205 protein-coding genes (1 of these 205 cut by a window edge) are annotated in these 230686 nt (G+C 68.8%); 76 read left to right on the forward strand and 129 right to left on the reverse strand.

Annotation, left to right across the window (positions count from 1 at the left end):
• Nucleotides 1-31: 31 nt before the first annotated feature.
• Nucleotides 32-1141: an ADP-ribosylglycohydrolase family protein gene (locus E0H92_RS39740; protein ID WP_131499941.1), complete on the forward strand. Its 1110-nt coding sequence runs from the start codon at nucleotides 32-34 to the stop codon at nucleotides 1139-1141.
• On the opposite strand, the gene E0H92_RS39745 is transcribed toward E0H92_RS39740, so the two are convergent.
• The 19 genes from E0H92_RS39745 to E0H92_RS39835 form a co-directional block, all read right to left on the reverse strand.
• Complete coding sequence (locus E0H92_RS39745; RefSeq protein WP_131499942.1) at nucleotides 1126-2715, reverse strand: FAD-binding oxidoreductase; 1590 nt, start codon at nucleotides 2713-2715, stop codon at nucleotides 1126-1128. The two genes, E0H92_RS39740 and E0H92_RS39745, sit on opposite strands and share 16 nt — an antisense overlap.
• An 88-nt stretch (nucleotides 2716-2803) precedes the next feature.
• Nucleotides 2804-3511 carry a prepilin peptidase gene (locus E0H92_RS39750; protein WP_238152834.1) on the reverse strand — a complete coding sequence of 236 codons (708 nt, stop codon included), beginning with the start codon at nucleotides 3509-3511 and terminating at the stop codon, nucleotides 2804-2806.
• A gap of 19 nt (nucleotides 3512-3530) precedes the next feature.
• Entirely contained in the window at nucleotides 3531-4571 is a 1041-nt protein-coding gene (locus tag E0H92_RS39755) for a DUF2330 domain-containing protein (protein WP_165550241.1), read from the reverse strand.
• A 14-nt stretch (nucleotides 4572-4585) separates the two neighbouring features.
• Complete coding sequence (locus tag E0H92_RS39760; RefSeq protein ID WP_131499944.1) at nucleotides 4586-6121, reverse strand: FAD-binding oxidoreductase; 1536 nt, start codon at nucleotides 6119-6121, stop codon at nucleotides 4586-4588.
• On the reverse strand, nucleotides 6108-6932 hold the full coding sequence (locus E0H92_RS39765) for a shikimate dehydrogenase (RefSeq protein ID WP_131463243.1): 825 nt from the start codon (nucleotides 6930-6932) through the stop codon (nucleotides 6108-6110). Before E0H92_RS39765 ends, E0H92_RS39760 begins: the two co-directional genes overlap by 14 nt.
• 1 nt (nucleotide 6933) lies before the next feature.
• Nucleotides 6934-8133, reverse strand: coding sequence for an endolytic transglycosylase MltG (gene mltG, locus E0H92_RS39770; protein WP_131463242.1), 1200 nt, complete (start codon nucleotides 8131-8133; stop codon nucleotides 6934-6936).
• On the reverse strand, nucleotides 8130-8588 hold the full coding sequence (ruvX, locus tag E0H92_RS39775; RefSeq protein WP_131463241.1) for a Holliday junction resolvase RuvX: 459 nt from the start codon (nucleotides 8586-8588) through the stop codon (nucleotides 8130-8132). The genes mltG and ruvX overlap by 4 nt, the downstream gene beginning before the upstream one ends.
• A gap of 11 nt (nucleotides 8589-8599) precedes the next feature.
• Nucleotides 8600-11269: an alanine--tRNA ligase gene (alaS, locus tag E0H92_RS39780; protein ID WP_131499945.1), complete on the reverse strand. Its 2670-nt coding sequence runs from the start codon at nucleotides 11267-11269 to the stop codon at nucleotides 8600-8602.
• A 5-nt stretch (nucleotides 11270-11274) separates the two neighbouring features.
• Nucleotides 11275-11511: a DUF6167 family protein gene (locus E0H92_RS39785; protein ID WP_131293854.1), complete on the reverse strand. Its 237-nt coding sequence runs from the start codon at nucleotides 11509-11511 to the stop codon at nucleotides 11275-11277.
• Nucleotides 11508-11918: a DUF948 domain-containing protein gene (locus E0H92_RS39790; RefSeq protein WP_130388436.1), complete on the reverse strand. Its 411-nt coding sequence runs from the start codon at nucleotides 11916-11918 to the stop codon at nucleotides 11508-11510. The genes E0H92_RS39785 and E0H92_RS39790 overlap by 4 nt, the downstream gene beginning before the upstream one ends.
• A 123-nt stretch (nucleotides 11919-12041) precedes the next feature.
• The gene (locus E0H92_RS44520; RefSeq protein WP_238173804.1) at nucleotides 12042-12653 is read right to left on the reverse strand and encodes an excalibur calcium-binding domain-containing protein; all 612 of its coding nucleotides are present in this window, start codon (nucleotides 12651-12653) and stop codon (nucleotides 12042-12044) included.
• 94 nt (nucleotides 12654-12747) lie between these two features.
• Nucleotides 12748-13056 carry a nuclear transport factor 2 family protein gene (locus E0H92_RS39800; protein WP_131463237.1) on the reverse strand — a complete coding sequence of 103 codons (309 nt, stop codon included), beginning with the start codon at nucleotides 13054-13056 and terminating at the stop codon, nucleotides 12748-12750.
• Nucleotides 13053-14420 carry a replication-associated recombination protein A gene (locus E0H92_RS39805; RefSeq protein WP_131463236.1) on the reverse strand — a complete coding sequence of 456 codons (1368 nt, stop codon included), beginning with the start codon at nucleotides 14418-14420 and terminating at the stop codon, nucleotides 13053-13055. The genes E0H92_RS39800 and E0H92_RS39805 overlap by 4 nt, the downstream gene beginning before the upstream one ends.
• A gap of 35 nt (nucleotides 14421-14455) precedes the next feature.
• Complete coding sequence (locus E0H92_RS39810) at nucleotides 14456-15391, reverse strand: hypothetical protein (protein ID WP_131499946.1); 936 nt, start codon at nucleotides 15389-15391, stop codon at nucleotides 14456-14458.
• Between the two features lie 139 nt (nucleotides 15392-15530).
• Entirely contained in the window at nucleotides 15531-16460 is a 930-nt protein-coding gene (locus E0H92_RS39815; protein WP_131499947.1) for a hypothetical protein, read from the reverse strand.
• Nucleotides 16461-16468: 8 nt separating this feature from the next.
• Entirely contained in the window at nucleotides 16469-17350 is an 882-nt protein-coding gene (locus E0H92_RS39820; protein ID WP_131499948.1) for a VC0807 family protein, read from the reverse strand.
• A complete protein-coding gene (locus E0H92_RS39825; RefSeq protein WP_131499949.1) occupies nucleotides 17259-18119 on the reverse strand; it encodes a class I SAM-dependent methyltransferase in 861 nt (286 codons plus the stop codon). The genes E0H92_RS39820 and E0H92_RS39825 overlap by 92 nt, the downstream gene beginning before the upstream one ends.
• A gap of 49 nt (nucleotides 18120-18168) precedes the next feature.
• The gene (locus E0H92_RS39830) at nucleotides 18169-20793 is read right to left on the reverse strand and encodes a preprotein translocase subunit SecA (RefSeq protein WP_131499950.1); all 2625 of its coding nucleotides are present in this window, start codon (nucleotides 20791-20793) and stop codon (nucleotides 18169-18171) included.
• Between the two features lie 45 nt (nucleotides 20794-20838).
• Complete coding sequence (locus tag E0H92_RS39835) at nucleotides 20839-21636, reverse strand: GNAT family N-acetyltransferase (RefSeq protein WP_131499951.1); 798 nt, start codon at nucleotides 21634-21636, stop codon at nucleotides 20839-20841.
• Between the two features lie 105 nt (nucleotides 21637-21741).
• On the opposite strand from E0H92_RS39835, the gene E0H92_RS39840 reads away from it, so the two are divergent.
• Complete coding sequence (locus E0H92_RS39840) at nucleotides 21742-22341, forward strand: AMIN-like domain-containing (lipo)protein (protein WP_202874073.1); 600 nt, start codon at nucleotides 21742-21744, stop codon at nucleotides 22339-22341.
• Nucleotides 22342-22392: 51 nt separating this feature from the next.
• On the opposite strand, the gene E0H92_RS39845 is transcribed toward E0H92_RS39840, so the two are convergent.
• Both E0H92_RS39845 and E0H92_RS39850 read right to left on the reverse strand, forming a co-directional pair.
• A complete protein-coding gene (locus E0H92_RS39845) occupies nucleotides 22393-24411 on the reverse strand; it encodes a GxGYxYP domain-containing protein (RefSeq protein WP_131463229.1) in 2019 nt (672 codons plus the stop codon).
• A 118-nt stretch (nucleotides 24412-24529) separates the two neighbouring features.
• A complete protein-coding gene (locus tag E0H92_RS39850) occupies nucleotides 24530-25030 on the reverse strand; it encodes a hypothetical protein (RefSeq protein ID WP_131463228.1) in 501 nt (166 codons plus the stop codon).
• A 76-nt stretch (nucleotides 25031-25106) separates the two neighbouring features.
• On the opposite strand from E0H92_RS39850, the gene E0H92_RS39855 reads away from it, so the two are divergent.
• Nucleotides 25107-25811, forward strand: a complete 705-nt coding sequence (locus tag E0H92_RS39855; protein WP_131499952.1) for a class I SAM-dependent methyltransferase — start codon at nucleotides 25107-25109, stop codon at nucleotides 25809-25811.
• On the opposite strand, the gene E0H92_RS39860 is transcribed toward E0H92_RS39855, so the two are convergent.
• Nucleotides 25795-26148, reverse strand: coding sequence for a GntR family transcriptional regulator (locus tag E0H92_RS39860; protein WP_131463226.1), 354 nt, complete (start codon nucleotides 26146-26148; stop codon nucleotides 25795-25797). The two genes, E0H92_RS39855 and E0H92_RS39860, sit on opposite strands and share 17 nt — an antisense overlap.
• 50 nt (nucleotides 26149-26198) lie before the next feature.
• Here E0H92_RS39860 and E0H92_RS39865 point away from each other — a divergent pair, with 50 nt between their 5' ends.
• Nucleotides 26199-26738 (forward strand): hypothetical protein, encoded by a 540-nt coding sequence (locus E0H92_RS39865; protein ID WP_131463225.1) that lies wholly within the window; start codon nucleotides 26199-26201, stop codon nucleotides 26736-26738.
• On the opposite strand, the gene E0H92_RS39870 is transcribed toward E0H92_RS39865, so the two are convergent.
• Together E0H92_RS39870 and E0H92_RS39875 are read right to left on the reverse strand one after the other, a co-directional pair.
• A complete protein-coding gene (locus tag E0H92_RS39870; protein WP_131463224.1) occupies nucleotides 26731-27156 on the reverse strand; it encodes a VOC family protein in 426 nt (141 codons plus the stop codon). The genes E0H92_RS39865 and E0H92_RS39870 overlap by 8 nt on opposite strands.
• Before the next feature lie 32 nt (nucleotides 27157-27188).
• The gene (locus E0H92_RS39875; RefSeq protein ID WP_131463223.1) at nucleotides 27189-27614 is read right to left on the reverse strand and encodes a helix-turn-helix transcriptional regulator; all 426 of its coding nucleotides are present in this window, start codon (nucleotides 27612-27614) and stop codon (nucleotides 27189-27191) included.
• A gap of 75 nt (nucleotides 27615-27689) precedes the next feature.
• On the opposite strand from E0H92_RS39875, the gene E0H92_RS39880 reads away from it, so the two are divergent.
• The gene (locus E0H92_RS39880) at nucleotides 27690-28364 is read left to right on the forward strand and encodes a class I SAM-dependent methyltransferase (RefSeq protein WP_165550244.1); all 675 of its coding nucleotides are present in this window, start codon (nucleotides 27690-27692) and stop codon (nucleotides 28362-28364) included.
• Between the two features lie 316 nt (nucleotides 28365-28680).
• Nucleotides 28681-29463, forward strand: a complete 783-nt coding sequence (locus E0H92_RS39885) for an arginase family protein (protein ID WP_131463221.1) — start codon at nucleotides 28681-28683, stop codon at nucleotides 29461-29463.
• Nucleotide 29464: 1 nt separating this feature from the next.
• Here the strand turns inward: E0H92_RS39885 and E0H92_RS39890 are convergent, their stop codons facing one another.
• The 4 genes from E0H92_RS39890 to E0H92_RS39905 form a co-directional block, all read right to left on the reverse strand.
• Complete coding sequence (locus tag E0H92_RS39890) at nucleotides 29465-30382, reverse strand: glycoside hydrolase family 19 protein (protein ID WP_131499953.1); 918 nt, start codon at nucleotides 30380-30382, stop codon at nucleotides 29465-29467.
• A gap of 95 nt (nucleotides 30383-30477) precedes the next feature.
• On the reverse strand, nucleotides 30478-32247 hold the full coding sequence (aspS, locus tag E0H92_RS39895) for an aspartate--tRNA ligase (protein WP_131499954.1): 1770 nt from the start codon (nucleotides 32245-32247) through the stop codon (nucleotides 30478-30480).
• The gene (gene hisS / locus E0H92_RS39900) at nucleotides 32244-33566 is read right to left on the reverse strand and encodes a histidine--tRNA ligase (protein ID WP_131499955.1); all 1323 of its coding nucleotides are present in this window, start codon (nucleotides 33564-33566) and stop codon (nucleotides 32244-32246) included. The genes aspS and hisS overlap by 4 nt, the downstream gene beginning before the upstream one ends.
• Nucleotides 33563-34252, reverse strand: a complete 690-nt coding sequence (locus tag E0H92_RS39905) for an MBL fold metallo-hydrolase (RefSeq protein ID WP_131293834.1) — start codon at nucleotides 34250-34252, stop codon at nucleotides 33563-33565. The genes hisS and E0H92_RS39905 overlap by 4 nt, the downstream gene beginning before the upstream one ends.
• A gap of 236 nt (nucleotides 34253-34488) precedes the next feature.
• Here E0H92_RS39905 and E0H92_RS39910 point away from each other — a divergent pair, with 236 nt between their 5' ends.
• The 3 genes from E0H92_RS39910 to E0H92_RS39920 all read left to right on the forward strand — a co-directional run bounded on the left by E0H92_RS39910 (nucleotide 34489) and on the right by E0H92_RS39920 (nucleotide 37967).
• A complete protein-coding gene (locus E0H92_RS39910) occupies nucleotides 34489-35715 on the forward strand; it encodes a DUF349 domain-containing protein (protein ID WP_131463217.1) in 1227 nt (408 codons plus the stop codon).
• A gap of 57 nt (nucleotides 35716-35772) precedes the next feature.
• Nucleotides 35773-36630, forward strand: a complete 858-nt coding sequence (locus E0H92_RS39915) for a hypothetical protein (protein WP_131499956.1) — start codon at nucleotides 35773-35775, stop codon at nucleotides 36628-36630.
• Between the two features lie 149 nt (nucleotides 36631-36779).
• Nucleotides 36780-37967, forward strand: a complete 1188-nt coding sequence (locus E0H92_RS39920; protein ID WP_131499957.1) for a hypothetical protein — start codon at nucleotides 36780-36782, stop codon at nucleotides 37965-37967.
• Nucleotides 37968-38044: 77 nt separating this feature from the next.
• Here the strand turns inward: E0H92_RS39920 and E0H92_RS39925 are convergent, their stop codons facing one another.
• From E0H92_RS39925 to E0H92_RS39935, 3 genes are all read right to left on the reverse strand, one after another.
• A complete protein-coding gene (locus tag E0H92_RS39925) occupies nucleotides 38045-38614 on the reverse strand; it encodes a GrpB family protein (RefSeq protein WP_131499958.1) in 570 nt (189 codons plus the stop codon).
• 161 nt (nucleotides 38615-38775) lie between these two features.
• Nucleotides 38776-39549: a hypothetical protein gene (locus tag E0H92_RS39930; protein WP_131499959.1), complete on the reverse strand. Its 774-nt coding sequence runs from the start codon at nucleotides 39547-39549 to the stop codon at nucleotides 38776-38778.
• Between the two features lies 1 nt (nucleotide 39550).
• Nucleotides 39551-40138 carry a papain-like cysteine protease family protein gene (locus tag E0H92_RS39935; RefSeq protein WP_131499960.1) on the reverse strand — a complete coding sequence of 196 codons (588 nt, stop codon included), beginning with the start codon at nucleotides 40136-40138 and terminating at the stop codon, nucleotides 39551-39553.
• A gap of 178 nt (nucleotides 40139-40316) precedes the next feature.
• On the opposite strand from E0H92_RS39935, the gene E0H92_RS39940 reads away from it, so the two are divergent.
• Nucleotides 40317-41219, forward strand: a complete 903-nt coding sequence (locus tag E0H92_RS39940) for a hypothetical protein (RefSeq protein ID WP_131499961.1) — start codon at nucleotides 40317-40319, stop codon at nucleotides 41217-41219.
• A 133-nt stretch (nucleotides 41220-41352) separates the two neighbouring features.
• Here the strand turns inward: E0H92_RS39940 and E0H92_RS44835 are convergent, their stop codons facing one another.
• The 13 genes from E0H92_RS44835 to E0H92_RS40010 all read right to left on the reverse strand — a co-directional run bounded on the left by E0H92_RS44835 (nucleotide 41353) and on the right by E0H92_RS40010 (nucleotide 55064).
• Nucleotides 41353-42069, reverse strand: a complete 717-nt coding sequence (locus E0H92_RS44835) for a hypothetical protein (protein WP_238152829.1) — start codon at nucleotides 42067-42069, stop codon at nucleotides 41353-41355.
• A gap of 199 nt (nucleotides 42070-42268) precedes the next feature.
• The gene (locus E0H92_RS39950) at nucleotides 42269-42745 is read right to left on the reverse strand and encodes a hypothetical protein (protein WP_131499962.1); all 477 of its coding nucleotides are present in this window, start codon (nucleotides 42743-42745) and stop codon (nucleotides 42269-42271) included.
• A 5-nt stretch (nucleotides 42746-42750) separates the two neighbouring features.
• On the reverse strand, nucleotides 42751-45114 hold the full coding sequence (locus tag E0H92_RS39955) for a RelA/SpoT family protein (protein WP_238152828.1): 2364 nt from the start codon (nucleotides 45112-45114) through the stop codon (nucleotides 42751-42753).
• Between the two features lie 131 nt (nucleotides 45115-45245).
• Nucleotides 45246-45785, reverse strand: a complete 540-nt coding sequence (locus E0H92_RS39960) for an adenine phosphoribosyltransferase (protein ID WP_131499963.1) — start codon at nucleotides 45783-45785, stop codon at nucleotides 45246-45248.
• Entirely contained in the window at nucleotides 45785-46987 is a 1203-nt protein-coding gene (gene secF / locus E0H92_RS39965; protein WP_131499964.1) for a protein translocase subunit SecF, read from the reverse strand. The genes E0H92_RS39960 and secF overlap by 1 nt, the downstream gene beginning before the upstream one ends.
• Complete coding sequence (gene secD, locus E0H92_RS39970; RefSeq protein WP_238152827.1) at nucleotides 46987-48741, reverse strand: protein translocase subunit SecD; 1755 nt, start codon at nucleotides 48739-48741, stop codon at nucleotides 46987-46989. Before secD ends, secF begins: the two co-directional genes overlap by 1 nt.
• A gap of 89 nt (nucleotides 48742-48830) precedes the next feature.
• On the reverse strand, nucleotides 48831-49346 hold the full coding sequence (gene yajC / locus E0H92_RS39975) for a preprotein translocase subunit YajC (RefSeq protein ID WP_131463208.1): 516 nt from the start codon (nucleotides 49344-49346) through the stop codon (nucleotides 48831-48833).
• Nucleotides 49347-49751: 405 nt separating this feature from the next.
• Complete coding sequence (gene ruvB, locus E0H92_RS39985) at nucleotides 49752-50804, reverse strand: Holliday junction branch migration DNA helicase RuvB (protein WP_131463207.1); 1053 nt, start codon at nucleotides 50802-50804, stop codon at nucleotides 49752-49754.
• Nucleotides 50805-50807: 3 nt separating this feature from the next.
• A complete protein-coding gene (ruvA, locus tag E0H92_RS39990; protein ID WP_131339481.1) occupies nucleotides 50808-51410 on the reverse strand; it encodes a Holliday junction branch migration protein RuvA in 603 nt (200 codons plus the stop codon).
• A gap of 22 nt (nucleotides 51411-51432) precedes the next feature.
• Nucleotides 51433-52029, reverse strand: coding sequence for a crossover junction endodeoxyribonuclease RuvC (ruvC, locus tag E0H92_RS39995; RefSeq protein ID WP_131463206.1), 597 nt, complete (start codon nucleotides 52027-52029; stop codon nucleotides 51433-51435).
• 72 nt (nucleotides 52030-52101) lie between these two features.
• The gene (locus E0H92_RS40000) at nucleotides 52102-53274 is read right to left on the reverse strand and encodes a GNAT family N-acetyltransferase (RefSeq protein ID WP_238152826.1); all 1173 of its coding nucleotides are present in this window, start codon (nucleotides 53272-53274) and stop codon (nucleotides 52102-52104) included.
• Between the two features lie 27 nt (nucleotides 53275-53301).
• Nucleotides 53302-53763: a hotdog fold domain-containing protein gene (locus E0H92_RS40005; RefSeq protein WP_131463205.1), complete on the reverse strand. Its 462-nt coding sequence runs from the start codon at nucleotides 53761-53763 to the stop codon at nucleotides 53302-53304.
• Between the two features lie 20 nt (nucleotides 53764-53783).
• On the reverse strand, nucleotides 53784-55064 hold the full coding sequence (locus E0H92_RS40010; protein WP_131499965.1) for a metal-dependent hydrolase family protein: 1281 nt from the start codon (nucleotides 55062-55064) through the stop codon (nucleotides 53784-53786).
• A 125-nt stretch (nucleotides 55065-55189) separates the two neighbouring features.
• Between E0H92_RS40010 and E0H92_RS40015 the strand changes: the two genes are divergently transcribed.
• From E0H92_RS40015 to E0H92_RS40060, 10 genes are all read left to right on the forward strand, one after another.
• Nucleotides 55190-56065, forward strand: coding sequence for a hypothetical protein (locus E0H92_RS40015; RefSeq protein ID WP_131499966.1), 876 nt, complete (start codon nucleotides 55190-55192; stop codon nucleotides 56063-56065).
• Between the two features lie 60 nt (nucleotides 56066-56125).
• Nucleotides 56126-57142, forward strand: coding sequence for a LacI family DNA-binding transcriptional regulator (locus E0H92_RS40020; RefSeq protein WP_131499967.1), 1017 nt, complete (start codon nucleotides 56126-56128; stop codon nucleotides 57140-57142).
• Nucleotides 57142-57792 (forward strand): DUF1961 family protein, encoded by a 651-nt coding sequence (locus E0H92_RS40025; RefSeq protein ID WP_131499968.1) that lies wholly within the window; start codon nucleotides 57142-57144, stop codon nucleotides 57790-57792. Before E0H92_RS40020 ends, E0H92_RS40025 begins: the two co-directional genes overlap by 1 nt.
• A gap of 121 nt (nucleotides 57793-57913) precedes the next feature.
• Nucleotides 57914-58534 carry a YesL family protein gene (locus E0H92_RS40030; protein ID WP_131463200.1) on the forward strand — a complete coding sequence of 207 codons (621 nt, stop codon included), beginning with the start codon at nucleotides 57914-57916 and terminating at the stop codon, nucleotides 58532-58534.
• A complete protein-coding gene (locus E0H92_RS40035) occupies nucleotides 58531-60081 on the forward strand; it encodes an extracellular solute-binding protein (RefSeq protein ID WP_131463199.1) in 1551 nt (516 codons plus the stop codon). The genes E0H92_RS40030 and E0H92_RS40035 overlap by 4 nt, the downstream gene beginning before the upstream one ends.
• Nucleotides 60082-60084: 3 nt before the next feature.
• On the forward strand, nucleotides 60085-61065 hold the full coding sequence (locus E0H92_RS40040) for an ABC transporter permease (RefSeq protein WP_131499969.1): 981 nt from the start codon (nucleotides 60085-60087) through the stop codon (nucleotides 61063-61065).
• 9 nt (nucleotides 61066-61074) lie between these two features.
• Complete coding sequence (locus E0H92_RS40045) at nucleotides 61075-61962, forward strand: carbohydrate ABC transporter permease (RefSeq protein ID WP_131463197.1); 888 nt, start codon at nucleotides 61075-61077, stop codon at nucleotides 61960-61962.
• On the forward strand, nucleotides 61959-64505 hold the full coding sequence (locus tag E0H92_RS40050; protein WP_131499970.1) for an exo-rhamnogalacturonan lyase family protein: 2547 nt from the start codon (nucleotides 61959-61961) through the stop codon (nucleotides 64503-64505). The genes E0H92_RS40045 and E0H92_RS40050 overlap by 4 nt, the downstream gene beginning before the upstream one ends.
• A complete protein-coding gene (locus tag E0H92_RS40055; RefSeq protein ID WP_131499971.1) occupies nucleotides 64478-67171 on the forward strand; it encodes an exo-rhamnogalacturonan lyase family protein in 2694 nt (897 codons plus the stop codon). Before E0H92_RS40050 ends, E0H92_RS40055 begins: the two co-directional genes overlap by 28 nt.
• A gap of 217 nt (nucleotides 67172-67388) precedes the next feature.
• Complete coding sequence (locus E0H92_RS40060; protein WP_131499972.1) at nucleotides 67389-68045, forward strand: hypothetical protein; 657 nt, start codon at nucleotides 67389-67391, stop codon at nucleotides 68043-68045.
• On the opposite strand, the gene E0H92_RS40065 is transcribed toward E0H92_RS40060, so the two are convergent.
• The 6 genes from E0H92_RS40065 to E0H92_RS40090 form a co-directional block, all read right to left on the reverse strand.
• Nucleotides 68046-68762: an alpha/beta fold hydrolase gene (locus E0H92_RS40065; protein ID WP_131463193.1), complete on the reverse strand. Its 717-nt coding sequence runs from the start codon at nucleotides 68760-68762 to the stop codon at nucleotides 68046-68048.
• Nucleotides 68763-68871: 109 nt separating this feature from the next.
• Nucleotides 68872-69633, reverse strand: a complete 762-nt coding sequence (locus E0H92_RS40070; protein WP_131463192.1) for a YebC/PmpR family DNA-binding transcriptional regulator — start codon at nucleotides 69631-69633, stop codon at nucleotides 68872-68874.
• A 36-nt stretch (nucleotides 69634-69669) separates the two neighbouring features.
• Nucleotides 69670-70281: a pyridoxal 5'-phosphate synthase glutaminase subunit PdxT gene (pdxT, locus tag E0H92_RS40075; RefSeq protein WP_131499973.1), complete on the reverse strand. Its 612-nt coding sequence runs from the start codon at nucleotides 70279-70281 to the stop codon at nucleotides 69670-69672.
• Nucleotides 70257-70823, reverse strand: coding sequence for a DUF6891 domain-containing protein (locus E0H92_RS40080; protein WP_238173805.1), 567 nt, complete (start codon nucleotides 70821-70823; stop codon nucleotides 70257-70259). Before E0H92_RS40080 ends, pdxT begins: the two co-directional genes overlap by 25 nt.
• Nucleotides 70820-71719, reverse strand: a complete 900-nt coding sequence (gene pdxS / locus E0H92_RS40085; protein WP_131463190.1) for a pyridoxal 5'-phosphate synthase lyase subunit PdxS — start codon at nucleotides 71717-71719, stop codon at nucleotides 70820-70822. The genes E0H92_RS40080 and pdxS overlap by 4 nt, the downstream gene beginning before the upstream one ends.
• Nucleotides 71720-71792: 73 nt before the next feature.
• Complete coding sequence (locus E0H92_RS40090; protein WP_131463189.1) at nucleotides 71793-73145, reverse strand: aminotransferase-like domain-containing protein; 1353 nt, start codon at nucleotides 73143-73145, stop codon at nucleotides 71793-71795.
• A 135-nt stretch (nucleotides 73146-73280) separates the two neighbouring features.
• Between E0H92_RS40090 and E0H92_RS40095 the strand changes: the two genes are divergently transcribed.
• Nucleotides 73281-74936, forward strand: a complete 1656-nt coding sequence (locus tag E0H92_RS40095; RefSeq protein ID WP_131499974.1) for a bifunctional 3'-5' exonuclease/DNA polymerase — start codon at nucleotides 73281-73283, stop codon at nucleotides 74934-74936.
• A gap of 96 nt (nucleotides 74937-75032) precedes the next feature.
• Nucleotides 75033-75179 carry a hypothetical protein gene (locus E0H92_RS44530; RefSeq protein ID WP_165550245.1) on the forward strand — a complete coding sequence of 49 codons (147 nt, stop codon included), beginning with the start codon at nucleotides 75033-75035 and terminating at the stop codon, nucleotides 75177-75179.
• A gap of 7 nt (nucleotides 75180-75186) precedes the next feature.
• On the opposite strand, the gene E0H92_RS40100 is transcribed toward E0H92_RS44530, so the two are convergent.
• Nucleotides 75187-76125 carry an RNA polymerase subunit sigma-70 gene (locus tag E0H92_RS40100; protein ID WP_238152825.1) on the reverse strand — a complete coding sequence of 313 codons (939 nt, stop codon included), beginning with the start codon at nucleotides 76123-76125 and terminating at the stop codon, nucleotides 75187-75189.
• Complete coding sequence (locus tag E0H92_RS45380) at nucleotides 76122-76616, reverse strand: hypothetical protein (protein ID WP_165547338.1); 495 nt, start codon at nucleotides 76614-76616, stop codon at nucleotides 76122-76124. Before E0H92_RS45380 ends, E0H92_RS40100 begins: the two co-directional genes overlap by 4 nt.
• 76 nt (nucleotides 76617-76692) lie before the next feature.
• Here E0H92_RS45380 and E0H92_RS40105 point away from each other — a divergent pair, with 76 nt between their 5' ends.
• A complete protein-coding gene (locus E0H92_RS40105) occupies nucleotides 76693-77445 on the forward strand; it encodes an S-methyl-5'-thioadenosine phosphorylase (RefSeq protein ID WP_131463186.1) in 753 nt (250 codons plus the stop codon).
• Nucleotides 77442-78470 (forward strand): NAD-dependent epimerase/dehydratase family protein, encoded by a 1029-nt coding sequence (locus E0H92_RS40110; protein WP_131499975.1) that lies wholly within the window; start codon nucleotides 77442-77444, stop codon nucleotides 78468-78470. Before E0H92_RS40105 ends, E0H92_RS40110 begins: the two co-directional genes overlap by 4 nt.
• Here the strand turns inward: E0H92_RS40110 and E0H92_RS40115 are convergent.
• Together E0H92_RS40115 and E0H92_RS40120 are read right to left on the reverse strand one after the other, a co-directional pair.
• Complete coding sequence (locus tag E0H92_RS40115) at nucleotides 78447-79571, reverse strand: sensor histidine kinase (RefSeq protein WP_238152824.1); 1125 nt, start codon at nucleotides 79569-79571, stop codon at nucleotides 78447-78449. The two genes, E0H92_RS40110 and E0H92_RS40115, sit on opposite strands and share 24 nt — an antisense overlap.
• Before the next feature lie 11 nt (nucleotides 79572-79582).
• Entirely contained in the window at nucleotides 79583-80278 is a 696-nt protein-coding gene (locus tag E0H92_RS40120) for a response regulator transcription factor (protein ID WP_238151347.1), read from the reverse strand.
• Between the two features lie 122 nt (nucleotides 80279-80400).
• On the opposite strand from E0H92_RS40120, the gene E0H92_RS40125 reads away from it, so the two are divergent.
• From E0H92_RS40125 to E0H92_RS40140, 4 genes are all read left to right on the forward strand, one after another.
• The gene (locus E0H92_RS40125; RefSeq protein WP_131463182.1) at nucleotides 80401-81048 is read left to right on the forward strand and encodes a glycosyltransferase family 2 protein; all 648 of its coding nucleotides are present in this window, start codon (nucleotides 80401-80403) and stop codon (nucleotides 81046-81048) included.
• The gene (locus tag E0H92_RS44840) at nucleotides 81048-82298 is read left to right on the forward strand and encodes a DUF2064 domain-containing protein (RefSeq protein ID WP_202874075.1); all 1251 of its coding nucleotides are present in this window, start codon (nucleotides 81048-81050) and stop codon (nucleotides 82296-82298) included. The genes E0H92_RS40125 and E0H92_RS44840 overlap by 1 nt, the downstream gene beginning before the upstream one ends.
• A gap of 122 nt (nucleotides 82299-82420) precedes the next feature.
• Nucleotides 82421-83731: a glycosyltransferase 87 family protein gene (locus E0H92_RS40135; protein WP_131499976.1), complete on the forward strand. Its 1311-nt coding sequence runs from the start codon at nucleotides 82421-82423 to the stop codon at nucleotides 83729-83731.
• The gene (locus tag E0H92_RS40140; RefSeq protein ID WP_131499977.1) at nucleotides 83688-84536 is read left to right on the forward strand and encodes an ATP-grasp domain-containing protein; all 849 of its coding nucleotides are present in this window, start codon (nucleotides 83688-83690) and stop codon (nucleotides 84534-84536) included. Before E0H92_RS40135 ends, E0H92_RS40140 begins: the two co-directional genes overlap by 44 nt.
• On the opposite strand, the gene E0H92_RS40145 is transcribed toward E0H92_RS40140, so the two are convergent.
• Entirely contained in the window at nucleotides 84533-84793 is a 261-nt protein-coding gene (locus tag E0H92_RS40145) for a WhiB family transcriptional regulator (RefSeq protein ID WP_131499978.1), read from the reverse strand. The two genes, E0H92_RS40140 and E0H92_RS40145, sit on opposite strands and share 4 nt — an antisense overlap.
• 84 nt (nucleotides 84794-84877) lie before the next feature.
• Here E0H92_RS40145 and E0H92_RS40150 point away from each other — a divergent pair, with 84 nt between their 5' ends.
• Nucleotides 84878-85804, forward strand: coding sequence for a threonine ammonia-lyase (locus E0H92_RS40150; protein WP_131499979.1), 927 nt, complete (start codon nucleotides 84878-84880; stop codon nucleotides 85802-85804).
• Here E0H92_RS40150 and E0H92_RS40155 read toward each other — a convergent pair.
• The 5 genes from E0H92_RS40155 to E0H92_RS40175 all read right to left on the reverse strand — a co-directional run bounded on the left by E0H92_RS40155 (nucleotide 85801) and on the right by E0H92_RS40175 (nucleotide 92244).
• Complete coding sequence (locus E0H92_RS40155) at nucleotides 85801-87246, reverse strand: glycosyltransferase family 87 protein (RefSeq protein WP_131500096.1); 1446 nt, start codon at nucleotides 87244-87246, stop codon at nucleotides 85801-85803. The genes E0H92_RS40150 and E0H92_RS40155 overlap by 4 nt on opposite strands.
• A gap of 81 nt (nucleotides 87247-87327) precedes the next feature.
• Nucleotides 87328-88110 carry an alpha/beta fold hydrolase gene (locus tag E0H92_RS40160; protein ID WP_131499980.1) on the reverse strand — a complete coding sequence of 261 codons (783 nt, stop codon included), beginning with the start codon at nucleotides 88108-88110 and terminating at the stop codon, nucleotides 87328-87330.
• Between the two features lie 40 nt (nucleotides 88111-88150).
• Nucleotides 88151-90901, reverse strand: a complete 2751-nt coding sequence (locus E0H92_RS40165) for an AfsR/SARP family transcriptional regulator (protein WP_131499981.1) — start codon at nucleotides 90899-90901, stop codon at nucleotides 88151-88153.
• Nucleotides 90902-90930: 29 nt separating this feature from the next.
• The gene (locus E0H92_RS40170) at nucleotides 90931-91719 is read right to left on the reverse strand and encodes an AfsR/SARP family transcriptional regulator (RefSeq protein WP_131499982.1); all 789 of its coding nucleotides are present in this window, start codon (nucleotides 91717-91719) and stop codon (nucleotides 90931-90933) included.
• A 42-nt stretch (nucleotides 91720-91761) separates the two neighbouring features.
• Nucleotides 91762-92244 carry a MarR family winged helix-turn-helix transcriptional regulator gene (locus E0H92_RS40175; RefSeq protein WP_238173806.1) on the reverse strand — a complete coding sequence of 161 codons (483 nt, stop codon included), beginning with the start codon at nucleotides 92242-92244 and terminating at the stop codon, nucleotides 91762-91764.
• Between the two features lie 39 nt (nucleotides 92245-92283).
• Here E0H92_RS40175 and E0H92_RS40180 point away from each other — a divergent pair, with 39 nt between their 5' ends.
• A complete protein-coding gene (locus E0H92_RS40180) occupies nucleotides 92284-93216 on the forward strand; it encodes a DMT family transporter (RefSeq protein ID WP_131499984.1) in 933 nt (310 codons plus the stop codon).
• On the opposite strand, the gene E0H92_RS40185 is transcribed toward E0H92_RS40180, so the two are convergent.
• On the reverse strand, nucleotides 93203-93895 hold the full coding sequence (locus tag E0H92_RS40185; protein ID WP_131499985.1) for a glycoside hydrolase family 12 protein: 693 nt from the start codon (nucleotides 93893-93895) through the stop codon (nucleotides 93203-93205). The two genes, E0H92_RS40180 and E0H92_RS40185, sit on opposite strands and share 14 nt — an antisense overlap.
• A gap of 119 nt (nucleotides 93896-94014) precedes the next feature.
• On the opposite strand from E0H92_RS40185, the gene E0H92_RS40190 reads away from it, so the two are divergent.
• Nucleotides 94015-95040, forward strand: coding sequence for a LacI family DNA-binding transcriptional regulator (locus E0H92_RS40190; RefSeq protein WP_131499986.1), 1026 nt, complete (start codon nucleotides 94015-94017; stop codon nucleotides 95038-95040).
• Here E0H92_RS40190 and E0H92_RS40195 read toward each other — a convergent pair.
• Genes E0H92_RS40195 through E0H92_RS40215 form a run of 5 tightly spaced genes read right to left on the reverse strand, consistent with a single transcriptional unit; the run spans nucleotide 95016 to nucleotide 102579 of the window.
• On the reverse strand, nucleotides 95016-96914 hold the full coding sequence (locus E0H92_RS40195; RefSeq protein WP_131499987.1) for a beta-galactosidase: 1899 nt from the start codon (nucleotides 96912-96914) through the stop codon (nucleotides 95016-95018). The two genes, E0H92_RS40190 and E0H92_RS40195, sit on opposite strands and share 25 nt — an antisense overlap.
• Nucleotides 96911-99061, reverse strand: a complete 2151-nt coding sequence (locus tag E0H92_RS40200) for a WD40/YVTN/BNR-like repeat-containing protein (protein WP_131499988.1) — start codon at nucleotides 99059-99061, stop codon at nucleotides 96911-96913. Before E0H92_RS40200 ends, E0H92_RS40195 begins: the two co-directional genes overlap by 4 nt.
• Nucleotides 99058-99960 carry a carbohydrate ABC transporter permease gene (locus E0H92_RS40205; RefSeq protein ID WP_131499989.1) on the reverse strand — a complete coding sequence of 301 codons (903 nt, stop codon included), beginning with the start codon at nucleotides 99958-99960 and terminating at the stop codon, nucleotides 99058-99060. Before E0H92_RS40205 ends, E0H92_RS40200 begins: the two co-directional genes overlap by 4 nt.
• Nucleotides 99957-100865, reverse strand: coding sequence for an ABC transporter permease (locus E0H92_RS40210; RefSeq protein ID WP_131463166.1), 909 nt, complete (start codon nucleotides 100863-100865; stop codon nucleotides 99957-99959). Before E0H92_RS40210 ends, E0H92_RS40205 begins: the two co-directional genes overlap by 4 nt.
• A gap of 46 nt (nucleotides 100866-100911) precedes the next feature.
• A complete protein-coding gene (locus E0H92_RS40215; protein ID WP_131463165.1) occupies nucleotides 100912-102579 on the reverse strand; it encodes an extracellular solute-binding protein in 1668 nt (555 codons plus the stop codon).
• 108 nt (nucleotides 102580-102687) lie between these two features.
• Between E0H92_RS40215 and E0H92_RS40220 the strand changes: the two genes are divergently transcribed.
• Nucleotides 102688-103878 carry an ROK family transcriptional regulator gene (locus E0H92_RS40220; RefSeq protein ID WP_131499990.1) on the forward strand — a complete coding sequence of 397 codons (1191 nt, stop codon included), beginning with the start codon at nucleotides 102688-102690 and terminating at the stop codon, nucleotides 103876-103878.
• Between the two features lie 248 nt (nucleotides 103879-104126).
• Complete coding sequence (locus tag E0H92_RS40225; RefSeq protein WP_131499991.1) at nucleotides 104127-106913, forward strand: glycoside hydrolase family 3 protein; 2787 nt, start codon at nucleotides 104127-104129, stop codon at nucleotides 106911-106913.
• On the opposite strand, the gene E0H92_RS40230 is transcribed toward E0H92_RS40225, so the two are convergent.
• Nucleotides 106856-107614, reverse strand: a complete 759-nt coding sequence (locus tag E0H92_RS40230; protein WP_165550247.1) for a MerR family transcriptional regulator — start codon at nucleotides 107612-107614, stop codon at nucleotides 106856-106858. The two genes, E0H92_RS40225 and E0H92_RS40230, sit on opposite strands and share 58 nt — an antisense overlap.
• 103 nt (nucleotides 107615-107717) lie before the next feature.
• On the opposite strand from E0H92_RS40230, the gene E0H92_RS40235 reads away from it, so the two are divergent.
• From E0H92_RS40235 to E0H92_RS40245, 3 genes are read left to right on the forward strand one after another with little or no spacing between them, the layout of a single operon-like run.
• Nucleotides 107718-108713 (forward strand): ABC transporter ATP-binding protein, encoded by a 996-nt coding sequence (locus tag E0H92_RS40235; protein ID WP_131463161.1) that lies wholly within the window; start codon nucleotides 107718-107720, stop codon nucleotides 108711-108713.
• Complete coding sequence (locus E0H92_RS40240; RefSeq protein WP_165550248.1) at nucleotides 108710-109480, forward strand: ABC-2 family transporter protein; 771 nt, start codon at nucleotides 108710-108712, stop codon at nucleotides 109478-109480. Before E0H92_RS40235 ends, E0H92_RS40240 begins: the two co-directional genes overlap by 4 nt.
• On the forward strand, nucleotides 109480-110262 hold the full coding sequence (locus E0H92_RS40245) for an ABC transporter permease (protein ID WP_238173815.1): 783 nt from the start codon (nucleotides 109480-109482) through the stop codon (nucleotides 110260-110262). The genes E0H92_RS40240 and E0H92_RS40245 overlap by 1 nt, the downstream gene beginning before the upstream one ends.
• Here the strand turns inward: E0H92_RS40245 and yicI are convergent.
• Nucleotides 110257-112311, reverse strand: a complete 2055-nt coding sequence (gene yicI / locus E0H92_RS40250; RefSeq protein WP_131499995.1) for an alpha-xylosidase — start codon at nucleotides 112309-112311, stop codon at nucleotides 110257-110259. The two genes, E0H92_RS40245 and yicI, sit on opposite strands and share 6 nt — an antisense overlap.
• A 121-nt stretch (nucleotides 112312-112432) precedes the next feature.
• On the opposite strand from yicI, the gene E0H92_RS40255 reads away from it, so the two are divergent.
• The 6 genes from E0H92_RS40255 (at nucleotide 112433) to E0H92_RS40280 (ending at nucleotide 117869) form a co-directional block, all read left to right on the forward strand.
• The gene (locus tag E0H92_RS40255) at nucleotides 112433-113110 is read left to right on the forward strand and encodes a response regulator transcription factor (protein WP_131293772.1); all 678 of its coding nucleotides are present in this window, start codon (nucleotides 112433-112435) and stop codon (nucleotides 113108-113110) included.
• Nucleotides 113111-113719: 609 nt separating this feature from the next.
• Nucleotides 113720-114538 carry a sensor histidine kinase gene (locus tag E0H92_RS45850; protein WP_420843852.1) on the forward strand — a complete coding sequence of 273 codons (819 nt, stop codon included), beginning with the start codon at nucleotides 113720-113722 and terminating at the stop codon, nucleotides 114536-114538.
• A gap of 55 nt (nucleotides 114539-114593) precedes the next feature.
• Entirely contained in the window at nucleotides 114594-115238 is a 645-nt protein-coding gene (locus tag E0H92_RS40265; protein ID WP_131293770.1) for a LysE family translocator, read from the forward strand.
• 34 nt (nucleotides 115239-115272) lie between these two features.
• Nucleotides 115273-115464 carry a DUF1918 domain-containing protein gene (locus tag E0H92_RS40270; RefSeq protein WP_131293931.1) on the forward strand — a complete coding sequence of 64 codons (192 nt, stop codon included), beginning with the start codon at nucleotides 115273-115275 and terminating at the stop codon, nucleotides 115462-115464.
• A 127-nt stretch (nucleotides 115465-115591) separates the two neighbouring features.
• The gene (locus tag E0H92_RS40275; RefSeq protein ID WP_131499997.1) at nucleotides 115592-116923 is read left to right on the forward strand and encodes an HNH endonuclease signature motif containing protein; all 1332 of its coding nucleotides are present in this window, start codon (nucleotides 115592-115594) and stop codon (nucleotides 116921-116923) included.
• Nucleotides 116924-117080: 157 nt separating this feature from the next.
• Nucleotides 117081-117869 (forward strand): SDR family oxidoreductase, encoded by a 789-nt coding sequence (locus E0H92_RS40280; RefSeq protein ID WP_131499998.1) that lies wholly within the window; start codon nucleotides 117081-117083, stop codon nucleotides 117867-117869.
• Nucleotides 117870-117934: 65 nt separating this feature from the next.
• On the opposite strand, the gene E0H92_RS40285 is transcribed toward E0H92_RS40280, so the two are convergent.
• Together E0H92_RS40285 and E0H92_RS40290 are read right to left on the reverse strand one after the other, a co-directional pair.
• Nucleotides 117935-118519 (reverse strand): superoxide dismutase family protein, encoded by a 585-nt coding sequence (locus tag E0H92_RS40285; RefSeq protein WP_165550249.1) that lies wholly within the window; start codon nucleotides 118517-118519, stop codon nucleotides 117935-117937.
• Between the two features lie 61 nt (nucleotides 118520-118580).
• Complete coding sequence (locus E0H92_RS40290; RefSeq protein ID WP_131500000.1) at nucleotides 118581-119477, reverse strand: LysR family transcriptional regulator; 897 nt, start codon at nucleotides 119475-119477, stop codon at nucleotides 118581-118583.
• An 81-nt stretch (nucleotides 119478-119558) separates the two neighbouring features.
• On the opposite strand from E0H92_RS40290, the gene E0H92_RS40295 reads away from it, so the two are divergent.
• Nucleotides 119559-120425 carry a DMT family transporter gene (locus tag E0H92_RS40295; protein WP_131500001.1) on the forward strand — a complete coding sequence of 289 codons (867 nt, stop codon included), beginning with the start codon at nucleotides 119559-119561 and terminating at the stop codon, nucleotides 120423-120425.
• Here E0H92_RS40295 and E0H92_RS40300 read toward each other — a convergent pair.
• Entirely contained in the window at nucleotides 120422-121804 is a 1383-nt protein-coding gene (locus tag E0H92_RS40300) for a ricin-type beta-trefoil lectin domain protein (RefSeq protein ID WP_131500002.1), read from the reverse strand. The genes E0H92_RS40295 and E0H92_RS40300 overlap by 4 nt on opposite strands.
• A gap of 31 nt (nucleotides 121805-121835) precedes the next feature.
• On the reverse strand, nucleotides 121836-122939 hold the full coding sequence (locus tag E0H92_RS40305; RefSeq protein WP_131500003.1) for a DNA glycosylase AlkZ-like family protein: 1104 nt from the start codon (nucleotides 122937-122939) through the stop codon (nucleotides 121836-121838).
• 100 nt (nucleotides 122940-123039) lie between these two features.
• Between E0H92_RS40305 and E0H92_RS40310 the strand changes: the two genes are divergently transcribed.
• Nucleotides 123040-123888 carry a hypothetical protein gene (locus tag E0H92_RS40310; RefSeq protein WP_131500004.1) on the forward strand — a complete coding sequence of 283 codons (849 nt, stop codon included), beginning with the start codon at nucleotides 123040-123042 and terminating at the stop codon, nucleotides 123886-123888.
• A gap of 116 nt (nucleotides 123889-124004) precedes the next feature.
• The gene (locus tag E0H92_RS40315; RefSeq protein ID WP_131463148.1) at nucleotides 124005-124271 is read left to right on the forward strand and encodes a GlsB/YeaQ/YmgE family stress response membrane protein; all 267 of its coding nucleotides are present in this window, start codon (nucleotides 124005-124007) and stop codon (nucleotides 124269-124271) included.
• A 24-nt stretch (nucleotides 124272-124295) separates the two neighbouring features.
• Here the strand turns inward: E0H92_RS40315 and E0H92_RS40320 are convergent, their stop codons facing one another.
• The 8 genes from E0H92_RS40320 to E0H92_RS40355 all read right to left on the reverse strand — a co-directional run bounded on the left by E0H92_RS40320 (nucleotide 124296) and on the right by E0H92_RS40355 (nucleotide 132333).
• Nucleotides 124296-126665 (reverse strand): glycoside hydrolase family 65 protein, encoded by a 2370-nt coding sequence (locus E0H92_RS40320; RefSeq protein WP_131500005.1) that lies wholly within the window; start codon nucleotides 126663-126665, stop codon nucleotides 124296-124298.
• Entirely contained in the window at nucleotides 126666-127406 is a 741-nt protein-coding gene (locus tag E0H92_RS40325) for a beta-phosphoglucomutase family hydrolase (RefSeq protein ID WP_131500006.1), read from the reverse strand.
• A 20-nt stretch (nucleotides 127407-127426) separates the two neighbouring features.
• Nucleotides 127427-128377, reverse strand: a complete 951-nt coding sequence (locus tag E0H92_RS40330; protein ID WP_131500007.1) for a sigma-70 family RNA polymerase sigma factor — start codon at nucleotides 128375-128377, stop codon at nucleotides 127427-127429.
• Between the two features lie 115 nt (nucleotides 128378-128492).
• Entirely contained in the window at nucleotides 128493-128906 is a 414-nt protein-coding gene (locus E0H92_RS40335) for a glyoxalase superfamily protein (RefSeq protein ID WP_131293759.1), read from the reverse strand.
• An 86-nt stretch (nucleotides 128907-128992) separates the two neighbouring features.
• Complete coding sequence (locus tag E0H92_RS40340) at nucleotides 128993-129307, reverse strand: protease inhibitor I42 family protein (protein WP_131500008.1); 315 nt, start codon at nucleotides 129305-129307, stop codon at nucleotides 128993-128995.
• The gene (locus tag E0H92_RS40345) at nucleotides 129300-130358 is read right to left on the reverse strand and encodes a CV39L family lectin (protein WP_202874076.1); all 1059 of its coding nucleotides are present in this window, start codon (nucleotides 130356-130358) and stop codon (nucleotides 129300-129302) included. Before E0H92_RS40345 ends, E0H92_RS40340 begins: the two co-directional genes overlap by 8 nt.
• A 108-nt stretch (nucleotides 130359-130466) precedes the next feature.
• Nucleotides 130467-131216 carry a C1 family peptidase gene (locus E0H92_RS40350; RefSeq protein WP_131500009.1) on the reverse strand — a complete coding sequence of 250 codons (750 nt, stop codon included), beginning with the start codon at nucleotides 131214-131216 and terminating at the stop codon, nucleotides 130467-130469.
• Between the two features lie 124 nt (nucleotides 131217-131340).
• On the reverse strand, nucleotides 131341-132333 hold the full coding sequence (locus E0H92_RS40355; protein WP_238173807.1) for an acetylxylan esterase: 993 nt from the start codon (nucleotides 132331-132333) through the stop codon (nucleotides 131341-131343).
• Between the two features lie 156 nt (nucleotides 132334-132489).
• Between E0H92_RS40355 and E0H92_RS40360 the strand changes: the two genes are divergently transcribed.
• The 8 genes from E0H92_RS40360 to E0H92_RS40395 are packed head-to-tail and all read left to right on the forward strand — an operon-like array spanning nucleotide 132490 to nucleotide 142904.
• Nucleotides 132490-133077, forward strand: a complete 588-nt coding sequence (locus E0H92_RS40360; protein ID WP_131463142.1) for a PadR family transcriptional regulator — start codon at nucleotides 132490-132492, stop codon at nucleotides 133075-133077.
• Between the two features lie 39 nt (nucleotides 133078-133116).
• A complete protein-coding gene (locus E0H92_RS40365; protein ID WP_131500010.1) occupies nucleotides 133117-134673 on the forward strand; it encodes a sulfatase family protein in 1557 nt (518 codons plus the stop codon).
• 21 nt (nucleotides 134674-134694) lie between these two features.
• Complete coding sequence (locus tag E0H92_RS40370; protein WP_131463140.1) at nucleotides 134695-136209, forward strand: ABC transporter substrate-binding protein; 1515 nt, start codon at nucleotides 134695-134697, stop codon at nucleotides 136207-136209.
• Between the two features lie 4 nt (nucleotides 136210-136213).
• Complete coding sequence (locus E0H92_RS40375; protein WP_131293754.1) at nucleotides 136214-137155, forward strand: ABC transporter permease; 942 nt, start codon at nucleotides 136214-136216, stop codon at nucleotides 137153-137155.
• Nucleotides 137152-138846, forward strand: coding sequence for a dipeptide/oligopeptide/nickel ABC transporter permease/ATP-binding protein (locus E0H92_RS40380; RefSeq protein ID WP_131463139.1), 1695 nt, complete (start codon nucleotides 137152-137154; stop codon nucleotides 138844-138846). Before E0H92_RS40375 ends, E0H92_RS40380 begins: the two co-directional genes overlap by 4 nt.
• Entirely contained in the window at nucleotides 138839-139669 is an 831-nt protein-coding gene (locus E0H92_RS40385) for an ATP-binding cassette domain-containing protein (protein WP_131463138.1), read from the forward strand. Before E0H92_RS40380 ends, E0H92_RS40385 begins: the two co-directional genes overlap by 8 nt.
• Nucleotides 139666-141408 (forward strand): sulfatase family protein, encoded by a 1743-nt coding sequence (locus tag E0H92_RS40390; protein WP_131500011.1) that lies wholly within the window; start codon nucleotides 139666-139668, stop codon nucleotides 141406-141408. Before E0H92_RS40385 ends, E0H92_RS40390 begins: the two co-directional genes overlap by 4 nt.
• Entirely contained in the window at nucleotides 141408-142904 is a 1497-nt protein-coding gene (locus E0H92_RS40395) for a sulfatase family protein (protein ID WP_131500012.1), read from the forward strand. The genes E0H92_RS40390 and E0H92_RS40395 overlap by 1 nt, the downstream gene beginning before the upstream one ends.
• Before the next feature lies 1 nt (nucleotide 142905).
• Here the strand turns inward: E0H92_RS40395 and E0H92_RS40400 are convergent, their stop codons facing one another.
• The 3 genes from E0H92_RS40400 to E0H92_RS40410 are packed head-to-tail and all read right to left on the reverse strand — an operon-like array spanning nucleotide 142906 to nucleotide 145621.
• Entirely contained in the window at nucleotides 142906-143955 is a 1050-nt protein-coding gene (locus E0H92_RS40400; RefSeq protein ID WP_131500013.1) for an enolase C-terminal domain-like protein, read from the reverse strand.
• A gap of 3 nt (nucleotides 143956-143958) precedes the next feature.
• Entirely contained in the window at nucleotides 143959-144984 is a 1026-nt protein-coding gene (locus E0H92_RS40405) for a DUF4037 domain-containing protein (RefSeq protein WP_238173808.1), read from the reverse strand.
• Complete coding sequence (locus E0H92_RS40410) at nucleotides 144974-145621, reverse strand: class I SAM-dependent methyltransferase (protein ID WP_165550250.1); 648 nt, start codon at nucleotides 145619-145621, stop codon at nucleotides 144974-144976. Before E0H92_RS40410 ends, E0H92_RS40405 begins: the two co-directional genes overlap by 11 nt.
• Before the next feature lie 43 nt (nucleotides 145622-145664).
• On the opposite strand from E0H92_RS40410, the gene E0H92_RS40415 reads away from it, so the two are divergent.
• Both E0H92_RS40415 and E0H92_RS40420 read left to right on the forward strand, forming a co-directional pair.
• Nucleotides 145665-146306, forward strand: coding sequence for an HAD family hydrolase (locus E0H92_RS40415; protein ID WP_131500016.1), 642 nt, complete (start codon nucleotides 145665-145667; stop codon nucleotides 146304-146306).
• A gap of 21 nt (nucleotides 146307-146327) precedes the next feature.
• Nucleotides 146328-149051, forward strand: a complete 2724-nt coding sequence (locus E0H92_RS40420; RefSeq protein ID WP_131500017.1) for an ATP-binding protein — start codon at nucleotides 146328-146330, stop codon at nucleotides 149049-149051.
• A gap of 1 nt (nucleotide 149052) precedes the next feature.
• Here the strand turns inward: E0H92_RS40420 and E0H92_RS44845 are convergent, their stop codons facing one another.
• The gene (locus E0H92_RS44845; RefSeq protein ID WP_238173809.1) at nucleotides 149053-149265 is read right to left on the reverse strand and encodes a PASTA domain-containing protein; all 213 of its coding nucleotides are present in this window, start codon (nucleotides 149263-149265) and stop codon (nucleotides 149053-149055) included.
• A gap of 216 nt (nucleotides 149266-149481) precedes the next feature.
• On the opposite strand from E0H92_RS44845, the gene E0H92_RS40430 reads away from it, so the two are divergent.
• A complete protein-coding gene (locus tag E0H92_RS40430; RefSeq protein WP_131500019.1) occupies nucleotides 149482-150636 on the forward strand; it encodes an N-acetylglucosamine-6-phosphate deacetylase in 1155 nt (384 codons plus the stop codon).
• A gap of 82 nt (nucleotides 150637-150718) precedes the next feature.
• Nucleotides 150719-151990, forward strand: coding sequence for an ABC transporter ATP-binding protein (locus tag E0H92_RS40435; protein ID WP_131500020.1), 1272 nt, complete (start codon nucleotides 150719-150721; stop codon nucleotides 151988-151990).
• Nucleotides 151991-152006: 16 nt separating this feature from the next.
• On the opposite strand, the gene E0H92_RS44850 is transcribed toward E0H92_RS40435, so the two are convergent.
• The gene (locus tag E0H92_RS44850; RefSeq protein ID WP_202874078.1) at nucleotides 152007-152234 is read right to left on the reverse strand and encodes a hypothetical protein; all 228 of its coding nucleotides are present in this window, start codon (nucleotides 152232-152234) and stop codon (nucleotides 152007-152009) included.
• Here E0H92_RS44850 and E0H92_RS40445 point away from each other — a divergent pair.
• Nucleotides 152227-152652: a hypothetical protein gene (locus E0H92_RS40445; protein WP_131500021.1), complete on the forward strand. Its 426-nt coding sequence runs from the start codon at nucleotides 152227-152229 to the stop codon at nucleotides 152650-152652. The genes E0H92_RS44850 and E0H92_RS40445 overlap by 8 nt on opposite strands.
• Before the next feature lie 55 nt (nucleotides 152653-152707).
• On the opposite strand, the gene E0H92_RS40450 is transcribed toward E0H92_RS40445, so the two are convergent.
• The 5 genes from E0H92_RS40450 to E0H92_RS40470 form a co-directional block, all read right to left on the reverse strand.
• Nucleotides 152708-153424, reverse strand: coding sequence for a LuxR C-terminal-related transcriptional regulator (locus tag E0H92_RS40450; RefSeq protein WP_165550251.1), 717 nt, complete (start codon nucleotides 153422-153424; stop codon nucleotides 152708-152710).
• Between the two features lie 128 nt (nucleotides 153425-153552).
• Nucleotides 153553-154893 carry an FAD-dependent oxidoreductase gene (locus tag E0H92_RS40455; protein ID WP_131500023.1) on the reverse strand — a complete coding sequence of 447 codons (1341 nt, stop codon included), beginning with the start codon at nucleotides 154891-154893 and terminating at the stop codon, nucleotides 153553-153555.
• Nucleotides 154894-155094: 201 nt separating this feature from the next.
• A complete protein-coding gene (locus tag E0H92_RS40460; RefSeq protein WP_131463125.1) occupies nucleotides 155095-155730 on the reverse strand; it encodes a hypothetical protein in 636 nt (211 codons plus the stop codon).
• Nucleotides 155727-156275, reverse strand: a complete 549-nt coding sequence (locus E0H92_RS40465; RefSeq protein ID WP_131463124.1) for a SigE family RNA polymerase sigma factor — start codon at nucleotides 156273-156275, stop codon at nucleotides 155727-155729. Before E0H92_RS40465 ends, E0H92_RS40460 begins: the two co-directional genes overlap by 4 nt.
• Before the next feature lie 25 nt (nucleotides 156276-156300).
• Nucleotides 156301-156984 carry an alpha/beta fold hydrolase gene (locus E0H92_RS40470; protein ID WP_131500024.1) on the reverse strand — a complete coding sequence of 228 codons (684 nt, stop codon included), beginning with the start codon at nucleotides 156982-156984 and terminating at the stop codon, nucleotides 156301-156303.
• A gap of 80 nt (nucleotides 156985-157064) precedes the next feature.
• Between E0H92_RS40470 and E0H92_RS40475 the strand changes: the two genes are divergently transcribed.
• Nucleotides 157065-157487, forward strand: coding sequence for a MarR family winged helix-turn-helix transcriptional regulator (locus E0H92_RS40475; protein ID WP_131463122.1), 423 nt, complete (start codon nucleotides 157065-157067; stop codon nucleotides 157485-157487).
• A 6-nt stretch (nucleotides 157488-157493) separates the two neighbouring features.
• Here E0H92_RS40475 and E0H92_RS40480 read toward each other — a convergent pair whose 3' ends face one another.
• The gene (locus E0H92_RS40480) at nucleotides 157494-158375 is read right to left on the reverse strand and encodes a MurR/RpiR family transcriptional regulator (protein ID WP_131500025.1); all 882 of its coding nucleotides are present in this window, start codon (nucleotides 158373-158375) and stop codon (nucleotides 157494-157496) included.
• A gap of 203 nt (nucleotides 158376-158578) precedes the next feature.
• Between E0H92_RS40480 and E0H92_RS40485 the strand changes: the two genes are divergently transcribed.
• A complete protein-coding gene (locus tag E0H92_RS40485; protein ID WP_238173810.1) occupies nucleotides 158579-159709 on the forward strand; it encodes a carbohydrate-binding protein in 1131 nt (376 codons plus the stop codon).
• A gap of 116 nt (nucleotides 159710-159825) precedes the next feature.
• A complete protein-coding gene (locus E0H92_RS40490; protein ID WP_131500027.1) occupies nucleotides 159826-161130 on the forward strand; it encodes a ferredoxin reductase domain-containing protein in 1305 nt (434 codons plus the stop codon).
• Nucleotides 161131-161143: 13 nt separating this feature from the next.
• On the opposite strand, the gene E0H92_RS40495 is transcribed toward E0H92_RS40490, so the two are convergent.
• Complete coding sequence (locus E0H92_RS40495; protein ID WP_131463118.1) at nucleotides 161144-161908, reverse strand: sulfite exporter TauE/SafE family protein; 765 nt, start codon at nucleotides 161906-161908, stop codon at nucleotides 161144-161146.
• Nucleotides 161905-162618 carry a FadR/GntR family transcriptional regulator gene (locus E0H92_RS40500; RefSeq protein WP_131500028.1) on the reverse strand — a complete coding sequence of 238 codons (714 nt, stop codon included), beginning with the start codon at nucleotides 162616-162618 and terminating at the stop codon, nucleotides 161905-161907. Before E0H92_RS40500 ends, E0H92_RS40495 begins: the two co-directional genes overlap by 4 nt.
• A gap of 81 nt (nucleotides 162619-162699) precedes the next feature.
• Here E0H92_RS40500 and E0H92_RS40505 point away from each other — a divergent pair, with 81 nt between their 5' ends.
• A complete protein-coding gene (locus E0H92_RS40505; protein ID WP_131500029.1) occupies nucleotides 162700-163983 on the forward strand; it encodes an SLC13 family permease in 1284 nt (427 codons plus the stop codon).
• 13 nt (nucleotides 163984-163996) lie between these two features.
• On the opposite strand, the gene E0H92_RS40510 is transcribed toward E0H92_RS40505, so the two are convergent.
• On the reverse strand, nucleotides 163997-164356 hold the full coding sequence (locus tag E0H92_RS40510) for a DUF4345 domain-containing protein (RefSeq protein WP_131500030.1): 360 nt from the start codon (nucleotides 164354-164356) through the stop codon (nucleotides 163997-163999).
• Between the two features lie 111 nt (nucleotides 164357-164467).
• On the opposite strand from E0H92_RS40510, the gene E0H92_RS40515 reads away from it, so the two are divergent.
• From E0H92_RS40515 to E0H92_RS40525, 3 genes are all read left to right on the forward strand, one after another.
• Nucleotides 164468-166402 carry a glycoside hydrolase family 43 protein gene (locus E0H92_RS40515; protein WP_131500031.1) on the forward strand — a complete coding sequence of 645 codons (1935 nt, stop codon included), beginning with the start codon at nucleotides 164468-164470 and terminating at the stop codon, nucleotides 166400-166402.
• A gap of 20 nt (nucleotides 166403-166422) precedes the next feature.
• The gene (locus tag E0H92_RS40520; protein WP_131500032.1) at nucleotides 166423-167490 is read left to right on the forward strand and encodes a LacI family DNA-binding transcriptional regulator; all 1068 of its coding nucleotides are present in this window, start codon (nucleotides 166423-166425) and stop codon (nucleotides 167488-167490) included.
• 70 nt (nucleotides 167491-167560) lie between these two features.
• On the forward strand, nucleotides 167561-169303 hold the full coding sequence (locus E0H92_RS40525; RefSeq protein ID WP_131463112.1) for a glycoside hydrolase family 35 protein: 1743 nt from the start codon (nucleotides 167561-167563) through the stop codon (nucleotides 169301-169303).
• Here the strand turns inward: E0H92_RS40525 and E0H92_RS40530 are convergent.
• From E0H92_RS40530 to E0H92_RS40585, 12 genes are all read right to left on the reverse strand, one after another.
• Entirely contained in the window at nucleotides 169290-170015 is a 726-nt protein-coding gene (locus E0H92_RS40530; RefSeq protein WP_202874080.1) for a sulfite exporter TauE/SafE family protein, read from the reverse strand. The two genes, E0H92_RS40525 and E0H92_RS40530, sit on opposite strands and share 14 nt — an antisense overlap.
• Nucleotides 170016-170031: 16 nt before the next feature.
• Nucleotides 170032-171357 (reverse strand): EsaB/YukD family protein, encoded by a 1326-nt coding sequence (locus E0H92_RS40535; protein ID WP_131463111.1) that lies wholly within the window; start codon nucleotides 171355-171357, stop codon nucleotides 170032-170034.
• Nucleotides 171358-171361: 4 nt separating this feature from the next.
• Nucleotides 171362-172381 (reverse strand): DUF6177 family protein, encoded by a 1020-nt coding sequence (locus E0H92_RS40540; protein WP_131500033.1) that lies wholly within the window; start codon nucleotides 172379-172381, stop codon nucleotides 171362-171364.
• Nucleotides 172374-172754 carry a hypothetical protein gene (locus E0H92_RS40545; protein WP_131463109.1) on the reverse strand — a complete coding sequence of 127 codons (381 nt, stop codon included), beginning with the start codon at nucleotides 172752-172754 and terminating at the stop codon, nucleotides 172374-172376. The genes E0H92_RS40540 and E0H92_RS40545 overlap by 8 nt, the downstream gene beginning before the upstream one ends.
• A complete protein-coding gene (gene eccCa / locus E0H92_RS40550; protein ID WP_131500034.1) occupies nucleotides 172751-176749 on the reverse strand; it encodes a type VII secretion protein EccCa in 3999 nt (1332 codons plus the stop codon). Before eccCa ends, E0H92_RS40545 begins: the two co-directional genes overlap by 4 nt.
• Before the next feature lie 28 nt (nucleotides 176750-176777).
• On the reverse strand, nucleotides 176778-177092 hold the full coding sequence (locus E0H92_RS40555) for a hypothetical protein (protein WP_131463107.1): 315 nt from the start codon (nucleotides 177090-177092) through the stop codon (nucleotides 176778-176780).
• A gap of 6 nt (nucleotides 177093-177098) precedes the next feature.
• Nucleotides 177099-177629 (reverse strand): YrhB domain-containing protein, encoded by a 531-nt coding sequence (locus E0H92_RS40560; protein ID WP_131463106.1) that lies wholly within the window; start codon nucleotides 177627-177629, stop codon nucleotides 177099-177101.
• Between the two features lies 1 nt (nucleotide 177630).
• Nucleotides 177631-183654 carry a toxin glutamine deamidase domain-containing protein gene (locus tag E0H92_RS45615; RefSeq protein WP_131500035.1) on the reverse strand — a complete coding sequence of 2008 codons (6024 nt, stop codon included), beginning with the start codon at nucleotides 183652-183654 and terminating at the stop codon, nucleotides 177631-177633.
• The gene (locus tag E0H92_RS40570; RefSeq protein WP_131500036.1) at nucleotides 183654-184181 is read right to left on the reverse strand and encodes a DUF6507 family protein; all 528 of its coding nucleotides are present in this window, start codon (nucleotides 184179-184181) and stop codon (nucleotides 183654-183656) included. Before E0H92_RS40570 ends, E0H92_RS45615 begins: the two co-directional genes overlap by 1 nt.
• Before the next feature lie 10 nt (nucleotides 184182-184191).
• The gene (locus E0H92_RS40575; RefSeq protein WP_131293716.1) at nucleotides 184192-184497 is read right to left on the reverse strand and encodes a hypothetical protein; all 306 of its coding nucleotides are present in this window, start codon (nucleotides 184495-184497) and stop codon (nucleotides 184192-184194) included.
• A gap of 29 nt (nucleotides 184498-184526) precedes the next feature.
• A complete protein-coding gene (locus tag E0H92_RS40580) occupies nucleotides 184527-184856 on the reverse strand; it encodes a hypothetical protein (protein WP_131293715.1) in 330 nt (109 codons plus the stop codon).
• A 94-nt stretch (nucleotides 184857-184950) separates the two neighbouring features.
• Nucleotides 184951-185793 carry an AraC family transcriptional regulator gene (locus tag E0H92_RS40585; protein WP_131500037.1) on the reverse strand — a complete coding sequence of 281 codons (843 nt, stop codon included), beginning with the start codon at nucleotides 185791-185793 and terminating at the stop codon, nucleotides 184951-184953.
• 86 nt (nucleotides 185794-185879) lie between these two features.
• Between E0H92_RS40585 and E0H92_RS40590 the strand changes: the two genes are divergently transcribed.
• On the forward strand, nucleotides 185880-186710 hold the full coding sequence (locus E0H92_RS40590) for a phytanoyl-CoA dioxygenase family protein (RefSeq protein WP_131500038.1): 831 nt from the start codon (nucleotides 185880-185882) through the stop codon (nucleotides 186708-186710).
• Here E0H92_RS40590 and E0H92_RS40595 read toward each other — a convergent pair.
• Nucleotides 186695-187072, reverse strand: a complete 378-nt coding sequence (locus tag E0H92_RS40595) for a hypothetical protein (RefSeq protein ID WP_131500039.1) — start codon at nucleotides 187070-187072, stop codon at nucleotides 186695-186697. The two genes, E0H92_RS40590 and E0H92_RS40595, sit on opposite strands and share 16 nt — an antisense overlap.
• Nucleotides 187073-187209: 137 nt before the next feature.
• On the opposite strand from E0H92_RS40595, the gene E0H92_RS40600 reads away from it, so the two are divergent.
• A complete protein-coding gene (locus tag E0H92_RS40600; protein WP_131500040.1) occupies nucleotides 187210-191100 on the forward strand; it encodes a LamG-like jellyroll fold domain-containing protein in 3891 nt (1296 codons plus the stop codon).
• A 21-nt stretch (nucleotides 191101-191121) separates the two neighbouring features.
• Here E0H92_RS40600 and E0H92_RS40605 read toward each other — a convergent pair whose 3' ends face one another.
• From E0H92_RS40605 to E0H92_RS40625, 5 genes are all read right to left on the reverse strand, one after another.
• Complete coding sequence (locus E0H92_RS40605) at nucleotides 191122-191904, reverse strand: S1C family serine protease (protein ID WP_238173811.1); 783 nt, start codon at nucleotides 191902-191904, stop codon at nucleotides 191122-191124.
• 192 nt (nucleotides 191905-192096) lie between these two features.
• Complete coding sequence (locus E0H92_RS40610) at nucleotides 192097-193035, reverse strand: VWA domain-containing protein (protein ID WP_131463098.1); 939 nt, start codon at nucleotides 193033-193035, stop codon at nucleotides 192097-192099.
• Nucleotides 193032-193961: a DUF58 domain-containing protein gene (locus E0H92_RS40615; RefSeq protein WP_131500042.1), complete on the reverse strand. Its 930-nt coding sequence runs from the start codon at nucleotides 193959-193961 to the stop codon at nucleotides 193032-193034. The genes E0H92_RS40610 and E0H92_RS40615 overlap by 4 nt, the downstream gene beginning before the upstream one ends.
• A complete protein-coding gene (locus tag E0H92_RS40620) occupies nucleotides 193958-194944 on the reverse strand; it encodes an AAA family ATPase (protein WP_131296800.1) in 987 nt (328 codons plus the stop codon). The genes E0H92_RS40615 and E0H92_RS40620 overlap by 4 nt, the downstream gene beginning before the upstream one ends.
• A complete protein-coding gene (locus tag E0H92_RS40625) occupies nucleotides 194941-195192 on the reverse strand; it encodes a hypothetical protein (protein WP_131500043.1) in 252 nt (83 codons plus the stop codon). The genes E0H92_RS40620 and E0H92_RS40625 overlap by 4 nt, the downstream gene beginning before the upstream one ends.
• Nucleotides 195193-195317: 125 nt before the next feature.
• Between E0H92_RS40625 and E0H92_RS40630 the strand changes: the two genes are divergently transcribed.
• A complete protein-coding gene (locus tag E0H92_RS40630) occupies nucleotides 195318-196010 on the forward strand; it encodes a response regulator transcription factor (RefSeq protein ID WP_131500044.1) in 693 nt (230 codons plus the stop codon).
• Nucleotides 196007-197260 (forward strand): sensor histidine kinase, encoded by a 1254-nt coding sequence (locus E0H92_RS40635; RefSeq protein ID WP_131463094.1) that lies wholly within the window; start codon nucleotides 196007-196009, stop codon nucleotides 197258-197260. The genes E0H92_RS40630 and E0H92_RS40635 overlap by 4 nt, the downstream gene beginning before the upstream one ends.
• Here E0H92_RS40635 and E0H92_RS40640 read toward each other — a convergent pair.
• Genes E0H92_RS40640 through E0H92_RS40670 form a run of 7 tightly spaced genes read right to left on the reverse strand, consistent with a single transcriptional unit; the run spans nucleotide 197257 to nucleotide 207305 of the window.
• Nucleotides 197257-198354 (reverse strand): glycoside hydrolase family 172 protein, encoded by a 1098-nt coding sequence (locus tag E0H92_RS40640; protein ID WP_131500045.1) that lies wholly within the window; start codon nucleotides 198352-198354, stop codon nucleotides 197257-197259. The genes E0H92_RS40635 and E0H92_RS40640 overlap by 4 nt on opposite strands.
• A gap of 11 nt (nucleotides 198355-198365) precedes the next feature.
• Entirely contained in the window at nucleotides 198366-199517 is a 1152-nt protein-coding gene (locus E0H92_RS40645; protein WP_131500046.1) for a Gfo/Idh/MocA family protein, read from the reverse strand.
• Nucleotides 199518-199525: 8 nt separating this feature from the next.
• On the reverse strand, nucleotides 199526-200578 hold the full coding sequence (locus tag E0H92_RS40650; protein ID WP_131463091.1) for a Gfo/Idh/MocA family protein: 1053 nt from the start codon (nucleotides 200576-200578) through the stop codon (nucleotides 199526-199528).
• Nucleotides 200575-203796 carry a glycoside hydrolase family 97 N-terminal domain-containing protein gene (locus E0H92_RS40655; protein ID WP_131500047.1) on the reverse strand — a complete coding sequence of 1074 codons (3222 nt, stop codon included), beginning with the start codon at nucleotides 203794-203796 and terminating at the stop codon, nucleotides 200575-200577. Before E0H92_RS40655 ends, E0H92_RS40650 begins: the two co-directional genes overlap by 4 nt.
• Before the next feature lie 6 nt (nucleotides 203797-203802).
• Nucleotides 203803-205431, reverse strand: coding sequence for a type 2 periplasmic-binding domain-containing protein (locus E0H92_RS40660; protein ID WP_131500048.1), 1629 nt, complete (start codon nucleotides 205429-205431; stop codon nucleotides 203803-203805).
• 54 nt (nucleotides 205432-205485) lie between these two features.
• Nucleotides 205486-206397 (reverse strand): carbohydrate ABC transporter permease, encoded by a 912-nt coding sequence (locus E0H92_RS40665; protein ID WP_238152819.1) that lies wholly within the window; start codon nucleotides 206395-206397, stop codon nucleotides 205486-205488.
• On the reverse strand, nucleotides 206394-207305 hold the full coding sequence (locus tag E0H92_RS40670) for an ABC transporter permease (protein WP_238152818.1): 912 nt from the start codon (nucleotides 207303-207305) through the stop codon (nucleotides 206394-206396). Before E0H92_RS40670 ends, E0H92_RS40665 begins: the two co-directional genes overlap by 4 nt.
• A gap of 129 nt (nucleotides 207306-207434) precedes the next feature.
• Between E0H92_RS40670 and E0H92_RS40675 the strand changes: the two genes are divergently transcribed.
• Complete coding sequence (locus tag E0H92_RS40675) at nucleotides 207435-208445, forward strand: LacI family DNA-binding transcriptional regulator (RefSeq protein ID WP_131500049.1); 1011 nt, start codon at nucleotides 207435-207437, stop codon at nucleotides 208443-208445.
• On the opposite strand, the gene E0H92_RS40680 is transcribed toward E0H92_RS40675, so the two are convergent.
• From E0H92_RS40680 to E0H92_RS40690, 3 genes are all read right to left on the reverse strand, one after another.
• On the reverse strand, nucleotides 208442-208783 hold the full coding sequence (locus tag E0H92_RS40680) for an ArsR/SmtB family transcription factor (protein WP_131500050.1): 342 nt from the start codon (nucleotides 208781-208783) through the stop codon (nucleotides 208442-208444). The two genes, E0H92_RS40675 and E0H92_RS40680, sit on opposite strands and share 4 nt — an antisense overlap.
• Complete coding sequence (locus tag E0H92_RS40685; protein ID WP_131500051.1) at nucleotides 208780-209220, reverse strand: SRPBCC domain-containing protein; 441 nt, start codon at nucleotides 209218-209220, stop codon at nucleotides 208780-208782. The genes E0H92_RS40680 and E0H92_RS40685 overlap by 4 nt, the downstream gene beginning before the upstream one ends.
• A gap of 89 nt (nucleotides 209221-209309) precedes the next feature.
• On the reverse strand, nucleotides 209310-209972 hold the full coding sequence (locus E0H92_RS40690) for a CE1 family esterase (protein ID WP_131500052.1): 663 nt from the start codon (nucleotides 209970-209972) through the stop codon (nucleotides 209310-209312).
• Between the two features lie 196 nt (nucleotides 209973-210168).
• On the opposite strand from E0H92_RS40690, the gene E0H92_RS40695 reads away from it, so the two are divergent.
• Both E0H92_RS40695 and E0H92_RS40700 read left to right on the forward strand, forming a co-directional pair.
• A complete protein-coding gene (locus tag E0H92_RS40695; RefSeq protein ID WP_131500053.1) occupies nucleotides 210169-211920 on the forward strand; it encodes a glycosyl hydrolase family 28 protein in 1752 nt (583 codons plus the stop codon).
• Between the two features lie 38 nt (nucleotides 211921-211958).
• Nucleotides 211959-213167, forward strand: a complete 1209-nt coding sequence (locus E0H92_RS40700; RefSeq protein WP_131500054.1) for an alginate lyase family protein — start codon at nucleotides 211959-211961, stop codon at nucleotides 213165-213167.
• Here the strand turns inward: E0H92_RS40700 and E0H92_RS40705 are convergent.
• Nucleotides 213155-216502: an alginate lyase family protein gene (locus tag E0H92_RS40705; protein ID WP_165550253.1), complete on the reverse strand. Its 3348-nt coding sequence runs from the start codon at nucleotides 216500-216502 to the stop codon at nucleotides 213155-213157. The genes E0H92_RS40700 and E0H92_RS40705 overlap by 13 nt on opposite strands.
• Nucleotides 216503-216694: 192 nt before the next feature.
• Here E0H92_RS40705 and E0H92_RS40710 point away from each other — a divergent pair, with 192 nt between their 5' ends.
• The gene (locus tag E0H92_RS40710) at nucleotides 216695-218701 is read left to right on the forward strand and encodes an HNH endonuclease signature motif containing protein (protein ID WP_131500055.1); all 2007 of its coding nucleotides are present in this window, start codon (nucleotides 216695-216697) and stop codon (nucleotides 218699-218701) included.
• 739 nt (nucleotides 218702-219440) lie between these two features.
• Here the strand turns inward: E0H92_RS40710 and E0H92_RS40715 are convergent.
• Nucleotides 219441-220226: an alpha/beta fold hydrolase gene (locus E0H92_RS40715; RefSeq protein ID WP_131500056.1), complete on the reverse strand. Its 786-nt coding sequence runs from the start codon at nucleotides 220224-220226 to the stop codon at nucleotides 219441-219443.
• A gap of 84 nt (nucleotides 220227-220310) precedes the next feature.
• Here E0H92_RS40715 and E0H92_RS40720 point away from each other — a divergent pair, with 84 nt between their 5' ends.
• Together E0H92_RS40720 and E0H92_RS40725 are read left to right on the forward strand one after the other, a co-directional pair.
• Entirely contained in the window at nucleotides 220311-221369 is a 1059-nt protein-coding gene (locus E0H92_RS40720; protein ID WP_165550254.1) for a LacI family DNA-binding transcriptional regulator, read from the forward strand.
• Nucleotides 221369-222433, forward strand: coding sequence for a LacI family DNA-binding transcriptional regulator (locus E0H92_RS40725; RefSeq protein WP_131463077.1), 1065 nt, complete (start codon nucleotides 221369-221371; stop codon nucleotides 222431-222433). Before E0H92_RS40720 ends, E0H92_RS40725 begins: the two co-directional genes overlap by 1 nt.
• Here E0H92_RS40725 and E0H92_RS40730 read toward each other — a convergent pair.
• The 5 genes from E0H92_RS40730 to E0H92_RS40750 form a co-directional block, all read right to left on the reverse strand.
• Nucleotides 222417-222920, reverse strand: coding sequence for a LacI family DNA-binding transcriptional regulator (locus E0H92_RS40730; protein ID WP_165550255.1), 504 nt, complete (start codon nucleotides 222918-222920; stop codon nucleotides 222417-222419). The two genes, E0H92_RS40725 and E0H92_RS40730, sit on opposite strands and share 17 nt — an antisense overlap.
• Before the next feature lie 47 nt (nucleotides 222921-222967).
• The gene (locus tag E0H92_RS40735; protein WP_131463075.1) at nucleotides 222968-224527 is read right to left on the reverse strand and encodes an ABC transporter substrate-binding protein; all 1560 of its coding nucleotides are present in this window, start codon (nucleotides 224525-224527) and stop codon (nucleotides 222968-222970) included.
• Nucleotides 224528-224577: 50 nt separating this feature from the next.
• Nucleotides 224578-225492 (reverse strand): carbohydrate ABC transporter permease, encoded by a 915-nt coding sequence (locus tag E0H92_RS40740; protein ID WP_131463074.1) that lies wholly within the window; start codon nucleotides 225490-225492, stop codon nucleotides 224578-224580.
• Nucleotides 225489-226409, reverse strand: coding sequence for an ABC transporter permease (locus E0H92_RS40745; RefSeq protein ID WP_131296831.1), 921 nt, complete (start codon nucleotides 226407-226409; stop codon nucleotides 225489-225491). Before E0H92_RS40745 ends, E0H92_RS40740 begins: the two co-directional genes overlap by 4 nt.
• Before the next feature lie 142 nt (nucleotides 226410-226551).
• The gene (locus tag E0H92_RS40750) at nucleotides 226552-227553 is read right to left on the reverse strand and encodes a hydroxyacid dehydrogenase (RefSeq protein WP_202874082.1); all 1002 of its coding nucleotides are present in this window, start codon (nucleotides 227551-227553) and stop codon (nucleotides 226552-226554) included.
• Between the two features lie 131 nt (nucleotides 227554-227684).
• Between E0H92_RS40750 and E0H92_RS40755 the strand changes: the two genes are divergently transcribed.
• Nucleotides 227685-230686, forward strand: the 5' portion of a protein-coding gene (locus E0H92_RS40755) for a putative Ig domain-containing protein (RefSeq protein ID WP_131500058.1). 433 nt of this gene lie beyond the right edge of the window; the window shows 3002 of its 3435 coding nt (coding positions 1-3002); its start codon is at nucleotides 227685-227687; the stop codon falls past the right edge of the window.

Here is a 230686-nt window from a genome sequence, read left to right on the forward strand (position 1 = left end):
AGCGCCAGCACCACCCCGATAGGGTCCTGACATGACGCGGGTGGCTGAGGAGACGTGGCGGGCGCGGGTGCGGGGATGCCTGCTGGGCGGTGCGATCGGGGACGCGCTGGGCGGGCCGGTGGAGTTCGAGGACGCGCGGTCGATTCTCGCGAAGTACCCGGACGGCGTACGGGCGTTCGTCGCCGGCGGGTGGCCCGCGGGGACGATCACCGACGACACCCAGATGACCCTGTTCACGGTCGAGGGCCTGATCCGGGCGAGTGTCCGGACGGATCGCGGGATCGGCTTCACCGTGGGCGTCCTCCACGGTGCGTACGACCGGTGGCTGGACACGCAGACACTGTCTGGGCCGAGCGGTGAACGCAACGGGTGGCTACAGGGCGAGCAGTGGCTGTACGCGCGCCGGGCGCCGGGCAACACCTGCCTGACCGCGCTGGCCGAGGCCCGGAAAGGCGGGCCGAAGATTCCGCAGCTCGGTGCGCAGGCTGTCAACGACTCGAAGGGGTGCGGCGGGGTGATGCGGGTCGCGCCGTTCGGGCTGCTGCCGGAGTACTTCCCGGCCGACTGGGTGTTCGACAAGGCCGCGGAGGCCGCCGGGTACACGCACGGGCACCCGACCGGCAAGCTCGCCTCGGGCACCCTGGCCGCGATCATCCGTGAGCTGTGCGGCGGCGCAAGCCTCGACGACGCGCTCACCAAAGCCACGGACCTGCTGACGAAGCACGAGTGCCACGAGGAGACCAGTACGGCGCTCGCGTTCGCGAGGCATCTGGCTGCGACAACACCCGCCGGCCCGGTCACGGTCGAACGCCTCGGCGGCGGCTGGGTCGCGGAGGAAGCGCTCGCGATCGCCGTGTTCGCCGCCCTCGCGTACCCGGAACCGGAGCAGTTCCTCGACGCCCTCGCGCTGGCCGTCACGCACTCAGGCGACAGCGACTCCACCGGCGCGATCTGCGGGAACATCCTCGGCGCCCTGCACGGTGAGACGGCTCTCCCCGCAGAGCTCGTCTTCACCGTCGAGGGCCGTTCGACGATCCTCCAGCTCGCCGACGACTTCGCACTGGAGTTCACCCAGGGCAGGCGACTGCACGGCGACTACGGGCCGTACACCGCGTGGTTCGACCGCTACCCGGGCGGCTGAATCGAGAGCTTGTGGCGGAACACGTTGCGCGGGTCCCACTTGGCCTTGATCTGCTGCAGCCGCGGGTAGTTGCCGAGGTAGTACAGGTCGTGCCACGGCACCCCTGACTTGTTGTACGCCGGATCCGCGAGGTCCACGTCCGGGTAGTTGATGTACGAGCCGGCGTTGGTCGCGTTCGGCACCGGGACACCGCCGGTGTCGCGGTAGATGTCGGCGTACACCTTCCGCGCCCAGGCGAGGTTCTTGTCGTCGTCGGCCGCGGTCGTCCAGGACGCGCTCAGCACCATCTTCGCGACGACGTCACGTTGCGCGGCGGCGGTCGCGCCGGACGGCACGGTGTTTACCTTGCCGCCGTACGGGACCAGCAGCACCGACGACTCCGGACCCGTGTACGTCGTGTCCGTGAGCCCGCGGTACATCGCGAGGATCTGCTCGTCGGTGTACCCCTTCTTCAGGTACCCGGCCTTGTACTTCCCGCGCCCGGGCGACGCCGTCTCGCCGATCGACCGTTCCATCGTGGTGTGCAGGAACGGCCCCTCGCCGACGTCGATCACCTGCGGCTTCGGGTCCACACCCGCGACCATCGCGGCGTTGAACGCCTTCATCAGCTCGGCCGAGTTCGGCGCGGCGGCGTCGATCTGCGTGGACAGCAGGTAGTTCCCGGCCGACGTGTGCGTGAGGATGAACGGCGCGTAGAGCGTCGCGTACGGCGAGTCCGCGGTGTTGTGCTGCTCGAAGAAGTCGAACCAGTTCCGCACCGTCCGCAGGAAGCCGGCCTGCGTCGTCGTCTTCCAGTCGTACAGCAGGATGCTGGACCGCAACGCGGCCGGTGCCTTGGGCAACGACTCGGCCGGCGTCCGGCCGGCGGAACCGTTGGTGCGCATCAGGTACCGGGTGACGACGCCGAAGTTCCCGCCGCCACCGCCGGTGTGCGCCCACCACAGGTCGCGGTGCTCGTTGTCGCGCGTCGCCACCACCGACCGCGCCCGCCCACGGGCGTCGACGACCACGACCTCCACGCCGTACAGGTGATCGACGACCGAGCCGTACTTGCGGGACAGCGGCCCGTACCCGCCGCCGCTGAAGTGACCGCCGACGCCGACGCCGAGGCATCCCCCGCCGGGCACCGTGAGGCCCCACCCGATGAACAGTTCCTTGTAGACGGTTTCGAGGATCGCGCCGGCGCCGATCGAGAAGGCCCGGTACCGCGGGTCCCAGGTGATCTCGTCGTACGTCGACATGTCCAGCAGCACCTCGGTGTCGCTGTTGTCCACGAAGTCCTCGAAGCAGTGCCCGCCGCCGCGCACCGCGATCCGCTTCCCGCCGCGGACCGCGTCCTGCACGGCCGCGACGGCGTCCTCGGCCGACCGGATCACCCGAATGTAGTCGGGTTTCGCGACGAACCGGCGGTTCTGTCCACGCAGGACCAGGTCCTGGTAGCGCGCGTCGTCCGCACGGATCGTGTCACCGGCGACAGCGGCCGAGGCCGAGGCCGCGGACGCCGTACCAGGGATGGCGAGGGCCGCACCCGCGACGGCTGTTCCGGCCAAGAGACCACGACGACTGACTGGCATTGAGATTCCCTCCCGAGTTCGAATGCTTCGACCCTAGGAAGGCGGGCAGTGTCCGCACATCAACCATCTGGTGGAGTGCAGGACTCAGCTATCCGGCGTACAACCGCTCCAACGGGACGCCGAGCAGTACGCCGGCCAACGCCCCGACGAGCATGAACGGACCGAACGGAACCATCTGTTTGCGGGTCATGATCCGCGCCGCGATCAGCACGATCCCTACGATCGCTCCGAGGAAGAACCCGCCGTACAGCCCAGACACGAACTCGCCCCAGCCGAGCCAGCCGAGCGCGATCCCGAGCAGGCCCGACAATCGCACGTCACCGAACCCGACGCCGCGCGGGAACGCGAACCACAGCACGTAGAACACCGCGAACCCGATCGCCCCGGCGATCGCCGCCCGGCGCAACGAACCCCACTCCCCCGTCGCCAGCGCCGCGGCAACCAGCCCGGCCCCGACCACGAAGTACGTCGGCCAGATGATCACCGACGGCAGGAACCGCGTGCGCGCGTCGATGTACCCGAGCACCGAGCCGGCCACCACCAGCACAAGCCACGCGGGCAGCACAGCGTCCAGGCCGAGCACCCAGCCGAGGATGCCCCCTGCCAGCGCCGCGAGTCCGCCGCACCAGTACGCCGCTCTCGGGCCGGCCAGCGATGCGTACGGGACCTTGGTCTCGCCCTCCTCGAGCTCCGGCTCGGGGATGGTGCGCATCAACCAGGGCCCGAGCACCGACGCCACCGCGCCGCACGCGACCACGCCGATTCCCGCAGCGAGCAACGCGTTGTCAGCCGGCACGATCCACGACCCTAGACGACTACTTGCGGACGCCCGCGGCCGCCCGCCTGCGCACGAGGACGAACACACCGCCGCCCAGAAGCAAGACCACGACGAAGAGCACCGCGACCGTACTCCAGAAGCCATCGTTCTCGGTGACGTACGTGATCCGCTGGTACTCGTCGTCGTTCGCCGCAGGCGCGAACGTGAAGTCGTCGGTGATCTTGCCCGGCTCGCGGTACGTCGCGGTGTAGGCGGTCAGGAAGTCGGTCGGCTTCGGCAGCATGTCGGTGTCGACCCGGCCGGCGAACAGCAGCTCCGGCGTCACGTCGGCATCCGGCGTCTTCGTCGCGTCGACCCGATGCTCCGCCGCGACGTACACCGTGACGGTCTGGGTCGTGGTCGCGCCCTTGCTGAGCCGCATCGGGTACACGATCCGGTCCGACGCGAACGTCAGCCGCAGCGGCGGGGTCGCGCCTGCCAGGCTCTCGCCGGCCTGCTTCGGGGCGAGTTTGACCGCGACGATCTCCCACTTCTCGGTCAGGTACGGCGTGAGGTTCGCGGCCAGTGTCGACGGGACGACGTACCCGTTCGTGCGCAGCCAGTCCGTGACCGCCGTACCGCTGGACCCGCCGAGCCGCGTGATCGCGAACGGGCCCAGCGTCATCTGCTCCTTGACGCTGACCCCGGCTCCCGGCGCCGGGGCACCGGCCGCGTCACCCGAACCACGGCCGATACCGAGGTCGCGGAACGGCCAGTACGTCTTCTTCACCACGCGCTTCGGCTTCGTCAGCTGGTTCAGCCGGTAGAACAGGTAGTTGTCGTCGCCGAGGTCGACCTTCGCGGCCGACGGCACCGGCATGATCCAGGCGGCCTTCTTCGACGCGCCGTGGACCGACATCGAGAGCGTGATCTGCTCGGAGCCCCCGGCGTACTGGACCAGCGCGTTCTCGCCGTACGCCCGCGCCTTCGACTCCGCGTCCGGCAGGTAGCCGCCGCAGGCACAGGCCCACGCGGGCGTCACCCCAGCCGCGACGAACCCTGCAGCCAGCACACCCGCGATCACACGCCAAAGCTTCACGGGCCGAACACTAGTCAGCTGAGGGTGTACGGCGTGTGGAAGAAGTTGCCCGGGTCGTACTTCTTCTTCGCGGCCTGCAGCTTGGCGGCGCTCGCGCCGTAGTACGAGCTGACCGCCCGCCCGGACTCGACGTAGTTCACGTAGCCGCCGGCCGAGGACGGGCGGACCGCCTTGTGACCGTTCGAGATGAAGGTCTGTGCGCTCGTGCCCTGCGCCGACGAGTACCACTGGATGACGGCCAGCGCGCTCCGCCACGGCCACGACGAACCGCCGGCGGGCTCCTTCGCGGCCTGTCCGCCGAGCGGGTCGAGGATCGCCGACGCCGGCGTCCCGGCGCGCGCGGCCGCCTTCACCGCACCGAGCAGGCCCGTGATCGTCGCCGCGTCCATCGGCCCCTTGAGTACGTCGGAACCGGCGAGGAACCCCTGGCGCGGGCTCGTCGTACCGCCGCCCAGGTACTTGACCGCCTCCATGTGCGACTTCACCGAGAGCGTCCGCCCCGACGCCTTCGCGCCGACGAGCGACTCCAGTTGCGCGGCCGCCGCGGTCGCGTCGCCGGTGGTGGAGACGCCGAGCACCCGGATCGACAGCGTCCCGTTGCTCTTGGCATCGACATGCAGGTTCGCCCAGACCGTGGTCGGTGCGCTCTGCGCGAACTTCTGCCAGCCGCGGACGACGGCCGCCGCCTGCGACTCCGGCCAGGTCAGCCGGAAGAAGCCGAGCTTGGTCGCCGGGATCGTCGCGAACTGGAACGACGTGACCACGCCGAGGTTGCCGCCGCCGCTGCCCCGCAGTGCCGTGAAGAGGTCGGATTCCGCGCTCGCGCTGACGGTGTGCGCCTTGCCGTCTGCGGTGACCACGCCCATCGAGACGACGCGGTCGCAGGTCAGGCCGTAGGTCCTCGTGTGGATGCCCATCCCGCCGCCGAGCGTGAGGCCCGCGACGCCGACGGTCGGGCAGGTGCCGGTCGGCAGCGAGCGGCCGTAGCGGTCGAGGAACGCGTGCACGTCGTACAGGCGGGCCCCGGCGCCGACCGTGAGGACGCCGTTCGCGTAGCTCATGGTCTTGAGGCCGCCGACGTCGAGCTGCAGGCCGTTCGCGATCGTCGACGCGCCGACGTACGAGTGGCCGCCGCTCTTCGGGACCAGGACGAGTTTGTTGGTACGGGCGAAGTTGATCGCGTGCTGCACGTCGGCAGGGCCGGCGGCCTTGACCACGGCGGTCGGGCGGACGCTGTCCCAGCGCGGGTTGAAGAGCTGGTGCGCGGCGGCGTACCCGGAGGTCGAGGGCAGGTAGAGGCGGCCCTTCAGCGAGCCGGCGAGGGCGTTCCAGTTCGGCCCGGCCGCGGTCTGAGTGGGTGCCGACGTACTCGGCGTACCGCTCGGCGTGGTTGGCGCGGCCGTGGTGGGGGCAGCCGTAGTTGTGCTGGGTGCGGTGCTTGGGGTCTGCGACGGGCTCGTCGTACTGCCGGTGTCTTTGGAGTCACCGCAGCCGGCCAAGGTGACAGCGACTCCGGCGATCAGAACGGTACGACGGTCAAGCAGGCTCACGATCCCCCAGCTCCTCACGCGCAGCAGCCCTCATGGCCGCCAGAGGAGCCGGCGACCTACCCGTCATCATCTCCACCTGGAGGGTCGCTTGATGCACGAGTAGATCAAGTCCGTTCAACAGCTCGGTACCGATCCGGTGCGCCGCGATGGCGAGCCGGGTCGGCCACGGGTGGTACGCGACGTCGAACACCACCGGCGCGACGGCGGCGAAGTGCTCGGCCCATGGGTCGACCGCGCCGCCGGGCAGCGTCGACACACACAGGTCGAAGCCGCCGATCTGCTCGACCTGCGAGAAGTCCGCAACCGAGGTGCGGAGTCCCAGCTCCGCCGCGAGGTCCAGCAGCCGCTCGGCCTTCGCGAGGTCCCGGACGACGACCGTCACGTCGGTGACCTTCATCCCCCGCAACGCGGCCAGCGTGGAGGCGGCCGTCGCGCCGCCGCCGATCACCACCGCCGACTCGGCCGCGGTGATGCCCTGCTCGGCGAACGCGTTCACCAGCCCCGGTACGTCGGTGTTGTGGGCGGACCGGGATCCGTCCGGTTCGAACAGCATCGTGTTCGCCGCGCCGATCAGCTCCGCGACCGGGTCCACCGTGTCGACCAGGTCGAGCGCGACCCGTTTCAGCGGCATGGTCAGCGACAGCCCGCGGACGTCGTCACCGAGCGACGCGACGAATCCGCGGAGCTCGTTCTCCTCGACCTCGAACGCGTCGTACCGCCAGTCCAGCCCGAGCGCGGCGTACGCGGCCCGGTGCATGGCCGGCGACAACGAGTGCGCGATCGGCGAACCGAGAACGGCGCACCGGGTCAACTCAGCACCTGCCCTTGTGCGCCTGGCACCACGCCTGCAGCTTCTTCACGTTCGCCTGGTGCTCCTCGGCGGAGCTCGCGAACGCGGTCTCGCCGGTGTCCAGGTTGACGAGCGTGAAGTACAGCCAGGAGCCCTGCGCCGGGTTGATCGCCGCGCGCAGCTCGTCGCGGGTGGGCGAGTTGATCGGCGTCGGCGGCAGGCCCTTGTACTTGTACGTGTTGTACCGCGACGGGTTCTCGCGCTGCTCGGGTGTCGTGAAGACACCGCCGTCCTTGCCGACCACGTAGTGGATCGTCGAGTCCATCTGCAGCCGCATCCCGGCTGCCAGCCGGTTGTAGATCACTCGGGCGACCTTGGCGTAGTCCTCCGACCGGTTCGTCTCCGCGCCGATGATGCTGGCCACGATGACCGCCTGGTACGGGTCGAGCTTCTTCCGGGACGCCGTGTTGACGAGGTCCAGCGACGCCGCGGTCTTGGCGTAGTTGGCGGTCATCAGCTTGAGCATCGTGTACGCGTTCGCGTTCTTCGGGACGTCGTACGTCCCCGGGAACAGGAAGCCCTCGGCGTTGTTGTGCGCGTACGGCGGGAGGCCGAGCAGAGCCGGCTTGCCGAGGGCCGTGGCGGCGGCGCCGGCCGGCAGCTTCATCTTCGAGCCCTGCAGGATCACCGCGACCTCGGCCTTGGTCTTGCCGGCCGCGATGCTGATCCGGGCCACCTTGACCGACTCGGCGGTGTTCAGCATCAGGTCGAGAGCGGCCTTGGCCGACATGTGCTTGCGCAGCGTGTAGGTGGCCGCCTGGATCTGCAGCGACCGCGGGTCGTCGCGGGCCACCCGCTCGAAGGCGCGGGCGCTCTTCACGACTTCCTTCTTCTCCAGGGTGTCCGCGATCGACGCGGTCGCCTGGCCCTTGGTGATCTCGACGACCACGGTGCCGGTGCCCGCGCCCTCGTAGTCAGGAGCGGAGAAGAGTCCCTCGAGCGCGTCCTTGCCCTTGCCGAAACCGACCACGGCGCCGGCCACCAGGGCGCCGACGACGATCAGTGAGATCAGGCCGGCGAAGCAGCCGAAGGCGCGGCGGCCGCGGGCCCGGCGCCGGTTGGCGCGGCGCTCGACGCGGGACTCCGCGCGCAGCCCGAGGCCGCTGCCCAGATCATCACGCTCGCCCTCGTCCACTTCTTCGTGCACCGATGGTCCGTTCACAGGGGCCTCCCGGGTGGGTTGCCGGTCTCGCGCTCCAGGTCGAGCGCATGTTGCAGAATCACGACGGCCGCGGCCTGGTCGACCACTGCCCGTCGCTTGGAGCCCTTCTTTCCCCGTTCCCGCAGCATCCGTTCGGCGGTGACCGTGGTGAACCGCTCGTCCACCAGCCGCACCGTCGTCCCCGAGTTCGTCTCGTGCACCTTGTCCCGCACTTGCTCCGCCGTCTCCCGGATCTTCACCGCGGCCGGTCCTTCGCCCCCGGACAGGGAGCGTGGCAGACCGACCACGATCTCGAACGCCTCCAGTTCGGCGGCGAGTGCGGCGATCCTACCCAGATCACCCGGCCCACGGCGGACGGTTTCCACAGGCGTGGCCAGGATTCCGTGCGGATCGCTGCTCGCGACGCCGATCCGGGCGTCGCCGATATCGAGCGCGATCCGCACGCCCGTCCTCATGTCAGGCTCACTTAGCCGGTCACCTGGTGGCCGATCGCGTGCTCGACGGCGCTCAGCGCGTCGCCGGCACCGGCCGCGTCCGTACCGCCACCCTGCGCGACATCGTCCTTGCCGCCACCGCGGCCACCGAGCTTCTCGGCCGCGATCCGGACCAGGTCGCCGGCCTTCAGCCGCCACTCACGGGCCAGGTCGTTGAGCGCGATCACCACGCCGGGCTTGCCGTCGTTCACGCTCAGCACCGCGACCACGACCGGCTTGTCGTTCGGCATCCGGCCGCGGACGTCCAGCGCCAGCTTGCGCAGGTCGCCGCCGTTCACGCCGTCGGGCGCGCGATGGCCGACGTACTGGACGCCGAAGACGTCCTTCGGGTCCTTGGCCAGTTCGGCCGCGGCCTCCAGCACCTGCGCGGCGCGCATCCGCTCGAGCTCCTTCTCGGCCACCCGCAGCCGCTCGGCCAGGTCGGCGACCTTGGCGGGCAGCTCCTCCGGGCGGGCCTTCAGGTTCTCACTGAGCAGCCGGACCAGCGCCCGCTCGCGGCCGAGGTAGTGCAGCGCCTCCATGCCGACGAACGCCTCGATCCGCCGGACCCCGGCGCCGACCGACGACTCACCGGTGACGGTGACCGCGCCGACCTGCGACGAATGCTTCACGTGCGTGCCACCGCAGAGTTCCCGCGACCACGGGCCACCGATCTCGACCACACGGACCTGCTCGTCGTACGTCTCACCGAACAGCGCCAGCGCGCCCCAGTCCCGGGCCTCCGGCAGGGTCATGTACTGCGCAGACACCGGCAGGTCCTTGCGGACGGCGAGGTTCGCGACCTCCTCGATCTCGGACCGGGTCGCGGCGTCCAGCGCCGACGACCAGGCGAAGTCGAGCCGCAGGTAACCGGGCTTGTTGTACGAACCGCTCTGCAGCGCGTTCGGGCCGAGCACCTGTCGCAGCGCGGCGTGCACGACGTGCGTGCCGGAGTGCGCCTGGCAGGCCGAGACCCGCCACTCGTGGTCGACCGCGGCCTGCACGTTCGCGCCGGGACGCAGGACGCCCTCGACGATCTCGACCTTGTGCACGATCAGGCCCTTGACCGGGCGCTGCACGTCGAGCACCTTCAGCTTCAGCCCGTCGCCGAGGATCAGGCCCTCGTCCGCGATCTGCCCGCCGGACTCGGCGTAGAACGGGGTCTTCTCGAGCACGACCTCGACGGTCTCGCCCTGCTCGGCGAACGGCGCGACCGCGCCCTCGCGCAGCAGGCCCCGGACCTCGGAGTCGCTGGACAGCTCCTGGTACCCGGTGAACTCGGTGACGCCCTTCTCCCGCAGCTCCCGGTACCCCGAGGTGTCCGCGTGACCGGCCTTCTTGGCGCGCGCGTCGGCCTTGGCCCGCTCGCGCTGCTCCTTCATCAGCGAGCGGAAGCCCTCGGTGTCGACGTTCAGGCCCTGCTCGGCCGCCATCTCGACGGTCAGGTCGATCGGGAAGCCGTACGTGTCGTGCAGCTGGAACGCCTTCGCGCCCTCGAGCTGGTGCGCACCGCTCGCCTTGGTGTCGCGGACCGCCACGTCGAAGATCGTCGTACCGGCCGTGAGCGTACGGCGGAACGCCTCCTCCTCGGCGTACGCGACCTGGCTGATCCGGCCGAAGTCGGTGACCAGCTCCGGGTACGACTTCTTCATCTGCTCGAGGCTCACCGGGAGCAGCTCGACCAGGCTGGGGTCCTCGTACCCGAGCAGCCGCATCGAGCGGATCGCCCGGCGCAGCAGCCGCCGCAGCACGTACCCGCCCTGCTCGTTACCCGGCGTGACGCCGTCGCCGATCAGCATCAGCGCGCTGCGCACGTGGTCCGCGACGACCCGGAACCGTACGTCGTCCTCGTGCTCCGCGCCGTACTTGCGGCCGCTCAGCTCGGATGCCTTCTCGATCACCGGGTAGATCTCGTCGATCTCGTACATGTTGTCGACGCCCTGCAGCAGGTACGCGACCCGCTCCAGGCCGAGACCGGTGTCGATGTTCTTCTTCGGCAGCTCACCGAGGATCTCGTAGCCGTCCTTGCCGCCGCCCTCGCCGCGGATGTTCTGCATGAAGACCAGGTTCCAGAACTCCAGGTAGCGGTCGCCCGCCTCCCAGTCCCGGTCCGCGCCGAACTCCGGGCCGCGGTCGATCAGGATCTCCGAGCACGGGCCGCACGGACCCGGGATGCCCATCGACCAGAAGTTGTCCTTCATGCCGAGCCGGACGATCCGGTCGTCGGGCAGCCCGGCGACCCGCTTCCAGATGTCGATCGCCTCGTCGTCCTCGTAGTACACCGAGGCGTACAGAACGGACTCGTCGAAGCCGTAGCCGCCCTCGTTCTGCGGCTTGGTGACCAGCTCCCAGGCGAACTTGACGGCGTCTTCCTTGAAGTAGTCGCCGAACGAGAAGTTGCCGTTCATCTGGAAGAAGGTGCCGTGCCGGGTGGTCTTGCCGACCTCCTCGATGTCGAGGGTCCGGACGCACTTCTGGACGCTGGTCGCGCGCGCGTACGGCGGCGTCTGCTGGCCGACGAAGTACGGCACGAACTGGGCCATGCCGGCGACGTTGAACAGCAGGTTCGGGTCCGGCGACGGCAGCGGCGCACTCGGCACCACGGTGTGGCCCCGGTCCTCGAAGTACTGCAGGAACCGCCGCCTGATCTCACTGGTTTCCATGGGTGTTACCGGTAGTCCTCACGATCGTTGGTGTTCTCGATGCCGAGCGCGTCGCGCAGTTCGGTCTCCCGCTCGGCCATGCCCTCGCGGACCTGGTCGCCGAAGTGCCGGACCGCGGCGGCCAGCTTGGCCGCGGACTCCTGCATCCCCTCCGGAGCGAGAATCTGGGCCCGCTTCTTCAGCCGGGTCACGGCGTACACGCCGACGGCGATCCCGATGATCAGCCAGAAGATCCGCTTCACCGCTTCCGCGCCTTCCGCTCGGCCTTCATCTCTTCCTTGACGCGCCGCGACACGTCCTTGCGCTGCTGCTCACCGAGCGCCCGGCGGACGCCGTACGTGAACGCGGCCGCCTTCACCAGCGGGCCGCCGGCGGTGGCCGAGAACAGCGACATCAGCGCGGCCGCGTTGGTGGTCACCGTGGTCGCGTTGTCGGTGATCGTGTCCACCTTCGCCAGCTGGGCGTTCGTGGTCGCCACCGTGGTGGTCACCTCGCCGAGCAGCGGGACGCTGGAGTCGGAGACGCCCTTCACCATGATCCGGGTCTCGTCGAACACCTTGCCGAGCTTCAGGATCGGATAGGCCAGCAGGCCTACCAGGATGAGCAGCGCGCAGGCGGCTATCAGCCCCGCGACTTCACCGACGCTCATGGAAACGATCCACCTTCCCGTTGCGACCTCGTGGACGCCCGACCTTATCGCGCGCCCCGAGCACACTCCGCTCCAGGACACCATCCCTCACATCACAGTCCCTCACCAAACCGCGACGCCGGGTCAGGAGTTGCCGCGCTCGCAGGCGATTCCGTCGCCGTTGTTGTCGAGCTCCGGGGTGTAGCCGGGATCGCCGCGATGCAGCGGCGCCTTTCCGGCGGCGCGGACCTCGGCGTAGTTCCGGTAGACGACGGGTGTGGTGCTGGGAGTGCTGGTGGTCGTCGGACTGGTCGTCGGTACGGCGGTGGTCGCGGGCGGAGTCGGCGTACTGGACGACGGGGTCGGAGTCGTGGTCGCCAGCGGTGTCGGGGTGGTGGTCGACGGGGTACTTGCCGGGGAGGTGGGTGCCGGGGTGCTGGATGACGGGGTGCCCGGCGGGGTTCCGGTGGTGGGGTCCGCGGTGGTCGGGTTGTTCTTGCCCGGGCCGGTCAGCGGGGAGTTGGACGTGGACCCGGCGCTGGTCTGTGGCGCGAGCGGGTTCAGTGGCTTGCCGACCGGGAGCGACGGGCGCGCGCTCGACCGCGACGTACCTTCCGACCGATCGACCGTCGGGCTGGAGGAACCGGCGGCTTGGGGTACCTGACCAGTCTCCGAGTGCTGGGATCTGAACGGGAACAGGAACAGCGCTGCTGCCAGCACAGCGACTGTTGCCGCAGCCGCGCCGAGCTTGAGCACCGGCGGACGCTGACGTACATGCCGAGGATGGGGCTGCCTCAAAACCATTACCTTCCGCCCCCAGGCCGAGAGGCAGCTTACCGACTCGAACGCTTCAATCGAAGCTCACGGTGAGTGCCTGAACGGCTCCGTCCGGCGCCCAGCGCAGCTCCATCGTGCCGGTCCCACCGCCTGACCAGCGGAAACGCGCCCGTTCGTCGCCGTCCTCGAGGAGCGTCATGGTCTCGTCCGGCGGATTCTCGCGGTACGCCGCCGCGATCGCCGTCCGCCCTTCGAACGGTCCGGCCGGAACACCCACGAACCGCATCGTCGCGTCCGGCGCGAACCGATCGGCGAACGCGTCCCACGCACCGCTCGTCACCGCCACGTTGAAGGCGTCCACGTGATCCTCGGTGCGGCTCATTTGCGGTCCCGGAGGATCTTGCGGATGGCGGCGACCCGGTCGGCGTACGCCGCTTCGCCGCCGCGGCGGGTGGGTTTGTAGTAGTCGGTGCCGTCGATCACGTCCGGAGCGTACTGCTGCGGAAGCACACCGCGCGGGTCGTCGTGGGAGTACTGGTACGAGGACCCGTGGCCGATCTTCTTCGCGCCGGCGTAGTGCGCGTCCCGCAGGTGCGGCGGGACCGGGCCGACCTTGCCCGCCTTCACGTCCGCGATCGCCGCGTCGACCGCCATGATCACCGCGTTCGACTTCGGCGCCAGCGCGAGCGCGACGACCGCCTGGGCGAGGTTGATCCGCGCCTCCGGCATCCCGATCAGCTGCACCGCCTCGGCCGCCGCGATCGCGACCCCGAGCGCGGTCGGGTCGCCCATCCCGATGTCCTCACTGGCCGAGATCACCAGCCGGCGCGCGATGAACCGCGGGTCCTCCCCCGCCTCGATCATCCGGGCCAGGTAGTGCATCGCCGCGTCCACGTCCGACCCGCGGATCGACTTGATCATCGCGGACGTGACGTCGTAGTGCTGATCCCCGGCCCGGTCGTACCGCACCGCGGCCCGGTCGACCGCCGTCTCCAGCGTCTTCAGGTCGATGACCTTCGCGTCCTTGGCGCGCGCCCCACCCGCGGCCGCTTCCAGGTAGGTGAGCGCGCGGCGAGCGTCGCCTCCGGCCATCCGCAGCAGATGGTCCCGGGAATCCTCGGCCAGCTCGAACTCGCCGTTCAGGCCGCGCTCGTCGGTCAGCGCGCGATCGAGCAGTACGGCGATGTCGTCGTCGGTCAGCGACTCCAGCGTCAGCAGCAGACTGCGCGAGAGCAGCGGTGAGATGACGGAGAAGAACGGGTTCTCGGTGGTCGCCGCGACCAGGGTGACCCACCGGTTCTCGACGCCCGGCAGCAGAGCGTCCTGCTGGGCCTTCGTGAAGCGGTGGACCTCGTCGATGAACAGCACGGTCTCGACCGCACCGGTCGCCCGGGACAGATCGCGCCGGGCACCGTCGATCACCTGCCGGACGTCCTTCACACCAGCGGTGACCGCCGACAGCTCCACGAACTTCCGGTTGGTCTGGTGCGAGACGACCGCCGCGATCGTCGTCTTACCCGTCCCCGGAGGGCCCCAGAGCAACAGCGACATCGGCTGGTCGCCCTCCACCAGCCGGCGCAACGGCGAGCCGGGCGCCAGCAAATGCTGCTGACCTACCAGCTCGTCCAGACTGCGCGGCCGCATCCGCACCGCCAGCGGAGCCGCGGTGTGGTCCGCATCCGCCAGACTCCCGCCACCACGGGCAGGCGCAGGCGCACCCGGAAGGTCGAACAACCCATCACTCACGCCAGAAGCCTAACCAGGCCCACCGACAGTCTCGCTCAGCGGGCAGGGCCCCCTGGACGGTTGTGGGCGTTGCGGATGGCACGGGCGTCGCGGCGGGTAGCGGGGACGGGAGTGTCGAGGGAGTCGGCGATGCCCTTGCGGACCGAGCGCAGCTGGGCCTGGGCGGGGTCCAGCCGGGTCGCGACCGCGTGATCGTGCTCTCGCCAGGCGTCGCGAGTCTCCTTGAAGAGCACCGCGGTCGCGGGGGTCTTCATCAGCAGGTCGGCCCACAACGGCGCGCCCGTGAGCTCCACACCCATGCAGTACGCGAAGTACATCGAGCTGATCTTCGCCTGCTGGGCAATCAGCGGGCGCCGACTGATCGGCGCCTCCTGACGCCGGGCGAGATGGAGCCGGTCGTCCATCAGTTGCTGACCTTGCCGGACCATGTCGTCGGCCGCGGCCCGCAGCGGTTCGCTCACCCGGATCTGCGCGCCCTCCGCGATCACGTCCCGCAGGACGCTCGCCCGCGCCAGCCGGGTCAGCGACTGCGCGATCCATTCGTCGTCCCGGTCGGGCAGATCCACGCGCCCGCCGTACGCGCTCTCGAAGCTCTCCCGGAGGTCCGCGATGCTCGTGGTCGGCATGGTTCGGCCGTCCATCGCCGCCCGGTTCACAGCCTGCGCGGATGCCTCCTCGAGGCTCAGCCCCCAGTGGTTCTCCGGGTCGAGCGCCAGATCGGACGCCGCCACCAGGATCTGCTCGGCGTCGGTTCCCTCCGGATCCAGGCGTACGTCGTCCAGCTCGAGCTTGCGCCACCAGTGCGCCAGCCGGTCCGCCGTGCGCCGTTCCTTGTCGGGCGCACCCGCCGGAAACGACTGCTCGTACCGGTCGATGGCGAGCAGCGCCTCGGCCGCGAACAGATCCACGACCTGCTGCGCCGCGACGAGCTCGTCCCGGCCCGGCTCCCGCAGTTCGGATCGCGGCCTCATCCTCTACCGTCCAGCTCGGCCTGGACCCGCACGGCCGCCTCCGCCCGGCGCCGCAGCTGGTCGGCCCCAGAGAGCATCACCGGCGCCTCACCGGCGCACAGCAACTCGCGCATCCGCGGTTGCGAAACGTAGTCATCGGTCATCGGGACGGGCCGGTGGGGCGGTTGGAGTTACGGAGGGCACCGGCGTTGCGGCGGGTCACTGCGCCGACCTCGTCGAGGTTGTTGATCAGGTCGGTACGGACGGAGCGGAGCTGAGCCTGCGCCGGGTCGAGGCGATGTTCGAACGCAGTGCGCTGATCACGCCGTTCGTTCCAGACGCTCACGGCGTAGAAACCCGTGGCGAGGTTCATGGCCGCGTAGGTCACGACCGAGTCGGCCGCAGTCATGGTCCAACCGTAGGCCGCGGCGGCGGCAAAGTTCCTTGCGTGCCAACGGACCCCCTGGTTCTCAGGCTGCACCTCCTGCTGGACTGCGAGTTCGCGCCGGTCGTCCATCAACCGCTGCCCCTGCCGCACCAGCTCGTCGGCCGCCTCGTGGAGTGCCTCGCTCGCGCCGACCCGCGCACCCTCGGCGATCACGTCCCGCAGGACACTCGCGCGCCCGAGTCGGGTCAGCGACTGGCCCAACCAGTCGTCGGCCCGCTCCGGCTCGCTCGCCTGGCCGCCGTACGCCTCCTCGAACCTTGTCCGCAGGTCGGCGACCGTGGTGACAGGAGACATCCGGCCCTCCATCACCGCCAGGTTGGCTGCGTACGCTGACGCGTACTCGATGCTCACGCCCCACTGGTTCTCGGGGTCGCGCGACAGGTCGGCCGCTGCCCCGAGGATCTGCTCGGCGTCGGATCCGCGCGGATCCGGTCGTACCTCGTCCAACTCGAGCTTCTGCCACCAGTACGCGAGCCGGTCCGCGACCTGACGCTCCCGGTCGGTCGCCGTCGCCGGGAACGATCGCTCGAAACGATCCAGGGCCAGCAGCGCCTCGGAGGCGAACATGTCCACCACCTGCTGCGCTGCGACGAGCTCGTCACGGCTGGGCTCGCCACGGTAGGTCCTCGGATCCCGAGGCATCGTCGGTGTCATCGCCGGCCGTCCAGCTCGGCCTGCACCCGATCAGCGGCTTCCGAGCGGCGTCGAAGGCTGTCGAACCGTGCCGCCTTCGCCTCGTCGGCCTGCTGGTAGTCGGCGTCCTCCGCGGCCTCGGCCGGGACATACCACCAGCGTTCGTCGTAGAAGGTCGGGCCGACCTCCATCCCGGCCAGCATCGGCGTCGCCGCGCCGCCGTCGATCAACTCACGCATGCGCTGCTGCGAAACGTAGTCATCGGTCACCCACCCGACTGTAGGCCGCCGAGGGGCGAACACGCGGTGCCACGTTCCGCTGCGCCGGAGTAGGACGATCGTCGGGACCTGCAGTACGACGATCGTCAGGATGGTGATGATCGGGTCGGTCGCGGGGACGACTGAGATCGGCAGCCTGTAGGCCACGACGACCCGCACGACGCCGTCGATGATCGTCGCGATCCCCCACCAGACGGTGATCCACTTCCACGCGTCCCGGAAGCGCGCGTTCGTCTCCCACAGTTGCTCCATCACGCGCGCCCGCCGCGGCATCATCGCCAGCGTCACGACGTACGTGAGCGGCTGCGGGTGCCGCAACGACCACAACGTGATGCCTGCGAACGGCAGGCTGATCCACGCGTTGCGGACGAGCAGCAGGCGCGCGTCCCCGCCCACCAGGGCGACCACCGAGCTCGCCACCATGCTCAGCACGACAGCCATCCCGACCAGGTCGGTACGGCGGGTGCGCGCGAGCGACACCGCCGAACTGATCAGCCCCGGGACCACGCCGACGAGCAGCGCGGTCAGGTCACTCGCACCGAGCGCCCGCAGACCGTAGAAGAGTCCGAGCGGGAGGGCGATGTCGACGACGAGAAGCCAGGGGCCTTTGTGCGTGGGCATGACGAGAGCGTCGCCCACCGAGCCACCGCCCGGCATCGAGCCGACGGCTGCCCACACCTAGACCAAAGTCGGAGTCAGAACCGGAACCGCACGATGCGCGTGGGTGCCAGTCGGCCAGGGCGGCCGGGTTGTCGAAGCCGGACCGGAACAGCGCGTTGTACCTGCGCCCGACGGGATCCCATTTCGAGGTGCGCCAGGCCCCGACCGACACCGTGTCGACCTGGATCTGACCGCTGGGAAACGCGTCGACGACGCCTGTCAGCAGTTCATGGATCTCGGTCTCGGTGAGATACGGCAGCAGTCCCTCGGCGATCATCAGCACCGGACGGCCGCGCGGGACGTCTTCCAGCCAGGTCAGGTCGGTGACGCTGGGTTCGATCAAGGTGTAGTGCTCGCGCGGCGGGAGGAGCTCCCGGCGCAGTGCGATGACGGACGGATAGTCCAGGTCGTACCAGTCGACGGTGGCCGGCGGATCGATCCGGTACACCCGGGCGTCTAGACCGCAACCCAGGTGCAGCACCACCGCGTCCGGATGGTCGGCGAGGAAGCCGCGCGCCCAGTCGTCGTGCGCCTTGGCGCGCGCCACCGCGGCCAGACCGATCTGGCTGGTGCCGAACCTGCGCCTGTCGTACGCCGGGTCGAGGCGACGCATCGCCAGCTCGGCGTACTCGTCGCCGAGGATCGGGTCCGTCAGCCGGTTGTCCAGCGCCTTGGCCCGCAGGACCGGGGTGAGGGTCCGCTGTACTCCGACGAGATCACCGTCTTGCACACCAGCGACGGTACTCCCGCTCCCACCCCGCCCGCAGCCAACGCCCCGGCTACTTCTTCCGGTCCTCGTCCTCGTCGTCGGCGTCGCGCAGCTCCTCGGGGAGGTCGTCTTCGTCGTCGTCGGCGTCGCGGAGTTCCTCGGGGAGGTCGTCCTCGTCGAACTCCTCCGCGAGGATCTCCTCGGACTCCGACGCCGACTCGGGCTTGATCGCGTTCCGCAGGCGGCCGAGGATCCGGTCCGCCTCGGTGCCGAACGGGTTGTCGTTGACCAGGTACGTCCAGGTCGCGGTCGGCCGCGGGATCCCGCTGCTCTCCTCGTCCAGCCCGTCGGCGGTGATCTCCGCGTCCGCGAACGTCTCGGCCGCGTCCTTCCAGGAGTCCTCGATGAGCGTGTCGAACGACGCGATCGCCGACTTGTTGAACTCGTCGATCGGCTTCAGGTGCACGATGCCGCCGGCCAGCGACCGCAGGTGGATGCCCTCCCGCAGGTCCGCCAGGTACGCCAGGTGATCGGTCCAGCGCCGGTCGAGATGCCGCAGCGCGATCCGCCGCGCCGCCGCCTTCACCACGTCCTCGCCGACCTCGTCGACCAGCTCGTCGTACCGCTCCTTCGCGCGCTCGGCCAGCTCGTCCGCGGCCAGGTCCTCGGTCAGCACCTTCTCGCGGGTCTCGAGCAGGATCGCCCGCTGCTGTCCCGTGAGCCGGTTGTACTGCCAGGTCGTGCGGTGCAGCTCCGCGTTCGCGCCGTCCGCGACCCGCTGCGCGTGCTCGAGCATGCCGATCGACTTGCGGTCCGTGAGCCGGCCGGTGCCGTCCGGGTGCGGGCGGAGGCCGGACGACACGGAGTACCGCGTGACGAGCTCGTCGGCGAGGCTCGCGAAGAACAGCGACCCGCCCGGGTCACCCTGCCGGCCGGCGCGGCCGCGCAACTGGTCGTCGAGCCGGCGCGACGCGTGCAGGCCGGTGCCGACGACGTACAGGCCGCCGAGTTCGAGGGCCTTGTCCTTGTCGTGGGTCTCGTCCTTGCCGCCCAGCCGGATGTCGGTACCGCGGCCGGCCATCTGCGTCGACACGGTCACCGTCCCCGGCACACCGGCCTCCGCGATGATCGCCGCCTCCTCGGCGTCGTTCTTCGCGTTCAGTACGACGTGGTCGATCTCGGCCGCCTCGAGCTTGTCGCTGAGCTGCTCCGACTCCTCGACGCTGTGGGTCCCGATCAGGATCGGCCGGCCGGTCTCGTGCACCTCGCCGATGTGCTTGACCAGCGCGGCGTTCTTCTGGTCGACGGTCAGGTACAGCCGGTCCTGGTCGTCCTTGCGGACGTTCGGCTTGTTCGGCGGGACGACGGCGACCTCGACGTCGTAGAACTCCTGGAGCGACTCGCCGACGACGACCGCGGTACCGGTCATGCCGCAGAGCGACTTGTACCGCTTGATCAGGGCCTGGACGGTGATGCTGTCCAGGATCTCGCCGGAGTCGCTGACCGGGACCGCTTCCTTCGCCTCGACCGCGGCCTGCAGACCGTCGGGCCAGCGCTGCAGCTTCGCGATCCGGCCGCGGTTGTTGTTGATCAGACTGACCTTGCCGTCCCGGACCAGGTAGTCGACGTCCTTCCGCAACAACACCTCGGCATGCAGCGCGACGTTCACCTGAGTCAACCGATCCAGATTCTCGTCGTCATACAAGTTGAACCGCGCCCGCTCAACCTCCTCCACAGCCTCGTCATCCGAGACAGCTTCGTCGGCCTCGTCCGCATCCGCCTCGTCCGTCTCCTCCGCGTTGTTCTCGTCCGCGTCGGTCAGGTCATCGGCAGCCTCGGCTGCTTCCGCGTCGGCTTCGGCAGCGCGTTCGCCGAGGGCCTGCTCGACCTTGTCGGTGCCTCGGTCGGTGAGGGCGACTGTGCGGCCGTCGCCGTCGATCTCGTAGTCGACGCCCGCGCGCAGCGTGCGGACCAGCTGGACGACGTCGTCGTCGAGCGCCTCGTTCCGGGTCGCGCCGGCGAGCACCATCGGGACCCGGGCCTCGTCGATCAGCACGGAGTCGGCCTCGTCCACGAGTGCCACGTCCGCCTCGACGGTCACCCGGTCCGCCACATCGGTGACGAGACGATCCCGCAGTACGTCGAACCCGATCTCGCTGACCGGCACGTAGCAGACCTCCGCCTGGTACGCCTCGCGACGCTCCTCCGGCGTAGACGCCTGCCCGACATGCGACACGGTGACACCGAGCAGCTCGTACACCGGGCCCATCCACTCGGCGTCCCGCTTGGCCAGGTAGTCGTTCACCGCCAGCACATGCACCTTGCGCCCGCCCACGGCGTACCCGGCGGCGGCGATCGCGCCCGCCAGCGTCTTGCCTTCACCGGTCGCCATCTCGACGACCCGCCCCTGCAGCATCGCCAGCGCGCCGACGACCTGGCCGTCGAACGCCCGCTCGCCGATCGCCCGCTTGCCCGCGTCCCGGGCCAGCGCGAGGAACTCGATCTGCTCGTCCTCGTGCAGCCCGCCGGTGGTGCGGAGTTCCGCGACCGCCTCGGTGAGCTCTTCGTCGGTCAGGTCGACGACCGAGTCCTCCGCCTCGCCGACCAGCTGGGTGAGCCGTTCGTACGGGCCGAGATCGATCGAGCCGGGGCGCTGCAGCAGCCGGCGGAAGCGAGAAGCGATTTTCAGGGCCATGATGCAGGCAACGTACAGCCTCGGTGTGTCGTTCCGCGCGTCAGGTCAGGGTGTCCATTCATACGGGGTTGTCACAGTGACGCCGTACAGGCCGAGTTTCTGCAGGATGGGGCGGGAGTCTTCGGACGCGTCGACGCGGAGGAACTCGTAGCCGCGGTCCTTCGCGAGGCGGGCGCGGTGGGCGAGGAGTGCGCTGTAGATGCCCTGCCGGCGCCAGTCCGGCAGCGTCCCGCCGCCCCACAGGCTGGCGAACCCGGTGCCGGGATGGAACCGGATCCAGGCGGCCGACACGGCGGGTCCGTCCGGCCCCTTCAGCGCGTCCTCGACCAGGAACACCGACAGCCGGTCCGGGAACATCCGCGCCTCCCCCGCGAGCCGCTCGACGATCCGCTCCACACCGCTGTGCCAGAGGGCGTCGGTAAGTAGGCCGATCCGCTGGAAGTCGGCCGCCCCGTCCGCCTCCCGCAGCCGAACCTTCGACGGCAGCGCGGACGGCCGCTGCAGAACCCGGTCCACCTCACCGAGGATCAACGTCTCCGGCTCCTCCTGCGTGAACCCGGCCCGCACCAGCCGCTCACCAAGGTCGGCCGGCTCGTCGTACGCGTACGTCTTCCACTCGAACGGCAGGCCGCGCTCCCGGAAGAATGCGATCTCGTTCGCGATCACAGCGTCCGGGTCGTCGCCCAGCCCGCGCGGTGTCTCGACGAACCCGGCTCCGTCGGCACCTTCGACGTACGAGCGATGCACTGGACCTTCGTGCTCCTGCTTCCAGCCGGGGATCGCGTCGGCGTCCGGCAACCGGATCCGGCGGTGGAACACGTCGAGCAGCTCGTCAGGGGTCATCTGCACATCGTGCCCGATCGACTACCTGAAATCACCGGTCCCGAAAGTAAACCAGTTGGCCACTGGTGTCGTCCAAGTAAGTGTCCATACAAGGGGGAAAGCATCATGAAGCTCCAGCACAAAATACCCAAGACGATCGTCGCCGCCTTAGCGGTGCTCGCCGTCCCCGCGGCCGCGTTCGCCGCGCCGGCGCTGTCCGGATCGTCCACCGCCCCCAGCAGCACCACGACCGCCTCGACCGCGTCCTGCCCGCGCGGCTGGGGATCATTGCCCGAGGCAAACAGCCGGATGGTCCAGTCGCCGGTCACGAACGTCCGCACCGGAAGGCACGCCTGCTACGACCGGCTCGTCGTCGACCTGCAGGGCCGCGCGCCCGGGTACGACGTCCGGTACGTCCGCAACGTGTACCAGGACGGCTCGGGGTTCCTCGTCCCGCTCCGCGGCGGCGCGAAACTGCAGATCGTCGTACACGCGTCGTCGTACAACGTCGACACCGGCAAGGCGACGTACGTCCCGAAGAACAAGAAGGAACTGACGAACGTGGCCGGATACCGCACCTTCCGGCAGGTCGCGTTCGCCGGCAGCTTCGAGGGTCAGACCACGATCGGTCTGGGCGTCCGCGCCCGGCTCCCGTTCCGCGTCTTCACCCTCGCCGGCCCGGGTTCGAACTCCCGCCTGGTGATCGACGTCGCTCACCACTGGTAAGCCCCACCCCAGCGGCCGCCCGTTCCCCGCGGGCGGCCGCGCCCCTGTTTGCTACAGCACCCTGTTGAGCAGGTCGTAGAAGGCGTTCGCCAGAACAACTTCGTACGGGTCGCCGAGCAGCGCTCCGAGCTCGGCCATGTCGGACGGCGACCAGGACCAGGCGCCGATCCCACCGGAGATGAACAGCGGGCTCGCGCCGTCCCAATTCGCGATCCGCTGATCCATCGCGGCCTTGAACTCGGCGGCCTTACCGGGCGCGCCCCACTGGCCGGTGATCGGCAGACCGCCTTGCCGGACGGTGAGCGGGTCGCCGTCCCAGGTCTGCATGATCCCCTTGACCGGCGTGTACTCGTTGTATCCGCTCGCGATCTCCTCCGACAGCAGGATCCATTTGTCGTCCTGCCTGCTGCTGTACGCGTACACCACGTCCAGCCCGGTACGGCGCATGAAGCCGCCGGTCATCTTCAGGTACTCCGTCAGCTCGGCAGGCACCCACGAACCCGGGTACGTGTAGCCGCCGCCGGACGGGCCGCACACCAGGAGATCGTTGGCGGTCGCCGTGCGCTGGAAATAGCTGTAGAGGCCGGGGCCGGTTTCGGCGAGCAACGGGCTGATGGTCCAGTTGGTCGGCACCTGGCCGCGTTTCGGGTCGTCCCAGATCTCGCGCAGCCGGCGCTGGCAGTACTGGATGTTGTCGCCTTCGCCGAAGGTCAGGGTCACGTAGACCTTGTTCTTCGGCTTGTCGATCCGGCGGATCGGCCGGGGCTTGTCGGAGATCGGCGCCGTGAAGCCGGCGTGCACGGTGCCGTTCATGTAGAAGTCGGCCGCGACCACCGGCGAGCCGCCCTTGCTCGCGAGATCGACGCCGTCCCACTCACCGGAGACGTCGTTCGCGAACCAGCCCATGTACGGCGCCAGCGTCGGATACTTCGCGTAGTGCTCGATGAGCAGGTCGCCCGTCGCGCCACCGGGTGGCAGCCAGCTCACCAGGGCCTTGGTGGCCACCACGTAGTCGCGGAAGTACGCGAACGGCTCGATGCGGGTCGGCGACGTATCGGTCGCGGAGACCAGGTACTGGTTCCACATCTCCACGGTCACGACGAGGGACGTCGTACCCGCCGGTGGTTCGAAGCGGTAGATCCAGTAGTTGCCGCCGTCGGCGAAGCGGTTCTCCTCGCCGCCGATCGAGGAGTGCGAGCCGTCGAACAGGTACGGCGCCTCCTCCGGTGTGTTCGGTTCGAACCGGGCGAACTCGGTGCCGTTCGCCGTCACCACCACGTGCCGCACCGACGCGCCCCAGCCGTCGTCGGTGAACGAGTCCGCGAACCGGACGAACACGGCCTCCTTACCGAGCTTCGCGGAGACGTCCAGGTTGTACGTTCCGCGGTTCGAGGAGTCGCGGATCTGCTGGGTCTCGCGGGCGATCTCCTGCCACTGGACGCCCTCCACGTCGACCACGCGGGTCGGCGGGAGGCCGGCGAGCAGCTTGTGGGTGACCCTGGGGAACAGGTTGTCCAGCTGCCAGCGGTACGTCTTCACACGGTCGTCGTCGAACATCCCGCGCAGGTCCTTCACGATCCGCAGACCGTGCGCCTTGGCCTGATCCGCGTCGGCCACGACCGCGTTCTCGAGTCCGGCGAGCGTCGTCGCCACGTTCAGCGAGTCCGGTACGGCGGGGTCGTGCACGATCGCGCCGCGGATCCGGCCGCGGTACTTGGCGACCAGGTCCAGCGGGTTCTTGTACAGCTTGGTCGGCAGGTGCATGTCGGCCAGCCATTTGGCGTCCGGCACGCTCACCGTGCCGGTGTCGTACAGGAAGTACAACTCGGGCTCAGTACGGTTGACGATGCCTTGCAACGTTGTCAGCAGGGTCTGGTCTCCCCCGCTGAGCTTGCTCACATCGCCGTAATCCAGGTGTCTCGGGCGGTTGAACACCGGCAGCAGCCGAGCGGGGCTGCCGGACGTCGATGAAACCGCAGCCTGCGCTACCGAAGTGAAGCCCGGAACCACTCCGAGCCCACCCACCGTCAGCGCACCGCTGCCCGCCAGGAACGCACGTCTCGAAACCATCGCGACCACTCCCTGAGGTTGACATCGATGTCAAATCAGCCCGGAATCTAGCAACGCCGAGAGAGCGTGTACATAGCTGACTACAACGTTGACCCGACTTTCTTGGAATCGTTTCCGGTCACTCCGCGGGAGGCCGGCGGGTGGACCGGCGGAAGCGGGAGCGGAAGGAGCCGTCGTACTCGAGTTTCGTGTAGCCGGCGGAGTGGACGCCGACGGCGAAGAACCCGACGACCAGGAAGGTGATGCCGGCGATCGGCGAGATGTGCCAGAACGCAGCGGTCATGCCGACGAACGCGGAGCCTTCGGCGATCGCCTTGGCCACGCTGACGAGGCGTGACTTGGAGACCTGGCGGCGGAAGGCCTCCTGCCGGTTCAGCACCAGGAGCGCCGCCAGCAACGGGATCGAGACGGCGAACGCGACCACGCAGATCGTCGCGGTCAGATCCAGCGGGGACGTGGTCAGGAACGGCTGGACGACCACCAGCCCGGCGGCGCCCAGCCCGCCGTAGATCAGGTTCGACTGCCGGATCCACTCCTCCTGCACCGCGGGGTCGGACTTCGCGTCCTCTGCGTCCGACTTCAGGCGCATGGCCGCTTCCACAGCCGTCTCCTCGTCCATCTGCCGTCCTCCATGAGAGCTCCCCGCCGGACGAAATGGGTGGAGCGGGCGTGCGGCGGCGAGACATAGTAAGCGGGTGCGGTACTACTACGCGGAGCATCAGACGGCCTACCGGCAGCTCGAGCGCGAAGGGCTGACGCAATGGAACGACCTCTTCGGCGAGAGCTGGACCTTCGACGACTTCCCCAACCGAGCCTTCCTCGAAAGCGTTCTCGACCGGCTACCGCCGTCGGGTGACGTGCTGGAGTACGGCTGTGGCACCGGGCCGGCCGCCTGCTTCCTCGCGGCGCGTGGGTTCCGCGTCGATGCGATCGACCTGATCCCGGAGGCGATTGCGCTGGCCCGGGCGTTCGCGCGGGAGCGGGGCGTGAGCGTCAACTTCGGCGTACAGGACGTGTGTGCGATGCCCGCCGGGAGCAAGCAGTACGACGTGATCCTGGACAGCTACTGCCTCCAGTCGATCGTTACGGACCCCGACCGCGCCTCCGCCCTCACCGCCGTCCGCGACCGCCTGAAACCGAACGGCCACTACATCCTCTCGACCGCCATGTACGACGCGGACCGCGTCTACGACGGCGACTTCCGGTACGACGCCACCAGTGGCATCTGCTACGAGAGAACCACCGAGCCGGCGGACGACGCCGTACAACTCGACAACACCTGGTACCTCCCCCACCGCCGCCATCTGCGTCCCGAGGCGCTGCGAGCCGAGCTGGAGCGCGCCGGTCTCCACGTCGTCTCGCAGCAAGGCGGAGACGTCGTGGCTACCAGGCCTGGTTGAGGATCTGCGTGGCTTCTGCCAGGGACAGGCCGGCTTCGCGGGCGGTTCGGGCGAGGTTGACGGCGGCGGTGTGGGTGGCCGCGTCGTTGATCTGGCTGCGGGAGGCCAGGACGAAGGTGCCGTTGCGGCCGCGGGTCTCGACCAGGCGGTCGGCTTCGAGCTCCTTGTAGGCGCGGGCAACGGTGTTCACGGCGAGCCCGAGGTCCAGCGACAGCTGGCGTACGGTCGGCAGCCTGGTGCCGCGCGCCAGCTCGCCCGCGCGGATCAGCGCCTCGATCTGCGAGCGGACCTGCTCGTACGGCGGAGTCAGGCCGACCGGGTCCACGGAGATGTCCACCCGCTCACCATCCCACAGTCGGTGACCCTGCGTTGCAAGACAGTTGTGCGATGTCCTCCCCAGGGAATGTCCCGCTGCCCCAGACCGGCCGCCGCAGGATCGGCGTGGTGGTCATCCTGATCGCGGCGGTGATCGTCGCCGTGCTGGTGACCGTGGTCGCGCTCGGCCGGATCGGCAGCGGACCGTTCGCGCACAAGGTGCCGAAGGTTCCGGCGCCCACCGAGTGGCCCGCTACCGTCGGCGAACTGCAGTTGGCCGGGAACAGCAAGCCGGACGTCTCGCCACTCGACTCGCTGACCTTCGACTGGCAGGTGTCCGGGCGGTACAGCGCCGGCGAGGGCGACGACCGCGCGGTGCTCAGCGTGATGGCCTTCGGCTCGACCGACCGGGTGAAGGACACGATCGGCGACTACGACGTGGACGAGATCGGCGGCGGCTACTGCGGATCGTCGATCCTGGGCAGGTTCCTCACCAGGCAGTGCGGTGTCACGCGGGGCAGCATCGTCGCGGTCGTCGAGAGTCCTCCGCTCGGTCCGTCCGACGAGGAGCTGATCCGCTACGCCACGAGTTTGGCTGACGCGCTCAGTTGAAGTCCTCGGCGGTGTACGGGCGCTGCTCCACGAGGACGAGCCAGTTGCCCGAGTTGTCGCGCAGTACCGCTTCCACGCCGTACGGGCGATCCGACGGTTCCTGGATGTACTCGACGCCCTTGGCGGTCAGTTCGGTGAAGGTCTTGCGGCAGTCGTCGGTGGCGATGCCGAAGCCGTGCATGGTGCCCTTCGCCATCATCCGCTTGATCGCGGCGGTCGCTTCCTCGTCCAGCGGCGGGCCCGGCAGCGCGAGCTGCAGCTCCAGCTCCGGGTGGTCGGCCTGGTACACGGTGCACCAGCGGAAGTCGGGCAGGCTCACGTCGTTCTTCAGCACGAACCCGAGTTTCTCGGTGTAGAACGCCTTCGCCTCGTCGATGTCGTCGACAAAGACACTGATCAGGCTGATGTTGGTGATCACGGCAGCTCCTCATCGTTGTGTTCGGTACGACGTTAGGCCCCGGACTCCCCCGCCGGCTTCTCCGGAATTGCTGAGTTCAGTCCCAGCATGAACACGAAACACCCCGGGATCCGCGCGCCGGCCTGCGTCCGCTGGTACTGCGTCGGCGGCATCCCGACCAGCTCCGTGAACCGCTGCGAGAACGACCCGAGGCTGCTGTACCCGACCATCGCGCAGACCTCGGTGACGGTCAGGTTGGTCGCCCGCAGCAGATCCGTCGCGCGCTCGATCCGCCGGCGCGTGACGTACTGCATCGGCGTCTCGCCGTACGCCGCCGCGAAACACCGCAGGAAGTGGTACTTCGACACCCCCGCCGCGGCCGCCAGCGCGGCCAGGTCGAGCGGCTCGGCATAGTTGCGATCGGCAACATCCCGCGCCCGCCGCAGATGCGGCAACAACTCGACCGGTACGACGCTCACGTCCCCGAGCCTAGGTACTTTCGGTGGGTGCCGAAAGAGTGGCGGCGGATCACTCTCGGGCGGAGCGTACGGCGTATGAGAGTCGGACAGGGTGGTACCGGGCCAGGACCGCACACGCCGGACGGCAGCGCGGTCGAACTGTACGAGGTCACGCAGGCGCGCGGCGAAGACGAACTGATCCACGCCGCGATCGAGCCGCACAGCAGCATCCTCGAACTCGGCTGCGGTACCGGGCGGATCACCCGGCCGCTGCTCGCGCTCGGGCACGACGTGGTCGCGGTCGACGAGTCCGCGGAGATGATCGCGCGTGTCACCGGGACGGAGACGATCCGCGCGACGATCGGCGACCTCCGGCTGGGGCGGACGTTCGACGTCGTACTGATGATGTCGTTCCTGATCAACGTCGCGGACGACGCGGAACGCCTCCGCCTGCTCCGGACCTGCGCCGAGCACGTCCGCCCCGGCGGATCGGTCCTCCTCCAGCAGGAAGTCCCCGGGACGCGTCACGCGCCCGCCGTGATGGAGCGGGAGCACAGCAAGATGGTCATCAGCGACGTGGAAGACCTCCCCGACGGCGCCCAGGCAGCGACCCTGACCCACACGATCAACGGCCGCACCTGGTCGCAACACATCATCACCAAGAACCTCTCCGAGCACGCCCTGTCCACCCAACTGACCGAGGCCGGGCTACACCGCACCGGTTACCTCACCCCCGACAAGATGTGGCTCCGCGCACAACCCACTGGATAGCAGGTCGAGCCGCCAACCCGGGCAGGCGTTATCCGGCTGTCCTGTGTGGGGTGAGCTGCGGGCCGTGGGACAGGTTCTGGTGGGCTAGCACCTGATATTTCCTGTCCGCAGCACCCTGAAGGTGTCCCTTCCCCGGGCAACCGGCTGACCGCGCTCAAGGGGTAGGTTTGATCGTATGTCGCGCCGATTCCTGCTGACCGAGCTCAGGCGGTTGCTGCGGCAGCGCCGGGCCGGATGGGCTTGATCGATTTCGTGGTCGATCGTTCGCGGGTGGGATCTCCACCCGCTCAGCTCATCCAGCGTGGAGGTTTCGTTCATGTCGACTGTGTTGTGTGTGCCGCAATGGCAAGGGTCTGCTGCTGATTCTGCGCGGTTTCTCGGTGATGGGGCCCGGCGGACGGCTGGTCTGGTGCCGGCTGATCGGGTGGTGACGGTCGAGGTGCCGGAGTCGGACGGGCCGATGGCCGGCGGGGTGCGTGCCGCCGACGCCTTGGTCGCTGTTCAGCGGGCCACCGAGGAAGCGCTGACCACGATCGACGATTTCGTTCTGACCGCCGGTGGGGACTGTGCGGTCGACCTCGTACCGATCTCGGCGGCAGCCGCGAAGTACGGCGCAGACCTGACGCTGCTGTGGATCGACGCCAACCCAGACGTCTACGGCCCCGGCGATCCCTTCTCCGGGGCGTTCCACGGGATGGTGGTACGCACACTGCTCGGCGACGGGCCGCCCGCGTTGACGCCCAGGACCGTGCTGACACCACAGCAGGTGGTCTTCGCCGGTGTGCGGGTGGTGGACGACTGCGAGCAGGAGTACCTGCGAAACAAGGGCCTTGGTGTGGAGGGACTGGAGGCGGCCTTCGAAGGCTTGAAGGGGCCGTTGTACGTGCACCTGGACCTGGACGTTCTGGACCCGACCGAGTTCGCCTCGGTGGGGTACTCCTATCCGGCGGGACCGCCCGTCGCGCGTGTGCTCGAGCTGATCGCCGGCCTCGACGACGTGGTCGGGGCCGCGATCACGGAGCACGCCCCGCGAGCGCGGAACCTCCGCGAAGAGGAGGTTGTCCGCGCCCTCGGGACGGCTCTGCTGCGGTTCGCCTGAGTCAGAACCCGCTGAGGGCCTCGAACTGGCTGCGGGTCAGCTTGGTCGTGTCGCCCTGCAGCGGCGACGGACGCGTACAGATCACGCCGGACGGGACCGAGCCGGTCAAGTAGTTCAGCGCGGCCTTGAACGAGTCGCACCGGCGCTGGTCCTCAGCGCCGGCCGGGTAGCCGATCGCCGCGTTGACACGGCCCATGTCGAGGTTGTCGGCGTACGGATTGATGTCGCGGGCAACGGTCCAGTACCAGCGGGCGATCGGCGCGCTCCACTGCAGCGACAACGCCAGGTCCGGGTTGCCGAGCAGGTCGATACCGAAGTACTGCCCGGCCGGGCCGTAGTTGAAGTCACCGGTGAGCTGGATGTACCCGCGTCCGCCGTACGGGCGGGTGTCGCCGATCTCGCGGATGTTGTACTCCAGCCGCGACTCGTGCACCAGCGTCGCGAGGAACGCCGCCTTCCGGTACGGCGTGTTGACCTGGGCGTCCCGCATCGCCTGGTTCAGCGACGGCAGACCGGTCTCGACGAGCGACGGGTTGGCGATCCGGCTGCCGAACATCGCCTGGACGTCGGCCAGCGTGATGTCGCCGGCAGGCGGCTCGGAGTCGCATTCGGGGACACCGGGAAGCTTGTCCTCGGGAACAGCGACGTACACGACGGTCACGTAGCCGCCGAGTGCGGGCACATGGGCCCACCACGAACTGGTCCCGTCCGAGTTGCTGACCAGGTCGCCGTTCTTCTGGCAGTCCACGTCGATCGAGGTGGGACCGCCGAGCGTGCCGACGACGGCGGAGGACAGCGAGGCGTCGGCGCGGATGTTGACGCCGCTGCCGTAGGTCTGGAAGACGGTCGCGTACGCCGGGACCACCGCGGCCGCGGTGAGGCCGAGACCGGCGAGAAGGGCAAGGAGGAGACGACGCATGAACACTCCCGGGGCGGTAGGAGGGGGCGGTCGTCGTGAAAACCTAACTAAGCATCTTCACGACTCCGCCAGTTTCCTCCCAAACCCGGGATTGCTCAACCCTTCTCGGGTTTCGCGTCCACCCCCGCTTCCTTGCGCTGCTCGGGCGTGATCGGCGCCGGCGCCGCGGTCAGCGGGTCGAACCCGCCGCCGGACTTCGGGAACGCGATCACGTCGCGGATCGACTCGGTGCCGGCCAGCAGCGCCGTGATCCGGTCCCAGCCGAACGCGATCCCGCCGTGCGGCGGCGCGCCGAACTTGAACGCGTCGAGCAGGAACCCGAACTTCTCCGAGGCTTCCTCGTCGGTCAGCCCCATCACCTTGAACACGCGCTTCTGCACGTCCTCGCGGTGGATACGGATCGAGCCGCCGCCGATCTCGTTGCCGTTGCAGACGATGTCGTACGCGTACGCCAGCGCCGACCCCGGATCGGTGTCGAACGTCTCCAGCGAGTCCGGCTTCGGCGACGTGAAGGCGTGGTGTACGGCGGTCCACGCGCCGGAACCGACCGCGACATCGCCCGCGGCGGTCGCGTCGTCGGCCGGCTCGAACAGCGGTGCGTCGACGACCCATACGAACGACCACGCCGACTCGTCGATCAGGCCGCCGCGACGGCCGATCTCCAGCCGGGCCGCGCCGAGCAGCGCCCGCGACGTCTTGACCGGACCCGCGGCGAAGAAGATGCAGTCACCCGGCTTCGCACCGACGTGGTCGGCGATCCCGGCGCGCTCCTCCTCGGACAGGTTCTTCGCGACCGGCCCGGCGAGCTCGCCGTCCTGACCGACCAGCACGTAGGCCAGTCCGCGTGCACCACGCTGCTTGGCCCACTCCTGCCACGCGTCCAGCTGCTTGCGCGGCTGGTCCGCACCACCCGGCATCACGACGGCACCGACGTACGGCGCCTGGAACACCCGGAACGGCGTGTTCTTGAAGTACTCCGTGCACTCGACGAGCTCGAGACCCATCCGCAGATCCGGCTTGTCGGAGCCGAACCGCGCCATCGCCTCGCCGTACGTCATCCGCGGGATCGGCGTCTGCACGTCGTACCCGACGAGCTTCCAGAGCGCGGTGAGGATCTCCTCGGACAGCGCGATGACATCGTCCTGGTCGACGAAGCTCATCTCGATGTCCAGCTGGGTGAACTCCGGCTGCCGGTCGGCGCGGAAGTCCTCGTCGCGGTAGCAGCGGGCGATCTGGTAGTACCGCTCCATGCCGGCCACCATCAGCAGCTGCTTGAACAGCTGCGGCGACTGCGGGAGCGCGTACCACCTGCCCGGCTGCAGGCGGGCCGGCACCAGGAAGTCACGGGCGCCCTCCGGCGTGGACCGGGTCAGCGTCGGCGTCTCGAGCTCGACGAAGTCGTGCTTCGACAGCACCTCACGGGCGGCCTTGTTCACCTCGCTGCGCAGCCGCAGCGCCGACCCCGGGCCCTGGCGGCGCAGGTCGAGGTACCGGTACTTGAGCCGGATCTCCTCGTTCACCGGCGTCGCGTGGTGCTCCTCGACCGGGAACGGCAGCGGGGCCGCCTCGTTCAGGACCTCGACCTCGGTCGCGATCACCTCGATCTCGCCGGTCGGCAGGTTCGGGTTCGCGTTGCCCTCCGGGCGCGGCGAGACCTCGCCGACGATCTTCAGGCAGTACTCCGAACGCAGGCCGTGCGCGGCCTCCTCGTCGCGGATCACGACCTGGACGGTGCCGGTCGAGTCGCGCAGGTCGATGAACGCCACGCCGCCGTGATCGCGTCGCCGCGCCACCCAGCCCGCCAGAATCACCGTCTGCCCGGCGTGCTCGGCACGCAACGAGCCTGCGGAATGGGTACGGATCACGAGATCTCCTCAATACTTGGACGTACGTCGTTGGCGGGCGGGGCCCAGGTGGCGGCGTCCGCCGGCACCTGCTCGCCGCTCCGAATGTCCTTCACCTCGGGACCGTTCTCGGTGCTGAACCAGACGAACGGAATCCCGCGCCGATCGGCGAACTTGATCTGCTTCCCGAACTTCGCGGCCGCCGGCGCCACCTCGACCGGAATCCCCCGGCCCCGGAGCTGGATCGCGGTCCGCATGGCCTCCGCCCTGTCCTCCTCGGAGTTCAGTGCGATCAGCACTGCAGTCGGCGTACTTCTACTCGCCTTCAGCAACCCCTTGCTGATCAACCGGTGCACCAGCCGCGAGACCCCGATCGAGATCCCGACACCCGGGTACGTCGTCTTGCCGTCGGACGCCAGCGAGTCGTACCGCCCACCGGAGCAGATCGACCCGTAGCCCTCGTCACCGATCAGCTGGGTCTCGTAAACGGTCCCGGTGTAGTAGTCGAGTCCGCGCGCGATCTTCAGATCCGCGACCAGCAGCCCCGGCGCGTGCTCGTTCGCCGCCGTCATGATCTGCGAGAGCCGCTCGAGCCCTTCGTCGAGGACCTCGTGCTGGACGCCGAGCGCCCGCACCTGATCCGCGAAAGACGCATCCGTGCTTGAGATCTCCGCGAGGCGCAGTACCTGCTTGGCTGTCTCAGCGGACAGGCCCGCCGTGGTCAGCAGGTCGGTCACCTTGTCCGGGCCGATCTTGTCCAGCTTGTCGACGATCCGGAGCGCTCCGGTGATGTCCTCGATGCCGAGGCCGCGGTAGAAACCCTCCGGGATCTGCCGGGTGTTCACCTGGATCCGGAACGGCGGGATCGGCAGCTTGCGGAACGCGTCCGCGATCACCAGCGGCAGCTCGACCTCGTAGTGGAACGGCAGCTCTCCGCTGTCGATGATGTCGATGTCCGCCTGCGTGAACTCGCGGTACCGGCCCTCCTGCGGGCGTTCACCGCGCCACACCTTCTGGATCTGGTAGCGCCGGAACGGGAACACCAGCTTGCCGCTGTGCTCCAGTACGTAGCGGGCGAACGGCACGGTCAGGTCGAAGTGCAGTCCGAGGGCCGCGTCCTCGTCGGCGCCGGCCGCGAGCCGCCGTACGCCGTAGATCTCCTTGTCGGCGTCCTCGCCCTGATTGGACAGCCGCTCGACCGGCTCGACCGCACGGGTCTCGATGGACGCGAAACCGTGCAGCTCGAACGTCTCCCGGATCGTGTCGAGGAACTGCAGCTCGACGATCCGGTCCGACGGTAGAAATTCGGGGAACCCGCTCAGAGGGGTCACCTTGCTCATAAGTTCGGTATCTCCAGGTCCTGCAAGTAGGGGTTGGTCGCCTTCTCCCGGCCGATCGTGGTCTGGCCACCATGACCCGGCAGGACGACGATCTCGTCGCGCATCGGCAGGATCTTGGTGGCCAACGTATGCAGCATCGCCGGATGGTCGCCGCCCGGCAGATCCGTCCGGCCGATCGACCCGGCGAACAACACGTCCCCGGAGAACAGCACCGCTGGTACGTCTTCTGGTCCGTCGTACGGCGTGGTGAACGTGACCGACCCGCGGGTGTGGCCCGGGGTGTGGTCGACGGTGAAGTTGAGACCCGCCAATTCGAGGCTCAGCCCGTCCTTCAGCTCGGCAACGTCATCCGGCTCGGCGAAGGTGTGATCGCCGCCGAGCAGCATCCGCGCCGTCTCCGGGCTGATCCCGGCCATCGGGTCGGCGAGCAGGTGCCGGTCGTCGGGGTGGATCCAGGCGGTCGCGTCGTACGTCCCGCAGACCGGGAGCACCGAGAACATGTGGTCGATGTGACCGTGCGTGAGCAGCACCGCGACGGGTTTCAGCTTGTTCTCCCGGACGACCTGCTCGACCCCGCCGGTCGCGTCCTGACCGGGGTCGACGACGATGCACTCCGCGCCCTGGCCGGTGGCGACGACGTAGCAGTTCGTACCCCACGAACCCGCGGGGAACCCGGCGATGAGCACAGCGCACCTTCCTGAAACGGTTTCCGGACTCATCAAGGTTACCCGGGCGGATCGCCGTACTTCGCACCGGATTGTGACGCAACACCGTTGCGCCTGAGCTGGGAGTTTGTGATTGTTCAGGGATAAGCGTCGAGAAGGCAGCTCGACGCGCCCAGGCGGGCCCTGTCCGCGCGGTTGGACCGGGGACTGACCAGAATGGGCACGAGCGCAGTGCATACCGCCGGAAGGGGCGAGTTGTGGCCGGAGAGAACTGGGGCCGGGTAGCCGAGGACGGAACCGTCTTCGTACGGACGAAGGACGGTGAACGGGCGGTCGGCCAGTGGCCGGACGCGAACCCCGAGGAGGCGCTCGCCTTCTACACCCGCCGGTACGACGCGCTGGCCTTCGAGGTCGAGCTGCTGGAGCAGCGGGTCCAGGCCGGTACGGTCTCGCCCGACGACGCCCGCGCCGCGGTCAAGAAGGTCACCGGCTCGATCGAGGACGCCCAGGCCGTCGGCGACCTGGACGGCCTGCTGACCCGCCTCGAGGCCCTCACCCCCCTGGTCGCGCAGCAGCGCGAACGGCGCAAGGCCGAGCGGGCCGCCAAGGTCGAGGAGGCGCGCTCCGCCAAGACCAAGATCGCCACCGAGGCCGAGACCATCGCGGCCGGCACCGACTGGCGGCACGGCGTGACCCGGCTGCGCGAACTGCTCGACGAGTGGAAGGCACTCCCCCGGCTCGACAAGTCCAGCGACGACGAGCTCTGGCACCGGTTCTCCTCCGCGCGGACGACGTACACGCGGCATCGCAAGCAGCACTTCGCGGAGCTGTCCTCGAAGCGTGAAGAGGCCGCCCTGGTGAAGGAGCGGCTCGCCGCCGAGGCCGAGACGCTCGCCTCGTCGAACGAGTGGGGCCCGACCTCCGGGCGCTTCCGCGACCTGATGCGGCAGTGGAAGGCCGCCGGACCGGCGCCGCGCGAGGTGGACGACAAGCTCTGGGCGCGGTTCCGCGCCGCGCAGGACCTGTTCTTCGGCGCGCGGGACGCCGTACAGGCCGAGGAGAACGCCGAGCAGGTGCAGAACCTCCAGGCCAAGGAAGCACTGCTGGCCGAGATCGAGACCATCCTCCCGGTCGAGGACGCGCGCACCGCCCGCGAGCAGCTCCGCGAGTACCTGGACCGCTGGGACCAGATCGGCAAGGTCCCGCGGGACTCGATGCGCGCCGTCGACGGCCGCCTGCGGGCCGTAGAGCAGGCCGTGAAGGCCGCCGAGGACGAGGTCTGGAACCGCAGCAACCCCGAGGCCCGCGCCCGCGCCGAGGCCACCGTCAAACAGCTCCAGTCCCTGATCGCCGACCTCGAGAAACAAGCCGGCAAGTTCGAGGCCCAAGGCAACACCCGCAAAGCCACCGAAGCCCGCGAAGCCATAGCCGCTCGCCGAGAATGGCTGACCCAAGCCCAAAACGCCCTCACCGACTTCAGCTGACCGAAGGCCTGTGGACAACTTTCCGCAGCGGTCGGCGAATTCGGCGATGCTGTGCGGATGTTTCCTGCTGACCTGCCGCTGTACTTCTGCGGCATCCCGTTTCGCGCGCATCAGGTAGGGCGCAAACTTCCTTGGTTACTGGCCCGGGGTGAGATCCGGCAGTTGATCAGCGGCGTGTACGTCGACGTGCGGGTGCCGGAAACCATCGCGCTGAGGGCCGACGCGCTCCATCTCGTCGTACCGTCCGGGGCGACGGTGTGCGGCCGGGCCGCCGCCTGGCTGCACGGCATCGACTCCACCGCGCTCGCCCCGGAACCCTTTCGTCCCGAATGGACCTTCGCCGAACGCCCTGCCGTGGAGATCCAAGGGCTGATGGTCACCACCCCGGCTGCCACGGCGATCGAGCTGGTCAAACAGCTTCCACGACCCTTCGCCTTGTCGGCCGTGGACGGGCTGCTCCACGCGGGCATGCCGATGAGCGACCTCGTAACCGCATCAGCCGCCTACTTCCCGGCGGACAGCACCTCGCAAGCCGCGCAGCTCCTGCGGATCGCCGACGGACGTGCGGAATCACCAGGTGAATCGTGGCTCCGCCTGCGCCTGTTCGACGCCCGCTTCCCCCGCCCAGAACTCCAGGTCCCCGTCGAAGGCAACGGCCGCACCTACCGCCTGGACCTGGGCTACCCAAACCTTCCAGTCGACGGCCGCCGCCTCGGGTTGGAGTACGACAGCGACCAATGGCATTCCTCAACCAAACAACAGCTAAAAGACGAAACCCGCCGCACAGAACTCGACGCTCTGGGCTGGCACATCATCTCGGTCCGCCGCACCGACCTGTGGGGCTCATACCCAGCCTTGGAACTCGCGATAGGCAGCTTCCTCTGCCAGGAACCACGCCTGCCACGGCGGTGGTGAGCCGCGACGATATCGACGCGTATGAGCGGCGAATCGGGCACCGGCCGGGGCACTGCGGACTGAGATAGAGTCGCATCGGCCCAAGGGGTGGGGTGTGCCGCCGTACGGCGAGGTATGAAGGGGGAGTCGTGGATACGCCAGAAGAAGAGGTGCCTCAAGAGGTCACGGTTCGACGCTTGGGCAGTGAGGGAACGGAGCTCGCCGTCTTCGAGTTCCAGGGCAAGCTGCGAGAGCTGATGATCTCCAGCCTCCGCGAGGGCTACCTTGCCACCGGGACCTACGTCCCGGACGCGAGGGCTGTCTCTCCGCAAGGTGCGCTGTCGCTGGCTGTCGCAGGCGCTGCGACCGGGGCGACCGCGCTCTCGGCAGCGTTCTCGTCGACGCTCTTCATGGCCACCGCGAATCCCGCCACGCTCATGACCCTCGGCAACGGTGTCGGCAGCGCCGTGATGGGAGCCGGCGGGATCGTGGCACAGGCGCCATTCATCGCCGTGGCGAGCTCGCTTCCGGTCGTGGCGCCGATCCTCGCGGTCCTGGCGCTCAACACAGCAGTGATGATGCAGCAGTTCAAGCAGGTCGATCGGAAGCTCGACACCATCAAGAGCGCCTTGGACAAGGCGATCGCCAGGACCGAAGCGACACACGCGGGCGAACTGCTCGCTGCCTCCAGGACCGTCGACGACGTCTACCGGCAGTACGGTCTCGAAGGGTCCTTCTCGAACGACATGCTTGTGCGCCTCGCGCTCGCGGAACGCGACGTGAGAGCACTCGCCGCCAGGTTCCGGCAACTCGTCGAAGCGCGTAGCGCGACGAACGTCGATGATCTCAAGGAGGTTCAGCAGGCGAACTACGACGCCCACAGCGCGATGCTCGCGTCGTTCGTGGAGCTCCGAATCTCCTATCTCCGGGTCTGCGTCGACATGCAGGAGAATCCGAAATCGGTCGCGTCGTCGACGGAATACCTGAAGGCAGTCATCGACGACGGGATCGTGTTCTGGCAGCAGTTGCAGGACCGCTCACGAGCGCTCAAGGATGAGATCGGTCAGCTCGAGGCGAAGCTCCAGGACATGAACTGGGCGGCGCGTAACCTCCCAGGCGGCGAGGGCGCCACGCTCGAGAAGGAGCTCGCGAGGCGTAACACCGCGTACAGGGCGACGATGGAGAGCGAGCGGGAGATCATGAGCGAGTTCCATTCGCTCATCGAGTCCGCCCGGACGACTCGGAAGGCGCTCGAGACGTCGGAGCCGACGAACGGCACAACCTCGCCGACCCTCGTCTACTGGAAGGACGAGACCGGCGAGCATTCGTTCGTGACGGAGAAGAACCTCATTTCCTGATCGGCGCGTGCTCCCAACCACCCAGCTCGTCGAACAGCCGCAGCCGGAGCGACGATGGCCTGCCGCGGCGGTGGTGATCAGTGGACGGTCCAGGCGGTTTGAGTGGCCCAGTGTTCGGCGGTGGTCATGAGGATGGTGGTGGCGGGGGCTTTGATTTGGCCGTAGTCGGATAGGTCGGGGACGGATTGGGCCAGGCGTTGTTTGAAGGCGCCCCAGGAGTGGCGGGACTCTGGGTTGGCGCGGAGGTAGTCGCGGAACAGGAGGGCGTAGCGGGTGTTCGGGCCGGTGGCGACGCGGACGTGGACGTTGACGGCGCGTTCTCCGGCGGGTGGGGCGAAGACGAGTTTCTCGCAGGGAACGCCGTACGACGTCTCGGTGTGGTTCCACGGTTCGGGGCGGCAGCGGAAGCCGGCGGACTCCAGGAGGTCGACCAGGTCCGGGGTGAGTGCGGTGACGCGGATCTGCGCGTCGATGCAGTTCTTGGCGGCGAGACCGGGGACGGAGGTGGAGCCGATGTGGTCGATGGCGACGGCGCGGTCGCCGATCGCGGCCTGCAGCCGGGCTGCGAGGTGGTTGAAGTCGGACGGCCAGTCCGGGTTGTAGTCGACGACGGCGATCGCGGGACTTAGCTCATCCGGGAAGGGCATTCGCCCATGCTCCCAACCACCCGGTTCGCCGCACCAGCGGATTAGTGCGGCGAACCAGGCGGAACGGACCCCGCACGCCCCGGCGGGGACATGGCGCCCGGGTGGCAACCAGTCCGGTACGGCGGGATCATCCCCGGCGCCGACGACCGACGGCCGGAGGGTCAGTCGTTGTAGCGGGCCATGAGGGAGTACCGGCGAGCGAGCACCAGGAGCGCGAGCAGGAGCACGCCGCCGGAAGCGGTGATGAGCAGGAGGTGGCTGTTGCCGGACGCAACCGCAGCAGTGGCCGTGGACGAGCTGGTGGGGTCGTATCCGCCGGCCATGCCGACATCGTTGTACTGCGTGCCGGGGAGTTTGTCGGAGTACCGGTCGGAGACGAGTTCCTGGTAGGCGGTGACGGTGATCGGCCGAGCCCCGATCGACTTCACGGCCGACTGGTTGAGCGGTCGCACCTGCGTACCGGAGAGGGCGTACCACGCGCCGACCTGAGGCTCGGTGAACACGAGCGCCCCTGCGGCCGCGGACACCATCCGCGCCTCGGTGTTGCCGGAGGCCACGTTGACGGCATGCCAGGCGCCGTTCGCGTCGGGCGTGGTGAAGACGGTCAGGGTCCGGCCACCTTGCGCCGCGGTGGTCGCGGCGTACCAGAAGGTCGCGACCGGTGCTGAGGCGTCCCGTACGAACGCGGGGTTGAGCGCGTAGATCGGCCGCGTGTCCCGCGCGACGCTCGCCGCTGCCTTCGCCGTACCTCGGGCCTTGCCCAGCAAGCTCAGCGCCTCGGACGACCGCGCGGCGTCGGTTGCCTTGGACAACTCGGCCGGCGCGACCGGCTGCGGACCCGCCGCATCGGCCAGACCGGCGGCGGCGAAGGTGAAACCGAAACCAGCGGCGAGTACGGCGGCGCAGCGAAGCAGGACGTTCTTCGGGCGGCGCATGTCAGGCTCCGATCCGGTACAGGGAATGCGTCCAGGTGAACTGCGAGTTGGACCGGTACCAGTTGTAGGACGAGTAGTTGTAGCGCGGGTCGTCCGGCCACGGGTTGTAGTACTCGATGGTCGAGTCGGATGCGTCGTACCCGATGATGTCCATCATGTGACCGCCGCCCGAGGTCCAGCCGATCCGGGTCATCACCGGGCGGCCGGCGGCGATCTCGGTGACGAGCGTGCTGAAGCTGAGCGTGGACGACACGTAGCTGCCGGCGCTGATCCCGATCGCCCGGAAGGCCCTCTGGTCGTTGCCGAGCGTGGCCTGGTTGTTCGGGCAGGTGCCGTTCATCGAGTAGCCGAAGGCGAGGTTGCAGAACTGGTTCTGCGAGTACGTGCGGCCGTAGAACGCGGCGATGCTGTTGCCGCTCGCGGCCCAGCACCAGTTCGACTTCTGCTGGGCCTGGCCGGTGACGTTCAGGTAGTAGCTGCTGGGGGCGGCCGCGGCCGGCGGGGCGAGCGGCGCCAGCGTCACCAGACCGAGGATCGTAGCCAGCAGCAACGACCAGCTGCGACGAGGCCTTGGGCGGAGCCTTCGCATGGGTCCTCCTTCAAGAGGTACTGCGGGTGGGCGGAGTCCATCGTGGGGACGCGGCCACGGCGCGGCAAGAACTCGGAGCCGGGGTGTGAACGGCAACGGCGCGTGAACGATGCGTGACGAGGCAGTGTCAGCGGGTGCTGTGAATGTTTACACTGCTGCCCTGAGGAGCGTGGGGCCCATGATCAAGCCGGTCGAAGTCCGTGCGGTGACTCCGGACGCGTCGTTCGCGGAGGCGCTGCGGCAGGCGATCGCCCGCCGCGGACTGGCCCTGAACCGGATCCGGACCCATCTGGCCGACCGCGGGCTGCACGTCGGGGTCGCGACGCTCAGCACCTGGCAGAGCGGCCGCCGGGTCCCCCGCGAGGATTCGCTGGCGATCGTGACGGCGCTCGAAGAGCTCCTGCAGCTGGCGCCCGGGTGGCTCACCGGACGGATCCCGCCGGCGCGGACCGTGCCGGACACGACACCGCAGCCGTACGCCGTGGTCGACTACGCCGAGGCGCTGACCCGGCTGCTCGACCGGCTCCGCCGCGACGCCCACGGCCGGCTGCGCAACGTGACCGTTCTCGAGGAGGTCCGCCTGGGCGCGGATCGGAGCGCGCACTGCCGGCGCGTGATCCAGAGCGTGGTCGCCGTACAGCCGGTGGATCGGCTGATCATCGCGCATCAGGGCGAGCCGGGGTGCGACGCTGAGCAGCTCACTTTGCGGGCCTTGAGCGGCTGCCGGACCGGCCGGATCGCTCGCTCCCCGGAGGCCGGCGCGATGCTCGGAGAACTGCTGCTCGACCGGGTCCTCGCCGTTGGTGAGACAGCCGTCGTGCGCTACGAGATCGAGGACCGTACCGGGCTGCCGTCGACGGAGTACCAGCGGTTCAGCGAGTGGGGCGGGATGCATTACGTGCTGGAGGTGCAGTTCGACCGCGCCGCGCTACCCGTCCGCGTCCACGAGATCCGCCGCCGCCACACCTCCGGCCCGAACCTCCTCCACCGCGACCTGATGCTCACCCCCGACGGCCGAGTCCACGTCATCGAACCCGCCGCCGACCCCGGCACAGTCGGCATCATCTGGGAGTGGGACTAGCCGGGCAGCGGTTCAGCCGCAGTCCGCCGCAAGCGGCAAGGTGGCCGAGGACAGGCGCTGGCTTGCCCACGAATTTGGTGGGTAGACCCATGAGCTGGTGGGTGCTGGACCGTGGTCCAGGGGGTGGTTGCGGTTAGGTGCGGAAGCCGGCGTGGATGTGGTCGTGGTGGGTTTGGTCGGAGAAGTACGCGGTGCCGGAGAGTTGGTAGGGGCCGCCTACGTTGTAGGAGCCGAGGGACTCGGTTGCGCGCATGTATGCCGTGATGAGGGCGCGGGAGGTTGACGGCGATACGACCGGGTGGCCGTTGATCTGCCAGGTGTCGAAGGCTCGGCCGCGGGGGTGGTCGCTCGGACGGTTGGTGCCGAACACGTTGGTCGGGTGACCGGAGCGGATCACGCTGACCCCGATCTGGTAGGTCTTCGCGAGCTCGAGCATCGTCGTGAGCACGGTGTCGTGGACCTGGCCCGAGCGGATGTCCGCGGCGGAGGCGGGCGGCAACTGGATCTGTTCGCTGGCGAGCACCTGCCGCGCGGCGGCGGACAGGCTCGCCGCCGGCGCTCCGGGTTGGGCCGGATGGGTCGCGGTCACTCGCCACGTCCCCTGGGACGACTTGCTCAGTCGTACGTCGACCGTCGTACCGCCGCTGATCAGGCGGTTCTGCCGGATCGAGTACACGCGGCACGGTACGAGGACGCTGGCCGAGTCGCTCAAGATGCCGCCGTACTGGGCGTCGATCACCTCGATCACGGCCTGCGTTTCGGTCGGCTGCAGGAGTTTCACCACGGCCGCCACCGCGAGCCGCTTCACCTGCGGCTGGATCTCCCCTGGCCCGGGCACCCACGAGCGCACGGACGGCAGCACAACCGTGGGTGCGGGCGACGGCGTCACCGGCGCGCTGGACGCCCCAGACGGAGCTGGTGTCAGAGAAGGAGTAGGAGTCGGACTGGGGCTCGGCTGATTCTGCGCCGACGAATCACTACACCCAGCCAGCAAGCCCGCACCCGCGATCAAGAACGCACGCCGCCTCATACTTGCAGTGTGCCGACCTTCACAAACAGAGCCGGCAGTCCGTGTAATCGCCGAGATACAACCCATGCTCAGGGCAACGGACAAACGCAGCCTCCACGGGCTCCGGATCCCACAGCCGCGGCAGCTCAACCGGCTCAGCCGGCGGCCTGAACTCCCGAACCACCCGCTCGTACTCCCCCAGATACACCTCGACGTACGGCGGCTCGTACCTCAGCAACTCCCACCGGAACCGCGAAACCGCCAGCCGAACCACCCGCAACAGGAACTCCCGCTCCGCCTCCCACCCGGCACCCGACCACGGCAGCTCGTCCAGATCGAACCCGTCGTTCCCCAGCCCGATCCGGGAGTTGCACAAGAGCAACGCGAACCCACGCTCGAAATCCGTCTCCGCCAGCTCACACGCGGGCAGTGCGAGCACGTCCAGGAAGACCGCGGTCGCTCCGTTGGACAGCTTCAGGCCCGGCCCGTAGGGCGAGCCGCGGAACCAGTCGCCCACGGTGCCTATTGCGTGACGCGGTAGACGTCGAAGACGCCCTCGACCGAGCGAACCGCCTTGAGCACATGCCCGAGGTGCGTCGGGTCGCCCATTTCGAAGGTGAAGCGGGACTTGGCGATGCGGTCGCGGGTCGTGGTGAGGGCCGCGGACAGGATGTTCACGTGGTAGTCCGACAGCACCCGGGTGATGTCGGACAGCAGGCGAGCCCGGTCCAGCGCCTCGACCTGGATCGCGACCAGGAACACGGACTGTGCCGTCGGCGCCCACTCGACCTCGACGATGCGCTCCGGCTGGGTCTTCAGGTTCTCCACGTTCGCGCAGTCGGCCCGGTGCACCGAGACGCCCGCGCCGCGGGTGATCCAGCCGATGATCTCGTCACCCGGCACCGGTGTGCAGCACCGAGCCAGCTTCGACAGGACATCGGTCGCGCCCTTGACGATGACGCCGGCGTCGCCGCGCGCGGTCCGCTTCCGCCGCTCCTTGCTGGCCGGCAGCCGCATCCCCTCGGCGAGGTCCTCGGCCGCGCCCTCCTCACCGCCGTACGTCTCGATGAGTCGCCGTACGACGGCCTGCGCGCTCACGTGCTGCTCGCCGACCGCGGCGTACAGCCCGGTGACGTCCGGGTACCGCAACGAGTTCGCGACCGCGGTCAGAGTCTCGTGCGACAGCAGGCGCTGCAGCGGCAGACCTTCCTTGCGGAGCTGCTTCGCGATCGCGTCCTTGCCGTGCTCGATCGCCTCGTCGCGGCGCTCCTTGGAGAACCAGTGCTTGATCTTGTTCCGCGCCCGCGGGCTCTTGACGAACGTGAGCCAGTCCCGCGACGGGCCTGCGCCCTGCGCCTTCGACGTGAAGACCTCGACGACGTCGCCGTTCTCCAGGGTGCTCTCCAGCGGCACCAGGCGCCCGTTGACGCGGGCGCCGATACAGCGGTGACCGACCTCGGTGTGTACGGCGTACGCGAAGTCCACCGGCGACGACCCGGTCGGCAGCGACATCACGTCACCGCGCGGGGTGAAGACGTAGACCTCGGCGTTGTTGATCTCGAACCGCAGCGAGTCGAGGAACTCCGACGGGTCGGAGGTCTCCCGCTGCCAGTCGACGAGCTGCCGCACCCACGGCATGTCGTTCGGCCCGCCGATCTCGGTGGTCGGCGCGGCCGGTGCGACCGACGACGGGTCCTCCTTGTACTTCCAGTGCGCGGCGATGCCGTACTCCGCGCGGCGGTGCATGGAGAACGAGCGGATCTGCAGCTCGACCGGCTTGCCCTGCGGCCCGATCACCGTGGTGTGCAGCGACTGGTACATGTTGAACTTCGGCATCGCGATGTAGTCCTTGAACCGGCCGGGGACCGGGTTCCACCGCGCGTGCATGATGCCGAGGGCGGCGTAACAGTCGCGGACCGACTCGACCAGGACCCGGATGCCGACCAGGTCGTAGATGTCGCCGAACTCGCGGCCGCGGACGATCATCTTCTGGTAGATCGAGTAGTAGTGCTTCGGTCGGCCGGTGACCGTGGCCTTCACCTTGGCGAGGCGCAGGTCCTCGTGCACCTGGTCGATCACGGTCGCCAGGTACTCGTCGCGGGACGGTGCGCGCTCGGCGACCAGCCGGACGATCTCGTCGTACACCTTCGGGTGCAGGGTCGAGAACGCCAGGTCCTCGAGCTCCCACTTGATGGTGTTCATACCGAGCCGGTGCGCCAGCGGGGCGTAGATCTCCAGCGTTTCGCGGGCGATCCGCTCCTGCTTCTCCTGCCGCAGCGAGCCGAGCGTCCGCATGTTGTGCAGCCGGTCGGACAGCTTGATGACCAGCACCCGGATGTCCTTGGACATCGCGACGACCATCTTGCGGATCGTCTCGGCCTGCGCGGACTCGCCGTAGCGCACCTTGTCGAGCTTGGTGACGCCGTCGACCAGCATGGCGATCTCTTCGCCGAAGTCGCGGGTCAGGTCCTCCACCGTGTACGGCGTGTCCTCGACGGTGTCGTGGAGCAGCGCGGCACAGAGCGTGGTCGCGGTCATACCGAGCTCGGCGAGGATGGTGGCGACCGCGAGCGGGTGCGTGATGTACGCGTCGCCGCTCTTGCGCATCTGGCCGGTGTGGTACTTCTCCGCGGTCCGGTAGGCGCGCTCGATCATGCCGAGATCGGCCTTCGGGTGGGTCGCGCGGACCACCCGGAACAGCGGCTCGAGCATCGGCGCCCGGTTCGGGTGCCGGGTGCCGCCGAGGCGGGCGAGCCGGGCACGGACCCGGGCCGGCGCGATCCGCGGCGGCTGGGTGGCAGGCGGCGGCGATACGGGCGCCGGGCGCACCGGTGACGGCGCGCGCGGCGGCTCCTGCGGTACGGCGTTCGGCACCGCAGATGTCATCGCCGGGTCTTCGCCCACGTTGTGTCCCTCCGCCGACAGGGCACCAGTCTAGAGGCCAGCGTCCAGCGAGGCAGAACCGCCTGTGGACAACACGCCGGGTAAGCCTCTGACGACGGAGAGTTTGCCCGGATTCAGACCGTGACGAGGGCGCTGACGGCCTCGCCGTCGAGACGCTTGCGGCCCGGGAGGAACGACAGCTCCAGCAACACCGCCGTACCGAGGACCTCGGCGCCACAGCGCCGGATCAGCCGCAGGCACGCCTCGACCGTACCGCCGGTGGCCAGGACGTCGTCGATGACGAGGACGCGGTCACCGGGCGCGAACGCGTCCTGGTGCACCTCGATCGTCGCCTCGCCGTACTCCAGCGCGTACGACTCCTCGTACGTCGCCGCCGGCAGCTTGCCCTTTTTCCGCACCGGCACGAACCCGGCGCCGAGCGCGAGCGCGACCGGGGCCGCCAGGATGAACCCGCGCGCCTCGATCCCGACCACCTTGTCGACGACCGGCCGGCCGTCGTCGTCCTTCCCGACGGCCGCCAGCGCCTCCACAACCTGGCCGAAGCCGGTGTGATCGGCCAGCAGCGGGGTGATGTCCTTGAACACCACCCCCGCCTGCGGGTAGTCCGGAATGTCGCGGATACCGTCCGCGAGGACCTGCTCGAGCGACCGCATCACTTACCGCGCTTCGACCGCGGCTTGCGGGTCGGCTGCGGACGCCCCGCGGCCGCTGCCTTCATCGGCCGCGACGACGGCGTCGGAGCCGTCCCGGTCGCCCGGTCCGCCTTCCGCGGCGTGTCCTGCCGCGTCGAATCCTGTACGGCGGAACGCGCCGCAGCACCCGCCGGGGCGCCGGCCGTGGCCACGCCCACCGGAGCGGCGGCAGCGGCGGCGAGCTGCGCCTTCTTCGCGGACACCCGCTTGTTCAGCGCCTGCATACCCGGCTCGCGCTCCTTGAAGACCGCGAGCAGCGCGGGCGCGATGAAGATCGACGAGTACGCACCGATCGCAACACCGACGAACAACGCCAGCGAGAGGTCCTTCAGCGGGCCGGTGCCGAGTACCACCGTGCCGACGACCAGGATCGCGCCGATCGGCAGCAGCGCGGTGACCGTGGTGTTGATCGACCGGACCACGGTCTGGTTGACGGCCAGGTTGGTCGCGTCCGAGTAGGTGTAGCGGTTCGACCCGGTGATGCCGCGGGTGTTCTCCCGGACCTTGTCGAAGACGACCACGGTGTCGTACAGCGAGTAACCGAGGATCGTCAGTACGCCGATCACCGTGGCCGGCGTGACGTCGAAGCCGATCAGCGCGTACAGGCCGACCGTGATCGTGACGTCGTGGACCAGCGCGATGATCGCCGCCATCGAGGCCTTGGGTTCCCGGAAATAGATCCAGATCACCCCGAACACCAGGACCAGGAACACGATCAGCGCCATGATCGCCTTGTTCGCGATCTGCTGGCCCCAGGAGGCGCCGATCTGCTGCGAGGTGACCTGCTCGGCCGGGATACCGGCCTCCTTGGCGATCGCCGCGCGCACGGTGCCGATGTCTGCCTGGGCGAGCGGCTTGGTCTGGACCCGGACCTTCTCGTTGTTGATCGTGGTGACGACCGGGTCGCCGAGGTCCTTGGCGTTGGTCGCCTTCACGGCGTCGCCGAAGTCCTGGACGGTGCTGTCGGTGACCTTGACCTTGGCCTCGTACTCGACGCCGCCCTTGAACTCGATCCCGAGCGCCAGGCCGCGGACGAACAGGCCGGCCAGCGAGATGATGACCAGGACCGCCGAGAGGCTGAACCAGAACTTGCGGTGGCCGATGAAGTCGTAGGAGATATCACCGCGGTGCAGCTTGGCACCGATCTGTCCGAGCTTCGACATCAGACCTCCCCTCCGACCGGCTTGCGCGTCGACGGCGTCTTCCGCGGCCGGGCCGACGGTTTCGTCTGTCCGGGCAGCCGTTCGACGCCCAGATGCTCCGGATCCAGTCCGGACAGCTTGTGCCCGTGACCGAAGAAGTCGGTCCGGGCCAGCAACGTGACCAGCGGCTTGGTGAACAGGAACACCACGACCAGGTCGATCAGCGTGGTCAGGCCGAGCGTGAACGCGAAGCCCTTCACGCTGCCGATCGCCAGCACGTACAGCACCAGCGCGGCGAGCAGCGAGATCGAGTCGGCGGCGATGATCGTGTGCTTGGCGCGGGCCCAGCCGGTCTCCACCGAGGAGCGCAGACTGCGGCCCTCACGGACCTCGTCCCGCAGTCGTTCGAAGTAGATGATGAACGAGTCCGCGGTGATACCGACGGCCACGATCAGACCGGCGATACCGGCCAGCGTCAGCGTGAACCCGATCGCCTTGCCGAGCAGGATCACCAGCGCTCCGGTGAGCAGGCCGGCGGCGGCGAGCGAGAACACCACCACGAGACCGAGACCGCGGTAGTACAGGAAGCAGAACACGACGACCAGCGCCAGGCCGGCGAGACCGGCCCAGATACCGGCGGAGAGCTGGTCGCCGCCGAGCTGCGGCGACACGGTCTCGACCGAGGAGATGTCGAACTTCACCGGCAGCGCGCCGTACTTCAGCACGTTCGCCAGGTCACGGGCCTCGGCCTCGGTGAACGAGCCGGTGATCTGCGCCTGCCCGCCCGGGATCGGACTGTCCACGCTCGGGGACGAGATGGTTTCGCCGTCGAGCACGATCGCGAACAGGTTCTGGCCCTGGCCGCGCTGCGAGATCGCCGTGGTCGCCTTGAGGAACTTCTCGCCGCCCTCACCGGTGAACTTGAGGTCGACCTGCCACTGCAGGCCGTTCTGCGGGATACCGGCGTTGGCGTCCGAGAGGTCGGTGCCCTTCAGAATCGCGGGACCGAGCAGGTACTTGTACGTGCCCGCGCGGTCGCAGGAGAAGATCGGCTTGTTCGGGTCGTCGACCTGCTTGTCCCCGCACTTGAACGTCGCGAACGCGGCCTGCGTCGCGGCATCCGGCGTGTAGGTCAGCGGGTCGCTCCCGGCGGCCGGCGTGGACGGAGTCGCGGTCGGCGTGGCGCTGGGCTTCGGCGTCGTGGCCGCCTTCGTCGGCGTCGGCGTCGGCGTCGCACCGCCGAGAGCGCTCGACCAGGCCCGGCCCTTGGGCGTGGCGCTGGGCGTACCGCTCGGCTTGATCGTGGCGGACGGCTTCGGCGTCGTCGTGGCCTTGGGCGTCGTGCTCGGCTTCGGCGTCGTCGACGGGGTCGGCGTCGGAGTGGCCTGCGGTACGGCGGCGTCCGTGCCGTACACGATCCGGAAGTACAGCAGCGCGGTCTGACCGACCTGCGACACCAGCGATTCCTTCGTCGCGCCCGGGACAGCCACGTTGATGTGGTTCGCCCCGGAGGTCGTGATCTCCGACTCGGCGACACCCGCACCGTTGACCCGCTGGCCGATGATGTTCTTGGCCTCGTTCAGCTGGTCGGCGGTGACCTTGCCGCTGCCGTCGATGGTGCTGGCGGTCAGCGTGATGGTCGTACCGCCCCGCAGGTCCAGCCCGAGCTTGGGCGTCCAGGTCTTGGTCAGCGCCATGATCCCGAACAGCAGAACCACGACCACCAGCAAGCCGATCAGGCTCCGCCCGGGGCGGGATGTCGAAGTCGTTGCCACGTCAGTTTCAACCTTTGTACTTCTGGGCGCGCCGCACCGTCAGGTGGACGCCGAACGCCGCGCCGCAGGCCGTTGTTGGGACGGAAAAATCAGTTCTCGGTGTGCGTCGGCGGCAGCTTCGGCGTGTCCTGGACCTTGCCGTCGGCCTTGTCACCGGCCTTGCCCGCATCCGGTACGTCGACCTTCGCCGCGTCGTCGTCCGCCTTGCCGGCGTCGGCGGTCTCGTCGGCCGAAGCGGTCGCGGTTGTGGCCTCAGCGGTCTCGGTGACCTCGGTGCTCTCGGCGGACTCGGCCTCGTCGGCGCTCGCGTCCTCTTCCGGGATCACCCGGCCGATCGCGGCCTTGACGACCTGGACCAGTACGCCTTCGGAGATCTCGAGCGTCACGTACTCGTCGTCGGTCTCCTCGACGATGCCGACCAGACCGCTGGTGGTGATCACCTTGGTGCCGGGCACGAGCGCGGCGACGGTCTGTGCCTGCCGCTCACGCTGCTTACGCTGGGAGCGGCTCATGAACCAGATCATTCCGACGATCAGGATCAGCGGCAGCAGCAGCGTGATGCCGCCACCCCCGGAGGAGGCCATCGGTACGGCGAGGAGTTGCATCGGGTCTCAGAATCCTTCGTCGGCTCGGTTGTAATGCGTGCACCGCGCGAATGCGCAGGTCGCGGTGGAAGACCGGGAGGTCAGACCACCGGGGAGTCTAACGCCGCGCGTCAACAACTACCGCATGACGCCGGGTCACGTTTGCGTTACTCACTACTGCTCGCTACGCAGTGTCTACGTTCCGGCACCGGCGGAGGTTCCCCCGGCGGTCGTCGTGTTCAGTTGCGGTTGAACTCCTTTCAGAGGATGTCTGAGAGCCCTGCGCCGTCGCGAGCAGGTGCTCGGTGCGGTGCATCGGCGTGCGGGGGCGAAGGTCTCGATGCGGAGCATCGTGGCCTTTGCACCCGTGCGGCGAGGTGCCGTGCCGAGTGCCGCGCAGTAGGCGCAGGGTTCTCAGACATCCTCTCAGTCCTCATCGGTGTCGAAGAGCGTGTCCGCGAACGTCGCGCCCTTCGGGACCTTGAGCCCGATGTGCCGCCAGGCCGCGGGCGTGGCGACGCGACCACGCGGCGTACGGGCCAGGTAGCCCGACCGGACCAGGAACGGTTCGGCCACTTCCTCCACGGTCTCACGTTCCTCGCCGACCGCAACCGCCAGTGTGGAAAGACCGACCGGCCCGCCTCCGAATCGGCGGCACAACGCGTCCAGAACCGACCGGTCCAGCCGGTCCAGGCCCATCTTGTCCACCTCGTAGAGGTCGAGGGCGGCCTTCGACAGCGCGAGCGTGATGATGCCGTCGGCGCGAACCTCGGCGTAGTCGCGGACCCGGCGGAGCAGCCGGTTCGCGATCCGCGGCGTACCGCGGGAACGGGACGCGATCTCGGTCGCGCCTTCCGGGGTGATGTCGACCTCGAGCAGCGCGGCCGACCGGTTCACGATCTTCTCCAGCTCGGCGGCCTCGTAGAACTCCAGGTGGCCGGTGAACCCGAACCGGTCACGCAGCGGCCCGGGCAGCAGACCGGCCCGCGTGGTCGCGCCGACCAGGGTGAACGGCGGGATCTCGAGCGGGATCGCGGTCGCCCCCGGTCCCTTGCCGACGATCACGTCGACGCGGAAGTCCTCCATCGCCATGTACAGCAGCTCTTCCGCGGGCCGCGACATCCGGTGGATCTCGTCCAGGAACAGGACTTCGCCCTCGCTCAGCCCGGACAGGATCGCGGCCAGGTCGCCGGCGTGCTGGATCGCCGGACCGCTGGTCACCCGCAGCGGAGCGGCCATCTCGCTGGCGATGATCATCGCGAGCGTGGTCTTGCCGAGGCCGGGCGGGCCGGACAGCAGGACGTGGTCCGGCGTACGGTTGCGGCCGCGCGCCGCGTGCAGGACCAGCTCGAGCTGCTCGCTGACCCTTCTTTGACCGCCGAACTCGGCCAACGTGCGGGGGCGGAGCGCGGACTCGATCTTGCGTTCCTCGAGATCGACCGCGTCCGCGGAGACCAGGGGTCTGACGTTGTCTTCCATGCGTTACGCCTTGGAGAGCACGCGCAGCGCGGCGCGCAGCAGGTCGGGAACGGACGGGTTCGGGTTGTCGGCGGCCAGCGGCGAGACCGCGGTGACCGCGTCCTCGGCATCGCGGGCGGACCAGCCGAGACCGACCAGCCCGGCCTGCACCTGGTCGCGCCAGGCCTCCTGCGCCTGCAGCGGCCGGCCTGTCACCGTCCTGGACGGCGCGCCGATCTTGTCCTTCAGCTCGAGCACGATCCGCTGCGCACCCTTCTTACCGATGCCGGGAACCTTCACCAGTACGGCGAGATCCTCGGTCGCGACCGCCTGCCGCAGCTGGTCCGGGCTCAGCACCGCGAGCGCGGCCTGAGCGAGCTTCGGCCCGACGCCGGACGCGGTCTGCAGCAGCTCGAACAGGTTCTTCGCGTCGTCGTCGGCGAACCCGTACAGCGTCAGCGAGTCCTCACGAACCACCATCGACGTGGCGATCCGCGCCTCCTGTCCCGGGCGCAGACCGGCCAGCGTGCCCGGGTCGCAGTACACCTGCAGGCCGATCCCGCCGACCTCGACCACGGCGCTGTCCAGCCCGATGGCCGCCACCGGTCCCCGCACAAAGGCGATCATCGCCAACCTCCTGTTTCCGTGCTCACCGCTTGCCCTGCTGGGCCGCCACCGCAGCCCGCAATCTCGCCACCTGCAACCGCGATTGTGCCTGCGCCAAGGCCTCCACGTTCGCCCGGCTGCTCGCGGCCTGCTGCAGCTTGTTGGCCACCCCGCCGCGCCACACCTGGCAGATGGCCAGGGCCAGCGCGTCCGCGGCGTCCGCGGGCGTCGGACGCTCGCTCAGCTTGAGGATCCGGGTGACCATCGTGGTCACCTGCTCCTTGTCCGCGCGGCCGGATCCGGTGACCGCGGCCTTCACCTCGCTGGGCGTGTGCAGGGCGACCGGCAGCCCACGCCGGGCGGCGACGACCATCGCGACCCCCGAGGCCTGCGCCGTACCCATCACCGTCCGGACGTTGTGCTGCGCGAACACCCGCTCGACCGCGACCGCGTCCGGCTGGTGCCGGGCGATCCACTCGTCGAGCTCTTCCTCGATCAGCACGAGCCGCTTCGAGACGTCCAGGTCGGCCGGCGTCCGGATCACCCCGACGGCGACCAGCGCCGGCGGCTTCCCCGGTGTCCCCTCGACGACGCCGAGGCCGCACCGGGTCAGACCCGGGTCGACGCCGAGAACCCGCATGAACACCTCCGAACGTTTGTTCGACAACCCTAGTCTTCGGTGATGTGCCTTTGGAAATCGGCGCGCCGGGACTCAGAAGTCGTCGAGCATGTACGCCGCGGGCCCGCCGAAGACCGCGTCGAACGCCGAGTCCGCGACGGCCGCTCCCCCGGTGACCAGTCCGGCTCCGCGGAGGGTGGCCAGCGGCGTACCGGCGTATAGCGCGGCCAGTCCCCGCGGACCGACCCGGAGTGCGTCGTCCGACGGCTCCTTTGCGGTGAGGGAGGCTGATCCGTTGCTGATCGAGAGGTGCCAGTCGCCGGTGTTGGCGGGCAGCTCGGGGTCGTCGATCCGCAGGTCGGCCTCGAGTACCGCGCCGTCCGGAAAGCCTCGTCCCGCAAGGGCCGCCGGAGCGTCCACGAGGCGGAGCATCCACCGGTTCTGCCACGACTTGCCGAGCGCCTCGTGCTCCACCATCAGATGGATCGGATCGAACGGCGGGCAGCACGCCTCCACCGTCTTTGCGATCGACGCCCCGGAGCCGACGGTCGCCCACAGCGCGCGGGCGGTCTCCTCCGACTCGGCGATGAGCTCCTCGACGGCGAGATTACCGTCCTGCCACTTGTAGACGACGAAGCCGTCCTCGGCGACGTACGCGAAGTTGCTCTCGTCCTCCAGCCAGGACTCGACCTCGGTGCGCGGCCAGATCAGCGGACCGTTCGAGCGTCGTGTCTCGTTCGCCTTGGACGCGAGCTCCAGGAACAGGTCCGCGTCATCGCGGCCCGCCTTGCGCACCGCCGTACCGTTGCCTCTGCTGGTGCCGCCCAGGGTCCGCAGGTCGGCGGCCTCGAACGTGTAGAGGTGTCGGCTGCCCGCGAACTCGTACCCGAGATGCCGGTACAGCACGGTGGTCGCCGGATACAGCGCCGTCAGCGGATAGCCCTTCTCCGCGCACAGGTTCAGTACGGCGCGCATCAACAGGCTGCCGACCCCGCGACCGCGGTACTCCGGTGCGACGACAACGCCGGCCACACCGCCCATCGGCACCCGGCGCCCGCCCCACCACTGCTCATGCGGCCAGATCCGCGCCGCCGCGACCAACTCGTCACCGTCGACGACGCCGAGGTACCGCCCGTCGACGATGAACGACCGTGCGGTCTTCTTCCACTCGTCGCGGTCACCACCCATCCCGAACGACCGCGTCCGCACCTCCCACACCGAGTCCAAGTGCTCCTCGGCAACCTCCACCACCCGCAACTCAGTCACGCCGCGACCTTACGTCGTACGGCGGGCTTATTGCTTGTCAGTTACCCACAGGTGGATGGTGCCCTCGACGACCACCGTGCCGTCGTTGCGGGTCGCCTTCACCTTCACGGGGACGTCCGGTCCCGCGGTCCAGGTGTCCGGGTCGGTCTCCGCCGTACAGGTCAGGTCGGAGGTCGACTTGGCCAGGTACGCGACCTCCATGCCCTTCGGCAGCCACCGCTTCCCGGCCGGCACGGTCGCCTCCGCCAGCGCCCCCATAGCCGCCTCGAGACCGTTGCACACAGCAATCGCATGCACGGTCCCGATGTGGTTCAGCACCGCGCGCCGCTTGGGCAAGGTCAGCGCCGCGAAGTTAGGACTCACCTGCACGAACCGGGGCCGCACCGACCGAAAGTACGGCGCCTTCCGGGTGAACCCCCACGAAAACACCCGCTCCCCACCCGGCACAGACCGCAATCGCTCCCACAACCCCAGCACCTGACTCGCCATCCGGCCATGTTACCCACGAGTCACATCTGCCGTGAAGAGGTGTCCTTGACGATGGCGCCCTGCTTCATGATCAGTGCGAACGCGGTGTCCGGGGTCGCCAGCAGCTGGATGTCGTCGAGGGGGTTGCCGTTGACCAGGACCAGGTCGGCCAGGGCGCCTTCCTCGACCACGCCCAGCACACCCGGGTACGGGTTGCGCGGGCCCGACAGGGACAGCAGTTCGGCGTTGGTGACCGTGGCCATGGTCAGCACCTCGGCCGGTGAGAACCAGCGGGTCGTCTTCGCGAGCTGCTTGCCCTGCTTCGCCGCCAGGCCCGGATCGAACAGAGTGTCGGTCCCCCAGGCGAGCCGGACCTCGTGCTTGCTCGCCAGCGCGAACGCCGTCTCGGTGCCGGTCACCATCTGCTCGAACTTCCCCTGGCTCCCCGGCGGAACGGGCGGCGCGTCCTCGTCGTCCAGGAACGGCTGCAGCGACCACCACACGCCGTTCTCCGCCATCAGCGCGGCCGTCTCGTCGTCGAGCAGCTGGCCGTGCTCGATGCACTTGACCCCGGCCCGGATCGCCTGCTGGACCGCGCGCGGCGTGTACGCATGGACCATCACGTACGTACCCCAGTTCTCCGCCGCCTCGACGGCCGCACGGAGCTCCGCCTCGGTGTACTGCGTGACGTCCAGCGGGTCGTACGACGACGCGACCCCACCGCCGGCCATCACCTTGAGCTGCGATGCGCCGAGCATGAGCTGCTCGCGGGCCGCCTCGAACACCGCGTCCACACCATCGGCGATGCGCACCGCGCCGACCAGCTCGCCATGACTGAGATGCCCGGTCCGGCCGCGCGGGATCTCGTTGCGGGTCCGGAAGTCACCATGGCCGCCGGTCTGCGAGATCATCGCGCCGGACGGGAAGATCCGCGGCCCGAGCACGACCCCGGCGTCGATCGCCTGCTTGAGCCCGAACGACGGACCGCCGGCATCCCGGACCGAGGTGAAGCCGCGCAGCAGCGTGTCCCGGGCGGCTGCGGCCGCGAGGATGTGCAAGTAGCCGACGTCGCCCATCAGAGCCGTTGCCAACGGCACCGCTGCCAGAATCGAGTGCCAGTGCGCGTCGATCAGTCCCGGCATGAGGATCTGCCCCTCACCGGCCACGACGCGCGCACCGGCCGGGATCTCCCCCTCCGGCGAGATCTTGCTGATGATCCCGTCCCGGACCTCGACCTGCACCGGATCGCCGACGCGGCCCTGTCGCACGTCCAGCACCCGCACCTGACGAAAGACGATCGGCTGTCCCTGATCCGCGGTCATGGTGACACCTTTCTGAGGGGTCTCCTGAGCGTAGGACTCCGGCAGGCGCCCGCTGCTCACCCGATCTGGAGGATGAAACCGCCGCTCCGACCGGTCATCCTCCGATTGACCATCCGGAGGCACGCATGGAGCCACACCCGACCAGCAGCTCGACGGTACGTCGCGTGGTGGCCATCGTGCTGATCTCGATCGGCTGCCTGCTCGCACCGGTGGCCGTCGTCGGGGCATGGGCCCGCACGCAGGTGACCGACACGGACGGGTACGTCGAGGCGGTCGCGCCGCTGGCCGCCGACGCCGGTGTACGCAACGCCGTCGCGGACCGGCTCACCGACGTGATCGTCGGCAACCTGTCCGACCGGATCGCGAACGGCGTCCGCGGCTTCGTCCGGGGCAAGGTCGGTGAGTTCGTCGGCAGCGACCTGTTCCAGACGTTGTGGAGTCGCGCCAACCGCATCGCGCACGACCAGCTCGTCGCCGCGCTGCGCGGTGCGGGCGGAGCCGTTCGGGTGGATGACGACACGGTCAGCATCGAGATCGGCCCGTTCGTCGCGGCGGTCAGGGACAACCTTGTCTCGAGCGGATTCAGCGCCGCGCAGCGGATCCCTGACGTACAGCAGAACTTCGTGCTGTTCTCCGCGGAGGAGGTTCAACGGATTCAAGGCGGCTATCGCCTGCTGGACCGGTACGGCGCTGTCCTGCCGTTCGCGGCCGCCGGGGTGATCGTTCTCGGCCTGTACGTCGCGACCGCGCGCCGGCGTACCTTGGCCGGCGCCGGCTTCGGGATCGCTCTCTCGATGGTGCTGCTCGCCGTCGTACTCGCGATCGGGCGGAGCGTCTACCTGGATCATCTCCCGGCAACGCTCAGCGCGGCGACGGCCGGCGCGGTCTTCGATGTGCTCGTCAGGTCCCTGCGGACGACGCTGCGCATCGTGTTCGCGATCGGTCTGGCGATCGGCGCGGCGGCCTTCATCGCCGGACGAGTTTCGGTGACCGACGTTTAGACGATTCAATTCGGGCTGACTAGACTGCTGGTGACCGGGACGGCTGCTGGACGGGGGACGATGGCTACGCCCAGCATCAAGGAGGTTGCGCGACGGGCCGGGGTTTCGGTGGGGACTGTCAGCAACTTCTTGAACCGGCCGGGGATTGTGGCGCCGGAGACGCGGCAGCGGGTGCAGGACAGCATTCAGGCGCTCGGGTTCGTGCGGAACGAGGCGGCGCGGCATCTGCGCGCCGGGCGCAGCCGGACCGTCGGGCTGGTGGTGCTCGACGTGACGAACCCGTTCTTCACCGATCTGGCCGAAGGCGCCGAGGCGCTGGCGTACGAGCACGACACCGTGGTGATGCTCTGCAACAGCAAGACCGACCCGGTGCGCGAGGGACATCACCTCGACCAGCTCGAGCAGCAGCGCGTGATGGGCATCCTGATCACGCCGTTCGACAGCACCGATCCGCGGCTCACCGCACTGGTCGACCGCGGTACGCCGGTGGTCCTGGTCGACCGTACGGCGGACCGCGGGCTGTGCTCGGTGTCGGTCGACGACCAGCTCGGCGGACGCCTCGCCGGGAACCACCTGATCGAGTCGGGCCATCGCCGGATCGCCTTTATCGGCGGGCCGTTCACGATGCAGCAGGTGGCGGACCGCCAGGCCGGGATCACCGCGGTCGTCGAGGAGGCGGACGGTGTCGACCTGCAGCACCACGAGGTCGAAGTGATGGGCGTGGTCGAAGGTCGCGCGATCGGTGAACAGCTCGCCGCCCTGCCGGCGCGCTCGCGTCCGACCGCGGCGTTCCTCGCCAACGACCTGCTGGCACTCGGATTCCTGCAGGGGATGGCGGTCGCCGGCCTGCGGGTCCCGCGGGACATGGCGATCGTCGGGTATGACGACATAGATTTCGCCCGCGCCGCCGCCGTACCGTTGTCGTCCGTGCGGCAGCCGGCCGAGTTGCTCGGGCGAACCGCGATGGAGCTGCTGCAGGAAGAGGTCGAGTCGGCCGAGCGGCACCGGCATCGTCAGGTGATCTTCCAGCCGGACCTGATCGTCCGCGAGTCCAGCGACTTCCAGCGCCGCCGCTGATGCAGCCCCACGACGAGCACGTGCTCTACGAGAACCCGCTCGCATCGTCCGCCGATCTCGACGGCTTCCGGCTGGAGGGCGACGGCGCGACGTCGTTCCCGCTCGGGCGGCTGCGCCTGGAGAGCGTGCGCCCCGCGGCGGACGGCCAGGACGCGAACGTCGTGCTGTGGTGCCCGGAGGACTTCCCGCCGGACGTGACGATCGAGTGGGACTTCTGGCCGATCCGCGAACCCGGTCTGTGCATCCTGTTCTTCCACGCCAGGGGCCGCCACGGCGAGGATCTGTTCGAGCTGCGGCCGCGCACCGGGCCGTACGAGCAGTACCACCACGGTGACCTCGACACGTACCACGTCTCGTACTTCCGCAGACGCTGGCCGGCCGAGCGCGCCTTCCACACCTGCAACCTGCGCAAGAGCTACGGATTCCACCTGGTCGCACAGGGCGCCGACCCGATCCCGGACGTCGCCGACGCCGACGGCCCGTACCACCTCCGGTTGACCGTCCAGAACGGCGAGATCACGTTCGCGATCAACGACCTGGTCAGCTTCACCCATCACGACCGGCACCCGCTCGCCGGCGGCAAGCTCGGCTTCCGCCAGATGGCGCCACTGATCGGCGAATACGCGAACCTGCGCGTCACCCAGTCCTGACCCCCGCGTTCGCGCAGCCCCGTGACCAGTCTCCGACAAACGCTTTCCCAAGCCTTGACATTGAGACGATTCAACCATACGGTCACAACACTTTTCGCCCCGAAACAAGGCAGGAACCGGCATGGGCACTGGCTGGGCCATCAGGCTGTACGACGCTGCGGACGAGGTCCTTTGGGTGATCAAGTTGAACGCCCTGTGGATCCTCTTCACGCTGCTCGGCGGGATTGCGCTGGGTATCGGCCCGGCCACGCTCGCGGCCTATTCCCTGGCCAGACGCAGGTCATCCGATGAATCGTTTCACGCCTTCCCTGCCTTCCGTACCGCGTTCCGCCAGGAGTTCCGCCGCGGCACGCTCGTCGTACTCCCCCTGGTCGCGGTCGCCGTCGTTCTCGTCGGCAACTACCTGTACTTCGCCGCGCTCGGGGCCGCGCTCCCCCGCCTGGCCAGCCTCACGGCGCTCGTCGCGCTCGGGCTGATCGCGGCGTACGCGCTCCCGATGGCCGTGCACTACGACCTCGGGATCCGCATGTTGTTGCCCAAGGCATCGCTGGTCGCGCTCGCGCGGCCGGCGTCGTCCCTGGTCCTGCTGTTCGTCGCGGTATCCATCGCCTTCGTGTCGGTGAAGTTCCCGGTCTTCGGGTTCGTTCTGGCCGGCGGCGCCTGGATCCAGCTCGACACCTGGCTCTGCTTGCGCTTCTTCGCCGAGAACGAGGCGCGCCTGCACCTGAAAGGGAACCAATGACCATCTTCTCCCCACGGCGCATCGCCGTCGCCGCCGCGCTGTCGACGGCCTTGCTCGCCGCCTCCGCCTGTTCCGGCGGCGGCGACGACAAAGGCGGCCAGGCCGCCAGTACCGAACTCACGGTGATGACCAAGTTGTTCGGCACCGCGCCGGATCCGAACGGCGAACTCCAGCAGGCGGTCGAGAAGCTGATCGGCAAGAAGCTCAAGATCACCTGGGTGCCGAACGCGGAGTACGGCGACAAGGCGAACGTCACGCTCGCCTCGGACAACATCCCGGACGTGATGGCGGTGAACGAGAAGAGCCCCTCGTTCGTCAAGGCCGCCGAAGCAGGCGCGTTCTGGGACCTGACCGGCAAGCTCGACAAGTACCCCAACCTGAAGCCGGCCAACGAGCAGACCGCGAAGAACTCGCAGACCAACGGCAAGACGTACGGCATCTACCGGGTCCGGCCGCTGCTGCGCTCCGGCATCGTGATCCGCAAGGACTGGCTGGCCAAGCTCGGTCTGCAGGAGCCGAAGACCACGGACGACCTGTACGCGATCGCGAAGGCGTTCGCCGAGAAGGACCCGGACGGCAACGGCAAGAAGGACACCTACGGCCTGATCATCCCGAAGTGGCCCGGCAACTACGCCAGCGCCAGCCCGTACGACGTGATCGAGACCTGGTTCGGCGCACCGAACGGCTGGGGCGAGCGGGACGGCAAGCTGGTCCCGGGCTTCGACACCCCGGAGTTCCTGAAGGCCAACGAGTGGCTGCGCGGCTGGGTGAAGGAAGGCCTGGTGAACCCGGACTTCGCCACCCTCGACAGCGCAAACTGGAACGACCCGTTCGTGCAGGGCAAGGGCGGCATGATCATCGACGTGAACGTGCGGGCGACCCAATTGCTCGACCTGTTCAAGGAGAAGAACCCGAAGGACTTCGACAAGGTCACCCTGGTCGGCAACCTGACCGGCCCGGACGGCGAGAAGCACTCCTACCCCTTCACCGGCTACAACGACGTTCTCGCGATCTCCAAGCAACACATCCGGACCGACGAGCAGCTCGACGACGTGCTGAAGACGCTGGACAAGCTCGAGTCCAAGGAGGGCTCGATCCTGCTCACCAACGGGATCGAGGGCCGCAACTTCAAGGTCGAAGGCGAGTACGCCGTACCGATCAACCAGGAGGACCCGAAGGTCAAGGCGATCCAGAACGACGTGGACAAGGCGTTCATCCAGCTCGGGACCCGGGCCAGCGTCGGCACCGGCGCCTACCAGCTGCGGCCGGCGGACGAGGCCAGCCGCAAGATGCGGGAGAAGTTCGACGTGCTGATGAACGAGGACCTGAAGACCGCGGTCTTCAACCCGGCGCTCGGCTTCGTCGCCCCGACCGCGGTGGCGAAGGGCCAGACCATCGACACGATCGTCCCGGACGCGCGGATCAAGTACCTGTCCGGTGCGATCACCGAGGACCAGCTGAAGGCGCAGATCAAGCGCTGGTACGACAGCGGCGGCACGGACATCGCCAAGGAGATCAACGACCTGTCCGCGAAGGCCGGCGGCTGATCGATGGCCACTGACCTCGTCCCCGAGGTGGCGCAGCCGGCCGCGGGCTCCCCGCGGCCGGCGTCCACTCCAAGGCGCAAACGCCGTACGCCGAACTTCTGGCGCTACCGCTGGCTGTACCTGTTGCTGCTGCCCGGTCTCGCGTACTTCGTGGTGTTCAAGTACCTCCCGATGTACGGGCTGACCATCGCGTTCAAGGACTACGTACCGTTCCTCGGCTACTCGGGGAGCGAGTGGGTGGGGCTGAAGCACTTCCAGGAGCTGTTCACCGGGCCCGACTTCGGCCGGCTGCTGTTCAACACGCTGCTGCTCGCATTGTTGACAATCCTCTTCGTGTTCCCGGCGCCGATCGTCGTCGCGTTGCTGCTGAACGAGCTCCGCGTCAACGTCCTGAAGCGGTCCGTGCAGTCACTGGTCTACATTCCGCACTTCCTGTCGTGGACGATCGTTGCCTCGCTCACCTATCTGCTGTTCTCGGTGGACTTCGGCGTGATCGCGAACTGGATCCACGGTCTCGTCGGCGGGCAGAAGACCGACTACGTGGCGCAGGCAGACTGGTTCCGGCCGCTGATCGTGCTGCAACTGCTGTGGAAACAGACCGGCTGGGGCACGATCATCTATCTGGCGGCGCTGGCAGGCGTGGACTCGCAGCTGTACGAGGCCGCTCGCGTGGACGGCGCCGGCCGGTGGCGGCAGTTCTGGCACATCACGTTGCCGGCGATCCGGCCGACGATCGTGGTGATGGCGATCCTGACGTCCGGGCATCTGATGGACTCCGGCTTCGAGCAGATCTGGCTGATGACGACGTCGCTGAACCGTGATGTCGCGGACGTGTTCGACACGTTCGTCTACTACATCGGCATCACCCAGGGCTCGTTCAGCTACGCGACCGCGGTCGGCCTGTTCAAGGGCCTCGTCGGCGTCGTGCTGATCTTCGGCTCCAACTTCCTGGCCAAGCGGCTCGGACAGCGCGGCCTGTTCTGAGGAGGCGGAATGAAACAACGAGTGCGGTACTACGACTCCGTCGGCAGCCGTGCCTTCGACGTGCTGAACATCGTGTTCCTGACCGGCCTGGCCGTCGTCACGGTACTTCCGCTGCTCTACGTGCTCGCCGGATCGTTCGCGACCGAGTCCGAGATCAGCTCGCGGCCGTTCTTCCTGTGGCCGCACAAGTTCGTCACCGACACGTACCACTACATCTTCTCCACCGACACGTTCGTCCGGGCGTTGCTGACCACGGTCGGCGTGACCGCGGTCGGCACGGTGATCCAGCTGCTGCTGACGCTGACCATGGCCTATCCCCTGGCGAAGAAGTTCCTGCCCGGGCGGGCGCTGGTGCTGAACCTGGTGATCTTCACGCTGGTGTTCAGCGGCGGCATGATCCCGACGTACCTCGTCGTACGGGATCTGGGGTTGCTGGACAGCTACTGGGCACTGGTCCTGCCGCTGGCGATCAACCCGTTCTACCTGATCGTGGTGAAGAGTTTCTTCCAGGAGTTGCCGGAGGCGCTCGAGGAGGCGGCCCGGATCGACGGGTGCAACGAGCTGAACGTGTTCCTGCGGATCGTGCTGCCGTTGTCGAAGCCGATCATCGCGACGTTCTCGCTGTTCTACGCGGTCGGGATCTGGAACGACTACATGTCGCCTTTGCTCTACATCGACGACAGCAAGAAGTGGACGCTGCAGATGATCGTCCGCCAGCTGACCGCGGCGAACGCGGACTCGGCGAACGTGCTGCAGCAACTGGAGACGGTGACGTTCCCCGAGCAGGGCCTGAAGTTCGCGGTCGTCGTGGTCGCGACCCTGCCGATCCTGTTCTTCTACCCGTTCCTGCAGAAGCACTTCGCGAAGGGCGTCCTGATCGGATCGGTGAAGGAATGACTACGTTGCAATGGCTGGAGACGCCTTGTCGACAAGGGGTTTCCTGGGGTGTCCCGTGGGCTCGCGGCACGGTTGCCGAGGGCACCGAGTTCGCGTTGGCCGACGGTACGCCGGTGCAGAGCTGGACGACCGCGACGTGGCCGGACGGTTCGGTGAAGTGGTCCGCGCACGCGATCGGGCCGTCCGAGCGGCCCGAGTCGTCGTACGAGCTGGTCGTCGGTGAACCCACCACGCCTGATCAGCCTGTGCGGGTCGAGCGGACCGGGCAGGAGATCCGGGTGTCGACCGGCGCTGTCACCTGGATCCTGCGCGGTCCGCACCTGATCAGTTCCATCTCCTACGACGGTCAGGAAGTCGTTCGGGATGTCCGGCTGGTGAGCTTGCGGCAGAACGCTCCGGACGACGACCTGGGCGCGACGCGGGTGCAGACGACGGCGATTGTTGACAATCTCATTGTCGAGCAGGACGGTCCGGTGCGCGCCGTCGTCCGGCTCGAAGGCAAGCACGGCGACTGGCTGCCGTTCTCCATCAGGCTGTACTTCTACGCGGGCGCTACCGACGTACGGATCGTGCACAGCTTCGTCTGGGACGGTGATCCGGACCGGGACTTCCTGGCCGGTCTGGGGCTCAGCGCGGACGTGGTGATGCGCGATGAGCCTCATAACCGCCACGTCCGACTCGCGGGTCCCTCCGGGTTCCTGACCGAGGCAGTGCGCGGTCTGACCGGTCTACGGCGCGATCCGGGTGAAGAGGTACGACGTACCCAGGTCGCCGGCGGTGCTGTCGAGGAGATCCCGAACCCGGAGGTGGCCGACCGCCTGCACCTCATCCCGCAGTGGGACGACTACACCCTCGACCAGACCAGCGCGGACGGCTTCACGCTGCGGAAACGCACTGGCGCGGGACAGGGGTGGATCACCATCCCGTCAGGCACCAGGGCGCCCGGCTACGGGTACGTCGGTGGCGTCAGCGGCGGACTGGGCTTCGGCCTTCGTGACTTCTGGAAACTGCACCCGACCCGGCTGGACATCCGCAACGCAGCCACCGACGTGGCCACGGCAACAGTGTGGATGTGGTCGCCCAGCGCACCGGCCATGGACGTGCGCTACTGGCACGACGGCATGGACCAGGACACGTACGAAGAACAGCTCGAAGGACTCGAGATCACGTACGAGGACTACGAGCCCGGCTTCGGCAACGCGCACGGTGTCGCCCGTACCCATGAGCTCAGCCTGCGCGTCCACAGCACCACCCCGGCGGCCGAGGAGCTGTCGGAACACGTAGCGCTGCTCAACTCGCCTGGACTGCTCACGGTCTCTCCAGCGCGTTTGCTGGAGGCAGGTGTGTTCGGCACCTGGAGTCTGCCCACCGCGGACCACCAGGACATCGAAGCCCGGCTGAACTTCCTCTTCCAGTACTACGTCGGTCAACGGGAGCAACGCCGCTGGTACGGGTTCTGGGACTACGGCGACGTCATGCACACGTACGACCGCGACCGGCACACGTGGCGGTACGACGTGGGCGGGTTCGCCTGGGACAACTCGGAGCTCTCCCCCGACCTGTGGCTCTGGTACCAGTACCTGCGGACCGGGCGGGCCGACGTGTTCCGCTTCGCCGAGTCGATGACACGGCACACCGGAGAGGTCGACGTACATCACCTGGGCCGCTTCAAGGGCCTGGGGTCGCGGCACAACGTGCAGCACTGGGGCTGCAGCTGCAAGCAGGTGCGGATCTCCAGTGCGATCTACCGGCGCTTCTACTACTACCTGACCGCGGACGAGCGGACAGGTGACCTGATGGACGAGCTGGCGACCATCGAGGAGACCTTCCTCGGCACAGACCCACAGCGCAAGGTACGACCGGACGTCTACTCCCCTGACCCGCACGCGCTGTCCATCGAGCTGGGCGTGGACTGGGGTGCCCTCGCCGCTGCGTGGCTCACACGGTGGGAGCGCCACGGAGACGAGCGGGCGCGAGCGCGGCTGCTGGGCACGATGTCCGATATCGCTGCACTGCACTACGGCTTCCTGACCGGCAACGCACGGCTGGACGTAGCCACCGGCCGTTTCGACACCAGCAGGCGAGGCATCGCCGTCTCCCACCTGTCCTCGCTCTTCGGGTTGCCCGAGATCTGTTCCGAGCTCATCGACCTGGACCTCGACGTACCGGGGTTCGAGAAGGCCTGGCTCGACTACTGCCGGCTGTACCTGCTCTCACCCGAGGAGCAGGCCGCTGAGCTCGGTCAGCCGCTGCAGGGCATCTCGCAGGAGCTGGCCCACAGCCGGCTGGCCGCGTACGCCGCAGCACGCACCGGCGACCAGGAGCTGGCCCGGTTGGCCTGGCGGAACTTCTTGGTGGACAACGCCGAGTGGAAGACCACTCCCGTCGACGGCGCGCTGATGCCGGTCGACGAGGCCGCGTTCATCAGCACCAACGGCGCGTCGCAGTACGCGCTGGCAGCGATCCAGAACCTGTCCCTGATCCCCGAACACCGGAATGACAGAGGTGGAACGGCATGGAGGTCTCAAGACGCACAGTCCTAGCAGGTATGGCCGCAGTGCCCGCGGTCTCCCTGCTGGACAACATCCAACCTGCAACTGCCGCGGAGGTGCAGGAAGTGAAGCTCACCTGGCTCGAAGGCAAGCCCACCACGGCGGCTGTCACCACCTGGGGTACGCCCTGGCCGAAGGGCGCCGTACCAGCGAACCAGTCGTTCGCGCTGAAATCCGCGGACGGAACCGACGTACCGCTGCAGAGCTGGCCGACCGCCTACTGGCCGGACGGCTCGCTCAAGTGGAGTGCGCACGCGATCGCGGTGGACGCACCCGCTGAGTCGTACACGCTCGGCCCGGGTACGGCGACCGCGCCCGCGCGTCCCGTCACGGTCAAGAACGAGAAGCTGTACGTCGACGTCGACACCGGCGTGATCCGGACCCGCATCCGCAAGAGCGGGCCGGAGGTGGTCAGCCAGATCTGGCGTGGTGACGTCCTGATCGCCCACAAGGGCGTGCTCGTGAACCTGAAGCAGGACAAGATCGCCGAGGACGAGACCGGCGGCGCCGTCCGGGACCGGTACGAGAGCGACATCCAGAAGGTCACTGTCGAGCAGGCCGGACCGGTCCGGGCGGTGGTGAAGGTGGAGGGCCGACACAAGTCGCGCAAGGGCCTGACCTGGTTGCCGTTCTCGGTCCGGCTGTACTTCGTCGCCGGTGCGGAGAACGTGCGGGTGGTGCACACGTTCGTCTACGACCGCGACGGGCAGAAGGACTACATCGCGGGCCTCGGTGTGCGCTTCTCGGTGCCGATGCGCGACGCGGCGTACGACCGGCATGTGCGGTTCGTCGGCGAGGGGCACGGGATGGTGTCCGAGGCGGTCAAGGGCATCACCGGCCTGCGCCGGGACCCGGGCGCCGTCGTCCGGGCCGCGCAGATCGCCGGGACGAAGCTGCCCGATCCCGCGACCTGGGACCAGCGGGTGACGACGCGGCTGCAGTACATCCCCGAGTGGGGTGACTACTCGCTGAGCCAGTTGACCGCGGACGGTTTCACCGTGAAGAAGCGGACCAAGAAGGGGTACGGCTGGGTCTCGGTCGATCAGGGCAAACGCGCCTCCGGGCTCGGGTACGTCGGTGGCGTGAGTGGCGGATTCGCCTTCGGGCTCAGGGATTTCTGGCAGCGGCACCCGACGCAGCTGGACGTCCGGAACGCTGCGACCGAGGAAGCCGAGGTGACCGTGTGGCTGTGGTCGCCGGAGGCGGGTGCGATGGACACGCGGTTCTACCACGACGGCATGGGCCAGGACACCTATCCGGAGCAGCTCGAGGGCCTCAACATCACCTATGAGGACTACGAGCCCGCGTTCGGTACGCCGTACGGCATCGCGCGGACGTCCGAGCTGACGTTCTGGGCGCTGGAGGCGACCCCCTCGGCTGCACGGCTGGGTGACCTGGCCGACCAGGTGCGGACGCCGCCGCAGCTCATCAACCCGGTGGATCAGCTGGTGAGCTCCCGGGTCTTCGGTGGGCTGTTCACCCCGGTGGACCGGTCCGTGCCGGCCAAGAAGGCGATCGAGGACCACCTGGACTTCCTGTTCGACTACTACCGCGGACAGGTCGAGTCGCGGCACTGGTACGGGTTCTGGGACTACGGCGACATCATGCACACGTTCGACGAGGACCGGCTGGTGTGGCGGTACGACGTCGGCGGGTACGCGTGGGACAACTCGGAGCTGTCACCGGACCTGTGGCTCTGGTACGCGTTCCTGCGGTCAGGGCGTGCCGACATCTTCCGGTTCGCGGAGGCGATGACGCGGCACACCGGTGAGGTCGACGTCTACCACCTGGGCCAGTGGGCCGGCCTGGGTACGCGGCACGGCGTACAGCACTGGGCGGACAGTGCGAAACAGCAGCGGATCAGTACGGCGGCGTACCGGCGGTTCTACTACTACCTGACGGCTGACGAGCGTACTGGCGACCTCCTGTCGGAGCTGGTCGACTCGGACAAGACGTTCCTGGTGCTGGACCCGCTGCGGAAGATCAGGACCGAGCCGTACACACCTGACCCGCACGCGCTGTCCATCGGCCTCGGCACGGACTGGAGCGGTCTGGCTGCTGCCTGGCTGACCGAGTGGGAACGGCAAGGACCTAAGGCGGCCGTGGCGAAGGCCAAGCTGCTCGGGACGATGGAAACGATCGGGGCGATGCCGAACGGGTTCGTCACCGGTAGCGGGCTCTACGACCTCGACACCGGACGCTTCGCACCTGTGGCCGAGAAGATCGTCAGCGTGTCCCATCTGAGCGCCATGTTCGGCGAGGTGGAGATCTGCGCCGAGCTGATCGACCTGGTGGAGATGCCCGCATTCGAGGCCGCGTGGCTGCAGTACTGCCGTCTGTTCAACGGCACCCGCGCCGAGCAGACAGAAGAGTGCGGGGCGTACTTCGGCAACCTCATCCTGCGGCAGGGCCATGCCCGACTCACGGCGTACGCCGCTGTCCGCCTCAACCGGGACGACCTGGCCGCCCGAGCCTGGAAGGACTTCTACACCGGCGACGGCTACGCCCCCAACCTCCCGTGGACCGCCGAGGACGTCACCACGACCCTCAACCCAACCCAGTCCGCCAAGTGGGTCTCCACCAACACCACAGCCCTCTACGGCCTCGCCGCCATCCAGACCCTCGCCCTGGTCGGCGACCAGATCGTCAACCCGTAACAACTTTTCGAGCACTTGCGGCATCTCTCTCAATATCTGCACTGGGGAGTGCGGGAGGGGGAGCGAGATGTTGATACGTCGTACGGCGGCCTGCGCTGTGGTGGGTGTGCTGGTTGGAGTTGTCGCTGGTTGCCAGGGATCTACCCCGGCAACCAGCGACGCACTGGGGACCACGCCGACCCCCACACCGACGGCGACGTCCGTCACGCCGTCTCCGGTGGTGACGCCGTCTCCGGTGGTGACGCCGTCTCCCAGTACGCCGGCGAGCACGATCGCCGGACTGTCCGCGACCAAGATCCTGGCGAAGACTCAGGCCGCCGCGAAGGCCGCGACCAGTGTGCGGATGAAGGGGGCGATGTCGGACGGGGGCGACCGGATCGTGCTGGACATCCGGCTCGGTCAGGCGGGGGGTCAGGGCACGATGAGCATCAACGGCGCCGCGTTCTCGTTGATCGTCCTGGACCGGACGGCGTACCTGAAGATCAGTGACAAGTTCTGGCGGGCCCAGGCCGAGTCGAAGGCCGACGCGGACGCCCTGATCGCGCTGATCGGGGGCCGCTGGATCAAGACGTCCCTGAGCGACAAGGACCTCGGTGAGCTCGCGGCGTTCGCCAGCAAGCCGAAGTTCTTCGACACGCTGTTCGAGCCAACCGGCACGCTCCGCAAGACCGCGACGCGGACCCTCGACGGCGTCACGGCGATCGGTCTCCGCGACACCGACGGCACCCTCTGGGTCGACACCGCCACCGGGCGCCCGGTCCGGCTCGAGTCGACCGGCACCGACGCGCTGACGTTCACCGAGTACAACCAGGCCACCACTCCGAAGGCCCCGCCTGCCGCCCAGGTGATCGACGGAAAAGCCCTCGGGATGTAACTAGATCTTCAGCAGGGCTTCGGCCAGTTCGACCGGACGCGTGAAGCAGGCTTCGTGGCTGCCGGGAGCTGGCACCGGAGCGACGCCGAGCCGCTCGGCGAATCGGCTCCAGCCGTATTCGCCGGGCGGCAGCGCGACATCGTTCTCGCCGAGCAGGTAGGCGACGGGTACGCCGAGCGTGTCGAGATCCAGCGGCGCCACGGTCTCGGTGAAGTACTGCATGGGCTGTGGCACGAGCAGGCTGTGGACGACGCGCTGGACGTCCTCGGAGGCGTCCGGCATGAACGCCGCCTGCCACACCTCGAACGGCATCGCGACCGAGTTGTTCCCGGACGCCTGAGCCTGCCCGTCGAACAGGGCCTGATAGTTCGGGGGCACCTCGTCGTACAGGCTGCGACCTTCGGCCGGAACGAACGCGCTCCAGAACACCAACTTCCGCAGCCGTGCCGCGAGCCGCGGCGCGGCGCCGGCGATCACGTAACCGCCCCAGCTGTGGCCGACCAGCGTGACGTCCCGCAGATCCTCGCGCTCGACCAGCTCGACGACCGAGTCGACGACGTCGGTCAGCGTGTACGGCGTCGGGTCCGCGCCGTCCTGCAGTCCGGGCAGGGTCGGAGTCAGCACCCGATGACCCGCGGACCGAAGCTCCTCGGCAACGGGCCGCCAGGCCCACCCGCCATGCCAGGCACCGGTGATCAGCACGAACGTTCCAGTCATGACACGCTCCTTAGGTTGCTGGAATCGTGCCATTCGGTGTGACGCTCGTCAATAATCTGACACATATCAGTTCGAGCAAAGGGGCCGCGGTCATCGCGGCCCCCAGCTTTCAGCCGACCTCGGCCATGATTTCGTCGGAGACGTCGAAGTTCGCGTAGACGTTCTGGACGTCGTCGCTGTCCTCGAGGGCGTCGATCAGGCGGAAGATCTTGCCGGCGCCGTCGGCGTCGAGCTCGACGGTCATCGACGGGACGAACTGGACGTCGGCGGAGTCGTAGTCGATCCCGGCGTCCTGCAGCGCCGTCCGGGCCGCGACCATGTCGGTGGCCTCGGTGACGACCTCCCAGGACTCGCCGAGGTCGTTGACCTCGTCGGCGCCGGCCTCGAGCACCGCCTCCATCACGTCGTCCTCGGACAGCGACTTGCCGTCCTGCTCCTTGGCGACGACGATCACGCCCTTGCGGTTGAACATGTACGCGACCGAGTTCGGGTCGGCGAGCGATCCGCCGTTGCGCGTCATCGCCGTCCGGACGTCCGCGGCGGCCCGGTTGCGGTTGTCGGTCAGGCACTCGACCAGCATCGCCACGCCGTTCGGGCCGTAGCCCTCGTACATGATCGTCTGGTACTCCGCGCCGCCCGCCTCGGCACCGGAACCGCGCTTGACCGCGCGGTCGATGTTGTCGTTCGGGACCGAGGACTTCTTCGCCTTCTGAATGGCGTCGTACAGCGTCGGGTTCCCGCCAGGGTCGCCACCGCCCATCCGGGCGGCCACCTCGATGTTCTTGATCAGCTTCGCGAAGAGCTTGCCGCGCTTCGCGTCGATGACGGCCTTCTTGTGCTTCGTGGTGGCCCACTTGGAGTGGCCTGACATGGCGAACCCAACCCTTCTACCTACAACACAGACTCTTCAGCCCCGGACCAGATCGGCGAAGTACCCGTGCAGCCTGGCGTCCCCGGTCATCTCCGGATGGAACGAGGTGGCCAACAGCCGATCGTGGCGGACCGCGACGATCCTACCCGTGGCGGGGCCCGAGCTCACCGTCGACAGTACCTCGACGTCCCGGCCGACGCGCTCCACCCACGGTGCGCGGATGAACACGGCGTGGTACGGCGTGTCGAAAGCGCTGAAGTCCAGGTCGGCCTCGAAGGAGTCGACCTGCCGCCCGAACGCGTTCCGCCGGACCGTCACGTCGAGCCCGCCGAGCGTCTCCTGGTCCGCGGTCCCGCCGGTGATCTCGTTCGCCAGCATGATCATCCCGGCGCAGGTGCCGAACACCGGCATCCCGTCCGCGATCCGCTTCTGCAGCGGCTCGAACAGGTCGAACGCCCGCGCGAGCTTGTCCATCGTGGTCGACTCGCCACCCGGCAGCACCATCGCATCGACCTCCGCCAGCTCGGACGGACGCCGTACGGCGCGACCCTCGACGCCCACCTCGGCCAGCATGGCGAGGTGCTCGCGCACGTTCCCCTGCAACGCGAAAACGCCGATGACCGTCACAGCGTGACCCTCCGTCGCCATTCGAGAGTGACCTCGATACGGCCTTCGTCGAACACCGCGGGCAGGTCGTTCTGGCGCAGCAGCGCGAGCACGTCCTCCAGCAGCGGCTCCCCCGGTGCGACGTTCGCGGTGTCCGGGTGCCAGAGCTTGAGCTCCAGCATCCCGAAGTCGACCGCGTGCCACACGTCGGTGTCGGTGAAGAACACCAGCCCCTGCGGCGCGTCCGCAGCCTCCAGCGCCTGCCGGGCCGCGTGGTGGTCCGACGTGTAGCGGACCACCACCAGACCGAGACGCTCGAATTCCGCCAGTACGGCGTCCAACCGGTCCGGATCCGTGCTCTCCGGCCAACCGGCCGCCTCGGCGTTGAGGTCGATGACCGCCTCACCGATCAGCAGCGGTACGAGCGCGGCCGGGTCCATCGACGGCGCGTCCTCCTGGACGGCCTCCGTCAGCGCGGCCGTGATCGCCGCGTGGTCGGCGTACCCGGACCGCACCAGCACGCGAGCGAGCCCGCGCAGTTCCCGGGCGGTCCGCTCGTCCACGGACTGCAGACTGTTGCTCACCAGCCGCGCTCGGCGAGCCGGTGCGGCTGCGGGATCTCGTCGACGTTGATGCCGACCATGGCCTCGCCCAGACCGCGGGAGACCTTGGCGATCACGTCGGGGTCGTCGTGGAACGTGGTGGCCTTGACGATCGCCTCCGCGCGCTGCGCCGGGTTGCCGGACTTGAAGATGCCGGAGCCGACGAACACGCCCTCGGCGCCGAGCTGCATCATCATCGCGGCGTCGGCCGGGGTGGCGATGCCGCCGGCGGTGAACAGCACCACGGGCAGCTTGCCCAGCGCGGCGACCTCCTTGACGAGCTCGTACGGCGCCTGCAGCTCCTTCGCCGCGACGTACAGCTCGTCCTCCGGGAGGTTCTGCAGCTTGCGGATCTCCTGGCGGATCTGGCGCATGTGGGTGGTCGCATTGGACACGTCACCGGTGCCGGCCTCGCCCTTGGAGCGGATCATCGCCGCGCCCTCGGTGATCCGGCGCAGCGCCTCGCCCAGGTTGGTCGCGCCGCAGACGAACGGCACGGTGAACTGCCACTTGTCGATGTGGTTCGCGTAGTCGGCCGGGGTGAGCACCTCGGACTCGTCGATGTAGTCCACGCCGAGGCTCTGCAGCACCTGCGCCTCGACGAAGTGACCGATCCGGGCCTTGGCCATCACCGGGATCGACACCGCGCCGATGATCGAGTCGATCATGTCCGGGTCACTCATCCGGGAGACGCCGCCCTGGGCCCGGATGTCGGCCGGGACCCGCTCCAGCGCCATCACCGCGACCGCGCCGGCGTCCTCGGCGATCTTGGCCTGCTCGGCGGTGACGACGTCCATGATCACGCCGCCCTTGAGCATCTCGGCCATCCCGCGCTTCACCTTCGCGGTACCAACCTGCGGGCTCTGGTTCTCGGTCACTGCTGTCCTCCTGGTCGTGGGCTCACTGCCCAGATTAGGAGGTGGCGGGCATCGAACTTCAGTCCACACCGAATCAAGTGGACTGAAGAGCCTCCTCCAGTCGGGCGACCACGAGCCGGAGCGTGGCCGGTGGCGCGGTGAACGGGATCCGGATGTGCCTGCGGTCGGTCGCGTCCGGCGTGAACAGGTCACCGGCGCCCAGCAGCAGCCCCTGCTCCCGGGCCGCCTCCAGGACGCGGCGAGCCCGTGTCTCGGTCAGCTCGAGCCACAGCGTCATACCGCCAGTCGGCGTGGGCCAGGCCACACCGTCGAGTGTCCGGAGTCCGGTCTCCAGGGCGTTCAGGTTGGCGCGTAGCCGGGTCCGGCGGCGGCCGATTACCTTGTCGAGCTTCGGCACGATCGCCCGCGCCAGCAGGTCGTCCAGCGCGCTGGGCGAGGCCACACTCAGCTGCGCCGCGGTGTTGATCCTCCTGCGCAACTGCTTGCCGGTACGCACCCACCCGACCCGCAGCCCACCCCACACCGTCTTGGACAGCGACCCCACGCTCACAGTCCTGGGGTAACGGCTGAGTGGCTCCGCCTGCTCTCCCATTGCCAGCCACAACGGCCGCATCGTCTCGTCACTGATCAGAGCAGCGCCGTACCTGCGGGCTATCTCAACCACTGCCTGCCGCCGGTCAGCGGGCAGGCTCAAGCCGGTCGGGTTGTGGTTGTCGGCCTGCAGGTAGATGACCTTCGGGCGGTGGCGCCGGCAGAGGTGAGCGAGCTGATCGGTGTCCCAGACACCCGCGGGCCAGCCGGCGACGTCCAGGCGGTGTTTGCGAAGCAGATCGAAGGCAGCCGGGTACGTCGGGGTCTCGGTGATCGCTACGCCCGGTCCGAGGTCCAGCCCGGCCAGTGCAGCATTCAGGCCGGCTGCTGCGCCGACGGTGAGCGTCAACTGCTCCGGCTCGGTCGGCACGCCCTCTGAGCTGAGGCGCTCGGCCAGAGCCGCTCTGAGCTCCTGTGACCCTCCTGGTGGTGGTCCGTCACCGCCCATGGCCTGTGGCAGCCCGTCCTCCACGATCTGCGCTGCCGCCTCGGCCACGTCATGCGGTGCGGCCGTCGTGGCGAACCGCAGGTCGAGCACCGGCCGGTCCCCTGCCGTCACCGTTGACGCCGGTGCCACGGGGTCGAGCAGCCGGTCCAGCGGACGCACTACGGTCCCGGAGCCGCGCTTGGTCTCCAGTACGCCGTCGCGGCGCAGGTTCTCCAATGCGCGGACGACGGTCACGCGGCTCACCCCGAGCCGCTCCGCCAGCACCCGCTCCGACGGCAACCGCGAGCCGATCGACAAGTCGCCCCGCTCGATCCGCCGCAGCACGAGCCCCTCGACCTGCTCGGTCTTGGTCCCGTCCGCCGCCTCCAGATCCCCCACCCGCCACATAAGTCCAGTCTCCCACAACTGGCCTGATCCCCGATCTTTGAGCGCCCACCAACCATTTTCGGGCCCGCGAAATGGTTGGTGGGTGCCCAAAGACGGGGTGAGCAGAGTGTCGGCGGTGGGTGTGAGGATGTGAGCGTGGATGAGCGGTGGTTGATTGCGCCGGAGGAGGGTGGCGGGGCGGTGCTCGTCGCCTTGCATCCGGACGGGCGGCCTGCCGGGGAGATCCTGCGCGAGCCCGACCTGGTCGCAGCCGTCGCGGCGCGGCCGCAGGTCACGCGGTGGGTGTGGCGTTCGTCGACCGAGATCTACCCGCGGTTGCTGGCCGCCGGTGTCCGGGTCGAGCGGTGCTACGACATCGAGAACACCGAGGGTCTGCTCCTCGGTCACGAGGGCCGGCTCGGCGAGCCCCGGTCCGCGGCCGCAGCCTGGGCGCGGTTGAGCGGTCGGCCGGTCCCACCCGATCCGCCGCTGCGTGCCGTCGTACCGGGTGAGCAGTCGTCGTTGTTCGAGATCGCCGTCGAGCCGGTCCCGTTCGAGGCGTTGCTCCGGGTGTACGCCGACCAGCTCCGCCGGCACGACCTGGCCGAGTACCCGGACCGCATGCGGTTGCTCACGGCATCGGAATCGTCCGCGATGCTGGTGGCGGCCGAGATGGACCTCGCCGGGTTGCCGTGGAGCGCCGACGCGCATCGAGAGGTGCTGAGCGAGCTGCTCGGTGAACGGTTCGCCGGATCGGGTGAGCCGCGCCGGCTGACCGAGCTCGCGGACGAGATCTCCGCGGCCTTCGGGCACCGGGTGCGGCCCGAGCTGCCGGCCGACGTACTGAAGGCGTTCAAGCAGGCCGGGCACCAGGTGAAGTCGACGCGGAAGTGGGAGCTCGAGCACCTCGATCATCCGGCGGTCGCGCCGCTGCTCGAGTACAAGAAGCTCTACCGCATCTACACCGCCAACGGCTGGAGCTGGCTGAACGACTGGGTCCACGACGGGCGGTTCCGGCCCGGGTTCCTGCCCGGTGGCACCGTGTCGGGCCGCTGGATCACGAACGGCGGCGGCGGTCTGCAGATCCCGAAGGTGATCCGGCGCGCGGTGGTCGCCGACCCCGGCTGGCGGCTCGTCGTCGCCGACGCCTCGCAGCTCGAGCCGCGCGTCCTGGCCGCGATCTCGCGCGACCGCGCGCTGATGGAGGTCGCCAGTGATCCCGGGGATCTCTACAAGGCCGTGTCGGACCAGGCGTTCTCCGGGGACCGCGCGCAGGCGAAGCTCGCCGTCCTGGGTGCGATCTACGGTCAGACGTCCGGCGACGGTCTCAAGCACCTGGCCATGTTGCGGAAGCGGTTCCCGAAGGCCGTTGCGTACGTCGACGACGCGGCACGTGCGGGCGAGGAAGGCCGACTGGTCCGGACGTACCTCGGCCGCACCTGTCCACCCAGCGGCCATCCCCTCGACGAGGCCATGCTCGAAGGCCCGCCCGCCGACCTCCCCGCCACGGACCCCCGCCATGCCCGGGCTCGCGGCCGGTTCACCAGGAACTTCGTGGTCCAAGGCAGCGCCGCCGACTGGGCCCTCCTGCTGCTGGCCGCCCTTCGTCAGTCCTTGGCGCCGCTCAAGGCCGAGCTCGTCTTCCACCAGCACGACGAGGTCATCGTCCACTGCCCCGCCGAAGAAGCCGACCAGGTCACCGAATACATCCAGCAGGCCGGCAACCTCGCCGGCACCCTGACCTTCGGCCCCACCCCCGCCAATTTCGCCTTCGTTTCGACCGTGGTCGAAAGGTACTCCGACGCCAAATAGCCCAGGCATTCCTGACCTCTGAGACTTGTATGGTCAGGAATGCCTGGGCTGCTCGGCAACGGATAACCTCCAGGCGCGACGAAAGGACACACTGTCATGGTTTTCAGCCGCAAACTCGGCAAGGGTGAGGTCACCAAGAAGGAAGGCAAGGCGATCGCGAAGGGGGATTCCGGCGAGGCCGTCCAGATGACCGGGAAACAGGCCAGGGCTTACGCAAAGGCCAAGAACCGGCTCGGCAAGTAGACAGGCTTCACCTTCCGTCGTCCAGTTCCATCGTTCCCCGCAGGCCGTACCGCCCGGCATCTGTGGTTTCGAAGGCGGTGATTTCCGCTATTCGGCATTGTTCGATGCGGAAGATGTCCAGGCCGAAGAAATCGCGGTTCAGGTAGGCGGCGAGCGCGGGCTGGCGGTTGACGGTGGTGGGAATCAACTGCCAGGGCCTGCGGAAGTTCGGGGTCAGCGAGCGGAGTGCGTCGGTGCGGCCTTCGAACCAGAAGGGGTACGGCGGCATGGTGATGCGGATGTCTTCGTGCATGAGGGCGGCCAGGGCGGTGGGGTCGGCGTTGTCCCAGGCGGTGAGGTAGCGCTGGAGGAGTTCGCGTTCGGCCTCGGACGTGTCGCGCGCCGACCATTCGGAGCGGTGTGGCGGTAGATGCTCGCGCAGCACCGGACGGGCCCGTTGCAGGGCGGAGTTGACGGCTGCCACGGACAGGTCGACAGCAGCCGCCGTCTCGCGGGCGGACCACCCCAGGACGTCACGGAAGATCAGTACGGCCCGTTGCCGCGCGGGCAGGTGCTGGATCGCGATCAGGAACGCCAACTCGATCGTCTCCCGCCGGATCGCGACCGCATCGGGCTCCTCGGCCCGATCCAGCAGTACGTCGGGAAACGGCTGCAACCACGGCACGTCCTCCCGTGCAGGCAGGGCGGTCGCGGGAAACGAGGCCGGCTCCAGCTGGTACGGCAGCACCCGGCGCGGACGCCGTACGTCGATGCACGCGTTCGTCGCGATCCGGTACAACCAGGCTCGCACCGACGACCGCCCCTCGAACTCCCCGAGCGCCCGCCACGCACGGAGGAACGTCTCCTGCACCATGTCCTCGGCCTCGTCGTACGACCCGAGCATCCGGTAGCAGTGCACTCGCAACTCGTGCCGGTACCGCTCGACGTCGTCCTCGAAGCTCGTCATCGTCCGTCCTCGAGTTCGATGGTGGTGGGCATCGGGGCATGGCCGGCCAGGCGGAACCAGGTGACGAGGCGGCGGTGGCGGAGGTCCCGGGTGGAGACGACGACGTCGTTGTGGAAGCGGCGGGCCAGTTGGACGCGGCGCATCGCGAGGGTAAGTTCGCCGGCCCAGGGTTCGATGTCGGTGCCGGTGGCATGGATTGCGCGGGTGAGGGCGGACTCGGCTTGCTCCCGGAGTTCGAGCGCGTCGAGTGAGGCGGCCCGGGCGCGATGGGCCGCGTCGAGGAGCAGGAGCGCGGAGGCCGGGTCGAGGATGTCGCTGCCGGCCAGTTCCGCGACCAGGGCGGAACGGCGCGCGAGTTCGGTCTCGAGAGCTGCGCGGGCGAGTTCCACGCGGTGGTGCAGCCGGTCGAGCCGGCCCGCGGTCCAGCTCGCGTAGGCGCCGAACAGCAGCAGCACCGCGCCCACCGCGAGCAGCACCCACGAGATCTCCACACCCCATTCTTACGGAGCGATGACGGACAAGCCGGATCCGGTAGTCGCGACTGCTCGCGGCACTAGCGTCGGGAGCATGGCTGAGATTGGCGTGATCGGCGGGTCCGGGTTCTACTCGTTCCTGTCCGGCGCGGAGACCATCGAGATCGACACCCCGTACGGCGCACCGAGCGAGCCGCCGCTCGTCGGTGACCTCGACGGGCGCGAGGTCGCGTTCATCCCGCGGCACGGCGCCGACCATCGGTTCCCGCCGCACCGCGTCAACTACCGCGCGAACCTGTGGGCGCTCCGCGAACTCGGCGTCCGCCAGGTCCTCGGCCCCTGCGCGGTCGGGTCGCTCAAACCCGAGCTGACACCCGGCACGTTCGTGGTCCCCGACCAGTACGTCGACCGCACCTGGGGCCGGCCGCACACGGTGTACGACGAGGCGCCGGTGGTCCACACCTCCGCCGCGGACCCGTACTGCCCCACCGGCCGCGCGACGGTGATTGCCGCGGGCAACGTCGTACCGGACGGCACGATGGTGGTCATCAACGGACCGCGGTTCTCGACCCGCGCCGAATCGCAGTGGCACGCTGCGCAGGGCTGGTCGGTCGTCGGGATGACCGGCGCACCGGAGGCAGCCCTCGCGCGCGAACTCGCGCTCTGCTACACGTCGATCGCCGTCGTCACCGACCACGATGCGGGTGTCCAGACCGGCACCGGCGTCACGCAGGCCGAGGTCTTCGAGGCGTTCAAGCTGAGCATCGAACGGCTCCGCGAGCTGCTGAGGACTGTGATCGCGCAACTCCCCAAGCCCGACACCGACTGCACGTGCCGGCAGTCATGAAGGTCCTACTCACCGGCGGCGCCGGTTTCATCGGAGCCCACGTCCACCACCAACTCGTTGCCGAGGGCCACGAGGTGACCGTCTTCGACTCGTTCCGTCCGGATGTGCACGCGCACCGGCCGGATCCGCGCCCCGGCCTGATCATCGGCGACGTCCGCGACGCGGACGCCGTGACGCGGGCGATGGACGGCATCGACACCGTCATCCACCTCGCCGCGAAGGTGGGCCTCGGGGTCCATCTCGACGACATCGACGACTACGTCTCCTCGAACAGTCTCGGTACGGCGGTCCTCCTGAAGTCCCTCGGGAACGTCCGCAACCTCGTCTACGCCAGCTCGATGGTCGTGTACGGCGAGGGCCGCTACGACTGCGACGACCACGGACAGGTCGCGCCGGGACCCCGTCGTACCGAAGATCTCGCACAAGGCCGGTTCGAGCCGCCCTGCCCGTACTGCGGCGCCCCGCTGCGTCCCGGTCTCGTGACCGAGGACGCTGCGCTGGACCCGCGGAACGCCTACGCGGCGAGCAAGCTCAACGGTGAGCATCTCGCCGCCGCCTGGGCCCGCGAGACGGGCGGCCGCGTCAGCGCACTCCGCTTCCACAACGTGTACGGGCCCGGTATGCCGCGCAACACGCCGTACGCCGGCGTCGCCGCGATCTTCCGGTCCGCGCTCGAACGTGGCGAGACACCGCGGGTCTTCGAGGACGGCCGCCAGCGCCGCGACTTCGTGCATGTCCGCGATGTCGCGGCCGCGGTCACGCTGTCGGCGGCCGCGCTCCCCCAGCGGCCAGCGTTCACGGCGTACAACGTCGGCAGCGGCACCGTCACCACGATCGGTGAGGTCGCCGCCGAGCTGGCCCGCGCGTACGGCGGCCAACCGCCCGTCGTCACCGGCGAGTACCGCCTCGGCGACGTCCGGCACATCACCGCCTCGTCCGACCGGCTGAAGAACGAGCTGGGCTGGAAGCCGGCGTACGACCTGCGGACCGGCATCAACGATCTACTTGGCCAGGACCGGTGGTAGGTCGATCTCGAAGGCGCAGCCGCCGTCGACGTTGCTGACGGCAATCTTCCCGTCGTGGGACTCGACCACGCCGCGCGCGATCGCCAGCCCGAGACCGCCGCCGCCCGCGTCGGGCGTGCGCTGCTCGTCGCCGCGCCAGCCGACGTCGAAGACGCGCTCCAGATCGTCCGCCGGAATCCCGCCGCACCCGTCGGTCACCGCCAGCCGGACCCGCCCGTCGAGCTCGCGGTCGACAGCCAACGTCACCGTCCCGCCGGCCGACGTGTGCCGGATCGCGTTCCCGACCAGGTTGGTGACCGCGCGCGTCAACTCGTCCGGATCCCCTTGGACGGCGAGCCGATCGTCGTCCGCCGGCGTCGAAACCGCCAGCTGAACGCCTTCCGCCCGCGCATGCTCGTTGTTCTCCCCCGCGACGTCCTCGGCCAGTTCCCGCAGGCTCACCGCCGACCGTCGGCGCGGCGGCGGCGCCGTCGACAACCGCGACAGCTCGAACAGGTCGTCCACCAGCCCGGTCATCCGGTCGACCGTCGAACGCATCTGCCGCAACGCGCCGGGTACGTCGTCGATCACGCCGTCCTCGAGCCCTTCGGACACGGCCCGCAACCCGGCCAGCGGCGTCCGCAGGTCATGCGACATGAACGCCACCAGCTCCCGCCGGCTGGTCTCCAGCGCCCGCTCCCGCTGATGCGACGCGGCGAGCTTCTTCCGCGTCATCTCCAACTCGTTCGTCAACGCGGCCAGCTCCGCCGGGACCACGACCCCGGCGGCTTCCGTCGGTTCGTACGACGTTCCGAGGTGCCGCAACCGCCGTCCGACGTCGCGCGACCCGACGGTGATCCAGTGCCCAAGCAGCACCGACATCGCCAGCCCCAGCAGCGCCGCGAACGCCAGGGTCCACAGCACTACCCACGAGTCGTGCTCGGAGATGAACATCGCCCGTACGCTCTGCAGCACCGCCGCCAGCGCACCGGCCATCGGCGCCAGCGCCGCCACGATCATCGTGATCCGCAACGACCGCCGCCGGAACCGCCACAGCACCACAGCACCGACCGCCGCGACCACGAGCGTCCACAGTGTGGTGAGCGCCAGGATCGTCGCCATATCTCTGTTCATCAGGCGTCACCGGCGAACAGGTACCCGGTCCGCGGAACGGTCAGCACGAGTTTCGGGTCGGACGGATCCGCCTCGATCTTCTCCCGCAACCGCCGGACGTGCACGGTGACGGTCGACGAGTCGCCGAAATCCCAGCCCCACACGCGGCGGAGCAACTCGGCCTTCGTGTACGCCTTGCCCGCGTGCGACACCAGGTACGCCAGCAGGTCGAACTCGCGGTGCGTCAGCGACAGCTCGTCCTCGCCGAGGTACGCGCGGCGCGCCGCCGTGTCGACCACGACCGGCCCCGCGCTCAGCTTGGTCGGCGTCAGATCGAGCCCGGCCAGGCGCTCCTCCCGCCGTACCATCGCCTGCACCCGCAGGGTCAGCTCCCGGGGACTGAACGGCTTGACCACGTAGTCGTCCGCGCCGACCTCGAGCCCGACCAGCCGGTCCTCCTCCTCGCCGCGGGCGGACAGCATGATCACCGCGGCGCCGTCGTCGGCCGCGCGCATCCGGCGCAGCACCTCGAGTCCGGACAGTCCGGGCAGCATCACGTCCAGGACGACGACCGACGGTTTCCACTGCTGCCACACGTCGACCGCCGAGGCGCCGTCCGCGACCACGCGGGCGTCGTACCCGGCCTTGGTCAGGTACGCCGAGACGACGTTCGACACGGTCGGGTCGTCGTCCACCACAAGAACACGAGTAGCCACGGTCCGAGCGTAGATCCTTCGCCCGTCCCCGAGCCGCATCGGCGCCGGAACGCAGTACGCCGTAAGCGACCCGTAGTCGTGTTCGGGCCCTGACCAGGCGCGTTCGTCCTTACCGTCGAAGCATGTCCGTGGATCTCGTCCTGCCGTGCCTGAACGAGGCGGCCGCCCTCCCCTGGGTTCTCGAACGGCTCCCGCCCGGCGTCCGCGCCATCGTCGTCGACAACGGCTCCACCGACGACTCGGCCGCCGTCGCCGCGCATCTGGGCGCGACCGTCGTGCACTGCGAGATCAAGGGGTACGGCGCCGCGTGCCACGCCGGTCTGGAGGCCGCTGAGGCCGATGTCGTGGCCGTGATGGATGCTGACGCCTCGCTCGATCCGCGGCAGCTGGTCCGGGTGACCGCGCCGGTCGTCGCCGGGCGCGCGGATCTGATCGTCGGCCGCCGGCGTCCGGTGTCGCGGCAGGTCTGGCCGTGGCACCTCCGGCTCGCCAACGCGGAGCTGTCCCGGCGGATCAGGCGCCGTACAGGCGTCGCTCTGCACGATCTCGGTCCGATGCGCGCCGGCCGACGTACCGCGTTGCTCGGACTCGGGCTGACGGATCGACGGTCCGGATACCCGTTGGAGACCGTGGTCCGGGCCGCCGACGCCGGATGGCGGATCGCGGAGGTCGACGTCGACTACCTCCCGCGCTCAGGACGCTCGAAGGTCACCGGTACGCCACTCGGCGCCGCCCGCGCAGTGTTGGACATGTCCAAGGTGTTGCGCTGATGAGCACGCTCATCGTGATCGCGAAAGCGCCGGTGGCGGGGCGCGTGAAGACGCGGCTGCAGAGCGAGTTCACGCCGCGGGAGGCGGCGGCGCTGGCTCGGGCGTCGCTCGTCGACACGCTCTGCGCGGTCCAGTTCGCGCCGGCGACGCGGCGAGTGGTCGTACTCGAGGGTGAGCCGGGGCCTTGGCTGCCGCTTGGGTTCGAGGTCGTGGAGCAGCGCGGCGACGGGCTCGACGAGCGGCTCGCGGCGGCGTTCGAGGACGTGTACGACGGTACGCCGATGCTGCTCGTCGGGATGGACACGCCACAGCTGCGGCCGGAGCTGCTGGGGTTCGAGTGGGACGGGTACGACGCGGTGCTCGGGCTGACCGAGGACGGCGGGTACTGGTGCCTCGGCCTTCGTACGCCGGATCCGCGCGCGCTGATCGGCGTACCGATGTCGACGGACCACACCGGGCGGGATCAGCTGCGTCGGCTGCTGGCGTTGGGGTTGCGGGTGCGGATCCTGCCGACGCTGCGGGACATGGACACACCGAAAGATGCGGCGTACATCGCTGACGAGTTCCCGTCGCTGCGGGTGTCGCGGTTGTACCGGCGGCTGCAGCATTCGGCGCATCCGGGGCTACTGTTCGAGCAGGCGCTCGGCGGGACTGCACGGGTTGTTGCCACTGGCATCGACGGACGGACGGTCCCGTCGCTGTCCGAGGTGGAGCGCTGGACGGCGCCGGCGGACGAGGTGGACCGGCTCGCGCTGAGTCGGTGCGAGGGGCCTGTGCTGGACATCGGGTGCGGTCCGGGGCGGATCGTCACCGCGCTCGCCGAGCGTGGAATCCCGGCGCTGGGGGTCGACGTGTCGCCGCGGGCTGTCTCACTCACGACGTCGCGGGGCGCGGCGGCGCTGCATCGTCCGGTGCAGGATCCGCTACCGGGCGAGGGGCGCTGGGGCAGTGTGCTGCTGATGGACGGGAATATCGGGATCGGCGGTGATCCGGCCGATCTGCTGCGTCGCTGCGCCGAGCTCGTCCGTCCCGATGGTCTCGTGCTGGTCGAGGTCGACCCGGACGACGAACTCGACGACAGCACCCCGATCGTCCTCCGCAGTTCCACCGGCCGCCACTCCACCCCGTTGCCCTGGGCAAGAGTAGGCACCCGCGCCCTGATCCGCCACGCCCGCACCACCCACCTCCACCCCACCGAAGACTGGCGCACCCCCCACCGAGCCTTCCTAACCCTCCGCCGAACCGCATGACGCGCCCCGCGATCCCCAACTTTGTGCACGAGATCCGTACAAAACTGCCGTGGAAATACGGGAACGGTGCACAAAGTCGGGTTTGGTGGGTCGGCGCGGCCGCGGCGGCGGTGTGCTGGGGCGTGGTGGTGGCTTCGGGGCGGCGGTGGTGGCCGGACCTGGTGCTGGTGGTGGGGGCGGTTGTGGTCGCGGGCCTGGTGTGGCGGTTCGGACGGGGGCTCGGGGTTGGGGTTGTGGTGGTTGTGGCGGGGTTGTGTCAGGTGCCGGGGCTGACGCAGGCGCCTATCACCAGTACGGACGCCTACCGGTACGTGTGGGACGGACGCGTGCAGTTGTCGGGGCACTCGCCGTACGGATATGTGCCGCTGGACGACCGGTTGGCGCAACTGCGGGATCCCGTGCTGTTCCCGGGGTTGTCGCCGGATCAGCGCTCAGGGGTGACGAGCATCCCGGACGACCCGGCGCAACTGCCCGTCGACGACGCCAGGACGCGGATCAACCGCCCCGGCGTGCCGACCATCTACCCACCGGTCGCCGAGGCCTACTTCACCGTGGTCGCGCTGTTCACGCCCTGGTCGGCCGGCACCCTCGGCCTGCAAATAGCCGCCGCATTGATCGCGATCGCACTCACCTGGCTACTCGCCGTACAGAACCCGCGCTGGGCCGCGCTGTGGGGTTGGTCACCGATCGTCGCTCTGGAGGCGAGCAACGCCGCCCACGTCGACGTCCTCGCCGCGCTCCTCATCACGGCCGCCGTCGTCACCGCCGCCCGTCGACCGAAACTCGCCGCCGTTCTCCTCGGAGCGGCCGGCAGCGTCAAGCTCCTCCCGCTCCTGCTGCTCCCCGCGTTCCGGCGCCGCCGCCCGCTCGTTGCCCTGGGCACCTTCATCACCTCGTACCTCCCGCACGTCCTCGCCGTTGGCGCCCTGGTGCTCGGCTTCCTCCCCGGCTACCTGAACCAGGAAGGCTTCGAGGACGGCAGCTCCCGATCCGCGATTCTCGCGCTCCTGCTGCCTCCTGAGGCTCGTCAGGTCGTCGCCGCGGTCCTCGCGCTCGGCCTCGCCGCGCTCGCCTTCCACCGCGCCCGACGCGACCCGCTCGCCGTCACCTGCTGCTGGCTGTACGGCGCTGCGCTCCTGATCGCCACGCCGACGTACCCGTGGTACGGCCTCCCGCTGATCGCCCTCGCAGCGCTCGCGAGCCGCCCCGAGTGGATCGCCGTACCGCTGGCGTCGTACCTCGCCTACGCGAGCTTCGGGCACGACACCCGCCAGGGCCTCATCCACCTCGCCGCGGCTGTCGTCGTGGCCGGCGCTTTCACGATCCGTCACCAACTCGTTGCGAAGTCAGGTTTGACCGCACCGCCCCTCCCCGCCAACACTGGCGAGCGTGACGAATCGCATCGCCCTCGCAACCTCGGCCGACTACGCTGAGTTGCACCCTGACGAACGCCCGCTCCTCGACGCGCTCCGCGCCGCGGGCCTCGACCCGGTGGTCGAGGTCTGGACCGACCCGTCGGTCGACTGGTCCGCGTACGACGCCGTCCTGCTGCGCACGGTCTGGGACTACTTCTGGCTGTACGCCGAGTTCACCGAGTGGCTCGCCCAGCTGGACAAGGCCGGCGTACCGGTCCTGAACTCCACGGACCAGGTCCGCTGGAACAGCGACAAGCAGTACCTGCTCGAACTGCGCGAGCGTGGTGTCGCGATCGTTCCATCCCAGGTCGCGGCCGGCGCGTGTCTGCGCGAGGTCGTGGCCGGACTCGCCGGTCAGCAGATCGTCGTCAAGCCGACCGTGGGCGGCAATGCCCTGCACACGGTTCGCGGCGTCGCCGGCTCACCCGAGTTCGAGCAGGCGCTCGGCGAGCTGCCCGATGTGGTGTACCTCGTGCAGCCGTTCGTGCCGGAGATCCAGTCCGACGGCGAGTGGTCGCTGCTGTTCTTCAACGGCGAGTTCAGCCACGCGGTGGTCAAGCGTCCGGCGGCCGGCGACTACCGGGTCCAGGAGTCGCACGGCGGCCGTACGACGCCGACGGATCCGCCCGCCGCCGTACTCGCCGGCGCCCAGGCCGCCTTGGCGGCCTCCGGCCCGACGCCCACCTACGCGCGCGTCGACGGAGTCGTCGTCAACGACCGCTTCCTGCTGATGGAGATCGAGCTCATCGAGCCGTACCTCTTCCTCCCGCAGTCCCCGGACGCCGCCGGCAAACTCGCCGCCGCAGTGGCCGCCCGCCTTTAGCTAGCCGCCGATTCCGGATGGCCCCGGCGACGCCCGTACAACAGGGTCTCGCCGGCGGCCGTGCCGGTGAACTTCGTCCGCCGCGCCCACTCCCGGCACTCGGCGAGCACCGGGCACGCGGTCAGGCACAGTTCACGGGCCTTCCGCTGCTCCCACCGGGACGCGTCCTCGTCGTACACCGGCGCCTGGCCGATACACGCGGCCCGGCTCATCCACCGGTCGGCGGGATCCACGATCACGGTCAGCGTCGGCCTCATGACATCGACGGTAGAACGCCCGCGACCACCCGCGGGCTTTGTCTCGAAATATGATCCACTTAGTAGACTTTTATTCTCAGGCGTATGCCGACGCTCGAGGACATCCGCCAGGCCGCCAGCGAGCTCGAAGGGCGGATCCACCGGACACCGGTGCTGACCTCGTCCGCGCTGAACGAACGGTTCGCGGCCGATCTGGTGCTGAAGGCCGAGCTGTTCCAGAAGACCGGTAGTTTCAAGGTCCGCGGGCTGCTGACGAAGCTCCTGCGGTTGACGGCCGAGGAACGCGAGCGCGGTGTCGTCACGGTGTCGGCGGGGAACGCGGCCGGTGCGCTGGCCTGGGCGGCACGGGACGCCGGGGTGCCCGCGACAGTGGTGATGGCGGCGACCGCCGTACCGGCGAAGATCGACGCGGCCCGCGGCTACGGCGCGACCGTCGAACTCGTCGAGGGTGACCTGATGGCGCAGTACGAGCGGATCCGCGACGAGCGGCAGCTGACCGGCGTTCATCCGTTCGACGACGAGGACGTGATCCTCGGGCACGCCGGCCTCGGTCTGGAACTGCTGGCGGACCGCCCGGACCTCGACACCGTCCTGGTTCCGGTCGGCGGCGGCGGACTGATCTCGGGGGTCGCGACGGCGCTGAAACTCCTCAAACCGGCGATCCGTGTGATCGGGATCGAGCCGGAGCAGGCCGACGTGGTCAGCCGCAGCCTCGCCGCGGGCGCACCGCAGAAGCTCTTGACCGCCCGGTCGATCGCAGACGGCCTCGCCGCACCCGTCTGCGGCACCCGCAACCTCCCGCTCATCCAGCAGTACGTCGACGACGTCGTCCGCGTGTCCGAGGACGCACTGCTCGAGGCGACGCGCCTGGTGATGTCACGCACCAAGCTCGCCCTCGAACCGGCTGCCGCGGCGCCCTTCGCGGCGCTGCTCGAGGGCCTCCGGCCCGAAGGGGTCACCGCCGCCGTGGTGAGCGGCGGCAACCTCGACGTCGCGAAGCTGAGGTTCTAGGCGGTTGCCAGGTCGGTCCGGGCCCGGGATCTGACGCCGTCGCTGGGATCGTCGACGACGTCACCGTGCCGGACCGGATCGTTCTCCGGCAGCAGGATGTCGCGGGCGACCACGAGCATCAGCCAGAGCGTGCCGGCCATCCGCAGGATCACCGAGAGCCAGTAGATCCGGTCCGGGATCTGCGGGTCGCCAGGCGCCAGGAACTGCGCCAGATGCATCCACACCAGCATCCAGTAGAAGCATTCGCAGGCCTGCCAGATCAGCCAGTCCCGCAGCCTCGGCCGAGCCAGCGCCACCAGCGGCAGCAGCCACAGCACGTACTGCGGTGAGTAGACCTTGTTGATCAGCAGGAACGCCGCCACCACCAGGAACGCGAGCTGCGCGAATCTGGGCGGCCGTGGCGCCATCAGGCCGAGGATCGCGATCGACAGACAGAGTCCGGCGAAGATCACGATGTTCAGCTGGTTGACGTCCGCGACCTCGTGCTTGGCGAGCTTGAGGACGTACCAGATCGAGCCGTAGTCGCTCTCTCGCTCGTCGTTGAACTGCCAGAACGACAACCACTCGTTCTTCGCGAGCAGGTAGATGGGCGCGTTCACGAGCCCCCACGCGACCGCGGCCGCCACCGTCGCCTGGATCCACGGCCACAGCTTTCGTCCACGGATGCACACGATCAGCAACGGACCGAGCAACAGGAACGGGTAGAACTTCGCCGCCGTCCCGAGCCCGAGCAGTACGCCGAACCAGATGGGTTTCCCGCGTGACCAGGCGAACATCGCCCCGGCGGTCAACGCGACCGCGAACAGGTCCCAGTTGATCGTCGAGGTCAGTGCGAGCGCCGGCGCCGCGGCGACGTACAGGGCGTCCAGCGGCTGTCCACGGGCCGCTCCCGGGCGTTTCGCGACCCCGCGCGCGGTCGCGACCGTGAGGCCGACGATCAGCAACGCGCAGAGGAACAGCAGCACGGTGTTGACCAGGAAGAACACCCCGGCCGTGTCGCGCTTCTGCTCGACGGTCAGGTCCTTCTTCGGGTCGCCGGTGATCACCCAGGTGATCCGCGCCGCGACCTCCATGAAGCCGCCGGTCAGCACCGGGTACTCCAGCACCGGGTAGTTGCCGGTGTCGAGGAACGGCCGGTTGCCCTCCGCGAAACCGCGCTCCTGGTACAGGAACCCGATGTCGGAGTAGCAGAGCGCCTTGAACGGCCGCCAGCTCTGGCGGTCCCAGCCGGCCTCCATGCACGGTGCCTTCTGCAGGACGCCGAGCCCGAAGGTGAGCGTGCAGACGGCCAGCGCGATCCGCAGCGGCGTCCACCACGACGAGCTGAGCCGGGCGAACCGCCCCGACGGTCCACCGAGCCCGACGGTCAGGCCGGCGACGGCCGGATCAGCCTCCGACGGCGTCTGCGCGAGCTCGCGTTGTGGTCCGGTCACGGTGGGCATCATCTCCTATCGGGCCCCTGGCGACCACCAGAGGTTACCCACCTGTGCCTGAAGCCGGGCGCAGGCTGTCCCCGCGCGCCGTCAACCGAGGGCGTTGGCGATCAGCGCCGAAGCGGTCCGGTCCGGTTCCTCCCACCAGAACAGGTGACCCGCGCCCTCGAACCACTCGACCTCGGCCGCGGGCAGCAGCTCAGCCAGTTGCCGCGCGTTCACCGGCGGAATCCCGGCGTCCGCCGTCCCGTGCAGGATCAACGCCGGTACGTCGACCTCGCGCAACCGGTCCGTGGAGTCGTGCGCGAGCGCCGCCTGGAACTGCATCAGCACCACCGGCACCGGCATCTTCACGGCCAGCGCCCTGCGGCGGTAGATCTCCAGCGCTCCCGGTACGGCGTACCGGCGGGACAGGTTCGCTTCGAAACTCGTCCGCAATCCGTGCTCGACGTCCCGGGTGGCGATCGCCTCGACCATCCGGTACGACGTTTCCGAGATCACCCCGCCCGCTCCCCCGGCCGACGTACACCCGAGCGCGACGGACCTGACCAGCGACGGATGCCGCAGGACCAGTTCCTGGGCGACCATTCCGCCGAGCGAGACACCCAGGACATGCGCTCCGGTCCACCCTGCCGCCGCGATCACCGCGGCCGCGTCGTCCGCCAGATCGGCGACCGTGAACGGCTCGTCCGCCCGATCGCCGCGTCCGACCCCCCGATGGTCGTACGCGACGATGTCGAACCGCCCCTCCAGCTCCCGCAGCAGTTCCTCGCCCCACATCTCGTGGTGGCCCGCCATCCCCTGGATCAGCAACAACGGCGCACCCCGCCCGCGTCGTACGCCATCCAGGCGGCGTCCTCCGGCTTCGATCATGTCTCGACGATGCTCGACCGGTCTTGCAGCCGGCTTGCAGTCAGTCGTCGGCGAGCAGGGCGACCATGGCGTTCCAGGACAGGTCCGCGTCGTCCGGAGAGGCAGGGAGCGCTTGCTCGATCCACGGATCGCCCGGGCGGTACAGCCCTGGAGTCCGCAGGCCAAGGCGATCGGCGTGGGTGCGTACGGCGGCCAGTAGACGGCCCGCCTCCTCCACCGGACGACCGGCCCGGGCCAGTGCGAGCGCACCGATCCGGAGGGTGTTCAAGGTGTACGGGTAGTCCTCGTGGTGCAGGAAGCGGGCCAGCGCCGTACGCAACGCCGAGAGCGCGCGCTCGGCGGAGTCCGGGGCGAGATCCGGGTGGTAGAGATACAGCTCGCCGACGACCTGGTGCGCCCAGCCCTTGTTCCAGCCGCGGCTGATCCGCTGGAGCGCGTCGGCGTACGAACGCATCTCGTCCGGGTCGATCGCCGCCTTCAGCAGCGCCACGGTTCGTACGCTCTCGGCTGCCGGGATCATGCCCGCGAGATCGTGCGCTTCGGAGTACTCGATGATCCGGCGCGTCACGCGTTCCGTCAGGTCGACCTGTGCGGTGACGGCGCCACCCACGGCGAGGAAGAACAGCGCCTCGGCGTAGTCGCGCGCGGCGTCCTCCGGGAGCTCGGGCACCAGTTCGTTGACGACGGCTACGAGTTCCGCCGTACCTTGCTGGTCACCGGAGAAGTACGTGAGCGCGGTCAACGAGTTGAGCGCGCGGACGCGGTCGAGGACCGGCGCGTCCGGGGCCGAGTCGAGTGCGGCCCGGAGCATTCGCATCGCTTCACCGTGGTGGACGCCGCGGTACAGGTACACACCGAGATCGACCGCCGTACGCAGCGCGGCAGCGGGGTCGGCGTTCAGGTCGTGGGCAAAACCGGCTCGCAGGTTGGGCAGCTCGCGGCTCATCATCCGGATGAACGAGCCGGCCTGGGCGCCACGGACCGACACGGCGCAGCGTGCCGCGAGAACGTGGACCCAGCTCGCCTGCAGGGCCTCGGTCCGGGCCGGGGTGGGGTCGACCAGCCGACAGTACGCGCGGATGCTCTCAAGCAACCGGTACCGCGTCGGCTCGACGCTGGTGTCGGCGACCACGACCGAGCGCGTGACCAAGGCCGACAACGACTCAAGTACGGCAGGGCTTCGGTCCGGCCAGATCGTCTCGGCCGCTTCGAGCGTGAACCCACCCTCGAAGGCCCACAGGTTGAGCAGCAGCGCGCGATCCGCCGGATCGAGGAGCTCCACGCTCCAACCGATCGCCGCCTCCAGCGTCCGGTGCCGAGCCAGCGATCCCCGCGGGACCGGGCCGAGCACCGCGAACCGATCGTCGAGCCGGTCCGCGATCTCGCCCAGCCCCAGGACCCTTGCTCGGCCGGCCGCCAGTTCGAGTGCGAGCGGCAGGCCGTCCAGCGCCTCAGCAATCCGTCGTCCGGCGGCGAGTTCGGTCGCCGACGGGTCCCAGCCGGGACGGACGGCGCGCACGCGATCCACCAGCAGTTCGACGGCCGGGCCGGTTTCGGTTGCCCACGGCAATGGTTCGACAGGGAGCAGTACCTCGCCGTCGACGCCGAGCGGTTCCCGGCTGGTGACCAGGATGCGGAGATTGGCGCAGCTCGCGACCAACCGGTCCACGAGGTCCGCGGCCGCCTCGCTCACGTGCTCACAGTTGTCCAGCACCAGCAGCGCGGGCGCGGCGCCGATCGCCCCGGCGACCTCCGCCGTCGCATCACTCGTCACGACGACCCCGACCGCGTCCGCAACGGCGGCCGGGACACCCGAACCGTCCGGTACGTCGGCCAGTCGCGCCACCCACGGATCCGCCACCGGACCGAGGGTCGCCAGGTACTCGACCAGCAGCCGCGTCTTCCCCACACCGGCTGGGCCGACGAGGTTCACCAGACGCTCCCGGTCAAGCTGCCTGGCCAGCAGGTCGAGCTCCGCGGCTCGTCCCAGGAACGACGTTCGCGGGCGGCGGATCGGCTCGGGCCGAACCACGCGGGGCGGCGCGGCCAGCCGAAGTCGCGGATCGTGCGCGAGCACCTGCCGTTCGAGGTCCTGCAGCTCGGGCCCCGGGTCGACGCCGAGCTGATCGGACAGCAACTCGCGGACCTTCCGGAGCGTCGCGAGCGCGTCTCCTTGCCGATCACATCGGTACAGGCCGACGACGAGCAAGGCCCACCGACGCTCACGCAGCGGCTGGTCGCGGACGAGTTGCTCCAGCGCCACCACCGCGTCGGCCGCGTCCCCCAGCGCGAGCCGGGCGGCGGCGAGGTCCTCCAGGGCGCCCTCACGCAGTTCGCCCAGCCGCGCTCGCTCGGCCTCGGCGGCCTCGGTCGTGAGCTCCGGGTACGGCTCTCCGCGCCACAGGCCGAGCGCCTCGGTCAGCTGATCACGCGCCGCCTCCGCACGTTCGCCACCCAGCCGGCTCCGCGCCGCCTCGATCAGCGTCGCGTACCGGCGTACGTCGATCTCGTCGGCGTGCAGGAAGTAGCCGCCCGGCGTCCGTCCCAGCCGGTCACGGTACGCCGGACCGAGCGCGGAACGGATCCTGGACACGTAGGCCTGCAGCGCGGCGCCTGCCTTCGGCGGCGGCTCGTCCGCCCACATCGCCTGCGCCAGGCGATCGTCGGGCACGGCCTTGCCGTCCCACAGCGCGAGCGTCGCGATCAGCCGTCGCGGCAGCGCACCCCCGATGTCCACCGTGGCCCCGTCCGCCACCAGGCCGACCGTCCCCAGGACCCGGCATTCCAGCACCCCCCAAAGGTACGCGCTCCAGGGGCGAGCTAGCGCCAGCGCCAGCCGGGGCGACGAGGCGTGAGTCGGTGTTCCAAGGCTGTGAGGGTGGGACTGGGATCCAGACCTAGATCGTCGACAAGCATCAAGCGGTAGCGGCCCAACTCGGCGGCGGCCCGGTCCGGTCGACCAGCTGCTTGCAGAGCCAGCGCCAGCAGCTCCCAGCGGCGCTCGCGGTACGGGCTGTCGGCAACGAGTTGCGACAGCGCGCGGACCACCGGCCACGGGCTGCCGACCGCGAACCGAGCAGCCTCACGCTCCTCAACAGCCAGCTCCCGCAACTCCACCAGCCGAGCCCGCTCCCCGGCCCGCCGCCGCACCAGCCCCGATCCCCCAGCCTCGGGCTCGAGGTCCTGCCACGGGTCGCCGCGCCAGAGGTCGAGCGCCGCCGACAGCGTCGCGATCGCGGCTGCGGGCTCGCCGGTCGACTGTTGTCGCAGACCGGTGGCGACCAGGCCCGTGAACTGATGCTGGTCGGTTTGCTCCGGAAGCAGGAACCTATAACCCGTCGGCGTCCGCTCCAGCCGATCGGCCGCACCCCCCAACGCCGTCCGCAGCCGCCACACGACCACGCGGAGAGCCTTGACCTCCTGCTGCCTCGGCCACAACAGATCCAGCAGCTCATCGTCCGGAACAGCATGACCCTCCGCCAGAACCAGCGCCGCCAGCAACCGCCGTACCAACACCCCGCTCAACACCACCGGCACGCCGTCAACCGCCACGTCCAACGGCCCAAGCACCCGGCACGACAACTGCTGGCCAACACTGATCGTCGTCATGCCCACACTGTCGACCCGCCACCTTGCAGTTCACCTGCAAGGTCACTCAAGACGAGCGAGCCACGTGGTGAGAAGCTTCTCCAACTGCGCCGTCTCGTCAGGTGTGAGCGCCTCAAGGAGCCGTTGCTCGTTGGCCATGTGGGCAGTGAACGCCTTGTCGATCAACCGACGCCCGGCAGGCGTCAAGCGGACAACTCGGCCGCGGCCGTCGGCGTCGCTGCGGCGCCGGTGGACCAGCCCGGCCTCCTCGAGCCGGTCGACGCGCTTGGTGACCGCGCCGGTCGTCACCATCGTGTGCAGCGCGATCTCCCCCGGCGCCCGCTCGTACGGCGCACCCGCCCGCCGCAACGCCGCGAGTACGTCGAACTCCCCCTCGGTCAGCCCGTACTTCGCGTAAAGCAGCGTCAGCTCGCCGGTGAGCTGGTTCGCGATCCGGTGCAGCCGCCCGATCACGCCCTGCGGGGCGGTGTCGACATCCGGCCGCTCGACCTTCCACTCCGCCTGGATTCTCGCTACGTGGTCCACAAGTTCACTATATCTTCCCAGGAAGATATAGTGTCTTCCATGGAAGATACCTTCCGCTGGAGCCTTGTGACCGCGATCGCGCCGATCGCCTGGGGCACGAACTACTTCGTCACCCACGAGTACCTGCCGACCGGACATCCCTTGTACGGCGCGGTGCTCCGCGCACTGCCCGCGGGACTGCTCCTGCTCGCACTCGCCCGCCGTCTCCCCCGCGGTGCCTGGTGGTGGCGGTCGCTGCTGCTCGGGATCTGCAACATGGGCGCGTTCTTCGCGCTGATCTACCTCGCGTCCCAGCTGCTCCCGGTCAGTCTCGCGTCGACGATCATGTCCGCGTCGCCGTTCACGATGGCGCTGTTCGCCTGGGGCCTGCTGGCGGAACGCCCGACCGCACAGGTCCTGATCGGCGCGACCGCCGGGATCGCCGGCGTCGTACTACTCCTCGGCGCCGCCTCGACCTCGGTCGACCTGCGCGGTGTCGTCGCGTCGGTCGCGGCCTTGACGATGTCCTCCTGCGGCTATGTCCTGGCCAAGAAGTGGGGCCGCGCGAGCGAGGGCCCACTCGCCACGACCTCGTGGCAGCTGATCGCGGGCGGTCTCGTCTTGATCCCGTTCGCGGTCGTCGTCGAAGGCGCACCACCCCACCTCGACGGACCGGCCGTCGCCGGTTTCGCGTACGTCGGACTCATCGCGACCGCGCTCGCTTTCACCGCCTGGTTCGCGGGCCTCCGCAGACTCCCCGCGGCCACCGTCGGCCTGATCGGGCTACTGAACCCGGTCACCGGCGTACTGCTCGGCCTCCTGTTCTCCGGCGACGTGCTGACCCTGCGGCAGATCGGTGGGCTCGCGCTCGTCCTGCTCGGCATCACGCTGAGTCTTCACCGTCGGGTTGCCCACGCGGATGGAGGGTTGCCCGCTCAGATTCTGAGTGGGCAACCCTCCAGGTCAGTGGGCAAGCAAATCAGTTGGAGGTGACCGAGTAGGAGTTGGTGGTGAAGTTCAGGCCGCCGGACGACGAGGTGATCTCGAAGCCGAACTGGACCTCACCCACGGTCGCGTCACCCATCCAGCCCTGGCCGCGGATCCAGTTCAGGACGGCCTTGATGTCGACGGAGCCGGAGTTGGTGTTGGAGGTGCGGAGGAACGAGAAGACCGCGTTGGCGCCGTTACTGCCGCGATAGACGTCCCACGTGTGCCCGCCGACCGACACCGTGGCCTGCTTGCTACCGATCGGGCCGACCGCGCCCTGCTTGTTCATCCACAACATGATCTCGTAGGCGTTGTTGCCGGCCCAGATGTCGTACGTCGACGCGTACGATCCGCTGCCCGGCCGGGACACGTTGAAGCTGCTGCTCAGTGTGCCGATGGCACTGACCGGCTTGCCGATGTTCCGCGCGGAGTGCGGGTACGACTTCACGCCGCCGGTGTTCGGGTGGTCGGCCCAGACTCCCCAATTGCTGTAGGAGTTGGCCCAGATGGTCTGAGGTCCGGCGCCACCGCCCCAGACGTCATTGCGGACGGTGTACCCGCCGTTGGACCAGGTGGCCCACTTGTCCGACGACGACCACGCCGCCGCGTTGGCGGGTGCCGCGGTCACCAGGCCGGCAGCCAGTACTGTCAGCACCGCGAGTGCTGCTTTCCACCATTTCTGCATTTCCATTCCTCTCGTTGGGGCGAACGCAGGGGAAAAACGTGGGCTTACACAGGGAATAGAGTGGTGTCGAAGCGCTTCGACTGGGGTAGAACTGGGACAAGCTCAGGAGAGGGGACGACGTGGTCACGATCGCGGATGTCGCGCGGCACGCCGGGGTCGCGGCCAGCACGGTCTCGTACGTACTCAGTGGGAAGCGGACGATCTCGACCGACACCCGGGAACGCGTCCAGCGCAGCGTCCGCGCCCTCGGCTACCGCCCGAACGCGAGCGCCCGCGCGCTGGCGAGTCAGCGGTCCAACGTGCTGGCGCTGGTGATCCCGCTGCGCACCGGTATGCACGTCCCGGTGATGATGCAGTTCGCCGCCGCGGTCGTCACCACGGCCCGCCGGTACGACCACGACGTACTGCTGCTGACCGCCGACGAAGGATCGGACGGGCTCGAGCGGGTCGCGCAGAGCTCGCTCGTGGACGCGCTCGTGGTGATGGACATCGAGCTCCACGACGAACGGGTCCCGGTGCTGCGGGAGCTGCCGATGCCCTCGGTGCTGATCGGTTACCCGGACGACGCCGACGGACTGACCTGTATCGACCTGGACTTCGTCGCCGCGGGCGCGCACTGCGTCGACCACCTCGCCGACCTCGGCCACCGCTCGCTGGCCCTGCTCGGTACGCCGTCCGCGGTGTACGAACGGCAGACGGGCTTCGCGCAGCGCACACTGACCGGATTCGCGGAGGCGGCCGAACGGCGCGGAGTGCTGGGCGTCGAGACGCCCTGTGAGCACACGTTCGACGCGATCCTGCACACGGTGCGGCAGCTGCTCGACGAACACCCGGACATCACCGGCCTGGTGGTTCAGAACGAGCCGATCATCGGACCGCTCCTGGACGTCCTGCGCCGACTCGGCCGCCGGGTCCCCGACGACATGTCGCTGGTGGCGATCTGCGCAGACGACGTCGCGGAGCGGCAGGTTCCGCAGCTGTCGTCGGTCTCGATCCCGGCGGAGCGGATCGGCGCCCAGGCGGTCGAGGCGCTGATCACCAAACTCGAGGGCGGCGAGGTCCCCGCGCTGACTCTGCAGCCACCGTCGCTTACGGCGCGCGAGAGCAGCTGCCAGGCCCCTCACCGCGACCTCACCACCGCATAACCACCAGGCGGCACCGGCAGCTCGCCGGCGACCAGCTCGCCCGGTACATCGACCTGTGTGTCGCCGTGGTTGATCAGGAACGTCCACGTGTTGTCGCCGAGCCGCCGCCGCACGGTCTCGACCGGTGACGGCGACAGGTCCAGCATGCGCGCAGCAGTCTCGTCGTCCAGCTCGGTCGATACGTACCAGGCGACACCCGCGCCCAGCGCGTGACGCGTGATCGCGGGCTTGCCGTCCAGCACGCCACCGGCGTACCGCTCGATCACCTCGGCCGAGACGGCCCGGACGTCCTCGCTCCACACCCGCCCGCGCCCACCTGACGCCAAGGCGATCTCGCCGCCGATCGGCAGCGGGTGGAACTCCTCCACCCGAACGCCGAGCAGGTCCGTGAACGCCCCCGGATACCCGCCGAGCCGGACCCGCAGGTCGGGGTCGACGATCCCGCTGAAGTACCCGACCACCAGCTGTCCGCCACCTTCGACGTACGCCGTGAGCGCTGCCGCCGCCTCGTCGCTGACCAGGTACAGGCTGGGGACGACCACTGTCGTGTACGACGAGAGGTCCGCGGTCGGCGCCGCGAAGTCGACCGTCACGCCTGCCCGCCAGAAGTGCCGGTGCGCGGACCGTACCGCGCCGAGGTAGTCCAGCGCCGACGACGGCAGATGCGTGCCCTGCATCGCCCACCAGCACTCGACGTCCCACAGGATCGCGACGTCGGCCTCGATGTTGCTGTCAGCAACTTCCGCCAAGGCAGGCAGGACCGCGCCGAGCTCCGCGACCTCGCGGAAGATCCGGCTGTCCGGCCCGGCGTGCGGAACCATCGCCGAGTGGTACATCTCGGACCCGCCGCGCGACGCCCGCCACTGGAAGAACAACGCGCCCTGCGAACCGCGCGCGATATGCGACAGGCTGTGCCGCGCCATCCGGCCCGGCTCCTTCGGCTGCAAGCGGCGCCCGTCGTTGAGCGTCCCGGCGGCCTGCTCCATCAGCAACCACCGCCCGCCTCCGGCCCACGACCGGGCCAGGTCCGCGGCAAAGGCCGTCTGCTCCTCCGCACCGATGTCGGTCCGGCCGGGATAGTCGTCGATGGCAACGACATCGACCGCCGCGGCCCACTGTGCGTGGTTCACCGGTACCCAGCCGCCGAAGACGAAGTTCGTCGTGATCGGCAGCTCTGAGAACGTCCGCAGCTCGGCCTTCTGCTCCAGGAACGCCGCCAGCAGCTCGTCCGACCAGAACCGCCGGTAGTCCAGGAACTGGGTCGGATTCACCAGGTACTGCGTTTTCCGCGGCGGCTCGATATCCGTCCAGTCGGCGTACCCTTGACTCCAGAACGCCGTCGTCCACGCCCCGTTCAGCCGGTCGAGCGATCCGTACCGCTCCTGCAGCCACTCACGGAAACGTGCCGCCGCCAACGAGCAGTGACACGTGCTGCCGTACTCGTTGTGCACGTGCCACATCGCGAGCGCCGGGTGATCGTGATACCGCTCGGCGAGCGCCCGCGCGATCCCCCGCGCGGCGTCGCGGTACGCCGGGGCGCACGCGCAGTACGTGTCCCGGCTGCCATGAGTGAGCCGTACGCCGTCCGCGGTCACCGGCAACACCTCCGGGTGCAACCGACTGAACCACGGTGGCGGTGACGCGGTCGGAGTGGCCAGGTCGACGCTCACGCCGCCCTCGTGCAACAGGTCGAGAACCTGGTCGAGCCAGCCGAACTCGTACCGTCCCGGCGCAGGCTCCAGCGACGACCACGAGAACACGCCGAGCGTGACCAGGTTGACCCCGGCCTGCCGCATCAGGGCGACGTCTTCCTTCCAGACCCCCGGATCCCACTGCTCGGGGTTGTAGTCACCGCCGTACCAGAGTCGCGTCATACCGGCTCACCGTAGGGGATCCCGAAACCGTTGGTGGACAGGTACACCCGCCCGTAGACGCGCGGATCACCCGCGATCGCGTCACCGGTGGAGGCGTACTGGTGCCGGTCGTCGTTCACGCGCACCCAGGACGCGCCGCTGTCGTCCGACCGGTAGATCCCGCGGACGCCGGCGACCTTCCCGGACGTGTACGCGGCCATCTCCCGGCGCCGCGGCGCCGCCTTGCCGAAACCGATGGTGTATGCCTCCTCGATCGTTGTCACGGGCAAGTACGTCGATCCGCGATCGATGGATCGGTACAGTCCGCCGGCACCGGCCGCGAGCCAGCATTGCCCGGCCCGATCCAGTACGGTCTCGAGCTTCCCCGCGCCCGTCGGCAGACCGGTTGCCGTCGCCGTGAAGGCAGCGCCTCCGTTCGTGCTCACGTACGCCGTTCCGGTGGCCGGATCGAACCCGTAGAACACACTCCCGTCGACCCGATCGCCGCACAGCACCGATCCGATGGGCAATCCCGCGACGGCGATCCAGGTGGCGCCGCGATCGCGTGAGTAGTGCGCGACGACATCTCCCGGTGCCCAGATGATCGTTCGCGCGTCGGCGCCGGCCGTGACCCGACCCGTCTGCGTCAGACCGGGCGGCTCACCCGCGAACGGCTGCCAGCTGTGGCCGGCATCGGTCGAGTAGGCGCCCCGCTCACCGGCGTTCGCATTCGCCAGCCGTACGACGAATCCCGGGGCGAGCGCCGCGTAGTCCAGACTCGGCGACGTGCCGCTGACCGGATTCGCCGCCTGCCCGTCCGGCGGTACGACGTCCAGCCGGTCGTGCCGGTAGACGCCGATGTCCCCGAGCGCGCTGATCAACGGCGGACCCCACGGCGGACTGATCAGGTCGAGGACAGCCGTCTCCTCGAGCCCCTGCGCGCGGACCGACCAATGCGTACTGCGGCCCGCCTCCACCCCGGTCACGTCGTCACTGCCGAAGATCGTCGCACCGGTCACGTACAGGACCTTGTCCGAGTCGAACGGGTCGATCGAGATGTCGCCGATCATCCAGCCGAGCTTCGGCGTGCCGTGAAAGTTCAGGTACGGCGCTCCGGACGTGTCGAGCACGATCCGCTCGCCGACGGAGTGCCAGGTCAGGCCGCCGTCGACAGTCCGGAAGATGTCGTCGACCGGACCCCACCGGCTCATCGTCGACACCATCACGGTGCCGGGCCGGCGCGGGTCGGTGGCGAGACCGCCGTACCCGAACCCGGCCTCGGTACCGGTGTTCGGCCGCAACGGGGTGATGTCGGTCCACTCGCCGGTCGCGGTGTTCAATCGGTGCACCGCGCCGTCGTACATCTCGTACGGCCCGGGGAGATCGCCGTACGTGACATAGATGTTGCCATCGGCCCCCAATTCACCGTGATGCGGCAACAGCCCGGTCGGCTGCCCGGGGACCGGCACCCAGGTGCGGCCCGCGTCGGTACTGCGGTAGAGCGGGTTCGCCGGATCCGCGACGCCGGCGTAGATCGTGCCGTCACGCCGGTCGAAGAAGACGAAACCGATGCCGATCCCGGGGATCCCGGTCACCGGGAAGCTGTCCACCCGGGACCAACTCACGCCGCGATCGCCGCTACGCCACAGCCCCTGATTGCGCGTGCCGAACAGCAGCACACGCCCGTCGTTGGGGTCGACGACGAGGCGCTCGCCCATCGAGCGGCCGGGCTCGTTGCCGCCGAGTTTGAACGGCAGGTCGGTCCGCTCGAAGGTCCGGCCTTGGTCGCACGATCGCAGGATCGCGCCGTTGATCGGCGACCACTCGTTGGTGTAGGTGCCGACCGCGAGGTACAGCCGTTGCGGATCGGCCGGGTCGAGCGCGAGACTCTCGACCCCGGACCAGTTCCACTCGTCCCAGCCGACCCAGTGCAGCAACTGCACCCAGCGCCGGGTGCGGTTGTCGAACCGTACCGCTCCGCCGATATCGGTGCGCGCGTACAGCAGACCGCGCTTGCCCGGATGATGAATGATCCCGGTGACGAAGCCGCCGCCGACGATCTCCACGTTGCGCCAGCGATAGCGGGTCGAGGCCGCCGAAGCAGAGGAAGCAGTCGTCGCGGCCAGAGCCATTCCGGTGCCGAGGGCAAGGAAAAGCCGCCGCTTCATCCCTTCACCGCCCCGATGATGACGCCCTTCTGGAAGTGCCGCTGGATGAACGGGTAGACCAGCAGGACCGGCACGATCGCGATCACGACGATCGCCATCTTGATCGCCAGACCGGGCGCCGGTGCCAGGCCCAGGCCGACGTTCGCCACACCGCCCGCTCCGGTCGGGAGCGGCGCCTGCTGCACGATGTAGGTCCGCAGCACCATCTGCAGTGGCCACTTGGTGTTGTCGTTGATGTAGAGCAGCGCGTTGAAGAACGCGTTCCAGTACCCGACCGCGTAGAACAACCCGACCACCGCGACCACGGCCTTCGACAGCGGCAGCACGATCCGGCGCAGGATGGCGAACTCCCCCGCGCCGTCGATCCGGGCGCTGTCGATCAGTTCGCCCGGGATGCCCATGAAGAACGACCGCATCACGATCAGGTTGAACGCCGAGATCGCCGCGGGCAGGATCAGCGACGCGTAGTGGTCGATCAGCCCGAGCGAGTTGACGACCAGATAGCTCGGGATGATCCCGGGCCCGAACAGGAACGTCAGCAGCACGACGAACAGCAGCGGCCGGTGGAACAACGACCCCGGCCTCGACAACCCGTACGCCGCCAGCACGGTGAGCCCGAGGCTGAACGCCGTACCGATCACCGTGATCGCCACGCTGATCACCAGCGCGCGAGTCACCACACCGCCCGACAGCAGCTGCACGTACGCCGCCACGGTCAACTCCCGCGGTATGACGACCAGCCCGCCGGCCCGGGTCACCGCCTCGGTCGAGGACAGGCTCGTCACGACCACGACGTACAACGGGAACGCGACCGCCAGCGCGATCAGCGCCAGCACCACCGGCTTGCCCAGCCGGCCGGCGACGGTCGGTTCTTCCTCCCAGACAGCTCGTGCACTCATGACTTGGAATACACCCCCTGCTCGCCCACCATGTGCGCGAATCGGTTGGCCACCAGGACGAGGACGAGGCCGACGACGCCCTTGAAGAGACCGGCCGCTGCGCCGTAGCCGAAGTCGCCGACCAGCAGGCCCTGGTAGTAGACGTACGTGTCGAGGACCTCCGCGGCGCCGCCGCCGACGGCACTGCGTTGCAGGATGAACTGCTCGAACCCGACCGTCAGCGCGTCACCGAGCCGCAGGATCAGCAGCAGGACGATCACCGGCCGCAGTCCGGGCAGCGTGATGTGCCACAGCCGGCGCCAGCGGTTCGCGCCGTCGGCCGCGGCGGACTCGTAGAGCTCCGGACTGATGGTCGAGAGGGCGGCAAGGAACACGATCATGCCCCAGCCGGCGTCCTTCCAGACCGACTGTGCGGTGACGAGCAGGATGAACGTGTCCGGCTTCGTCATCAGGTCGATCGCCTGATGGCCGTTGTCGCGCAAGGTCTGGGCGAGCAGGCCGGCGCCGCCGATCATCTGCTGGAACAGCGACACGACCAGCACCCAGGAGAAGAAGTGCGGCAGGTACACGACGCCCTGGATGAGGTTGCGCAGCTTCGACGACAGGACGCTGTTCAGCAGCAGCGCCAGGGCGATCGGGATCGGGAAGAAGAACACGAGCTGGACCGCGGTGATCGTGACGGTGTTCGCGACCGCCTTCCAGAAGGCGGGTTCGGCGAACATCCGCTGGAAGTTCCCGAACCCGATGAACTCACTGCCGCGAATCCCGGCGTACGGCGAGTAGTCCTGGAAGGCGATCACGTTCCCGAGCGTCGGGAAGTAGTGGAAGACGCCCAGCAGCACCGTGACCGGCAGAACCATCACCAGCAACGGCCAGTCCCGCCGCAACCGGTGCTTGAACGCCATCCTGCCGACCCGGGCCGAACGCGGTCTGGCACCGCGCACGCGCACCCTACCGACCGTTGTCACTGAGGACCTTCGCGTAGAAATCGCGGCCTTCGTTGCCGCCGTTGTCCTGCCACTGCTTGACGGCGGTCTTCAGCTCGCTGACCGGCCGGCGACCGCGGAAGATGTCCTGCAGGGCGTCGTCGAACGGCTGGTTCAGCGCCGCCATCTTGGCCGGCTGCTCGACCCGGATCCCGTCGAACAGGTTCTTCTCACGGACCTTCGCCGCCGCGTTCTGCCAGGCGCTCATCGACTCGACGTACCCCGGGTACTCGCTCTCGGTGATGGCCGTCGGACGGCCGCCGAGGAACACATACGTCTGCGACACCTCCTTCTGCCCCAGTGCGGTCAGCTTCGGGGCGCCGGACGGCTGCTTGGTGTAGTGCTTGCCCTCGACCCCGTACGTGTACGTCTGGTACTCCTCGGTCCCGAACGGCGCCGCCGTGTAGTTCAGGACGCCGAGCAGTTCCTTCACCCGATCCTCACCGAGCCCCTTCTTCACGAACGTGAAGATCCCGGCCGGGTCACCGCCCCACGTGATCGGCGCACCGCCGTCGTGCGCGAACGGCATGACCGGCTGCGGGTTGAACTTCGGGTTGGCCGTCTGCTGCCGCTGCAACGCCTCGTGCCAGCCGCCCAGCCCGTTCTGCCGGATCACGAACTTGCCGCCCTCGAACAGTGCGTTCTCGTCCGCACCGGCGTTCGCGACCACCTCCGGATGCACGTAGCCCGACTGGAACAGCCCGCGGACGAACGCCACCGACTCCTCGAACTCCGGCGTCTCGATCTTGTTCACCAGCTTGCCGCTGGAGTCCTTGCGCCAGCCGGCCGGCGCCCCGAACATCCGGGCCATCTCGTCGGCGATCGAGCCGAACGCCCACCGGCCCGCCTTCGCGTCGGTCAGCTGCTTGCCCAGCGCCAGCACGTCGGCGGAGGTCTTCGGCGGCTCCAGGCCGACCTGCTCGAAGATGTCCTTGCGGTAGAACAGCGCCCACGGGAACCCGTCCGACGGGAACGGCACCGCCTTCAGCTGCGAGTTCCAGACGCCGTACGCCCAGGCGCGGGTCGGCAGGTTCGCCAGCATCGGGTACGCCGAGACCTTGTCGCCGGCCAGGTGCGGCGTGAGGTCCTCGAACAGCTTGTCCGCGGCCTGGCCGAACCGGGTCAGGCTGGAGATGTTCCAGCCCGGGATGCAGAGCAGTTCCGGAACGTTGCCGGCCGCAAGGATCGGTCCGAGCTTGTCGCCGTAGTCGTTGCCGTTCAGGATGTTGAACCGGATCGGCGCGCCGATCCGCTCGTTGTTCGCGTCGTAGTACGAGTTGTTGCCGAGACCGGGAGGGGCCGGGCTCCACAGCGGCGTCATCGCCGACACTTCCTTGCCGCTCGGCACCATCTTGTCCGGCACCGCGCGCTTCAGCTCGGCCGGATAGTGCGAGAAGCCCGGCGAGGCGCCGTTCTCGCCCGGCAGGTCGGGCTTGACCGACTCGTACGGGGTGTACTTCGGCAGCAGGCCGGACAGCTTGTCCTCGGTCTCGGCGCGGCCCGTCGTACTGGACCCCGAACCGCCGTTCGAGCATCCGGTCAGCGTCGCCCCGCCCGCGGCCGCCGCCGCGCCGACGCCGAGCAGGGAGATGAAGGTGCGGCGGCTGGTGCCGCCGATCACTGGTCCGGTCACGGTGCATCCCCTAGACTTAGTTGGGCTAGTAGCCAAACAAATTAACGCAGAGCCGACAGCGCGACAAGGTGTAGAACTGACCTGGAACCTCTTTCGACGGGACGGACCTTGAGCACACAGACCGCGGACCACACCGATATCCGCGCCACCAACCTGGCGGCGGTGCTGGGCCACCTGCGCCGCGAGGCGCCCTGTTCCCGGGCCGCCATCGCGGCCGGGACCGGGCTGAACAAGGCGACCGTGACGAGCATCGTCGGCGACCTGCTGGACCGCCGGCTGGTCCGCGAGACGCAGCAGACCCAGAACCACGTCGGCCGCCCGGCGACACTGCTCGTGCTCGACGGTTCGGCGTACGCGACGATCGGGCTCGAGGTCGGCGCCCGCGGCCTGACCGCGCTCGGCTGCGACGCGGCCGGTGAGCAGATCCTGCGCTGGCATCGCGCCGGCCCGCGCGTCGACGCCGGCCCGGCGAAGACGATCGCCGCCGTGGTCGCGCTGGCCCGCCGGGCGATCACCACGGTCCAGTCCTCCGGCCGGCAGGTCCTCGGCATCACCGTCGGCGTCCCCGGCCTGGTCAATCGCGACGGCGCCGTCGTCCTCGCGGCCGGCCTCGGCTGGAGCGACGTGCCACTGCGGGCCGAGCTCGCGGCGGCGCTCGGACGGCCCGACATCCCGGTGACGGTCGACAACGACGCGTCCCTCGGCGTGCTGGCCGAGCATCTCTACGGGCAGTACGCCGGTACGCCGAACCTCATCCAGCTCACCGGGGACACCGGGGTCGGCGCGGGCATCATCGCCGACGGCCGGCCGCTCGCCGGACATCTCGGGTACGTCGGCGAGATCGGGCACCTGCGCCTGGTTCCGGACGGACCGGCGTGTGGGTGCGGACGGCGCGGCTGTCTCGAGGCGCTCGCGAGTCTGCCGGCGATCCTGGAGCAGGTCGACGGCAGCATCGACGACGACCCACAGCACCAGCTCGAGACGCTGATCCGGCGTGCCGACGCCCAGGACCCCGCCGTCACGAAGGTGCTGACCGAGGCCGGGACCCACCTCGGCCACGGCATCGCGGCGCTGGTCAACATCCTCAATCCCGAGGTCGTGCTGCTCGGCGGGGCCTACGCCCTGCTCGCCTGCCACCTCTCCCCCGCCATCGACAAGGCACTCCGCGAAGCCACCATCGCCCCCGACGCCGGCGGCTGCACCATCGCCGCCTCCGCCTTCCCCCACACCGCCACCCCCCTCGGCGCCACCGCCCACGCCCTGACCCCCCTGAACCAAGGCCGCCTCCCAACCCGCTGACCACGCCTGCACCCCCGCACCGCACCGCCCACACCCGCACCGCACCGCCCACACCCGCGCCGCACCGCCCCGCCCCGCCCGCGCCGCCCCGCGGAAAGCGCACGCCTTTCTCCCGCCGCCCAGGTCTTGACCATGCGCGTCCGGGATGCAACCCTCTGTTCACGCCCGTCTGTCGAAGCGCTTCGACCAGCTTCCGCCGCCCGGTTGAATCGAAGCGCTTCGACACCAGCCCGTGGAGTCGACCGCCGATGAGTACTCCAGCTCCTCCTCCCCCGTTCCGCGACCCGGCCCGGCCGCTCGACGCGCGGATCGACGACCTGCTCGCCCGGCTCACCCCCGACGAGAAGGTCGCGTTCCTGCACCAGTACCAGCCGCCCGTCGCCCGGCTCGGCCTGGAGACGTTCCGCACCGGCACCGAGGCCCTGCACGGTGTCGCCTGGCACGGTCCGGCGACCGTGTTCCCGCAGGCGATCGGCCTGGCCGCGAGCTGGAGCCCCGACCTCGTGCGCGCGGTCGGCGCGGCGGTCGGGGACGAGGTCCGCGTGTTCCACCAGAAGGACCCGGCCGGCGTCGGCCTGAACGTCTGGGCGCCGGTCGTCAACCCGTTGCGCGATCCGCGCTGGGGCCGCAACGAGGAGGGGTACGCCGAGGATCCCTGGCTGACCGGGGTGATCGCGACCGCGTACGGGCATGGTCTGGCGGGCGACCACCCGACGTACCTGAAGACCGCTCCGACGCTGAAGCATTTCCTTGCCTACAACAACGAGACCGATCGGTGCACAACCTCGAGCAACCTGCCGCCCCGGGTCCTGCACGACTACGAGCTGCCCGCGTTCCGCGTTCCGATCGAAGCGGGCGCGGCGGTCGCGGTGATGCCGTCGTACAACCTGGTGAACGGACGGCCCGCCCACCTCAGCCCGCTGATCAACGACGTACTGCGCCCGTGGACGACCGACGAGCTGCTGGTCGTCAGCGACGCGTACGCGCCGGCGAACCTGTTCGGTCTGCAGCAGTACCTGCCCGACGGACCGACCGCGTACGCCGCCGCGCTGAAGGCGGGCGTGGACAGCTTCACCCAGGACGGCACCGACGCCACCGCCACCATCGAACGGCTGACGACGGCCCTCGACCGCGGGCTGATCACGGCCGCGGACCTCGACACCGCCGTACGGCGAGCACTCGCGATCCGGTTCCGCCTGGGCGAGTTCGACGACCTCGACCCGTACGCGGCGCTCGAACCCGAGCTGGTCAACTGCCCCGCCCATCGCCGGCTCGCCCAGGAGGCGGCCCGGCAGGCGATCGTGCTGCTCAAGCACGATGAGCAGGTCCTCCCCCTCGACACATCGACCCGTGTCGCCGTGGTCGGCCCCCTCGCGGGCACGCTCACGGAGGACTGGTACGCCGGGACTTTGCCCTATCAGGTGACCGCGCTGGACGGCCTCCGGGAACGGCTCGGCCAGGTCGAGTACTGCGAGGGCGTCGATCGGATCACGCTCCGGATCGCGGGCTCGTCGTCGTACCTGCGCGTCGGCGCCGACGCCGTACTGCGGACGGGTACGGACGCCGGCGAGTTCGATCTCTTCGACTGGGGTGGTGACGCGTGGGCGTTGCGATCGGTGCGGAACGGCCAGCACCTGACCGCCACGGACGACGGTGAGCTGGTTGCGGACCAGCCCGGCCCGAACGGCTGGGAGGTCAAGCAGACCTTCCGGCTCGTGCAGTCGTCGAACACCGTCCTGATCCAGCATCTGCACAGCGGCCGGTACCTCCAGGTCGACTCGGACGGCGCCGTCGGCCTCGCAGATGACGGGACCGCCTTCGAGCTCGACGTGGTGATCGACGGCGCGGCGACGGCCGCCGAGCTGGCCGCCCGCGCCGACGTCGCGATCGTTGTCGCGGGCAACCACCCGCTGGTGAACGGTCGCGAGACCGAGGACCGGGAGACGCTGGACCTGCCGCCGGCTCAGGACCGGCTGATCCGGCAGGTGCACGCGGCGAACCCGCGGACGGTGCTGGTGCTGAGCAGCAGCTACCCGTACGCGATCGGCTGGGCGCAGCAGCACCTGCCCGCGATCCTGTGGTCCGCGCACGGCGGGCAGGAGTACGGTCACGCGCTCGCCGACGTACTGCTCGGCGACCACGACCCCGCGGGCCGGCTGACGCAGACCTGGTACCACTCGGCCGCGGATCTGCCCGGTCTGCTCGACTACGACATCATCGCGACGGACGCGACGTACCTGTACTACCGGGGCACACCGCTCTACCCCTTCGGCCACGGCCTCAGCTACACCACCTTCGCGTACGGCGACCTGCGGCTGAGCACACCGTCGACGCCGGCGGACGGCGAGGTCCGCGTCACGTTCACCGTCACGAACACCGGCGATCGCCCCGGGACCGAGCTCGCTCAGCTGTACACGCGGCAGCAGCGCTCGCGGGTCAAGCAACCGCTCCGTCAGCTGCGCGCCTTCCGGCGGGTCACCCTGGAACCGAGCGAGACCGTCGAGGTCGAGCTGACCGTCACCGCGGCTGACCTCGGCTTCTGGGACGTAACCCGAGATCGGCGCTGCGTCGAGACGGCACGCCACAGCATCATGGTCGGCCGGTCCAGCACCGACCTCCGCCTGACCGCGACCCTCGACGTGCGCGGCGACCAGATCCCACCGCGAACCCTCACCCACCTCGCCGCCACCAGCTTCGACGACTACTGCGCGATGACCATGACAACCGCCACCCGCGACCGCGGCGACGCGGTCATCTCACTGGAACCCGAAGCCTGGCTGGCTTTCGACGACATCGACCTCGAGCCAACGCATTACCAGGCCCGAGCCGCCAACCGCAGTAATCGACCTGCGACCATCACTCTCCGCCTGGACGACCCGCTCCACGGCGAGCTGCTCAGCACCCTGCAGGTCCCACCGACGGAGGAGCTCGTCGAGATCGTCGGCAAGCTCGCCCCGGTGACCGGCGTACACACGCTCTACGCGGTGTTCTCGGCAGCCGACGTCGTACTGGAAGAGCTCCGCCAGTCCAGGTAGGCGACCAGGGCCGCGTCCGCGCGGAGCCGCGCGAGGCTGCGGTCGTGCAGTTCGGCGTCGCGCCGGTTGAGCTCGGCGCCGACTCGTTCGGGGCGGCCGTCCGGCGAGGAGTGCATCTCGTCGATCGCCGCGCGGATGATCGTCATCGAGAAGTTCCCTTCGCGCAACAGCCGCACGAGATGGGCATCGCGCGCGGCGGCGACGTCGTACCTGCGGTAGCCGGTAGCTCGTTCGCGGACCGGGCGGACGAGTCCGGAGCGTTCCCAGAAACGCAGCGCCGACGTACGAACACCCAGCAGGTTCGCCAGTTGGCCGATCCGCAGCGGGGCGTCCTGGCGGGCGATCTGGGCGAGTGCGGCCGCCATCCGCGGATCGGCGTCGAGGGGATGGGTGACGACGACCTCGAAAGCCCGCAGGGCCTGCTGGATCCGTTCCCGTTCCTGGTCCAGCGCGGCATGGGCATGATCGACGCTCGCCACCGCGGTCTGCAGATCGTCGCGGTGCACCGCCCCCAGGATCGTCACGGCGGCGTCCCAGCCGTAGGCGCGAACGAGCACCCGCGCCGCCGTCAGCGCCTGCCGGTGCGACTCGTCGAACTCCCGGTACCCGGCGGCGGTCCGGCTGGCCAGCGGCAGCAGTCCGGCCTGCTCGTAGTTGCGCACCTGCTGGACCGAGATCCCGGCCTCCCGGGCAAGCGTCACCCCTCGCACAGTCCTTGATGCACCATTTGAGGGTTTCGCCACGTGTACTCCAACTGGTTCTGCGGCAAACAGCCAAGCCATAGTTCAACGATAAACTTTAAGCATGAATGCCGTGGAAGTGGAAGAACTGTCGATGACCTATCGCGTCCCGGTGCGCGACGGCGGCCTCGTCGCGGCCGCCCGCGCGCTGGTCCGGCGGCAGTATCGCGCTGTCGAAGCGGTCCGCGCCCTCAGCTTCGGGATCCCGGCCGGACAGGTCGTCGGATTCCTCGGCCGGAACGGGGCCGGCAAGACGACCACGCTGAAGATCCTCGCCGGGATCCTGCACCCGACCAGCGGCCGGGTCCGGGTGCTCGACCAGGTCCCGTGGCGACGGCACAACCAGTACCTCCGCGAGATCGCCCTGATCCGGGGAAGTCAGCCGATCGGCGACGCACCCGAGCTCACCGTGCTGGACTCGTTCCACTACCAGCAGGTCCTCTACGACATCTCCGACGGCGAGTTCAGACGCAACCTGGCCGAGCTCAGCGAACTCCTGGACCTGGACAGCATCCTGCAGCGACAGGTCCGCGCCTTGAGCCTCGGCGAGCGCATGCGGGCCGGCCTCGCGCTCGCGTTGGTCTACCGCCCGAAGGTGCTCTTCCTCGACGAGCCCACCATCGGGCTCGATGTCTCGGCGGCGAAGACGATCAGAACCTTCGTCGCCGAGTACTCCGCCCGGACCGGAGCGACCGTGCTGCTGACGAGTCACACGATGGCCGACGTCGAATCCCTGTGTCCGCGGCTGATCCTCGTCGACGACGGCGCGATCGCCTTCGACGGACGTCGCGACGAACTCGGCGCACTGTTCGCCCCGACCAAACTGATCCGGGTCACCGTGATCGACGACGATCCGGACCTGTCGCCGTACGGCGAGGTTCTGCAGCGTGACGGGAACCAGTGGCTGCTGCGGGTCGCCCGCGACGTCGTACCGGCCACGACCGCCCGGCTGCTGGACCGATTCGCGGTCGCGGACCTGTCGGTCGAGGAACCGTCGCTCGAGAACGTGATGGATCAGGCGTACCGCAGTCTGCGGCAGACGAAGGACCTCGCGTCGTGAGCCGCATCCTGCGACTCGTCCGGCTGGAGATCTGGCGCCAGGTCATCGGGTGGTCGGGCGCCTGGTGGTTCATCGTCACCCTGGTGCTCGGGCAGGCCGTCGCCCCGCTGCTCGGGCTCTTCGTCTGGCGACAGGTCCCGGGAGCAGGTCCTCAGGTCGGCAGCTACTACCTCGCCGTCATCGGTGTGGCCCTGCTGACCGCGTCGTTCGAGAACCACACCTTCGCGCACGCGATCTACAACGGCGGCATCGCCGCGGCGCTCCTGCGGCCGCAGCCCGCTGTGATCGGGCCGTTGGGTGAGAACCTGGCGATCCGCCTCTGGATGTTCGTTCTCGGGATCCCCTTGCTCGCCGTGGTCGGGTTCGCGGCCGGCGTGAGCTTCACACTTCTTGCGGTACTGACCGCCGTACCGGCACTCGTGCTGGCCGCGGTCCTGCACTTCCTGTTCGTGTGGTCGCTGGCGATGGCGGCGTTCTGGACCGAGCGAGTTCACGCGGTGGTTGCCTTCGGCACCGTCTTGGTCTTCCTGCTCGGCGGTTCCGCCGCACCGAACGCGCTCCTCCCCGATCCGCTGCGGACGATCGCCCAGGTCCTTCCGTTTCGCTCCATGCTCGGTTTTCCGGCCGAGCTGGCGACCGGCACCCTGTCATCCGCCGACGCGGCGGCGGGGTACGCGGTCGCGGTGCTGTGGACGGTGGTCCTGGCCGGTTGTGCCGTCGGAGCCTGGCGTCTCGGCATCCGCCGCTACAGCACCGTGGGGGCGTGATGAGAGTCGCCCGGCTGTTCGGTACGGCGTTCTCGCTATCGCTGCGACGTGCCTTGGCCTACCGGACGAACCTGTTCTTCGATGCGGTCCTGGCCTTCGTCGACCTGACCGCGTCGGTCGCCACGATCGGCCTCGTCTTCACGCAGACAGGACTGCTCGCCGGCTGGACCGCCGGGCAGATGCTCGCCCTCACCGGCACCTACGCGCTCATCACCGGTCTCCGGGCGGCGTTCCTGGACCCGAGCCTCGCGGACTTCGCCCAGCAGATCCGCGACGGCCGCCTCGACGCGTACCTGCTCCGGCCGGCGAACAGCGTCGTACTCGCGACCTGCACCCGGCACGCGCCGCTCGCCCTCGTGCAGAGCTTGCTCGGCGTCGGCGTGATCATCGTCGGACTGCGCGAACTGGGCCGGGTTCCGTCGCCTGCCGCGGTGACCGGATGGGCGTTGCTCACCCTGATCGGACTGCTGATCGGCTGGGCCACGTCGGTCGGCCTCGCGGCGCTGGCGTTCTGGGCACCCCGGCTCAGCCTCGGCGTCTTGCACGGCGCCGCCTGGCAGACCGGACGCTATCCCGTCGACATCTACGGACGGTGGCTCCGACGACTCCTGACGTTCGCGTTCCCGGTCGCCGCCATCACGACCTGGCCCGCCCAGAGCCTCACCCGAGGACCTGACCCCGGCGTCCTGCTCACGGCGATCCTGCTCGGAGGTGTCTTCACGGCCGCGACCCTGCTCCTGTGGCGGCTGGGAGTACGGCGGTACACCGGCGCCACCTCATAACTCGTCGCGGAGCTCCAGCTCGATGACGGCCGGGTCTGCCAGCTCGATCACCGCTCCCTCGCGGACATACAACGGCAAGGTCTCGAAGCCGTGGGTCTCCTCCACCCAGGCCGGCCCGGTCGCCACCTCACCGGTCAGCAGCGACGTCCACCGCCCGCGCGGCAAGTAGAACGAGACCGTGCCGTCGAAGCTCATCACCGGAGCGACGAGGAGGTCCGGGCCGAGCATGTACTGGCGGTCCAGGTAGGCGGCCGCGGGATCGTCCGGGAACTCCAGGACCATCGGGCGCATCATCGGCACGCCGTCACGATGTGCCTCTTCGGCGGTCGCGACCAGGTACGGCATCAGCGACAGCTTCAGCTTGGTGAACTTCCGCAGTACGTCGACCGCCTCCTCGTCGAACGCCCATGGCACGCGGTACGACGACGAGCCGTGCAGCCGGGAATGCGACGAGAGGAGCCCGAACGCCACCCACCGCTTGAAGATCGCGGGGTCCGGCGTGCCCTCGAACCCGCCGATGTCGTGACTCCAGTAGCCGAACCCGGACGACGCCAGCGACAACCCACCGCGCAGCGACTCCGCCATCGCCTCGAACGTCGACTCGCAGTCGCCGCCCCAGTGCACGGGGAACTGCTGACCACCGGCCGTCGCGGAGCGGGCGAACAACACCGCCTCACCGACACCCCGGTTCTCCTCCAGCAGCCCGAAGACAGCCGCGTTGTAGAGCTGCGCGTAGTAGTTGTGCATCCGCTCCGGGTCGGAACCGTCGTACCAGGCGACATCGGTCGGGATGCGTTCGCCGAAGTCGGTCTTGAAGCAGTCGACGCCGATGTCGATCAGGGCCTGCAGCTTCGAGCGGAACCAGGCGGTCGCGTCCGGGTTGGTGAAGTCGACGATCGCCATCCCGGCCTGCCACAGGTCCCATTGCCAGACCGAGCCGTCCGGGCGCTTCAGCAGGTACCCGAGCCGGCGGCCCTCCTCGAACAGCACCGAGCGCTGCGCGATGTACGGGTTGATCCACAGACTGACCCGCAGACCGCGCTCCTTGAGGCGGCGGACCATCCCGGCCGGGTCCGGGAACGCCACGGGGTCCCAGATGAAGTCGCACCAGTTGAACTGACGCATCCAGAAGCAGTCGAAGTGGAAGACGCTCAGCGGCAGGTCCCGCGCCGCCATCCCGTCGACGAACGCGCTCGTCGTCTCCTCGGTGTAGTCCGTGGTGAACGAGGTCGACAGCCACAGCCCCATCGACCAGGCCGGGACGCGGGCGGGTCGTCCGGTGAGGGCGGTGTAGCGGCGCAGCACGTCCTTCGGTGTCGGGCCCGCGAACACGTAGTACGCGAGCTCTTCGCCTTCGACGCTGAACTGGTTGCGGGACGTGACCTCCGAGCCGACCTCGAACGACACGTGGGCAGGGCTGTCGACAAGGACGCCGTACCCCTTGCTGCTCAGGTAGAAGGGGACGTTCTTGTAGGCCTGCTCGCTCGACGTACCGCCGTCGGCGTTCCAGCTGTCGACCACCTGACCGTTCTTCACGAACGCGCCGAACCGCTCGCCGAGCCCGTAGATCGTCTCGCCGACCCCGAGCGCCAGCTGTTCATGGACGTACCGCTTGCCGTCAGCGTCGGTGATCAGGCCGACGCTGCGCTCCCCCGAGTTCGTCAGCGGCTTCCCGTCCTGCTCGAAGCGCACGTCCCACGGTCCTTCGAGCGCGATCACCACGCTCAGCTCACCGGACGTCAGCCGTGCCTCGGTCGCGCCGACCTCGACCTTCACCGGATGTTCGTCGTCGGTCGTCAGCCGGTACGACGGGCGCGCGGGCAACCCGCCGGTATGGCGGGCGATCCGGACGCCGATCACGCCGCGGGCCGGCGAGGAGAACGTCACCGTGAACATCGCCTGGTTGAGCGTGTCTCCGCGGCGCTCGATCCGCCTGGTCGGCGCGAACACGGTGAGCTCCCGCTCCCCCGCCGCCACACTCTCGACCTCGGCCGGCCGCAACCGCGTCAGCCCCGCCCGCAGCTGCCAGTACCCATCGGTGAACTTCATCGCGGAGCCTCTCTCGGCGGGTTCGTCGAAGCGCTTCGACAACCGTAGGTACGGCGACTTCACGGCGTCAAGTTGTGGCCCTCTCAGCGGACTCTCAGCGGTTTGCGGTGACACTGTGACCATGCGAGTGCTGATGGTCGAGGACGAACTGCGGCTGGCCGACACGGTGCACCGTGGGCTGACGGACGCCGGTTTCGTGGTGGAGCTGGTGCACGACGGCGAGAACGCGGTGTGGGCCGCGACCGAGCACAACTACGACGTGATCGTGCTGGACATCATGCTTCCGAAGCTGAACGGGTACCGCGTGCTCGAACTGCTCCGGGCGCGCGGGATCTGGACTCCGGTGCTGATGCTGACCGCGAAGGACGGCGAGTACGACCAGACCGACGCGTTCGACCTCGGCGCGGACGACTACCTGACCAAGCCGTTCAGCTTCCTGGTCCTGGTCGCCCGGCTGCGGGCGCTGATCCGGCGCGGCGGCCCGGAGCGCCCGGTGGTGCTGACGGCCGGCGACCTGACGCTCGACGTGGCCCGGCGGCGGGTGGAGCGCAACGGGCGGGAGATCACCCTGACGCCCCGCGAGTACGGGCTGCTGGAGTTCCTGATGCGGCACCGCGGGGACACCGTCAGCAAGACCGAGATCCTGGCCGGGGTCTGGGATCCGGCGTTCGACGGCGACCCGAACGTCGTCGAGGTGTACGTGCGCTACCTGCGCAAGAAGATCGACACCCCGTTCGCCCGGCACGCGATCGAGACGATCCGCGGGATGGGCTACCGCATGAACCCCGAAGGCGGCTGAGCCAGACTAGGGTGCGTGACCACGGTGGTGCGACGTCGCAAGGACGGGTGGTACCGGACCGCCGGCGGTCTGCGGCAGGCCAGTGTACGGAGCCGCTCGACCGCGGCCGCGGTGATCGTGGTCGCTGTCGCGATGATGCTCGGCGCGGCCGCGCTGCTGCTGCTCCTGCAGCGCGCTCTGATCACGGAGGTCTCCGACGCCGCCGACGGTCGCGTCGGTGACATCGCCCGGCAGGTCAGCGCGAGGGGTACGGCGGGACTCGCAACCGACCTCGGCGAGACGACGCGTCCGGGTCAGCTGATCCAGGTTCTCGACCCGTCCGGCCGGGTCGTCGCGGCCTCGTCGACGCGGGTCGACACCACCCCGCTCACCGACCTGCGGCCGCCGGCCGACGCGCTGCTGCGATCCCAGGTCGGTGAGATGCCGCTGATCGACGACGACCACTCGTTCCTGATCGTCGCGCAGGGAGCGGCGTACGACGGCCGCACGTACACCGTGGTGGTCGCGTCGTCGGTGGAGACCCAGCGGCAGACGGTCGTCACCGTGGCGAAGTACCTGGCGATCGGGTTCCCGGCGTTGCTGATCGTCGTCGGTGTCGCCGGGTGGCTGATGGTCGGGCAGGCGCTGCGGCCGGTGGAACGGATCCGTGGCCGGGTGCAGCGCATCGGCACCCGGGACCTCACCGAGCGGGTCCCGGTGCCGCAGACCCGGGACGAGATCGCGCGGCTCGCGGTCACGATGAACGAGATGCTCGATCGGCTGGAGACCGGCCAGGCGACCCAGCGGGCGTTTGTGGCGGACGCCAGCCACGAGTTGCGTTCGCCGTTGGCCACGCTGACGGCGGCGCTGGAAGTCATCGAGGCCGACACCACCGGTCAGGCGTGGCACGAGCTGCGTCAGGTGATGGAGACCGAGACCGACCGGATGCGGCAACTGGTCGAGGATCTCCTCCTGCTCGCGAAGGCCGACGACACCGGGATCCGGATGCGGAAGGTCGACGTGGATCTCGACGACCTGGTCGCGGCCGAGATCCAGCGGCTGCGGAGTTCGGCGCCTGATCTGACCGTGACCGGCGATGTGCATCCGGTCCGCGTCGTCGGCGATCCGGCCCGGTTGAGCCAGGTACTGCGGAACCTCGTCGACAACGCCGCCCGCGCCGCCCACAGCGCGGTCCACCTGACCACGGCCGAGCAGAACGGGTCCGCGATCATCACGGTGTCCGACGACGGCGACGGGATCCCCGAACAGGACCGGCAACGCGTCTTCGAACGCTTCGTCCGCCTGGACACCAGCCGCTCCCGCGCCAGCGGCGGCTCCGGCCTGGGCTTGTCCATCGCCCGCGAAATCACCCGCGCCCACAACGGCACCGTCACCCTGGCGCCCTCTCCCACCGGCGGCATCACAGCCACCGTCACCCTCCCGACCTGACCACGGACCGAAGTCCCGGACGACCCGGCGGCACCTGTGGGTCAGGATGGAACGCATGGACGTATCGGTGGTGCTCGGGTTCCTAGTGGCGGTCTTCCTGGTCAGCATCGTGCCGGGACCGGACATGCTGTTCATCGTCGCGAACGCCGCGGCCGGTGGACGACGTACCGGGGTCGTCGCGGCGGCAGGGATGTCGACGGGGCTGGCGGTGCACAGCGTTGCGGCGGCGCTCGGGCTGGGGGCGTTGATCCAGGCGGCGCCGCAGGTTCTGAACGGCGTACGGATCGCGGGTGCGGCGTTCCTGCTCTATCTGGCTTATCTGACCTGGCGTGCTAGCCGGGAGGAGTTCGGGGCGCCCGAGGACGCACCGGTGTTGCCCCGGCGGACACTGCGCCGGACGTACGTGATGGCGACGCTCACCAACCTGGCGAATCCGAAGGTGATCCTGTTCTACCTGGCGTTCGTTCCGCAGTTCATCACGACCGGGAGCGGCAGCTGGCCGGTGACGCTCCAGTTCCTCGTCCTCGGCGCGGTGTTCATCCTGGTCGGCTTCCCGGTGGACGCGAGTGCGGCACTGCTGGCCGGCACGCTGACCGAGAAGTTCTTCCGCGCCGGGAGCAGGCTCCGCCGCCGGCTCGAGCGGGTCACCGCGGCGATCTTCGCGGGACTCGCCGCCCGGCTCGCCATCGACATCCACTGAGGAGTGGACCAAGCTGGGTGTGGAGGTGGGTGTGGTGAAAGCTGCAGCAGGAGACCACGTCGTGGTGGAGAGTAGCCACCTGTCGGCACACCGGCGCGAAGGACAGATCGTCGAGGTACACGATCCGAACGGCGCACCGCCGTACCTCGTGCACTGGACCGACACCGACACCGAGTCGCTGTTCTTCCCGGGCCCGGACGCCCACATCGTGCACGCGGACAGCTAGGAGGCTTGCTCGCGGCAGCTGTACTACCTGTGGACAAGTTGACAGGAAGTTGCCAATCGCTGGATCCCTTGCAGATAAGGGCTTTCTGGCTCGAAAACTGTCTGTGGGTGTGTCTAGGGTCTTGGGTATGGCGATCTTGGACGAGCGACCCGTGTGGTCGATGAGTGGCGGCGAGAAGCTGTCGGCTCTCGACGCGGCGCACGCCGAGATCGCCCGTCTCCAGGTGCGCTGCCTGCACCTGTCGGCCGGGCTGGACGCCGACGGCTACGCCCAGGAGATCGGCGCCCGCGACACGGTGCAGCTGCTCTCGGTCCGTTACCGGCTGGATCCCGACGACGTTCGCCGAGACCTCCGCCTGGCGCGTGCCCTGCACAAATACCCGACCGTCACCGCGGCCCTGGGCACCGGCCACCCAGCCAACCCAGCCAACCCAGCCGACCCAGCCGACCCTGCCGATGCTGCCCAGTTGAATGTGGGACAGGCAGGGGCGATCGTGTCCGCGCTCGAGAAGGTACCGACGTCGGCCAGGGTGGCGGTCGAGGACCTACGAGTCGCCGAGGAAGCCATGGTCGAGGCAGCCCACCTGCTCCCACCGGCCGACCTGCGCAAGCTCGGCAAGGAGATGCGTGAACGGCTCGACACCGACGGCCCCGAACCCCGCGACACCGACGACACGTCGTCTCGCGAGGCACTGTGGATCAAGCCCGCCGATCGCGGCGTCAGTTTCGGCGGCTACCTCGCCGACGAGAACGCCGAACTCTTCCAGACCCTGATCTTCGCCGGCGCCAAACCGCACAAGACTCCCGACGGCGAGCGCGACCCGCGTCCGCGCAGCAAGCGACAGGCCGACGCCCTCACCGCGATCCTCACCACAGCAGCCGGCACCGGATCCGCCGTGCCCGGCCACGGCGACATCAAACCGCACATCACCGTCACCATCGACCTCCAAGACCTCAAAACCGCCACCAACACCCACAACCCCGACACCCCCGGCCAAGGCGACCTAGGCCGGGGGGATCTGGGCCGGAGGGATCTGGGCCGGGGGGATCTGGGCCGGGGCGAGCTGGTGCACGGCGACACGCTCTCCGCCGCGGCCGTCCGGCGACTCGCCTGCGACGCCGGCATCATCCCCCTGGTCCTCGGCTCCAACTCCGAACCCCTCGACGTCGGGACCGAACACCGCTTCGTCACCCGCGCCATCCGCCAAGCCCTCAACGCCCGCGACAAAGGCTGCATCGCCTGCGGCGCACCACCCGCCATCTCCGAGGCCCACCACATCACCCACTGGGCCGACGGCGGCCCCACCTCCCTCGACAACCTCGCGCTCCTCTGCAAACGCGACCACATCAACGTCCACCAAGGCCGACTCACCATCACCTTCACCAACGGCCACCCCACCGTGACCCGCCCCACCTGGTCCGACCCCGACCCACCACCTTTGCTCGGCAACACAGCCTAGAAACCTACGCCGAGAGCCGGACCGCCCAGCTCACACCTGGGAGGCCCGGCCCCCTGCCACGCCCACAGCCGGTGTACGCACACCACCCGACCCCTCTTTGCCCGGCCCGTTGACAATCTGGTTGCCGGTCGGCGGGCCGTCCAGCAGGATCGCTCGCATGACCGAGACAGCAGCCCAGACAGCGGCCCAAACAGCAGTTCGCCCAGTCGTGCTCGTGACCGGGGTCGGGCGCACCGTTGGCCTCGGTGCAGGTATCGCCCGGCGGCTGGCCGCGTCCGGGTGGGACATCGCCTTCAGCTACTGGACGGCGTACGACGATCGCATGCGCTGGGGCGTGCAGTCCGGGGCCACCGACGAGATCGTCAGGGAGCTCCGCGGCCTCGGCGCGGAGGTGGCGCCGATCGAGGCCGACCTCGTCGACCCGTCCGCCCCGGGGCGGATCTTCGCCGCCGCCGAGGAGCAGCTGGGGAAGGTCGCGGCACTGGTGATGTGTCACTGCGAATCGGTCGACTCCAGCATCCTCGACACGACCATCGAGAGCTTCGACCGGCACTTCGCCGTCAACGCCCGTGCGACCTGGCTGCTGATCCGCGAGTACGCCCAACGCTTCACCGGAAACCACGGCACCGGCCGGATCGTCGCGCTGACGAGCGACCACACCGTCCACAACCTCCCGTACGGGGCCAGCAAAGGAGCGCTCGACCGCATCACCCTCGCCGCAGCGCACGAACTGTCCGACCTGGGCATCACCGCGAACGTCATCAACCCCGGGCCGATCGACACCGGCTGGATGACCGACGAGATCCGCGACGCCTGCCTTCAGCAAACCCCACTCGGCCGCCTGGGCACGCCGCAGGACACCGGCGACCTGGTCGCCTTCCTCTGCTCACCCCAGGGTCAGTGGATCAACGCCCAACTCCTGAAGAGCAACGGCGGCTCGGCCTAGGGGGTGTCTGATGGTTCCGCGCCTACTGCGGGGCGCTCGGTGCGGCGCATCGGCGTGACACCCCCTTAGTGCCAGGTCAGTGGGAGGCAGGCGAGGCGGGCGCCGGCGGTGCCGTGGTGGTCGGTCGCGTGCTCGTGAACGACGATGGAGCGGTCACCCGGTCGCGGGACGAACCGTACGGCGGTTGACGCCGTCGCCGCTCCGCTCGGGCCAACGGTGAAGTCGAGCCAGATCTCGCGCTCATGGTCGACCCGTACCGGCTTGTGACCGTTGATCACGTCGGTGTTGTAGTGCGGTCCGGCGGCAGCGCCGTTGCCTGCCACACACGGGCCGGTGTGCAGATGCGCGCCGAACGTGCGGCCGGCCGCCGTACGCCCGACCCCAGTCACCTTCAGCCGAACTGTGGTTCGTGCGCCCTGCGACGTCATCACCACCATCGCCCGCGCACCCTCGAACGGCCCGTGCGGCTTCAGGACGCGCAGCGATCCGTGGCTCGTCGCCACGTCGGTCTTTCCGGCCACGGGGATCGAGACTTCCCCCTCCGGTACGCCGGGCGGCCGCTTCTGCGCCGCTGCCACCGGACCGGCTAGTACGGCGGTGGCTGTGAGGAGGGCTGCTGTGATGAGGGTTGTGCGGGTGGTTGCTGTCATTTTCCTCTCCGGACCCGAACCACTGCCCCGGGCGGGGTGACAGCGAACTGCCGCGAGGCTATCAAGCGCTCGGCCTGCGCACGGTCGCCGCCGCGGCCTGGAGGTTGGCGAGTGTCGTCCGCACCGCACGCCGAGCCGTCCGCTCCGGCCGATGCAGCGCGTCGATGTGCCGCCGCGCATGCACGCCTCGCATCGGAAGCAGCACGACACCCGGATGCGAGCGGGCCGTCCACCGCGGTATCAGCGCCAGCCCGGCGCCGGCGGCCACCAACTCGGCGACCACGGTGAACTCGTTCACGCGATGGACCAGCTCGAGGCGCCGGTTGGCCGCCGCACCGATCGCCTCGATCGTTGCCATCAACGGAAACCCGTCGTGCACCGTGATCCACGGCTCGCCGGCCACGTCCCGCGGCGACACCGAGCGCTTCGACGCCAACTGATGATCGACTGGTACGGCGACATCCAGCGGCTCGTGCAGCAACGGCGTGACCGCGACGGTCCGCGGCCAGGCAGCGGCATGATCCAGCCGATGCGCCAGCACCACGTCGTACTCCCGGGTCAGCGGCGGGAACTCGTCCTGCGGCACGTCCTCGTCGTGCAGGCTGACCCGCGGACCGTCCGCCGCCCGCAACAGCGAAGGGAAGAACGCCGCGGCCGCACTGTGGAACGCGGCGACCGACACCACCGCATCCGGCTGCTCCGCGAACTCGTCCACCACCTGCCGGGCCCGCGCCAGCGCCGACTCCACGTCCGCGGCAGCCCCGGCCAACGCACGGCCGGCGGCGGTCAGCACGACCCGTCGGCCGTCGCGTTCGGTCAACGGCACCGGCATCGACCGCTGCAGCAACCGCAGCTGCTGTGAGATCGCGGACGGCGTCACGAGCAGCGCCTCCGCGGCCGCGGTGACGCTCCCCAACTCACCGACTTCCCGGAGCACCCGCAGCTGCCGTTCATCCATCCAGACACTTTAGCTGTCCTACAGTGTTACTGAAGACATTGGTACTTGGCTTCAACGTCACAAACCTTCACCGTTGGACCCGTGCCCGGATCCCGCCGTACCGATCTCGTCCTGCTCCTGGTCGCCGTCGTCTGGGGTTCGAGCTATCTCGCTGCCAAGACCGCGACCAGCAGCGCGCCGGTGTTGACCGTGCTGTTCCTGCGGTACGGCATCTCCGCGCTCGCGCTGGTCCCGTTCGTTCGCGGCATCACCCGGAAGGAACTGAAGGCCGGGCTGGTCCTCGGCCTCACCCAGGCGTCGGTCCTGGTGCTGGAGACGTACGGCGTGACGCAAACCACTGCCGCGAACGCCGGACTGATCATCAGCCTCACGCTGGTCCTGACGCCGCTGCTCGACGGACGCGGCCTCCCGCCGCGCTTCTATCTCGCGGCCGGGATCTGCATGGTCGCCGTCGGACTGCTGATCTCCGCGGACGGCCTCCGCTCCCCCGGCACCGGCGACCTGCTGATGCTCGCCGCTGCCGTGGTCCGCGCGGGTCACGTCACGCTCGTCGGCCGGCTAGCCGTCGGTGCGCGGCCGTTGCAGTTGACGACCGTCCAGACCCTCGTCGGTACGGCGGTGTTCGTGGTACCCGCCGTACCGCATCTGCCGACGCACGCCGGTGTCGGCACGTGGCTGCAGATGGTCTATCTCGCCTTGTTCTGCAGCGTTTTCGCGTTCCTGGCCCAGACCTGGGCCGTCCAGCGGACGTCGGCCAGCAGGGCCAGCCTGCTACTCGGCACCGAGCCGATCTGGGCCGTTGCCATCGGCATCAGCCTCGGCAACGAACACCTCACCGTCCCGGCGGTCGCCGGCGCGATCTTGATGCTCGCCGGCACCACCTGGGGACAGTCCATCGAACGCAAACACCGGTTGGCCGGCCTCAGCCCGGCCGGGTTGGCGGCCTAGGAGCGGGTCCACTTCTGGTCACCAGATCCGTTGCACGGGGCAACTACGACCGCGGCGCCGTTCCCTGTACCGTTCGCTGTCAGACAGCCGGCCGCCGAGGTGACGGTCTGGTCGGCGTTGAGGTGCCAGACCTGGTCGGCGTCGCCGGTGCACGTCTCGATGGTCACCGCCGAGGCCCCAGCCGTCATGCACTTGTCGGCGTAGACCGTCAACTGGTTCGCGGCAGTGAGGTTCCACGACTGGTTCCCGCCGTTGTTGCAGTCCCACAGGTCAAGCGACGTACCAGGGCTGGTCGAGAACCCCGGTACGTCGACGCACCGGTTGCTGGCGACACCGCGCAGCGGCTCACCCGGCGGCGAAGGCGGCTCGTTGTTCGACGGCTCGCTCTTGAGCAGGCCCCAACCCCACCACAGCTGGTCGCGTCCGCTGATGCTGTTGACCTGGAGATCGGCCGGACCGACCTGTGTCGTCATCGAGTACGAGTCGCCGGTGCGCAGGCCCGGCCAGTAGACGACGCCCATCTGCTGCTCGCGAGCGACCTGGGTGAGCGCGGCCAGGTACGACGTGTAGACGTTGCCCTCGTGGTTGCCGTAGTTCAGGCCGATCGTCATCGGCGAGCCGGCCTCGTCGATGATCGTCCGCCAGCCGTACGAGCCGATCCGCGGGCGCAGGTTCGCCAGCCAGGCGGCCTCGTTCGTGTCGGAGGCCCAGAAGCCGTAGAAGTGCAGCGACAGCAGCGTTCCGTTCAGCTCCGGCGCCGCGCCGACCCCGGTCACGTTGTCGTTGTAGCCCGTCCCGGAGATCACGATCCGCCCGCGCGGAACGTTGCTGTGCCGCGCGATCCACGACGACGTCAGTGACACCCACTCGGTCAGCGAGTAGCCGAACGGTTCGTTCATCGGTTCGAAGTACACGTGCGGGTTCCGCCGGTACGCCTGCACCACCGTGTCCCACATCGCCGCGTACGCCGCCGGGTCGTCGACCCGCCCGTCCTTGGCGTTGTCGGCCTCCCAGTAGCTGAGGATGACCTTGAAACCGCCGGCCGTCGCCGCGTCGATCGCCGCGCGGTACGAGCGCCACCAGTCGGTGCCGACACTCGACGGGTTGATCGGGAGCCGGATCGTGTTCGCCTTCAACTCCTTGCGGAACTCCCCCACGATCCCGACGGCCTTGCGGTACGTCGTCGCGTAGTCGTCCGCCGTACTGAGTCCGGACGGAACGACCTCGTCGTCGGCGTAGTTGTCGCGCGGGTCGGCCCAGTTGACGCCACGGAAATCGTTCGTGCGCGGAGGACCCGCGGCGGCGCCGCCGGGCACCGCTGCGGACAGCGCGAAGAGGCACAGCAGGACGGCGAGGAGACTGCGGACGGTTGATCTCACCCCGCGATGTTTACGTAAACAGACTGATCGGTCAAGAGGTCGGCACGAGTTCCAGCCGGAGCCAGCGGGCGAGGTCCCGGATCTCGCGGTGGACGGCGGCCGTGAGGGTCTTGGAGAACGGCTCGTCCTCGTGGATCGCGGTGACCCGGAAGACGCCGGCCTTGCGGTCCGACATCGCGTCGAGCTTCCCGACCAGGCGGTCGTTGTGCAGGATCGGCAGCGCGAAGTACCCCCACTTGCGCTTCGCGACCGGTTTGTACATCTCCAGCTGGTAGTCGAAGTCGAAGATCTCCAGCAGCCGTTTCCGGTCGTACACCAAGCGGTCCAGCGGCGAGACGATCGCCGTCCGTCCGGTGAACGGCCGGTCGAGCAGCTCAGGATCGATCCGCCATTCGCCGCGGACGCCGTCCACGACGGCCCGCTCCCCCGCCTCGCCGGCGTCGAGCGGCTCACCCGGGCACGCCGGGCCCTTCGCCCGCAGCAGACCCATGGACCGCAGCCGCTGCTCGTCCCGCATCCGGGCCGCCTTCGCGATCGGCACCGGCGGATCGTCGGGGTAGACCCGAGAGGCCAGGTCCCACAGGCGGTCCCGGCCGTCGCGGCCCGCGATCGCCACCTCGCCGCGCTGCATCATGAATTCCAGCAGCTGCGACACGTTCCGGTTGTTGGTCCAGCCGCTCGACCTCCACGGCCGAACGCACGTGTCCGGCAGCTCCCGCATCACCAGCGGACCGTCCTGCCGCAACCGCTCGAGGATGTCGAGACGGCAGCCCTCGTTCGCCAGCACCCAGTCCCGCCGGTACTCCTGCCAATCGAGCGGCTCCCCGTCGCTCGGCCACGCCGCCATCTCGGCCCGGAACAGCGCCAGCGTCTCCGGCAGGCGCACGAACCCGCGCAGTTCCAGCAGCTCCAGCGAGGCCAGCGCGTCGGCCAGCTCGGCCGGGTCGTACGACGAACCGAGCCGGCTCCAGGCCACCAGATCGGCGTTCGGTGCGACGTACGCCGTCTGATCGAGCTGCAGCACGTTCAGACCGCGGACGACCTCGAACAGGTCCGCCGGCCGCTCGCTGGTCAGCAGTTGCGCGCGCACGGCCAGCCGCCGCGCATCGCGCTTCGACAGTTGATGAACGGTCACGATTCGAGGCTAGGCCATAGCGCGGACAGTATCCTGAGAGAGAATCTGGGGTGTAGCCGAGCAGGTGGGGACCTGGTGCTCGGAGTTTCAGGGGGTCATCGTGGCGGTACGTGGTCGGGTACTCATACCGTGTGCAGGAATTCTGCTGGCGTCGGCGGTCGTCGCCGGTTGTTCGGTCGCCGAAGGGTCGAGTCCGCCGCCCACGGTGCAGCCGACGCCATCGATCGTCGTACCGCGCTCGACGACGGCGCTCAAACCCGCGACCGACTGCACGGGCTCGACGCAGCAGCTGCCGACGGAGTCCGAGACCGGCGGCGTGCAGCTGACCCTCAGCACCGACCCGAGCCGTACGTCGTTGCTCCTGAAGAACACCGGCAGCCTGTCGGTCGTCGTCATCCCGGACGCGAGCTTCACCAGCCGCCTGGTGGCGGCGCCGTACGCCAACCCGCAGGACCAGGCGTCGCGGGCCGCGTTGATCGCCGTCAACAACAGCGGCGCGAAGATGTCAGACATCCCGCGATACGTGCCGCTGACCCAGGTGATCACCATCCCGCCGCAGTGGGCGGTCTGCGCGCTCACCGACAGCGCCGAAGAGACTGCGTCCGTCCGGTACCTCCAGGACCGGCAGTCCAGCGCGGAGTACTTCGTCACGAAGGCGCTCGCCGACCAACTGACCGTCCGGACCAGCTTGGACAGGGTCCGCCCGGCACTCGTGCGCTGCGCGAAGAGCACCCTGATCGTTCTCGCGAGCCACCCGGAGATGTCGGACATCGAGTTGTACGTCGAGATCCTGAGCCCTCGGTCCTTGTGCCAGGCCGGCTACAAGGCCTTGCTGGGCGGCGATTCGGGTGCGACGGCGCAGCTCGAGGCGGCGGTCATCCAACGGCTCGGCGGCGCTCCTCGGCTGCTCGCCAACAGCCGGCTGTTCAGCATCACCGCGCAGTCCTGATCACAGTCCTCGCCCAGGGTCGGCTCCGGGTCCGGTCAGGGAGAACTCCACTGCCGTGGGCCCGGATGCGACGGCAGACTGGTGTCATACCGTTCGACTCTCGGAGGACATCAGCCATGATCGGCTTCATCATCGCCGGACTCATCATCGGAGCGCTCGCCCGGCTCTTCACCCCCGGCAAGCAGAAGCTCGGCCTGCTCGCCACGCTGCTGCTCGGCCTGGCCGGCTCGGTGATCGGCGGGACGATCGCGAGCCTCCTCGGCACCGGCGGCATCTTCGAGCTCAACGTGCTCGGCTTCATCGTCGCGGTGATCTCGTCGGTGATGCTCGTCGGCACCGCCGAGTCGCTCGCCGCCCGCAACAAGAAGACCGTCACCCGCTGACCACAAGACCCGTAGGGCGCTGGTCTAGCCGTCCTCGTTGATCGCCATCGCCGGCCGTGGCTCGCGGCCCGGCGGCTGTGGCGGCCGGGGCAGCAACGGCCGGCGCTTCTCCAGTGTCCGGACCACCGGCTGCTTCGCGGTGACCGTCAGCTCCTCGCCGGCGTGCCGGATCGTCATCGACGCGTCCGGCCCGTCGTGCACCGAGTACTTCACCGCCACCGGATCGATCTCCACCTTCAGCCGCACGCCGCGCCAGTGGATCGTGAAGCTCAGCCCGGCCAGGCCGATCGGCAGCGCCGGATCGAACGACAGACTGCCGTCCCGCTCGCGCAACCCTCCGAACCCCGCCACCAGCGCGCTCCACGCACCGCCGAGCGACGCCATGTGCAGGCCGTCGCCGGTGTTGTGGTGCAGGTTGCGCATGTCGATCAGCGCGGCCTCGTACGCGTAGTCGTAGGCCAGATCCAGATGCCCGACCTCGGCCGCCATCACGGCCTGCACGCAGGCCGACAACGACGAGTCCCGCACCGTCAGCCGCTCGTAGTAGTCGAAGTTCCGCGCCTTCTCCTCGACGGTGAAGGCGTCACCGCACCAGTACGTCGCCAGCATCAGGTCGGCCTGTTTCACCACCTGGGTGCGGTACAACTGGAAGTACGGCGCGTGCAGCAGCAGCGGGTACCTGTCCTTGTAGGCCTCGAAGTCCCACACGGCGTACCCAGTGAAACCTTCGGACTGCGGGTGGACGCCGAGATCCGCGTCGTACGGCACGTAGACGGCGGCCGCCGCGTCCCGCCAGCCCGCCTCCTCCTCGCTGTCGACGCCGAACTCCCGCGCCTTGGCCGGGAACTTCGCCGCGACCTCGGCCGCGGACCGCAGGTTGCGCGCCGCCATCAGGTTGGTGAAAACGTTGTCGTCGGCAACTGCGCTGTACTCGTCCGGGCCGGTCACGCCGGGCAGATGCCAACGGCCCGAGCGATCGTGGTGGCCCAGCGAGATCCACAACCGGGCGGTCTCCACCAGTAGCTCCAGCCCGACCTCGTCGAGGAAGTCCTCGTCGCCGGTGGCCCGGTAGTACCGCATGACGGCTTCGGCGATATCGGCGTTGATGTGGAACGCCGCCGTCCCTGCGGGCCAGTAGCCGGAGCACTCCTGGCCGCGGATGGTCCGCCACGGGAACGCTGCGCCCTTGAACCCGAGCTCCTCGGCCCGTTGCTTGGCCATACGTAGCGTCGAATGTCGCCAGCGCAGCGCGTCGGCGGCCGCGTCCGGCATCGTGTAGGTCAGCACCGGCAGCACGAAGCCCTCGGTGTCCCAGAACGTGTGCCCGTCGTACCCGGCCCCGGTGAGGCCCTTCGACGGGATCGCGCGCCGCTCGGCGCGCGCACCGGCCTGCAGGACGTGGAAGAGCGCGAACCGCACGGCCTGCTGCAGCTCCGGGTGTCCCTGCACCTCGACGTCGGCGCCGTCCCAGAAGTCATCCAGGAACTCGACCTGCTGCTTGGTCAGCCCGTCCCAGCCGGAGAACCGGGCACTCGCGAGCGCGGCCGCGACCTGGTCCCGGATCGCGGTCTCCGATCGCAGGCTGGACCAGCCGTAGGTCAGGTACTTCACCACGCGCAGGCTCTCGCCCGGCTGCAGCTGGCAGATCACGGTGGTCCGCGCCCAGTCCTCGCGGACGTCCTGGTCCATCGCGTACCGGGCCGAGGTGTCCACCTCGTGCGACATCGCCGCGGCCATCAACTGCTGGCTGCGCGTCGTTCGGTGGATCAGGACGGTGCCGTGCTCGCCTCCGTCGTGGCTGACCGGCTTCAACGGGTTGTCGAGGACGGCGGCCACGCGCGGATCGTCGGACAGCTTCGGCTGGGCCTCGTTCGCGACCAGTTCGGACTGGATCACGAAGCGGGCCGGCTGGTCGACGGGCTCCACGACGTACTCGATCGCGGCCACCGCGCGCTGGGTGAGCGACACCAGGCGGCGGCTGCGGACCTTGATCCGCTTGCCGCCGGGTGACGTCCAGTCCACGTCACGTTCGAGGATGCCGGTCCGGAAGTCCAGCGAGCGCTCGTGTTTGGACAGGTAGCCGTAGCGGACGTCGAACGGCGAGTCGTCGACCAGGAGCCGGATCAGCTTGCCGTTGGTGACGTCGACCAGGGTCTGCCCGGACTCCGGGTAGCCGTAGCCGGCCTCGGCGTACGGCAGCGGACGCTGCTCGTAGAACGAGTTCAGGTAGGTGCCGGGAATCGCGTACGGCTCGCCCTCGTCGAGGTTGCCGCGCAGGCCGATGTGGCCGTTGGACAGCGCGAACAGCGACTCCGCCTGGGCCAGCTTGTCCATGGCGAGCCGCGTCTCCCGCAGCCGCCACGGCTCGATCGGGTGGTGGCCTCGGTCGATCATTCAGTTCTCCAGTAGTTCTGCGAGGTCGCGGACCACCACGTCGGCGCCGTGCGACTTCAGCTCGGCGGCCTGGCCGACGCGGTCCACTCCGATCACCTGCCCGAAGCGGCCCGAACGGCCGGCGGACACGCCGGCGAGTGCGTCTTCGTACACCGCCGCCTGCGACGGCTCGAGCCCGAAGCCCTTGGCCGCGGCGAGGAACGTGTCCGGGGCCGGCTTTCCCTTCAGGCCGTCGGTCCGGATCGTCACGCCGTCGACGATCTGCTCGACGTACTGCGCGAGGCCGGTGACGTCCAGCACCTCGCGGGTGTTCGCGCTCGAGGACACCACGGCCCGGCGGAGCCCGGCCTTCTCGGCGGCCTGCAGGTACCGCCGGGAGCCCTCGAACACGTGCACGCCCTCGGTCCGGATCCGTCGCTGCACCGCCTCGTTCTTCCGGTTGCCGAGGCCGTTCACGGTCATCGCGGACGGCGGATCGTCGGGGGTCCCGTCCGGCAGCGTGATGCCGCGCGCGGTCAGGAAGTCGCGGACGCCGTTGGCGCGCGGCTTGCCGTCGACGTACGCGTCGTACTCCCCGCGCGCATCGAACGCCTGGAAGGCGATCCCGTGCTGTGTCGCGTAGTCGCGGAGGAACTCGTCGAACATCTCTTTCCACGCGGCGGCGTGGACGGCAGCGGTATCGGTGAGTACACCGTCCAGGTCGAACAAACAGGCCTGGATCCCCGTAGGTAGTCCCAGCATGGATCCCACAGTAGCGGCCGCTAGGGGGTCAACCGGTCAGGGAGGCCGAAGGCGGGGAAACGGGAGTAGCCGAAGGTCATGATCTCGGTGATCTTCCCGTCGTCCACCCACAGCACGTCCAGCTTGAACGCCCGCCAGACGGTGTCGCCGGGCCGCAGCAGGTACGACGCCGCGGCGGGCAACCGGTTCGCCGACGTCGGCACCAGCCGCCACTCGCCTTCGCGATTCGGGCCGAGGCCACGTTCGAACAGCGGCAGGCACGCGGTGAGGCCGTCGAACGCCAACCGGTCGGGCGGCATCGAGATCCGCAGATCCTCGGCCGCGATCGCGATCGCCGCGGCCGCGTCACACCGCTGGTGCGCGTCGATGAACCGCGCCAGCACCTCGCGCTCCGCAACTGTCGGCTCCGGCGCACTCCAGTCGGTCCGCCGTACCGGCAGCCGCTGCTGCATCGTCACCCGAGCCCGCTGGAGTGCACTGTTCGCCGCGGCGACGCTGGTGTCCAGCAGCCCGGCCGTCTCGGCAGCTGACCAGCCGAGTACGTCGCGGGCGATCAGAGCGGCCCGCTGCCGAGCAGGTAACTCCTGGAGCGCGATCAGGAACGTCAGCTCGATCGTCTCCCGGTCCACGGCCACCACGTCGGGTTGATCGTGGGCCGGAGCGATCTCGTCGAGCAATCGGTCCGGGTACGGCTGTAACCACACCAGGTCTCGCGCGGCCGGCCGACGGACGACGTCCAGGCAGATGTTCGTCGCGATCTTGTAGAGCCAGGCCCGGAAGTACGTGCGCCCGTCGTACGTGTCGCGGGCACGCCACGCCCGCAAGAGCGTGTCCTGCACCGCGTCCTCGGCCTCGTCGTACGACCCGAGCATCCGGTAGCAGTGCACGTGGAGCTCACGCCGGTACTGCCCGGCCAGGGCAGCGAACGCGGCCTCGTCACCCGCGAACGCCGCCTCCTCCAGACCGGTCATGGGGCCTCCCGTCCTGGACTGAGGAGCGCAGGGAGCGAAGCGACCGGAGCGACGAGGGAAGGACGGGAGTTACAGCCCCATGACCCGCCGCGACGGAGTAGTGGCATGAGCACCGTCACGGCCGGTGCCCTACCTCCTGGACCGTCCAGCCGTTGCCGTCGGGATCCTCGAAGGACAGGAAGGTGCTGTAGTCCGAGCGCTCCGGGTGCAGACCGTCCTGCTTGCCCTGGGCGCCGAAGTGGAACGGCTCGCCGACCTCGACGCCGCGCTCGACCAGCTCGGCCCGCGCCGCCTCGATGTCGGTCACCACCAGGTGCGTGCCCTGGTAGGTGCCCGGCGTCGCCGAGGTGACCCCGGTGCCGATGGTGATCGAGCACGCCGACCCGGGCGGAGTGAGCTGCACGACCCGAAAAGAGTCGCCCGCCCGGTGGTCGACGTCCTCGGTGAACCCGAGCTGGTCGGTGTAGAACTTCTTCGCCCGATCCACGTCCGACACCGGCACGATCACGAGCTCGAGTTTCCAGTCCATCTGTGCCATCTTGCGGCCTCCCGCGGTCACCGTCGGTCCAGTCTGGCCGACATCCATGACCGTGTAACGCCGCCCGGGCCGAAAACTCATCGGTCGATCGATGAGATGACCACCAACTGGGTTCCCAGGGGCTCCTCGGTCGCCGTTCGGCGCAGCCGGAACGTCAGCTCGGCGCCGTCCGGATCCAGCAGCCCGATCCGGAACGTCCTGGTGCCACCGCCGCCGGCCGTCGGACCCGAGCCGCCGGGGCCCTGGGTGAAGCTCGCACCCAGGACCTCGACCGCGTCGCCGCCTTCCTCGAGCTGCCAGCGGTAGCCCGTGGTCGGTGACTCCGGCAGGTCGATCCGCACCGGCTCACCCGAGGTGGTGAGCCGGATCGCCGGACGGTGTCCTTCACTCATACCAGTAGTTGTCCTTCAGCGCCGCGTTCGCGCCGATCGACCAGACCTCCATGCTGTTCGGGATCCGCGACACCGCGGCCACCCCGCCGGCGAGCGACGTACTGTTCGCCGGCGCCAGTTCGAACGTCTGCCAGGCCTGGCCGTCGTACCAGAAGGCATCCTGCATCGACCCGTTCGCTCCGACCCACCAGACCTCCATGCTGTTCGCGATCCGGGAGACCGCCGCTACTCCACCTGTCGGCGATGCACTGCCGGCGGGAGCGATCTCGTAGCGCGTCCACTGGCCACCGTCGTACCAGTACGCCGCCTGCAGCGAGCCGTTGCCGCCGACCCACCACAGCTCCATGCTGCCCGGGATCCGCGACACAGCAGCCACACCACCGTCCTTCGACGCACTGCCGGCGGGAGCGATCTCGTAGCGCGTCCACTGACCACCGTCGTACCAGTACGCGCCCTGCACCGAACCGTTGGCACCGACCCACCACAGCTCCATGCTGCCCGGAATCCGCGACACAGCAGCGATCCCACCGTTCAGCGAAGCGCTCCCGGCCGGGGCCAACTCGTAGCGCGACCACTGGCCGCCGTCGTACCAGTACGCCGCCTGCACCGACCCGTCGGCGCCGACCCACCACAGCTCCATGCTGCCGGGGATCCGCGACACCGCAGCCACCCCGCCGCCAAGCGACGCACTACCGGCAGGCGCGATCTCGTACCGCGACCACTGCCCGCCGTCGTACCAGTACGCGCCCTGCAGCGAACCGTTGCCGCCGACCCACCAGACCTCCATGCTCCCGGGGATCCGCGACACCGCAGCGATCCCACCATCAGCAGATGCGCTGCCGGCCGGGGCGAGCTCGAAGTTCTCCCACGGCTTGCTCTCGTACCAGAAGGCGTCCCGGACCGAGCCGCCCGCACCGATCCAGAAGACCTCCATGCTGTTCGGAATCCGCGACACCGCGGTGACGGCACCGGACAGGGACGACGTCTGCGCACCGGTCAGCTCGAACGCCTTCCAGCCGCCCGGCACCTGCACGCCCTCGACGCCGAACATCGGGAACCGGTTCAGCGAGCCGTTCGGGTCGCGGTCGTTGCTCGTGTCGTCGATCCCGCATTCGCCGTACCCGATCCGGAAGAACCCGTTGTCACCCCACTTCGGGCCCTAGGAGTTCTTGGCGATCCAGCACCGATCGCTGTCGTTGTACCCGACGATCTCCACGCAGTGGTAGCCGCCCGATCCGCCTTGGGTGTGGCGGTAGACGCCGGTGTCGCTGGTGTAGCCCCAGAAGTCGTCGTACACCTGGAAGACGGCGCAGACCGGGCCGCGGGTGGCCAGCCACTGCTTGCGCTCGGCCATCGTGCCGAGGACCTTCTGACCGGTCGGCGTGAACAGCCGGCTGTCGCGGTGCGGGTCGAGCCGGCAGCTCGGGCTGCCGTCCGCGCCGAAGGCACTCGCGTACGGGAACAGCGCCTCGTCCGGGACACCGCGCCGCTGTGCCTCGGAGAGCGCGTCGGCAGGCCACCAGCCGTTGCAGCCCGCGCCGTGCGCGGAGCAGAAGTGCAGATCCGCCTCGCTGATGTCGACGATCTCGCCGGTCGCGATCGACACGGTCGACTCGATCGTCGCGCAGACGCAGAACGAGACGCAGGAGCCACAGCCGCCCTGGTCCTTCACCGGCGAGACGTGGTTCCGTCCGCCGACGTCGCGCCAGTCGATGCTCGCGGGCAGGTTGCGGATCGAGGTGGCGACGCGCGGACGGGCGGCGTACTTCGCCAGCTCCGCGCGCGGCACGTCGACGCCGAGCAGCCGCGAGGCCAGCCGCTGTCGCCGCCCCGGCTTGGCCGACGCCGGCTTCCCACGCTCCTGTTCGAGCAGGTCCAGAATCTCGGCGACCGTGTCGAAAGCAGTCATGAATCCCCCTGAGTGTGTGGTGACCGGTGAGTCCGGCCACCACAACGCTCCGTGACGTCAGGGGGTGCGGCAATAGATCTGCCCGCGGTCTGCACGCAAGGGATTCACCCCTTGCACCTCAGTGTCAGCCGGCTGCCTCGAAGATCTGCGCGAACCAGTCGAGCTGGGCGAGCTGCTGGTAGGTCTGGCCGCCCTCGTGGTTGTTGTAGTGGTAGACCTCGATGTCTTTCTGGTCGGACCCGTAGTGGTTGTACGCCGCGAAGACCGTCGACGGCGGGCAGGTGGCGTCCATCAGCGCGACCGAGAACAGCGCCGGCGCCGTGGCCAGCCGGCCGAGGTTGACGCCGTCGAAGTAGCTGAGGGTGTTCAGCGCCGCGTCGACGTCGTGCCGGAACCCCTTCAGGTACCGCGTGATCTCGCCGTACGGGTCCTTGTCGGTGATCTGCAGCGCCCGCTGGAAGTGGCACAGGAACGGTACGTCGGGAGCGCAGCCGAGCAGCTCGATCCCCGCGATCGGGGCGAGACCGGCCGCAGCGATCGAGATACCGCCGCCCTGGCTCCCACCGGTGACGATCACCTGGTTCGGATCCACGAACGGCGACGTCAGTGCCGCCTCGAGGGCCCGCACGGCGTCGATGTACACGCGGCGGTAGTAGTACGTCTCGGGGTCGGTGATACCCGCGGTCATGAAGCCCGGCGTGTGGTTGAGACCGGCGTACGGCGTGTCGTCCGGCGTACCGTCGAGGCCGCCGGAGCTGTAGCCCTGGCCGCGGGTGTCCATCACGAAGTGCGCGTAACCGGCCTGGGCCCACAACGTAGTCGCGTGCGGGAAGCCGCGACCGCCGGAGTACCCGTGGTACTGCACCACGGTCGGCAGCGGGCCGTCCGTACCGGCCGGGACATGCAGCCAGCCCTTCACAGGCGAGCCGCCGAAGCCGGCGTACGTGACGTCGTAGGTGTCGATCACCGCGAGCTTGTTGTCGATCGGGGTGAACACGGCGGACAGGTCGTCGGTGCGCGCCTTCTCGATGGAGCGGCGCCAGAAGTCGACCAGGTCGGCGGGAGCGGCCACGTCGGGCCGGTACTCGCGGAGCTTGTCGAGGGAAAGGTCGAACATGGCCATAAGCGCCAAACCTACGCCCACGCGGCGGCCGCCGGTCAGCGGTGTCCAGATCCGGTCGGGCGCCGAACCCTTGACGGGGTATTCCACTTGTGGTGTCCTCACGGGTATTCCACTTGTGTCATACCGTGTCATCCAGGGCCGGAGGCAATCATGAAGCTCGAGCACATCCTTCTCGGCGTGCTGCTGATGCGCCCCAGCACCGGGTACGACCTCAAGCGCTACATGGACGCCCGCGGGACGTTCCTGCGCCCCAACACCCAGATGAGCCAGGTCTACCGCTGCCTGTCCTCGATGGAGGAGCGCGGCTGGGTCTGGCACACCGTCGAGCCACGGCCGGGTGCTCAGGACGCCAAGACCTACCGGGTCACCGACGAAGGGATCACGGTGTTCATGGACTGGCTCACGGCACCGTACTCCCCGACCACGATCTACACCCGGGATCCCGGGTTCTACGGACGGCTCGCGTTCTGCGGGTTCCTCCAGCCCGACCAGGTGATCGAGCTGCTCGATCGGGAGATCCTCGCCCGGCAGCTGCAGATCAAGCGCTACCGCGACCGCGACCGCTCGGTTCCGGAGGAGCCGCAGCTGCCGTTCGACGCGGAGCTCCAGTCCTTGGTCGAGGAGCGGTCGCACGAGCTCGGTTCGCTCTACATGGACCAGCACGTCGCCTGGTGCATCGAGCTCCGCGAAGAGCTGCAGAGTCGCAGCTCCCAGCGGCGCATCCGCGCGGTCGACTGACCGCAGGACCACGCTAGTCGCCCCTTCAGGAGCACAGCCATGCCTAATTCCAGGCCCAACGTGCTGTGGATCAGCACGCACGACATCAATCCGCATCTCGGGTGCTACACCGGGATCTGGCCGGGTGCCGAGCAGGCGTCCACGCCGCGTCTCGACGCGCTCGCCGCCGACGGGATGCTGTTCGAGCAGGCCTTCGCCGCCGCCCCGGTGTGCGGTCCCTCCCGGAGTGCGATCGTCACCGGCTGCTTCCCGCCGGCGATCGGCACCATGCACATGCGAACGCGGGCCACTCCCCCGCCGGAGGTCCGCCTGCTGCCCGAGTACTTCCGGGCCGCGGGCTACTGGACCGGCAACACGGCGTTCACCGACTTCCAGGTCGACGTTCCCGAGCCGGTCTACGACGAACTCGGCGACCACGCGCACTGGCGGCTGCGGGACGACCCGGAGCAGCCGTTCTTCATGGCCTTCCACAGCCTGATCACGCACGAGTCGCAGCTCTACCTGGACGACGACGAGTTCGCCCGCAAGACCGCCGACGCGCAGCGGGTCGAGAAGGCCGACGTACCGCCGTACCACCCGGACACCGAGGTGTACCGGACGTCGTGGCGCCGCTACCTCGAACTGATCAGCCAGATGGACCACTGGGTCGGCACGATCCTCGACCAGCTCGAGGAGGACGGGCTCGCGGACACCACGATCGTCGTGTTCTGGAGCGACCACGGACTCGGGATGCCACGCGGCAAGCGGTGGGCGACGGAGCTCGGGTTCCGCGAGCCGTTGATCATCCGGTGGCCGGGGAAGGTCGCCGCCGGGTCGAGGTACGCCGAACCGGTCGGGCTGATGGATCTCGCGCCGACGATGCTGTCGATGTGCGGCCTCGACGTTCCTGAGCACATGCACGGCGAGGTCCTGTTCGAGCGGCGCAGTGAGTACGTCGTGAGCGCCCGGGACCGGATGGGTGAGGCCGAGGACACCTCCCGCTCGATCCGCGACCGCCGGTTCCGCTACACCCGCCATCTGCATCCGGACCGTTCGCCGATGGGCCACACCGAGTACCCGGACAACCTGTGGACCTGGAAGGAACTCCGCCGGCTGTTCGCCCAGGAAGCCCAGCAACAGCTGGCGTTCGGCGAACCGCCGTCGATCCTCACCGACCTGCAACGCACGATCGTTGCCGCCAGCAAACGTGCTCCTGAGGAGCTCTACGACATCGACGCCGATCCGCACGAGGAGCACAACCTCGCCGGCCGGCCGGAGTACGCCGACGTACAGCAGCGGCTCGCCGACGCACTGGACTCCTGGCTGGAGCGGACCGGCGACCTCGGCCGAAGACCCGAGCAGGACCTGCTGGCCGAGTGGCATCCGGACGGGCAACGCCCGCAGACCGCCGAGCCCGAGGTCGCGAGCAGTGACGGCCTGGTGGCGATCACCTGCTCGACGGACGGCTCGCTCATCGGCTGGACCACCGACCCCCCGACGGCTCAGCGCCGCCGCTGGCAGCTCTACACCGCCCCGTTCACCCCATCCGCACCGATCTGGGTCAAGACCTGGCGGCTCGGCTTCCAGCCCTGCGCAGACGTCCCGATCGCACGTTGAATCGCACGTAAGGAGCCGATCATGCTCATCCGTCGCTGCAGCGCCCTCCTGGCCGCTGCCGCTCTCGTCGTCGGTGCCGGCGCTTGCTCGGGCGCGGGCGCCAGCTCGTCCGCGGCCAAAACGCTCACCATCGCCGCGGTCCTGGACAACAACTCCTTCGACCCCACCCAGCTGAACATCGGCAACCAGATGCAGTACTGGTCACCGGTCTTCGACACGCTGCTGACCCGCGACAAGACCAACAAACTGCTGCCGTGGCTCGCGACGTCCTGGGCGTACGACGCGAAGCGCACGACGCTGAACCTCAAGCTGAAGAGCGGGGTGAAGTTCACCGACGGTACGCCGTTCGACGCGACCGCGGTGAAGGACAACCTGGTCAACCTGGGCGCCGGGACCGGTCAGAACTCGTACATGAGCCGGTCGATCGCGACGTACCAGATCGTCAGCGCGACCGAGCTCAACCTGAAACTGAAGTCGCCGGATCCCGGGCTGATCGACTACCTGGCCAGCGTCGGCGGCGCGATGGCCAGCCCGAAGTCGCTGAAGGCGAAGGACGTCGCGACCACACCAGTCGGCAGCGGACCGTACGTGCTGGACAAGACCGGGACCGTTGTCGGCAGCACCTACACCTACAAGCGGAATCCGGACTACTGGAACACCGCCGCGTTCCCGTACGACAAGATCGTGATCAAGCCGATGACCGACCTGACCGCCCGGCTGAACGCGATCAAGTCCGGACAGGTGAACGGCGCGCTCACCGACACCAACTCCCTCGCCGACGCCCAGCGCAGTGGCCTGACGGCCAACACCACCCCGGTGAACTGGAACGGCCTGCTGCTGATGGACCGCGACGGCAAGCTCGTCCCGGCGCTGAAGGATGTGCGGGTCCGCAAGGCGATCAACTTCGCCTTCGACCGGGAGGCGATCCTGAAGAACGTCTCGCACGGCCAGGGCGCGCTGACGACCCAGATCTTCAACACCGCCGGCGACGGGTACGACAAGGCGCTCGACAGCACCTACAACTACGACCCGGCGAAGGCCAAGCAGTTGCTCGCGGAGGCCGGCTACGCGGACGGGTTCGCGATCACGATGCCGGAGTCGCCCGGGTTCGCGCAGTACAACGCGATCATCGAGCAGCAGCTCGGCGCGGTCGGCATCAAGGTCAAGTGGGTGAAGGTTCCGGCCAACGCGGTCATCCCGGAGATCCTGTCCGGCAAGTACCCGGTCGCCTTCATGACGCTGGGCAGTCAGTCGGCATGGCAGGACATCCAGAAGGCGGTCACGCGCAAGTCGCCGTGGAACCCGCTCAAGGCCGGCGACCCGCAGCTCGACAAGCTGCTGGCCACCGCCCAGAACGCACCGGCCGCGCAGTTGCCGACAGCGATGAAGGCGGTCAGCAAGTGGCTGGTCGACAACGCCTGGTTCGACCCGTGGTACCGCGAGAACAGCGTCTACCTGAGCGATGCGAAGACCGCGGTCGCCATGCAGGCCTACAACGTGGCGCCCGCCATCAGCTCGTTCTCCCCGAAGGAGTGACGGCATGTTTCGATTCATCGGACGCCGGCTGATCGCCTGTGCGGTCCTGGTCGTCGTGATCGCCGGAATCACGTTCCTGCTCGCCTTCTCCGGTACGAGCAACGTCGCCCGCAACCTGCTCGGCGAGAGCGCCACGCCGGACCAGCTGGCCGCCAAGAACGCTGAGCTCGGCCTGGACAAGCCCTTGCTCGCCCAGCTCGGGACGTGGGCCCAGAACGCGTTGCACGGCGACCTGGGCATCTCCTGGTTCACCAACGAGCCAGTGTCACAAGCGATCGCGAACCGGCTGCCCGTGACGTTGTCGATGGTAGTCCTGGCAGTGGCTCTCACCGCACTGATCAGTGTTGGGCTCGGTGTGGCCGCCGCTGTGCGTGGCGGCTGGTTGGACCGGGTCATCCAGGTGCTGAGCGTCGCCGGGTTCGCACTGCCGAACTTCTGGGTCGCACTGGTCCTCGTCGTGTTCTTCTCGGTCACGCTCGGAGTGCTGCCGGCAACTGGCTACGTACGGCTCTCGGAGTCACCTGGCAGTTGGGCCGCAGCCCTCGTACTGCCGGTGGCGTCCCTGGTGATCGGGAGTACGGCGTCCGCGGCGCAGCAGGTCCGCGGTGCGGTGATCGACGTACTGCGTCAGGACTTCGTCCGCACTTTGCGGGCCCGGGGCATCAGTCCGCGGTCCGTCCTGTTCCGGCACGCACTGCGGAACGCCGCGATCCCCGCGTTGACCGTGCTGTCCCTGCAGTTCATCGCCTTGCTCGGCGGTGCCGTGGTGATCGAGAAGGTGTTCGCCATCCCGGGCCTCGGCACCCTGACCATCAACGCGGCGCTGCAAGGCGACGTACCGGTCCTGATGGGCGTCGTGGTGACGCTGGTCGTCCTGGTCGTCATCGTCAACCTGGTCATCGACGTCGTCAGCGGCTGGGTCAACCCCAAGGTGCGTGTCCAATGACAGTACGCAAGGTGTTCCGCAACCCGCTTGCGGTCGCGGCGCTGGTGATTCTGGTGGTCATCGTGCTGGCGAGTGTCTTCGCGCCGCTGGTCGCGCCGCACAGCCCGACCGCGCTGCGGCTCGACAAGATCAACGCCGGCCCGGGCAGCGGCTACCTGCTCGGTGGTGACGGCGCCGGCCGGGACATCTTCAGCCGGCTGCTGTACGCCGGCCGCAACACTCTGACCGGCGCCGTGATCGCTCTCTCGGTGGCACTGCTGCTCGGAGTGGTCTCCGGTCTGCTCAGCGGGTACTACGGCGGTCTGCTCGACGGCGTCCTCGGCTGGGGCGCCAACCTGCTGATGGCGCTGCCGACGATGATCGTGCTGCTCGCGCTGTTCCAGGCGCTCGGCTCGTCGATCTACCTGGCCATGGTCGCGTTCGGCGTGATGCTGTCCCCCGGTTTCCACCGCCTGGTGCGAAGTCAGGTGATGGCGGTCAAACACGAGTTGTACGTCGACGCCGCCCGCGTGTCGGGGCTGAGTGATCCCCGGATCATCGGCCGCCACGTGCTGCTGGTGGTCCGCGCGCCGATCGTCATCCAGGCCGCGGTCGTGGCCGGTATCGCGATCGTCGTCCAGTCCGGGCTGGAGTTCCTCGGCCTCGGCGATCCGGGGACGCCGACCTGGGGCGGCATGCTGCAGGACGCGTTCACGAACATCTACACGTCGCGGGTCGCGATCTGGTGGCCGGGTCTGACGATCGCGCTCACCGTCGCCGCGCTCGTCCTGCTGGGCAACGCGATCCGGGATGTCATCCAGCGCACCGAGCGGCCCCGCAAGCCACCGAAACCGCCCGCACTCGTCCCAGCGACCCCGGACACCGACGACCTCCCTCTCCTCCGCATCACGAACCTGTCGGTCGGGTACCCGATCGGCGATGACTACCGAGAGGTCGTGCACGGCGTCGACCTCGACGTCCGCCAGGGAGAGGTCATGGGCCTGGTCGGCGAGTCCGGTTCCGGAAAGACGCAGACCGCCTTCTCGGTCCTCGGCCTGCTGCCGCCCGGTGGAACGTTGCTGGGAAACAGCAGCATCGTCTTCGACGGTCGCGAACTGTCCCGGCTTCCGGACGGTGAGCGGCGCGTGCTGCGCGGCCGGCGGATCGGGTACATCCCGCAGGAGCCGATGTCGAACCTCGACCCGTGTTTCCGGGTCGGTGAACAGCTGGTCGAACCGTTGCGCGCGGTCAGCGGTCTGTCCAAGCAGGCGGCAGTCGCGGAGGCGTTGCACCTGCTGGAGCGGGTCGGGATCCCGGACCCCCGGCGTACGTTCGCCGCCTACCCGCACGAGATCTCCGGCGGTATGGCGCAGCGCGTGCTGATCGCCGGCGCGGTGTCGGGCAAGCCGGACCTGCTGATCGCGGACGAGCCGACGACGGCGCTCGACGTGACGGTGCAGGCCGACGTCCTCGAGCTGCTCCGGGGACTGCAGACCGAGTTCGGGATGGCGATGTTGCTGGTCACGCACAACTTCGGGGTGGTCGCGGACATCTGCGACCGGGTGGCCGTGATGCAGGACGGACGGATCGTCGAGGTCAACGACGTCCGGCCGTTGTTCGCGCGTCCACAGCACCCGTACACGCAGACGTTGCTCGGCTCGACGCTCGAGGACAGCGCGCCGCGCACCCGCCTGGAGGTGAACCATGCTTGAAGCACGCAACATCGTGGTGGAGTACGCCGGCCGCGGCTGGCGGTCGAAGGGTTTCCGGGCCCTGCAGGACGTGTCCTTCGACATCAAGCCGCACGAGACCCTCGGCCTGGTCGGCGAGTCCGGCTCCGGGAAGACCACGATCGGACGGGCGATCCTCGGCCTGGTGCCGGTCAGTTCGGGGTCGATCCGGTTCGACGGGCAAGAGCTGGCCGGAATGGCGCGCCGGGAGCGCCGGCGGTTGAGCGACGACATCCAAGTGGTCTTCCAGGACCCGTACAGCTCGCTCAATCCGTCGATGACCGTCGAGGACATCCTGGTCGAGCCACTCGTCGCCCGACGTACCGGCGATCGTCGTGAGGCGACCGAACGGGTCCGCACCTTGCTCGACCAGGTCGGCCTGCCGCAGGACGCCGTACACCGGTTGCCGCGGGAGTTCTCCGGCGGTCAGCGGCAGCGGATCGCGATCGCCCGGGCGCTCGCGCTGCGACCGAAGCTGATCGTCTGCGACGAGCCGGTGTCCGCGCTGGACCTGTCCACGCAGGCGCGGGTCCTCGACCTGTTCATCTCGATCCAGGAGGAGACCGGCGTGGCCTATCTCTTCATCTCGCACGATCTCGCGGTCGTCCGGCACATCAGCCACCGCGTCGCGGTCCTGTATCGCGGCGACATCGTCGAGTACGGCGACGCGCTCGACGTCACCGAGCGGCCCGAGCATCCGTACACGAAACGGCTGTTGATGGCCGCACCCCTTCCCGATCCCGACCGCCAGGCAGCGCGCCGTCAGGAACGCCGCGAACTGCTGGCGAGTGAGGCGATGGCATGAAACGCGCTGTGATGGTCATGTACGACTCGCTCAACCGGCGGATGCTGCCGCCGTACGGCGCGGACGGGGTGCATGCACCGAACTTCAGCCGGCTGGCCGAGCGGACCACGCTGTTCGAGAACTGCTACGCCGGGAGCATGCCGTGCATGCCGGCGCGGCGTGAACTGCACACCGGCCGGTACAACTTCCTGCATCGCTCGTGGGGTCCGCTGGAGCCGTTCGACGACTCGATGCCGGAGCTGTTGCGGAACAGCGGCGTACACACGCATCTGGCGACCGATCACCAGCACTACTGGGAGGACGGCGGGGCGACGTACCACAACCGCTACTCGACGTACGAGTTCTTCCGGGGTCAGGAGGGTGACCGGTGGAAGGGACACGTCCGTGAGCCCGAGGTGCCGGAGACGCTGAACGCGACGACGTTCCTCAGCCGGCAGGACTGGGTGAACCGGCAGTACCTGCAGGACGAGGCGCGGCACCCGCAGACGCTGACGTTCGACGCGGGGGTCGAGTTCATCGAGACCAACGTTGCCGAGGACAACTGGTTCGTACAGATCGAGACGTTCGACCCGCACGAGCCGTTCTTCAGCTACGACGAGTACCGGCGGTTGCTGGGGGTCGACACCGAGGCGCCGGTGTTCGACTGGCCGTCGTACCGGCGGGTGGTCGAGTCGCCGGACGAGGTGGATCGGGCGCGCGGTGAGTACCTGTCGCTGCTGGCGATGTGCGACCGCTCGCTCGGTCGGGTCCTCGATCTCTTCGACCGGCACGGGCTGTGGGACGACACGATGCTGATCGTGTGCACCGACCACGGGTTCCTGCTCGGTGAGCGCGGGTGGTGGGGCAAGAGCGTGCAGCCGTGGTTCGACGAGACGATCCACACGCCGTTGTTCGTGTGGGATCCGCGGGAGCGGGAGGCAGGTGTACGACGCGACGCGCTGGTGCAGACGATCGATATCGCGCCGACGCTGCTCGACTACTTCGCCGTCGAGGTACCTGCCGACGTGCAAGGCGTCGGGCTGTTCAGCGGTCTACGGGAGGGGGCGTTGTTCGGAGCCCACGGCGGCCACGTGAACGTGACAGACGGCCGCTACGTCTACATGCGCGCGTGCGCGGACCCGTCCAACTCTCCCCTCTACAACTACACGCTCATGCCCACCCACATGCGCGCCCGTTTCAGCCCCGCCGAGCTAGGTGACGCCGAACTGGTCCCGGCCTTCACCTTCACAAAGGGCACCCGACTACTGAGAACCCAGGGCCAGTCGATCGGGAACCCCTGGTGGCACGGTTCGCTCCTCTTCGACCTGGAGAACGACCCGCACCAACAGAACCCGCTACAGGACGAGGAACTGGAGCTACAACTGGCGGGCTTGATGGTCGACCTCATGCGCGCCAACGACGCCCCACCCGAACAGTACGAACGCCTCGGACTACCCGCGACAGGGCCTGTGCTCAGCGAGCACCTGCTGGTCAAGGCACAGTGGGAGCAAGCGCAGCGAGCGCTCCAGCCGGCGGCACGTCGTGCGGATCTGGAACTGGACAGTCCGGTGCGAACACTCAGCCTCGCCGACGTGCTGGACCGGTGCCCGGGCGCGTTGCCGGGCCACCTGCGCGCTGGGTTGGAGGGGATGCGCATGCTCAACCCGGCTGCCCCGCTGCTCGAGGTGTTCGCCGCGCATCCCGGCGTCACCGTTGAAATGATGTACGAGATCGATCAGACGCTCCGAGAGGTGAGTTGATGTCCCGTCCCAACATCGTCTTCGTCATGTCCGACGACCACGCCGCGCACGCCATCTCGGCGTACGGGAGCACGGTGAACAGCACCCCGCACCTGGACCGGCTGGCGCAGGACGGGGTGCGGATGGACGCGACGTACTGCACGAACTCGATCTGTTCGCCGTCGCGGGCCTCGATCCTGACCGGGACGTACAGCCACGTGAACGGGGTCGCGTCGATCTTCACCGAGATCGACTACCGCGTACCGACGTTCGCCGAGGTGCTGAAGGACGCCGGCTACCAGACCGCGCTGTTCGGCAAGTGGCACCTGGGTGAGCGGCCGGAGTCCGCGCCGCGGCACTTCGACGCCTGGCGGGTGTTCCCCGGGCAGGGTGAGTACGTCGACCCGCTGATGCTCGGCCCGGACGGTGCCGAGACGGTGCCCGGGTACGCGACGGACATCGTCACTGATCAGAGCATCGACTGGATCCGGCAGCGGGACCCGGAGCAGCCGTTCCTGCTGCTGGTGCACCACAAGGCACCGCACCGGCCGTGGGTGCCCGACGAGAAGCACAAGCACCTGTATCCGATCGGTTCGATCCCGGAGCCGAGCACGCTGTTCGACGACCACAGCACGCGGAGCCAGGCGGTGCGTGGCGTGCGCATGTCCGTCGCGGACGACCTGGGCGCGGACGAGCTCGGTGAGGAGCTTCCGGACGAGCTCCGCGGCCCGGAGAACCGGGAGGCGCGGATGCGGTGGAAGTACCAGCGCTACCTCCGCGACTACCTGCAGTGCGTCCAGTCGATTGACGACAACGTCGGCAGATTGCTGGACACTCTGGAGGAGGAAGGATTGAGTGAGAACACCGTCGTCGTCTACACGTCCGACCAGGGGTTCTTCCTCGGCGACCACGGGTGGTTCGACAAGCGGCTGATGTTCGACGAGTCGCTGCAGATGCCGATGATGATGCGCTGGCCGTCGGTGATCCCAGCCGGCAGTACCTGCGACGCGATGATCACCAACGTGGACTTCGCGGCGACGTTCCTCGACATGGCCGGCCTGTCCATGCCGACCTCACAGGGCCGGAGCTTCCTGCCACTCCTCCGCGGCGAAGAGGTGCCGGACTGGCCGGAGGCCGTCTACTACCGCTACTGGGAACACGACGACCCGATCCACCACGCCCCGGCGCACTACGGCATCAGAACCAAGGCCTACAAGCTCATCCACTACTACGGCGCGGGCCTCGGCGTACCGGGGTCGTCGGAGCGGCTGTTCGAGTCCGAGTGGGAGCTGTACGACCTGCACAAGGACCCGGAGGAGCTGGTCAACGTCGCCGACGACCCGGCGTACGCCGCAACCCGCGCCGAGCTGACCGCCCAACTGGCCCAGCTGCAAGCCCACTACGCGGACCTCCCGTACGACGGCCCGTCAACAGAGGCACCGAAGTGGTCCTGGGCCGACGAGAAGTCCCTGCAGCAGGTAGCCGAGTACACCAAGCGCTTGTCGCAGGATGTGTAGCTCAGCGCGGCAGGGTGAGGCCGAAGCCGGGCTCTTCGGGCAGTACGACGTGGCCGTCGTCGAGGGTGTAGTAGTTGGGGCCGGGGACGCCTTCGATGATGGGGGTGTTGCCGAGGCCTGCTGCCAGGTGGGCGGCGTAGAGGGTCTTGAGGGGGTGGCCCCAGGCGTGGGGTGAGGCTTCCGCCTTCAGGAGTGGCATGGTGCGGCGCCAGGCGGTGAGGCCGTGGCCGGTGACGTCCATCAGGGCCACGTCGACGAGGCCTTCCCTGGCCAGTTCCAGGACGTGTTCCACGTTCGGGTCGTACTCGCCGTCGGCCACCTTGGGGCGGGTCGGGAGGGTCTGCAGGTGCTCGTGGAGAGCCTCCAGGTCGGGGCGGCGTTCGGCGAACGGTTCCTCGATCCAGTACAGGCCGCAGTCCGCGACGCCGTCCAGGTACTCGAAGAGCCCGTTGAGGGTGAAGCCGTCGTTGCCGTCGACAAGGATCCCGGCGTCCGGGTACAGCTCCCGGACCAGCCGGGTGACCTCGATGTCGCGCTGCAGCCCGGCGCGGGTGTCCATCCACCGGTGGCCGCGGCCGATCTTCAGTTTGAAGTCGCGGAACCCGAACGCGTGGTCCTGCGCGAGATTGGCCCGGATCGCGTCCATCCCGCCGTCGAGGTCGTCGAAGTAGATGCCGCCGGTGTAGCAACGCACCCGCGGCGAGCCGGCCCGGATCCTCGACTTGTCGAGCAGCGCGTACACCGGGACGTCGAGGATCCGCGCCGCCAGATCGTGCAGCGGGTAGTCGAGGAACTCCGCCGCCGGGTCGAGCACACCGCGGTCCGGATCGATCAGCTCGGCCAGCGAGCGACCGAGCAGCACACCGGGATCGGCGTCGTACAGCGGAAGCCCCCAGCCGGTCGCGCCGCGGTCGGTCTCGACGACGTAGACCGTGGAGCTGCCGCCGTTCCCATGGCTCCCGAGGAACGCGTTGCGGCCGATCGTGCGCAGGTACTCGTAACGGATCTCGGTGGTCGTGACGGAGCTGATGACGTGCCTGGCGAGGGTCATCGTTCAACGATAGACAGAAACCAGCTTCCGGAACGCGGCCGGGTTGCTGAGTACGTCGGTGTTGTCCACGGACTGGTCAATCGAACCAATCAGCCCGTAGCTCTTCAGCTGTGGATCAGACACGGTCGCCAGGCAGGCGTCCGCGAACCGCTCGGCTCCGAGCACCTGCGCGGGCCGGTCGAAGTACGGCCGCGGCGCCGGGTCGAGCTCGTCGGTGATCCCGAGGGCGTTGTGACGACGGGCGACCAGCTCGTACGCCGTGACGAGCGCCTGCTCGCGATCGGCGTACGACTCGGCTGCCACCGCGCCGGCCAGCGCCACGTCGAGCCCGTCCGAGTGGCCGAGGCGAGCGAACGCCGTACCGAGCCACTTGCTGTACGGCGCATAGGTCCGCGCCTGCAGCAACGCCAGCCGCATCAGGTCCCGCACCAACCGGGCAGCAACGACCTGTGACCCGAGCTCGTCGCCCACCTCGTGCGTGCGCTGGACGAACGCCTCCTCCTGCGCGATCCGCGACCACTGGCAGGCGAGCGTCCACCGCCAGATCTGGTCCGGGTACCAGGCCAGTGCGTTACGCACTGGTGCCAGCCGCCCGTCGTCGGCGTACACCCGGCCCGCCACGACGCCCAGGAGCTGCTGCTGCGGCGTAACCAGCCAGTCGTCGATCCCGATCCCTTGCGACGCGTCAAAGCCCAACTGCCCCCGCAGCCAGTCCCCCACCGTCGTGACCGTCACGTGGTGCCGCGGCTCGTAGCTGTCCCACCCGAAGCGCACCGGGTACCCGGCGTACTCGTCCGGCAGCCCGTCGTCGACCGCCTTCCGCACCCGCTCGACCTCGCCGGCGTCGACCAGTACGACGACACGCGGTCCCCACCCGTGGTCCATCGACCGCTCGGTGTCGTACCCGAGCACATCCGAGCCCCACCCGAGCAGACCGGCCGCGTAGTCGATCTCCCCGACCAGTGGTGCGATCACCTCGGCGTGAAACCCGCCCGCGACCTCAGCCGCGGGCCTGAACTCAGCGTTCACGACGCAGCACCGCCCACAGACCCCAGCCCGCATGAGACATCACAGCCGACCAGGCCGCGTCGGAGGCGTCCTCCAGCGTCTCCAGCACCGTGGCGATCGGCACGTGATGCGGCGCGTCTTCACCGAGCGCGTTCGACCACACGACCACACCGTCCGCGCTCAGCGTCCGCACGATCTCAGCCGCGAACAGCGGTACGTCGGCCAGCACTACGGCTCGCGCTGATCCGTCGGGCACCGGCAACCGGGATGCGTCGCCCAGTACGCGCCACGGAGCTGTCGACCGGCTCAGCATCGCCCAGGTGAGGTCAAGGCTGACCACCCGCGGCCACACCTGCTGGACGAGTCCTGAGAGCAGACCCGTGCCACACCCGATCTCCAGGCAGAGTCCGGCCGGCCAAGGACCACCACGCTGCAGCGCATCGCCCAACGGCACCGGGCGGTAGCCACCACGCTCGCCTTCCCAGACCGTCGCGAGCTCGGTGTAGCGCCGTACGGTCTCGTCGGCTTGCTCGCGGGACCACGAGGACGGCTGCAGCGCCAGCTGTCGTGACGCCTGCTGGCTTGCCGCCGCCTCAGGCCGGACCGGCTTGCCGGCGTCGGCCGGTATCAGCTGTGGCAGCTGCGTGATCTGACCCACTGGGCCACCTTTCGGTCGTCGGGACTTGTCTAGAGTTGCCCGGGTGAAGCATGTGGTGTGGGACTGGAACGGGACGCTGCTCAATGACAATCACGCCGTACTGGCCGCCGTCAACGCAGTTTGTGCGGGCTTCGGGCGGGCGGAGCTGAGCTGGGGCGAGTGGCAGGCGGCGTATGCGCGGCCGATGCGGCTCTCGTACGAGCAGATCCTGCGACGCACGCTCGACGAGGAGGAGTGGGCACAGGTCGACAAGCTCTACCACGACCAGTACGACGCGCTCCTGGCCACCTGTGCGCTCGCCGCCGATGCCCACGACGTCCTGCGGTCCTGCACCACGAGCGGGCGCACACAGTCGCTGCTGTCCATGTGGTTCCACTCGCGGCTCACGCCCACGGTCGAGCACTACGGCCTCACGCAGTACTTCACCCGGGTCGACGGGCTCCCCGGCGAGGTAGGCGGCGGCTCAAAGGCCGACAGCCTCATCCGTCACCTAGAGGCGCAGCAGCTCGACCCGTCCGACGTCGTACTGATCGGAGACGTCGTCGACGACGCCGACGCTGCTCAGGCAGCCGGCGCCCGCTGCGTACTCGTCACCACCGGCGCCATGACCCTGGAGGCCCTCCAAACCACAGGCGCGCCGGTCACCGCCTCGATCGCGCAGGCGCTGCAGCTACTCGACGCTTGACCCCCAGCTAGGCTGCTCCGCGTGGGGACGGATCAGGTGCTTCGGGGGCGGCAGCGCGAGATCGACGTACTGAGTGGGCTGGTCAGGGAGGCGAAGGCTGGGCGCAGTCAGGTCTTGCTGGTGACGGGCGAGGCAGGGGTTGGCAAGTCGGCTCTGCTGGACGCGCTGGTCGCCGGAGCCGACGGTTGCCGGGTCACCCGAACCGCCGGGGTCGAGTCCGAGATGGAGCTCGCGTACGCCGGTCTGCACCAGTTGTGCCTGCCGTTCCTGGACCACCTCGACCGGCTGCCGGCGCCACAGCGGGAAGCGCTCGGTACGGCGTTCGGCCTGGTGAGCGGCCCGGCCCCGGACAAGTTCCTGATCGGCCTCGCGGTCCTCAACCTGCTCGCCGACGCGGCCGGCGAGCGGCCCGTGCTGTGCGTGGTCGACGATGCGCAGTGGCTGGACCTGATGTCGGCCCGGATCCTCGCGTTCGTCACCCGCAGGCTCGCGGCCGAGTCGGTGGTGATGGTCCTCGCGGTCCGCGACGGCATCGAGCACGCGTTCACCGGCCTCACCGAACTCGAGGTTCGCGGCCTCGACGACAGCGACGCCCGCGCCCTGCTCGACTCGGTACTGCCCGGACCGATCGACCCCCGGGTGCGCGACCGGATCGTGGCCGAGACCCGCGGCAACCCACTCGCCCTGCTGGAGCTCCCGCGCGCCTGGACTGCTGCTGAGCTGGCCGACGGCCTCACCGGGGGCACCCTGACGAGCAGGCTCGAAGACGGTTTCGTACGGCGCCTCGAAGCGCTGCAGCCCGACACCCGGCTGCTCCTGCTGACCGCGGCCGCCGAACCACTCGGCGACCCGACGCTCTTGTGGCGGGCAGCCGAGCAACTCGGGCTCGGTGCGGACCCGGCCGCGGGCGCGATCGAGTCGGGGCTGATCACGTTCGGCCGGCAGATCCGGTTCCGGCACCCGCTGGTTCGCTCAGCCGCGTACCGGACCGCCACGCCGCAGCAACGGCTGACCGTACATCGAGCCCTCGCGGACGCCACGGATCCCGAGACGGACCCGGACCGCCGGGCCTGGCATCGCGCGCAGGCGACCGTGGCTCCGGACGAGGGCGTGGCCGCAGAACTCGAACGGTCCGCGCAGCGCGCCCAAGCACGAGGCGGGTTCTTCGCGGCCGGTATGTTCCTCGAACGCTCGGCCGCGCTGACCATCGACCCGGGTCTCCGAGCCGACCGTGTACTCGCCGCCGCGACAGCGAAGCGCAGTGCCGGTGCTCTCGACGCCGCCCTGGACCTGCTCGGCGCGGCGGCCGCCGGCCCCGCGGACGCCGTACGGGAGGCCGAGGTACTGCGCCTGCGCGGCGAGATCGCCTTCGACCGGGGACATGCGGCCGAGGCGGCCCGAACGCTGGTCGTCGCCGCGAAGCAGCTGGATCCGCTCGACCACGAGCAGGCGCGCGTCGCGTACCTGGAGGCGATGTCGGCGGCGATCTGGGCGAGCGGCCCGGACACACCGGGGATCCTCGCTGAGGCCGCGTCCGCCGCACCCGCACCGGCGCCGTCCGACCCGCCGGGCGACCTGCTCCTGCAGGCGCTCGCACTCCGCTTCACCCACGGGTACGCCGCCGCGGCGACACAGCTCGTCAAAGCCGTCGACCAAGCGCGGCAGAGCGGGAGCGAGGCCGAGGACGTCCGCGGCTGGTTGTGGCTGGCCGGCAACCGAGCCAGTGGCATCGTCGCGATCGACGTGTGGGACCTCGACGCGGCACTCGAACTCGCTGCACGTCACGACCGGATCGCCCGCGATAGCGGTGCGCTCGTCCAGCTGCAGTGGGCGCTGAACTTCCGGGCCAACGTCGTGTCGATGACGGGTGACCTCGCCGCCGCGACGGCGTACGTCGAGGAAGAGCGCCGGATCGCGGGCGCGACCGGGAACCGGGTGCTCGGGATCGGCGCGATGCAGCTGGCCGCTCTGTGCGGGAGCGAGTCCGAGGCGACGACCCTGATCGACGCGATGATCCGCGAGGCGCGCGCTCAGGACCAGGGCCGGATGACCGCGATCGCGACGTACACGAGCGCGCTGCTGAACAACGGCCTCGGCCACTACGAGACGGCCCGGGACGCGGCGCTGCAGGTGTTCGAACAGGACGTCGTCGCGTACGGCGTCCTCGTGATCGGCGAACTGGCCGAGGCCGCCTCACGGACCGGCGACACCAAGCTGGTCGAGACGGCACTGGCCTGGCTGAACGAGCGCGTCGCCGCCACGCCGTCGGACTGGGGCCGTGGGATGGAGGCCCGGGCGCGGGCGCTGCTCGGCGACGACGAGGACGCGTACCGTGCGTCGATCGACCACCTGAACCGGACCGGTCTCCGGATCGAGTCTGCCCGCGGCGAGCTGCTGTACGGCGAATGGCTGCGCCGCGAAGGCCGGCGTCAGGACGCCCGCGCGCACCTCCGCACCGCCCACGAGCAACTGGCTGCGATGGGCGCCGAAGCCTTCGCCGAACGCGCCCGCCGCGAACTGCTCGCCACCGGCGAGACTGTCCGCAAACGCACCCCCGAGACGACCAACGACCTGACCGCGCAGGAGGCCCAGATCGCCGGCCTGGCCCGCGACGGCCTGACCAACCCGGAGATCGCTGCCCAGCTCTTCATCAGCCCTCGCACCGTCGAGTGGCATCTGCGCAAGACGTTCTCGAAACTCGGTATCACCTCGCGCCGCCAGCTCCGTACGGCGATCGCGCGCTGAGCTACTCGCCGACCTTCTTCGAGCGCAGAACGATCTTGGTCTCCGGTGCGGCCTTCGTCCCACCGGCAGGCTCCTGCGACACGACAACCCAGTTCCGGTCGTTGACCAGCAGGCGCCCCTGACCTGTGGCGTCCTCTTCGGTCAGGTAGTAGAACCCCGCCGCCTGCATGGTGTCCTGCGCCAACTGATGGTTCAGGCCCACCACGTTGGGCACGACTCCCATCTGCGGACCGGTCGGAGTCTGGGTGACAGTCGTTGGAGGCGCCGTGGTCGGAGGTCCGCTCGTGGCCGGTCCTCCGCACGCCGTCACCAAAGCGAACGCCGTACCAGCCATGAGCCATGCGCGAGCCACCTCCCACCAATACCCAATCCGCCGAACGACCTAACGGCGTGATCAACTGCACCTGACGCCGAGGAAAGGCCACAACTGATGAGTGAGGTCCTGGAAGGTCGTACCGCCGCCGGCCGCGGTGTACGGGTGCGGTACTCGGTGGACGGCATCGAGGAGATCACCGACCACCCGTCGGCACCGGACCTGCTGCTGCTCCCGGGCCTCGTCGATATCCAGCTCAACGGGTACGGCGGTCTCGACGTCAACGACCCGTCCCGCCCGGCGAGCGAACTACCTGATCTCGTCCGCGCACTGTGGGGCCAGGGGGTGACCACGGTCTACCCGACGATCATCTCCGCCGACGACGCGACCACGACCACGCTCGTCAAACGAGCCGCCGCCGCGCGCGCCACCGATCCCGCCGCGGCCTACGGCGTACCGGGCCTGCACCTGGAGGGTCCGTACATCTCGTCCGCGGAGGGTGCCCGCGGCGCGCACGATCCCGCCGTGATCCGGGACCCGGACCCCGACGAGTTCGACCGCTGGCAGGCCGCGGCCGACGGCACGATCGCGATCATGACCCTGGCCCCCGAACGCCAGGGCGCGATCGACTTCACCCGCCACCTCGCAGCTCACGGCGTACTCCCGTCGGTCGGGCACTCGCTGGCGACCGCCGCCGACGTGCACGGCTTCGCGGCCGCCGGCGGACGGCTCTCGACCCACCTCGGCAATGGGCTGCCCGCTCAGATCGACCGGCACCACAACCCGATCTGGCCCCAACTCGCGGAGGACACGCTGACCGCGGGGCTGATTGCCGACGGCCATCATCTTCCCGCCGACACCTTCGCGGCCCTGGTCCGCGCCAAGGGCCCGGCGCGCTGCGTCCTCACCAGCGACGCCGCCGCACTGGCGGGGTGTGCGCCCGGCGACTACCGGACCGCGGTCGGCGGCGCGGTCACCGTTGCCTCCGACGGAAGCCTCCGCCTGCAAGGTACGCCGTACCTCGCCGGGAGCGGCGCCTCTCTCCTCGACTGTCTCCGCTGGGCCACCGGTCCGGGCGGACTCCCCCTCGAAACTGCCGTCGCGATGGCCACCACGACCCCCGCCGACCTGCTCGGCCTGCACGACCGCGGCCGCCTGGAAGTCGGCGCGCGAGCCGATCTGGTCCAGGTGACCAGCTCCCCGGACGGCACCCTCGGCGACCTTGTCACCGTCGTTGTCAACGGCCGATTGATTGCCCTGAGCAACAGTTGAGTCTTGGATCGTACCGGCTGCAATCAGTTCGCAAGGTACCCAGTGCTTGCCGGTGAACCGGAACTTCCCGTATAAGGCTGACATGACGGCGATCCGGCTCGACGCGGTGTCCAAGGTGTTCGAGGGCGAACACCTGGCCGTGGACGAGTTGTCGCTGCAGGTCGACGACGGCGAGTTCATGGTGCTGCTCGGGCCGTCCGGGTGCGGGAAGACGACGCTGCTGCGGATGATCGCGGGTCTCGAACGGGTGACCTCCGGCGAGGTCTGGTTCGGGCGGACCCTCGGCACCCGGCTCGCACCGCGCGAGCGGGGGGTCGCGATGGTCTTCCAGACCGGAGCGCTGTACCCGAACCGGACGGTGCAGGAGAACATCATGTTCCCGCTCCAGATCGCGGGGCAGGACGACGCCCGGGCCGGGTCCACCGCGGCCGGACTCGCGCAGATTCTCAGCCTCGAATCGGTGCTCGACCGGATGCCGCGGACGTTGTCGGGCGGTCAGCGGCAGCGGGTCGCGATCGGCCGCGCGCTGGTCCGGCGCCCGCAGGTCTTCCTGCTCGACGAACCGCTGTCGAACCTCGACGCCACGATGCGCACCGAGCTCCGCCAGGAGATCGGCGCGATGACCAGGGACCTGAACGTGACCACGCTCTACGTGACACACGACCAGGTCGAGGCGCTGACGCTGGCCGACCGGATCGCGGTGATGCGCGACGGCCGGATCGAGGACGTCGGGACGCCGACGCAGGTGTACAACGATCCCGCGACCGCGTTCGTGGCGGGTTTCCTCGGGACGCCGCGGATCAACCTGCTGGCCGCGACCGTCCGCGTCACCGCCCACCACCGGGTCGCCCTCGACCTCGGCAGCCAGTCGATCGGCCTCGACCCCACCGATCGCCGGTCGCTGATCCTGCGGCACCACGACGGCGCCGAGGTGATCGTCGGCGCCCGGTCGAGCGCGTTCAGCCTGATCACAACCCAGGACGCGCCGAACCAGCTGACCGGCACGATCCGGGCGTTCGAGTTCCACGGCCAGCAGTCGATCGCGTTCGTCCAGTGCGGGATCGAGGTCGTCGATCCCGACAAGATCGGCCAGGTGGCACCGGCACACGCGTCCCCTGAAGCGGATCCGGCCCCGTCGTTCCTGACCCGGGTCCGTTCCCGGTTAGGACTCGAAAAGCCGGCCCCTCCCCTGCCGGAGATCCACGGCGCCACCCACCGCCGCGCCGACCTGGTCGTCGAACTCCCGGTCGACACCGAACTGGCCCGCGGGACGCGCGTTCACCTAGCCCTCGACACCTCCCAGATCCACCTCTTCGACCGCACCGGCCGCCGCGTCGACCGCGTCACCCGCTGACAGCCCGCCCTCTGCATCAGCCTTTGAGGCCGGTCGTCGCCACGCCTTCGACGATGCGTCTCTGGAAGATCAGGAAGACGACGACGACCGGGATCAGCGCGACGACGCCCAGCGCTGACGTCCTACTGTTGCCTTTGGCAACCTCTGTTTCCGGATCCGGACATGTTCCCGTACCGCGGCGGCCGGACCGGTTTTCTGGTTGGTGGCAAGGAGAAAGCAACCAACCAGGGGAGACAATGAACATTCAGCGTTCGATGGTCAGGGGGATCGCGGTGCTCGGTGCGGCCGCGGCGGCGGCAGTGGTAGCGCCGACGGTCAGCTCGGCGGCGCCCGCACAGGAGACCGCTTCGGTCGCGACGAAGGCGGTCGCCAAGAGCGCCAACGCGGGGATCTGCGGTAAGTACGCCGGCACCGTCCGGGGGTGCGCCGGCTTCCGTGCGTACGACGAGCATCTGATCGTCTGCGACAAGCGGGCGGACGGTCGCGCGGTCGTGGCGCAGCTGTACTGGGCAGGCAAGATCCGCGCCGCGGTGAAGGACCGCAACGGGGCCAAGAATCCCTGCTACTACCTGGATCTGAGCATCGCCGAGGGCACACCGGTCTACGTCCGGGCCTACGTCCAGGGCCTCGGCTACACCAAGTGGGACCGCGGCGTCGCCTGATCCGATCACGAAGGAACTCGGGGGCCTGTCACAACGACAGGCCCCCGAGGCTTGTTCAGAGCCAGCCGCGGCGGGCGACTTCGAGGCCGAGCTGGAACCGGCAGTCGACCCGCAGCTTGTGGCACAGACGGGAGATCTGCCGTCGTACGGTCCGGTCGGTGACGCCGAGCTCGCGCGCGATCGCCTCGTCGGTCAGACCTGCGGCCAGCAGGACGAGGACCTCCCGCGATCTCCTCCCCAGCCGGTCGACCGGATCGTGCTCGGCGAACTCGACGGTTTCCGACTCCTCCCAGGTCGCCTGGAACGCCGCCTCCAGCGGGCGTACGAGTTCCTCCGACTCGATCAGCAGTGCCGCCTGCCGCAGCGGGGTGGCCCGCACCGGGACCATCGCGGTCGACCGATCGGCGAGGATGAGTTGCGTGATCGGCAACCGTTCCGCGGCCCTGATCTCCTCCCCCAGACCGACGACGGCGGTCAGGTACCCGCGCAGCGCGACGGCCTCCGGTCCGAGCAGGCCGTCGCGCGGCCCGATCGTCTGGATCCGGATGCCGCGCGACCGCAGTTCCGCTGTGCGCTGCGCCGACGCGGCCTGGTCCCAGTGCGGCAACTGGCTGTGCAACGAGCGCATCGACGTACGGCACGCCCTGAACATCCGGTCCCGGACACTGTGGATGACGGCGATTCCGTCCAGCCGCGTGATCCGCGGATCGTCATGGCCTTGCGCTGCGAGTCGCCACAACAGTTCCTGCAAACTCAACTCGACACTCGACACACGCCCTCCCCCGAGGTTCGCCGACCTGCCCCCAGCAGGCCAACAGTCCACCATGCAAGGGGGTCGGTGACCCGAGTGCCGGCGTGCGCTCCGCGCCGGGTGTCCGGTACCGGACATTGCGCCCGGAACTAGGCTTTCGCGACTCTGACCATCTCCTCGCGGGGCACGACCTTGACGCGTTCGCGACCGGCCGCCGCGCCGAGAGCGATCTCATGGGCGTCGAGGCGGGACCAGCCGTCGGAGTCGACGACGGTGGCGCCGCGGGCGGTGAGATGTTCCAGGATCCCTTGTGGGTCACGGATCTCGGGCTGGGGCAGCGTGTCGAGGTCCACGAGCAGGCTCGCGATCGTCTCCGCCGCATCGGACTTGGTGTGGCCGATCAGACCGATCGGGCCGCGCTTGACCCAGCCGGTGACATACAGACCGGGCAGCGGTACGCCGTCCAGATCGAGGACCCGGCCCCGGTCGTTCGTGATCACGCCGGCGTGGTGGTCGAACGGGATCTCCGGCAGATGCGACGACAGGTACCCGACCGCGCGATACACGGCCTGCACGGGTGTGTCGACGTACTCCCCCGTGCCCTTGACCGTGCCGTCTCCCTGCAGCTGCGTCACCTCGGTCCGCAGGCCCTCGACCCGCTCGTCGCCGAGGACCTCGACCGGTGCGTGGCAGAGGTGGATGTGGATCCGGTGCGGAGCGCCCGTCGGCTCGGCCTCGACGTACTTGAGCAACGTGTCGACGACCAGCCGGGTGCCCTTGCTCGCGTTGATCGCGGCCTGGCTCGCCGCGTCGATCTCGAATCCCTCGGGGTGCACGATCACGTCCACCGACGGTGAGTGCGACAGCTCGCGCAGCTCCATCGGCGTGAACTTGATCTGCGCTGGACCGCGCCGGGCGAACACGTGGACGTCGGTCGCCTGGTTGAGCTTCAGCCCCTGATACACGTTGTCGGCGATCTCGGTACTGAGCTGCTCGTCGGCCGGCTTCGCCAGCATCCGGGCGATGTCGAGCGCGACGTTCCCGGCCCCGATCACCGCGACGTCACGGGCCTCGAGCGGCCAGTCCCGCGGTACGTCGGGATGCCCGGCGTACCAGCTCACGAAGTCCGCCGCGCCGTAGCTTCCCGGAAGGTCGATCCCCGGAATGTCGAGTGGGCGGTCGGCCATCGCACCGGTCGCGAACACGACCGCGTCGTAGTACCGGCGCAGGTCGTCCAGCTTCAGGTCGACGCCGTACGAGACGTTGCCGACGAACCTGATCCGGTCCCGGCCCACGACCCGCTGCAGCGCCTTGACGATCTCTTTGATCCGCGGATGGTCCGGCGCGACGCCGTACCGCACCAGCCCGAACGGCGCGGGCAGGCGCTCGATCAGATCGACGTGCGCACCCGGGTGTTCCTGCGTCACTATGTCGGCCGCGTAGATGCCGGCCGGTCCCGCACCGATCACGGCAAGGCGGAGATCCCTCATCATCACTCCCAGTAAGTTAGGCAAGCCTAACCTACCTGACGAAGCCGCCATTCTGCCGTCCGGGTCTGGTCGTTCCAGAATGTGGAAAACGCCGGGACGCCGGCCAGCTCCTCGAGGGTGCCCCGGGCAACCACCGTGCCCTGATCGACGAAGACCACCCGCTCGGCGACCCCATCCGCAACCGCCGGCAGGTGGTCCGCGTCAAGGGTGGTAGACCGCGACGGCGAGTTGGGAGGTCGGGTCGTTGAGCGGGGGTGGCGGAGCGGCACCGAGCTGGTAGGTGAGGTCGACCAGGCGGAGTCGGATCGGAGTACTGCGGTCCAGGGGCGCGCCGCCGGGACCGAATCCGCCGAGCGTGCTGGGGATCGTCGGATAGCGCGAGCACGGGAGCAGCTGTGGCTCGTCGCCCGCGCTCGTCACCAGCACTTGGCGGTGTTCGCCGTCGCGGGATGTGCAGGCCACCGAAAGCTCGTCCCCGGCGACTCGGGAGAGCAACCGAGGGGTGAAGTCCGTCTGCCCGCGTTGGCCTGCCTCCTGGCTTGCCAACTGGAGCCCGCCGAAAACGTCCGTGAAGGGTTCCATCGGCAACGGATCCGCCGGCAGAGCCGTCGACGTTCCTGGCGACGGCGGACTCGCCGGGGTCTCGCTGAGCAGATCGAGGTGCTGCACTCCACCGAGAACCACCGCCAGTGTTGCGGCGGCAGCCGCCACGAGAAGACCCGAGCGCTGCCGCGTCCGCCGCCGTCCGCGGCGATGAAGGTCCTGCAGCGGCGGCACCAGAGCGTGCGCCGGTTCGGCCGCGTTCTGGAGGCGGGCGCGGAGATCGTCGACGTTCATCGGCGGCTCACATCCTCGCCGCTGGTGAGTTCGACATGCAGGCGCCGGAGGCCGCGATGGGTCTGGCTCTTCACCGTGCCGATGCTGCAGCCCAGCGCCGCCGCGGTCTGACTCTCCGTCAGGTCCTCGAAGTAGCGCAGCACGATCACCGCACACATCCGCTTCGGCAACGACCGCAGCGCGTCGAGCAGGTCGGCGTTGTCGACCATGGTGTGGTCGTCGACCGCGATCTGTCCGAGATCCTCTTCGGTCAGTCGTTCCGGATGCGACCGCCGCCGTCGCCACCAGGAGAAGTAGGTGGTCATCAACGTACGCCGTACGTATGCGGTCGGGTCCTCGCTGCGGATCGAGTCCCAGGAACCCCAGCATTTGACCAGCGCGGACTGCACCAGGTCCTCGGCCAGCGCCCAGTCCTGGGTCAGCAGCCGGGCGGTCCGGACCAGATGCTGATAGCGGGCCGCGACGTATTCGTCGAAGTCCGCCACCACAGGAGTACTGCGCTGATCCTCCACCTGCCCCCGAACTGCCACCAACTCAGCGGTCATATCCCTTGAAGAGTCGATCCACGGCTCAAATGGTTGTCAAGGTCGCCAATAATTCCTCGGGGGTCTCGAGTTGCGGGAGGTGGCCGGTGCGTGGCAGGAGGGTGTAGGTCGAGCGCGGGATCGCGGCTGCGTAGGCCTTGCCGTACTGCGGGTCTGCGATGCGGTCGCTTTCGCCCCAGATGACGTGGGTCGGGATGTCGATCTCGGCGAGGCGCTTGATCAGGGTCGGGTCGGACATGGTGGGGCCTGTGTAGCCGATCAGGGCTTGTACGTCGGGGCTCGGTCCGCCGGCGCTCGGCGGTGCCGGCAGCTTGCTCGGGTCGTGGAACGAGAACGACCGGAGCTCGGCCGGCGACAGGCCGCTGACATCGGTCAGCGGATGGCCGTCGACCTCGATACCGATCCCGTCCACGATCACCACGGCCCGGATGCGCGGGCTCTTCCGGAGCGCGATCTCCGCGGCGAGCCAGCCGCCGAACGAGTTGCCGACCACGGTCACGTTCGCGAGGTCCTGGTCTTCGAGCAACTCGACGTACGACGCGGCGAGGTCGGCGACCGTGGTGACTCCAGCACTCCTCGGGGTGCCGCCGAAGCCGGGGTGGGTCGGCAGCAGGACCTGGGACCGCGTTCGCTCGGCGAGCAGGTCCGTGAAGCCGGCCATCGTCTGGACGCCGCCGCCACCGTGCAGCAGCAGGAACGGGTTGTTCATGGTCGCTCTCCCTCAGCTCGTCTATATAAGGAACCTTAGATCAGTATCCTGATATAAGCAACCTGATGTAGAATGCGGGCATGAAGCATCAGCCCGCGGACGTCGCCCTGGCCGTCAAGCGTCTGCAGTACCGGCACCACCGCGCCCTCAGCCGCGTACTCGCACCTTTGGGGCTTTCGCTCGTGCAGTGGGACACGCTGCGGCACCTGCACCGCGAGCCGGACGCTTCGCTGCACGACCTCGCGATGCTGACATTCCAGACCGATCAGTCGTTCGGCTCACTGGCGACACGGATGGCGGACCGCGGCCTGATCGAGCGGATCCCGGGCCCAGGGCGCGCGGTGAAACACCGCCTCACCACAAAGGGCGAGCAACTCCGCGCCGAAGGCCAGGAGGCCGTGAACGCCGTCGTCAAGTCGTCATTCGATCCCCTGACATCCGCCCAACTCCAGCAGTTAGGCGACCTCCTGGATCTTGCGCTCGGGCCCGACCCAACCGCCTGACCCCAGCTACAGCTCGGCCGGCGGGACGCGGTGGCGGTCCAGGGCAGTTGCGGTGGTGTCGAGGAGGTTGACGGTGCGGTCGTGGAGGACCTGGGCGAGGCGTGCATACAGGAGATCTACGACGAGGAACTGGGCGTGGCGGTCGGCGAGGGCGTCGGCTCGTTCGCTGTGGATGTGGCGGGCCGTCGACAGGACGATGTCTGCGACCTGAGCCAGCGGTGAGTCCGGGTCCGCGGTGATCGCGACGGTGATCGCGCCCCGGTCGGCGGCTGCTTGCAGGACCTCGATGGTCTCGGCGACGCGGCCGGAGGTGGAGACGCCGATGAACAGGTCCCTCTCGTCCACCAGCGCCGCCAGCGTCAGCCCGCTGTGCACATCGGCAGAACTCCAGCACGGTACGCCGATGCGCCGCAGGCGATGGCGGAGTTCGTCGGCCGTGACGCCGCTCGTACCGACACCGAAGAAATGACATTGCCTGGCCGCGGCGAGCCGGGTCACGACCTCGTCGACGGCCGCCAGGTCGAGCACCTCGGCGGTTCGCATCATGGCGTTGGCATTGGTTGCCAGCAGCACCTTCAGTACCTGGTCGGCGGGCGCGTCCGGGGCGATCTCCGAACCGATGTCGGTGTCCCAGCGATGGGCACCGGACCGACCGACCTCCTCCGCGATCGCCACCCGAAGCTCGGCGAAACCTCGCAGCCCGCAGGCCCGGCAGAACCGCGTAACCGTCCCGGGCGAGGTGCCGGTCTGGTCGGCCAGCTCGGTGATCGTCAGGCGCGCCGCGGCCGCCGGCTCGGCCAGCACGAAGTCGGCGATCCGGCCCAGGGCGGTCCCGAGCTCGGGACGGGTGCCGCGCAGTCGCGCCAGCAGTCCCACGTCACCATCCATCCGATAATTATTCTCAAATCAGGGTGGAGGGCGTCAAGAGGAGAAGAATTTTTCTCATTCGCCCTTGCGGACGGGCGGCCGGGTCCTCATCATCGTGACCGCCATACCTCCGAGAGCGAGGGACTGTCATGCCTGAAATCCGCCCCCGTCCGTCGTCCGCTCATCAGCCCCGCGGTGCCAAGGGTCTTGCGATCCTCTGCAGCGTGGCGGCCGCGATCGCGGCGACGGTCGTCATCACCGAACCAACCGCCAACGCCTCCAGCCAATCAGCCCAATCGGCCGCGGGCACCTGTGGAGAGATCTTCGACGACTTCCACTACACGGCACACAACGACCCAGCACTGCAGGCCCACGGCTGGAACGCCCGTTCCGAGTCCGGTGGGCCGGGAGTTCCCGGCGCCAGCTGGCTGCCCGGCAACATCACGTTCCCGACCCGCGACGGCGATCCCGTCGCCCAACTGATCGCGTCCACCGACGGCACCAGCGCCGGCACCACGCACGCCGAGCTTCGGCAGACCCAGCAGCGGGTCCGGGAGGGCACGTACGCGACCCGCGTGCGCTTCACCGACGCACCGACCAGCGGGCCGGACGGCGATCACATCAACGAGACCGCGTTCACGATTTCGCCGCTGCGGTACGACTACGACCCGCTCTACAGCGAGCTCGACTTCTCCGAGTACCTGCCCAACGGCGGCTGGGGCGACACCGGTCCGGTCAACTACCAGACCAGCTGGTACACGTACCGCGCCGAGCCGTGGGACGCGCTCCGTGCCTACAACGCGACGCACGCGTCGTACGCCGGCTGGCACGACCTGGTCACACAAGTTGCCGACGGCCACGTTCGGTACTACGTCGACGGCGTACCGACCGCAGACCACACGGTCGATGACAAGGGCAACCCGGTGACGCCGCGGCAGGACATGACGATGAACTACAACCTGTGGTTCATCGACCTCGCCACCCACACCAGCGGAACCAGCGTGTACGAACAGCAGGTCGACTGGGCGTACTACGCGAAGAACGAGGTCGTCTCCCCCGCAGACGCAGTAGCCCGCGCAGCAGCCTTCCGCGCCGGCGGCACGGCGTACGTCGACTCACTCGTCACCGGAGACACGTGCACGCCGACCACACCACCGACCACTCCCCCCACGACACCGCCTACTTCGCCGCCGCCTGCGGACTGTGGCAACGCGGTCGCCTGGAACTGGGGAACGGTCTATCTCGACGGCCAGCGGGTCAAGCACAACAGCAAGCTCTGGCAGGCGAACTGGTGGACCCAAGGTTCCGAACCAGGCCTGACGGCGCAGTGGGCCCAGGTAGGACCCTGCACCTGATTTGTTGAGGTTGTGTTGCAGTCGGTTGGAATTGCTTGTTGTGGATCAACCGAATTGGTGCCCCCAGGCGTCTCAAGCTGCATTACCAGGGGTGGTACTGAAATTCGGGGGAATTCATGTCTGTGGTTCGTTGTGCTCCGGCGTTGCCGGATGTCCGGTTGCCGGAGCCGTTGCCGTGGGGACGCCGTGTCCTCAAGCATCCGCGACTGATGCAGAGCAATCGGCTGGCACTGCTCGTCCTGATGGTGAATGTTCTGTGCGCACTGCGCGGTCATTGGTGGAACGACGTCGCCGTGCTCGCGCTGGTCGCACAGGTGAATTTCACGGTGGGAATTCTGGTACGCCAGCAGTTCGTCGTGAACTGGCTTTCCCGGTGTGTGATGAAGGCGCCGAAGTCGTGGCCGCTGCGGCTTCGGTGGGCGTTGGCGAAGGGCTATCACCTGGGCGGACTGCACGTGGGTGGTGCAGTCTGCGGCACCTTGTGGTTCCTTGCGCTGACCGTCGTCGCCACCGGTCGGGTCGGCTCGACGCTGCTGCTGGTGTACTACCTGCAAGCGCTAGCGCTGCTAGCGATCGTGATCACTGCGCGGCCCAGTGCGCGCGCCAAGCAGCACGACCTGTTCGAGCGCGTTCACCGCTTCGGCGGCTGGGGATTGTCCTTGCTGTTCTGGATCGGCGCGGTCCTGCTCGCGGACGAGCGGCGAGGTACCGCACCACTTCTCGAGGCACTCGCCGGTACGCCGACCGTGTGGGTCCTGATGCTCACCACGATCAGTTCACTCGTACCGTGGTTGATGCTGCGGCGCATCCCGATCGACGTCGTGCGGCCGTCGTCCCACGTCGCGCTCGTACGGGCCGGTCGCAGTCGTCCGATGGCCGGTTCGGCACGTGCGATCGCACGGCATCCCTTGCAGCAATGGCACAGCTTCGCCGTGATCCCGACGCCGGGCGCGCCCGGGTTCCGGATGACCGTGTCGCGCGCCGGCGACTGGACCAGTGACTTCATCGACAATCCACCGACGCACATCTGGGTCCGCGGTGTCGCCACAGCAGGTATGGCGAACTACGGGACGGTCTTCCGCCGAGTCGTCTACCTGGTGACCGGTAGCGGGATCGGGCCGGTGCTCGCGCACGTCCTGGCAGCCCGCGTGCCGCACAAACTGGTGTGGGTGACGCGCGACCCGGTCAAGACGTACGGACAGGAACTGGTCGACGAGATCCTGTCCGCGCAGCCGGACGCGCTGATCTGGGACACCGACGCGAACGGCAAACCGGACATGGTGAAGCTCGCCTACTCGGCGTACGAGGAATCCGGTGCGGAGGCGGTGATCTGCGTGTCGAACCGGAAGCTCACCTGGTCCGTCGTCCATGGCCTGGAGCGCCTGGGCATTCCAGCGCTCGGCCCGATCTGGGACTCCTGAATCAACGCAAAAATCAACGCAGCATCAACACGGCAGCGGTGATACCCGCGAGCACGATCAGGACGCGGAGCAGGCCGCTCGGCAGTCGGCGGCCGATATGCGAGCCGACGTACCCGCCGGCCACGGACCCGATCGCGAGCAGCACGATCGCGGTCGGGTTCAGGTCGGCGATGAAGACGAAGATGACACTGGCCACGAGGTTCGCGGCCAGCAGGGACAGGGTTTTGAGGGCGTTGACGACGCGCAGTTCGAGGTCCAGGCCGAGGCCGAGCACCGCCATCATCATCACGCCCGCGCCCGCGCCGAAGTACCCGCCGTACACGCCGGTCAGCGCGGCGAAGAACGTCGTCGCCGGGGTCATCGTCGTCCGCGTCGCCTGCGGCTCGTCGTGCCGGGAACGCAGCCACCGGGAGATCCACGGCTGGACGCCGACGATCAGGCAGGTGAAGAGGATGAGCCACGGCGCCGCCGCGGCGAACACGCCTGGCGGCAGGGCGAGCAGCAGTACGGCGCCGCCGATCGCGCCGATCGCACAGGTCAGCACGACCGCGATCGTCGTGGGCCGGGAGACCTCGCGCAGCTCGCGGCGGTACCCGAACGAACCGCTGAGCGCGCCGGGCAGGAGGCCGATTGTGTTCGAGGCGTTCGCCACGACCGGCGGGATCCCCAACGCGATCAGCGCCGGGAAGCTGATCAGCGACGCGACGCCGACGGTGGACGTGAGTACACCGGCTCCGAGCCCGGCCGCGATGATCGCCAGATGCTCGACCCCGTTCACGTCCTGTCCCGCAGCAACGCGACGTCGGACACCAGCATCACGTGCTCGTGCATGGCCAGTGCGGCGGCGTCCGGATCGCCCGCGGCGATCGCGTCCGCGACCTTCTGATGGCCGGCGAGCGACTCGCGGGGCCGGCCGGGCTGGGACAACGACTCCAGCCGGGTCTCCCGGATCAAGTCGTGGATGGCGGTCATCATCTTTGCCAGCAACCCCGATCGCGCCGCCGCGGTCACCGCTCCGTGGAAGGCCTCGTCGCCCTCGACGCCCCGGCCGCCCGCCTCGATGTCACGCTCCATCGTCTCCAGGGCGGACCGGATCGCGATCAGGTCGGCGTCGGTACGACGGGACGCCGCCAGCGCAGCCAGCTTCGACTCGAGTGCGTCGCGGGCCTCGATGATCTCGGGCAGCCGGTCGGCATGCGCGCGGATCGCCTCCATCACCGGCGCGGTCCGGGCGCGGTCGGTCAGCACCGTACCGTCGCCGTGCCGAACCATGACCGCACCGATCACCTCGAGCGCGACCAACGCCTGGCTCAGCGTCGCCCGGCTCACGCCGAGTCGCTGCGCCAGCTCTCGCTCCGGTGGCAGCCGATCGCCCGGCAGGAGGTCGTTCTCGATGATCCAGGTGCTGATCTGGTCGGCGACCTGCTCGTACAGGCGGGACCGCGGGACCGGTCGTGGCGGTGCGGGACGAGCAGGCGGCGACTCCATGTCAGTACCTTATTGACAAGTGGCCCATTGGGCTATTGGCTAGGCCACTGCGCGTCCCCCGCCCCGGAAGAAGGACACGTCATGGGACCAGAGTGGGTTGCGATCCTGACGCTCGTCGCACTGTTCGTCGTCGGCACGATCCTGCCGATCAACATGGGCGCGCTCGCGTACGTCGCGGCGTGGCTGGTCGGCGTCTACTCGTTGCACCTCAGCGAGAAGGAGATCCTGGCCGGCGTCAGCGGCGACCTGATCCTCACGCTGATCGGTGTCACCTATCTGTTCGCGATCGCGAAGAACAACGGCACCGTCGACCTGATCGTCGCCAGTGCGGTCCGGGCCGTCGGCGGCCGGGTCGCGCTGATTCCGTGGGTGATGTTCACGGTCACCGCCGTCCTGACCGCGATCGGCGCCGCCAGCCCGGCCGCATGCGCGATCATCGGGCCGATCGCGCTCGGCTTCGCCGCGCGCTACAAGATCAACCCGCTGATGATGGGCATGTTCGTCGTGCACGGCGCGCAGGGCGGCGGGTTCTCGCCGATCAGCATCTACGGCACGATCACCAACTCGGTGATGGAGGACGCCAAGCTGCCGTCCAGTGAGCTGACGGTCTTCCTGTCCAGCCTCGTCGTCAACCTGGTGATGGCGACGATCCTGTTCATCGTCTTCGGCGGCCGGAAACTGATGCACCAGCGCGCCGACCTCGACGACGACGTCACCGAGGACCTGCACCCCGGCGCCCCGGCCCCGGTCGGGACGCTCACTCGCGGGGTACGCCGGGATCAGCTGCTGACGCTGATCGCGTTCGTCGGCGTGGCCGTGGTGGCGCTCGTGTTCGACAAGAACATCGGGTTCGTCGCGATCACCGCCGCCGTACTGCTGGCGATCCTGTCGCCGACCGAGCACAAGGACGCGATCAAGCAGGTGGCCTGGCCGACGGTGCTGCTGGTCGCGGGGGTCAGCACGTACGCCGCGATTCTCACCGAATCCGGTGCGCCGCAGTTCGTCGGCACGTGGGCCGCCGGGCTCGGAGCAGCGGTGATCGGGGCGCTCGTCCTGTGTTACGTCGGTGGCGTTGTGTCGGCGTTCGCGTCGTCGACCGCGCTGCTGCCGGTGATCATCCCGATCGCCGTACCGCTGATCGGCCACGGCGGGATCAGCGCCGGCCTCTTCGTCGCCGCACTCGCGATCGCGTCGACGATCGTCGACGTCAGCCCGTTCTCCACCAACGGCGCGCTGATCCTCGCGAACCGCCCGGACACCATCGCGGAACCCGTGTACTACCGGCAGATCCTCACCTACAGCGTGATCGTGGTCGCAGCCGGCCCACTACTCGTCTGGGCCGCACTGGTACTCCCCGGCTGGTGATCCAAGACGCCGCTCAACTCACCGCGAACCACAGCACGCCGCCGAGGACGACCTCCACACAGAAGTAGAACCACGACGGATAGAACGCCCGCGGCCGATCACGTAGGGCACCGATCAGCCGGCCCGCGGCCATGCCGCCCAGCGCGACCGCGACCGCGATCACCGCGCCGCGCCGGATCCCGTCGTCGAGCGCCGCGGCGACCAGCAGCCCGGCGATCGCGAGGCCGAATCCGCCGTACACCGCACGCACCTCGTTGCGTGCGTCAGGCCCCGACGCCTCGATCCCGAACGGTCGCACCAGCGCCGCGGGCAGGACAAGCCCGTAGAGCCCCATACCGGCGAAGAACACCGCCGCGACCACTATTGCAATCATTGCAACAGACTAGTGGACGGGTGGGCTCTTGACGCCGGATGAGTGGCGCGCTCTAATCATGGGGCTCGTTCTGTTTACGTAAACATTCTCCCCGCCCGGAGGTAAGCGTCGATGAAACGAAGAGCTCTTGGGGCCGTGGTGCTCGCCGCGGTCGTGCTTGGTCTGCCGGCGACCCCGGCCAACTCCGTCGAGCCCTCGGCGAACACGTCCTTCCGCCCAGGCGAGCCCTGGCTGGACACCAGCGGCAAGGTCGTTCAGGCCCACGGCGGGCAGGTCGTGCCGTCGACGGACCAGCGCGGTCGACGCATCTACTACTGGTACGGCGAGGATCGCAGCAACGGCTACTACGACAGCCCGGGTGTGCACCTGTACTCGTCGTACGACCTCTACAACTGGAAGGACGAGGGTCTCGCACTCCGTGCGATGAACTCCCCCGACCAGTTCGCGAACGACCCGTACTTCGCCAAGCTCTACAAGAAGTACACGCCCGAACAGAAGGACGTCGTCTGGCGCGACCTGTCGACCAACAGCGTCCGCACCGACGGCTGGGCGCGGCCGTCGATCCTCGAACGCCCCAAGGTGATCTACAACAAGAGCACCGGCAAGTGGGTGATGTGGGTGCACTCCGACGGCCCGTCGTCACCGACCAGTACGTCGACGTACGCCCGCGCCGAGGCCGGGGTGGCGGTCGCGGACTCGCCGAAGGGCCCGTTCCGCTGGATCGACTCGTACCGCCTGAACCGGGTGCCGAGCGACTCGGTGCCGTGGTGCGGTACGTCGTCCGCGTTCGACCCGGCCGGCGGGATGGCGCGGGACATGAACCTGTTCGTGGACGACGACGGTACGGCGTACATCATCTACTCGTCCGAGGAGAACCGGACGATGTACGTCTCCAAGCTCAACAAGGCGTACACGTACCTGTCCGCGGCACCCGAGAACGCCGTACAGGGCAAGGACTTCACCCGGACCCTCGCGTGCAACCAGCGGGAGGCGCCGGCCATATTCAAGTCGGACGGCACCTACTACCTGGTGACGTCAGGTGCCACCGGCTGGGACCCGAACCCGGCGCGCTACGCGACCTCGCAGAACGTCCTGGGCCAGTTCACCGACCGCGGGTCCCCGATCTCCGGGGACGGCGCGGCGACCACGTACCGGTCGCAGAGCACCAACGTGATTCCGGTCGACCAGAAGCACAACAAGTTCGTCTTCATGGGCGACCGGTGGACCCCCAACGATCTCGCGAACGCGCCGTACGTCTGGATGCCGATGAGCTTCGGCGAAGGCGGCGCGCTCACCATCGGCCCGGACACCGAGTGGACGCTGGGCGACCTGACGCCGTACACCCGGTGGACCGTCACGAGCACGATCCCGGACACCGTCTGGCTGAACGACACGAGTGCACTACCGGCCGCCGTCACGGTGACAACCGCTCGCGGATCGCAGCAGCTCGCCGTCACGTGGGACCCGTCGAGCATCGCGCAAGCGGGACCCGCGACCCTGCGCGGCACGCTGGCGGACGGCAGGACGTTTACTCGCTCGGTCGTGGTCGTGCCGCACGGTCTGCGGTACGCCGTGAACGCCGGCGGGACCGCCACGCCCGACTGGACACGCCTGACCCAGCTCGCGTCGACCCAACAGCCACTGCTCAACTCGGCACCGGAACAGCCGCTGGGGACTGATCCCGCGACGGGCACGCACTGGGGTTACACGGGTTCGAGCGCTCCGGCCGGTACCGGCGACCTCTACACCACGCTGCGGTACGCCAAGGATCACGAGCCGCTGGTCTACACGTTCGAAGGCCTCGAGCCGGGCACGTACACGGTCCACGCGGGGTACTACGACCCGTGGCCGTGGGCCAACCGCGCGGCCGAGGTGACCGTCAACGGGTCCGTCGTCGACCAGCAGCGACTGTTCACCGCGACCGGCGTCGCGGCGTCGTACGGCGGGATCGCGGTCGGTGCCGACGGCAAGATCACGGTGTCGATCGCGCCGACCCGCTCCCCCGACATCCAGGTCAGCTGGCTGATGGTCGCCCGTAGTAACTAGGGCCCACTTATGCTGTCGCCATGTCGAGTGAGGTCAGGGGCGCGCGCCGCGGGGTCAAGGGACACCCGAAGTCGGGACCGTCGATCGGCGACGTCGCGCGGCTGGCCGGTGTCTCGGCGCAGACCGTCTCCCGGGTCTCGACCGGCTCGGAGCCGGTCAAGGCCGAGACCCGGGACCGGGTGCTCGACGCGATGAAGCAGCTCGGGTACGCCCCGAACCTCGCCGCGCGGGCGCTGCGCCGAGGCAACTTCCGGTCGATCGGTCTGATCGCGCACCAGGTGATCCGGACCGGTGAGTCGAAGACCATCGAGGCGGTGATCGAGGCCGCCCGCCGGGAGGGGTACTCGGTCAGCCTCGTCGACGTCGAGAGCCCGTCCTCGACCGACGTCAGCGAAGCCGTGCAGCACCTCAGCCACCAGGCGATCGACGGCTTGATCATCATCCGCGCCGAGACCGCGACCCCGGCGGCGCTGTCGCTGCCGCCGACCCTGCCGGTCGCGGTGTCCGACTCGCGGTTCATCGGGCACCATCCGGCGGTCGGCGCCGATCAGGTCGGCGGCAGCCGCGCCGCGGTCCAGCACCTGCTGGATCTCGGGCACGCGACCGTGCACCACATCGCAGGGCCGGCCGACTCCGGCCCCGCGGACCTCCGGGCGACGGCCTGGCGGCAGACCCTGGAAGATGCGGGATGCGAGGTGCCGGAACCGTTCGGCGGTGACTGGTCCGCGGATGCGGGCTACGCGATCGGGAGCGAGATCGCGCAACGGGACGATGTCACCGCGGTCTTCGCGGCGAACGACGAGATGGCAGCCGGCCTGATCCACGCACTGCACGAGGCCGGCCGCCGGGTGCCGGACGACGTGAGTGTCGTCGGATTCGACGACGTCGACCTCGCCCGGCACCTCTGGCCGCCGCTGACGACGGTCCGGCAGGAGTTCCATCAGATCGGTCACGACCTCGTCGAGGTCATCATGCGGCAGCTCGGCGGGCGGGAGCAGTTGACCGGGTACCACGGAACGGTGGCCGCCCCGCTCATCGTCCGGCAGAGCACGGCGGCACCCCGCAAGCGCCGCCGTACCCGCCGCTGATCCGGGTGGACAGCCGCCCGCGAGTCCGGTTATCGTCAAGAATGTTTACGTAAACAAGAGATGAGAGCCCATGCCTGACTTCGCCATCGGTGAGTCCGACTTCGTCCTGGACGGCCGCCCGTTGCAGATCATCTCCGGCGCCCTGCACTACTTCCGGATGCACCCGGACTGCTGGGCGGACCGGATCGAGAAGGCACGGCTGATGGGGCTCAACACCATCGAGACCTACGTCCCGTGGAACCTGCACAGCCCGCGCCCCGGCGTCTTCGACACCTCCGGGATGCTCGACCTCGGGCGGTTCCTCCGCGAGGTCCAGGCCGCCGGGTTGTACGCGATCGTGCGGCCCGGGCCGTACATCTGCGCGGAGCTCGACAACGGCGGGCTCCCGGCCTGGCTCTTCCGCGACGACAGTGCAGGGGTACGCCGGTACGAGCCGGCGTTCATGTCCGCGGTCACGCAGTACCTGCGGGATGTGCTGGAGATCGTCCGGCCGCTGCAGATCGACCAGGGCGGACCGGTGCTGCTCGTGCAGGTCGAGAACGAGTACGGCGCGTTCGGGGACGACCAGACCTACTTGAAGGCAATCGCCGAGGTCATCCGGAGCGCCGGTACGACCGTTCCGCTCGTCACCGTGGACCAGCCGACGGACGCGATGCTGGCCGCGGGCGGGCTGGACGGCGTACTGCGGACCGCGTCGTTCGGTTCCCGGGTCACCACGCGGCTCGAAACTCTACGGAAGCACCAGCCGACCGGGCCCTTGATGTGCATGGAGTTCTGGGACGGATGGTTCGACTACTGGGGCGGACGCCACCACACGACGTCGGCGAGCGATGCGGCGGCGGAGCTCGATGCGTTGCTCGCGGCCGGGGCGTCGGTGAACATCTACATGTTCCACGGTGGTACGAACTTCGGACTGTCGAGCGGGGCCAACGACAAGGGCGTGTACCGCCCGACCATCACGTCGTACGACTACGACGCACCGCTCGACGAGGCGGGGAACCCGACGGAGAAGTTCCATGCGTTCCGTGAGGTGATCTCGCGGTATGCGCCGGTGCCGGACACCGTGCCTGCGTCGAAGCCGGCCGCACCGGAGTTCACGGTCGCGCTGTCCGATCCGGTCGGGCTCCTCCAGGGCTCCGGTGGAACGTGGTCGGAACATCAGGAACCGCCGACGCTCGACGACCTGGACGTGCGGCTCGCGATCTTCCGGACCGAACTGCGGCACGGCGGACCGGCCATGCTGACCTTCGGCGAGGTCCGCGACCGCGTGCAGGTGTTCCTGGACGGCGCACCGGTCGGTGTCCTGGAACGCGAACGCCACGAGCGCGCGATCATGCTCCCCCACACCCGCGGACGGCTCGAGCTCGTCGTCGAGGACCAGGGCCGGGTCAACTACGGACCCCGCATCGGCGAGCCCAAGGGCCTCATCGGCCCGATCCGCGTCGGCACCGAGGAACTCACCGGCTGGACCGCGTGCGGGATCGACCTCGACAGGGTCCCGCAGCTGTGGCACTGCGCCGGATCGACCCCGTCCGCGCTCGGCATCGGGCCGACCGCGTGGCGCGCGACGTTCGAGACCGACGGCGAGTCCGACCTGTTTCTGCGAACCGATGCCTGGGGCAAGGGCATCGCCTGGATCAACGGCTTCTGCCTGGGCCGCTACTGGCGCCGCGGCCCCCAGGAAACCCTCTACGTGCCGGCACCTCTCCTGGAGCAGGGCACCAACAACCTCGTCGTACTCGAACTCGACCTCCTCGAATCCCCCACGGCAACCTTCACCGGCTCGGCGCGCTTGGGCTTTACAGACCTCTGAGCCCTTTGATCGCCGTGACGATGCCACCGGCAACTGCTAGCGACAGCACCAGCATCCGGGCCACTCGGTCCGGGATCCGCCCGGCCAACAGCGCGCCCAGGCCCGCGCCGAGCAGCAGCCCGGCGGCTGCCACGAGCCATTCGTCGACCGCGAGTGGAGGTACGCCGCGGGTGACGAGGGAGAAGATGTTGACGATCGTGCCGTAGAAGAGGGCGTTCGGCACGAATTCGCGGATCGTCCAGTTCGCGTTGACGGCGTACAGCGACACCGGAGGTCCGCCCAGGCCGGCGGCCGTGTTCATGAAACCGCCGGCCGCACCTGCTGTCAGCGCGCCGGCGAGGCCTTTCAGCGCGCGCACGCGGAGACCGCTCATCAACAACGCCGCGGTCACCGTCACGAGTCCGCCCATCACCACCATCAGCACCGGCTCGGGCAGGACACTAGAGAACCAGGCGCCGAGCGGCGCCGTACACGCGGCGGCGATCACCAGCGGGACCATCGCCCGCAAGCGCACCTGGCGCCACCCGCGGGACAGGCCGAGGAGGCATACGACTCCGGCGGCGCAGTTCGCGAACGAGACTCCGTCTGTCGGGCCGAGCACCATCACGAGTGCGGGTACGGCGACCAGGGCGAAACCCATGCCCGTGAGCCATTGGACGAAGGCTCCGAGTAGGACGACCCCGCCAAGGAGCAAGCCCGCAGCACCACTCACTGCGGGAACCTCCTGGTTAGGCGACGTTCAGCAGTTTCGCATACAGGTCGAAGACTCCGAAGGCGAGTGGGACGAAAGCGATCATGGCGGTGACCTCGATCGCGTCGAGGAGTTGGGCGGCGCGGGCCTGGAGGTGCTGGGGGGACTCCGGGCGCATGCCGAAGGCGGCGACCATGCCGACCACGACCAGGAGGCCGACCGCGATCAGCGCGCCTCCGGCTTCCTTGGTGGACAGGACGAACGTGAGCACCAGCATGATGCTCAGCGCCGCCGCGCAGAGGACCGCGACCTCGGTCAGCAGCGGGTACAGGCGCGCCCGGGACGCGAGCAGGAACGCCAGCAGCACCGCGACGCTGATCGACCAGCCGTTCCAGCTCCGCAGCATCACGACGGCCGACGCCACCGACGACATCGCGACCGGAACCGTGGCCAGCGCGATCCCGAGATGCGCCGCGTTGATCGCCGCATGGACGTCGGTGCGCTGGACCTCCACGCCCTGAGCCCGCCGGTCGTCGAGCGCGGTCAGCCCCGACATCGCAAGCCCGATCCGCGGCAGCAACCCGAGCACCAGCACGGACAACGCGCCGGCCACCACACCGACCCGATCCGCGTCGATACCGAGCCGCACCCCACCGATCCAGCACACGGCGAACGCCACGGTGACCGAGCCGCCGAGCACCCCGCCGCGGGCCAGTCCGGCCCCGGCGAACAGGACGGCGCCAATCCCTACCCCGGCCGCACCGGCGGCGTACGCCATCGGCACCGACCAGCCGCCGGCGATCGCCCAGACCACCAGGCCGATCGCGAGGCATCCGGTGGCGATCGACAGCAACGGGATACCGACCACCGGTCGCTGATAGCGGCCGAGCACAACACCGACGAACCCGGTCAGTGTGGTGAGCACGAGCAGCAGGAACAAGGCCAGGTCCGATTCCGCCTGCGTGACCAGCGCGACCACGCCCGCCAGCACGCTCACCACCAAGGCAGCACCGGCCAGGGCCCGGCGGTGCCTGGGCTGGAACGCGGTCGCCCGCCGATCCAGGTCGTCGACCGTCTCCTCGGTGATGTCGTACACCGTCGGCGCCGGCGGCAGTTCGCCCTCGGCCATCAGCCGGAGCACCGCGCCATCGCCGAGCCGCGCACTGGCCAGGCTGTACTCCGGCGCCACCTGCTCTCCGCTGACGGTGGTCAGGAACCTGCGTCGCGGCCACCGTTCCACCGGCTCGTCCAGCATCTGCATCAGGTCCGGCAACAGCTTCCCGAGCGGCTCGTCGACCGGCAGTACGGCGTCCATCCGCCGCCGCCGACCGACCACCGTCACCCTGCTGTACGTGGCGCCCATGAACTCATCCTTCGCTTTCAGTACCGGCGATGACGCCGCGCAGGAGGTCACCGAGTCGTTCCCAGTCCGGCATCCGCGTGCCGTCGCCGAGCCCGTACCAGGCCGCCGGACGAGACGCCGGTCCGATCGGCACCGACTTGGTCGCCGTGCCGGTCCGCGCTTCCTGCGGACCGATCGCGAGACCGATCGGCCCGGGGAATCCGGTGAAGTGCGGGTACGACGTGGTGTCGGCAGCCGCACCGGCCGCGCTGACCAGCACTGTCACCAACTCGACCTCTTCGGCGAGCCGTCCGATCACGTCCCGGACCTTGTCAGCGTCAGGCGGTTCGAGTCCCGGTTGCGCGACCGCGAGCATCACTGTCTCCTCGATACCGGCAGGCCGGCGGTTGACGACCGCGGATCCGGTCGCGGGCAGGATTCCATCGGTCGCCGCGCCGACAACGGTGAGCAGCGAAGGCCTCGGAGACCGCCGATGGCAGTACGCCGTCAGTGACGCGCCGGCCTCGGCGTTCCACGGACGGTTCACCGGCTCCTCGGTGCCCCAGCCGATCGGCGGCGCGCCGGTCAGCTCGGTGAAGAGCAATTCGGTGGCCCGACCAACGAGTGTGCTGTCCAGCGCCGGGTAGCGCACGCGCGCGAGCACCTGAAGGTTCGCCCGGACCTCGAGCCGCTCGGGATCGGCCGTCCACGCGGCAGCCAGTTCTCCGCGGCCGTCGGGCCCGGTGACCGGCGCGAACTTCTTGCCGTCCCAGCTGAGTTTCACCCCGGTCAGCCCGTCGTAAGCCTCGCCGGCCTGCACCACCCAGCGAGTGTTGCGGCCCGAGAACAGGCGGGTCCGCGCCGGATAGCTGAGGCGGACGCCGGCGGGCGTGACCAGTTGAACGCCGCGGCCCTCGCGCTCGGCAGCGGCCACCGCGTCCAGCAACCAGGCGGACAGGCCGACCACCAGGCGGTCTTGCATCATGACCGCCACCTCGTCGGTGACGAGATCCAGGCCAGGGCTGTAGTCCAGGGCGTTAGGCATGCTCGGCTCCATTCTGAGCTGCGGGTGGCGGTGCCCAGATCCGGCCGCCGGTCCGTACGACCAGTTCCTCGGCGTACCGCCATGCCAACCGGGAGCCGGCGTCGTGCGCCGCGGCGCGGATCTCCACCCACCAGGTCGGCGTCGGTACGTCGGCGTACGCGGCCCCGAACTGCCGCATCGGCTCGCCCGGCACCTGGATGTACATCGGGGTGTCGATCGACACCAGCGGGACCTCGTGCTCGTCGCAGAGCTGGATCACCATGCCGCCCGACACCGCCCGGACGCGATGCTCGGTACCGGTGGCCGCGAGCGACGCCAGTACATCCTCGTCGGACGGCATCCGCTCCAGCAGCGCCACCACGTCGTACGTCATGAAGGTCCTCCTAGCTGGCCAGTGGCATCGGCAAGCGCTGTTTGGATCAGTACGGGGCTGTCCCCGCGCCGGACGAACAGTCCCCGGCCGGCCGGGTAGCTGCCTGGCCGGGCGCCGGTGAAGATCTGGCCTTCGCCTCGGTCGCCGGCCATCACCAGCCCGGCGCAACCGGATTCGAGGACGGCCTGCAGGAACGGTTCGTACAGCGAACGGGACGCGCCCGAGGCACGCCGTACGACGACGAAATGCAGGTTCAGATCGCGACCGGACGCGACGTACGGCAGCAACGGCTCCAGCGGCGACTGACCGCCGGTGGTGAGCAGGTCGTAGTCGTCGACCATCACGACGATCCGCGGGCCTGTGCCGGGCGGCGTCCCGGAGTCGTCGGGCATCCGCCGCTCCAGCTCCTCGGCGATCGCGCTCGCCAGCCCGGCCGCCTGCCGGATGTTGGTCGCGTGGCCGCCGATGTAGTCCTCGGGCAGCGACTTCACTACGTCGGTCAGGGAGCGCCGAGGATCCATCACCCCGAACACGAGCTCCGCCGACGCGGCGTACCGGTCGGCGAGCTGCTGCATCACCAGCCGGAGCAGGTTGGTCTTGCCGCACTCGTTGTCGCCAAAGGCAACCAAGTTGCCGTCGTCGCCGGACAGGTCGAGCAGGACCGGCGCCAGCCCGGCCTCGTCCAGGCCGATCGGCACCCGCTCCGGTTCGGTCACCGAGCTCGGCAGCGCCCGGCGCCCGACCTGGAACGGCAGCACCCTGACCTGCGGGGCGAGCGCGCCACTCCAGGCGGACCTGATCGCGACCGACTGCGACTCGAGGACCTGGCTGAGACGGTCGTCGTCGACCCGGCCATCGACCCGCGGCAACGCGACCTGAGCGAACAGCTTGCCCTGCGGCGTGAGCATCCGGCCGGGCCGAGCGCTGCGCATCGTCTTCTGCAGACGCGTGTCGATCATGGAATCGGACGGATCGTTCAGCCGCAGCTCGAGCACCGTGCCGAACAGCGACTGCAGCTGCATCCGTACGTCGTTCCAGCGCAGCATCGCCGCCACGACATGAACGCCGTACCCGCTGCCGCGTTGCAGGATGTCCGCGATCGGTTCGTCGATCTCGTCGAACTGCGTCCGGATCGCGCCGAAGTTGTCGACCAGCAGCACGACGTCCGCGCAGGGCAACTCGGGCACCTCGCCCGCGCCGTGCAGTTCGCGCAAGGTCTCCATCGTGTCGATGCCGCGGTCGCGGAACACCCGTTCGCGGTGGTCGATCATCCCCCGGATCTCCTCCAGCGTCCGCCGCAGCCGGTTCCGGTCGGTACGGATCGCGATCCCGCCGACGTGCGGCAGATCGCGCAACGGCTGCAACCCGCCGCCGGCCAGGTCGAGTCCGTAGATCGCCACCTCGGCCGGGGTATGGCTGTGGGCGAGCGCGGTCACGATCGTCCGGATCGTGGTGGTCTTGCCGGACTGCGGACCGCCGATCAGCGCGCAGTGCCCGCCGGCCGCGGTCAGGTCGAGCCGCAGTACTTCCTGCCGCTGCCGACGCGGGTCGTCGAGCACCCCGATCGGCGGTGCCAGCTGCGGCGAACCGGCCGGGAACTGCAACCCTCGCGGACCCGGCCGTGGATCGCCCGCGAGCTGGTCCAGCGTGCAGGCCACCGGCAGCGGCGGCAGCCAGATCTGATTCACCTTCTTGGCCGCCGGTTTGACCTGGCCGACGAACATATCGAGCACTGTTGGGCCGGTCGTGCGCTCGGTCGCGCCGTCCTCCTCGTCGGTCGCCGGCGCGAGCCCTCCGAGGTCCTGCTGGTACGGCGTCAGCAGGTACGGCCGGACCACCGGGCCCGGTTTCTCCGGCTCGCGGTTGATCCTGCCGGTGTACGGGCCGGAGACGTACGCCGCCTTGAACCGCTGGTACACCGACACGTCCACCTTGAGGTAGCCGAACCCCGGCAGCGGCGGCAGGTGGAAGGCGTCGGTGGTGTCGAGCACCGAACGGCTCTCGTCCTCGGAGAACGTGCGAAGCCCCAACCGGTACGACAGATAGGTCTCCAACCCGCGCAGCTGACCGCTCTCGATCCGCTGGCTGGACAGCAGCAGATGGACGCCGATCGACCGCCCGATCCGGCCGATCGACAAGAACAGGTCGATGAAGTCCGGCCGTACGGTCAGCAGTTCGCCGAACTCGTCGATGATCACGAACAGATGCGGCAGCGGATCCAGTTCGGCCCGCTGCTGGCGGAGCAGGCGGTAATCGGTGATGTTCGCGATGTTCCCGGCATCCCGCAGGACCCGCTGCCGGCGCTGGACCTCGCCGGACAGGCTCGCGTACGCCCGTTCGGTCATGGTCGGGTCGTCGACCAGGTTGGTGATGATCCCGGCGACGTGCGGTACGCCCTCGAACGGAGCGAACGTCGCGCCGCCCTTGTAGTCGATGAGGACCATCGCCAGGTCTTCCGGGCTGTGCGTGGCGAGCAACCCGAGCACGAGCGTGCGCAGCAACTCCGACTTCCCGGACCCGGTCGCGCCGACGCACAGGCCATGCGGGCCCATCCCGAGCTGGGCGGACTCTTTCAGATCCAGCATCACCGGGGCGCCGGCCTGGTCGAGACCGATCGGCACCCGCAGGAAGTTGCGCTCGTTGCGGGCGGACCACATCCGCGTCCGGTCGAGGTGGCCCGGGTCGTCGATGCCGAGCATGCCCATCACGTCGATGTCGGACGTGTACGCATCCTCCTCGGCGGACTCCTTCGACAGCCGCAGCGGCGCCAGCCTCCGGGCGATCCCCTCGGCGACGGCAGCCGTCGTACGGTCGGGCTGACCGGTCGCGACCAGCGGCTGACCGCTCCGCAGGTCCTCGACCACCACCTCGTCACCTTGGACCGAGATCCGGACCGCGACGTTGCTGGGTTCCTGGGTTCGATCGGCGACCAGGTGCAGAACAGTCAGACCGAGTGCCGGAGTGTCGTGGCTCTCGCCTTGTGCACGCACCTCCGCACTGACTTGCCCGTAGGTGTCGTGGAGCACCAGCAGACGCTGGGTCAACCGGCGGCTGTCCTGCTGCCCCATCGACCCGCGCCGGGCCTCACTCGCCCACTTCGTCCGCTCCGCCAGATCGTCCGCGATCAGGCCGGCCAGCTCGACCGGTGACGGCGCGATCCTGCGGAACGGGTGCGGGCCGTCCTGACGCTCCGGATCCAGGACATGCGGCAACCAGCTCAGCCACTGCCAGTCCTGCATCGCCGCGGGCGGGAAACACGCCGCCAGCTCGACATCCTCCGGCGCGTGGAACACCGCCAACTGCAGCAGGAGCGACCGGGCCACGTTCACCACGCCGTCCCGATCGCCGACGATACTGACATTGCCGACCTGGTCCATCGGCACCGTGAGGGGCATCTCCGGCATCAGCGCGAAACGGCGTACGACGGCCTGCGCTTCCGCCATCATGAACGGATCGGGCGGATCCATGGTCGCGCCCGGGTTCTGCGCCACGGTCGCCGGACCGACCGGGATCCGGCCGGTACCGCAGCGAACCTTGAGGAAATCCGAGTCCGTACGGCGGCGCTCCCAGAGCCGCGCCGGGTCACGCGCGCAGTCGACCAGCGCATCGCTCGGCGGGTCCAGAAGACCGGCCTCGGACCGTACCGTCCGCTCGGTCTTGGCGAACTCGTCGCGCAGACGCTCCAGGTAGTCGAGGTACCGCTCGCGCTGCTTCCGCCGATCCCGGCCGGCGCGACCGCGCTGCGACATCGCCGACCCGAGGACGCCCGCGAGCGTGGCCACCAGCATCGCCGCGCCCACCACCATGAACAAGGTGCTCCGCGTCACCGCCATCATGCCGACCGAGCCGAGGACACCGGTGATCGGCAGCAGAGCCTGCATCGGCCCGCCACCGCCGCCGGCCTGGCCGAGCGTCGGCGGCGCCTCGATCACCTTCGGCGGCTGCTCGCCGAGATGCCGGGTGCTCCGCGCCGGGCGGTGCACGAGGGTAGACACGGGATCTCCTTCCGGGGGCTTTTGGCGCTCAGCGCGTTCGGGACGGGCTTGCCGTCGGTCGTTTGGTGGTTGGTGTTGCTGTTGGTGTTGGTGACGGGCTCGGGGCCACGGTTTGGGTCGGCTGGTTCTGCTGCTTCTCCTTGGCCAGTTCGCGATCGATGAACGACCAGCCGACGCACCCGGCGCAGATCACCGCCGCCAGCGCGACACTGGCGAACAACTTGCCGACGCCCTCGTCCAAGCTGTGCCGGGCCCGGTCGGCCCCGAACAGCGCGGCGTCCCGCAGCCGCTGCCGCCGTACGCTCACGGACTCGATGATCTGGTTGTTGTACTCCCGCGGCACGGCCCGTCACCCCGTCCCGCCGGCCGCGGCCAGCGCCTCGTCGACGGACATCCGGCTCGGGTGGAACTCGTACACCACCGCCTCGCCGACCAGGAACATCGTGTCGGTGATTCCAGGCATCTCGAACAACCACCAGTCCCCTACGTCGCGCCGGCGCCAGGTCGCCAGGTCGGCCGGCGTCACCGTCCCCGGACCCTGGGCGGTCAGCCAGGCGGCGAGGTCGGTCGCTGCCTCGGCCCCGGGATCCGTGTGCTCCAACCCGCGTTCGGCCGCATAAACCTTCAGTTGCTCTTCGTACGGCGTCGCGCTGCCGAGCATCCACGTGTCGCGGGTCGACTTCACCACCACGATCGGGCCGGCGCCGACGGGTGGACGGCCCCGGCCGGTGTCGAACCACCGCGCCGTCGACCAGGGGAAGACCCAGGCCCAGCCGACATCCGCCACGTTCTCGTCATTGGTTGCCAGGCGCAACGGCTCGCCCGCTTCCATGCTCTCGAGGAACGTCGCTGCTGCTGCGCGTGCATCGGTCAGCTTCATGTCACTGTCCTTCGTTGCTTCCGTAGTTCGTGCGAAGGAACTCGAGGCCCGCGGAGAACCGTTCCAGCCGGGCCCAGCCGCGCTGCTGCGGGTCGACGTAGTACACCCGGCCGTGCCGGTTGACGACCATGAACACGTGGCCCGACGTCGGGATCCCGAGGAACGAGCGATAACCGCACACCAGACCGCGAGCCCTGTCACCGGCGCGATAGATCTCCTGCGCGATCTCGTCGAAGTCGCTGACCTCACGGAAGGTCTCGTACGGCAGACCGACCCGCTCCGTCATCCGCAGCCGCTGGCTCCCTTCCAGGTCCACCGGATCGACCATCAACGCCGAGGACGGCCGCCCCCGCAAGGTCAACTCGGCCGCGATCACCGAAGCCTCACAGTTCTGCCACTTCCGCCGCGCCGGCAACCCCGGCCGATCCGGATTGATCTCCACCAACTCCGGGAACGACTCCCCGAAGTCCGCCCGCCGCCCATTCCCCCGATGCACCTGAGGAACCGGGTCGGGTGATTGGTTGTAGGTCGGCGTACCTGCGGGCTCGAACTGTTCGACGCGGCCGTCCGGGTGCCGCAGGACAGCTCCGCCGGTGTGGTCGAACGTGCCGCGCCCACCATCCCAGACGGTCCGCCCGGTCTGCGGATCGACGACCTCGTACCGCACCCTGAGCGCACGCGGTTCCGTGCCCGGAGCAGACGGTACGAGCTCGGCCCGCACCTCATGCCCCGACCCGATCCACCGGTCCCACTCGTGCCCCATCCGCTCCCAGGCAGTCGCGTTCACCCGCGCCTCCCGCGGCACCAACCGATCCACCGCGGTCCAAGGAACATGCCGCCCCCGCGGATCCGTACCAACCGCCTCCCGCGCAGTCACCCGCAGCCCCGGCGCCCCACCCTCCGGCCCAACAGCCCGATACTCGTTCCGCCCCAACCGCCCAACATCCCCACCGTCACCGGGCACCTCGCCGGTCTGCTGGGTGGTGGCGGGTGTTGTCGGGTGATCGGGCCGCGGATAGCGGAAGTCGATCATCTGCGAGTCGTCGGGCAGATGCCCGAGCTCGCCCCACCGGCCATCGGCGCCAGGCGTCAACCACCGCTCACCCGGTCGCCGCATCGCGACCTCGAGCCCCCGCAGCGCACGGGTCCTCGGCGGCCACACACCGGTGACCGGAGCGTGCTCGTCGTACAACCGCTGATTGCCGTCCCACCACCGAACCCGGCCACCTCGGTCGACGAACGCACCGAACGCGTGCCCACTGCCCTCGTGCCAATCGACACCGAGGTACGCCACGGTCCCCGGCGGGCTCCCGCGCAACGACCGCTCCAACTGCCGGTAGGCGTCGGCGGTGAACTCCTCCGGCGTACTCCGCAGCGGGTCATGCGGGCGATATCCCGGCTTTCCGCCGAGCCACTCCCACATCTCCGCACGCGACTCCCCCGCACCGAACGCGTTGCCGACGGCAAGTCGCGGATCCCCGCCGTTCATCATGTCGGCGAACGTCCGGAACCGTTCCGCACAAGCCGTCCGCGTCGAGAGCTTCTCCGGCGACCCGTCGTCGAGAATCCCCGACCATTCGTCAACCCGCCCGAGCCGATCCCCCGCCGAAGCCTCCCGCACCCGCTCCAACTTGGCCCCGTCCGGATCCCCGCTCTCCCACAAAACCGGCCGAACGTCCGGCCGCGCCTCCCCCGCCGCCCCCACCCGCTGGCGATCCGACCGCAACGACTCAATCAACTTCTCATCGCCATCCCGCCATTTCGCAGCCCGGCGAATATCCGGCTCCCCGCGCCGCTCCCCCGAGTCCCCACGATCTTCACCGCGCCGCTCCCCCGACTCCCCAGCACGTTCCCCACGCCGACCAGTCCTGTCAGCCCCATCAGCACGCCCCTGCGAACGCCGCCCCTCGTCTTCCCCCAGCAGCCGACGCCCAATCTCCCCCAGATCCCCGCCATCACCCGACCGCCCAACAGGCTCACGCCGCTCCGCCTGCTCAGGCCCCCGCGGACGCTCAGCCTCCTCCGACTGACGCGCACGATCGGGCCGACCGTCGTCGGTTGGACGTGTGCTCGAGTCGTCGTCGCCCGAGAGCCTGCGTCCGATCTCTTCGAATCCTCCTGGGCCTTCCCCGTGTCCCACCTGCTCGGTATGCACTGGCCGTTCGTCCACGCCGTGCGTACCATCCGCGTCCTCGCGCGGCGTGCGGTCGTGGTCGCCGCGCGGGTCGTGTGCGCTGCCGAGCGGTCCGTCGTGGTCGGGCATCTCGTCGACCCCCTCCGCAGACGCCTCGGCGGCGTGCTTACCGGACTTGGCCGCCGCTCCCACGACACCAACGGGTGCTCCCGCAGGCCCACCTGCAGCACTCGCTTCACCAGCCCGTGTCGGGTCTGCGTGGGTTGGGGGGTGGTTGGGAGGTACGGGGGCGTGGCGGACTGTGCCGCCTTCTTGGACTGCGTGTACTGGGGGGCTGTCTCCGTCGGGTAGGTGGTGGGTGATTTCTGTTGCTGCGCGGGTCGGCAGCCCCTCCGTCGGCACCCGGCCGTGTTCCGTCCCGAGAGCTCGGCCCAGCGCCGTACCGGCGTCTCCAGGCAACCGGCCATGGATGTCCAGACCGCTGCGAGACGCATGCCGGACCAGCTCGCGTACGCCGGCCTCCACTGCACCAGGCGTCAGCGTGCCGCCGAGCCGGAGGCCCTCGATCTCCACGTGCGTTCGGGTGTCCCGGATCGTCAGCACCGACGTCGGGCGGCCGTGCCGGTCGTACGAGACGAAGGTCCGGCCGTTCGCCGGCACGTTGACGCCGTCGCCGTCACCGAGGTCGACGTGGGCGTCGGTTTTGGTGTCGTTCTCGACGACCTCGACGCGACCGCCCTCGCGGCGGAACTCGTCGGCCGCGCTGGACAGCCGGTGCGCGGTCGCGCCCGGATCGATCCCGGACGGCGAACCCGCCGTACGGCGCGCGTGCAGGTCCGCGAAGTCCCGGCGTACCAGATCCAGCGTTTCGCGGTCGAACATCGACTCCGCCTGCCGCGCGATCTGCTGCACGTCGGACGGCGACCACTCGGACAGGCCGCTGCCGGGGAACCGGTCGGTACGGCGGCCGATCTTGTGGTGGAAGTCGTGGGCGTCGGCGAGCGGCATCTCCGACGTGACCGCCAGGCCGCCGTTGTCGGCGGCGTATCGCGCGACGAAGTGCTCGACCGCGGTCGCGGCGCCGCGCGTACCGTTGTGGGCGCTGCCGAGTTTGCTCAGCTGCATTTCACCGTGCTGTACGTCCAGCGAGATCGCCGACGCGATCCGGCCGCCGACGCTCGCGACCACTACGTGCGGATGCGAACCGTCGAGGGCCTCGGACAGGTACTCGCGGCCCTTGCTCTGGCGCTCTGGCAGGTTGCCGGAGGCCAGTTCGCGGGCCTGTTCGGCGAACTTCTCGTACCGCGGGCTTCCGCGATCCAGCAGCTCGACCTTGGCCTCTGGGTGCTCGTAGAACCTCCGCACCCGCTCACCGATGAACCGCACCGCACTGTCGGGCACACCATCCCCGACGTTGCGCTCTGGGCTTTGGTCGCCTTCGTGGTCGGCGTTCCGGTCGCTGTGATGGTTGGAGTTCCGGTCGGTTTCGTGGTCGCGGTGGTGCGGGTCGTTCGTCGGCGACCCGCTCTGCCCGACGCGAGCCAACCGCCCGGTGTCGACACCGGCCGCCGCACCAACCGGAGCAAACGGCGCAGGCTCAGGATGCGAACCCTTCCCCGGCTCCAACGCGTGGTCCGGCCGATCCACGCGCTCCTGACGTGTCGGACGATCCGTGTGATCGGGACGATCCGTGTGATCCGGGCGCTGGTGTTCGCGGGGGGTGGGGGTTTCGGGGCGGCGTTTGGTTCGGTTGGGTTTGGTGTCGTCGTTCGAGTGGGTGGGGTCCGAGCCGTCGCCGGGGCGGGTGGACGGTACGTCGCTGCCGTGGCGGGTGCCCGTTCCGGGTGGGTCGACTCTGCCTGTGGGGATTGGGGTCGGGTTGCCGACCGGGGTCGGCGTACGCTCCCGGCCGGGCGACTCGGGCGTGCCGGTCTGCTCGGGCCTGCCGGTCTGCTCGGGGTTGCCGGGCTGCTCGGGTTCGCCGGGCCGGCGTGGTTCGTTCGGGCGGCGGCGTTCCGGCTCGTGGCGGCCGTCAGGCCGTTCCTTCGAGTCGACCCGACCCGGGTCGCCGGTATGGCGCGGATCCACCGTCTGCCGAGGATCCACCGGGTGACGAGGATCAACTGGATTACGCGGGTCAACGGGGTGGCGCGGGTCAACTGGATGCCGTGAATCCACCGGCTGACGCGGCTCCACCTTCTCCCGCGAATCGACCGGCTGACGCGGGTCGACCTTCTCCCGCGGGTCAACCGGATTGCGCGGATCCACCGGGTTACGCGGATCGACCGGATTGCGTGGGTCGACTGGGTGGCGCGGGTCGACTGGGTGGCGCGGGTCGATGGTCTGGCGGGGATCCACCAGTTGGTGGGGGTCGACCGTCACGCGCGGGTCGACCGGATGGCGCGGGTCAACTGGGTTACGTGGGTCGACCGGGTTACGTGGGTCGACCGGGTTACGGGGATCTACCGGGTGGCGGGGGTCGACTGTCTCGCGCGGGTCCACCGGGTGACGCGGGTCGACCGGCACACGCGGGTCGATCGTCTCGCGCGGGTCCACCGAGTGACGGGGGTCGACCGGGTTGCGTGGGTCGACCGCGTTGCGGGGGTCTGCTGGGTGGGTTGGGTGGTTGGGGTCGGGGATGTGGGCTTCGGGGAGTTCTGGCCTGAGGGTTTTGCTGAGGGGGATGCCGCGTTCTATGCGGACCGTCTCGCCGAGGATCGGGATGTGGGAGATGCCCTTCAGGACGTCGCCCAGGACCGGGAGTTTGGTGGCGCCGCGGATCGCGCCGGCGCGGATGTCGGCCTTGAAGTCCAGGTAGGAGCCTGCGTGGTCGGCGATCTTGCCGATCAGCGGCACCTTGCCGGCCAGTCCGGCGAACTTGCCCACCTTCGTCGCGAGCGTGGCGAGCTTGCCGACCCCAGGGATGAAGCCGAGGACGCCGGCCACCGCGCGCGCCTGGTTGCCGGAGTTCCAGTCCTCGCGGATGTCGTCGATCTGCGAGTTGAACCGGGCGTCCATGTCCTTGCCGAAGCTCTCCGGCGTGACGAGATCGATCGCGTCGCCGACACCAGGAATGGCGTGCAGCAACGAAACGAAGTCGAGCGCGGCCTCACCCCACGCGTCGAACGTCTGGTACATGTCGGCCGGAGGATGCCCGAACATCGAATCGACGCCCAACTCGCGGGCGACCCACTGGATGCCGAACATCACCGTCAGCGCGTCCACCACGTCGACCGCGAAGTCGCCGACGTCCATGATCCAGGGCTTGTCCCACTCCTCGTACCCGCCCCACGCCGGATAGACCGGGTCCTCGTTGTGGACGAGCACCTTGGGGCCGGTCCGCATCGGCATACCGGGCTGCCAGTTCCGGTCGAGCGTCTCCGGGTTCCAGCCCGCGCCGCCGTACACCGCCTCGATCCTGTTGGCGCACCGGACCTGACACTCGAGGATGGCAAGAACGAGGTTGCTCATCGTCTCGCCCATCCGGTTGTTGTCGGCAACGATGCCCTCATGGTCGTTCCAGTCCTCGCCGTCGGCGGTGACCTCCCGCTCGATCACGTCGAGGAACGTGTACGCCTCCTGCTTGACGCGCTCGAGCCGGTCGTGCAGCGGCCGGACCTCACGCACGTAGGACTGGATCGCGTCGCCGACGTCCTTGATCGCGTTCCCGACCCGGGCGCATTCGTTGTACGCCGGGTTGATGGTGCACATCAGCTGGTACGCCTCCGGCGCGACGTACACGCCCTGCAACTGCCAGAAGCTCCGGCTGACCGCCGCGCCGGTGTCGGTGATGAACTGCCCGACGTCCGACAGGTTCTTGCCGTTGGACTCGACGTAATCGAGGTTGCCGGGGATCAGGTCCGGCAGACCGTCGGGGTTGACCAGTGGCATCAGGCAGCTCCGCCCGGGGTCGTGCCGGAGTCCACCGTCGACGTGCCCCCGGTACCGGTGTACGGCTCGGCCGGGCCCAGCTCTTCTTCCTTGCCGAAGCCGCCGCCGGACCTCTCGAACTTGCCTTTCCCGGTGGAGGGAGCCTCGGGCTCCGGGCGCTCGGCCTCCCGCGTCTTCATCTGCTCCTCCGACTTGCGCTCGGCGACCTCGTGCTCGCGGTCGAACACGCCGTTCGCGTTCCGCGCCGCGGTGAGCGCCATCTCCTGATGCCCTTCCAGGTAGGCGATCGTGGCGTCCTTGGCCCCGGTCATCGACGCGATGATCTGCGCCGCGATCGCGTTGAACGACCCGTTGTAGGCGATCGCGAACCCGTTCAGCGCGTCGGCGATCATGCCGCCGGCGTTACCGGCCGCGCCCTGCAGGTACGAGGTGTAGTTCCCGGCGTACGTCTCGAGCTTCAGAGCCTCGTCGTACGTCGCCTGCAGTACCTGGCTGACCCCTTCCGGGTCGATGTCCCAGTCCGTCATGGCCCCTCGGTCAGTGCGGGATCTGGTTGACGGCGGAGCTGGCCTTCTTCAGCGCGGCCTCCGCGGTCCGGTCGTTGGCCTGCAACGTGTCGGTCAGCAGCTTGATGATCGCCCGGACGTCCTCGGCCGCCTTGCTGAACTGCGACTCGATCCCGCGGTACTCCTCGGTCACGTTCGTCATCGACGCGTCGGACAGCAACGCCTGCACGGATCGCTCGTGCTGCCCGATCAGCGAGTTGATCTGACCCGACAGCTGCGTGATCCGGGTCTGGACCTCTTCGGAGGCGCCGATGTCGTAGCTGTTGCGCTCGTTCATGTCCCCAAGCTCTCCTCGATGCGTGAGCGTCAGCGGCCGCTGAACCGGCGGGCGGCGTCCGACTGGCCCTCGGCGCTGCCCATGTTCTGCTTGGCCGTGGTCACCTGCTCGTTCTGCGCGGTGTTCATCGCGCTTCCGACGCCGCTCTGGCCGACGGCCAGGTGCGCCATCCCCGCGTTCAGGCTCGCGGCGATGCCGTCGACGTTCTGCTTGAAGGCGTCGAACTGCTTCTTGCCCTCACCGCCGAACTTGCCCTCCAGCGGCGCGGCGGCGTCGACGAGCTGCTTGACCAGTCCGCCCAGGTCCTGCGCCCGCCCGGCGGTGCCCTTGGCCGCCTGGTCGAACGCTCCCTGACTCATGTCCCATCGCTGACCAGCCATTTCTCGGTGCCTCCTGAGCCCGTTCGGCGTTCACAGTCGACTCAGGGTTCCCGATACCGCTTTCAAATCGCTTTCATCGAGTCAGCGCGGCTCGGTAGTGGGTCGGGCGCATCGCCTTGAGCTCGCGGAAACGGCGGTTGAAGTTGGCGAGGTTCCGGTAGCCGCTGCGCGCCGCGACCTCCGTCACCGGGAGCGAGGTCGTGGTGAGCAGACGGCAGGCCGTCTCCACTCTCAACTGGTTGACGTAGTCGGTGAGCGTGCAGCCGATGGCACGGCGGAAGAAGCGGCTGAACGACGTCGGCGACAGGTGCACGAGCGCCGCGACCTCGTCCAGGAGCACCGGTTCGGTATGAGCCTTCTGGAGGTACCGGACCACGACGTCGATCCGATCGCGTACGGCGGTGCTCGGCGCGGCGGCGTACCCGGCGCCGGTGATCGGGGTCGCGGTGGTGTCGGCGAGGCGACGCAGTACGTCGAGAAGCCGCGTCGTCTGGGCCGACGGGGTGAGCCGCGGGAGACCTGCGATGTCCGCACGCAGTTCCGGTTCGACGTCGCTGAAGGACAGCCCGCGGACCGAACCCGCGAGGAGATCGTGGACAGCGGCGAACTGCGGGAGGTCGAAGAAACCAGCGCCGAGGAAGTCGTGCCGGAACTGGGTCACCGCGGCCTCGGACGGCTGATCGGACGGCTCGGACGCGTACGTGTGCGGCAGATCGGGTCCGAGCAGGACCAGGTCACCCGGAAGATACCGCTCCACGGTGGTACCCACATACCTCGTGCCTGATCCGGCCGAGATCAGCGTGAGCTCGTACTCCTGGTGGAAGTGCCAGGCGAAGTCGAAGCCCTGTTCACGCCTCGTGAAGCACGTGAACGTCGTACCACTGGGGACGCCCGGCCGTTCATAGCGCGGCTTCATCCACCCATTCTAAGTGGGCAACTGAGTACCAGAACTGGGTATCAGCGGCGTAGCACCGCAGGTCTCGGCTTGGAATCGTGGATGCCATGACGACCACGGACATCTCCGTCGACGAGCTCGAGACGCCGTACGACGGCCTGCCGCCGACCGCCACCGCCGACTTCAACCGCGACGGGTTCGTGCACCTGTCCGGCGTACTCACTCCTGAAACGATCGCGCAGTACGAGCCGACGATCACCTCCGAGGTGATCCGGCTGAACACCCAGGACCTGCCGCTGGCCGAGCGCGACACGTACGGCAAGGCGTTCCTGCAGGTGACGAACCTGTGGCGGCAGAACGAGAAGGTCAAGGAGCTCGTGTTCGCCCGCCGCCTGGCCGGCATCGCGGCACAGCTCCTCGGGGTTCACGCCGTACGGCTCTACCACGACCAGGCGCTCTACAAGGAGCCGAGCGGCGGCATCACGCCGTGGCACGCCGACCAGTACTACTGGCCGCTGTCGTCCGACCGTTGCGTGACGCTCTGGCTGCCGCTGCAGGAAACCCCGCTGGAGATGGGCCCGCTCGCCTTCGCCCGCGGCAGCCACAACTTCGCGTTCGGCCGCGACCTCCCGATCTCCGACGAGTCCGAGGCACAACTCCAGAACGCCGTGGCCGAGCAGCACTTCGAGGACGTCGTAGAACCGTTCGCACTCGGCGACGCGAGCTTCCACCGCGGCTGGACCTTCCACCACGCCGGCCCGAACCGCGGCACCGAGCCGCGCCGCGTGATGACCGTCATCTACCTCGACGCCGACCTCCGCACCACCGAACCGACCAACCGCAACCAAACCGCGGACCTCGCCAACTGGATGCCAGGCACCGCGATCGGCCAGGTCCCTGAATCCGTCCTGAACCCGATCCTCTATGCGGCGAGCTGACCGCTGAGGGCCGCTCTGCGGCCTGTCATGAACGCTGCCAGCACGGCCAGGTTCGCGGCCGAGGCGACGATCACCGCGAAGGCGAGATAGGTGTCGCGGCGCTCCGAGCACTCACGGGCGATCCCGAGCCATCCCGCGGTGCCGAGGCTTCGATCGGTGGTGACGTCCTCGTTCCAATGAGTGGAGCCCTCGTCGTCCAGGTACGCCGAGTCACTCGGCCAGCCGACCGCGATCAACGAGCCGCAGCTGACGTGGACCGCTCCCTCGCCGTCGTCCTTGATGACGAAACTCGGCTGTTTGAACACCAGGACCGCCATCCCGACGAACAACAGCCCGGCCACAACACCCAGCGCACGACGCACGCCATTCCCCTTCCGATCGGTCCTGCACGGTACGACGGCCAGAGGGTCCTGCCTGCGTGAGACAGCCGTGAAATGCCGATGAAACGGCCCGCTCCGACGATGGTTGGCGCTGCTCGTCGAACCTCGGAGGGGAAGACATGCCACGGCTGGGCAAGGTGCTACTCGTTCTCGCAACTCTCGTGATGTCCGCGCCACCCGGGCCGGCGGCGGATGTCCTCGGAACCGTACCGGTGCCGCCCGGTTCGAAGCTCTCGGCGGCGATCTACGACGAACACGGTCAAGTCGTGCGCCACCTCTACGACCTGGCGTCCCGCACCGGCACGGTCGAGGTGCGGTGGGACGGCAAGGACGACTCGGGGCAGGACACACGCGGCGGAAAGTACAGCTGGCGTGCGATCACCTCGTCCGTCTCGGGCACGTACGACGGTGAAGTCGGCGACGGCGGCCGCGTCGTACCCGGCCTGTCCTTCGAGGCATCCGACAACCAGAACGCGACCGCCGGCGTCACCTACGGTCCGGACGGCGACCTGTACCTCGTCTCGCGCTACGAGGAGATGGCCGCGACGCACGTACGCCGGATTGCGCCGGCGGACCTGAGTACCGGTAAGCAGAAGTGGTTCGCGCCCGGGCAACCGCGCGGTCACGGGATCGCGGTCGACGACCGGTATGTGTATGTCGCCTCGTTCAATGACAAGGCGACCGACTATCGGATCGTCCGACGGGATGCGATCACGGGCAAGGCCACGGAATGGGGCAACCCGATCGTCACGACACCGTGGACGGTCGGCCAGCCCGTCGTCACCGGTCTCGCGGTCGATGCGACGTACCTCTGGGTCGCCGACACGGCCACCGGCCAGCTGCGCGTGTACACCAAGGCCGACGGCAAACCCGCGCCGATCCTCGCCGGGCAGAGCACCATGAAGCTGACCGCGGCACCCCACGGGATTGTGACCGACGGCGCGAACCGCTTCTGGATCACCGCCGGCGACCACGTGCAGCGCTACCGGTACGACGCGGCGTCGGCGACCATGAAGCCGGAGCTGAGCATCGGCGCCGGCCTGCTGAACCCGTTCGGACTCGCCTGGGACAAGGCAACCAACGCCCTCTACGTGTCGGAGATCGGCACCGGCAGGATCCGCAAGTACGACGCCACGTCCGGCGCGGAACGCAGTACGCCGCTGCACCTGTCCACCATGCCCGCGCCGGGAAAGGTCACCGACTACACCGTCGGCTGGAAGTACGACACGGACTCCCAGGTACCTGGCGGTGACGCGGCGATCGCGCTCGCGCCGGACGGGAAAACGCTCGTGGTGGTCGACTACTGGAACGGCCGGACGCTGTTCTTCGACACAGTCACCGGGCTGGCTCGTCCGGAACGCCAGCAGGGACAGAACATTCCGGTGCCGGACGTCGACGTCAAGGTCGGTCAGGACCGCTTGACCAGCTTCGGCCGCGAGTACCGGATCGACTACAACGCACCAGGCCGTCCGTGGAAACTGGCCGCCAACTGGGCACCGCAGGACCGCGCCAACCAGTACTCGATCAGCGCGACGATGATCCGGAAGCTTGCCAATGGCAAGGAGTACGAATACGTTTTCCTCGGCCAGCGGTGCAGTGACGCGGCCATGACCAACTGCGCCGGGCAGCAGCCGGGGACGTTCCCGTTCGGCGGTGTCCTGGTGTACCAGCTGAACGCCTCCGGCCAGGGCATGCGTCCCGTGGCGCAGCTGCGCCGGTTGAGCCCGGCGGGTGGTCCGCGCAACCAGTTCGATATCGGCGACCGGCTGGCGATCACCACGAACACCAACGACAACGCCGTACTCGGTGATGCCGGGGACGTCACCGAGAAGCTCGACCATGCGGGGTTCCTGCTGGGCAACCCGTCGATCTGGGTCGACAACCAGGGCACGCTCTGGATGGCGAACGCGAGCACGATCACCGCCACCCCCGACCACATCGCGACACCGGGTGTGGGACGGCTGCCGATGAAGCTGACCGGGGACATTCCGGTGTACAGCGCGGCCGGCTTCGCGATCCAGCCCGGCACCGAGCACGACCAGGACCCGGCCACGGGGATCGGGACGAACAACTCGTACCAGGTCACCTACGACACCGCCAACCAGCGGCTGTACGCCAGCACCGACACCGGCGAGTTCGACCACATCGCCAACTACGGCGGCAACGCGGTGTCGATGTGGGACCTGCGGACCGGCCAGAAGTCCGTGTTCAGCGGGTACTCTCCGCTCGCCGGGCAACGGCACCGGGTGCGGGACTCGCCGGTGGGGCTCGCCGTCGACTCCTCCGGCGGGTACTTCTACACCGGCAGGTACTCCGGCGAGGCGCAACAGGTCGTCATGCACACCTGGGACGGTCTCCCCGTCGGACGAGCCGCGACCGCGCTCCCGACGTACTCGACCGGCTGGCTCGATCGGGGCATGTCCCTCACCGCCTTCACCCACACCAACGGGACGCGGTACGCGTACACCGAGGACAACTACAACGGCATGAACAACCGGTTCGCGTTCAGCGACGCCAACTCGGTACGGCGCTACGGGTCGGACCCGAGCACCGGCAGCACAGCCGGCGACTTCACGCGGCCGCGCACCCCGATCACCGACGACCTGGTCGCGTGGTTGCGGATGGACTCCGGGCGCACCAACGACCAGTACGTCGGCGACTCGGCCGGGGACCGCTGGGGTGTGTACCAGACCAAGGGCCGGTACACCTGGTGGCAGCCGTCGGGGGGCGCCCGCGTGGGTGCTCTCGCGTTCGACAGCGCGCAGTCCAACGCGATTCACTTCCGCAAGCACTCGGGCTCCGACAAGGCGGTGGACAACCTCCTCGATGCCCCGGACCAGCCCGCGACGACGTTCGCCACCTGGTTCAAGACGAAGAGTTCCGGCGTACTGGCGAGCTATCAGGACCGCTACGACAACGCCGACGTGAAGCCGACGAAGGCACAGCCGATGCTGTACGTCGGTGTGGACGGCAAGCTCCGTGGTGGTGCCTTGACCGCGGCGGGCTGTGCGGTCCGGCAGGTGGTGTCGCCGAATGTGGTGAACGACGACACCTGGCACCACGTCGCGCTGGTCACGACCGCGACCGGGCAAACGATGTACCTCGACGGGCAGCGGGTCGGCGACCTGCAGTGCGGGCGGGTGGCGGGAGGGCTCGGGTTCTCCTTGCTGGGCAAGGGATACACGTCTCTCGGCACCTGGCCATCTACTCCGGGTGGGTACTTCTACTACACCGGATCGCTCGACGATGCCCGCGTGTACCACCGGGCGCTCGCTGCGGCGGAGGTCGCGGAACTGGCCACCGTACCGGCGCCGTCGGGTCCGTTCGCGCACTGGAAGTTCGACGAGTCCGGCGGCACCGTCGCCGCGGACGCCGCGGATCACAGCCAGGAGGCGATCGTCACGCCGGGAGCGGTCTGGCATCCGTCGACCGGTGACCCGCGGGTCGGCGGTGCGCTGGAATTCGACGGCTCGTCCACGATGGCGACGATCCCGCAGACGCTGACGGTCAACGCGCCGCTGACCGTCTCGGTCTGGGTGAACACCACCAAGGGCGGACCGGTTCTCGGTGATCAACGCGGCGCCTATCCGACGACGATGCCGGGGCATGTGCTCGCGTACGTCCCCGTGCCCGGGAACGAGGACATCACGATCTCGACCACCGACGGGCGGGTCCGCTCGAACTTCGCCGGCGTACCCCTCGGCGGACCCACCACCGGCCCGGACGTCCGCGACGGTAAGTGGCACCAGATCGTCGTCACCACCCAGGTCAACCGAGCCCCCGACGGGAACCCGCTGTTCCTCGGCGCGATCTACATCGACGGCGTACAGATCGCCAGCGGACCGCCAGTCCCCAACGTCCAAGGCGTCTACGCCCGAGTCCGCCCGAACGCCCAATTCGGCGCAGCCCGCTCCCCCAACAACACCTGGACCTACTACACCGGCCAACTAGGCGACGCCAAACTCTGGACCAGAACCCTAACCCCCACCGAAATCAAAGCCCTGGGCTGAGCAGCTCTTTCCACTGCCTCGTCAGTCGAGGAGAGATTTGACGATGGTGGTCATTCGGTCTACTGGGATGGCGAAGCCGATTCCTATGTTGCCTGCGCGGGTGGTGCCCAGGGTGGCTATGGCGGTGTTGACGCCTACTACCTGGCCGGCGGTGTTGACGAGGGGGCCGCCGGAATTGCCGGGGTTGATGGCGGCGTCGGTCTGGATGGCTGACTGGCGGGTGTTGTTGTCGCCGAAGCGGGCCTGGCGGTCGACGGCGCTGACGATGCCGGCGGTCACGGTTCCTTCCAGGCCGAGTGGGGATCCGACGGCCAGCACCGGGTCGCCGACCCGGAGTTGTGCGGACCGGCCGAGCGTGAGCGCGCGCAGGCCCGCGGCGTCGGCGGTCGAGACCTGGAGTACGGCGAGGTCGTTGTCCTCGTCGGCGCCGATGACGCGGGCGTCGACGGTACGGCCGTTCGACAGGACCAGTGAGACATCACTCGCTCCTTCCACGACGTGGGCGTTGGTGACCACGTGGCCTTGCTGGTCGATCGCGAACCCGGAGCCGGTTGCGCGGCCCGCGCGTACTGACACCACTCCTGGTAGGACGCTCGCGGCGGCCGCGGTGATGGAGCCTTGGGCTGCTGCTGGTGGGGCTGCGGCTTGCGGGAGGTCGATGGGTGCGGGGTCGCGGGAGCCGGTGACGGCGCCGGCCAGTCCACCGGCCGCGATGGAGAGGGCGAGCGTGCCGATGACGACACCGGCTCGCCGACGGCCCGCGCGAGGTCGGGCGGCTGGCGGGATGGGTGGGGTGACCGTCACCCCGGCCTGAGGTGCCGCGGCGGGAGAGGAGGGAACGAATGAGGGGATCCTCTCCCGAACGGTGGCCGGGGTGACGGAGCCGGAGGGTGGTGGGCCGGGGGCGGCCGGCGCGGCCTTGGCGGGTGCTGGGCCTGGGATGTAGTCGGGGCCTCGGAAGGGGTTGCCTAGGTGGGGTGGCATGAGAGCTCCTGATCACGGGAGGCGGGAGAACCAGAGGAGCGAGGCGAGGGCGGCCAGGAGGGCTGCAGCGAGGGCGATGCCCGCGACCAGGTTGGTGATCTCGCGGGGCTCGGTGGTCCAGCCGATGGAGGACTGCAGGTCGGAGTACACATCGCGCAACTGCTCGTCGTTCTCGGCCTCGTAGAAGGACCCGCTGGTCGCGTCCGCGAGACCCTTCAGCGCCTCGGTGTCGGCCGGGACCGGTACGTCGCGCCCTTCCAGGTTCACAGTCCCCTCAGGTGTGCCGTACGCGATCGTCGACACCGGTACGCCGGCCTGCGCCGCCGCCTCGGCCGCCTCGTCGACCGGGCTGCCCGCGGTGTTGCCGCCGTCGGACAGCAGCACGATCCGGCTCGGCGGCGGATCGTCCGGGTCGATCGACCGGACCGCCTGCAGGCTGGTGAGAACGGCGTCCCCGATCGCCGTCGAGTCGCGCAGCTGCAGACTGTTGATCGCGTCGACCGTCGCCTGGTGGTTCGTACTCGGCGCCGACACCACGGTCGCCGTCCGCGCGAACGACACCAGCCCGACGTTGAACTTCTCCGGCAGGTCCCGCACGAACTCGATCGCCGCCTGCTTGGCGGTCTCGAACCGGTTCGGCGCGACATCGGTGGCCGCCATCGAGTTCGAGACGTCCATCGCGACCAGCACGGTGGCGCGCTCACGCGGGACCCGGATGTCGGCGACCGGCCGGGCGATCGCGATCGTCAGTACGGTCAGCGCGGCGAGAAAGGCCGCGGCCGGCGCGTGCCGGCGCCAGCCGGGCCGTACAGGGGCGACCTTCTCCAGCATCGGGAGGGTCGCGAAGCGGACGGCGTACTTCGTCCTGCGTCGCTGGGCGATGAGGTACGCCGCCACGAGCGCGACGACCAGCACCAGCAGCCAGAGCCACAGGGGTTGCTCGAATCTCATCTGGTCCTCACAGCAGTCGGGTTCCGTCGTACGCCGGCGCGGCGCCGTGCGGTGGTGAACGCCGCGACGTCACGGACCCAGTCGGTATCGGTGCGCAGTACGAGATGCGCGGCACCGGCGGACCGGATCGCCTGGGCGGTCTTCGAGCGGTGCGCGGCCATCGCGTCGGCGTACCGGCGGCGGAGTTTGCGGTTCGCGGTCTGGATCTCCCGCCGCCGGCCGGTCTCCGGGTCGACGAGCGTGAGCAGACCCACCTCGGGGAGCTCCAGCTCGCGTGGGTCCAGCACTTCTACCGCGATCACCTCGTGGCGGGCGGCCAGTCTTCGCAACTGGTCCGACCAGTCGTCTTCGTGGAAGTCCGACACGATCACCCGCAGCCCGGGGCGTGCGTGATCGCGGTTCAGGCGGCTGATCGCGTGACCCAGATCTGTTCTGGGACAGGCGCCGGGTTCGGGCCGGGGCAACGTCAACAGGGTGCGAAGGGTACGGCGGAGCTGGACCGCGCCGGACGCCGCCGGGAGACGGCGAAGGTCGTTGCCCAGGGCAATTCGTACGCCGAGCCGGTTGCCGGGGCGGTCGGACAGCAGACCGACCGCTCCGACGACAGCGATGGCCACGTCGCGTTTCTCGCTGAGCGCGGTCCCGAAGTCCATGCTCGCCGACGCGTCCAGCAACGCCCACGTCTCCAGTTCCCGCTCGGCCAGCGGTGCGCGCACATGCGGTTCCAGCGAGCGAGCGGTGACGTTCCAGTCCATCCGCCGTACGTCGTCCTGGCCTGCCTGGTACGGACGCGCCTCGTTGGGCTCGCTGCCGGGACCGCTGCGCAGACCGGTGATCTCGCCGTGCAGGAAACCTTCCAGCTTGCGCTTCACCGTCAGTTCGAGGGCGCGCAGCGCACGCTCCCGGCCGGCCAGCAGGTCGTTCATGCCGCCGACCCTTGAGCGTCGTCGGCGGGTACGACGTGCGGCTGTTCGATGGTCTGCAGGATCCGCGCGACGACCGACCGCGGATCGACCCCGTCGGCCAGTGCGTCGAACGTGAGCACCAGCCGGTGCGACATCACGTCGAGCGCGACGTCGTACACGTCGGCCGGCAACACGTAGTCCCGCCCGCGCAGCAACGCCAAGGCCCGGCCGGCCGCGACCAGTCCCAAAGTGGCGCGGGGGCTCGCACCGAACTCCAATACGCCGGCCAGGTCCTGGATCCCGTACTGCGCCGGCACCCGGGTCGCGTGCACCAGGCGTACGACGTACTCGGCGACCGCGTTGTGGACGAACACGTCGTCCGTTGCCTCCTGCAACTGTGCGACCTGCTCCGGCGTGAGTACGGCGTTCGCGTGCGGGCGATGCGCGCTCATCCGCTGCAGGATCGTCAGCTCCTCCAACGGCGTCGGGTAGTCGACCGTGATCTTCAGCAGGAACCGGTCCCGCTGCGCCTCGGGCAACGCGTACACCCCGTCGGACTCGATCGGGTTCTGGGTCGCGAGCACCAGGAACGGTTCCGGCAGCGGGTACGACGTACCGCCGATGCTGACCTGGTGTTCGGCCATCGCCTCGAGCAACGCGGACTGCACCTTCGCCGGTGCACGGTTGATCTCGTCCGCGAGGACCAGGTTGGCGAACACCGGACCGAGCTCGGTGTCGAATCCCTCCGCGGACGGCCGCCAGATCCGGGTGCCCATGATGTCGCCGGGCACCAGGTCCGGGGTGAACTGCAGCCGCGAGAACTGCCCGCCGATCACCTCCGCCAGCGTGCGCACCGCGAGTGTCTTCGCGACTCCCGGTACGCCTTCCAGCAGGCAGTGGCCGCGGGCCAGCAACCCGACGAGCATCCGCTCGACCAGATGGTCCTGCCCGACGACGACCCGCTTCACCTCGAACAAGGCGTGTTCGAGCGTTGCCGCATTCATGCGTTTCCAGCGGGGTTCTGCTCGGACGGCTGCGCCGTACCCTCGCCGGTACCGCCACCGCTCTTCTCCGGGCAGTCCTTCGAGGGCGACTGGGACGGTGATGGCGTGGTCGCGCCCTCATCGACCGTCACATAGCCCTGCTCGGGAACCGCCGGGTCGTTTCCGGCCGCGTACGCGATCCCGCCGGCGCCGAGCGCCGCGACCGCCACCGCACTGCCGAGGATCAGACGTTTCACCGGGAGTTTCATCAGGATCTCCTTCGACTCGATTGGCCACAGCTCATCAAGAGGCCACGAAAACGACCGGAAAGCCGACCGAAAGCCCGGCGAAAGCGCAGAGCGGAGACGCTCGGCTCCCCCGCTACCTTGGTTGCGTGCGACTACTTGTGGTGGAGGACGAGGAAGGCCTGGTCAGCGCGCTGCGCTCGGGACTCGGCCGGGCCGGGTACGCCGTGGACGCGGCCACCACAGGCGCCGAGGCGATCGAGAAGCTCGCGACCACGCCGTACGACCTGGCGATCCTGGACATCACGCTGCCGGACACCAGCGGCCTCGACCTGTGCCGTGCGGTCCGCCGCGGCGAGATCGAGGTGGCGTCCGGACGGGAGCTGCGGGTCCTGATGCTGACCGCCCGCGCCTCGCTGGCGGACCGCGTCCGCGGGCTCGACGAAGGCGCCGACGACTACCTGACGAAGCCGTTCGCGCTCGTCGAGTTGCTCGCCCGGATCCGCGCCCTGCTCCGCCGCGACGTCACCAACGGTACGACGCAGCTGCACGTCGGCGACCTCGTGCTGGACTCGTCCCGCCATCTCGCCACCCGCGCCGGACGTGAGCTCCCGCTGACGCTGAAAGAGTTCGGCATCCTGCGGTACCTGATGTCGCGCCCCGGGCACGTCATCTCGGCCGAGGAACTGCTCGAACACGTCTGGGACGAGAACGCGGACCCGTTCACCCAGACCGTCCGCGTGACCGTCGGCACCCTGCGCCGCAAACTCGCGCGCGAGGGCGAAGACCCCATCCTGGAGACCGTGATCGGCCGCGGCTACCGCCTCAGAGGTGACACATGAAATTCCCGCCCTGGGCGCAGACCATCCGGTTCCGCCTGACGCTCACATACTCCGCCGTACTGATCGCGCTGTCCGCGCTCCTGCTCGGCGGCGTGTACGTCGCGCTGTCCCAGATCCTCGAGCCGAAGCCGCTGGACCAGATCCCGGTCAAGAAGTACTACAAGGATGCCCACGGCAACATCCAGCTGAAGCAGGGCGAGGTGATCCAGGCCGCCGAGCTCTCGAGTGTCCAGTCCGCGGTGAACTACCAGACGCTCCAGACCCTACGGGACTACTCAGCGGCCGGGATGGGCGCGTTGTTCCTGGTCAGCCTCGGCACCGGCTGGTGGTTGTCGGGCCGTGTTCTGCGTCCGGTACGGCGGATCACGGCGACCGCACAGGAGATCTCCGCGACCGATCTGTCCCGCCGGATCGCCCTCGAAGGACCGCACGACGAGCTGCGTAACCTGGCCGACACCGTCGACGGGATGCTCGGCCGGCTCGAGACCGCGTTCCTGACCCAGCGCCAGCTCGTCGACGACGCTTCTCACGAACTCCGGAACCCACTCGCCGTGATCCAGGCGAACGTCGACGCGGTCCTCGCGCACGACGACACGCCGCCGGACGACCGCGCCCAGGCCACCGCGATCGTCGGCCGCGCGATCCAGCGGATGACCCGCCTCGTCGAGGACCTCCTCGCCTCGGCCCGCCGGTCGTCACCGGCCTTCGTCGACGCCGACGTGGACCTCGCCACGATCGCGGGCGAGGCGGCCGAGGAGTACGAACTGCTGGCAGCCGATCGCGAGCTGCACGTCGTACGCCGTCTCTCGCCCGGCCCGACCGCCGCCGGGGACGCGTCCGCGCTGCGGCGCGCCGTCGACAACCTGCTCTCGAATGCGGTCCGCCTGGCCCGCGGCGGCAGCGAACTCGTTCTCGCGGTCGGCAGCCGCAACGGCTGGGCCTGGATCGCGGTCCGCGACGAGGGCCCCGGCATCGCGCCCGACGACGCCGACCGCGTCTTCGACCGCTTCTACCGCGCGGGCCAGCAACAACCTCCTGCCACTGTTCCTTCCTCAGGCCAGCGCCGAGCGGGTCTCGGCCTCGCCATCGTCCGCCAGATCGCCGAATCCCACGGCGGCACCGTCACCCTGCACTCCGAACTGGGCATCGGCACCACCTTCGTCATCTGGCTCCCCGAACGCTCCCTCACCAACACCACCCGCCGCACCCCGACACCTCCCACCGAAGACCCCTTGGGCCCGCGACCTTAGCGGGGATGCCTGAGGTGCACTGCCGGAAGCGGCGGGAACGGAGCGTGCGGTGCGATTTGGTACCAGTACGCCGTGGTGGCGATGTCGTCCTGGCGCTCGAAGAGGCCGTGGTCCCAGGCGCCGATCTGCTGAACGGTGACCTTCAGTCGCTCGGTGAAGTGGATCGGATCGGGGAGGTGCCACCGGTAGAGGCCGTGCATCGGCAGGGCCTCGGTCGAGAACGGCGAGGCCTTCGTACGGTCCCGCGCCGAGTGGAACGGATAGCCGCAGTACGGCGCGCTGAACGTGAGGATCTCCGGCTCCGGGTCGGCGCGCAGCGCGTCCTGGAAGGCCCACGCGCCGCCCGCGTAGTCCTCGAGGCCGGTGCTGCACAACGTCGGGAACTCGTCATCGTCGTCGACGAAGAACTTCACCTCACCCTCGCCCCACCAGTAGCGGTGCAGTGAGGTCAGCGCGAGGTACGTCCCGACGTACGTGCCCCGTCCTGAGACCCCGTCGAGGATCACATGGTCGGTGCCCAGCGCCGCCGTACCGTCGGAGTGCCGCCACTGGGCGTGGAAGTACGGCGTACCCGGGTCGAGGTCGTCGCCCTGGGTGTAGTCGACCTGGAAGTACACCGAGCCGACGTCGCCGGCGTGCTGGTTCTCCAAGGTCAGCCGGGCGCCGGCGCGGAACGGCATCGGGAAGTAGCAGTTCATCCCGCCGGTCGGCGCGACGACGATCGGTGCCGAGGTGACAAGGGCGCGCGTACCGAACCCGTTGCAGAAGAAGTCCCCGAGCGGTACCTCGACCGACGGCAGGTCCGAGCCGTCCCAGTAGGCCCGCAGCACGAGGTCCCGCAGGACGAACGGACCACGATCGGTGCGATCGGCAACAGTCAGCCAGATGTGCCGAATCACCCCCGGCCCCTCGATCTCGGCCAGCGTGAGGGTCTCCCCCGCGGCAAGCTGCACAGCGGGCGAACCCTTGCGTCCAGGACCGAGCGCCGACGCGGCCCGCGCACCCGCGCCGGGCGCCCCGGTCCGGTTCTCGGCATTGATCGACCGACTCACCACACCATCGGGAAGAACGGGCACGTCGAATGTCGAGAACACCAGAGATCCTCTCAGGGACGGAACGACTCGCTGAGTTCGGTTTTCGGGGTGTTGCCGTGGAGGGCTTGGTAGAACGGGTGGTCCGGTGTCAGGTCGGTGCGGTCGACCGGGCGGCCGGTGATCGCCGAGGCGTAGAGCGCGGTGACGAACTCCATCGTCGGCCGGGTGCCGGCCAGGGTGGTCTCGTGGGGCCGGCCTGCCTGCAGGTCGTCGATCAGGCGGCTGATCTGCGCTTCGTGATTGCTCGGCACATCCTCACCTGCCGAAGCGGTCCACGGATCGTCGGCCACACTCGACTCGATCGCTGTCTTCCGGACGCCGGGGTCGATGCCGAGTGTCGCGGCCTTCGCCGCGTCGGGAGCCGGGTGGAACGTCCAGTCCCCGTCGGAGTAGCCGTAGACGTGGTTGACCTCGAGCGTTCCGCCGGCGGTGTCGATCCGGATCCTGCTCAGCTCCCGCGGCGACAGCAGGCTGTTGATCACGGTCCCGACCGCGTCGCTCTCGAAGATCACCGACGCCATCGACACGTCCTCGAACTCGACCGGCCGACCGAGCCGTACGGCGGTGGCGTTGATCGTCCGCCACGGCCCCAGCAGATGCAGCAGGAGGTCGATCTGGTGGATGCCGTGACCGAGCGTCGGCCCGCCGCCTTCGCCGACCCACGTACCACGCCAGTCAGGGTCGAAATAGCTGAGCGGCCGGAACCACAACGTCTCGCAGACCGCGACCAGCGGACGGCCAAGCGCGCCGCGGCCGAGGAGGTCGGCTGCGCGCAGAGCGCCGGAGCCGTGCCGGTGCTGGAAGATCACCCACACCGATCCGGCGCTCGCCTGCTCGGCCTCCGCGACCGCGTCCATCTCGGCCAGACTCAGCACCGGCGGCTTCTCCAGGAGCACCGACTTACCGGCGGCAAGGATCTCGATCGCGATCTCGGCATGACTGCCGGGCGGCGTCGTCACCGAGACCAGATCCGGGTCCTCCGCCGCCAGCAGCTCCGTCACACTCGCGTACGGCGTCCCGCCGTACTTGCCCGCCAGCTCCTGCGCCTTCGCCTCGACGATGTCCGCGACACCGACGAGCTCGGTCCGGCCGGTGTTCGCGTAGGCCTCCGCGTGCCGTCGGCTGATGTTGCCGCAGCCGACGATCGCGATCTTCGCTGTCATCGGCTCCGTCACTGGGCGGCTCCGCGGACGGCGGCGTTCTGCTGGGCGGTCAGCGCCAGCCGCATGGTTTCGAACGTGTGCTCCTGCGGTGCGGCGGTGGCGGTCCGGTTCCGGACGTCGTTCAGTACGTCGGAGTAGTAGGTCAGCTCGACGTCCGAGCAGTCGATGTAGTGCGTGCCGTCCTTGTCCACCAGGAACAGGTGGTTGCCGCCGTCGCGGCCCGCGATGTCGACGTACTTGCGCATCTCGATGTAGCCCTCCGTGCCGAGCACGGTCAGCCGGCCGTCGCCCCACGTCGGCAACCCGTCCGGGGTGTACCAGTCGACCCGGATGTAGCCCTGGGCGTTGCCGCTGCGCAGCAGGAGCTCGCCGAAGTCCTGCAGGCCCGGCTCGTCGGGGTTGGCGAAGTTCCCGACCGCGCTCGTCACCACCTCGGCGGTCCGCGCGCCGGTGAACCAGAGGAACTGGTCGATCTGGTGCGAGGCGATATCGGTCAGGATGCCGCCGTACCGGGCCTTGTCGTAGAACCAGTCCGGACGGCCGCCGCCACCGGCCAGATGACCGCGGTCCCCGATCCGGTGCGGCCCGGTCCCGAGCGTCTGGACGACGGTGCCGATCCTGCCCTCGCGGACCAGCTCACCGGCCTTGACGACGCACTTGACCTCGAACCGCTCGGAGAACGTCACCGACCAGAACCGGCCGCTCTGGTCGACCGCCTTCTCGACCTCCTCCAGCTGCTCGAGGGTGACGCACCCGGGCTTGTCGGCCATCACGTCCTTGCCGGCCCGCAGCGCCGCGACCGCGATCGGCCCGCGCCGGTCCGGTACGGCGGCGGTCACGATCAGGTCGATCCCGTCCTGCGCGATCAACTCGTCGGGATCCTCGATCACGGGTACGTCGGGATAGCGCTCCCGTACCGTCACCGCGACCGCCGCCGACGGGTCGTCGGTGGCCATCCCGACGAACGTCGCACCGGCCGCGAGCAGGCCGGCGACCTGCCCGAAGATGTGCGCGTGGTCGAGCCCGACGGCGGCGAATCTGATGGGTTGACTGGAGTTCAAGGGTGTTCCTTCCGATGTCGGCCGACGACGCCCGGGTCGGCTTCGAGGGTGATGGAGTCGAGGTTCACGTTGCCGTTGTCGTTCGGTCCGAACGCGAAGGTCAGCGGCGTCGCCCGGCTGAGCGACAGGCTGACCTCGTGATCCGACCAGGTGTCCCAGTTCGGCAGGGTGGGTAGCTGGAGCTGGACCGACTGCGTCCCGCTGGCGAAGGTCATGGTCTGGGTGGTGCCGATCGCGTTCGCATACCGGAGGCGGACGGTGTAGAGGCCGTCGGCCGGAGCCTCGAACCGCACCCCGCTGCCCTGGGTCTTCAAACACGCCACAAACCCGGACCCGGTGTAGCCGGAGTGATCGGTCCGCCGGCAGGCACCGCCGACGAGTTGCGCGCTCTCCGCCTCGATCGTGCGAGGTCCGTCCGTCAACGCACTGCTCGCGGTCAGCAGCTCGGCCGCGACGTCAGGGTCGATCGGTCCGGCTTCCACCAGGGCGGTGAACCCGTGGAGAGCCTCCCGCATGCCTGCCGCGTCGTCCGCGGTCGCCGCGGTGATGGCGGCTTCGAGCGCTGCGCCGAGCTGGTCGGACAGCGGCTTGTCGAGGCGCCCGGCGTCGGTCGCCAGCCGGACCTTCAGCGCGATCGCGAAGAGCCCTTGCGGTGCGCCGAGCCGGATCGTGAGTCGATCGTCGATGGTCGCGCGGGCCTGCGCGGTCACCTCGGCGACGGGAAGACCGTAGAGCGACCGGCGGACGTCCTGAAGGGCCAGGAGCCGGCCGGTGGTGTCGCCCTTGCGGAGTTCTGCGTCCGCCGTGAGGATCCCTCGCTGCAGCATGTGCATCGATGAAGAGGTTACCTCGCCGGACCTTCGCAGGTCGTGAACGATCTCAAGCAGCGATCGCGCCTGCGGGACCGCGACGGCCCGGCTCCGCTCCCCGACCGCCACCGTGAAGTCACGGTCGGGTACGGCGGCCGCGGGAATCGTGAAGTCGGCTGTCCGGGTTCCACCGCCCGCGACACGGACGGGTTGGGCGTCACCGCTGGCGCGCCCGTCGACGTACACCTGGGTCCGGAACTCCGCCACGGTGCTGCCCGCATTCGTGAGCCGGGTCTTCACGGTGAGCTCCTGGGTGGCCGGGTCCAGGGTCGCCTCCGGCATTCCGTAGCGCACCCGAGGTACGGCGTACGACGGCAACTGGCGGACCTCATCCGCGGTCGCCGGCCTCAGCTTCACCGCCTGGCCGCCGCCACCGACGAGCGACATGGACAACCGGGTCGACGAGCTGACCAGCGTCCTGCGGATCTCGACGGGCAGCGGATTGCCCTTCCAGGTCGTGTCCTGGGCGTCGGCGTACGTCTCGGCGACGAAGGTGCCGCGCGGGAGGAACGACAGCGGCACCTGGAGAGCCCGGTTGTTCTCGTCGGTGATCGCGCCGAGGTACCACGTCTTGCCGCTCCGGCGGGCCGTCGTGACGTAGTCGCCGATCGCGCTGTCCAGGACGCGGGTCTCGTCCCAGGTGGCCGGCATGTCCTTGAGAAAGGCGAAGCCGGGATGTGCCGCGTAGTTCTCCGGTGTGTCGGCGAGCATCTGCATCGGGCTGAAGAACGTCGGGTACAACGCGAGCTGTGCCGCCGAGGTGGTCTGGACGCGGGTGCCGAGCCGGGCCGGGTCCCAGGTGACGTTGAGCACACCGGGCGTGTAGTCGGCGGGTCCGCCGAGGAAGCGCGTGAAGGGCAGGATCGTCGCCTGCGCGGGCGGGTTGCCCTTGGCGCCCATGTAGTTCTGCTGTTCCATCCCGGCGACACCTTCGCCGGTCATCAGGTTCGGGTAGGTGCGCGTCAGACCGGTCGGCTTGATCGCCTCGTGGGCGTCGACCGTGATGTGGTGCCGGGCCGCCACGTCGATCACCCGCTGGAAGTGCCGGACAGCTTCCTGGTCGAAGTGACTGCGGTTGACCCCGCCGAGCACGAACTTGGTGGCGTAGCCGGTCTTCACCGCGTGGATGCCGAGCTTTTCGTACCGGGAGAAGATCCGCTCCAGGTTCTGGTCGTAGTAGTCGACGTCGCCGCGGGTCTCGTTGTGGGCGATGAACCCGACGCCGTTCGCCGCGGCGTACCGCAGCACCTCGGGCAGGTCGAAGTCGGCCTGCGGGGTCACGAAATCCTGGTCCGCCCACGCGCCGCCGGCGTTGGTGTTCCAGCCTTCGGCGAGCACGAACCCGGCACCCGCCTGCTTGGCCAGATCGATGTACTCCTTGACGCGCGCGGTCGTCGCCCCGTGCTTCGGGCCGGCGGTCCACGTCGTCTGCCGGCGCTGCAGCTCCCACCACACACCGACGTACGTCGCAGGCTTGATCCAGGACGTGTCCGCGCAGATCGCGCACGGATCGTTGAGGTTCTCGATCAGGTGGGACTCGGCCAGGTCGCCGGGGCGGTCGCCGACGGTCAGGGTGCGCCACGGTGTGGAGAACTCGCCGCTCAGGTTCGCCTTGGTGCCGTCCGGCAGCGCGATCAGTTCGCTGCTGAACCGGCCGGGCTGTCCCGCGACCGCCTTCAACGTCATGCTCGGGTAGTCGATCAGGCCCGCCTCGTGCACCACAACGTACGAATCGGCGGCGGGTGCGACGGTAATCGGCGTCTGCGCGGTCGCGACGGTGGACAGCGGCTGGTCCCGATAGTGCTGCTCGTCGGCGGACCAGGTCGTTCCCGCCGCGAGCGACCAGCTTCTCGCGGCGGGATCGAGGGCGAACTCGGTCCGCTCGGCGGTGACGGCGTACGCGTCCAGACCGGGCTGATCCGGGAAGTGGTAGCGGAAACCGACACCGTCGTCGAACACCCGGAACACCACGTCGAGCTTGAACCCGGTCCCGGCCTGGACCGTGCGCAGGGTCAGTTCGTTCGCGTGGTTCCGGACCTCGCTCGACGTACCCCAGACAGGTTTCCAGGTCTCGTCGATCCTGCGGCGTTCGACCGATTCGACGGCCATGCCCTGGGTGAGGCTGGGGCGTCCGGCGAGATCCAGACCGAGGCCGGACGCCCCGACGAGCGGTTTGCCGTACTTCGTCACGCTGTAGGTGATGCGCCCGCCCACGGTGCCGATCGCGACCCGCAGTCCGCGGTCCGGCGACTCGACGACGCTGCCGGACGCTTCACCGTGTGCCGGGGTCACCGCGATCCCTCCTGAGATCAGCACAGCCGCCACGATCGCCAGCAGTCCCCTTTTCATGACAGCTCAGCGGGACGACTTCAGCGCCTGGGCGAGCTCATCGGCGATCTTGTCGCCGCCGTCGCTCTTCCACTTCTTCACCGCGGCGGCCCAGGCCGAAACGGGCTTCCGGCCTTGGACGATGTCGTCGGCGACCTGGTTGACGGCATCGCCGATCTGTCCGCCCTTGCGGGTGTTCGTCTCGGAGTACAGGCCGGCGGCCGGGTTCGCCAGAGCGGTCGGACACACCGACTTCATCGCGTTGAACTGGGTCTCGGCACCGTCGGTCCGCTCAGGCAGGAAGATCGTCCACGGCCCGTCCGCCTGGTAGTTCAGGCCCAGCTGGGTCTCGCTGAAACCCTTCGCGTTGAGGACCGGGTTGCCGTCGACCAGCCGGTGGTGGACGCCGGGCAGACCGAACTTGCGGAACAGGTACTCCTGCGTGCCGAACGGCGTCGCCAGGTAGTTCAGGTACCCGAGCATCGTCTCGACCCGGGCCTCGGCCTTCTTGCTGACCGCGGTGACGCCGATCGCGGGCGATCCGAGCCAGGTCTTGCCCTGCCCCGAGCCGTCGTGCAGCGGCGGCGCGATGATCGCGATCTCGGCGTTCTTGTCGGTCATGGTCTGCAGGTACGTCGGCCAGCCGCTGAACGTGTCCTGGACGAGCGGGCTGGAGCCGTTCGCGAACCGGGTCTTCATGTCCAGGTTCTGCCCGGCGTACGCGTCCGGATGGATGTACCCGGACTTCCAGAGCTTCTGCAGGATCCCGAGGACCTCCTCGTGGGCCTCGTGCTCCAGGTAGCTGAGCAGCGCGTCGCCGTTCTTGCTCCACTGGTTCGGGATGTCGAACATGTTCCGCACGTACTGCGTCGGCGCGGTGGCCAGCGCGAAACGGTTCAGCTTCTTGTCGGTCAGGCCCTTGCAGAGCTCGACGAAGTCGTCGGCGCTCTTCACCTCGGCCTTCAGCCCCTGCGCCTCGAGGATGTCGCCGCGGCTGTACATCACCTGGGAGCTGATCGCGCCGCGCGGCACCGGGACCCCGTAGATCTTCCCGTCGAAGATGCCCGAGTTCCAGCAGACCTCGGGCAGGTTGGCGAGGTACGGGTACTTCTTGATGTTGTCGCCGGACAGGTGCGGCGTCAGGTCGACGGCCTTCGCGGCCAGCATCTGCGGGACCTGCGGGACCGCGCCGACCATGAACAGGTCGCCCAGCTGGTTGCCTGCGACAACGGTCGCGAACTTCTTGTTGTAGTCCACCGACGGCGTCAGGTTCACCTGCAACGGCGACCCGGCCCGCTTGTTGAACTCCTGCCAGAACGTGTTCAGCTCGAGCTTCGGCGGAATCGGCGTGTTCGTGTACGTCGTCACCGTGATCGGCTTGCCGTCACCCGGAGGTTGCGTGATCGCCTGTACCGGGTTGGCCGGGTAGCGGTTGAACGCGTCCGGGATGTTGTACTCGGCGCCGGCCAGATCGGGCTTCACTCCGGTGTACCGCTCGTACGCCGGCCGGATCTTCGACTTGGACGCCTCGTCGTTCGCCACGCCGGAACCGCCGCGGCCGTCGTTCGAACAACCGACCGCACCGGCCAGTCCGAGCGCCGCGCCGCCGGCGAGCACCGCCCGCCGGCCCAACGGCCGTGCATCGTAGACACTCATGGGTATTGCCTCACTTCCAGGTCTTTGGGCAGGTCTTGGGGCAGGTCTTGGGAGTCAGCCCTTGACGGCGCCGGTGAGCACGCCCTTGGCGAAGTGGCGCTGGATGAACGGGTAGACGCAGAGGACCGGAACGATCGAGATCATCAGGATCGCCATCTGGATGGACGTCTGCGGCGGTACCGCCTCGCCGGCCATCCCGAGGTCCTGGCCGCCGAGCTCGACGCCGTTCACGACGTACGTCCGCAGCACCAGCTGCAACGGCCACTTGCTGCTGTCGTTGAGATACAGGAGCGCGTTGAAGAAGCTGTTCCAGTAGCCGACGCCGTAGAACAGCCCGATGACGGCGATCACGGCCTTGGACAGCGGCAGCCCGATGTGCCGGAACAGTTTCCATTCCGACGCGCCGTCGATCCGGGCGGCGTCGATGATCTCGGCGGGCAGGCCGGCGAAGTAGGCGCGGACGACGATGACGTTGAACGCGCTGACACTGACCGGCACGATCACCGCCCACAGGCTGTCCAGCAGCCCGAACTGCTGAACGACGAGGTACGACGGAATCAGCCCCGGGTTGAACAGCAGGCTGATCAGCACGAGCAGCAGCAGCGGACGGTTGCCGATGGTGCCGCGGCGGCTCAACGCCCAGCCGAGTGTGCAGGTGAGGACCAGCGCGATCGCCGTACCGACGGCGGTGACGAAGCCGCTGATCAGCAGGGCCTGCGTGACGGTCCCACCGGACAGGATCGAGCGGTACGCCGTGAAGTCGATCCCATGCGTCGGGAACAGGACGAACCCGCCCGCTTTGGTGACCTCTTCGGCCGGGGCGAGGCTGGTGGAGATCACGCCGATGAACGGGAACACGACGGCCCCGCAGATGATCGTCAGGAAGATCGCCTTGACGACGCGCTCGGTCAGACCCGGCATCGGCATCCCGCCGACCATCGTGCGGTGCGGTTTCGAGGCGGTCATCCGCGGTACACCCCTTCCTCGCCGAAGCGGTGCGCGAGTTTGTTCGCGGACAGCACGAGGGCGAGTGCGACGGCGCTCTTCACCAGGCCGACCGCTGCCGCCACCCCCCAGTCGCCGCCGAGGATGCCGTTGTTGTAGACGTAGGTGTCGAGCACCTCACTGGCGTCGACGCCGACCGCCTGTTGCTGCAGGATGATCTGCTCGAAACCGACCGTCAGCGAGTCGCCGAGCTTGAGGATCAGCAGCAGGATGATGATCGGCTTCATGCCGGGCAGCGTCACGTGCCAGGTCTGCCGCCAGCGGCCCGCGCCGTCCACCGCCGACGCCTCGTAGAGCGAGCGGTCGATCTGCGACAGCACGGCCAGGAACAGGATCGTCGCCCAGCCCGTGTCCTTCCACAGGACCTGCGAGGTGAGCAGCGCGCGGAAGGCCTCGACGTTGCCGATGATGTGCAGCGGGTCGTAGCCGTGGCCGCGGAGCCAGTTGTTGATCATCCCGGTCCCGCCCAGCACCTGCTGGAAGACCGCGACCACGATCACCCAGGACATGAAGTGCGGCAGGTAGATGATCGTCTGCACGATCTGCCGGAGCTTGTTCGACAGCAGGCTGTGCAGGACGAGCGCCACCACGATCGGCGCCGGAAACACGATCACGGCCTGGATCAGGGTCAGAATCAGGGTATTCCGGACCGCGTTGAGAAATTCCGGATCACCACTGAAAATAACGGAGAAATTGTCGAATCCGGACCAGAGACTCTTCCCGATTCCCAAATACGGCTGGTAATCCTGGAACGCGATGATGTTGCCCCAGAGCGGGTAGTACTGGAACGCCAGCAGGACGAGCAGCCCCGGTACCGCCAGTAAAAGCACAGGGTAATCGCGTCTGAGTCGCGCGCCGAGCGACCGCACAGGCACCTCCCTTGATCCGCCGAATAAAAAGTGATCGATCCACTTCTGAGCCGGTAGCTAACCGCAGCATTCGGAGGGTGTCAAGACCTCGGTGATAGGCTGCGGAGCCTCGGAGCGAGGAGGGGGAATGTGACGGACGCAAGCCCTAAGCGGCCGGCGACCATTCACGAGGTGGCGAGTCTGGCCGGCGTGTCGCACACGACGGTGTCGCGCTACCTGCAGGACAAGGACAGCCTGAAACCGAAGACCAGGGTCAAGGTCGAGTTCGCGGTCAAGACCCTCGACTACCGGCCGAACCTGGTCGCCCGGTCGATGCGGACCCGGCACACGAACCGGCTCGCGATCGTGCTCGCCTCCGGCGCGCACTTCCCCGGCCGGCTGCTCGCCGCCGCCTCTCGGACCGCCCACGAGGCGGGGTACCAGGTCGAGATCGTCAGCGTCGAGGGCGGGCCCGCGGCCCGGTCGGCCCGCGTCGACGAGCTGGCCAGATCCGGTCAGGTCGAAGGCATCCTGGCGCTCTCACCGATCAGCCTGAAGGGCCGCAAGACGAACCGCGTACCGATCGTCGAAAGCGGTACGTATGACGACAAGCTGCACGGCCTGGCCGAACTGGCCGACGCCACCGAGGTCCGCGAGATCATCGAGTACCTCGCGTCGCTCGGGCACCGGACCTTCCTGCACGTCTCCGGTGACACCGCGAACTTCGCCTCCGCCCGCAACCGGCGGGACGTGTACCTCGAGACCATCGAACGCCTCGGCCTGGAATCGGCCGGCGTCGTCGACGGCGACTGGAAGGCGCAGTGCGGGTACGACGCGATTCTCGCGCTGCCGCCCGATACCACCGTCACGGCCGTCGTCGCGGCGAACGACGTGGTCGCGATGGGCGTGGTCCGCGGGGCCCTCGCCCGCGGGTGGACCGTGCCCGGCGATCTCAGTGTGTTCGGGTGGGACGACGAGGAGATGGGCCGGTTCTCGACGCCTTCGCTGTCCACCGTCGCGGTGGATCGCGAGGCCCAGGGCCGCGTCGCGATCCACCAACTCCTCGCGGAGATCCGCGGCGAACCGGCCCCGCCCCCGCCCACCGAAACCATCAACCACCTGGTCTTCCGCGAATCAACCGCCCCACCGCGGCAGGGCTAGGGACGCTCCTCCGCGGCTTCGGCGGCCTGCTTGATGGCCGCCAGTCTGCGGTCCCAGTCGGCCGCGAGCGCGGACATCCATTGCGCCGTCGCATTGAGCGCCGCGGGCCGGACCGAGTACCGCACCTCGCGTCCGATCCGGCTGCCGGAGACCAGCCCGACGGCGTCCAGTACTGCGAGATGCTTGACCACCGCCTGCCGCGAGACGGGCAGTCGCTCGGCGAGGGTCGTCGCGGTTGCCTCGCCTTGTACGGCGAGCAGATCCAGCAGCCGGCGGCGGGTCGGATCGGCCAAAGCTGCCAGCACACCGTCGACAGCTTCGGTGTCGCTGCTGGTCACACGGACGGCTCTTCCGCGCGCTTCTTCAGAGCATCCAGCTCCATCGGCCAGCCGCTCGAGTTGTCCTTCCACGCCTGATCGCCCAGGTCCGCCGACAAGGCTGCAAAGCCGCTCTCCACGACCTTGAGTCGCGTCTGGTCACCTTCGGAGCTGAGCGTGAACTCCACCAACGTGCTGTTGTCGTCCCGCAACTCCTGCCCCGGAAAGGCACTCGCCCACCGGTACGCCAGGTACGTCGGCGGATCGACCTTCTCGACCCGCACCGGGAAGTCGCCGTACTCGGGATTGTTCGCCACCAGCGTCTCCCCTTCCCGCGCGACGGTCCCCGGCAGCGTCGCCTTGTCCGCCACCCAGAACCCGGGCTCGGCGACCAACTCCCACACCCGCCCCAACGGCGCCGCAATCAGCACATCCCGCTCGATCCGATCGCTACTCATTCCACGAACTCCCAACTCTCTCGATCCTCAACCTGCAACCCCAGGATTGCACGTCACCTCTCGACGCGCAACCCTCAGGTTGCACCAGGCTAGAGACCCCAGAAGCGGGTGATGCGGTCGGCCGCGCACAGGTTGACGTCGAGGATGTACGGGGCGGGGACGCCGCACTGGTCCGGGTCGATCGGCTGGCCGTGCCCCATCCCGGGGATCGACCAGGTCTCGACGACAGTCGTCCCGGTCGCATCGGCGTACGTCTTGTGCGTCGCGCCGTTGACGGTCTCGGTGGCGTCCGCGACCTGGTCCGCCGAGTTCACATCGGTCCACTGCTCCATCGACTCGTTAAGGTTGCGGTAGGCAACGGTGTCGGTGCGATCCACCATCTGCTTGATCGACAGCGCCTCACCCCCACCGCGCGCGGTGTCCCCCGCCTCGAACCAGTTGAAGCACGCACTCGCGTTGTTGGCCGACAGCTGCTGCGGCAACACCAGCGCGAACCCGGCCCGCTGCGCCATCGCGACCCACCCAGGCTCATCGTCGTACGCCGCAGCCGACTGAGTGCAACCGTGCAACGCCACCACCACCGGCCGCCCGGCGCCCAGCCCGGGCGGCACGTAACGGAACATCCGCAGATTCCCCGGATTCGAGCCGAACCCGGTCACCTCCTCCAAACCCGCAGCCTCAGCCCGCGGCACCGGACTGCTCAACACGGCCGCCAGCAATGCGATCACCGAAACAACAGGACGGAAAGTCATTCCACACCTCCAGGACGGGTCCTCGACCGTCCCATCAACCGACCACCGCGGCCATGTCCTCCCGCCCCACAATCCCAGCCGGCGCAGTGGTCTCAGAGAGAGCGAAAATTTCGTGGCCGGGGGTTGGTCTTGCCCGTGTTCTTGCTGTCTGTGCAAGGTTTCAGGACCCTTCCGCCGGAGTTCGAGGAGCCCGCCCATGACCGCAGACCTCACCCGCCGACGCCTGCTCCAGACCGCCGGCGCGACCGTTGCCGCCGGCTACCTCACCGCCGGGGTCGCGACCGCCGCGCCCGCGTCCGCTCCACCACTGGTCACCTACCCCGTTCCTGCCGGGATCGCGCAGGCGTCGACCTTCGAGGTCAAGGTCCGTACGAAGGCCGGTCCCTGGACCACGGTGCCGACGTACTCGGTCAACCTCAAGCAGATCAACGCGACGACCGGCGCCGGTCAGGTGCTGAAGTCGTCGATGGCGTACTTCGACTTCGCGCGTTCGGTCGAGGTCCGGATCAAGTACACGAAGGGCACCATCGACACCGCCCGGATCCGGCCGCTGTCGCTCGGGATCGAGCCGGTCGTCGACGAGGACACGCTGCGCTTCACGCTCACCGAACCGCGCAAGATCATGATCGAGGTGAACGGCGAGATCTTCGACTGCCTGCACCTGCTCGCCCGCCCGATCGAGACCGACGCCCCCTCCCCCGACGACCCGGACGTCATCTACTACGGCCCCGGCGTGCACACGACGGCAACCGGGCAACTGGAGGTGCCGAGCGGGAAGACGGTCTACCTGGCGGGTGGCGCCGTACTGAAGGCCTCGGTGATCTTCAAGAACGTCACGAACGCCGCACTGACCGGACGCGGACTGATCTACGGCACGAACGGCGGCGGCTGCACCATCGTCGGCTCGACGAACGTCCGCGTCGACGGCATCTCGATGCTCGATCTGACCACCGGCTACGCGATCACCGCCGGGATGTCCGAACAGGTCAGCATCACCGACTTCGGGTACTTCAGCGCCGGCCAATGGGGCGACGGGATCGACATCTTCTCCAGCACCGACGTACTGATCGACAACTCGTTCCTGCGCTGTTCCGACGACTGCATCGCGCTGTACACGCACCGTTGGGACTACTACGGCGACACCCGGAACGTCACGGTCTCCAACTCGAGCCTCTGGGCGGACGTCGCGCACCCGATCAACATCGGCACCCACGGCAACACGGCCGATCCCGAGGTCCTGGAGAACCTCACGATCAGCAACGTCGACATCCTCGACCACCGCGAACCGCAGAAGTGGTACCAGGGAGCCATCGCGATCAATCCCGGCGACAGCAACCTCGTCCGGAACGTGCGGATCGAGAACGTGCGGGTCGAGGACTTCCGCTGGGGCCAGTTCATCCATCTGCGGGTGGCCTACAACAAGTCGTACAACACGTCGGCGGGCCGCGGCATCGAGGGCGTCTACGTCAAGAACCTCACGTACACAGGAAAGAACGCGGAGTCCGCGATGATGCTCGGGTACGACGAGACGCGCGGCATCAAGGACGTGACGTTCCAGAACCTCGTGGTGAACGGCACCGTGATGGCCTCGACGATGCGCAAGCCAGGGTGGTTCACGGTCGCCGACATGGCCGACATGCACGTCAACGAACACGTGACCAACCTGCGCTGGCTGGACGCGGCCACGGCCCCGACGGCAACGGCTCCGACGATCACGACCGCCGACACCGGCGTCCTCACCGCGGGCGTTCCGGTTGTCCTCACGATCAGCGCGACCGGCTTCCCCGCCGACTTCGACGCGCAGAACCTGCCCGCCGGCCTCACCGTCGACAAGACCACCGGCGTCATCACCGGCGCCCCGACCGAACCCGGTACGTACAACACGAACCTGAGCGCCGCCAACGTCGCCGGGACCACCACCAAGAGCCTCATCCTGACCGTGCGCTGACCGCTTGCGCATACACCACCGCCCCGAAGGAGAAGGACATGCACGAGAGGAAGATCGATCGACGTACCATGCTGAAAGCCGCCGGAGGTGTAGCTGCCGCAGGAGCCGGCGTCACCGCACTCGGCCGGCGCGCGGACGCCGCGCCGGCCACCTTCACGCACCCCGGAGCGCTGCACAACTGGGGTGATCTCAACCGGGCGAAGGTCCGGGTCGCCGCCGGCGACGACCCGTGGCTGTCCGGCTGGAACCGGCTGACCGCCAACTCACACGCGCAGTCCACCTGGACACCGAGGCCGCAGGCAACGATCATCCGCGGCGGCACCGGCGAGAACTACGGCATCCTCTACAACGACATCCACGCCGCCTACCAGAACGCCCTGCGCTGGTGGGTGCAGGGATCGACGGCACACGGCGACTGCGCGCGCGACATCCTCAACGCCTGGTCCGCCACTCTGACCTCGGTCACCGGCAACGCGGACCGGTTCCTGGCGGCCGGCATCTACGGCTACCAGTTCGCGAACGTCGCGGAGCTGATGCGCGGCTACACCGGCTTCGATCTCGCCCGGTTCAAAACGATGATGCTGAACGTCTTCTACCCGATGAACAACTCGTTCCTGGTCAACCACAACGACGCCTGCATCACGAACTACTGGGCCAACTGGGATCTGTGCAGTATGAACTCGATCCTTGCCATCGGCATCCTCTGCGACGACGCGGCGAAGTACGACCAGGCGGTGAACTACTTCAAGAACGGCGCCGGCAACGGGTCGATCAAGCACGCCGTACCGTTCGTGTACGACGACCAGGGCCTCGCGCAGTGGCAGGAGTCGGGACGCGATCAGGGCCACACCATGATGGGAATGGGCCAGATGGGGGCGTTCTGTGAGATGGCCTGGAACCAGGGCGAGGACCTGTACGGGTACGACAACAACCGCTTTATGAAGGCAGCGCAGTACGTCGCGAAGTACAACCTCGGCGAGGACGTACCGTTCACGAAGTACACCTGGGGTACCGGCCAGAACTGTGCCTATCAGGAGCACACGGTGATCTCCAGCGCGAGCCGCGGCCAGATCCGGCCGGTGTGGGAGATCCTGCACTTCCACTACACCAGGCGGAAGAACCTCTCGGTGCCGTGCATCTCCGCGATGGCCGCGCAGGTCCGCCCCGAGGGCGGGGGCGGCGACTACGGCTCGACAAGCGGCGGCTTCGACCAGACCGGCTTCGGCACCCTGGTCTACGCGAAGTAGTCCAGGTCTACCTGATCGAAGACGGCGGTGCCGGAGACCACGGCCAGCCCCAGGTGGAACGGCGCGGAACCGAACGTGTCGATCTGGCCAGGCGTCCCGATCACGCTCCAGCTCTCGCCGTCGGTGGAAACCTCCGCCGAGAAGGTGTTCCCGGTACGCCGGATGCGCAACCAGTCCGGCGTACCGGTGCCGTTCGTGGTCACGAGGCCGGTCGCCACCCGCAGCCGCTGAACGAACTGCGGCGTACTGCCGTCGAGGACCACGCCGGCCAGCTGATCGAACGGCGACAGCGACTTGGTCATCAGCAACCCCACCCGACCGGTACCTTCACGCCGTACGACGCGCGCGGTCAACGTCGCGTCACCGCTCACCGGCACAGAGGCGAACTGGACCGTCATGCCCTGCCCGATCACGTTCAGGTCTGAGCCAGTCCCCCGCACGGTGAACTGACCGTCGTAGCTGGTGATCCCAGGTGTCCGGATCGCGACGGCGCTGAAGCTCCCCAGTTGCCGCTCGTCGAGCACGTAGTCCCCGATATCGGCGTACTGCCACGGCGCCGGCGGCGGTGCTCCAACAGTGAGCGTGACCTCCGCGGATCCGGTACCGGCGGCGTTGCGCGCGGAGACAACCAACTTCGCCGTGCCCTCCCGCAGCGGTCGGCCGCTGATGACACCGGTCTTCCGGTCCAAGGACAGGCCGTCCGGGAGCCCGGTCACCGCGAAACTGATCGGATCGTTGCTGGCGGCAATTCGGAAGCGGAAGTCGACTCCCCTGTTGGCGAAGGCAGTCGGTGCGCTGGTGATCGACGGCAGGACCGGGGTCGGCATCGTGACCGTCAGCTTCGGCGAGTCCGGTCCGCTTCCGGCCGCGTTCGTCTTCGCGACCACGTAGTCGTAGCTCTGGCCCGGCACCGCCGTGACGTCCCGATAGCGGGTCTCAACACCGAACCCGATCGGCCCCACACCCGAAGCGATCGCCCGGTACGGTCCACCGGCGTGCCGGCGTTTGACGGTGTACGTCGCCGACACGTCCAGGTCGGACCACGCCAACTCGATCGCACTCCCCGCGACACCGGCCCGAAGGTCTCCGAGCACCGCACCGGGCGCATCGGTCGTCCATCGCTGGACGCTCACATTGTCGAAGGCGGCCGTGGTCGACTCCGCGTACGGCTGGTCGACCCCGAGCGCTCCACAGGTCACGAGCCCCGCGTACACATCCCGACCGAGGTGAACCCGGGACGAGCCGACCTCGGTCCACGCAACACCGTCGGGCGAGATGGACCCGGTCAGTACGTCGCCTCTGCGGACCAGCCGGACCCAGTACGGTCGCCGCAGCCGGTACCCGTCGCTCGCGGCCTCGACGTACGGCGCCGGCAGCGGTGTCGCGGACTGCGGAAGCGTTCCGAGATCAGAGATCGGGAAGCCCGCGTTGACAGTGATCGTCTGCTGCTGGGTCGGTGGTACGCCCGTGCTGCCCGTCGCGCTCGTGGAGCCGCCGCCGACAGACCGAACCGTCCACACGCCGCTCCAGGTGTGCAACGGCAGTCCTTTGATCAGCATCGAGGCATGCGCCGAGGACGCCGACAGACTCTGCCGCATCATCACGCCGACGGTCGCGTACTGCGAACTCACCGGGTGGACCACCCGCGCCGTCAGCACCCCGTCACCACGCAGCGGCACCGACACGAACCTGAAGCTGTCCTGCACACCGCCGATGTCCACACCCCCGGCCTCGACCGTGAACGTCTCCCCGTCGAACCCCGTACTGCCCGCAACCGCGACCCGGCCGACGTCCTGACTCGCCCACGGCCCCGGGTGCGCCACTGTCACCGGCAGCGACTCACCACTCATGCCCGCTGGGTTCACGGCCCGCACCTTGTACGAGTAGAGCCGCCCGCGTGCGGTGCCGTCTGTCCAGGTCGTCGATCGGATGCCCTCGGCAACGACCGCGTACTGCCCGCCGCGGCCGGTCGCTCTGCTGATCGTGTAGCTGCTCGCGTCCGCGCCGCTGCGCGGTTCGACCGACGCCGCCCACGACACCATCACCCCGTCGCCCGACGCCCGCGCCATCAAGCCGCTAGGAACGCCCGGTGGTACGTCGGGAGCGCTCGGAGACGCCGCGGTCCGGGCCTGTGTGAAGGTCCCCCACGCGGGGTGGTCGTCGCTGTTCCCCTCGACGAACCGCGCGCCGCCTGCGCCACGGAACACCACGCGCTCGACGTTCGGCGCGGACAACCCGCGCCGACTGACGTAGTGCGCGTACGCGAGCTCGTAGATCGGCTGGAACGCACCACGATTGATCGTCGAGATCGCGGTCTTGATGTATTTCCCGGTGCGATCGAGATCAGGTGTGAACGGCACCGAGTCATCGCCCAGGTTGTAGCGAGCGGTGTACTCGAACCCGTGCAGGATCCTGTCGTCGAGGTGCCCGAACAGGTCGATGCCCTGGTTCCAGGCGACCGCGGCGCAGTTGGCGAGCAGGCCGAGCGCCAGTTGCGCGTACGACTGCGACCGGCCGCTCTCCTGTCCCTGGCCGGTCGCCGCCACGACGATGTGTTCGATCCGGCCGTTGCCCGCGCCGGCCACGGCGTACCGTACTGCGTCCTCGAGCATCACCCGGTCGTCGCAGAACACGGCGATCGCCAGGATCGCCTGCAGAGCGGCGAGATCCCAGTTGCCGTTGGCGAACAGCGCGTAGCCCGACACGGCCGGGTACCAGACCTTGCGGAACGACTCCTCGCACCGCCGCACAGCAGCGGCCGGCCATCCGTCGTACCCGCTGTGCCGGAGGATCTCGGCGGCGTTCGCGAACTTGAAGACCTGCAGGCCGACGCCGAGCTGCCCGTCCGCACCGGTGATCGCAGTCAGGCTGGCCGACCAGGCGTCGAGGATGTCCCGCGCCTTGTCGGCGTACCGCACGTCGCCGGTCGCCGCCCACATCACCGCGTTCTGGTAGGCGGCGCCGGAGTCGTTCACCGCCTCGCTCATGAAGTTCGAAGGACCACGACCCCACGAGGTGATCTGGCCGACATTGCGGATCACATACTCGTACGACGACCTGTTGTTCGCGGCCATCGCCAGGAAACCGTCGTACGCCGGACTCACCCGATCAGCCACGGCTTGCCGCATCCGCTCCAGGTCATCCGCATCGTGCAACAACCCCGGATGCCTCAACGATGCGGGTACCGCGATGCCAGTGGATACTGCGATGCCGGTGGGTGCTGCGATCGACATGGCCGGCGATCCGAGTTCAGCCGCGAGCACCGAAGCGCCGGACGCGATCAGCAACGTCCGGCGGGTCACGGTCGACGACGAGATGACATCGTGTTCCGGCATCTGCGCTCCTCCTCGAAAACCTCTGGTTGAGCGGCCAAGGTAATGAGCAGCAGGCAGAACCGGTCAACGGTTCGCGGCCGTCCTGCCCTGACGGAAATTTTCGCCAGACCCTCAGATCACCCGGCCAGGACAGCAGGGCAGCAGGGCAGCAGCCGATTTGATGTGATCGAACATTTGTTCTAATATGATCCCATGGCATTGAAGGTGGCATCTCAGTTTCCCGGCGACGTTGATCTCGCCGGGTTTGCCGCCACGCCAGGCTGGATCGCTGCTTGCCTGGAGAAGGAGGCAACGTCGTCGCTGGGTACGGCGCAGGCACCTTGGCTGGACGCGATGGATCCTCCCGATGATCTGTACGACCCGGAGGATCCGGACTCTGCGAGTGGTCCGCGGTTCTTGGATGAAGAGGACCTGTACGACGACCTGCCGCCGATGTCACGTGTGGACGGGCTGGAGTGGGAGTTGTGGGCCGGGGTCGAGCAGGACGAGGCCGAGCGGGAGATGCTGCGGCTGAAGGCACCGGCGTGGGTGTTCCTGCCACCCGGCGCCGCACTGGCCGCCGCACTGGAGACCGTGCGCCCGCAGTGCGAGTCGCCCGTCGCGTTGATCGAGCTGATGAAAGCCGCAAGCCGGCTGGTGTCTTGGGGCGAGTCGATCAAGACCGCCGCGATGGCGTCGTTCGTCCGTCAGCGCAAGGCTCAGGCAACCGAGGTTCCCCGGCCGTCCCAGATCGATGCGTCCGGCCGGCCGATCGATCCCGAACGCTCTTGGGCCGCCGAGGTCGGCGCCGCCCTGCACCTGTCCACGAACACCGCAGCCCGCCACATCGACACCGCACTCCACCTGACCGGCCCTCTGGCCGCTACACACACCGCGCTCCGCTGCGGCGCCCTGCCCTGGTCCAAAGCACTCGCGATCTCCGAAGCCACCCGGCACCTGCCCGACGACGCGGCCCAAGCCGTCGAGGCCCATGTGCTGCGCCGCGCCGCAGGACAGACCCACGCCAACCTGCGCAAATCCCTCCGCACCCAGGTCGCCAAACACACCACCCAGGACGCCGCCGACCGCCACCGCGCGGCCGTCGCAGACCGCACCTGCAAAATCGTGCCCCTGCCCGACGGCATGGCCGGCCTATGGGTCGTCCACACCGCCGACAAGATCCAGCAAATGTGGATCGTCATCCAAGCCATGGCCGACCTCGCCAAACGCGGCGCCTCCATGCAACCCACGCCTACCGAGGCCACGCCTGGCGCACCAGCAACCGTGGAGCCCACGACCATGGAACCTGTATCCGTGGAGCCTCCGACCGCGGAACCTGCGACCATGGAGCCGGCGTCCGTGGAGCCTGCATCCGTAGAACCTCCGACCGCGGAACCTGCGACCATGGAGCCGGCGTCCGTGGAGCCTCCGTTCACCGCGCCTTCCCCATCTGAGCCGCTCGCCGCGGACGCAACTGCCCGTGTCGACGGCGCGCAAGCAACCGATGCCGCCGGCAACTGTGCATCCGATCGATCGCCAGAGGAAGCGACTGCGGCGGTCCGTGCTGCGGCAGACGGGGAACGGGCACGAGACCATCGCACCGCCGAACAGCGACGCGCCGACGTCGTGGCCGACGTGTTCGAGCACATGCTGCACAACGGCCTCGACCACCTCGGCCGACGCCTACCCGACCGCCACCGCCGACGACCCCACATCGAAATCCTGATCCCCATCACCACCCTCCTCGGGCTGGACAACCACCCCTGCGAACTCACCGGCTACGGCCCCATCCCCGCAGACATGGCCCGCCGCATCGCCGCCGACGGCACCTGGCGACGTCTGCTCACCGATCCCACCAACGGCACGGTGCTCGAAGCGTCCACCACGCGGCACGACCCGGGTGCGTTGGTCACCGAAACCCTGCTCGCACGCCACCCCGTCTGCGCCTGGCCCGGCTGCAACCGCACCTCCCGCGAATGCGACCGCGACCACACAACCCCCTTCGCACGAACCCGCCGAACCACCCTCACCGAACTCGCGCCCTACTGCGAGTACCACCACGTCATCAAGGACACTCCGGCGTGGGGTTGGACCAGTACCGCCCATCCCGACGGCTCCGTCACCCTCACCGCACCCACCGGCCACCGCTACACAACAGTCCCACCCGCCCGCGGCCCCATCACACAGGAGAAAGTGACCCACGACCCTCCACCGTTCTGATGCGAACAATGGCTTAGACCAGACGCCGCTCCTACCCAACCGTCCCTCTCGAAGCCTGCCGTCACGCCGGACACGTCTTGACACTGCGCCTCGGGCAGCGGGCACACGCCCTCCCGCTGCGGCCCACTGTCCGGTCGTCCTCCGCCGGTCATCCCTTGGTACTCCTGGAAACGCATACGCAGTGTCCGGCCCAATCGCTGTCCGGCGATGTTCGCGGGGTCCTTCGAACGGTGAGCGAAAGCGATCGGCTGCCGGTAGAGCTGAGCGTTCGGATCCTGCACAACTCGATCGCCCTCGATCACCGGCAGCGGATCGAACTCGCGGTAGACCAACCGCTGCGACGGACCCCGCTCGAACCAACCCGGCGTTAACTGACGGTTCACGGGAACCTTCAGCTCCGCGCAGTTCCGCAGGTCGCACGACCACGGCCCGTCCGTCACCGGTGGTCTTGCCACCGCGCTTCGGCTTCGACTCGTCGCTGCCGGGATCGAAACCGAACCGGTCCATCATTTCCTCGTACATCTCCCACCTCGCCGGATCGTCGTCGGCGAGGTGTTGGCGGACCATGTCCTCCCGGCGCCGGCCGTTTCCCCGTCTCCCTTCAAGGTCTCCGACCATTGCTCGAAGGAGATGACGACGCCCTCCGGACGATGCTGGTCGCCGAAGAAGACCGGCTCGGTGGTGCCGGAACGGAAGAGTTCGAGGACCCCGCCGAGGCCCTGACCCACGGTGGGGGCGATCACTCGGTCGCCGTTCGGGAGATCGGCGCCTCGGGCAGTGAGGTCAGCCAACTCTCGATCAGGTTCACGAACTGGGCCGGACGCTCGTGGTGGAGGAAATGGCCGCAGCCGTTCCACAGGACTACGCGTGATCCGTAGGGCAGCGACAGGCCTGTGTCCCAGGCAGCCATCCCTGGGGTGGGGCGGATACAAAGGAGTGGTTGGGTCAAGCCGGCCAATCGCGCGGCAGCGGCGGGCCGCGCGCCGAAGGCGCCTGGGTCCGTGTACATCCCCGCATAGCTTTCGGCGAGCACATGTCCGGGTGTCGCGAGCAACTGGTCGCGGATCGCGCCGGGAGACAACGCGAGTTGGCGGACGGCCGCCTCGGGTCCGTCGAGCCGGAGCGCGGCCAAACGCTCCTCGAACGTCGCCGCTTCGGCCTCGTCCGCGCCGTACGCCGGGTCGATGGCAACGACCGCGCTGACCAGTTCGGGACGTACCAGTGCGAGCTCGGCGACGATCTGTCCGCCCATCGAATGCCCGACCGCCGCGACCGGACCAAGGTTCAGCCGGTCGATGAGCAGCGCGAGATCACCCGCGTAGTCCGCCGGCCGGTACCCGTGCCCGAGGACCGGTGAACGCCCGTGGCCGCGCAGGTCGACCGTGATGACGCGGTGTCGCGCGAAGGTCACGCCGCTCCACGCGCGGCTGTCGCCACCCCAGCCGTGGACGAGCAGCAGCGGATCACCCGTACCGGTGTCGCTCAGCCAGATCGGAACCCCGCGGGCTTCGACATTCGCCGCCATGGATGGCAGCATAGTTAACGTTTTCTACACCGAGTCAGAGCAAGGCCCAGACAGAAAATTTCGACCGGACAGAGGGGTTGGCGCGTGGCGGGAGTGAGCCTCGGGAGCCGTCCGACGGTGAAGGACGTCGCAGCGGCCGCGGGCGTGAGCGCCACGACGGTTTCGCGGGTGCTCGCCGGGAACTATCCGGTCAGCGCCTCGACCCGCAAGCGGGTTCTGCGAGCCGTGCAGGACCTCGACTACGTGATCAACGCGCAGGCCCGGGCGCTGGTCGGCGGCACGACGCGGACCGTCGCGTTCATCGTCCGCGACCTCGTCGGTCCACTGTTCGCCTACATCGGGCAGGGCGTCGAGCAGCAGGCGACCGCCGAGGGCAGGGTGTGCCTGGTCTGCACCCATCACGGTGACGCCGATCGCGAGCTCGAACTGATCGAGCTGATGCGCGAGCAACAGGCCGAGGCGGTGGTGCTGGTCGGCGGCGGCCTGCGGACGCCGGAACACGTCGAGCGGATGGCTCAGATCGCCCGGTCGCTGGAGCGAGTCGGCTCGCGCCTGGTGCTCTGTGGGCGCCCGCCGATCGGCCCGGACGCACCGGCGACCGTCGTCGAGTACGACAACGAGGGCGGCGCGTTCGCGGTGACGAATTATCTGCTCTCGCTCGGCCATCGCCGGATCGCGTTCGTCGGCGCCGCCGAGCCGGAGCACACCACGACCAGCGCCCGCTTCGACGGTTTCACCCGCGCCCACGCGGCACACGGCCTGACCGTCGATCCCGCCCTCGTTGCCGGCGGCACCTTCGATCGCGAGTCGGGCTACCGGCAGACCAAGGCGTTGCTGGCCCGCGACACCGGGATGACCGCCGTCGTCGGCATCACGGATATCGTCGCGAGCGGTGTCCTCGCCGCGCTCCACGAGGCCGGGCTCCGCGTACCCGAGGACATCTCCGTCGCCGGGTACGACGACATTCCGCTCAGCGCCGACCTCAACCCGGCGCTGACCACGGTGCACATCCCGCACGAGGAGCTCGGGCGTTCCGCCGTACGGCTCGCGCTGCATCGGGACGACTACGCGCAGGACCAGCACCTGATGCTCGGTACGCATGTGGTGATCAGGAAGTCGACCGCTCCGCCCAGGGAGAGCTAGTGGCCGGCAGGCGCAAGTCCTCGAGCTCACCCACGTTGGCCGATGTCGCCGCACACGCCGGGGTGTCGCCCGCGACCGTCTCGCGCGTCCTGGCCGGCAACTACCCGGTGTCCCGGTCGGCGAACCAGCGCGTCCAGCGATCGATCCGCGAGCTCAACTACTCGGCGAACACCCACGCCCGCGCCCTGGCCGGAGTGCAGACGAAGACGATCGCGTTCATCCTGGCCGATGTCCGCGGCCAGTCGTTCGCCGACGCCGCCCACGGCGTCGAGCAGGAGGCGTCGCGCCAGGGATGGCTCAGCCTGATCGGCACCACCCAGGGCGACTCGGAGCGCGAGTTGGCGCTGGTGCAGCTGATGCGCGAGCAGCGCGCCGGCGCGGTGATCCTGATCGGTGGTGTCACCAACGAAGCAGCCGACTACCGCGCGAAGATGACCGATCTGGCCCGCTCACTACACTCCGCCGGTTCCCTGCTGGTGTTGTGCGGACGGCCTCCGCTCGGCGACGACGTACCCACCGCCGTCATCGAGTACGACAACGAGCAGGGCGCCTACGCGATGACGAGCCACCTGTTGTCACAGGGTCATCGCCGGACGCTCTTCCTTGCCGGTCCCGAGCGGCAGAGCACCAGCATGCAGCGGTTGGCCGGACATCGGCGAGCCCTGCACGACTTCGGCGTACCGGATGCGCCGGAGCTGGTCGAGCACGGCGTCTTCACCCGAGCCTCCGGCTATCAGCTGACGAAGAACCGGCTGGCCGCCGGACAGGACTTCACCGCCGTGTTCGCGGCCACCGACGTCGTGGCCGCGGGCGTGTACGCCGCTGCGGCCGAGTTCGACCTGAGAGTCCCCGAGGACCTCTCAGTGGTCGGCTACGACGACGTCGAGCTGGCCCAGGACCTCCGCCCCAGACTGACGTCGGTCCACGTCCCGTACGAGGAACTGGGCCGAACGGCGGCCAAGATCGCCCTGGACTCGCAGCACCAGCAACCCGACTGGACCGGAGCCCACCGCCTCTTCACCACCCACGTAGTAGTCCGCAACTCCGTCAGCCGACGCGGCTGACCACGGTCGGCAGGTACGGCGTACCGTCGACAACCGCTGCCAGCGTCTCCGAGGCCGATGAGCCGGAATCGACCGCGACACAGGGGATGTCGTAGGCGGCGAGGTACGCCCGCTGGGTGTCGGTGAACTCGACGTCGAGGCCGATCACGCCGCGCGTACCGCGGGCGAACAACCGCTCCAGCCAGAGCCGGGGCACCGGCTCTCCCCCGTTCACTGTCGTGACGACGAGCGCCAGCCCCGGCTCCCGGGCGGCATCGGCGAGGCCGGCCAGTACGTCGCCGGCCCAGCCGCTGCTCTGACTGGCGACCACCACGTCGACCAGCTCGGACTCCTCGCGACGGTTGCCCGCGGCATCGGAGTCCAGTGGGTACCCGGCGCGACGCAGTACCTCACGGACCCGGGTCCTGGTGGCCGGCGCGACATCAGGGTACGCGCGCAAGACCTTCGAGACGGTCGAGATCGACACGCCGGCCTCGCGCGCGACCACCGCGAGCTTCCTCCGTGGGGCGGACCTGGTGGACACGGTGGACGGCTTCACTGGCCCTTGAGGTACTCGTTGGCCTGCTTCTCCATCTCGGCCTGCAGCTCGGAAAGACCGGCCTTGTCCACCGCCTTCTTGAGGTTGTCGAGCCCCTTGTCGACGTCGACCGCCCCGATCCACAACGGGTTGCCGTACTGCGTCATCGCCGCGTTGACCTGGCTGTCCTGACGCTTCACCGGCGTCACGTCCGGCACGAACGACGCGTACGGGTCCAGAGTGAAGTTGTCGTACTTCTGCGCCCAGTCGAACCACGCCTCCTCGGTCGGCGTGATGCCCTTGATCTTGAGCTCGAGCTTCTGCCGCCAGCACAGCGCGTACCCCGGGAAGCTGTACTTCGACAGCTGCTCGAACTTGTCCGTGCCCACCGGCTTCCAGTCCGTGCCCTCGACGCCGTAGCTGAGCAGGTCGTGGTTCTCCTTGATCGAGACCCAGTCCTCCAGCTGCATCGCCCGCTCGTTGCTGCGGCCCTTGACGTTGAGTACGACGAAGTTGTCGGCCTGGAACGTCTGGTTGGGCTTGGCGTCCTTGCCGCCCCGCAGCGGTACGACGTTGGCGATCTGCGCGGTCGGAACCGCCTTGCGCAACGGCGTGAGCGCCTGCGACGACAACCCGTCCGTCATCGCCCACCGGGTGGCGATCCGGCCCGACTCGAACTGGGAGCCGATCGTGCTCGAGTCCACGTTCAGCGCATCCTTGTTGATGATTCCGTCGAGGTAGTACTTGCGGACCTTGCGGAGCGCGTCGAGGACGCCCGGAGCCTCCCAGAACGGGATCGGCTTCGCGGACCCGGTGCTCTTCCCGTCCTGCGCCAGGTAGAACGGGAGCGAACCGCCGCTGAATGTCTGCACGCTGACGTGCGGGTTCTCCCAGTCGTGCTGGTTCAGCCAGCCGACCGGCGCGAAGGCCACCAGGAGATCCGGCATGTTCGACGAGATGCCGATCGGGGTGAGCTTCTCCTTCTGCTTGACGTCGTACCAGAACTTCTCCAGCTGGTCGAACGTCGAGATCTCCCCGATCCCGAGCTTGTCGGCCAGGTCCTGGCGGACCGTGAAGTGGTGGAACCGTGCGGCGGAGTTCACCTGCGGGATCCCGTACAGCTTGCCGGACCACTTGTTCTGCTCGAGCAGCTGCGGGTCCAGGGTCTTGCTCAGGTTCGGGTACTTGCTGATCAGGCCGTCGACGGGAACGAGCGACTTGCTGGCGACCAGCTGGATCATGTTCAGCCAGCGGGCCTGCAACGCGGTGTCGAAGTTCTCGCCGGCGGTGAACTTGAGCAGCGACTGCTGCTGGTAGTTGGACCAGGCGACGAACTGGGGAGCGATGGTGAAGCCGAGGTCGTTCTTGAGCTTCTCGTTGACCTTGGCAAGGATCGCGTCCCAGCCGGTCGGCGCGTCACCGGGCAGCAGCAGGGTGAGGGTGTCTGCGGCCTTGCCGGAGCTCGATGACGTCGAGTCTCCGCAGCCGCTCAGTCCGAGCATGGCCGCGAGTGACAGGCCGCCGCCGGCGGCCAGGAAGCCGCGCCTGCTGAGGCCGGCGGGAGATGTGGCGGGCACAATGCCTCCAGATGTTCCAGGTGTTTCAGATGGCGTGGTTGGGGAGACCGTCAGCCTTTGGTGGCTCCCAGGGTGATGCCCTTGACGAAGTAGCGCTGCGCGAACGGGTACGCGAGCAGGATCGGGCCGATGGTGACGACCGTGAGGGCGAGCCGGAGCTGGTAGACCGGCGTCGACTGTTCCGCGGCTGTCGGCAGCATCTGCGAGAACGTCACGTTCGAGATCAGGTTCTGCAACAGCAGCGGGAGCGGGTACTTGTGGATGTCCGACATGAACAGCAGCGCGGTGAACCACTCGTTCCAGTAGTGGACCGCGTAGAACAGGCCGACGACGGCCAGGATCGGCTTGGACAGCGGCAGCCCGATCCGGAAGAAGATCTGCATCTCGCCCGCGCCGTCGACCCGGGCCGAGTCGAGGATCTCCTCCGGCAGCTGGCGGAACGCCGAGACCTGGATGAAGACCAGGAAGGGTGCCACCAGCAACGGCAGAATCACCGCGAAGTAGCTGTTCTGCAGCTTGAGGTACTGCGTGACCAGCAGGTACAGCGGGACGAGGCCGCCGGCGAACAGCATCGGGATGTAGGCGAAGATCGCCAGCGGCCGGCTGACGTAGGGCAGTCGCCGCGCGATCACCCAGCTCAGGCCGGACGTGATGCTGAGCGCGAGTACCGTACCGACAACGGTGATGAAGATGCTGGCGACGTACGCGCTGACCAGCGTCGGCCCGGTGAAGATCAGCTTGTACGCCGCTGTTGAGAACGGCTGCGGGATGAGGCTGTAGCCCTTGCCGGCCAGGGTCTGCTCGTCGGTGAACGACCCGGACAGGATCACCCAGAACGGGATCAGGCAGATCAGCATGAACAGCGCGACGCCGATGACGCTGACGACGGTGAACGGCTCCCACTTGCCTGAGCGCCGCTTGGCTGCTGTCCGGCCGGTGGCCTTGGCCAAGGTCATGGTGGTCACAGCAGACTCGTCTCCTTGGAGTACCGGCGCTGGATCAGCACCGCGGTCGACACCAGAACGAAACCGACCACCGACTGGAACAGCCCGATCGCCGCGGTGGTGCCGAAGTCACCGATCTGGCGCAGCGACCGGAACACGTAGGTGTCGATCACGTCGGTGGTCGGGAAGAGCGTGCCGTTGTCGCCGACGATCGCGTAGATCGTGCCGAAGTCTCCGTAGAAGATCCGGCCGACGCCGAGCACCAGCAGTACGGCGGCCGTCGGCTTCAGCAGCGGCAGCGTGATCCGAAGTGCCATCTGGGCCCGGCTCGCACCGTCGATCTGGCCCGCCTCGTACACGTCTTCAGGAATCGAGGTGATCGCGGCCAGGAAGATGACGCTCATGTAGCCGCCCAGCTGCCAGATCTTGACGAAGGTCAGGATCCACGGCCACGGTCCCGGCTCCGTGTACCAACTGACCGTCGGCAACCCGAAGCCGGCCAGCGCGTCGTTGACGACACCGCCGTCTCCGGCCGGGCCGGACAGCAGCACCTGCAGCATGATCGCGATGACGACCGGCGAGACGAAGTACGGGAAGAAGATCGTCGACTGGGCGGCCCGCTTGAAGAAGCGGCCGCGGATCTCGTTCAGCATGATCGCCAGCGTCACGCCGGCGGCCAGCGTCGCGGCCAGGAACAGCACGTTCAGCACGATGGTGTTGAGCAGGATCCGCTGCGCGTCACCGGAGGCGAAGAAGTAGCGGAAGTTGTCCAGGCCGTTCCACGGGCTGCCGAACAGGCCCTTGCTGATGTCGAACTCCTTGAACGCCACCACCAGGCCGGCCATCGGCGCGTAGCTGAACACCAGGAAGAAGGCGACAGCGGGGACCGCCAGCAATCCCAGCCAGAGGCTGGAACGCACGGAGGTTCGAGTACTCATGGGAGCGGCTCCTTCACCAGGATCTAGAAAGCGCTTTCCATCTGCCGTGAAGGTAGCGCTGGCTTTCAGACGTGTCAAGGCGTGGCAATCGTTGCCTTTTTGGATCGGCGCCGTGGATCGGCGCCGTGGATCGGCGCCTGGATCAGGCGGCGCGATCCAGGTCCGCGATGCCGATCCCGAAGCGGAGCGGCTCACCGGCGACGAGGCGCGCCAGTTCGTCCGCGACGCACAGGCCGAGACGCGCGAGTTCGTTGCCGTGCGAGCCGGCGATATGGGGCGTGACGAACGCGTTCGGGAGCTCGAACAGGGGTGATGCGGACGGCAGCGGTTCGGGCTCCGTGACGTCCAGCACCGCCGTGATCCGCCCGGAGATCAGCTCCGCGGTCAACGCATCGGTGTCGATCAGCTGGCCGCGCGCGGTGTTGATCAGCGTCGCGCCGTCGCGGAGGAGGGCGAGCTCCGACCGGCCCAGCAAATGCTGGGTTTCCGTGGTCAACGGGGCGTGCACGCTGACGATGTCGCTCGTCCTCAGCAGCGTCCCCAGATCGACGGTCGGTACGTCGAGATCCCCGGCGTACGGGTCGTACACCTGGACCCGGAACCCGAACGGCCGCAGCAGGTCCAGGACCATCCGGCCGATCCGCGAGGCGCCGATCAGCCCGACGGTGCGACCGTTGTTGCCGATGTCCGGGTGGATGTAGCCGAGCTCGAAGGTCCGCTCGCGGCGATAGCGTTCCCGCAGGTCGAAGGCGCCTTTGCCGGCCATCAGGATCGCCCCGAGGGCGAACTCCGCGACCGGTACGGCGTTCGCCGCTGCCGCCGACGAGACGACGATGCCGCGCTCCCAGACCTCGCGGCTCAGATGGCCCTTCACGCTTCCGGCGGCATGCAGCACCGCGCGCAGCTTCGGGGCCGCCTCCAGGAACAACCGGTCGACGGCCGGGCAGCCCCATCCGCTGATCAGAACCTCCACTTCGGCCAGGCGATCCAGGGCGCGGGGATCGTCGAACCTGTCGACGGGTCCGGCCGGGTCGACGAGGGCGAACTGCTCCAGCCGCCGGCGGACGTCCGCCGGGAACAGTTGCGGCCAGTGCTCGGGGGACATCGCGACGAGCGCCGGCAGTTTCTCGGGTACGGGAGGCATGCCGCCAGGCTGGCATAGAAAACGTTAACTATCAGCGGATCAAAATTTTCGGAGGCCGCCGCGAACTGGCGGCCGCCGGGGCGCGGTGCGAGGCTCCGACCGCTCCCCCCTTCCACGCTGGAGAGTGACCGATGCCTGTTCTGAAACTGTCCGCCCTGGCCACCGCTCTGGCTGCGCTCCTCGCAATCGTCGGAGTTGCCCCAGCGGACGCCACGCCCACCGCCGACCCGTTGCCAGAGCTGACCCGGGTCACCTCGAGCGCCGGTTTCGTCCATCCAGGACTCGCCGTGAGCGCATCGTCCCTGGAGCTCGCGCGCAAGCAGACCCGCGCCGGAGTCGAGCCGTGGGCCTCGTACTACGCCGCGATGATCGCAACGCCGTACGCCTCCCGGACCTTCAGCTCCAAGAACCAGGGCACGGTCCTCGACCAACCGGCGAGCAGCGCCTTCAACTCCCAGGGCATCCAGTCGAGGTTCATCGACGACGCGTTCCGGGCGTACACCCAGTCGATCCTCTACTTCTTCACCGGCGACCCGGTCTACCGCGAGAACAGTCTCAAGCTGATCCGGATCTGGGCCCATATGGATCCCGCCGGCTACGTGTACTACCCCGACGCGCACATCCACAGCGGCGCGCCGCTGATGCGGATGCTCGCGGCCGCCGAGATCGTGCGCTACTCGACCGTCACGGCGCCGGCCGACGACGGCTACGACCTCGGCTGGAACGACACCGACACCGCGGACCTCACCGGCAACCTGGTCGTGCCGCTCACGCAGACCTTCCTGTACCGCAATCGCAACTTCATGAATCAGCACAGCTACTCGCTGATCGGTGCGATCGCGGGCTACGTCTTCACCGACAACCTCCCGCGCTACCGCGAGGCGGTCGAATGGTTCTCGGTGAACTCCACCAACCCCGACGACGACACCAACGGTGCGCTCAGCAAGGTCATGCCGGTGATCGCGAAGAACGATCCGCGCAACCCGTACGGCAAGACGTTCGTGCAGTTGCAGGAGATGGGACGGGACCAGGCCCATGCCTGGGACGACGTCACGATGCTCACCCAGCTCGCCCGTGTCATCGACATCCAGGGCACCCGGCTGGACCCGGTCCGCGGCACCGTGTCGACGCGGCGGGACGCGGTCTCGGTGTACGCGTTCGGCGGTGACCGGTTGCTGCGCGGCTCCGAGCAGTTCTTCGCGTTCATGATGGGCAAGACGATCCCGTGGATCGACACCACCCAGCGCGGCGGTGTGCTGTCCCAGGCGTACCGCGGCCGGATCTTCGACCCGACCAACGAGCTCTACACGATCTACAAGAAGCGGCTGGGCTCGGCCATCGCCAAGATCGCACCGAGCATCACCACGGTTGCCACGACCCAGGACGCAGGCGCACAGTTCTATTGGGGTACGGCGCCGTACAACTTCTGGAACAGCAACCCGGACTTCAACCCGGATTCCTGGCTGTCCTTTCCGGCCTCGGTCGCCGGACCGGCGCCGCCGGTCCAACGTAACGCGCTGGTGCAGGCGGAGACGAGAACCACTCCCGTCACGCCGGGTACGTCGGTGGGCGACGGGTTCGTCCGGATGTGGGCCCGGTCCACCGGTACGACGATCGCCGTACGGACGTTGCTGTACGACAACCGCAACGGTTACAGCCCGGTCGGCGTACTGATCCGCACGAACGGCACGGCAACCTTGCACATCAGGAAGGGGCAAGGGCTCGCGCCGTACCACACGCTGACGCTGCCGAACACGCACGGCGCCTGGCGGTACGTCACCTACGACATGGACACGAGCAAACTCCGCGGCAGCGCCGGCGGGGAGTCGCTCGCCTACTACACGGTCGTCGGCTCGCCCGGGGTCAGCGTCGACATCGACGCGATCAACCTCCAGGCGAAGACCCAGCTCACACCTCCGCAGTTCACGCAAGGGTCCGACGTACGACTGCTCGCGATCGCCGGCGAGCCCTTGTCCGCAACGCTTTCGGCGGCCGACTCCGATCAGCTGTCCTATACCTCCGGAACCAATTTCCCCGCCGGCGCATCGCTCGACCAGGCAACAGGCGCGCTGACCTGGACGCCGACCGCGAACCAGGTCGGTGACCACAACACGTTCGTCGTCGCCTCCGACGCGGCCACCGACGCTGTACTGCGGGTGCGGCTGACCGTCAGCGCGACCCGTCAGGACGCCGTGACCGCGGCGCTCGCGGGCTACGAGGCGGGTACGACGTACGTCCGGGCCTCCCGCTCCGCCGTCGACGCGGCGAAAGCGGCGGCCGAGGCGGACATCGCGACCGCCGACCCGGCGACGTTCGCCGCTGATCTCGTCGCGTTGCAGGCCGCGGTCGGCCGGCTCGAGAAGCTGACGCCGACGATGCCGGACGACGGCTCGTTCGACTACTGGGGCCGCGCGACCTCGGCCTCGCTGTCTCAAGTTGCCCTGGGCAACATGCTCGACGGGGACTTCACCACCTTCTCCGGCGACCTGACCGCTCCGGCCGTCATCGACCTCGGCGCCGGTTTCCGGGTCACGGCCGACGCGTTCGGGTTGCAGGCGCGGTACAACTTCGGCAACCGCACCCAGGGCGCGAACGTGTACGGGTCGAACGACGGCCGCACGTGGACCCTGCTCACGTCGCGTGAGACCACGGACACCTCCGACGAAGGCTTCGCGCTCGAGCGGATCCCGGTCCGCGACGAGGTTCGCGGCCAGAGCTTCCGGTTCCTCAAGCTGCAGGTCGACCATCCCGGCATCCCGACGGATCCGGCGTACCCGGGGCTGTCGAGCTTCAGCGAGTTCCGCGTCTACGGACAGCGGCAGGAGATGAGTACGGCGATCAACTCGGTGTCGATCGCCTCCGACGGCACCGATCCGAAGCGCGCGCAGAACGGCGACACCGTCACGCTGACGATGACGGCGACCGAACCACTGGGCCAGGTCGATGCCTCGATCGAAGGACTCGATGCGCAGGCCACGAGCCAGGACGGCGAGCACTGGACCGCCAAGGTCACGTTGCCCGACGACGTCGGCTACGGTCGCCCGCTGACCTTCACCGTCGACTACACGACCGCGAGCGGCCAGGCCGGGGCGACGATCATCGGCACCACCGACGGCACAGCGCTCGAACTCTG

It is taken from the genome of Kribbella speibonae (assembly GCF_004331375.1).
Classification (GTDB): Bacteria; Actinomycetota; Actinomycetes; order Propionibacteriales; family Kribbellaceae; genus Kribbella; species Kribbella sindirgiensis.

Bases quoted from the DNA above. Each gene is read 5' to 3' on its own strand.
- E0H92_RS40690 (WP_131500052.1), bottom strand. From the start codon at position 209,972: ATGACTTTCCGTCCTGTTGTTTCGGTGATCGCATTGCTGGCGGCCGTG.
- E0H92_RS39955 (WP_238152828.1), bottom strand. From the start codon at position 45,114: ATGACATCTGCGGTGCCGAACGCCGTACCGCAGGAGCCGCCGCGCGCG.
- E0H92_RS40065 (WP_131463193.1), bottom strand. From the start codon at position 68,762: ATGACTGGAACGTTCGTGCTGATCACCGGTGCCTGGCATGGCGGGTGG.
- E0H92_RS40715 (WP_131500056.1), bottom strand. From the start codon at position 220,226: ATGGCGGCGAATGTCGAAGCCCGCGGGGTTCCGATCTGGCTGAGCGAC.
- E0H92_RS40540 (WP_131500033.1), bottom strand. From the start codon at position 172,381: ATGCCTAACGCCCTGGACTACAGCCCTGGCCTGGATCTCGTCACCGAC.
- E0H92_RS40445 (WP_131500021.1), top strand. From the start codon at position 152,227: ATGAACATTCAGCGTTCGATGGTCAGGGGGATCGCGGTGCTCGGTGCG.
- E0H92_RS39885 (WP_131463221.1), top strand. From the start codon at position 28,681: ATGTCGACTGTGTTGTGTGTGCCGCAATGGCAAGGGTCTGCTGCTGAT.
- E0H92_RS40525 (WP_131463112.1), top strand. From the start codon at position 167,561: ATGCCTGACTTCGCCATCGGTGAGTCCGACTTCGTCCTGGACGGCCGC.
- E0H92_RS40745 (WP_131296831.1), bottom strand. From the start codon at position 226,409: ATGAGTACTCGAACCTCCGTGCGTTCCAGCCTCTGGCTGGGATTGCTG.
- E0H92_RS39790 (WP_130388436.1), bottom strand. From the start codon at position 11,918: ATGAGCGTCGGTGAAGTCGCGGGGCTGATAGCCGCCTGCGCGCTGCTC.
- ruvA (WP_131339481.1), bottom strand. From the start codon at position 51,410: ATGATCGCCTTTGTGCGGGGACCGGTGGCGGCCATCGGGCTGGACAGC.
- E0H92_RS39745 (WP_131499942.1), bottom strand. From the start codon at position 2,715: ATGCCAGTCAGTCGTCGTGGTCTCTTGGCCGGAACAGCCGTCGCGGGT.
- E0H92_RS40205 (WP_131499989.1), bottom strand. From the start codon at position 99,960: ATGAGTGCACGAGCTGTCTGGGAGGAAGAACCGACCGTCGCCGGCCGG.
- E0H92_RS44850 (WP_202874078.1), bottom strand. From the start codon at position 152,234: ATGTTCATTGTCTCCCCTGGTTGGTTGCTTTCTCCTTGCCACCAACCA.
- E0H92_RS40110 (WP_131499975.1), top strand. From the start codon at position 77,442: ATGAAGGTCCTACTCACCGGCGGCGCCGGTTTCATCGGAGCCCACGTC.
- E0H92_RS40350 (WP_131500009.1), bottom strand. From the start codon at position 131,216: ATGACTGCTTTCGACACGGTCGCCGAGATTCTGGACCTGCTCGAACAG.
- E0H92_RS40610 (WP_131463098.1), bottom strand. From the start codon at position 193,035: ATGAGATTCGAGCAACCCCTGTGGCTCTGGCTGCTGGTGCTGGTCGTC.
- E0H92_RS40090 (WP_131463189.1), bottom strand. From the start codon at position 73,145: ATGTGGCGGGTGGGGGATCTGGAGGCGGCGGACGGGACCAAGACCGAG.
- E0H92_RS39840 (WP_202874073.1), top strand. From the start codon at position 21,742: ATGAAGCTCCAGCACAAAATACCCAAGACGATCGTCGCCGCCTTAGCG.
- E0H92_RS40505 (WP_131500029.1), top strand. From the start codon at position 162,700: ATGGGACCAGAGTGGGTTGCGATCCTGACGCTCGTCGCACTGTTCGTC.
- E0H92_RS40570 (WP_131500036.1), bottom strand. From the start codon at position 184,181: ATGACGGACTGGGACATCGACCCGGAAGGGGTCAGCCAGGTACTGCAG.
- E0H92_RS40460 (WP_131463125.1), bottom strand. From the start codon at position 155,730: ATGAACGTCGACGATCTCCGCGCCCGCCTCCAGAACGCGGCCGAACCG.
- E0H92_RS40280 (WP_131499998.1), top strand. From the start codon at position 117,081: ATGACCGAGACAGCAGCCCAGACAGCGGCCCAAACAGCAGTTCGCCCA.
- E0H92_RS40145 (WP_131499978.1), bottom strand. From the start codon at position 84,793: ATGAGGCCGACGCTGACCGTGATCGTGGATCCCGCCGACCGGTGGATG.
- ruvB (WP_131463207.1), bottom strand. From the start codon at position 50,804: ATGGAAGACAACGTCAGACCCCTGGTCTCCGCGGACGCGGTCGATCTC.
- E0H92_RS40320 (WP_131500005.1), bottom strand. From the start codon at position 126,665: ATGATCGACCGAGGCCACCACCCGATCGAGCCGTGGCGGCTGCGGGAG.
- E0H92_RS40345 (WP_202874076.1), bottom strand. From the start codon at position 130,358: ATGTTCGGCGTCGAGGGCGTGCAGGTGCCGGGCGGCTGGAAGGCGTTC.
- E0H92_RS39815 (WP_131499947.1), bottom strand. From the start codon at position 16,460: ATGCCTCGGGATCCGAGGACCTACCGTGGCGAGCCCAGCCGTGACGAG.
- E0H92_RS40510 (WP_131500030.1), bottom strand. From the start codon at position 164,356: ATGATTGCAATAGTGGTCGCGGCGGTGTTCTTCGCCGGTATGGGGCTC.
- E0H92_RS40575 (WP_131293716.1), bottom strand. From the start codon at position 184,497: ATGAACGAGCGCAACAGCTACGACATCGGCGCCTCCGAAGAGGTCCAG.
- E0H92_RS40385 (WP_131463138.1), top strand. From the start codon at position 138,839: ATGCTTGAAGCACGCAACATCGTGGTGGAGTACGCCGGCCGCGGCTGG.
- E0H92_RS40195 (WP_131499987.1), bottom strand. From the start codon at position 96,914: ATGACGCGACTCTGGTACGGCGGTGACTACAACCCCGAGCAGTGGGAT.
- E0H92_RS40365 (WP_131500010.1), top strand. From the start codon at position 133,117: ATGCCTAATTCCAGGCCCAACGTGCTGTGGATCAGCACGCACGACATC.
- ruvC (WP_131463206.1), bottom strand. From the start codon at position 52,029: ATGCGGGTTCTCGGCGTCGACCCGGGTCTGACCCGGTGCGGCCTCGGC.
- E0H92_RS40560 (WP_131463106.1), bottom strand. From the start codon at position 177,629: ATGAAGCTGACCGATGCACGCGCAGCAGCAGCGACGTTCCTCGAGAGC.
- E0H92_RS40615 (WP_131500042.1), bottom strand. From the start codon at position 193,961: ATGAACGACCTGCTGGCCGGCCGGGAGCGTGCGCTGCGCGCCCTCGAA.
- yajC (WP_131463208.1), bottom strand. From the start codon at position 49,346: ATGCAACTCCTCGCCGTACCGATGGCCTCCTCCGGGGGTGGCGGCATC.
- hisS (WP_131499955.1), bottom strand. From the start codon at position 33,566: ATGAGCAAGGTGACCCCTCTGAGCGGGTTCCCCGAATTTCTACCGTCG.
- E0H92_RS40155 (WP_131500096.1), bottom strand. From the start codon at position 87,246: ATGCCCACCGTGACCGGACCACAACGCGAGCTCGCGCAGACGCCGTCG.
- E0H92_RS40035 (WP_131463199.1), top strand. From the start codon at position 58,531: ATGACCATCTTCTCCCCACGGCGCATCGCCGTCGCCGCCGCGCTGTCG.
- E0H92_RS40470 (WP_131500024.1), bottom strand. From the start codon at position 156,984: ATGAACAACCCGTTCCTGCTGCTGCACGGTGGCGGCGGCGTCCAGACG.
- E0H92_RS40030 (WP_131463200.1), top strand. From the start codon at position 57,914: ATGGGCACTGGCTGGGCCATCAGGCTGTACGACGCTGCGGACGAGGTC.
- E0H92_RS40695 (WP_131500053.1), top strand. From the start codon at position 210,169: ATGACCGCAGACCTCACCCGCCGACGCCTGCTCCAGACCGCCGGCGCG.
- E0H92_RS40335 (WP_131293759.1), bottom strand. From the start codon at position 128,906: ATGGACTGGAAACTCGAGCTCGTGATCGTGCCGGTGTCGGACGTGGAT.
- E0H92_RS40200 (WP_131499988.1), bottom strand. From the start codon at position 99,061: ATGAAGCGGCGGCTTTTCCTTGCCCTCGGCACCGGAATGGCTCTGGCC.
- E0H92_RS40325 (WP_131500006.1), bottom strand. From the start codon at position 127,406: ATGCTGGGACTACCTACGGGGATCCAGGCCTGTTTGTTCGACCTGGAC.
- E0H92_RS40105 (WP_131463186.1), top strand. From the start codon at position 76,693: ATGGCTGAGATTGGCGTGATCGGCGGGTCCGGGTTCTACTCGTTCCTG.
- E0H92_RS40275 (WP_131499997.1), top strand. From the start codon at position 115,592: ATGGCGATCTTGGACGAGCGACCCGTGTGGTCGATGAGTGGCGGCGAG.
- E0H92_RS40185 (WP_131499985.1), bottom strand. From the start codon at position 93,895: ATGCAGAAATGGTGGAAAGCAGCACTCGCGGTGCTGACAGTACTGGCT.
- E0H92_RS40625 (WP_131500043.1), bottom strand. From the start codon at position 195,192: ATGAAACTCCCGGTGAAACGTCTGATCCTCGGCAGTGCGGTGGCGGTC.
- E0H92_RS40290 (WP_131500000.1), bottom strand. From the start codon at position 119,477: ATGGATGAACGGCAGCTGCGGGTGCTCCGGGAAGTCGGTGAGTTGGGG.
- E0H92_RS44530 (WP_165550245.1), top strand. From the start codon at position 75,033: ATGGTTTTCAGCCGCAAACTCGGCAAGGGTGAGGTCACCAAGAAGGAA.
- E0H92_RS39880 (WP_165550244.1), top strand. From the start codon at position 27,690: ATGAGAGTCGGACAGGGTGGTACCGGGCCAGGACCGCACACGCCGGAC.
- E0H92_RS40585 (WP_131500037.1), bottom strand. From the start codon at position 185,793: ATGAAGCCGCGCTATGAACGGCCGGGCGTCCCCAGTGGTACGACGTTC.
- E0H92_RS40070 (WP_131463192.1), bottom strand. From the start codon at position 69,633: ATGTCAGGCCACTCCAAGTGGGCCACCACGAAGCACAAGAAGGCCGTC.
- E0H92_RS40040 (WP_131499969.1), top strand. From the start codon at position 60,085: ATGGCCACTGACCTCGTCCCCGAGGTGGCGCAGCCGGCCGCGGGCTCC.
- E0H92_RS39845 (WP_131463229.1), bottom strand. From the start codon at position 24,411: ATGGTTTCGAGACGTGCGTTCCTGGCGGGCAGCGGTGCGCTGACGGTG.
- E0H92_RS45615 (WP_131500035.1), bottom strand. From the start codon at position 183,654: ATGCCACTGGTCAACCCCGACGGTCTGCCGGACCTGATCCCCGGCAAC.
- E0H92_RS40025 (WP_131499968.1), top strand. From the start codon at position 57,142: ATGCAGCCCCACGACGAGCACGTGCTCTACGAGAACCCGCTCGCATCG.
- E0H92_RS39935 (WP_131499960.1), bottom strand. From the start codon at position 40,138: ATGCGAAGGCTCCGCCCAAGGCCTCGTCGCAGCTGGTCGTTGCTGCTG.
- E0H92_RS40590 (WP_131500038.1), top strand. From the start codon at position 185,880: ATGACGACCACGGACATCTCCGTCGACGAGCTCGAGACGCCGTACGAC.
- E0H92_RS40330 (WP_131500007.1), bottom strand. From the start codon at position 128,377: ATGACCGGTCTGGAGGAGGCGGCGTTCGCGGGTGACGAGGCCGCGTTC.
- E0H92_RS40545 (WP_131463109.1), bottom strand. From the start codon at position 172,754: ATGACGTACGACGTGGTGGCGCTGCTGGAGCGGATGCCGTCCGACGAG.
- E0H92_RS40265 (WP_131293770.1), top strand. From the start codon at position 114,594: ATGGACGTATCGGTGGTGCTCGGGTTCCTAGTGGCGGTCTTCCTGGTC.
- E0H92_RS39865 (WP_131463225.1), top strand. From the start codon at position 26,199: ATGTCCTCCCCAGGGAATGTCCCGCTGCCCCAGACCGGCCGCCGCAGG.
- yicI (WP_131499995.1), bottom strand. From the start codon at position 112,311: ATGAAGTTCACCGATGGGTACTGGCAGCTGCGGGCGGGGCTGACGCGG.
- E0H92_RS40115 (WP_238152824.1), bottom strand. From the start codon at position 79,571: ATGGCGACGATCCTGGCGCTCACCACACTGTGGACGCTCGTGGTCGCG.
- E0H92_RS40580 (WP_131293715.1), bottom strand. From the start codon at position 184,856: ATGAGTCAGGGAGCGTTCGACCAGGCGGCCAAGGGCACCGCCGGGCGG.
- E0H92_RS40395 (WP_131500012.1), top strand. From the start codon at position 141,408: ATGTCCCGTCCCAACATCGTCTTCGTCATGTCCGACGACCACGCCGCG.
- E0H92_RS40435 (WP_131500020.1), top strand. From the start codon at position 150,719: ATGACGGCGATCCGGCTCGACGCGGTGTCCAAGGTGTTCGAGGGCGAA.
- E0H92_RS40010 (WP_131499965.1), bottom strand. From the start codon at position 55,064: ATGACCGCGGATCAGGGACAGCCGATCGTCTTTCGTCAGGTGCGGGTG.
- E0H92_RS40515 (WP_131500031.1), top strand. From the start codon at position 164,468: ATGAAACGAAGAGCTCTTGGGGCCGTGGTGCTCGCCGCGGTCGTGCTT.
- E0H92_RS40645 (WP_131500046.1), bottom strand. From the start codon at position 199,517: ATGACAGCGAAGATCGCGATCGTCGGCTGCGGCAACATCAGCCGACGG.
- E0H92_RS40340 (WP_131500008.1), bottom strand. From the start codon at position 129,307: ATGAGTGAAGGACACCGTCCGGCGATCCGGCTCACCACCTCGGGTGAG.
- E0H92_RS40665 (WP_238152819.1), bottom strand. From the start codon at position 206,397: ATGACCGCCTCGAAACCGCACCGCACGATGGTCGGCGGGATGCCGATG.
- E0H92_RS40480 (WP_131500025.1), bottom strand. From the start codon at position 158,375: ATGGATGGTGACGTGGGACTGCTGGCGCGACTGCGCGGCACCCGTCCC.
- E0H92_RS39925 (WP_131499958.1), bottom strand. From the start codon at position 38,614: ATGCCCTTCCCGGATGAGCTAAGTCCCGCGATCGCCGTCGTCGACTAC.
- E0H92_RS40620 (WP_131296800.1), bottom strand. From the start codon at position 194,944: ATGAATGCGGCAACGCTCGAACACGCCTTGTTCGAGGTGAAGCGGGTC.
- E0H92_RS39850 (WP_131463228.1), bottom strand. From the start codon at position 25,030: ATGGACGAGGAGACGGCTGTGGAAGCGGCCATGCGCCTGAAGTCGGAC.
- E0H92_RS40170 (WP_131499982.1), bottom strand. From the start codon at position 91,719: ATGACGACGATCAGTGTTGGCCAGCAGTTGTCGTGCCGGGTGCTTGGG.
- E0H92_RS39915 (WP_131499956.1), top strand. From the start codon at position 35,773: ATGTTTCCTGCTGACCTGCCGCTGTACTTCTGCGGCATCCCGTTTCGC.
- E0H92_RS45850 (WP_420843852.1), top strand. From the start codon at position 113,720: ATGGTCGGGCAGGCGCTGCGGCCGGTGGAACGGATCCGTGGCCGGGTG.
- E0H92_RS40750 (WP_202874082.1), bottom strand. From the start codon at position 227,553: ATGCCTCCCGTACCCGAGAAACTGCCGGCGCTCGTCGCGATGTCCCCC.
- E0H92_RS40455 (WP_131500023.1), bottom strand. From the start codon at position 154,893: ATGAGGGATCTCCGCCTTGCCGTGATCGGTGCGGGACCGGCCGGCATC.
- E0H92_RS40500 (WP_131500028.1), bottom strand. From the start codon at position 162,618: ATGGAGTCGCCGCCTGCTCGTCCCGCACCGCCACGACCGGTCCCGCGG.
- E0H92_RS39830 (WP_131499950.1), bottom strand. From the start codon at position 20,793: ATGGCCCTGAAAATCGCTTCTCGCTTCCGCCGGCTGCTGCAGCGCCCC.
- E0H92_RS39960 (WP_131499963.1), bottom strand. From the start codon at position 45,785: ATGCGGTCGCTCGAGCAGGTCCTCGCGGACGGTATCCGCGACATTCCG.
- E0H92_RS40520 (WP_131500032.1), top strand. From the start codon at position 166,423: ATGTCGAGTGAGGTCAGGGGCGCGCGCCGCGGGGTCAAGGGACACCCG.
- E0H92_RS40100 (WP_238152825.1), bottom strand. From the start codon at position 76,125: ATGACGAGCTTCGAGGACGACGTCGAGCGGTACCGGCACGAGTTGCGA.
- E0H92_RS39820 (WP_131499948.1), bottom strand. From the start codon at position 17,350: ATGCCCACGCACAAAGGCCCCTGGCTTCTCGTCGTCGACATCGCCCTC.
- E0H92_RS40660 (WP_131500048.1), bottom strand. From the start codon at position 205,431: ATGAGTGTCTACGATGCACGGCCGTTGGGCCGGCGGGCGGTGCTCGCC.
- E0H92_RS40150 (WP_131499979.1), top strand. From the start codon at position 84,878: ATGCCGACGCTCGAGGACATCCGCCAGGCCGCCAGCGAGCTCGAAGGG.
- E0H92_RS39890 (WP_131499953.1), bottom strand. From the start codon at position 30,382: ATGCGTCGTCTCCTCCTTGCCCTTCTCGCCGGTCTCGGCCTCACCGCG.
- E0H92_RS40490 (WP_131500027.1), top strand. From the start codon at position 159,826: ATGTCTGTGGTTCGTTGTGCTCCGGCGTTGCCGGATGTCCGGTTGCCG.
- E0H92_RS40390 (WP_131500011.1), top strand. From the start codon at position 139,666: ATGAAACGCGCTGTGATGGTCATGTACGACTCGCTCAACCGGCGGATG.
- E0H92_RS40245 (WP_238173815.1), top strand. From the start codon at position 109,480: ATGAGAGTCGCCCGGCTGTTCGGTACGGCGTTCTCGCTATCGCTGCGA.
- E0H92_RS39835 (WP_131499951.1), bottom strand. From the start codon at position 21,636: ATGACCCCTGACGAGCTGCTCGACGTGTTCCACCGCCGGATCCGGTTG.
- E0H92_RS40020 (WP_131499967.1), top strand. From the start codon at position 56,126: ATGGCTACGCCCAGCATCAAGGAGGTTGCGCGACGGGCCGGGGTTTCG.
- E0H92_RS40600 (WP_131500040.1), top strand. From the start codon at position 187,210: ATGCCACGGCTGGGCAAGGTGCTACTCGTTCTCGCAACTCTCGTGATG.
- E0H92_RS40160 (WP_131499980.1), bottom strand. From the start codon at position 88,110: ATGATCGAAGCCGGAGGACGCCGCCTGGATGGCGTACGACGCGGGCGG.
- E0H92_RS40700 (WP_131500054.1), top strand. From the start codon at position 211,959: ATGCACGAGAGGAAGATCGATCGACGTACCATGCTGAAAGCCGCCGGA.
- E0H92_RS40360 (WP_131463142.1), top strand. From the start codon at position 132,490: ATGAAGCTCGAGCACATCCTTCTCGGCGTGCTGCTGATGCGCCCCAGC.
- E0H92_RS40050 (WP_131499970.1), top strand. From the start codon at position 61,959: ATGACTACGTTGCAATGGCTGGAGACGCCTTGTCGACAAGGGGTTTCC.
- E0H92_RS39930 (WP_131499959.1), bottom strand. From the start codon at position 39,549: ATGCGCCGCCCGAAGAACGTCCTGCTTCGCTGCGCCGCCGTACTCGCC.
- E0H92_RS39800 (WP_131463237.1), bottom strand. From the start codon at position 13,056: ATGAGCCGCACCGAGGATCACGTGGACGCCTTCAACGTGGCGGTGACG.
- E0H92_RS40355 (WP_238173807.1), bottom strand. From the start codon at position 132,333: ATGTTCGACCTTTCCCTCGACAAGCTCCGCGAGTACCGGCCCGACGTG.
- E0H92_RS44840 (WP_202874075.1), top strand. From the start codon at position 81,048: ATGAGCACGCTCATCGTGATCGCGAAAGCGCCGGTGGCGGGGCGCGTG.
- secF (WP_131499964.1), bottom strand. From the start codon at position 46,987: ATGTCGAAGCTCGGACAGATCGGTGCCAAGCTGCACCGCGGTGATATC.
- E0H92_RS40375 (WP_131293754.1), top strand. From the start codon at position 136,214: ATGTTTCGATTCATCGGACGCCGGCTGATCGCCTGTGCGGTCCTGGTC.
- E0H92_RS40710 (WP_131500055.1), top strand. From the start codon at position 216,695: ATGGCATTGAAGGTGGCATCTCAGTTTCCCGGCGACGTTGATCTCGCC.
- E0H92_RS40180 (WP_131499984.1), top strand. From the start codon at position 92,284: ATGGAAGATACCTTCCGCTGGAGCCTTGTGACCGCGATCGCGCCGATC.
- E0H92_RS40465 (WP_131463124.1), bottom strand. From the start codon at position 156,275: ATGACCGCTGAGTTGGTGGCAGTTCGGGGGCAGGTGGAGGATCAGCGC.
- E0H92_RS40655 (WP_131500047.1), bottom strand. From the start codon at position 203,796: ATGAAAAGGGGACTGCTGGCGATCGTGGCGGCTGTGCTGATCTCAGGA.
- E0H92_RS39810 (WP_131499946.1), bottom strand. From the start codon at position 15,391: ATGAGGCCGCGATCCGAACTGCGGGAGCCGGGCCGGGACGAGCTCGTC.
- E0H92_RS39740 (WP_131499941.1), top strand. From the start codon at position 32: ATGACGCGGGTGGCTGAGGAGACGTGGCGGGCGCGGGTGCGGGGATGC.
- E0H92_RS40535 (WP_131463111.1), bottom strand. From the start codon at position 171,357: ATGGGCGCCACGTACAGCAGGGTGACGGTGGTCGGTCGGCGGCGGCGG.
- E0H92_RS40635 (WP_131463094.1), top strand. From the start codon at position 196,007: ATGAAATTCCCGCCCTGGGCGCAGACCATCCGGTTCCGCCTGACGCTC.
- alaS (WP_131499945.1), bottom strand. From the start codon at position 11,269: ATGGAAACCAGTGAGATCAGGCGGCGGTTCCTGCAGTACTTCGAGGAC.
- ruvX (WP_131463241.1), bottom strand. From the start codon at position 8,588: ATGAGGACGGGCGTGCGGATCGCGCTCGATATCGGCGACGCCCGGATC.
- E0H92_RS40430 (WP_131500019.1), top strand. From the start codon at position 149,482: ATGAGTGAGGTCCTGGAAGGTCGTACCGCCGCCGGCCGCGGTGTACGG.
- E0H92_RS40370 (WP_131463140.1), top strand. From the start codon at position 134,695: ATGCTCATCCGTCGCTGCAGCGCCCTCCTGGCCGCTGCCGCTCTCGTC.
- pdxT (WP_131499973.1), bottom strand. From the start codon at position 70,281: ATGGCGACGGAGGGTCACGCTGTGACGGTCATCGGCGTTTTCGCGTTG.
- E0H92_RS40055 (WP_131499971.1), top strand. From the start codon at position 64,478: ATGGAGGTCTCAAGACGCACAGTCCTAGCAGGTATGGCCGCAGTGCCC.
- E0H92_RS40125 (WP_131463182.1), top strand. From the start codon at position 80,401: ATGTCCGTGGATCTCGTCCTGCCGTGCCTGAACGAGGCGGCCGCCCTC.
- E0H92_RS40210 (WP_131463166.1), bottom strand. From the start codon at position 100,865: ATGGCGTTCAAGCACCGGTTGCGGCGGGACTGGCCGTTGCTGGTGATG.
- E0H92_RS40400 (WP_131500013.1), bottom strand. From the start codon at position 143,955: ATGACCCTCGCCAGGCACGTCATCAGCTCCGTCACGACCACCGAGATC.
- E0H92_RS40005 (WP_131463205.1), bottom strand. From the start codon at position 53,763: ATGGCGAGTCAGGTGCTGGGGTTGTGGGAGCGATTGCGGTCTGTGCCG.
- E0H92_RS40045 (WP_131463197.1), top strand. From the start codon at position 61,075: ATGAAACAACGAGTGCGGTACTACGACTCCGTCGGCAGCCGTGCCTTC.
- E0H92_RS40705 (WP_165550253.1), bottom strand. From the start codon at position 216,502: ATGCCGGAACACGATGTCATCTCGTCGTCGACCGTGACCCGCCGGACG.
- E0H92_RS40255 (WP_131293772.1), top strand. From the start codon at position 112,433: ATGCGAGTGCTGATGGTCGAGGACGAACTGCGGCTGGCCGACACGGTG.
- E0H92_RS40285 (WP_165550249.1), bottom strand. From the start codon at position 118,519: ATGACAGCAACCACCCGCACAACCCTCATCACAGCAGCCCTCCTCACA.
- E0H92_RS39940 (WP_131499961.1), top strand. From the start codon at position 40,317: ATGATCAAGCCGGTCGAAGTCCGTGCGGTGACTCCGGACGCGTCGTTC.
- E0H92_RS40380 (WP_131463139.1), top strand. From the start codon at position 137,152: ATGACAGTACGCAAGGTGTTCCGCAACCCGCTTGCGGTCGCGGCGCTG.
- E0H92_RS40225 (WP_131499991.1), top strand. From the start codon at position 104,127: ATGAGTACTCCAGCTCCTCCTCCCCCGTTCCGCGACCCGGCCCGGCCG.
- E0H92_RS40475 (WP_131463122.1), top strand. From the start codon at position 157,065: ATGAAGCATCAGCCCGCGGACGTCGCCCTGGCCGTCAAGCGTCTGCAG.
- E0H92_RS40235 (WP_131463161.1), top strand. From the start codon at position 107,718: ATGAATGCCGTGGAAGTGGAAGAACTGTCGATGACCTATCGCGTCCCG.
- E0H92_RS40015 (WP_131499966.1), top strand. From the start codon at position 55,190: ATGGAGCCACACCCGACCAGCAGCTCGACGGTACGTCGCGTGGTGGCC.
- E0H92_RS40315 (WP_131463148.1), top strand. From the start codon at position 124,005: ATGATCGGCTTCATCATCGCCGGACTCATCATCGGAGCGCTCGCCCGG.
- E0H92_RS40685 (WP_131500051.1), bottom strand. From the start codon at position 209,220: ATGAGTAGCGATCGGATCGAGCGGGATGTGCTGATTGCGGCGCCGTTG.